This is a genomic window from Noviherbaspirillum sp. FW303-A3 (assembly GCF_058788695.1).
Map to the genome: position 1 here is coordinate 1 of NZ_JBYTAZ010000002.1, position 220,639 is coordinate 220,639.

The following is a 220,639-nucleotide window of genomic DNA, read 5'->3' on the forward strand; positions in this document are numbered from 1 at the left end:
CAGGGTCTTGATGAAGATGTCGGCAATATCGTCCATCGCCTTTTGCAACTGGGTCTGGACCAGCAGCACGGCAAGCGTGTAGCGCTTGAGCGGCTTCATCGCCCGCATCTCGGCCAGATCGAGCGCCCGAGCCTCCAAGACCAGTTGCTCGCGCTTGGCGGCGGCAATCTGGCTCGTATCCGGCAAATCCTTCGACAAGATCATCATGTTGTCGATGTGGGACAGGAAATCGGTCACTTCGCGCACATTGGGCTGTTTCGGCTCCCGCTTCAAGCCGTCCCACTGACTGCGGCCGGCCACGGTCCTGAACAGGCCATCCAGGCGGGCAATAACGGCGTTCGGCAATTGCCCCGCAACCGACTTGTAAATGCGTTCGTTGACGGTTGCCCGCGCGTTGATCGACATCCGATACAAGTCGGTGTAACTCGGCAGCTCAAAGCGGCGCTGCACCAGTTCCTCAATGAGCACATTGATGATGTCGGCCAGTTCCTGCTTGGTCTGCGCTGCCTGCAGCGCCTGGCCTTGCAGCCAGGTTTCGTCGGTTGCTGTCAGCTCTCGGATGCCGACAAATTCACGCAAGTATGCGCGGTGCCGGTGTTTGGTGCCGGATTTGTCATAACGGGCCAACGCCGCCTTGGTCGGTACTCTAACCTCGGCGCGGCTGCAAACGTGCTTGACGATCTCCGTCGGTACGCCGGTAAGCGCGACGAAATAACCCAGGCGCTGCAGCAGTTTCAGCTGGACCAGCAAGAAGGTCTGGAGAGTAACTTGGCGGTAGCGCGCTGCAACGAATTTTAACTCCGCCGGCGTCGGGGTATAGATGGCAATGAGTTCCTGCTCGGTGAACTCTTCCTTGAGTCGAGGATATGCGGTTTCGTATGCGCTGCTCATTGCACCTGCTTGCCTGGCGCTTGATGGTCAATTGAATAAGGCGAGAACTTGATGGCCTGCGACTGCGCCGGAGAACGGGTTGGCGCATTTCTGCAAGTGGTCCGTCGACTGGAGCACAGGGCGTAAACGCCAACTCGCCTAAGCGCGCCATCGATGTCTCATTCCGTCCCCATGGCACTTCGACCTTGCCATTCAGCAGCCTTTGTGCGGCGCGCTGAAATCTCCGGGGTTAGTGCGACGACTGCAGCCTCAAGACCGCGTACATATTGTCACTAAAGGGATTTCGATCCAGGACAGTCATTCTCGCCAGTCGAAGCCCGGCCTTATCCGCCATCAACCTCAGCGTTGACGGCGTAAAGTAATTGACATGGTCAGGCCAGCGAAAGCCGCACCACCGACGTCCGCGTAACATGCGGTTCAAACACCCGTAATTCGGGACCTTAACGATGATCGAGCCACCGGGTTTGAGTCGAGCGCCACAGTTCCGTAAAACCGGAAGCGGGTTTGTCTCGTGCTCAAGGTATGAGGCCATGATAATGACATCGAAATAGCGCTCGCCAAAGTGCAAGATCCCTTCCTTCGCCGAAGCATGGACGCAACTTCCGTTCAGGCGCTGCAGCTTTTCGTTTGATATGCGCGACAGTTCCTGGGAAATTTCAACGCCGTGGGGGATGCAACGCTGCTGCAGCGCTGGCGACAATGTCTTGAAGAGCTCCTTCAACAGCGATCCCCATCCGCACCCGACGTCGAGAATGTTGATGCGTTCGCCAGGTATCGTTTGAATCAAACTGCGAACCAATCTTAAGGTTTTGTTTCGCTTCAAGACCCGGCCGCGCAAGCGCTTGAGTGCAGTGCTGAACGCATATCTCAGCGGTTCTGCCTGTCTGCGTGCATTCGACTCCCTCTCGTACGTTACCTCATATGCAAAGTCGACTTCCAGCTCTTCATACGCCGGAGGATTAGCCAGAAACACAAGACCGGTTTCCATGCATTTCTTCAATATCCACGGTGCCGGCGCATACGGAACATCGGCTTCCTCGCCGCGGCGTTCCAGCAGGGGGGATACGCGATAAGCGCCCTGATTTTCCTTCACAGCTTCCCTCATTGTCTACGTCCTCACATTCAGCTCGTTTGTCCGCGAACCATAGCGTGATCGCATCGCGCTTCGACGATAGCCGGCCCGATGTGAAGATTGTGTAAAGATGGCCAGGTAAAAGCTAAGTTAGCGGAAAGGACAGGACAAAACGGCTTCCACCTTCCGTGCGCGTTTCCAAATTGATTTCCCACCTCAAGTGGTCGACAACGCGTTTCACGATAGGCAATCCCAAGCCCGTGCCGGTGTGTTGATCATGATCCCCGCGAACGAAACGCTCGAATAATCGGTTGCGTACCGAATCGGGGATGCCGGCCCCACTGTCTTCGATGACAAGACGACCGCCTGTCAACCGGATATGCACGGCACCGGCGTCCGTATATTGGCAAGCGTTACGAAGCAGGTTACCAACGGCGATACCGGCAAGCTCTGTCAAGGAGGGAGACGTACCTATTCATGCGCCATAAATAATTAAGTGTGTCTATGAACGCCGCTGCATGGTCCTGACGGCAGTAAGGCACAAGGCAAGCCAGGCCACCCCTTCCGCGATTGCTGCGAGCACATCACTCAAATAATGGACGCCCAAATACACCCGGCTAAAGCCAACCAGCATGATCATCGTTATGGCCACGAGCACTGCCAACACCTTCCACTGCCATGTCGTTGCCATGCTGACAATCAGTGCGGCGGCAAATCCATAGAGCACGGTCGCGGCCATGGTATGACCACTAGGAAAACTGTACGTGGTCGGGTTCAGGTCGACATTTCCCAAGGCAGGACGCGCGCGGTGAAACGCGAACTTCAGCAGCACGTTGAGCAGCATCCCGCCAGGCACCGTCAGAGCGAGCGCAAGCAGCCGATGCCAGAGGCGTTTCCATCCTAGATACGCCGCGAGCAGCAAGGCGAGAAGGCCGATCCCTGTAACATCATGGACTCGGCTGACAGACGACATAAATGCAGTCAATGGCGCATTTGAATGCGCATGGAACCACATGGCGACTGCCTGATCGACCTGGGTCAGGGAATCATTTGTGACGACATCTTCGGCGATCCCGCCGAACATCCAAGTGGCGGTAATGAGCACCACCAAGCCTACCGTCAATTGGAGTCCCAAATAGCTGCCCGGCGTCAGTCGTTCCTGCAACCAGACAATTTGCGGGTAAAAACGGCGTCGCAGCGCCTTGACGCGTGGCCCCTGATCTATGCGCGCCCAGCTCCGCTTGATGCCTGCCTCATGGCGTACCAGCCAGCGCCACACCCAGCCAAAAACGATGACGAGCAGCAACGCGCCGCCGAAGATCACGCTCGCGCGCCCCATCCAATGCTCGGCGAAGCGCCAACCCCTGCCCAGAACATATCCCAGCAAGATAAAGCCGACCGACCAGAGCGTGGCACCGAGAGCGTTATAGCAAAGAAAATGACGATAGGGCATGCGGGTGAAACCTGCAACAAAAGGCACTAGCGCACGCGCAAAACCGATGAACCGGCCAAAGAAGACTGCTTTGCCGCCATGGCGCGAAAAGACTTCCTGCGCCCGTTGCAGCCGCGCAGCGCTTATGCCGATGCGGTTGCCATGATGCAGAATCCATGGCCGGCCGAGCTGCCGGCCTAATTCGTAACCGATGTTGTCGCCCAGGATCGCGCCGATCACGGCCATGAACACGACGCCGTCGAGGTCCAGCATCCCTTGTGCCGAGAGAAAGCCGGCCACCAGCACCAAGCTTTCCCCCGGCACGAATACCCCTAGAAAGGCGGCAGACTCCAGGGTCGCCCCCAAGAAGATCACGAGGTAGCTCCACTGGCCCAACCGGCTGACGAGATCGATCAGATAATCAGGCATGATGACTCCTGATCGCATCGAGCCCCATCAGATATGCGGTGCGACGGCAAATGTCCAAACAGCCCAAGTGAGCGCAACCCAAATCCCCACGACTAGGGCCGCGCCCCAATAATTGCGAGGCTTGCGCCCCTCGCGCGCCATCCATGCATCCCCTTGTTCCCGGCATTCCTGCAGCACACCAGGAGGTACCAACTTGACCGCGATCCAGATAAGACCGGGTAACAATATTGCGTCATCCACATACCCCAAAATTGGAATGAAGTCGGGAATCAAATCAATTGGGCTCAATGCATATGCAACGACAAAAACACACAGCGCCTTGGCAAGCAACGGCGTCGCCGGATGTCTGTACGCGAACCAGAGCGTGATCGCATCGCGCTTGATGCGACGGGCCCAAAGGCTGATTTTCTCGAATAACGACATAGCTAAAACTTCTTTTACTGGTTTTTGAATAGTTTGCCGGACCGAGCGATCGTCATATCCGGCACCGACAGACACAAGCACGCATATCGACACAGCCTTTCGTTTCGTCTGCGTAGTATGACAGTTCCCTGATCATCCACTCACTGACTGCTCGGAACCGGGCTTTCGATTGCGCAATCATAGATGATGGCAGGCAAAACGCGAAAACCGACCGGTCTTTCATGGCGCCGCGTCATTCATTTTGCATAGCCGACGCGCCAGAACTCCTCCGGCTGTCAGGTTGAGGCAAAAGCGCCTGGCTTGCAGTTTCTTGGGATGAATCATTCCTGCCGGTTCGTGCCGCGAGCGGTCCTAAATCCGGCTTCTCCTTCAATGCGAGCAGTGCAAACTTCCCGTATTGACCGACAGGCATCAACATACGCCCGGCTGCCTCCGGCAGGTTCTTCATTTGTTCGCTTTCCATGGCGACCATCGCCGGCCCCTCTTCCAAACGCCGCAACAGCAGATCGGGGCGGGCAAGGCGCTCAGCTCTTCCCTGACTATAAAAGGCGGCGGAATACAGACGTCCGCCGCCGATAATAACCAATGGTTCGTCGCCATGACGTCTGGCCTTGTATGCGGCGACCAGTGACTTGGCCGACTTGTACTGATCCCGATCTGCCACGCGCAAATTGATGAGGAATCCTGCGTAGCCGAAACCGGTAATAACCAACCCCAGGGTCAACAGCTTTTCGACCCTTTGTTGCGGTAAACGAGAGAGGCAGGTCGCAATCCATAGCGCCAGAGCTGGCATGCCCGGCAAGACATAGGCCCACAATATATTTCCCGCCAGCGTGAAGAACACGCAGGGCATCAATCCCCAGCACAACAAGTAAATCGGCCACGATCCTTCGTCGCTGCGTCCGTGTCCGACAAGTCTGATATCCCGGTGCCAAACGATCGCCGCCGCTGGCAATAGAAGACTCCATGGCAGCCAATCCGCCAAGGCGAACAACCAGATCGTTCCGCGAGGATATTCATGCGCACTGCCGTACAAATCCCCCGTCCAGCCTGGAGTCACAAACCGATGCCAGTGCTCGCCGATTAAAAAATAGTCGAGAAAGCCAGGCGTACGCAGTTCAGCGGCGATGTACCACGGAAAGACAATGGCGGCAGACAGAGCAGCCCCGCGTACCCAGGGCAACGCGCGCCAGACCGTCAGGAAGCTTTTGGAGGCGAGTGACCATAACGCGATCGGCGCCCCGATCAAAATGAGAGCGACGGGGCCTTTGGCCAACAGTCCCAATCCGAGCCCGACAAATAGCAGCCAGCGTTGACGTGTTTTCTGCTCGGGCGTCCCCTGCAAGCCCAGCCAACATCCACGCATGGCAATGACCGCACTCAACGTTAATGCCATATCGGTCATGACCATGCCGGCCGATAAAAAAAACAGACCCGACCCAGTCAGCAGAACCACCGAGTAAAGTGCCTCACGTTGAGACCGTTGCGCAGCGGTTTTCCATACCAGCCAGACCGTGACTATCCCCATCACCCAATGGGGCAGACGCGCGGCAAATTCATTGACGCCAAACAGTTTAAAGCTCGCCGCAGTCAGCCAGAACGACAAGGGCGGTTTGCCCCAAAACGGCACGCCATAGTCAAACCACGGCGTTATCCAATTACCAAGTTCGACCATCTTGCGGGCAATCTCGGCGTAGCGGGCTTCTGTTGTATCCATCAATGGATACATGCCAAGGGATAACAATCGAAGCAATACGAGCGCCACGAGGCATGACACGACCCATCGATTTTTCAACACTGACAGTGTCTGCGTCATTTGAAGGCCCCAACAACTTCGGCGTGTTGTGGCGCATCCGCGATGGATGAAGGTTGATATTCTTCAAGCAAATAGAGCGGGCGGCGCTTGCTTTCAACAAACAACCGGCCCAGGTACTCGCCGATCACGCCCATGGCCATTAACTGCAAGCCGCCTAAAAACAGGACGGTGACAATTAACGTGGGAAAACCCCTGACAGCATCGCCCAAAAAGAGCGTCTTGAATAAAAAGTACAAGCCGTAAATAAATGCCGCAGCAGCGCAAGCGAATCCAAGGTAAGTCGCCGCTTTCAAGGGTGCGATTGAAAAGCCCGTGATGCCCTCAATGGCAAAGTTCCATAACCGCCAATAACGCCATTTTGTTTGTCCCGCAGCGCGGCCGTCCCGGTCATAGTCGAGGGTGATTTGGGGGTAACCGATCCAGGCGAACATCCCCTTCATGAAGCGATTGCGCTCCGAAAGCAAGTTCAACGCATCAACCGCCCGCCGGCTCAACAAGCGGAAGTCGCCGACATCTTCGGGAATCGGCACTTCGCTCAAGCGATTGATGATGCGGTAAAACGCATGCGCCGTGGCTTTTTTGAGCCATGATTCGCCGCGGCGGTGACGTCTGCGCATGTTCACCATATCGGCGCCGTTCGACCAGGCGGCGAGCATGGCCGGGATCAGCTCCGGAGGATCTTGCAGATCGGCATCAATGATGATGACGGCATCTCCCCGCGCGAGTCGAAGCCCTGCGCTCATCGCTTCTTCCTTACCGAAATTGCGGCTAAAGCGTGCAATGCCGACATGCGGAGTCAGCAGACGCAATTGCTTGAGAATCTGATGAGAGTTATCGGTGCTGCCATCATCAATGTAGACGACTTCCCAACCACCTTGCACACCCGTGAGTGCGTTCACCAGGCGACGATGGAATACTGGCAATACTTCTTCTTCATTGAATACCGGCACAACAACAGTTAACGTGAGCGGAGGCGGTTCGCCAGCATCAACGCTGTAGAGCGGGGGGGAGGTGTTCATCGAAATGTCCAGACACGGTTGAAGCCATAGGTGAAAAACAAGGCAAGCAAAGTCGCCGCAATCTGGCCTATCATGTAATGCCATGCAAAAAGGGCCGTGCTGGCCCAGACCAGAGCGGCACTCAAACTTGCGCCCATCGCCGCCACCACCAGAAATCGGCTGAGCGCGGACCAGTGCGGGGATGCACTGGAGAAGGTGAATCGCCTGTTTCCCCAATAAGCGACCAAGGCGCCGCAGCCGGAGCCGATCGTTGCGGAATAGGCTGGACGTAAATGCCCGCCTTCCACCAAGAGGAACAGGACGAAATAATGCACGCCGGTCGCAATGCAACCGACCAAGGAATAACGTAGAAATGCCATCACGACCTAATGCAAATCAGACTGCCCAGCGTTCAACGATAGCCGGTCCGGTGTGAAGATCGTGTAAAGATGGCCAGGAAAAAGCTAAGTTAGCGGAAAGGACAGGACAAAACGGCTTCCACCTTCCGTGCGCGTTTCCAAATTGATTTCCCACCTCAAGTGGTCGACAACGCGTTTCACGATAGCCAATCCCAAGCCCGTGCCGGTGTGTTGATCATGATCCCCGCGAACGAAACGCTCGAATAATCGGTTGCGTACCGAATCGGGGATGCCGGCCCCACTGTCTTCGATGACAAGACGACCGCCTGTCAACCGGATATGCACGGCACCGGCGTCCGTATATTGGCAAGCGTTACGAAGCAGGTTCCCAACGGCGATACTGGCGAGCTCCGACCGGGCATAGACCCACACTTCATGCGGTGCGTCAAAGCGACACTTGACAGGCTTGCCGACCAGAAGAGGCTTGTAGCGCGTTAATTCCCGCTCAACCACGGATCTGAGTTCTATTCTGGGTGCATCGAGCGTCTCTGGAGCACGGGACAACAGCAGCAGCGCGCTCACACGCTCGGCCGTGTCGGCCGCGGCACGCCGGATGCGTTCTGCAACCGCCAGCTGCTGCGGCCGGCCATCAAGCTGGAGTTTTAACAGTTCGGCTGCGCCGAGAATAATCGTCAGCGGTGTGCGTAGTTCGTGGCTGACATCGCCGGTGAAAAGCCGCTCACGGTTCAAGAAGCGTTGTAACTCATCGGTGCGAGTCGCAAAAGCACGGGCGAGGACACCCATTTCGTCTTCCGATTCAAGTGATGGAAGTGTACCTGGGGGGACGTTGTGGTTGATCGCCTGCGCTAACGCGGTAACTGGCGCAATCACGCGTCTGGCGGTTGCAAGGCCAAGAAAAATGGCGAGCGCCAGACTGGCGACAAAGCCTGTACCCAACGCAATATGAATGAGTTCCTCCACATGCTCAAACTCACTCTGGTCATCCACTACGACAAAGCGCCGCCCCGCATCTACCAGAACAAACGCATGCAGTTCCTCTACATCGAAGAAGAAATCATGAAACCCTGCTTCTAATTGCCGCAAACGCGGGGGGATTGCATCATCGACATAAAACCTAATCCCGGGGAGGGGTATCAAGGGGCTCGCCTCGCAGATGTCGACTGATCAATTGCGTGGAGAGCGATTGAAGGCGTTTATCGACGAGATATTGTTCTGCGACTTCAACGGAAATATAAGCGACGCCGGAGAAAAAAATGCCGAGTGTGAGCGCAAGCAATACATACGACCAGGCAATGCGGCTACGCAACGACAACTTATGCTTCATTGCCGTCAACCAATCGGTAACCCACTCCCTGCACCGTTCTCAGCATCGGCACTGGAAAAGGCTTATCCAGCGCCTGGCGCAGAGCGTGCATATGCGAGCGTAGCGCGTCGCTCTCCGGCGGGTCATCGCCCCAGATTGCTTGCTCCAAGGCTTCTCGCGTCAGCACGTGTGGTGCTGCCCGTAACAGCGCAGCCAACAGTTTATAGCCGGTTGGAGTGAGTTCGAGACGGTGGCCGGAACGTGTCGCCTCGACGCGACCGAGGTCGAAACGTAAGTCGCCGAATTCCAGAATGGCGTCGATGTGCTCATTTCTGGCGCGGCGAACCAGCGCCTTCAGCCGGGCATCGAGTTCGATCAGCGAAAATGGTTTCACGAGGTAATCATCCGCCCCGCAATCGAAACCGGTCAATTTATCCTGTATGGTGTCCCTGGCGGTCAGCATGAGTACCGGCGTCGGCCGGCTCCACTCCTTACGCAGCTTCCGGCACAGTTCCAGGCCGTCCAGTCCGGGAAGCATCAGATCCAGGACGATCGCGTCGTAATGGCCCTTGGCCGCATATTCAAGTCCAACGATGCCGTTGCGGGCGCAATCCAGCGTATAGCCGAGCGGTTCAAGAAAACCGTACAGGTTTGCGACGATATCGGGGTTATCTTCAACGAGTAGAACACGCATTATGATGTTTCATGAATTTTGTATTTGCCAATACAGCGCACTGCGATTTTGGTGGAACTATATACGAAAGAACAGATATTCTCGGCGCAAGCATTCTTTCTGATCCAAAAGCAGACTTGCTTGGACGAAAGCACTCCTATGCTGATGGCCTCGAACATACCCGCGTTGACGGCAATTGAGATTCACCGCACGGCCATGACTGAGGGGCGGCCGGGTCTTGGGTTATGCCAAGATGGCCGATGGTCAGGGACGTGGTGGCCCCAGCGTCGAGGGAACTTCGCCACTCCACCTTTCGCAGCAAACTGCCGGCCGCATTATCCTGGAACTGGATGGCTTCCTTCATAGCGCTACACGGTGCCGTCGTGGTGCCAGCCGCCTTTCCACTTGATGTCGTGGAATTGGGCACCGGAGCGGTGCGCACTCGTGGCCATTCCCTGGTGCAGACTGTGATCGGAAAGCTGCGACACTAGCTGAACCGGCTTTGCACATGCCTCCAATATCGCCTTGACCCGCCCGTATGCAGTGATTCAACGAAAACGCAAGACCACCAGATAGCTGAATTATGGTCGCCTCTTCACTCGGCAGCGACTTGCAGGAAATTCGGAAGAAGTTGCACGTTAGGCCAGCACTACTTGAGATAGGATTTGAGCACGGCGACTACCTGTTCCAAATCCTCATTTCGCTGCCTTGATGAAACAGCATCCGGACCGAGGTGTTCCCGGATATGTCCCTCCAGTACCTCTGCCATCAGGCCGTTCACCGCCCCCCGAATCGCGGCGATTTGCTGCAGTATGGCGACGCACTCAGTCTCATGTTCCAGCGCCTTCTCCAATGCCTCCGACTGCCCCCCAATGCGGCGTACGCGGGTGAGCAAATGCTTTTTCGTTTTGATGGTGTGTGGCATGGCGCTCTTAGTGCAGCAAGGTATAGTGGGGTATAGTATATTGATTTGCGGTAAAGGACACCATTCAATGCATTCTTCTTCTGTTGAGGACTGGCGCCACTCCCACGTTTTTGACGGGGGCAATCCGCTGGCCGAGAGAAATACACGCTGGGCAGTTATGCTGACCGTCATCATGATGGGTGTCGAAATTACCAGCGGCTGGATGTTTAATTCAATGGCGCTGCTGGCCGATGGTTGGCACATGAGTTCGCATGCCTTGGCGCTCGGCTTGTCCGTGCTCGCTTATGGAGCGGCGCGGCGATTCGCCCATGATGCGCGGTTTGCCTTTGGTACCTGGAAGATAGAGGTGCTGGGCGGCTACACGAGCGCGCTCTTCTTGGTCGGGGTTGCCGGACTGATGTTGTACCAGTCGATTGAGCGATTGATCGCGCCGACGCCGATTCACTACGACCAGGCTATTGCGATTGCCGTGGTCGGACTATTGGTCAATCTCGTCTGCGCCTAGCTACTCAAGGATGTGCATGGTCACGAGCATCACCATGCACATCACGATCACAAATCCCACAACCATCATCACGACTTGAATCTGCGCTCCGCGTATCTGCACGTCGTGGCCGACGCCGCTACCTCGGTTCTGGCCATCGCGGCGCTGTTTGGCGGAAAACTCTGGAGGGCAAGTTGGCGGGATCCACTCATGGGGTTCCTTTGATTTCCGTGCACTATACGACGGTTGCCACCTCTAGCATTCATGCGGGTTCCAGCGGTGTGCGTCGCAGCATTCCCTTTTAAATCAATCACTTGCTGTTTGTCGTTTTCGACAGGTATGATGGCGCGCATTGTTCTTTTCGCCAAGAATAACAATGGACCACTGGCACGCCTCTTACCTCGGCCTGCGTCACATCCCGCCTGAACTCAACGAGTTCGAACTCAACACGTTCTTCACATTTTCCTCCAAAGAGCGCGTCCTGATCGGCGTCCCTGTACCTGTACCGCCTGGCCGGCCTTGCATTTCGGCGGCATGGATGACCGGCTGCACGCTGATCTGTGCGCAAGACCGGCAGATCCCGAAGGCACTGTGGACGCATCTTGGCGAACAACTGGGCATCGCGCCGCCCGAGATCGGCACGCTGCGTTCGCTGTACGACACCCGGCCGCGCACGTTGATCGACCACCAGCAACTCGCGTACCAGGCGCTCGGCTTTGCCGCCATGACCGAGCACCAGCGCCGCTACCTGGTGCGCTGGCTGAAGGAAACGCTGGTCGGCCGGCCTGACACATCGACACTGCTCGCCCAGGTCAAGTGCTGGCTGTACGAGCACCGCATCCTGATCGCGCACGACCGCCTGCTCAAGCGCTTGATTGCCGAGGCGATCCGCAGCCATGAGGCGTTCCTGGAGAGGACGCTCATGCAATCGGTTGGCGATACCACGATCGCTGAGTGGGGCCGGCAGCTCGCCGCGCCGGAGGGCGAGCACGGCAGCCTGCAGCAATGGCTGTGGGCGGTACCGCTGAAACATTCGACGGTCCAGATGGCCGAACTGTTCGACAAGATCGACCGGCTCTACGCGTGAAGGTGGCCGCGGCCTGGCCGGCGGACGTGAACGAGACCCTGGTGCGCCATTACGCGCGCCGTTGCGCGAACCGCCCGCCGTCGGTCAGCAAGCGCATTCAGTCGCAATCGCGGCGGCTGGAAGCCGCCTGCTTCATGCGCTATGCACTGTGCTCGGCGACGGACCAGCTGCTGGCGATGTTCCGGCGCTGGGCGATCGACGTCACCAACGAGGCCGGCAGGCAGGTCGACGCCGGCCGCCCCGATCTCAAGAAGCAGCTGTGTGGCTTCGCCGAGGCGGTCAAGGCACTGGCGCTGGACAAGACCCTTCCTGCCGACGAGACGCTGGACAAGATTGCCGATCTGGCCGACCAGACGCTCAAGCAGCATGCGCCGAGCCGCCGCAGCCTGATCCGCCTGCAGCTGATGACCAAGAGCGCCCAAGCGCGCGCCATGCTGCACAAGCTGGTCAAGCTGCCGTTCGAGGCGGAGACGCAGCATCCCGTGATCGACGCGATCAACATCCTGCGCCGCCTGTACGGTCCGAACGGCGGCAACGAGCTGCCGGCCGACACCGAGACCAAACTCGGGCGCGTGTGGCGCGAGCTCATCCACGGTAAGGACCGCGTCGAGGCGTTGCGCGCCTTCGAGTGGGCGACGATCTCCGCGCTGCGCATGGCATTGCGCAACGGCTCGGTCTACGTCGACCACAGCTTTTCATTCCGCAGCCGCGCGACGCTGCTCATTCCCGAGGACGAATGGAAAGCCAAGCGCAACCACTACTACGGCCATCTCGAACTGCCGCAGGACCCGAAAATCTTCCTGGCCAAGATCGTCGGCCACCTCGACCAGGGCCTCGAACGCCTGCGCGACGCCTATCTGCGCGGCGAGGTCCGGATCGAGGACGACGGCGTGCACAACGAAGCGCTCGTGGCCGAAGACAAGAAGCCGCATCTCGACGCCCTGCGGCGCGCAATCTTCGAGGACCGGCCGGTCGGGCAACTCCCGAAGATCATCCTCGACATCGACAGCGAGGTACGGTATTCCTGGATGCTGCTGGGACGCGAACCGCGCTCGCGCAGCGAGTTGCTGCTTGTGTACGCCGCCGTCTTCGCGCACGGCACCTCGCTGTTGGCCGCCGATATTGCGCGCATGATTCCCGAATTGAAGCCGGCGGCGATCCGGCAGATGATGAAGCTGGTCGCCGACGAACGGAAGCTGCGCGAGGCGGCCGACGCTGTGCTCGGCTTTATGCACCGCCATCCGATCGCGGCCCATTGGGGACGCGGCGACTTGGCATCGTCCGACATGATGAGCCTGGAGACGACGCGCACCATCTGGCAGGCGCGCGCCGATCCGCGCCGGCGCACCGCCTCGATCGGCATCTACACCCATGTGCGCGACCGCTGGGGCATCTTTTACGACATGCCGATCCTGCTCAAGGAGCGCCAGGTCGGCGCCGCCATCGAGGGCGTCGTGAGGCAGAGCGGCACCAATGACGTCGCCCAGCTCGCAGTCGACACCCATGGCTACACCGATTTCGGTATCGCCGTGGCCAAGGGCTTGAAATTCGACCTGTGCCCGGTCCTGCAGCACATGCGCGACCGCTACCTGCATGTGCCGGTCGGCCACCTGGTGCCGGGCGAAGTGCTCCCCGTGGTCGCCGGCGACGTGAACCTGCACGCGATCGAGGCGATCTACGACGAATTCGTGCGCGTGGTCGCGTCGATCCAGAGCGGCCGCTGCACCGCGGTACAGGCCTTGCAGCGCTTCGGCTCGGCCGCCCGCGGCCAGGACGTGTACGACGGCGGCGTGCAGCTCGGGCGCCTGCTGCGCTCGATCTTCCTGATCGACTATTTCACCAATCCGGCGTTCCGGCGCGAATTGCGGCACGCCCTGAACCGCGGCGAAGCGGTCCATGCGGTGCAGCGCGCCGTCCACACAGGCAAGATCCCGACCGAGCTGGCCAAGCGGCCGGAGTCGCTGGCGGCCGTATCGTCGAGCCTGTCGCTGCTGACGAATGCCCTGATGGCGTGGAACACGCAGCACATGCAGCGCACCATCGAACGGATCGAGACGGTCGGCGGCGAGAAACTGTCACCGGAAGACCTGCGCCGCATCGCGCCGACCAACCTAGAAGGTATCAACCTACGCGGAACGTTCGAGTTTCCGCTGGCGGACTATGCGCTGCGCATCTTGCCCAGCAGTGCGTCCATCCCACTGGAGACAACCAGGACACGGTCAATGTGATGGCATCCATGCAGATCGGCGCTACTCTCTCAATCGACAGTCATGGCATGGATGCCCGCTTCGGCTTGTGCCGCGCGAGCGACGCGCTTACCGGCGGTACCGCTCCGCAAGTCGAATCGATGCTGAAACCCAGCAATTGCAACTGCTTCACGCGTACGGTCAACGCCAGCCGTAGCGTGAGCCGCTCCTATTAAGTTCTTGCCAAAAAGTCAATTGCGAGCCCAGCTACGGCAGCAACGATTTCTTGACAAAATCGCTACATCGTTCTCGGGAGCGAACGCCTTTTCTCGAAGTACTGCCAAGGGCACGTCGGTTTCCGGCAGGACCGGTGCAAAGTGATGCCTGGTTGTTTTATAAGGAAGTATTTCTTTGTTGAACAGAATTGAACGAAAGATGTGGTCGACGGAGAACGGCTCCGGCAGTCCACCAGTTCACGACCGTCACCCTGGGATCCCGGTAACTCAGCAATACGCATGGTAAATAGCGTAGTCCCAGAATCTGCGCCGCGCGTATTCTATGGTTGCCATCCATGACGATACCGGTTTCGCGTTCGACCGGGACCGGTGTGGTCCATACATCGGCATGCTCGATGGCGGTTGCGAGAATCTGTACGGCCTCCGGATCGACTTGTTCGGATGGAAGGAAGAAGGTGATCGGCTTGATGGCGATGCGGTAGGATTCGTTATTGAGCACTTGCCTTCCCCTTGAAAAATAGATCGATCGCTTCAGCGATCGTCTCAATTTCTTGCTCGGTGTTGTAGGCATGGACTGACGCACGCACGACTTCGTGCAATCCGCGCGCATGCATGTCCAGCATGGTGGAGCGAAAAGTGGATGTGGTCACATTGATGCGCTGCGGCTGCAAGGCAAGCATCCGCTGTAACTCTTTCGGTTCGCGATCCTTGACAGTAAATGTCACGATACCCGACTTCACCAGACCGCCGTCGCGAATCCTCACTCCGTCGATTTCCGCAAGCCTTGCGCGCAGTCGATCGGCAAGCGCCTGAATGCGCAGCCAAATCGCGTTGACACCTAGTCCCAGTGCGTAGTCGACGGCCGCTCCCATCCCCAGTTTGGCGGCGATGTTGCACTCCCAGTTCTCGAAGCGCCGCGCGTCGTGGCGTATCTCGAACTTGTCTGGCGATTGCAACGTCGCTGCATGCAGATGGAGGAAAGCCGGCTCGAGCTGCTGGCACAAGTCCTTTTCGACATAAAGAAATCCCATGCCACGCGGCCCGCGCAGATACTTGCGGCTGGTGGCCGAGAGCATGTGACAGCCGATCTTCTTGACATCGATCGGCAAGTGGCCGACTCCCTGGCAGGCATCGACCAAGAACCATACACCGGCTGCCCTGGCGATCGGTCCGATCGCGCCGATCGGTTGGATGGGGCCGCCATTCGATGCGATAAATGGCAGTGAAATGAGCTTCACGCGCTTGTCGTTCAACATCTCGCGCAATGCACGCACGGATACCTGTCCCTGCTCGTCGTTTGGAATGATCCTGATCTCAATTCCCCGATTCCGTTGCAGCTGAAGATACGGGATATAGTTGCCGGCATATTCCGTCGTCGAGGTTAGAATGACATCCCCCTTCGCAAGTGGAAGGGAATAGAACACCATATCCCATGCGCGCGTCGCATTCTCGACCACGGCGATCTCGTCCGGATGCGCGTTGAGCATGCGCGCGACCGAACCATAGACTTTTTCCAGGCGGTCGCCTGCCGCATCCGCAGCCTCGTACCCGCCGAGGCGGCCTTCCAACTCGAGGTGGTCAATGACTGTATTCAGCACGACGCGAGGCATCAGGGCGGCCCCCGCATTGTTGAAATGAATGGCCTCATTTACTCCTGGCGTGTCGGCCCGCAGTTGCGCTACGTTGAGCATCCGTTCCTCGATCTGAAATTCAAACAACGCCGTCGACAATCACGTGCCCAACCCCCATCGAGCAGCACTCGATGCGGGCATCGATTCTGTACACTTCGCGCAGCATTCTCTCCGTGATAACCTCGCGGGCTAGGCCGCTCGCCCTTGCAGTGCCGCTCGCGATCACGAGCGTCTGGTCGGAAAATCGCAACGCTTGGTTGAGATCGTGGATGGCGATGAACACAAGCATCCCCTTCTCCCTGGCCAAGCGCCGCATGAAATCGAGCACCTGGATCTGCCGGTGCAAATCGAGCGCACTGGTGGGTTCGTCCATGAGCAGGATTTCCGGTTCGCGCGCAAGTGTCTGCGCGATCGACACCAGTTGACGCTGTCCTCCGCTCAGTTCGCCCAGGTTGCGAAACGCAAGGTCGGCGATACCGAGTGATGCCATGGTGGCATCAATTACCTTCAGATCGTCGTCATGCACCGCCCAGCTTGGCGTCTGCTGCTTGCGTGCCAAAAGGACAGATTCGTAGACCGTCAGTCTCGCATTGGCGTTGATTTCCTGCGGCATGTAGCAGATCCCGTCGAGCCCCTTGCGAGAGCCTTCGAGATGAATGTTACCCGGCCCTTTAAGCAGTCCGGCCAAGCGCTTGAACAATGTCGACTTCCCCGCTGCATTGGGGCCGATGACCGAAACAACCTCCCCGCCGTGGAATGCGGGGGTATTGATTCCGGAAATGACCAAGTGTCGCCCGTAAAGCGCACCGATATTTTCCAGTCGTAGTCTCACCATGCGTTCCTCTTGCTGCCAAGAATGAGCGAAATGAAGAACGGCACACCGATGAGCGACGTTACCACCCCGATCGGGAAGATGGCGCCTGGCATCAGGGTTTTACTCACCACTGAGCTCAGCGAAAGTACAAGCGCTCCAGTCAGCAACGAAGCAGGCAGGAAAAAGCGCTGGTCTTCCCCGATCAGCATGCGGGCAATATGCGGCCCCACGAGACCGACGAAACCGATCGTGCCAACGAAAGCAACCGGAATCGCGGCCAACAGGCTGACCATTACCAGGGTCTGGAACCGAAGGCGCGGCACATCGACCCCGAAACTGGCAGCCTTGTCGTCTCCCAAGCGCAGCGCAGTCAATGCCCAAGCCCGGCGTGCAAAGATCGGCAGCGTGACCGCAATGACGAGACAGGTCACGGCCAGCTTCGGCCATGTGGCCTTGGTCAGGCTACCCATGGTCCAGAACACGACAGCGGCAACTGCCTGTTCAGTCGCAAAGTACTGGACGAGTGCAAGCAGGGCATTGAAGGTAAACACCAGGGCAATCCCCAGCAGCACGACCGTTTCGGCGGTCACGCCACGGCGCATCGAGAGCAGATGGATCAACAAGGCGGACAACATTGCCATCGCAAATGCATTGAGCGGGACGAGGTATTCAGTCGCCACCGGGAAAAGCTTGACCCCGAAAGCGAGTCCCATTGCAGCGCCGAAACTTGCGGCGGCTGAAATGCCCAGCGTGAAAGGACTTGCCAGCGGATTGTTCAGTATCGTTTGCATCTGGGCGCCGGCGAGCGACAGCGCAGCGCCAACGACGATCGCCATCAGGGCGACGGGCATGCGGATCTCCCACATCACGACCCTTACCTGCAAGGAAGTGCTGTCGGGAAGAAACAAGGCGCGCACGACTTCGTCGAGGCTGTACCGTGCTGGTCCGAGCGCCAAGTCGAGCAGGAGGCTCAACAGCAGCAGAACGATGAACGCCGCAATCAGCAGCCGCTTGCGCCTGACGATTGCCCGATAGACGGTGCGCTGCCCGCTTTCCGTCAAACAGACCGCGCTCATTGGTGGGCCTCCATCTTGTTTTTCAAGCTCACGAAGTAACCGGGCCTGTGTTCAAAGGGCAGAAAGCGCTGATGCAGTTCGCGGAAGGTTGCATCCGGGTCGAGGTCGGGGAAGAGCGTCGGATGGAACCATTTTGCAAACTGCTGGATCGCGACGAACTGGTAAGGACTGTTGTAGAACTGGTGCCAGATCGCGTGAAATTCCTGATTCCGGTTCGCCTTGATACCCGCATAAGCCGGCCGCTTTGTGTAGGTTTCGAGTTTTCGCGCCGCTTCCGTCAGGTCTGCACCCGGTCCGACTCCTACCCAGCTTCCGCCCGGCACATACGCTTCCCAGTTGGCGCTGGTGACCACCACCTGGTCGGGATTGACCGCCACGACCTGTTCCGGATTCAACTGACCGAACGTGCCGCGAATGACGTCCTTGGCGATGTTCACGCCGCCGGCCATCTCGACGAACTTGCCGAAGTTTTCATGTCCAAAGCTCAGGCAGCAGTCCTGGGTATATCCGCCAATCCGTTCGATGAATACCTTCGGGCGTGTCGGCTGGCGGGCCTGGATGACGTCGGTGACGCGTTGAATCTGCCTAGCGCGGAAGGCAATGAACTCCTCGGCGCGCTGCTCCTTTCCGAACAGTTTGCCAAACAGCCGCATGGTCGGCTCGGTGTTTTCGATCGGATAGTGGCGGAAATCGATGTAGACCACCGGGATACCCAGTGCGCCGAGCTTCTCGATGGTACGCGCGTCCTGGCTGGCGCGTTCGGCCTCGATGTTCAGGAAAACGACATCGGGCCTTTGCGCAATCGTCTGTTCGATATCGACCGTGCCGTCTTCAAAGCCGCCGAAGGTGGGAATGTCGGCGATCTTTGGAAACTTTTGCAGATACAACGCGTAGGTATCCGGATCGGCCTGGATCAGGTCCTTGCGCCAGCCGACGATGCGTTGGATCGGATTATCCGTATCCAGCGCCGCAACCAGATACAGCTGGCGCCCCTCTCCCAGGATAACGCGTTGTACGGGCACGCGGACCTGCACCTGCCGCCCGAGAAGATCGGTTACCGTGACCGTGCCGGGTGCGGCGTCGGCAACGGCCTCACCTCCCTTTGCCGGATTAAAAAAGAAGAAGAATCCGGCGAGAAGACAGACCGGTACGAGGAGAATGAGGGCTACGGCCCAGCGACGTTGAAATGCCATGATAAAGACTCTTGCGAATGAAAAGGATTACTGCCGCGTCATGCCGGCGGGTTGAATCACAGCGTGTCCCCGTCTCATGGCCAGCGCGGCAACCGCGGCCATGGCGTAGAAAAACGCAACGAAGAAGTAGGTGTATTCCAGCCCGACGGCCTGACTCAGCCAGCCACCCAGCACAATGCCGCCGATCGATGATAATTGCGATGTGCTGTACGCGACGCCGAGGATATAGCCCTGCCGCAGGCTGCCAGCCACCCTGGATATCTGCGACATCAATACCGGCGTGGTCGCTCCCAGCAGGATGCCCCAGGCGAAATGCACGCCGATAAATACGCCGATATTGCGCGTGGCGCCAGCGACCGCCGTCAAGCCTGCGCAAGCGCCGGCGATGCAAGCGATCCAGCGGATCGTCTCGGACAGGGATTTCTTCTCGAAATGCTTCGCCCACATCGCCGCCGACAGAATGAAGCCCAGCGCGAGCAAGCCGTAGCACAAGCCCACCACCCAGTTGCTCACATCAAAGATCGAGCGGACATACAGGGAGAACGGGGTCTGGGTAATCATACGGCTCACGAGCAGTATGCCGATGACGCCAAGCAGGCCAAGAATGGGCGGCGAGCGCCAGGTGAGCAGCGCGCCGGCGTCCGCCGGACCGACGGCCGTTTGCGCGGCTGCTGGTGCTGCCTTCGCTGCCGGTGGTACGTTCGGCAATATCAGCCACGCGGCCAAGGCACACAAGGCGCACAGGGCCGATGCAGCAGCATTGATCCAGAAAAAGGTCGTGTAATCGAGAATCAGGCCGCCGACGACCGCACCGGCGAGTGATCCGACATTGGTCGATACCTGCAGGTAGGCGAACAGGCGGGCCCGGCGCGACGGCGATTCGATGGTGACTCCATAGGCTTGCGCAGGGGCGATGTATCCTGCGCAGGCGCCCTGGACGAAGCGCAGCGCGAGGATCATCCAGATATCGCTCGTGTAGGCCAATGCCAATTGGGTCAGGGACAAGCCGAGCAAGGCCCGGATCATCATCGGCTTGTGCCCGAACCGGTCGCCGATCCTCCCCCAGAATGCGCCGGTCAACACGATGCCGAGCATCGGCCCCACGTAGACTGCAATGCCGGCAAAACCTAACAAGAGCTCAGAGGCGTCGAGCGACTTCAAATGAAGGGGCCAGAAGGGGCCGCTCATTTCCATGGCGCCCATGGAAGTGAGCTGAATCACGAAGAGAACGTGAATCAGACGCGACGCTTGGCTCGGCGCTATGGCGGCGTTCGACATCGGTCAGATCCCGCCGTCCGCCGATACCAGCGGGTTGGGCAGATCATGCTGCAGACGGTAATTGGAGTACTTGAGCAGATGCATTCGCAGTACCGAGCGCGTCGGCCAGGGCTGCTCGAGAAACGCCTCTCGCTCCGTTGCCCATAGCGCCTGGGATACCCGCGGTGCCAGCACGTCGAAGGCACCCGCCGTCTCTTCACGCAGGATTTCCCACAGGCGAGCCGAGCCGAGTTCATACTCGCGCGTCAGCAGCATCGCCAGTTCGTGCAGGTGACAGACGAAGCAGGCATCCAGCACGAAAGTGCGAACCGGTTCGATATCGTCGGTGAAGACGGTAGGGAGAATTCCTGGATGGACATAGGGCTCGAGCCCGTATCCACGCTCGGAAAGCAGAGGCGCATAGGTGCGGCCATCCCCGAAATCCCGTATCAGAAGGCTTCTTGGCGTCCCATCTGCGGCGAACAGCACGGAAGTGTTCTGCTGATGCGCTTCAAGTCCGATTCCGTAGAGCAGATAGATGGCGATCACTGGACGCGTAACTGCTCGCGCATACTGCTTGAACCAGGTTTCCACCACTTCCGGAGCAGGACGAGTCCCATTGCGCTCGATCAGTTCCGTTACGAGCGGCCTGCCGTTCGCAGGCGAACCGGTGAATAACGCAGCGACCGTGACTGGAAGAAGGCCATCGGTCCGCTCGAAGGCATCCCGGCTCGCGCGATACGCGACCGACAAATGGCGCCCGGGCCGGTCTTCCTGCTTCACCGCATGCTTGTAGTGGAATGCCACTTCTTCCGGGAAGATGTCGAGCGCCTTGCCGAGTTCCTTGTCGGCGGCAAGAATGCTTTTGATCACCGTGCTGATGCGCGGCCCCATATGGATCGATTTCGCCTGCAGGCTGCGCTGTTCGCTCGTGAGCCACAACGCAATGGGCAGTTTGATGAACGGGGCGGCTTCAGGCTCCTGCGGCATCATGGTCCGGAACGACATGGTCGGCAGCGTCTCGACGTCCGGGCCATCCAGGATCAAAATGCCCTCCTCAATCTCTGCGGCATACTCCTTCCCCACATAATTTTCGAGGTGCCAGGAATGGATAGGCAGCGGAAGCCAGTCCCGTTCATTCAACCGTTTCGCGTTCAATCCGTCTTTCCAGCTGTTCCACAAGTCGGGAAAGTTGTCGGCGAACCAGTCCTGGTAACTGTGTACGTGGGGCATGCGTTCGATATAGGCCATGTCCGCACGCAAGGACGCGATGCGTACCCGGACCTTCGCATTGAACTCCGGCGACAGCAGGGCCACTTCCTCGGGGCTCAGGTCCGGCTTGGATTTCCAGGTCGGGTAGAACGGGTGGCCTTCGAGCGAACCCCATTGGTCCAGCAGCATCGCGGCGTCCTTGATGGTGGCGTGCTTGTGCAGGTAATCCGCAAGGCCGCCGGCACCGGCGGAATCGATGAGTTTGTTCAGGTCCGCAGCCCACGCATCCCGGTGGATACGGGCAAGCGCATCGTTGGCGATACTGTTCTCGATATCCGCCTTCAGGCCGGCAACGCCTTCTTCGCTGAGGGAAAAATCGAAGCAGGGGCGCAGCAGATCGATCAGTTGATCGGACGTGTCGATGGCAGTGCGCGCACCGCTGGATTCGATGAGGGTGATGGCTCCACGGTTGATGAAGGTATCCGCAGGCGCCGCCCACAGGTCTTCGAAGAAAACGAGCGCGTGCTTGTGCCAGAGTGGAAACCATGCACAGCATCCCTGAGGAGCGAATATGAGCAGGCTCTTGTCGAGGATTTTCTCGGCGAACAGGCAGCGGACGACGCGCCGCAAGGCATTGCGGTGTGCGAATGCCAGCGCGTCATTCTTGCGCTCCACATAGAAAGCGCTGTCGGGTTGCAACAAAATCGGATTGGTTTTCATAGGATAGAGGTGTCAGGCTGGCCAGGTTTCGGGAAAGTAGTCGAGCGCGGACCCGCGCAGACCACCCATGTAGGCGACATTCCAGTTGAATATTTCTTCGATATGCGGGACATTCAGATTCAGCCGCTTCGCCATCTTGACGAGCAGCGCGAGACCGTAGGCCACGTCCTCATGGAATGCGCGGCTTTCCTTGTCGATGACGTAGCCGGCATTGCCGTCCGCAGGCACCAGCGGCGCCTGGATCTCGTCATAGGCCCGGTTGGTTCGCAATACCGACAGCATCGTGCCGTGATCGCGTATCTGGTCTTCGTAGGCCTCGATGATTTCCTGCTTCAACGGCTTCACCGAAGACAGGTCCACGCCCAGGCGCTGCTCGATGGCCTTGCAAAGAAGCTGGCTCTCTTCGTCGCTGCGTTCCAGGAAGTACGCGCCCAATTCGGGGCAATCGGTCCACCAGCAGATGGGCGACGAAAACGTCTTGTTGTGCCACTGGCCGTATGGCCCGACCAGCCCGTATACCACCGAGGGGTGCATGATCGGGTTGCCGGGCGTGAGGGTGATTTCCAAGTAGTGGTTCAGCAGCTCGACGGGAGATTCGTACAGCCGCTGCAAATGTGCCAGGAGGGTTTGGCGCGCCGCTTCGGTCTCGCGCACATGCGTCCCGATGTAAAGCGTGCTCTTTGCCCCGCCCATCTTGACCGACACGCCAGGCGTCAGGTCGTAGGCAGTATGGGGCACGTCCTTCATGCCCCAGATGACGGCATTGGGCCGCTCGGCCAGGGCCTTCTCCGCCAGCCAGTCGAAGCCGCAGAAGCCGGGAATCGCTCCCACATAGACGGGCTTGTGCGACGGCAGGCTGGATGCGATCGACTGCAGCAGGTCCGGCCGCGCCTGCGCCGGCACCGTGATGACGACAACATCCGCGTCCGCCATGATGCCTTCCGGTTCACGCGCGACGGCATCCAGGCGGGCGTCGAGCGTTTTCCCGTCTGGCAGGATTGCCGTGACAAGGCCTTCGTCACGGCAATGCCGGTCAATCACGTCCTGACGGCTCGTGAGCAGGGATACGCGCACGCCGGGAAGCTGCTTGAACAGCACGGCATTCAGGTGCCCGGTTCTGCCCCCGCCGCAAACGACCACGTTCAACGGCTTCATCCTGCAATCCCTTTCCGGAGTCATGCCACGCTCAGACGTGGGACCGCGCGCGGCGCTGGTTCGCTCACGCTTTCCTGGGATAGCCAGGCGTCGAGACTCTCCCAGATACCCGGATCCAGCAGGTTGCGCTCTTTCAGCCAGTCCTCATTGAACACGGTGTGGAGATATTTTTCTCCGCCATCCGCCACCGCGGCCACAACATTGCCGCCAATCAGTCCGCTGTGAATGAATTCCAGCGCCTTGTAGATGACGCCACCCGTCGAACCGCCCACGAGCAGCCCGGTGTGTTTGGCGACATACCGGGCTGTCTCGAAGGCCTGCGAATCGGTGACCTGCACCCCCATGTCGATGCAACTGTAGTCGAGCACCAGTCCGACGGTATCGCCCTTGGGCGTGCCGGTTCCCGATTGATAATAGGGGCGGCCCGGCTGGCCGAACACGATCGAGCCGTCCGGCTCGACAGCGATTGTCTTGGTGTGGGGATTATGCAGCTTCAGTCCGCGTGCGATCCCTGTCATCGATCCGCCCGTTCCGACGCAACCGACATAGGCATCCACGGGGCCGCCGATCTGCTCGATGACTTCCCGTACAAAATCGAAATATCCGCCGGCATTGGCGATATTGTCCGACTGGTTCATGAACACGGCGCCCGGAATCTGGCTGGCCAGTTCGGCGGCCATGCGCTGGCGTTCGACGACGGCAACTTCGTCCTCCCGATAGTCTCCTGCGACGTAACGGATCTCCGCGCCGAGTGCGCGCATCACGGCGATCTTGTCCTGGGCCGCATGGTGGTCGACCACCGCGATGAAGCGCAGGCCGAATTCGATGGCCGTGATGGCAAGGCCGATCCCGGTATTGCCGGAAGACGACTCGACAATCACGCCACCCGGTTTGAGGCGCCCGGATTTGAGCGCCGCAATGACCATGTTGCGAGCCATCCTGTCCTTGATGCTGCCACCCGGATTGTTTTTCTCGATCTTGAGCAGCAACCTGGAGTTCTTTGCAGGAATCGGAATGCTCAGGATAGGGGTATTGCCGATCAAATCAGTCACTTTGTTCAGAATCATCTCAATTCTCCGTACTATCGTCAGGTGAAATAGTCATCTTTCCAGCTGCGTCGTAAGCGGCGGCAATCCTCCGCGGCATCGGATGACGGTGAAATTCGTTCTCCAGCAAGTCCATCTGGTAACCGGCCGTGTTGGCATACACGAGCAGGTCGCCGGCCTCCGGCATCCTGTCGAAGCCGATCAGCCGATTGGTGATGACGTCGTCGTCGAGGCAGCTGTGCCCCGCGATATAGGCCTGACCTGGCGCTGCACCGTTGTCGCCGGATTTCTCTGTCGCCACGAGTATCGGGTCGACCAGGAATTCGGAGGCGAACCAGGTTTCGCACGCGCTGAAGCTGCTTCCTTCGACGAAAATCACATGGTTTCCCGCTGCCAGCGGCTTCACGCGGGTAACCTTGAATACGGAAATGGCGGCCTGGTCGGCGAGGCTGCGCCCCGGTTCGAGCGCCAGAGTGAGATCCATCGCGTTCAGATATTCGGCGACCGACTGGCCATCCGCGCACGGCGACTTCAGCAGGCGGTCCAGCCATTCGCAGGCGCCGATGCGTCCGCCATAGGGATAGAAGGATTCGGGTACCTTGCCGTTGCGGTAATGCTCCTTGCACGGGTATTGCAGGAACGCCTCGTACTCGTCGCTGTCCACATACCGGATCGGCAGTCCGCCGCCGATGTCGATCATCCGCGGGCCGAGGCCCAAGCCGCGCGCCGCATCGATATAACGGACAAGTTCGCGCAGCGCCTGTGCCCGCGTTTCATGCGCATAGCCGCCGAGATGGAAATGGAATCCCTCGAATGCAAACTGCTTCCTCGCCTCAACGAGGCGATGCAGGCATCGCATGAGATCCTCTCCCCCCATCCCGAACCGGCTCGCGCGGGAGGCGTCGGGACGATACCGGAGAAGAATCCGCGCCCGGCGATCCGGTGCGAGCCTGCGGACGGATTCTTCCAGTTCCGCAAGCTCTTCGGCGGAATCGATCGAAATCAGTGCGCCGTTGGCGATCAGTTCGGCATGGAACGCCGCCGTCTTCGCCGGGCCGGTTGCGCAGAGTCTTGCCGGATTCGCTCCGGCACGCAGCGAATCCCTCATTTCATGGATGCTGGACACGTCCACGCCGATGCCGGATTCCACGGCGGCGCTGACCAGCGCCTGCGACTTGTTGACCTTCGCGCCGTAGAAGATCTCGAATCGCACCTGATGCGCGCGCAATACGGAACGAAACGCTTCCACGTTTTGCTTCAGGATATGCGGCCAGACAATGTTGAGCGGCGATCCATATCGGTCGGCCAAGGCCAGCAGCGTCTCCGGCGAGGAATGGACAAGGTCGGCGATCGACCGGTCGAGTATGGGCTTGAGCGACATCGGCTCCCGGATCTGTATCCGTCCCATGCCTGTTTCGGTCAATGGCTTGTCGCTTCGCATAGGCCGCCTCCCTTTTCCAGTATTGCGATTGCAGGTGGGATCAGAAATCCACCGAGGCGGACAACAGCACGGTACGCGGCGCCCCCTGCACGAAGCCGCCCCACGATGCCACGCCCGACCAGTAGTCGCGGTCAAATGCATTGAGGAGATTGGCCCGGAAGGTCGTGGATTTGCCGGCGACCTTGGTGGCATAACGCGCGCCAAGATCAACCTTGGTCCACGCGGGAAGGCGTGCCGTGTTCGCCTGGTTGACGTATTGCTTCCCGGTGTATGCAATGCCGCCGGTCAAGGTGAGTCCGGTTACCCAAGGCGTGTCCCATTCGGCGCCAACGTTGGCTTGCACCGACGGCACGCCGATCGGTGTCTTGCCGAGCGTGGCGGCGCTGTTGGTCTTCGTCAGTTCCGCATCGATCAGCGTCACGCCGCCAAGCAGCCTGACGCCGCGGGCTGCCTCACCCAGCACGTTGATCTCCAGGCCGCGGTTGCGCTGCTCGCCATCGACGCCGAAGACGTTGCCGGTCATCTGTCCGCTGGGCTTGGCGATCTGGAAGAGGCTCACCGTGGTCATCACGCGGCCATGATCGAACTTGACGCCGATCTCGTGCTGCTTGGCCTTGTACGGCGCGAAGACCTCGCCCGCATTGGCCGCCGTCGACGGGGCGGTATCGCCCTTGCTCAGCCCTTCGATGTAGTTGGTGTAGAGCGAGACGTTCTGCCAGGGTTTGAAGACCAGGCCGACCAGGGGGGTGACGGCGCTCTTGTCGTAGGAAGAAGTGACCGCGCCGGTGGTCGGATTGAAATTGTCCGACTCGACCTGCTGGTGACGCGCTCCGAGGGAAAGCAGCACGCGATCGTTCAGCATGGACAAGGTATCGGCGAGCGCAACACCGGAAAGCTTCGTTTCCGAGATTTTCGATACCAGAGCCGGCGCCGCGACAGCCTGGCTGGGATATGCCGCCGGCGTATAGATGTTGGAGGTTACCGCTGTGCCGTTTCTGGAACCCCGATCCAGCTGATCGCGATAAGTGCTTGCCTGCAGCGTGACGGTATGGCGTACCGCCCCGGTATCGAAGCGGGTACGCAGGCCGGCGTCGGCGGTCGACCGTTCGATGTCGAAGATGAAGTGAGCGGGGGTCGTGCGTACATCGCCGGCCGCATTCAGAATCTGCGGGCCTCCGAAAAGACGGTTAACGTCGGTCTGACTGCCGCCGGCGTTGGCGAACAGCGTCAGCTTGTCGTTCACGTCATATTCGGCGCGCAGCAAGACCGACTGGTCATCGATCTTCGCCCATTCCCATGCCTGGGAGACATTGCGGCGGCCGTCCGGCGCGTCGGGCACGGCGACTCCCGCCGCAATGGTAAACGGGCGCGAGGGAGCATCGAAGCGCTCCCGCTGATCGATCACATCGAGCGATGCCCGCAGCCGTTCGCCCTGGTAGTCGAGCGCCACGGCGCCGACGGTCGCTTTCCGGGACTGGTTGTCCACCGGCGTGTCGCCCTGGTGATGACTGCCGTTGAATCGCACGCCGAACTGGCGATCCGCGCCGAAGCGCCGGCTCACATCGAGATGGCCGCCACCCTGGGAGCTCGATGCATAATCGGCCGTGAACCGCGTGAGGTCGGTATTCAACGCGCGCTTGGGAACAATGTTGATGACGCCGCCGATGCCGCTGTTCGGGGACATGCCGTACAGCAGTGCCGCGGGCCCCTTGATCACCTCGACGCGCTCGACATAATCGGACAGCACGCGGAAATTGGGCGCCACGCCGTATTGCCCGTCAAACGCGATTTCGCCCAGGTTGCCTTCGCCAATCGGAAATCCGCGAATGAAGAAGGCGTCAAGGATGCCGCCTGTCTGGCCGGTCGCGCGCACTGACGCATCCTTGGCCACAACATCCGCCACAGTGGCGGCCTGCTGGTCCTGGATCATCTGTGAGGTATAGCTGCTGATGCTGAACGGCGCCTTCATGGCGTCCGCGTTACCGAGCAGCCCCAGCCGTGCGCCGCGCGCAGCTTGGCCGCCGGCGTAGGCCTGCGGAAGACCGCCGGACCGCTCGGCGCTCACCTTGATCTCGGAGAGTGTTCGCGCGTCTTCAACCGCCGCCTGTTGCTCCCCTTGCTTGGTCTGTGCTTGAGCAGCAAATCCGGTCACCAGCATGCCGGCGAAAGCCATGCGCATGGCAAACGCCAGCGGTTTGAGAAGCATGGCACCGGTATCAGGCGAAGAGATGGAAGGGCGAGTTATGGAGTCGGGCTGAGGCATCGCTAACATGATTGGCTTTCTTGAAGTACGAATAGGCGTGACGATTACGGCTCCCGGTCAGGACACAGTAAACATGACGAATGCAAGAAAACGCCGACCATGACGGCACCCATCAGTCCGGACGAAGCAACGGAACAGACGGAGGCAAACGGGAAGAGCGTGTTGCCAGCCGATCACGGGACGCGTAGTGCATACCCTTGCAAGCATCATTGACTGGCTGCTTTCCGAAGACAGGAAAGCTGGCTGGCTGAACGGACTACTGGATATATGACTGAAACAGCAGGTTGTTACCTGTTCGACATGACATCCATTGACGCCATCATAAGTCAAATGAGAATCATTTGCAAATAATAATTGTTCTCATCTAAACTTCAAGCTTCGATAGCTGCGAGACTTGCGGGAAGTTATCCATGTGCGCCTGTAACTGGTGATTGGTGATGCAAGAATTTCTGAAAACCAAACTTGTCGTTGAGTTGAACTGCATTTCACCCCATTCGACATGCACTCTGATGGCGTTGACAATGGACTATCCGTCCTGGCGCAATAAACTGATGCTGGTAACAAGAAAAAATGAGAAGAAGCCCTTTGGAACAAAAGCGGTTTTGATGAGCGCGCAAATGGACATACCCAAAGAACTACGCGACTCCGGTCTGAAAGCGACATTGCCAAGATTGCGTATCTTGCAGTTATTTCATGAACGCCAAATCAAACATCTGTCTGCAGAAGAGATTTATCGTTTCTTGCTGGACGAAAAAATCGATGTTGGACTTGCCACCATTTATCGCGTATTGATGCAGTTCGCCGAAGCGGGCATTCTCAGTCGTCGCCATTTCGAGTCCGGCGCAGCGGTATTCGAACTGAATGAGGGGCACCATCACGACCACCTGATCTGCACATCGTGCGGTAAAGTGGAAGAATTCGTCGATAACGAGATCGAGCGCCGTCAGGAAGAGATTGCGAAAGATCTCGGCTTTGTGCTTCAGGAACATTCGCTTTCCCTATACGGCATTTGCTCGACTTGCACGAAATAAGCCGAAAATCCCGCATATTGACCTGGACCGTAGCGATGCCCATCACGTCGTGCTGGCCATCGAAAACAAATGCGACGTGTTCCTGAGGTGCGATGAAAGCGCGATACTTAAGTATCATAAGGAAATCGAGCATCCTTTCCCGTCAATGAAGCTGATGCTGCCGTCCGAACCAATATCCAGTGGCTTGCTGGAGAAATCCTGAAATCACAGGCGAGCGGCACTATTTGCTTCCATCGGCAAAACTCCCCTCCACGAATGCCCGAAGCAGGGACAGGTCCGTCTTCGCGTAAGCGGCCGTCGTCTGTACCGACGCGTGTCCGAGCAAGGCTTGCGCGACCGGCAGAGGCACCTGGTGGTCGACCACCAACGCTTTGGCATAGGCGTGGCGCAGCCAGTGCGGCGACGCGGCGCGCAGCAGCACCGCTCGCGCCGGGTGGTCCGCCTGCAGGCCGGCGGCGACCGCCGCGAAGATTGCCTTCACCTCGGCGTACAGCCCGCCTTCCTGGAGCGAGCCGCCCTTGAAACCGTGGATCAGCGGCAGCACCTCGTGCGCGGCCGGATCCGCCGGCAGCCCGCGCGCCAGACGATAGGCGGCCAGCGGCCCGACTGCCACGGCCGGCAAGGGAATGGCGCGAGGCTTGTCGCCCTTGCCATGCACATACAACGTCCATTGTCCGCCGTCTTCGACCTCGACGCGCGGCAGATTGGTGTCGATCGACCATGCCAGCTCCGCCAGGCGCACGCCGCCATAACGGTACAGCGCCCAGATGGCGCGCCGGCGCAATGAGGCAATGTTATCTGCGCCGGACGACATCGCGGCCATCCAGGCATCGCACGCGGCGAGCGCCGCCGGCGCCAGAAAACGCTGCGGTGAAAATCCGGTCCGCGCCTGCGTTCCGGTCACGAGACCCGCGGCCGGGTTCGCAATCAGGTAGCCGGTCTCGAACCAGTATTGGTACAGGCTCGCGACCACGGCCAGCGCCCGCGCCAAGGTGCGTTCGCCAGGCGCCGTCGCGCGCTGCCGCCCGGTTGGCGTGACAATGGCGTGCGCCGTGCGGAGGTGATCGCGGTAGGCAAGTAGATCGTTGCGCGTGAGGTCGGACAGTGGCCCGAGATGCCGGTCGCGGCACCATCCGATCAGTCGGCGCAGATCGGCCGCGTACGCGCGCAGCGTGTGACGCGACCGGTTCGCGAGCTCGCGCAGGAACAGCGCGACGGCCTGGGCGTCGTCGAAGACCGCCAGCGTGTTCGTCGCGGCGTCACGGTTCACGAACCGGCCGCTCCGGAATAGCCATGCAACCAGCGCACCTGTATGGTGGGGCTCGATCGCGGCCAGGCACGCGTTCCCGCTATCGACGTTCTGCAGTACCGACATCGAGCCGTCCATGCGCCGGAAGCGCCGGCGGTGCGCGTGCAGCAATCGCTCCAGGACATTCTCCGGTTCCGGCGCGTCGACGGCAGCCGCTGTGCGGAGCCGGCCGCCTTCCCACCACTCGACGGCGTCGGGATAGTCGAGCAGCAGCTCGAACACGACCGGCTTGGCGGCTTTCGCCTCGCCGAACGACGGGAAGACTTGCTTGATCCGGGGCAGCGTCCACCGTTCGTAACAGGCATGGCCGAGCACATGGGTCAGGTAGGCGAGCGCGGCGTCGACGGTCTCCGGCAATGGTGCCGGCGGCGTGACGCCGTGGTCGAGCCAGCACTGCATGGTCAGCCTCCCTTGCGTCGCGGCGCCGCACGCTTGCCGCTGGGCTTCTCGGCCGGCGCGGCGGCGCGCTGTTTCGGCACCGGCGTCTTGGCGATCGCGGCACGCATCAGCTCATCGAGCTGCGCCCGCTGGCTGGCGTTGATCGCTTTCAGCGCATTCGCTTCGCCGACAGCCACCTGTCGCTTGTCGCGCTCGGCCGCCGCGTCAGCCTCGGCATGCGCGACCGCTTCTTCCAGCGTCGCGATGCGCCGTTCGGCGAATTTCATCTGTGAGGCGATGCGGCTTTGTTCCTGCTGCAGTGCTTGCCGCTGCTGCGCGGTTTCTTGAAGCAATTGCTTGGACAATCCGTCGTAACGCTGCTGGGCGGACGCCAGGCTTTCCGTATGGGATTGTGCCAGGGCGGCGGCGTGCAGGCGCGCCGCCCGTAATTCCGCCTGAAGTGCCTCCTGGCTTTCCTGGAGCGATGCCAGCTGCATGTTGGCGGCGGCCGAATCGGTGCGCGCCTGCGCCAGGTCGGCATCGCGCGCCGCCAGGAGGCCGCGCACAGCGTCCAGTTCTTCGCGAAGCATGTCGACCCGCAAGCTCGATTCGGTCAAGGTCGCCTGCGCCGCTTCGACGGTCTGCCTGGCCTCGGCCTTGAGCTTGACGACGTCGTCAAGCTGGACCGCTACCGCGGCGTGCCAGAGCTGACGCATCTGCTCGGCGATCTCGGCCGGGATGTCGGGCAGCGCGATGTCGGTCAAACCGGCTGTCACGATTTCGGATTCGACCGCGTTGATCGCGCGGCCGAGCGTGGCCGGGTCACCGCCGCCGAGGCGGTCCTTGAGCTTGCGCACTGACACGATGCGGCGGAAGCGCTCGCCCGTTGCGGGCGCGGCGTCGTGCGCCTCGGCGAGCATGGCGAGGATCGTGGAGCGGATTTGGTCGGGTGTGGCGATGGCGGCGCGCGGCATGATGGGCTCCGGATGCGGGGAGTCGGCGCTAATCTTACATTCATTTATAACGTTACGTAAGCCATAAACGTTAGATATAAATGTATCGATCGACGATAACAATTATTATCGTGGTAAAACTGGCAGAAACCGGAGGGGCGACGGCCAGAAGTGCCGAAACGTGATGTGCGCAGGGCGAGAATTGGCGAGGTAAAAGACCCAGACAGCAAGTGCCTGATTTAAAAAGGATTTGCGAGAGACGATCGGCTGGAACCCGCATGAATGCTAGGGGCGGCTACCGTCGTAAAATGCACGGAAATCAAAGGGACCCCCTCATGGGTATTGTCGGCGCAGGACTGGTTGCGGTTTGGGCCTATGGGTTACTGCGGGACTCCGGACGTGTGCTGCTCGATGCCGAGATGAATGCTCCTGTCGTGGCTGAAATCAGAGAGGTAATTGAGGCCAGCCCAATCAAGGCCGATATCTGTGATTTGCATGTGTGGCGTGTTGGCAAGGGCAAATACGCCTGCATTCTTGCTCTAGCGACCATGGATGAGGTCGAACCCGACTACTTCAGGCAGCAGCTGCGCATTCACGAAGAACTGGTTCATATCTCGGTTGAAGTGAATCGCCGTCGACCATCAACGTAACGCCCTAACTAACGCACCCTGGATTCGCAATAGGTTCATGGCTTGCGTCGCAATAGAATGCGCGCTGCATTTTCTTCAAACTGGCCCGCCTCCTCAATATAACCCTGGACAGTGCCATCGTGGCGCCAGCCGCCTTGCCGCTTGATATCACGGAAGTCTGCACCGGCACGGTGCGCACTGGTGGCCATGCCACGACGCAGGCTATGACTGGAGAGCTGCGGGGCATAGTCTAGTTGAAGCAGCGTTGCGCACGTCGCCAGTATGGTGTTGACGCTCGCTTCGTGCAATGCTTCGGGGCCGAGCTCGCCCCATTTAGTGATCGGACGGAATAGCGGTCCGGACGTAATGCCGGCGGCTGCCAACCAAGCGCGCAGCGCGCTGGCTGGGCAACAAGGGCCGCTGCCGTAGGGAATCGCCTTGACGATGCCTCGACCCTGCTGATCGGTTTTCGAGCGCGGCAACGTGATGACGATGCCTTCCGGCTCCCACACTATATGAGGGATTTCCAGAGCCACTATTTCGCTGCGGCGAAATCCACCGAAATAGCCGACCTGCAGCAGGGCATTGTCGCGCTTGGCTTTCAAGGTGTCGAGGCTAGCCAGATGCACAGCGATACGATCCAGATCTTCCAGCGGCAGCGCCTTGGCCTTCTTTTTCGGCTTTCCGTGCACGCGCTCTATGCCGGCCAGTGTTTTGCGCACGGTCGGCGTCGACGCCGGATCGGCAAAGCCTTGGTGAAGGTGCCACTGCGACAGCGCGGTCAGCCGCAGTGCCAGCGTGCGGGGATTCAACGACGCCGCATAGGCCAGTAGATACCGGATCAAAGCCGGCTCATCGCAGGGCAGCACACCGCCCCAGGCATGGAAATGACGAATCGCCGATCGGTAGGCGCGGCGAGTGTTCTCGGCCGTGGCGGCGGCTAGAAACGCGCGGTGCTGTGCAGTCAAATCGCCATCTATAACTGTACCTGCGTTACGAACAACGATTTCCTGAGCTACCTCGATAGATGAATTTGGGGGAAGAGGCGGATTTTCAGTCATGCAATTTTGTCGCTCAAATTCGAGATTTGTACCAGCGAGTTACTAAGCATAGCATGCAGCGGCCATCATAACCTGCGATAATCCTTCTTATCGCGCCTTTTAAATTCAAACTTTCAGACTGTCTTTATCGTTATATAAGATAATATTACGTGACACGTAATACATAACTTTATTTCGAGGTCTTGATGGCACGCGCCGGCATTCTCTATTCCCATGTCGCCCAAGCGGCGGCAACGCTGCTTCAAGACGGCAAAAATCCCACCGTCGACAGCGTGCGCGAGGCGCTGGGTAGCACCGGCAGCAAGAGCACCATCGCCCCTTTCCTAAAACGCTGGAAAGCCGAACAGCAGGATGCCATCGCCGAAGCCGAATCCGGCTTGCCGGCGCCCCTCCTGCAAGCCGTAAAGGGCTTGCACCAGCACATGCAGGCCGAGGCCAGTCAACAGATCGAACAGGCGCGGCAGGCACATGGCATCGCGATGGGCGAGGCTGCTGAACGGGAAAAGCAACTGCGCACCGGACACCAGGCAGCGCTGGCCGCCAATGCCGCTTTGACCGAGGAATTGGCGCGCGCAAGGGAAACGCTGTCGCAATTGAGCACCGCGCACCATGCGCAGACCGTCGCGCTGGCCACCGTGCAGGCAGAAAGCGCCGGCTTGCAGCAGCGCCTGGCCGATCGCGGCGCCGAAGTGGCGACGCTCGATCACCAGCTCACGCAGACGCGCGCCCAGTTCGAGCATTACCAGGAAGCCACCGCCACCCAGCGCGCCGAGGAGCGGCAAGCGTACGAGCAGCGCGTCGCGCGCCTCCACCAGGAGGTAGCGGACGCCAACCGGCACAACGCTTCCCAACAGACGACGCTTGGTCAGCAGGAGGCGAAGTTTGCGCATCTCGCCGCTGATCTGTCCAATCAGAAGCAGGCCTTGCGGGAATCGCAGGAAGCGTTGGCGGCCGAACGCTCAATGCGGGAGCGCCTGGCCGACCGGCTGGAAGATGCAACTGCGGCAAAAGACAGCCTGGCGGTGCAGCTCGCAGCCGCACAACAGCAGTTGTCGGACGTCCGCAGTGCGCTGGCCGCCAAGGAGCGGGAAGCAGTCATGCTGGCCGATCAAGCCCGGCGGGCCGAAACACGGGCCGATCAGTTGAACGAAGAAAAGCTCGCCTGGCTGCAGGAGCGTGCCATGCTTGAGCATCGCGCGCAGTCCGCGGAACCGAAAACCGCAACGCTTAGCGGTTCAGCCACCATGTCGTAAAGCTCGCCAGATCGGCATGCCGGGAATGCGCCCATGCCAGATCGTCGCCCGCGTTCGGAGATCCGTTTGGCTCGCGCAAGACCAGCGCCGCGTGGATGTCCACCGGAATACCGCGCAGGTACGGTAGAAAATCGTCGACAAAGACGACCGGGCGCAGCTCCCGCAGCGCGGCCGCCTTGGGACTGACGTCGACTCCGGCATTAGCCGTGGCAATCACGCGCTCGATCGGAAAGCCACATTGCCGCAAGTTGTCCAGCCGCGCCGCTTCAAACTGCGCCTGAATCGCGCTCACGCACACCAGCTCGTAGCCGGCTGCCGCCAAGGCGCAACACGCGTCCTGTGCGCCGGGCATCGCCGGAATAGTCGACCAATACTGATGATCGAAGCATGCGCGGAACTGCGCCAGTTCGGCGCCGGCAAGCCGCCGCACGTTCCATCGGTCGATCGGCCAATAGGCGAGTGGATCGCGCACCGCCGGCAGTGCGCCGAAGGCCTTGGCCCAGGCTTTGGCATACGCCTGATGGTAGTCGAGCAAGACGCCGTCGGCATCGAGAGCAATGATTGGTTTCATAACGGAATCATGCTAACGTCGATGCGTCTATCCATCAAGTCGCGCATGATGCTGTTTTTGCGTGCACCGCGAGTTATTCAGCGCCGGCCGGTAATAGCAGATGGCAGGACTGAGGTCAATTTGCGACTGCTTTTGTGAGGATTTAGAAATGGGGCAAGCGAAGATCAAGCAGCGCACGGCCTTTGCGCCGCAGCTGATCGAGGAATGGGAGGCCGACGATTGTGTCAACTTCGCCGTTGGACTGGCGCGGTTGACCGGGTGGCTGCTGCACGTGGACTGGTGGTCGACCTCGACCGAACACAGGGAGGACATTCCGCTCGACCAACTCAGGCCGTTAAGGGTGTATGTGGCGGATAACCACGATCAGATTTTCGATGTTCGCGGGACCAGGTCTATTCGCGAGTTCAGCGAGAAGATACTGTTCAAATTGATCCGCACGCGCGGATTAGGGAATGGGGGTGTTTACACTCGGTTCTACGACGAAAAAAAGCTCTCTTCGCTGCCTCTACGATGCCAACCCAATGAAGCAGAGATTTCGCGCGCAATCGAGGAGATTCGAGCTAATCCTCGCTTTCTTGCTGCGATCCCCGCGAGGACGCAGCCCTGTATTCCAGCGCATAACGCAGCTCAGTACTCCTACGGCCATTGCGCGGCGTTTGCTGAAGCGATGCGTGAACTGACCGGACTGCAGCCGGCAGCTCTCTTGGCGGTACGATTTTCACCGCTCTTTGAAAATACTTGGCGCAGTGAAAGTGGCTTTTTCCACAGTGTTGTCCTGCATCCAGACGGTATGGCCGAGGATGTTTGGGGAAAGTCCTCGGTCGAAGCCATAGCGAGCCGTTTCGGGGTGATCGAATTCAAAGTTAGCAGCGCTGAGCATCGCCGGGTTATCGAGAAAATTCGACAGTCCTCCAATGACGTCTACGAGACGGTACGAAAGGACGCCATGGACCTGATACAGGCGCATCGTCTTCGCAACTAAACGGACGTTCTAGATTTCGTATTTCTTCTTCAGATCAGTGGGTTAGGTAGGTTTTTGCGAAAAAAACCGTAATATCGGCCGCCCCTCGCTTCGGCGCAATCGAATTCGAGATCAGTAGCGAAATCCACCGCAAAGTCGTCGGAAATTTGCGTCAGGCGTCCGGCGAAATTTATGAGGCCGCATTGGAAAATGCTCGGGAGCTGATACGTGAATACTGTCTTGGCTTGGCACCGGCGTAACCGTCTGCATCGCCACATGCAGAGAAGAATTGAAAGTCTGGTTTTCCCTTTTAGATCATTGACTTAACTTAACTTTGGCGAAAAAAACACGAATGCCGGCCGTCCCTCTAGGGGCGTCCATCTCATTGCCAAAGTCAGCACAGCGCATCGACGGTCGATTTGCACGGGAATGTACGGTCACCTGATCGATCGTGTCATTTGGCACTTGGATTTTGACTGGAGGGCCGTAAGGGAAATATTCCTTCAAGGCGTCCGCCAAATCATCGAAATTGACCTTGGAGTGATTGACTCGTGGCGGGGGACGTCGCCCAGCGAGCGTGGCCGAAAAGTCCGGGGTTATCCAAAGCCCACATACCATTTGAAATCGTTTGCTCATTGTTTTCGATTGAGTTAAAGCGCGGGCGGCGAAACCAAAAAGCGATGCCTGTTGGCTCTTAAAGATCGAGCGCGAGATGGCGCTTTTGGACGGCCCGGATCTCTTCAGCGCACCTTGAAACGAAATTGCGGCTTAGAAATAGAAGTCCCGGCAGTTGCCGCAGAACTCCGATTTCTTCTCACCGGACGATTTCTGCAGATGACACAGTTTAACAGCTAGCACGCATGACGAATCCTGATAGTTGTATTGCCCGGCATAGTTACCCTCAGTATAGGTCGGCGTGCGAATTTGAATCCCAAAGGATCGGTTGATATTGTGGGTTCCAAGGAGGTGAAGAATCATGGAACTCACCATTATCAACACACACAAGAAGCTGTCGAAGAACACGATGCACAAGCTGCGTCAGAAGCAACGCTTGCTTGAATCACAGGACAACAGATGCTGCTACTGCGGCTGTGGCCTTACGCTCGAAACGGCGACGATCGACCACGTGATTGCACGCGCCGACGGAGGTGACAACACGCTTGAGAACAAGGTGGTGAGTTGCGTCGATTGCAACTCTTCCTTTGCTGATGCGTCGCCCAAGCAAAAGATCCTGACGATCTACCGTCGAATGATGAACGCCCTCTCAATTGCCCCGGCAGCGGCCCTGCCCGCCGCGGCGTAAGGAGGTGCCGTGCGTTACGACAAGATCAAGAAGCACGTTGCGGACCGAGTAGGCACGCAAATTCGGCACCTGCAGTGGGGTGAAGCCAATGCCGCCGCCCTGCTTGACGCAGTTGCTGAAAAACGCTCCGCGCGCCAGTCGCTCGCCGAGCTGGAAAAGCTGGTGCGCCGGATCATCCTCGGCTGGGACGTTCGCATGGTTGGCAAGCTCCGGGACCTCTTTCCCGGCTGCTTTCCCTCGTCGCTTCGGACCGGACCTCTGCTGGCCGCTCTCAGCGACGCCGGCGAATGGGAGGTCGTCCGGGACAACCGCCGCCACCTCACCCGACCAATGATTTGCGGAGAAGCATGATGGCGACCATTACCGAGGCACCTTATTCCCGCGATGTGCTGAACGGCTTGATCGAGGCGGAATTCGAACGCTTGGGCGTGCGGCTGCGCGAAGCGGTTGCGGTCCCGGACGGCCACGCCTGGAAGCGCTGCGGCGGCAACCCAACGCGCTGGGCCGGCAATGACCCGATCCTCAGCATGGAAAGCGGCGCGTCCTACTTCGTTCGCCGTGCCACGGTGGACAGCAATGATCCGTATCAGATTTCCATCGAGGTCCGGTTCTTTTTCCGGCGACGTCCATTGATCGGAAGACGCGGACGAGTGATGACAGCGGGAAGCGACGGCGACTACCGCACCATCGTTTGGTGCAGACAGGGCCGTCCGTTTGCCGGGATGGGGCAAAGCCTGCTCGGCAAGGACGACGCGGTATTTCTTCGCGCCCAGAGCGTTGAGGCACTGGCCGACGAAACGGCTCGCGTCGTGAACGCGGCGCTACAGACCATGAAGCATCCTGAGCCGCTTGCGGCCTGAATCCACGAAAAGGACACAGAATGAAATTCCTGAAGAATCTCCTCGCCAACGCCCTCGCACGCGCCGGGTTCGAGCAATCCGATGAAACGTCCTTCGATGAGCGCTTCAAGGCGCACGTCGCGTACTTCAGGGAGCGCCTCGCGTTCAATCAGGACTACCTGACTGCGCTCGAAGCCGCCCAGGTCCAGCAAGCTGAAGTCGCCGCCCTCGCCCAGAAGCAGGCCGAGGAGGCTGAACAGCGTGGCGACGCCGCCGCGGCGACCCGTGCCCGTTCGAAGGAAGTGACGGCACTGGCAGCCATCGCGGTGCTGGCACGGGACGTGGTGACCACGCGCACGATGGTCTCCGACCTGGAAGCGCAGATCGCCGTATTGACCGGGACTCCGCAGAATGAAAACCTGGTGGACGCGCTGCATCCGGCATAAAGGCGCGGGTAGCCCCACGGGTTGGGGGGCACACGCTTTCCGATTACAATCGACTTCGACGTGCGACGGACTCGTTCCGTCCCTGTAAAGTCTCACCATAACGACACAAAGGGGTAGGACATGGGCAAGCTTTTTGCGGATCAAATGGAGCGGGTGAAGCGCCAATACCCGCATATCGGCGACGGCTGGGAAGTGGCGTCCATGGCGCTGAACGTCGACGCGCTCCACGGAACCGCATCCGACATCCAGGACCGCAGCTCGCACCTGGAGAATGAGGAAGGGTATTTCCCCGAAGTCGCCCTGTCGACCGCCCTCTCCGAAAACGTGATGCAGCTGGATGCGCCCGATGGCTACATGTTCGTGCGCCTGGAAAAAGACGGCGAGCGGCCGATGCTGGTCCTGCTCGACATGGAGGAGAAGCCGGCCGCCGCGCAAGGACTTTTCGCCGCGTTTCAGCGCTTCATCAGTTCGCGCCTGAAGTCCGCCGCGGCATGATCCGCATTAACCTCAACAACAGCGGCATTTTCATCTCAGTCGGTGGACCGGACATGGAGCCGCTTGTTCGGGATCCCAACGCGCATCAGACCGCCCCGCGCAGGTATTACGTCTATGCCCACATGGACGACAAAGGCGTGCCTTTCTACATCGGAAAGGGGCACAAACGGCGCGCGTGGGACAAGGATCGGCACCCCTTGTGGCACCGGTACGTCGAGAAGCGCCTGCAAGGCAAGTACGGCGTCGTGATTCTGGCCGACGACATGAGCGCCGAGGACGCCGAGTCGCTGGAGTCGCAATGGATCGCCCAGGAGGCGAGCACCCTCGTGAACTGGGTCAGCATGGGCCGGAAGATGGACTATGCGGCGCTGGACCGGTATCACGCCGCGCGGCGCGCAAACCAAGAGCTGATCGCCCAGGCAAAGGCGATCGAGCCGACCGACCTGACCAAAGCGGTGGAGATGTACCGGCTGGCGCTGGTGGCTTTGCGGGAATACGTCGTGCTGGTTCCCGCCGAGGAAGGCCTGGTGGGCGATTTGTTGCGCGAGGAAATTGAAGAGTTCGGGCGCTATGGGGATGTGACAATCCTCGACAGGCTCACGTTGTGTCTGGTCAAGCTGAACCTGGTCGACGAAGCCCAGAAGGAAGCGGAGCAGTATTTCGCCGAGTACCGTGCCGATCTCGGACGGGCCGACGCGGAACGGATCCACAAGCGCATCAGTAAGGCGATCGCGAAGAAAACGCCCCGCCTGTAGCGCATCCCCTTAGAGCGAAAAGACGGGCACGCCGCCGGCGGCGTTCGCAATGGCTTCTGCCACCGTCTTCGCCGTTCCCATCGTGCGTGCCTTGTTCCATGCCGCTTGCAACCCTTCACTGCGGAACAACACGTCCGCCATCCAGGCAGCGCCACGGGTGGACTCCGCTTCTTTCCACTCAGCGTGGCTAAGCGTCATTTCGTCTTCAGCAATGTCGGAGCGGTAGACCGTCACCTGCACTTTGTCGGCAGCCGAAGCGGCGCGTGTGGCCAGCGGCAGGCGGCGCGGCTTGCTGGTATCAGGACGAACGGCCAGGCCGTCGCCGGTTGCGCGAAAGACTTGTTCGGCAACTGGCTCTTCGTGGCAAAGCAGTGTGGCGACGATGTTCATGTGGACGTACATGGCAACTCCTGATCTCGATAAATCCAGTTTACCGATCGGATCTCGGAAAGCCATTTCCGACGATTCATGCGATTGGCACAGGTCCTGCGCCTTGCTCTTACGCCCTGTGGTGGAGATCGCCCTGCTATTGCCGCCGTAGCGGTGCCAGTCCGCACGCTTTGCGCAGTGCCGCGTACTCCTGCGGTGTGGCTGTTTCAATGGCTCCGCCGCCGCCCACGAAGGTCCAGTTGCCGTCGCGTCCCTGCACGGCCTTGGCTGCACCACTGCATACCACCTTGGGATCAAAGGCGTTGGACTGCCAGTCGTCATTGGACTCATTGCCCATGGCGTTCGTGTCCATGCCCTTTGGGATGAGTTGGTCCATACGCATCGGCTGCGCAAGCGCCGCGCCGGCGACAAGCGGCAGCGCCAAAAGCATCAATTTCGTCATGCTGAAAGCGGTCGGGTGAAGTTGAAGTAGGCGTGAAGTGCGGCCAGCTCCGCTTTGTCCTTCACAAAGTAGTGGCCGTCGTCGTCGGGCTCGACGGTTGCCCGGCGGTTGCCGTCAGCCGTCTCGACGTATTCCTCGATCAGATGCTCGTAACCGTCGCCGTCGGCGGTTTCAATGTCGACGATCTCACCGGTCGCCAGGTCCATTGTTGCCGAGGTTTCCACCTCCCCTTCACTCCATACGGACGTGAAAAAGACCGGGATGGTTGTGGTTGCGGCACTTGCTGTGGTGTTCATGTTTGTCCTCGCTGACGGTTCTGCTTGATGGCTCCGATTGTAGGCACCTGGCGAGCGATATGCGAATTCGGACGCTGAAAGCGGTGTCACGGGCGGGGCTGTCGCGGCGCTTCGACAGGTGGGACATTGTCGCGCCACATGTGCATGAGGTGGACGGCATCCCGGTCGCTCATGTCCCAAATCCGCTGGATTGCGTCGCTGCCGATGCCGGCTACCCGCATTTGCGCACGGGTTCGCCTTTCGAGGATCAGCAGCAGCACCCAGCCGAGCACGGCGATGGCGGCTCCGGCAATCGCGAGCCATTCGATCACCGATACAAGCCAGGCGTCGCTCATCGGGCCGGGCAACTCGGCCGCAATCCAGGACGCGGCCAGCGTGATTGCCGCGCTGATCCCAATGCCCGTGCGCGAGCGCGCCGTTTTACGTCGGACGGCGACTGCATACAGGGCGGCGCCGCGCTGTTGCGGCGTCAGGGTGGCGAGTTGTTGAAAAAGAGGCATGGTGGGTGACAAGGTGAACCGCCATTGTAATCGTGCTTCGCCGGCCGCAGGGGCATTTAGGAGGCCACGGCGTCGATCTCGCAATTGGATTTGGCCTTGTGCCATCTCCATAATGGGTCATCAACATGAAGGAGCTGCAAATGAGTATTTACCCCTATCTGGACGTGTCCACCGGCCACATCACCCAAGAAACGATGGCGTGGATGGGCCACCCGCCTGCCGACGCGCCGTTTGCCATCGCACCATACCAGCATGGTGCCTTCGTATCCGTGCCGTCCGACGAGCAGATCATTGACGAACTGGCATGCCCAGAGGACTTGCGCGTCGTAATGCAGCACGCTTACCGCGCCGGGTGTCTTGCCATCCGTTTCGACAGCGACGCGGACGTCATCCAGGCCCTGCCCTATTTCGACTGGTAAGCCTGTCGTTGGATGATCGAGACAGACAAACGCCGACAGGCAGCTGCAACTGCTTGTCTTGAGTATCGACTTCAAACGACAATGAGCGAAAGGATTGAAGATATGAATACTGATTTCGTTACCGATGCTCCGCTGTGGGCGTTGGTGCTGGCCGCGTTTTTGACGGTGGCCATCTATGCCATCGACCTGCTCATTCGCTGGAAATCCATTCGAGTGAGCACGTTGCGCAGTTTTCCGTTTACCGGCGTGGCGGGCTTCACCACTGCCTTTCTTGTCACCGTCGCAGGCGTCGCGGTAAGCACCGAAGCAGCGCCCCTCTGGGTGCTTGGCGCGGCGCTTGCCCTGCCCGTCCTGCTCGCTGCCCTTGGCCAGGCGCTTTTCCGCCTGCGTATTTCCCGCCCGGTCGTGTTCGCCTGACTTAAATCATGCGCAGCCTGCTCGATGCCGTCGTGGGCTTCTTCAGCCGGCGTGACGCCGCGCAGGATGAGGCTGATCTCGCCGAGTACCGTCAAACGATGTTCGCGCAGTCGGTGCGCGATCTGACTGTCAACATGGAGCAGATGGCCGACGGGATGTTTGATGCCGACGCGGCGAAAGCGGACTCCGACCTGAGGGAGTATTGGCGCGCGCCGGTCACAGTCTCTCACGGCATTGTCACCGATGAAGACCATGCGACGGCTCCGGCTGAACCCCTTCCCGATCCAGCATCGATGTCCCTTGCCGATCGGATGCATTTTTCCTTCCTGACTGAGCAGGAGCAGGCCGCGGCCATGGAGAGCATGCTAGAGCATGAGGAAGCAACCGCCCGGTTTTGGGAAGAGATGGAGGAGCAGCGGCGGTTCTGGGACGACTTTGACGAGGATTTTAAGCGGCGCTGGGAAGACGATTCCAGTCCAGAGGACGACTCCTGGCTGCACGACACCTCCATCGCGGACGACATCCAGCAAGCGCTGGACGACGACTGACAGCAGTTCGTGGCATCCCGAGTGGTAGGCGGGATCAATGCCCGATCACGACAGACACGCCCAGATCGCCGCCCGGCCCCTGGCGCGGATAAGTGAGTAGTACGCGAGCTCCCCGCCCTCCGACGCGCTCCGCATACTCGCTGGCCGATAGCGGCCGAACATCCCCTGTCACCTCGGTATCTTTGTAGCGGAAGAAAAATGGTTTGTTGCTTCCCGGCGAGCTGCACTCGCCACCTTTGACGAGCGCAGGCGGCGGGCAGATCAACGGTCTACCGCCGTAGCCTTCGACGAGCTGCGATGAAGGGATGAACACTTCGCTGTAGGTACGGTAGGGACAGTAATAGGTGCCGAATCCTGTGTTTGGATCCTCACAAGGCGTCCTGCCGGCGCCGATCGCCAGCAACGTCACCAGCGCAGCCACTTCGCTTGCCATGACTGGTCCCCCGCGACGAAATTTCCTAATTAGATAGGTTGTCGCGCCTCGGAGTTCATCTTCGCCGCCGGGATGTCCCTTTTGCTTGACGGCAGGCAGAAGGCTGCACGGCCGGTTGGCTTGCGGTCAGTCCAGCACGTAGGTGTTGAAGAATTGCTGGATTGTGACCTGGTCGTTCTGATCAATGGCCTTCTTCAGCATGTCGAGGTGCTTGGCCAGTTGCTCGAGCGCGAAGGCGCGCAGCTCAGGTTGATTCTCCGCAATGCGGTCTTCATGGTCTGCGAGGACATCAGGGTCGGTGCTCTCGGGCGGCACCGCCATCGCCCGCAAGCTGCGTGCGGCGTGTTCCAGTGAGCCTGTTACGCTGACGCGCATACCTTTATAGGGTTCGGCCGGGCGAGTCGCATGGGCGAGCTGCAAGGCCTTCGCGGCATCTCCGAGGTTGTCGTGCACGGGGTCTCCTTCCGTTCGGTTAGATCACGGTCTTGGGATGCAGCGGATCTGCTCCGACGAACACGTCTTCCGGCGCCTCCGGCCACTCCCGGCGCACAGCATCAAAATTCCCTTCATTCCAGCAACGGAGAAAGGCCAGCCCGTCGTCTGTCTCGAGCGCGAACTGGATCGCGGCTCCTGCTGCATCGGATATCGTCATATAGGTTCCTCTTGAAGTAGGTTCGTCGTATCACCGTCTCGAATGCCACGCATTGACAATGGCCCCTACAATAGCGCCCACAATAACGATGGGCAGTGCAAATGACTGAAACGCCGCTACTGCCCATATAAGCGCACTGCCGATCACGAACCAGAGAGCCAGGGCGATCGGCGTGAGGACAATGCCCATCAGCGTCCATCTATCGGTGTCATGACTGGTGCTTGCGCGCTGGGGCGGAGCCGCAGCCGGCGGACCTTCCCTTCCGTCGGCGGCGGTAGTGGCGGCAGCGGGCGGCGCAAGGGGAGCCGGTTTCTTTGCGGCCTCCCAATCCCGTAGGGCGCGTTCGCAGTTTTCGCAGCCGTCGTTCTTGCCTTTGACGTACAAGTCGATTGCCTTTTTCCTGTCTGCTTCCGGCCAGTCAGGCGATGTCAGATCAGGGCAATAAAATGCGCCGAGCTGGTACCGCTCGCCATACTTCTCGTAGATTGCCACGATCTCATGCATCTCTTCGGGCGTGCACTCCTTCGCCGGCCGTCCGGCTCGAAGCTTCTCGGCAAGGGTCAGCGCGGCGGGGCGGTACGCGATGGATGCGGCCTTCCGCAACCACTTCAGACCTTCATCCCGGTTTGGCTCAAGGACCTGCGCCGGACCCCACTCCGGATCTTCCAGCGGATCGTCGTGAAGATATTCGTGGGCGACCATGGCCATTGCCGAGCCGGCGTTCATTCGGCCCACGGGCGTGACGTTTTCATCCGCCGCGGTCTCTTCGGCCAGCTTCAGCGCTGCCAGGAGATGTTGGCGCGCTGCGGCGGCGTCCTTCGGCAGATGGTTGCCCCACCGATAGCGGTTATATAGTTCCACATGGGCGGCGATCATACCCTTGGCGGCCAACGCCTCAAGCTGCTTGTTCGAAGCGTCGGGGTTTGTGCTGGCCCCGTAGTACGCGCGGCCGAATTCGGCGTCCAATGCCGCTTCTTCCGGGGTGAGCGGCGGGCCTTGCACATACATCAGTGTCGTCATGTTGTCCTGTCTGCTCGGGGTTGCGATCAGAAGTGCCACGGGGTATGGCACGGGAACATGGTACCTCACCACGGTTGCCAATCAAGCAAACAACGCTTTCTGGTCCTCGTTGGGCAGTTGGTGTCTCAATCGTCGAGCCCAGCCGCTTGCCGTTTTCCCCGCTATTTTTGCCCGGCGGCCCGCTTTTCCGGTGCTAGAATGTCAGCTCGGGATTCCTCACTCGGGCGGTCGGTCTGCGAAGTCGTGTGACACGAGGACAGTTGTAAATCCGTTTTCGCAACGCCATTCTTTGAAATGACTTTTTCAATGTCGCGCGTTTGCGGCCAGCCGATACCGCGCAGCGCGACTTGGAGAAATCATGTCTGCCATTCCCCTTTCCCGTGAGGACTTTGCCCCGGGCGGCCCCTTCAGTTCGCTTTGCAAGTACGTCGCCAGGCATTGGCCTGCCGGGCAGCCGATTTCGCTGGCGCTTGCTCAGGAGCGCACAGCCAAGGCGTTTGGATACCGCGATCTGCATGACGCCCAGAAAAGCGCCGTGGCCACGCTAACCGGCGTTTGCCCCGCCGTTGCCGATGTGCGTAACAGCTTACGTAGCGCCTTTACCCACAACGATGGCGTGCCAACGGAAGTCTGCCGGGATTTTGTCGAGAAGCTGCCACTTGGTCCGTTTGCGTTCGCCTGCCATGTGGCCTCTGTTCCGACGCCGGTAACCGTGAACCGGCAATGGCGCTTTCTATTGCGCTCCATCGTTAACACGAAATCGCCCATGTGGTTAAGGGACACACCAGCTGACACGTTGGCGATAATTCTCCAGGTTCCAGTCGCTGTTGCACGGGCGATTGCGCTGTGGCAGCCGTCGGAGCTGGATAAAGATGAGCTCAACATCGATATTGTTGGGGCATCAGAGATGGAAGGGATGTGCGAGGGCAAGCCCTATGGCGTGATCCCGATGTTGCTTGGCAAGCCGGGCATGCGTGTGAAGGTACGGCTGATCGGCAAGGAAGCGTGCCTCGAGCCCAGCCCAAACTGGCTGCGCATCCCGGGCGAAGCGCCGCTTGTCGTCAAGTCCTCGTTCGGCGCCTATCGTAACAGCGCATCATACAGGGCGCCGGATGTGACTGTGTTTGCCAATCCCGGGTTTGAATCTCATTCCGAGGAATGGCTGGAAGATGACGACGGCATTTTTCCGTTTCTCCGGCAGCAATTACCCCATGTGTTTCTCGGCTACGACGTTGACGATGCTGCGATAGATGGAGAGTTTCTGCGCGCCTTCGGCTTTGTAGCCGGCAATCTCGACCACAATCCGTTCTACGCGGAACACGAGTTTGACGGCACCATGATCAAGAATTACTACGGAAGTTCTTCATGGAAGGTGACCGGCCAGGTCCACGTGCCGCGTGACGAAAAAAACCGCATTCTGGATCTGCTCGCCTACCTGTCCGACATGCAGGTGGTGCATACCCACGACCCGCGCGAACATGTCGCGGCGACGAAAGACTCGATGGCATTCGGTGAAAATCAAGTCATCGAGCGCGCCGACGGATCCCATTTCAAAGGCATCTATCTGGGACAGCGTCTCTACTGCGGGTTGGAGGATGGGGCCGTCTGGTTCGTGAAGGGGAACGGGGAGAAACCGCACGACTGCCTGTTTTCTGTGCCCCCCGCCACCATGGACGAATATCCTGGCGAGGAGGCACCATGGATTCGCCGTGCAATGTGGGTAGCAAAAGTGCGGATGACGACGATTGATCACGGTCTGCGCAAGTTCCCAATGCTTGCTGCTGAGGTGCTCAACGACGGGTACTCACAGGTCGCAAATTCGCCTGACTCTTTGGCGAAAGGCTTGGCGTTAATGAAACAGATGGGCATGGACGTGCCGGAGGCACTTGACAGTCTGAACCTGGCCGACATCGTGCCGGGCAAGATCAAGCCGATTAAGCAAGAGCATAAGGGGTTCTTCCGGGAACTCAATGAGGGCTATCTTGAACAGGCTGCCGACATGATTCGTTCTGATCCGTCGCTGGTTTTTGCCGTCAACGAAGAAGGGCAAACCGCCCTCTTCTACGCTTGCCGCGGAGGCTCTGTTGAGCTGGCGCGGGCGTTCATAGAAAACAAGGGTGATCCGCATCATCGCGACCGAGAGCACTGGACCGCGTTGCAAGAGGCCGCATCCAATGACCGCGTGGAAGTCATCGAATATCTGTGCGGACTAGGGACGGTCGACGTCGACCTTGGCAACACGATGGGGTGGACGCCACTTTTGAACGCGATTGGCCGGATGCACCGTAATGCTGCCATTGCGCTTATCAGGGCGGGGGCGGACGTCAACCGGAAGGCACCCGCCGGCTACAGCGCGCGCGACATGCTGAAGGAGCTCGGTATTCCGCAGTCGATATTGAAGGAAGCGAAAACGGGCAAGCGGTAATGCCGCCGAAAATCAGGCCGCCAGGCTTGGCATATCTGATCCTGCCGGGTCGTCCGCGGCCCGGCGTGTCACATCCTTGATCACCTTGGTATAAGTATCGATGCCCCGCTGGGTTTTCAGACCCAGCCGCTTGCCGACCTCCTCCGGATCTTCCCCTTCGGCCAACTCGCGCACCGCATAGGCGTTGCGCAGCGTGCGCCCGCCTTCCCGGTCCACTACGATGCCTGCTGCCTCCAGCGTTGTCTTCACGTGCCGGTAGACGCGCGTCTTGTCCATCGGCGTGCCGCGCGTCGTTGCCGGGAAAAGATAGTCGCCAGGAATATCGAGAACCCGTTTGTTCTTGTCCTTGTCCGTGGTCGCCTTGCGTTCCTGCAACCATGCATGCACGATCAGCGACGCCGGCGGTCGAAGCACTGTTTCGTGGGCGTCCACGGCGCTGCGCATCGTCGGCTTGGGAATCCATACCGACACGAAGCCCGCTTCGTCCGGCTCGTCGACGTTCTCAGTTTTCAGGTGGATGGTTTCGACGACCTTCAGGCCGCCGCCCAGCATCAGCGCCTGCATGGCGCGGTCGCGCCGCTTCTTCCATCCCTTCATCGGTGCGGCCGGGTCGCGGGCGGCGTCGGGCAGCGCGTCATAGAACGATTGCTCCTGTTGCGGTGTCAGCGCCGCGGTGGGCAAGTTCTTGCCGACCAGGGTTTGCCGCTCGTGGGAAATACGGAAGCACGCATGGCGCGCGGGATTGGGCTCGATCTTCAGGTGGGCGTATATGCGCTCGACGATCGTCAGGTACTGGCGGCGCACGACGGTCGACTCGCGCACGCGCTTGCCCTCCTCCTCGCGGTCCTCCAGGAAGTCGAGCAGGTGCTCTGCCGACAAATCGAGCAGGTCATATCCCATGTCCCGCGTCCATTTCAGGAGCTTGGAAAACATCAGGGTATAGATCTTGATCGAGGCGTCGCGCAGCGGATAGAGCTTTTCGCGCTTGCGCAGCGACAGTTCGACGAAGTCCTTGCTGACAACGAACTTGTTGAATTCGTCCTCGATGTTCAGGCGCCACAACTGGCGTCGTGAAAACAGCTCCTGATTTTCCTGCATGGTTGCACTCCCTGTGCCGATACCGTCTCGCCATCGAGCATACCTGAGCCAACAGGCGAACTCAAAATAGCGTCACCGGCGAGCCGCGCCGATAGCGTCAAGGCTTAGACATCCAGACCGGCGTCGAGATTGCGCAAGAGGTGTTCGACCGCGGGCGAAATCTTCTTTCTTGTCGCGGGCAGCACGATCGATGCGATCAGCGTCACGTCGCCGCACGCTTCTGTGTCGCGGTTATACAGCCCCAGACCGTCGAGCCGGATGCGCTTGCCGGAGTTGGTGCGCGCGGGGACGGCCACCGGGACGGTCTTTCCATGCGGGAGTTCCACGTCGACCGTGCCGCCAAACATCGCGGTCGAGTAATTGATCTTCAGCGTGCCGTCGATGTTGGCTCCCTTGAACTTCCACCCGCGCTCGGGCTTGATCGACACTTTGATGACGAGGTCGCCAGCCAGCCCGCCGTGCCGGCTGGGTTTGCCGCGCTCCTTGGCCACGAGCTGCGCGCCGTCGATCATCCCGGCGGGAAGGCGCAGTCCCAGCTTCTTCTTTTGCGTAACAACGCCTTTGCCGTTGCAGGTGGAGCAGCGCAGGTGAAAACCGCCGCGCCCGCCGCAGTTCGGGCAGTACCGCCGCCGCAGGCGCCCGGTACCTTCGCACGTCATGCATTCGTGCCACACTTCGCAGTGATCATCGCAGACGTTGCAGTAGCTCTGCACGTCGTGGTCGACCTCGATGGTCGTGCCGTTCAAGGCCTCGGCAAGTGTCACCGACGCCTTCTTCTGGATGTCCGCGCCGCGCGGCGCCGCCTCGCGCCGGCGTTTGGCCTCTTCGGCGGCGCGTGCGGCCCACTCCTGCTGGTGCCTCTGCCAAGGCGAACCCGATTCCGATCCCCAGTTAAAGCCGAACGGGTCGGGCGTGGACTGAATCTGGTCGTAATTGGCTCGCCGGGCCGCATCGGACAAGGTAGCGTAGGCCTGCTGCACCTGTTTGAAGTGCTGTTCGGCCTCGTGCTTCATCGCCGGATCCATGTGCCGGTCCGGGTGCCACTTCATTGCCATGCGCCGATAGGCGGCGACAATCTCTTCGTGTGTTGCGGTGCGCTCCACGCCGAGCGTGGTGTAATGGCAATTGAGGGTCATGACGCGTCTTTCTCGTTACCCTATGTCCAGAGGATGTCTTTCTCCAGCCGCTTGCCGAGTGTCTTCGTGGGGGCAATCTGTTGGACAATATAACGTGCGCCGAACTCGTCGCGGGGGCAGATCTTCATGTTGAGTTTCAGCCAGCGCTTTGCCATCCGAAGGTTGCCGAGCCTAGCCGCGGCAACGCCTCCCCAATACAAGACGGCTGGCCAGCGGTAGCAGTCAGCGCCTGGCGTGCCAAGCGCTGATTCAGGTGCTTGTTTTTGAAAGCCTTCGTACAGATCTTCAAAGAGTGTAATCGCTCGCGATGCCTCCTCAAAGACTGCCTGCGCCTCATCCTCGGTCATTGCCTCACCCGAACGTGAGACGAGGATCAATTCGGTGAGGACCCAGGGATTGTTGGGGTGTTGCTCCGCGAGACGAACAAGCCTTTCCCATGCCTGAGCCCGCTGGCTTCTGTCGACGTTCAGAATCTCTTGGATGGCGTCGAAAACGGCTTGCCCGAGTGGTGTGAAATGCAGCACGTATTCGTTGGCGTCGGTGACGGTGGTGCCAACTTGTGCGTAGGCGCTGGCGGCGCGTTGTACGGTTTCGCCTTCCGCGTTGAGCACCTCCAGCATGGCGCGTACGCGCTTGAACTCTTCCCGATGTCGCTGCGGACGTTCGAAAAGGCCGATGTCGCGACTCTTCCAATACCGGGAGGGTAAGCCGACCAGGGATGGCAGACCTTTCCCTGCCGTCACTTGCTCAAGTATCCGGTTGCCACGAGCAGCGGGCGAAATGGTGTTGTCGATGATCAGTTCGCCGTCGTCGCCACGCCGGAACCATTCGTCTGAGAACGGTCCCGGCGTGCCCGGCTTGGCCAGAACGGCGTTGAGCTCGTGCACGTCAGCGTAGCCGTAGATGCGCGCTAGTATTTCGCGCGACTTGTGGATCGGCTCTTCAATGAGCCAGCTCAGCGCCTTGGCATAACGGGAAAAGTCGTCGCGGGAAATCGGGCGGAATTGCCCCGCCGGGGTCATGGTGATGTCGCTCATAGTCACTCCAACAAAATGGGCTCGAACAGGCGTGTGCGTCAGGTTGTCGTGCTCCGGTGCCGGATTACCAGAACATGTACCTGCTGCGCTCGCGGTGATCGAGCTGCTGGGTTGCGCTATAAGGAATCAGAGAAGGTCCCGTGTTCACGGGCAGTTGCCATGCTGGCAGCATAGCCAGTCCGGCGGCAGCGGCTCCTTCAGCCGTGGATTGACTATAGCATAACGCCGTCGATGCGCCAGCGTCGGTGAGGTGGTATATCGCGGCTGATTTTCATTACGATTTCATCTATGCAAAATGGAAGGTTAGCAGCACGATAGTGCGGTTAAGCGGACGAAAGGCGCGGTGCCTTTCCCTGACCATGGAGAACACGTATGACGGAAGCCACCCTCACCCCGACCCCCACGCAGCCGGACCTGCTGGCCGACGCCACCCGCCTGATCGTGTCCCGGCGCGCGGCGTCGGTGTCGCTGTTACAGCGCCATTTCATGCTGGGTTACGGCGCGGCGTGCGAGCTGATGGCCGCGCTCGAGGCGCAGGGCCTGGTGACGGAACCGGGGCCGGACTGCGTGCGCGCCCTGACGGCCAAGGCGCTGGCGCTGCAACCGGTGCCGCCGGCGCCGACGGTGCGCGAGCTGTTTGAGGCGTGGGCGGTCGACCCGCTTGAAGGCGGCGACGGCGGCGATCCGGGCAGCCCGGACAATCCCTCGACCTGGCTGATGGGCATCGAGCACGGCGACGCCAAGAACCTGGCGCAGGAGCCGCAGGTCGCGCGCGAGTTGCGGGATTACTCCATCGACCACCAGCTGATCTACCCCTACAACGTCAAGGCGTTCAAGCTCCTGGCGGCGATTGCCGGGCAGCCCGTGGAGCAGTACGAGGCGTTCGCGCGGCACTACCAGCCTTTCGTGCCTGGCCAGAAGGGCTACTACAAGGGCAACCTGTATCCATACCCGTGCCAGGCAGTGGACGCCTGGTCGGAAGCGGCCATTACCGAGACCGGGTTTGTCACCAAGGCGGAGTATGTGGCGTGGTGCGACGCCAACCGGATCCCGGCGATTGCGCAGGCGGTGCAGATCTACCGGCCGCGGCTTTTCATCGGGGTAGGCACGACGCTGGTCGGCGCTTATTGCCGCGCCTTCTTTGGCGGCGAGGTGCCGCTACGGCAGTACCAGTTCGTTGAAGACGGACGGCTGCGGCGCATCCATTACGCCAAGTTCAACGGCCAGGTGTTCGTGGTGATTCCGCATTTGTCGTATTACGCCTACTGCCTGAACACTGACAGCGCGCTCCAGACGGCAGGCGGTTTCATCGCCGGTTTGCTCAACTAACCGTTCAGAAAAGATTACCCCGGGCGCGGCCGGCCATTAGCATCGCCGCACGATGGTGGTAGAGCGCGTACGGGGTGCTGAATGGCTCCATGGCCTCCAGGTGGATTGCCGGAAACCCTTCGTCATCCAGTGCGTCGTTGATGTGTTGGTCGACCCCCGCGCCGATCCGGTCGAACAACGCCGTAATGTCGCTGCGCCGCGCATTTTCAGCCAACACCGCAAGGATCAGTATCCGCCCGACTGCTGTGCCATTCGTTCCCATCCACTTTTTGGGCGGCGGCGAGCTGCCGCCGTACAGGCGTATCCCGTTCTGAAACGCGGACGCGGCGTCCGACCAGCACGAATAACAGTCTGTCCATCCGCTATTGACGTTGTGGGAAATTCGCTGGGGGACGACGTCGTCGGCGACCATGATGGCACATGTGGAGTCCTGCTCGGATCTGGTGAGGGCCTCGATGAGGCGGATCCGTCGCGGCACGTGCAGTAGCACGGGCTCGCTTGACGAGTCCGCCAGCCGGAAGGCCGCCCATCGAGCGTGGATGGTCCCCGGGCGCCCCGGGTACCGTGCGGAGGAGTAGTAACGGCTTGGTACGCCGCCGTCGAGGCGGGCAAGCACGCAGGCGTCCACCAAGTCCGCCTCCGGTGTTCCGGACGGCACATACGATGACAGGTGGAACGACAACGAGGTGCGCCCGGGTTGGGACGGGGTGGCCAGTTCTGCCAGCAGGGGATCGGCGATGTCGCACATGACCTGTTCGAGTGGCACGGGCGCTGCCGACCAGCGATGGACGGTCCGAGACACGCGTAACAGCACCTCGCCAAAGGGCGTGATCGTTCCGTTGTTGTGGTAGCGCTCCAGTTTCGCCATTTCCCGCTTGATCTCCGCGGCGTTCCATTCGGACGGCTCGGCGCCAGGTTGGAAGGACGCCACCTCCCGGCCGCGAATGCACAGCAAAGTGCAGACGTGACTCTGGAGCTGGTTCCTGTACAGCACGTAGTCGGCCAACGGATTGGCCTCCTCGATGTCCAGAAACAGTCGTTGCGCAGCGAGGGCCGCAAACTCTGTAACGTGTGGCATCGGCTCGCCCAGCAGGGTCAACTCCTTGTCCAGCGCATGGAGGTAGTCGTCTGCCCACCGCGTCTCCACGCGGTTGGCCACTCCCGGGTTGGCCGGGAATACGCGACCCTGCGCGCTGATTGCCTGCTCGAGGGCAGGATAGGCGTTCAGCACGTTTTTGGGGAACACGAGCACATTCGGTGTTTCCGCCGATGCTGGCCCCAATGCACTTTGCAGGTAGGGCTTGAGGTCCCCCAGAGTAGGTTTCCGGTCAAAGACCGCAAGGCGCAGCGCCTCCTGATCGAGGTCGATGATGGCCAGCCGCCACAGTGGTGCTGCAGCTGGTTGTCGCGCACGGGCGATGAGATGGCCGGACGGGGCTATCCCGTACTGATCGCACTGTCCCAGTACAACCAGGAGTTCGCAGTCGTTGGGGCGAGGTGGTGCCGGTGCGGGCGCCGTGTGGACGGGGTCGTCGTCCTCGTCGTCGTCTTCGTCCGGACTGCCATCGTCCACCCCGGCAGCTGCGAACACATCTACCGGCCATGCCCAGTGTGTGAGGGCGTCTACTTTCCGGGAAAACTCAAACAAGGCAGCAGCGAGCGGCCGATCTCGCCCTCCGGGGACGAGCGCGTTGCGGTACTGGTCGCGCAGGCGCATGAGGTGGGTGATCCGCGCCATCGCAATGATCACCAGGACGTGGAAGAGCTTTTTCTGCTCGTCCGATGCGCCTTTGGTTACCTTGCTTAGGAAGGCGTCGCGCTGCAACGGGGTCTTGCCGATGTAATCGCGTATCAGGCTCGCGTACTTGTCCTCGAACTCCCATACGCGCGAGGTCTCGAGCGTCTCGAACCATTCCCGCACTGAGGAGGCATCATAGGTGCGATCCAGGCGCTGCGCTTCGCCACAGGCGTCCTCCCAGACAGCGCGCTCGTGCTGATACATGGAGCGGTCGTGGGGATGCTGGGAGTGTTTTCCATGACGCATGGAATACCTTTTTTCTCGCGGGCCGGTTCGTCGTGGACCTCATCGTAACACCGCTGCAGGGCGTCAGTGCGGCACGTTAGGGGCGCCGCCTTCGCTCCACCCACACCAGCCCCGCGCCGATTGTCAGCAGCCCGATCCAGAGGTAATCGACGAAGGGCGGGATCAAGTCGGCCGTGGGGTGGCCCTGCTGGCGCAGTACCGCCGAGGCGGCGCTGCCTGCTGCACATAATCCCAATCCGACCAACGTTGTACCCATACACCCACCATACCGTGAACCTGCGCTCACTATAGCAATGGTTCCATATGGCAACATATCCCACATTTATGGGAGGCGCGTCGCTAGGCCGCGCTGCGCAGGTAAGGGAAATAGAAAGGCATGCCGGTGGTGGCCAGCACCACGGCGGCGGTCAGCACGGAGGAGGAAAACTGCTGCGAGGCGAGCTGCCCGAAGCGCACGAAATAGAGGAAGCTCAAAAGCGGCGTGAGCAGGTAGAACACCGGCTCCGAGGACAGCCATACAGGGCGCGTGGCGGCAGGCAAAAGGAAAGCCGCCAAGGCGGCGAGCCAGCACAGCGGCATCGACAGGAGCACGACGACCCCCTGCGGCGTGTCGAGCCAGTAGCCCCAGCGGTACCACGTCTTGAACGTCTCCCAGCGACTCCCCGGGCTTTCTCTGCGGCCCGCGCCACGGTGCAACGTCACCGAGAGAACCGCTTGGGCTTGTTGACGAACAGGGACACCTTCAGGGATGAGGACTTCCGGATATTGCTCCTGGTCGACTTGCCGACAGTGCGCGTGAGCCGCAACCGGGGGTTCATGCGGATGCGTATCGTGGTCCCTTGCCCATAGTTGTTGCGCTCCTGGTAGAACCAGGGTTTGGATCCACCGGAGACCAGCTTGTCATAGACATCCTGGATCTTGGATTCGAGTTCCTGATTGCGGGCGACGAGCGCGTCGCGCTTGGTCTCGTCCTTTTTGATCCAGCCGTCAATCTTCTCGAGGTAGTCGCGCTTTTTGGCGTTGGCCGGGTTAAAGCGCATGTCGGTGAGCTTGTACAGGTTGGCGTCGATGCGCTCGATGCGTTCGGTGTTCGCGTTATGCTGCTCGGTCCAGCGTGCGATGTGTTCTTCCTGGCGCTGCTCCCATTGCGCCTGACGCTCGTCCCATTCGCGGCTGACGATCTCAGCGCCTTCACGGGCTTTTTCGGCCAGATACATCCTTGCCAGCGCGGCCAGCGGATCTCGGTATCCCATCATGTTCTCCTGACGTTGATGCCACGTTTTCATTATGCGCCGGGGTTGCGGTGCACACAATGGAAATTGCCGCACTGCAATTGAAGGAACAAACGACGAGCCGTTTCCGACGGACTTTAAAACAATCCGACAGACTTTATTGCAAGCGCTCCACATTTCCTGAAGGAAAGAAAAATGACCATTTTTTCGCCTCCATAAAAACGCAACTAATATACATCGCCACGCCTGCTCTATCCCGGCACGACCCGCCCCACCCTTGCCGGGCTTGGCCTGATCGCGATCCTCCGCTGCGCGCGCTTTTCTATCGCGCCCCTTTTGCGCCCCTATTGCTTACCCCTCTCCGGTCGTCCGCCGGAGGCGGCGTGCCCCTCTGATGCGCCGCCCTGGTCGCTCCGGCCGCCCGCGCCGCCTGCTCAAGGGGCGCTGAAAAAGCGCTGTATATTGCGCCGGCCGTGCCGGCGTGCCACCCTATTCGCCTATTTCTCACTCGTTTTCCCGCATTTCTCACCGTTTATGGCACTTTCCACCCCGGTTTTCGCCCTTTTCCTCGCCTTTTTCGCGCTTTTTTCGCACCCGGCGGTCGCGTCGGAGAGCTGCTTTTCGCGCCGCACCGAGGCTTTCCCCGCTTTTTTCGCGCACTTTTCGCGCGACGCCGCCTTCGCCGCGGCGCGCACCGTCGATCCGCTGCCGGTGCTGAAATGGGAATACGGTGTCAACGCCAAGGGAGAGGATGAATCCGCGCCGGTGAAAAGCACCGTTTCCCGCGCCACTTTCGCGCAGTCGCTCCCGCTCTCCGGATACATGGCCAAGAACGGGCTGCGCTCGGAGATCGTCCTTCACAACGCGCGCGGCGCGCGCGTGAAGGTGTACAAGCCCGACACCGACTGGCAGGTCCAGTACCACTTCCGCGCCGTGCGCGGATGCTGGCGCTTAATCCAGCTCGAGGACGAGTCGCTGTAACGGCGCCATAACCGCGCCATAGCGGCGCGACAATGGGAACGGCCAAGGCCGTCTCCCGCTCCCATCCCGCGCACTTTTCCCGCCCCTTTCGCGCCGCCGCGGCCCGCCCCTCCCTCCCCAGGCAGCGCCCGCGCACCAGGTGCGCCAGAAAAGCGCCATAGACGCGCTATCGCGCGTCGATCGCGACCCGTCGGCGGCAGCGCCACGCACACCGGGGCGCGACCGGCGCAACAAAAGCGCCAAAGGGGCGATGCAAAAGCGGGCGGCCGGAGCACGCGGCGCAGCGCGTCCGGAGAGAGGATCAAGAGGAGCGCGACCAGGCGCCGCCGGACCGGAGAGCGGTGCGCAATAAGGGCGCAAAAAAAGCGCGATAAGGATGGGCGCGCGAAGAGCGGCGGGCAGGACAAACCCCGGCGGGTGTCCGGAGAGAGGACCAGTGGGGGTTGAGCATCGTCGCAATGTATATTAGTTGCTTTTTACCGGAAGGCGAAAAAAGTGGTGTTTTTGTTGCCCACGGGCAAATAGCAGCGCGAGTAATAAAGTCTGTCGATTCAGGTCGGTTCGAGCGTAACGGGCTTGCGCGCCGGTTCACCAACCGTGCGGGTGCGCTACTTCAGGGCCGCGCGCTGATCTTTCAGGAAGGGTCGGTCGATATGCTGCGCCAGCTCGTCGAGGGTGGCGGCAGGCAATCCTTGGGCGGCAAAGTGCGGCTGCCAGCCCTCCACCACACGGGCGACCTGCCGCGCTTCGGTCAGCGCGTCTTGGGGCGTGAGCCAATACTGGGCCGCTGCGGAAAGCGCATTTTCAATGGTCGACTCCGCGCCCCGCTCCCCGACCACCAGCGACTGGTAGCCCAGGGACTGGCCCATCGGCAGGACATCGAAGGCAGGCGCCAGCACGTACTGCTGATCCTCCCGCACCAGGATCACATGGTTCTTCTCGTGGTCGTCGGTGTTGTCGATGAGGATGTTGAAGACTACGCGCCGGAACACCTCCCGCATCTGGTCCCGGTGCAGCTCGACAGGGCCGCGGCGCCGCAGGAGTAAGGCCAGGTTCGGATAGGAGAGTTCGGCGCCGGCCGCCCGCAGGGCGACATTGGCCGAGATCGCGTGCAGCCGCCGGCCGGCACGCCGGTCAAAGCGGCGGATGGCCAGCGCAATCCCGGTCTTGAAGCGAATGGGCCGGGTTTCGGCAACATGAATTCCGGCTTGTGCCGCGAGGGTCAGCGCGCCGTGTTCGAGCAGGGGCTCGGCGGGCCGGTCCTCCTCGGCGAATTTGAGCACCCACTCCTGGCCGTCCAGCTGGAACAGCGCCTTGGGCCGTGCGCCACCCATGGTCACACCGGGGGCGATCAGGCGCTTTTGGCGCGCATCGACCGGCTCCTGGGCGAGCACGCGGCGCACCACCTCATGCACTGCGTCGACATCGGCGAGCTTGGGCAGCGGGCCGATCTCCCGCGGCTGATAGACCGTGTCGGACAGGGACACCCCAAGCGCACCGAAACGATCGTCGCCCGCGTAATACAGGTACTCCAGCAGGGACAGCCGGGGCGGACGGTCGAGCAGGCGAATGACCCGCTCGCCCCAGCGGTCGGGGCGCGCATCATCCACGGCGCCTGCGGCCGTATCCTTTTCCGTGGGGAGGTGCTCCAGGTCGGTGAGCGGCAGGTCTTCACTCAGCGGAAAGCCGGTCTTGATCCAGGACTCGGCGTACTTGAGCGAGACCCCGCGCCGGCTCATCACGAGGTTGAGCTCGCCCACGAGGCTCGGGGCGTCGGGCTGGCCAAGAAACCAGAGATGGAGCCTGTCAGGCGGAGCTGCGTGCATCGTCAAGTCTCCCTTTTCTTCGCGAGCCGCGCCGTCGAGGCCCGTGTTCGGGCCGCGCGCAGTTGGCTGGCCTGCCGCACGTCGGACTCCAGTGCCCGCATGTCCTTGGCCGGGTCGGCAAGTTCAGCGATCCCGCCGGACAGCCCGAGAAGCCAGAGCGCCGAGGCGTACACGCCCATGCTTACCGAAGGGTCGCCCTTCTCCAGGCGGATGAGCGTCGGAACCGACACGCCCAAGCGGGCCGCCCAGCTGCGCTGGGATTCCTTGCGCCGCAGGCGAGCCAACGCAAGGTGCTCGCCCAGCGTCTGCAGCGCGCCAAGGGCTTGAGGCGGGACCGATGAGAGGGCAAGGGAGGACTTGGACATAACATAAACCTTACCACAAGCTGCGCCGAAGGTAAAACTTATGCTATGTCACCACGTCAACATTTGGCAAATCCCCTGCATGTCGAAGGGATGTTGAGCCGTGGCAATAGCAGTTGCTTTAAGCTAACGCGCCATGACTGAACCGACGAAAATTCTCGTCATCGAGGACAACCGCGATTTCGCCCAGCTCCTGTGCGACATCTTTGAAATCAAGGGCTGCAGGGTCAGGGTTGCGCACACCGCGGCAAGCGGGTTAGCTGCGGCCGAGGACGAGCGCCCGGACCTTATTTTCTGCGACATCCGCTTGCCCGGTGACATGTCCGGCCTGGAACTCGCGCGCGTCCTTCGCGCTCATCCTCAATTAGGGGACGTGCCGGTGGTTGGCGTGACCGGCTACGTCAACCAGCTCGATCAACAGGCCGCACTCGACGCCGGATTCCACATGGTCTTTCCGAAGCCGGTGAAGTTCGCCGACTTGAGCCGGGCGCTGGAGACTTACGGCCCGCCCTCGGCAAAAGCCGCTTGCGGGGTTTGACGGGTAAGGACGATTTGATGTTTGAAGAACTGGCCGCACTGACATCCATTGCGCAGCGCATTGCCACATGCGATGACGTGGAAGTGCCATCATGGCGCTTCCTCTACGACCTCTACCGCACGATTGAGACGCTGGCGCACCGGGCCGAGGACGCCGCGCGCCTGCTCGCCCCCGACCAGGGCACCGACAACGCCGAGTTCCGGCTTGACGACGCCGACTGGCCACGCGCGGTCAACGACGTACTGGCGGAGATCGACGACCTGGCGCGCGGGCTGGTCAACACTTACCGGTCGCGCGCCCTTGGCATCAATTCCCCGATCGGGCTGCGGATCTCCGACCAGGCGCTGGCGCACATCATTAGGTGCCACTTCCACCCCAAAAGCCTGTGGTTCATGGAATTTTTCTCGCACTGGACCGTTGGCAAGGTCTCGCCCGACGGGCAGAAGCTGTTCATCCATACGCTGCGCCTGGAGGGCGACCCCGTGTACCGGCTGCAGAACTTCGACGACGACAAGCTGATCCGCGCCGAGACACTGTCTCTGTCGCCGCCGGTGCGCGCCTGGCTGTCCACCGAAGCCGCCTCCCACGCCAGCGTCATGGCGCAACACGCGGCTGCCGTCGGCGCACTGCTACGCCTGCGCTGCACCGTGGAAGACCTCCTTTAACGCACACTTTGTGTTTTTCGGCGGGGATTCACCGTGAGCGCATGCTGCGGGCAAGCCTTCTGGAATTGGCCACCGCCTTCCTGCGAACTGGCTCGAGCCCGGCAGAGAGGACCTTGGTGCCGGTATTGGCAAGTGACGCCAACGCGCCCCCTGAGGCACCGGTCCCGCCTGCAGCCAACGACATGGCCGTAGAAACGCAGGACGCCGCCAGCTCGAACTGCACCGTGAAGGCGGCCGTCCACATCGCTGCCCACGACTCATAGAAGGCAACAACTTTTTCCCCGCCCATACGGGTGAACTCGACCCGGTCGCGGGCGGAAAGCCGCGTGTGCATCATCCGAGACGTGCGGTGCATGACCACCTGTGGTGCTGCAAGGGCAAGCTCAGTGACTTGCTTTGACCAGCGTTGGGTAACTTTGTTGTTTCGCGCCATGATCCAATCGTTTGTGCAATGGCAGGAAGATGCACTAAGTGGGGGAATGGTTCCTCCCTCCCATCATGGTTTCCGTAACTTTTGCCCTACCTGTGGCTTTTTACGGAAACTTGTTTCCGGCACGCCCATATAGAAACTTTCCTGGTGATCGGACAGGTTGACACCCGGGCAGTCACGGGCATATAGTCGCACCCACTCCCCTGGGCACATCGCCCCTCTCCTCGGTAACGCGGCGCCAGCCGTTGTGGCTGCGCTCGCCGGTCGTTACGTTCTGCGAGGAGTTTTCCATGATTTGTACCTGCCACCGCTGCGCCCGGACCATGAGCGCGGAGTCCGACTTCATCGAGATGCAGGAGGCGCTGATCATTTCCTACCGGGCCGGGTACGGCTCCGAGTTCGGGGATGGCAACCTGGTTGAAAGCGTGTTGTGCCAGTCGTGCGTGAAGGAAGTGCTGGGCGCATGGCTGAGGGTTACCGAGGACGATCCGTTTGAGCCGAAGCACCGCTTGCGCTACCCGCCGCAGGGGGCATACCAGCCCCATCAGATGGAAAAGCATGCAGAGGGATCGACTCCCCGGCTTGAGGAGTTGCGGCAGTTGTTCGCGAACCAGCAGGACGATCCGCTGGCGTAATACTCCATCAGTGCCGGCCGGTGGCGACCACCACCGGCTTTACTGCAAAGGGCTATGGTCGACGCTCGGGCAAGAAGCCGTAGCGCAGCGCAAGCTCGCGGTCAGTGGTCTCGAAGATCGCGCAGTCTTGCGCAGCGCCGCCATCCTGGCGAAGTGTGACTCCGGCGCGCTCGTAGGCGGCCATCGTGTGGGCGGCCTGCTCGAACACCAGCCGGAAATGAATCGGGCCGGTGGCGTCCGTGGTCAGGTAACGGTTTTGCCAGCGCTGTATGAACACGGTCCCTTCTGGAGCCTCGCGGACGGCCTTCTCAAACAGTGTCGTATCGACTTCATTGAGAGACATGGCAACCTCCGGCGAATGAACCCACGACCCACCCTACTCCGTATCGCGTCACCGTGTTTGATATAGGTCCATGGGGACCGGCGCGGCGGCAGCGGGGCCGTATCACCGTGACGAAATTAGCTGCTTATATGCATTATGCAGCTAATCATGATGCCTCGTTGATATTTTTTACTCGAAACACCCCTCTAATGCGCGAGAAGATTGCTCAGCACCAAGGATAGCGTCGCTACATCAGCGGCCCGAGGGGATCGACCGATGACACGGACTTTACGCCCCCGGGGATCTGCAACTGCTGCGACCGGATGCTGTTCTGGTACATCACGGTGCCGATCAGGATGAAGCGCTCGATGTCCGCCGCCGGCAGCACGTCCTGGAGCAGCGCCAGCATGTGCGCGTAGACCTCGGCGGCCGTGTCCGGGTCGATCTGCTCGACGCCGCCGGCTTTCATCCTCTCAACAATATCCTTCGTCACCATCTTTCGTCCTGTTCCACCCAGTTACATGATTGGACGACCGTCATGTACGGCAACGAGTTCCGTGGAAACAAGGACCCGTGACAGCGCTCAACGGACAGCCTTGATAAAATTTCTCTGTGTTTCTCGCTGCCACAACTTTGCTTTGTCGACATCCATCCAGAGCTGCCAACATTGCCGCCGCCGCTTCGAGCTGATGTGCTTTGAATGCGCGCCGTCTCACCCCGCCTACTCCAGGCACTTCGCCTGTCCCTACTGCAAAACGTGGATCCCCGCAGTTGACGGCGCATTTTGTGTCGCCACCCGCCTGCCATTCGGGCAGGACGCGCCGGACTCCGCCGGCGGTGACTGAGTGTTATTGCGCTGCTGCTCCAGGTGTCGTAGAGTAACGGCAGGCTGGATCGAAGCCTGCTGCCCACCTTGGCGGACCCGGACGGGACGATCGTTTCACCCTGTTTTCCATTGACCTCGCTGCGCGAGCTTGTCGGACGTGGGCACTGATGCTGGCTCATGGCAGAAAGGACACTGGAAATGCGCTTTATCCCCACCTCCGCCGTTGCTGTTGAAAAGCTGAAGCAACAGGCCAAGAAAACCAAGCAGAAGCACAAAGTCACCCACACCGAGGCCCTCGACCGGGTTGCACGTGGTGCCGGCTACAACCATTGGCACCATGTGACCCAATGCGCCGCCGAGACGCAACGACGAGAAACCGACCGCCCATCCCTCGCCCGCGAGTGCCAGGCTATGATCGACGCAACGCTGCAACGCCGCGGAAAGCTTGTCATCACCGGTCCGGAAATCATCAATCGTCCACTGATCCTGTTTTCGGACGGCCGCGGCGATGCGTGGCTACTGGAGCCCAACGAAGGCTTGGCCATGCCGCTATGCTGGCAAAACACACCGTGCGGCCCCCACCTTCAGGACCACGGCGACAGTCTCGAAGTGCGTTGGAACGGCAGCTTTTCCCTTGCGGGTGACGCCTTTGTCGCAGACATCCAGGATGAGGTGGTGGGCCGCCGGGCGATCCATGGGTACGATATCGACACGCTGCGCGAGGCGATGTGGCAAGTGGAATCGTTCTCCCGGCGTCTGGACGAGGTGTTCCTGAACCGTGACACCGTTCCGTTGACCGATGAACTGATCGACGAGCTGGCGTCCAAGGGCATGCCTCGGGAAGACCTGCTGTTCGCCCGCGACGCCGGCGCGCAGTATTCGCCCAAGCGCGGATCGTTGCTGTTCCCGGCCGAAGCGGGGTAACGCGACCACATGCGGCCCGAACTTTGGTCTATCCTATGCGGGCCGCATGCTCTTGCGAGTCGTTTGCACCGTGTCTAACATCAGCCCAAATCGCCCAACCGTGCCGGAAGTGATCGACCTCGAGTCAGGGCGCATCTATCCGGTCGGCGTGATCTTTTCACAGGGAAGCGCTGTCCAACATAAACAGCGGATGGACGACGAGACAGCGCGGCTGCGCGGGGGAACGACGCGGTACCATTGCCCGCTCTGCCTGTCCCCGTTGTCGGTGCGCGCCTTTGCGGACCGCACCTTCTACTTCCGCCATCCCAACGATCCACAGGCGCAGTGCCCATACCGGTACGACCACAACCTGAGTCCGGAACAGATCAACGCCATGAAATACGATGGCGCCAAGGAGTCCGCCCGCCATCGCGCGATCAAAACCATGCTGCAGACCTCCCTGCTGGCGGACAGGACGATCCCGGCGGAGTCGGTGCAACTGGAGGCGATGGTGCGGTCGCGGGACGGCGACTGGCGCGAGTGGCGCCGGCCAGACGTGCAAGCGGCATGGAAAGAGCGCCTGCTCGCCCTTGAAATTCAGCTTTCAACCACGTTTCTTACCGTGATTGCAGGACGGCGCGACTTCTATCAGCGCAACGGGGGATTGCTGCTCTGGATCTTTGATGCCGAGCTCGTCAAGGAAGGGGAAATGCGCTTCACGGAGCGCGATGTCTTCTACAACAATAACTCGAACCTGTTCTACGTGACTGCCGAAACCGTCGAGCATTCAGTGCAGACGGGGGAGTTCCACTTGATGTGCCGATGGGAAGAGCCTGTGCTCCGTGAACGGATCATCATGAACGAGTGGCGAGAACAGGAGGTCACCCTCTCCCAGCTGCGAGCCGATTACGAGCGGCAGCGGTTGTTTTTCTTCGACTACGACAAGGCACTCGTCGATCTGAAATCCCAGCTTGCAGTCAAGGCGCGGGAGCATGCGCAACACGCGAGTGCAACACCCACTCTCTCCGAAGCCTCCGCCCAGTGGCAGTCCAAAAACTCACTCGACACAGCAGAGTCTGAAGCAGTTCGGTTTGAGCGGACTGAGCGTGAAAGACGCCTTCTTCAACAAAAGGCCCAAAAGGACGCCATTCCCATCTCGCGGACGTTAGAACGGCAGCGTGCAAATCGTGGCACGGCGTCAGAACCGTTCAACAATACAATTCAGAGGCTGTATGGCATGGGCTCTCCATACGACAACACCGCTAACGAGTTTGGGAACTTCTGGATCCGAGCCGGCTTAGACCAGGCTGCAAGGCGTTATCAGGAAGAGGTATGGGACCACTACGTCCAGGCTCTCTTTGAGGCGTGCCCAGGCCTAAAGGTGGAGCCCTCCATTCCGCTTCCCCGGAATTATCGAATGTTGTTCAGTGCTCTCTACTCGCTTCGCGAGGGTTGCGTCATTGGTTTAGATGTTGCCGACCTGCAAGGAGTGGAAAACCTCATCTTCAACAGTTATCGCCACTACTATCGCTATATCGCCTTCGCGATACGAGCATATGCGCGAGAAGCCGAACTTCGTGCTCTTCAAGTGGGTTCAAGGTGCTACCGGAATATCGCCGACTACAAAGCAAACCGAAAGAATCCGGGCTATATTCAGAACCGGGATCTTGACCCCTTGATCGAGTTCCTCTTCCCGGAATTGCACAGCGCCGCTGGGTGACCCGACGGCCAAGTCGGCTTCATTACGGATACCCCGCTCCGGCTCCGGTCAACGACAGAGTCACCGTTTCTCCGGAAGCCGGAACGCCCACCAGGTTCTCCACGCTCACCACGTAACGCCCTTTCTTCAGGTCGATCCAGCCGAATTCCCGCGACTTGGTGAGATGCCCCCAGCTCTGCACGCACCGTGACGCAAAGGTCGTACGAGAGACAACTTTCCCGCTTGGCTCAGCAATGGTCACCCGAAGTGCGATCTGCGCGCCGAGTGCCGCGCGCTCCACCTCGCCCAGCGCATCGTACTGCTGCGCACTCTTGCACGCTGGGTGTGAAGCGTGCGCAACGCCGCCGGCGGCGCTAGGCGCGTCATACGCTGCTCGGTCGGCGTAACGGAATGACGCCGTGAGCCGGTACCGCTCGTTCATCGGCACCAGCACCTCTCTCGCCAGCACCTCTCCCGGCAGGGAGAGACTGACCGTCGCGTCACCCAGCAACTGGTTACTCGCACATAGAGATCCAATCCACATCAGCACGCCGATGAGGGGCTTGGCACAAAGCGCGGCGGTGGTTTCGGTCATGTGAGGAGGTCGTGGCAAACAATGGCAGCCATTTTGCCGCCTCGTACCTGCCGAATCAACGCGCAAGACATTCGCACAGCCCATGGCTACCCGCGGCATCGCGCTGCGCTACCCGTAATTGGATTCCGTCTGCCCTGCCCTCTACGATGGGCTCATGGATCGCAACCGCGTGACATGGTGGGCAATGAGGTGCTGTCCTGACCGCCATCAAGGGATTTGAACAAAAGAGCGCGGGCTCCCTACATCATGGGATACCCCGCACCCAGCGTCCGTCGTCTAATGGCCGCCGGTTATGTTCAGCGTGTCCTGGCGCACCGAACGCCCACCGCATTTACTACTAAGGAGAACCATGAAACGTTTCGCCCTCGCTGCAGTCCTGCTTGTCTCCCTCAATGCTTTCGCCGCGCCGAAGAGCCACGACGTCTTCGGCACCCAGCTCGACTGTGCGACGTCCGGGGCACTGAACAACTACGGGCCGAGCATGTCCGAATCGAGCCGCGTGCGCCGCGCCGTCGATAAATGCATCTCGAGCTGGCTGGCCGAAGAGCCGCGCATTATTCGTGCATCGAACCGGCAGGCGTTGACCACGTTGCCCGCGCTCCAGGTGCGCCGCGAGGATCTGGTCGAAGCGACGATGAACCGACTGCAGTTGTGCCGAGACACAGGCGTAGCGGCAAATGCCTGCCCCCGCCTGTTCACCCTGCAAAACTGACGGAACACCTTCCACTCCCTATTGCCGCGGGTAAAACCGCGGCACCTCCCCGGCGTCCCTTGCGCTCGCCCTTCGCTGTCCTACACTCTAGGCTTACATCTTCAATAGCTGAAGGACGAATCATGTCTGCAGGAAAAAGCGGTGGCGGAAAGAGTGGCGGCACCACCACTGGCGGCAGGACCGCTGGCGGTACAGGTAAAGGTGGAAGCACCGGCCGCGGGTACGGCCCGCCGGGCGGCTGGCCGAGCACGACGGGCAACAAATCCGGCGGCAACCGGGGTAACGCCCCGCCCTCGAAATCCTGACCGCCGGCGTCCCGCTACTACTGCCGGGTCACCCGTTCAACGGCGGCCTGCAGGCACGGGTTCCAGCGTGCATACGAAAAGCCTGAAGCCGGGTGCCTGATCTGCACCACTTCCAACTCCGCCGGTAACGGCGGAAGATGGCTGGCGAGCTCAAAGCCGGTCACGACCATGATGTCCGGGCGCAGCCGCGCCAGCAGCTCCGGCAGCGCCTGCCCGCCGCGTGCCCACATTTGCTGCGTTGGCCTACTATCCCTGAAATCCCCGACGGTCTCCTGGACGAAATTGTAGAAAGCGACGTGGTCCCATACCTCGGCACGGTCGCTGTCCGAAATCCAGCGGCTGGCGTCCATGCCGCTCAGGAACTTGGCCATCGTCGTGAAGAACGGATGGCGCTTCTGCTGCCCCAGCTCCTCAACCGTCTCTTTCGTGAATTCCTGATGCATCTCGGCAGCACGCCCGTGATGGGATTCGCCCAGGACGAGCACCTTGGCGCCGAAACGGTTCGGGCCGTTATAGTGCCCGCCGACCCACGGCTGAAAGGAAATATGGCTCATGATTTCTTCCTGATGTAGTTGATGGCGATGTAGAACCCTGTTCAGGGGCTGTTTTTGCTCCATCAGGTGCAAATTTTCTTGCCGCTCCCCAAAAGTTGTTACAGTGATGCCATTTCCACCAGTGACGTCACCATGTACTTCAGCGCGGGTTTTTTCGGCCGGCTTCTTACCGACACAGGTCGGTGGTCGCTCAACCTCAAGCCTGAAGGCCTGTCGATCGACCACGGGGCACCCGTCCCCTACCTCGATATCGTCGCCGTCACGCTGGACCATGGCCATGTCTGGCTGCCCCTGACCATCACATTCCGCAACGGCCACAAGCATAAAATCGAGGCCACCCAGGACGACGCTGACCGCATCAACCGTGCGCTGCGCGAAGCTGTATCCAAGGCAGTCGTCGCGGCGGCCGAAGCCGCGTCCAAGAACACCGGCAATGCGGTCTCCGACTTCGACGCGCTGCTGGGACACGACGGCTACCTCGCCCGCTACAACGTCGATCAATGGCTCGCCGGCAGGCCGGGCCTGGCGCAAGTGCGGGAGTTCTTCACCCATCCTCTTTTCGACCGGTCGACCTCGGTTGGCGCCACCGGGAAGTTCGCGGAGGTGTATCGCCTGCTGACCGACATGCAGGCCCGTATCGACAAACGCAACACCGAATTCGTCGAGGCCGAGATCGCCGCGCACAAGGACTATTTCGACACCGTCGAGAGCAAGCCGCTGTCGCAGGAACAGCGCCTCGCCTGCGTGGCCATGGAAGACCGCAACCAGGTCATCGCGGCGGCCGGCTCGGGCAAGACGTCCGTCGTCATCGCCAAGGTCGGGTATGTGCTGACGCGGCGCTACGTGCAGCCGGAGGATATCCTTGTGGTGGCCTTCAACCGCTCCGTGGCCGAGCAGGTTCGCGCGCGCATCGACGACAAGCTCGGCACGCTGGCCGATACCAGCAAGATCACGGTACGCACCTTCCATGCACTCGGGCAGGACATCATTGCGCGCGCCAGCGGCGAGAAACCCTCGATCTCGGACATCGGCAAGAACAATCAGGAACCGGACGCGGCGTTCTTCGAGACCATGATCGAGCGCCTGCTCGAGCGCGACGCCGCCTTCATGCGCGAATGGGTGATGTTTCGGGCACTCTACATCAAACCGGCCCAGCACCCTGCCACCTTCCGCACGCTGGAGGACTGGAATACCTACGTGGCGCAGACGGCCACTTTCCGAGATGGGCAGCGCGGCTACCAGACCCTGCAAGGTGAGATGGTCAAGTCACAGGGCGAACTGGCGATCGCTAACTGGCTGTTCCTGCAAGGCGTGCCGTACGCCTACGAAAAGCCGTACAAATACCGCACGGCGACACAAGAACACCGCCAGTACCGCCCGGATTTCTACCTGCCGGAGATCGACTGCTACATCGAGCACTACGCGCTGGATAAGCATGGCAAGCCTCCGGCGGCCTTCGGCGACAAGTACCGGGCGTCGATGGAGTGGAAACGCGAGGAGCATGCGCGCATGGGTACCAAGGTGATCGAGACCACCTTCGATGCGTTCGTTTCCGGCACGCTGTTCCCCTCGCTCGAACGCGAGTTCGCCGCGCGGGGGCAGGCCCGCAAGCCGCGTAGCGCCGCCGATGTCCTGCAACTGCTCAACGACCGGCAGAAGGGCGAATACCGGGAGTTCGTCCGATCGGTGCTCACCACCTTCATCAAGCATGCCAAGTCCAACGAGGCGACCGAGGCGCAAATTAAGGAACGGGCCAAGAGTCATGGTCACCGTGAAAAAATGTTCGCCGCCCTCGCGGTACCGCTGGTAGACGCCTACAACCGGGAGTTGGCCGCGCGCGACGAGGTCGATTTCGAGGATCTGATCCTGCAGGCATGCAAGCTGGTCGCCGAGGGATCCTACAAGCATCCCTACAAGCTCATCCTGATCGACGAGTTCCAGGACATCTCGCAGTCGCGCGCCAAGCTGGTCAAGGCACTGCTGGCGCAGGCTCCGACCTGCAAGCTGTTCGCGGTCGGCGACGACTGGCAGTCGATCTACCGCTTCGCCGGCTCGGATCTGTCGCTGTTCAAGCATTTCGGCGCCACCTTCGGAGCCACGCGCAAGATGTACCTGTCGCAGACATACCGCTGCAATCAGGGCATCGCGGACGTGTCCTCCCACTTCATCTCCGGCAAGGGCGGCGAGCCAGGAAAGACCGTGCGCGCAGTCAGCCAGGACAAGTCAAGCGTGGTCGACGTGCGCTTGTACCAGTCCAAGGACAGTGTCGGCCCGCTGTACCTGGCGGCCCTTGCCGAGATCGCCGAGCTGACCCGTGGCAAGCCGCGGCCTACTGTCCTTGTGCTGAATCGGTATAACCATGCGTTCAACCACCTGCCAACCGTGCCGCGCGACATCGAGCGCGCGCTCGTCATTGACCAGCGAACGATCCACCGGGCCAAGGGCGCGGAAGCGGATTTCGTGATTCTGATGGGGCTGATCGCCGGAAGTGCATATTCGTTCCCGTCCACCATTACCGACGACCCGCTCATTGCGCTTGTCATGCCGCATCCGGAGACAACGCCGCCTTATGCCGAAGAGCGCCGCCTGATGTACGTGGCGCTGACACGCGCGCGCCACAAGGTCATCCTCCTTGCGCGCCAGGCCAGTCCCTCCCCTTTTGTCAGCGAGCTGATAGGCGACGAAAGCCTGCGTGAAATGATCTCGGTGTCGACCGTTGACGACGAGGGCAATGCGGTCGAGGTGGAACCGTGTCCGAAGTGCGGCAGTGGCGTCCTGGTACGCCGGGTGAGCCAGTACGGCCCCTTTTACGGCTGTTCGCGCTACCCGTCATGCCGCTTCCGACGCGATGCCGGCACCGCTGGAGCCGCGCCGCGCCCGGGATTTCGCCAACCCGCCTGATCCACTGCAGCAGCCGGTCTGCTACACTTTCCCTCGGCTTCTGAGCCCAACCTGCTGCCGCGGTTAAATCAGTCTTGCAGCATCAGCAATCCATCCATGTGTTCTTCGACCTGTTGGTCGATGCGTAATCGGCAGACTCGACCAAGTGATCCGGAGACCATCATGGCTGCTCTTTGCATTACCCCTGCCGCGCTCAATTTCTTCAAGAAGTACCTGAGGCGCCATTACCCCGACATCCGCTCTGCCCACTTAAGCGAGGCCATCGCAGCGGCGCTGGGCTTCAACACGCATGCCGCCTTCCTCACTGCCATGGGCGACCTGGCTGAATCCGGTGCGGTCGCGGCGCTGGATGATGCACGCTTTCAGGCACGCCTAGCCGACTGTGGTTACACCATCACCGCATCTTCCTTCGATCACCTTCCGTTCACGGCGGACGACGCTGAGGCGATTGAAGACGTACCTGTTGCAGCCGCCGCATTGGATCCGTTGGTGGCTGCCCAGCCGGAGCTGGGCGCCGAAGCGGTCAAGCTGCATGCACGCGTCGGTGTCGTCCCCTGGTTCATCTCGCCGGCGTCCATCGACGATGCTGATACCCAGACTCGCTTGCATGCGTGGTTTGCCGTTCTTCACCGACTCGCCCGACTACAGGATGACGACCCTACGCAAAAGGTCACCTGCCCTGCCCCACTGCGGTGGGACATTGAAGAATGCGTGAAGCAGGGATGGGTGATGGCGTGGGAAGACGGCCGGAGCGACCAGCGGCGGCTGTTGCTGCGCCCGGAAGGACGGGCGATGTACGACCGGTTCTGCCAGGACGCCGCCGATCGCGGACGCCCTGTACAAGGATGGACGCCGGGCAAGTACCAGTAACCGGCTGGCCAGGCACTGAAACCGACCGCCCTAACTGGGACGTGGGGATTATGACCGTCGCCCCTTACAGTCTAGGCATGCGTTTGGGGGACTCCTTGATTGCGGTGTCCCGCTCCCGGTCATATTTCGCTTTCTGCCGTGACGTCTCCTCAGCGATGAGCCGGTGGTCATGAACCTTTACGGAGATGTGTTTGGCCAACTCGTCATCTATCTCGCCAACGACGGCGTCCAGACCGATACCACAGGCAGGGTTTCCCATGGAGGGAGGGTTTAGACTGGGCGGTGGGTGACAACTACCCGCCGCTGATAACAGCTGACCCTTTGCGTCAAATATCCACATGCGTCGACTGCTTCCGCCCCAGTCAACCACACTCGTCGACGGCCCGTACTTATTCATCAAATGCTCTAAAGCGGTTTTACGTTGCACCCGCTGTTCCTTAGCATGCAAAAACACTATCCGGCTGATGTGCAGAGCCTTTTGCGTCATCACCCCAAAATATACGGTAATCACCTCGTGCATCATGGGAGCGTAAGGTGGATCAGCAGGGAGAGTAGCGTGAATAGTTGTAATTGCACCTGGATTATCGGAAGTGCTTCGTTCAACAGCGATCTTCATCAATGGCTGATGGCTCCGTAGGACGCTGACGACCTCCTGTGGACTCATCCCCGGCGACAGCCCTACGATATCCGTTGCCTTTGGGGCAGCAGAAGCTCCCGGGACAAGCGCTATCAATACGGCCCACAGGGCAACGAAGGGAAAATCGCCAACGCTCATTCAATTTCCTTCCTATCGAGCAGATCAAGTTCCGCTGTTACTGTACAGGACCCGGATCACGGCTGGGGCGTTTCCATTTAGGTGCCCGCCGGTCACAGCCGGTCAATCCACCGCGGCCGCGCTTCGCCAACCTGGTGGTCCAGCGGCTTGCCGCCTTCCCAAGCGGAGCGGTGCGTCGCTAGGATGTGCCGGACCACCGATTCGCCATCCTCTGCACGGATGCGCAGACAGAAGCGGTATGTCGCCGAGGAACCCGGCCGGTTCACGTCGAACGTGAAGGAGGTGTCGCGGTATCCGGGCGCGTGGCCGTATGTGACAAGCTTGGCCACCAGGTCGATCTCTTCACCGGCTTTGCCCACCCCAGCCAATACTACTTCCTCCCGTGCACTGGCTTTGGCCTCTGCGACGACCGCATCAGCCTGGTCGATCATCCTTGCTGCATTCGGAATCAGGGGCACCCAGTCGTCGTCGATGCGGTCGATCGCCTGGGCAATGGTGTAACCCATCTCCGAAAGCCAGTCGTGCCGGTTCAATACCAAGGCCGCGGCCAGCGCCTCGCCCGTTGAAAGCGTGCCTCGCCCGCCGGACTGAGCACGCCGCACACTGGAAAGTAAATGTTCCAACCGTTCCATCGGTATCGCCCCGAGAATTTAGCGTGCTAGGAAGATAACACTTTCCCGGGGCAGGCACTGACCAGCAATTACCGTGACGTCACGGAATATGCGACAGCAGCTACTCCAGCAGCTCCGTGTAGGATTGGATCAAGGAATGATTCGGCGCCGTGACCACCCGTCCGCTCCGTCGCCCGAGCACGCGCGCCAGGTGCCGTCCGCCCCATTGATGCACCACCTCCAGGCCGAGGGAGGCCACTTCGGCATCGTAACGCTGTTTCCATGCAGGATTGCTGGCTATGTGTGCGAACACGAGTTCCGTCACGTTCACCGGGCGGGGAGATGGCAGTGTCACGATCACGTCGCAAATGAGATTTTTCACGCCGGCCGTGCGTTGTGGCTGTTTCATGGTGTGCTCCTGTTGGGGGTTAATAACGCTGTATACCGGCAGAACAAAAAATCATCCAAATTATTGGCGTTTTTCTTCATCCCGGTAGCCCAAGAGCAACCATTACGTCTTTAACACTTGCAGTCGGTCGCTGCTTCCGATGCGGTCACGGCGCAGGTATAAGGATCAATCGTCAGGAAGCTGCCATCCGAAAACCGATGCCGATCCCCTCCCAGATCGACGGATGCGTCAGCGAGGGCGGCGCGTAACGGTTCCCGCGCTGCGTCGTCATAGAACGCCGCCTGATGAGTAACCAGGAACGTTTGTGCACCCGACGGCACCTTCGCCACGTTTCCATCCGCTCGGGTAGCACCCTTTCGATTCATCGGCTGTCCTTCGGGGAAGACGCAAGCTTGCCGTTCAAGAATTGCACGGCGCGCTCTGTTTTCTCGCTGTCGCCCAGATTGCCGGACGCACGGGTGAACGTGAACGACTGGTAGGAAAAGTCCTTATTGCGGAGGACCAGGCGCCGGCCTGCGCCGTATTCATCAATTTCCGCCGATGCGAGATCGCTGACGAGGATTCGCTTGATCACCTCGAACGCGCTTTTCTTTTCTTCCCACTGCGCGAAAAGAACTGCGTTATCTGTCAGGATGAGTGCGCCCGGGATGCCGTCGACCGGCTTTTGAAGAAACACATTCCGAAGGTCAGTAAAACCCTTCGCGTTCGGATACCACACGCCACTGCCCGTCATGCGGGCGACGCCATTCTCAGCAGGTACCGCGCGAGCGGCGAGGTCCGAAAATTCGGGCGAGTCCACCGGCCCGATCGCCGCACAGCCGGCGAGAAGAGCGCCAGCTACAGTCATACACAGTCGCCCAAAAACCGTTTTCCCCATCGTGCAATCCTTGTCATTCACCGTTTGATCATTTGCGCCTGCGCAAGGATACCGCTAAACCGCTGCCAAGGCATCCCTTGGCGCCTGCGGGGCACGGGGCAACATCGGGCAGGCGGGCGGCATCTCGCTCTTGATCCATTTGGTTGACGTGGTGCCGTCACAGCCCTTCTGCTTTTCCACGACCATCGGGATGTAGGCGTCGAGTGCGAGGCAACGGGAATGGGGTTGCAGCAGGATTGGCTCACACCCTGGATAGCCCTGTTGCCCACCCGGCGCAGAGTACCAATTGTGGCGGCAGCCGTTGCAGGTGGCCGGGGCGATGGCAGTCATCGTTACCACCGATTAGTCGTTGGTGACACGCTTGGGCGCGGTGACGCTGACCATATTCGATGCCAATGCCAAGGCCATTGGCCAGAAATCGGACAGGCTGCCGCTACCGGTACGCATTTCAAGCGTTTCCGCGCCAGGGTCTTCCGTCGAGTTGATCACGCGGACGATCTCGAAGCGGTAGGACTGCGCTGGCGAGCACTTCACGTAGATCTTAATCGACGTCGGATTGCTCGCATCGTCAACCAGGTAGGGGCGCACTTCGCCGATAAAGACTTCCTCGAATGTCTTCGTGGATGTCCACGCGGGAAGTCCCAGACGCTGCAGCAGCAGCTTGTCGCCCGCATACGGGCCGTTCGTCTCGAAATAATCAGGCATTGCTACGCTCCTTGAATGAATATGCACAGGCTACCGGCCGGGAGTCCTGAAGTCCATTTACGCCGACATGCTATTGGTGGTCCCGCACGCGGTTGAGGGCTTCGTCGATCCGGTCCACCCCGATCACCGTCAACCCCTCGATCTTCTGCTTGGGCGCGTTTGCCTTGGAGATCACCGCAATCGAGAAGCCGAGCTTCGCCGCTTCACGCAGGCGCTCCTGCCCGCGCGGTGTCGGGCGAATTTCCCCGGCCAGTCCGACTTCCCCGAATACCACCATCCCACGCGGCAAAGGCTTGTTGCGCATCGACGAGTGAATCGCCAGTAGCACCGCAAGGTCCGCAGCCGGTTCTGTGATTTTCACGCCGCCTACCGCGTTGATGAACACGTCCTGGTCGAACGCGGCCACCGCCGCGTGCCGGTGTAACACCGCCAGCAGCATTGCCAGCCGGTTCTGCTCCAGCCCGACCGACAAGCGCCGCGCGTTAGGGACATGGGACGTATCTACCAGCGCCTGGATCTCCACGAGCAAGGGGCGGGTCCCTTCCTGTGTGACCATGACGCAGGAACCGGGCACCTGGTTGTCATGCTGAGACAGGAAGAGCGCCGATGGGTTGGAGACGCCCTTCAGCCCTTTCTCCCCCATATAGAAGCATCCTAGCTCGTTGACTGCACCGAATCTGTTCTTAAACGCACGCACGAGACGAAAGCTCGAATGGGTATCTCCCTCGAAATACAGCACGGTGTCGACGATATGCTCGAGCACGCGCGGCCCGGCCAGCGCGCCCTCTTTCGTCACATGGCCCACCAGGATGATGGTGGTACCCGACTGCTTGGCCACGCGCGTCAACTGCGCAGCGCATTCGCGCACCTGTGCCACAGAACCGGGCGCAGAGGTCAACGCGTCGGAATACACGGTCTGGATCGAGTCGATGACGGCGACTTCGGGTTTGTGCTCCGCCAGCGTATTGAGGATTTTTTCCAGCTGGATCTCCGCCTGCAGCTTCAGGTCCCCGGCATCGATAGCGAGCCGCTTCGCCCGCAGCGCGATCTGCGCGCCGGACTCTTCGCCGCTGACGTACAGCGTCTTTTTCTCCCGCGACATGTTCGCCAGCGCCTGCAGCAGCAAGGTGGACTTGCCCACTCCGGGATCGCCGCCGATCAGGACCACGCCGCCGGCGACGAGGCCGCCGCCCAACACTCGGTCGAATTCCTCCATCCCGGTGCCAAAGCGCGGCACGTCGGCCGCTTCGATGTCCGACAGGCTCAGGACCGGCGCAGTCTGAGCGATGCCCTGATACTGCGCCGAGAACCGATTGGTGCCGGTATCGACCGTGCATTCGACGAGAGTATTCCATTGCCCGCAGGACGGGCACTGCCCGGCCCATTTGCTGGACACGCCGCCGCACTCGGTACAGCTATACGAGACTTTTTGCTTTCCCATCGATCAGCCCTGCTCGTCCGGTTTGTTGTTGTCGCGGTTCTCCGCGTACAAGCGTTCATACGACTGCTCGACGCGCACCCACTCGCGCAGCATCGCCATGCGTTCGCTACGTTGCGCAGTTGCCCAGCGGGCCTCGTAGTCGCCTGCGAACACCATCCCGGCAACGCCGCCGTCGGTAATGCCTGCCTTTTCCTGCAGCCCGTAAAGTGCCTGATCCACGTCATCCACCGCGCTTGCGGCTTCGAGATCGGCGTCGGTGAGCACACCGATGTTTTGCATGATTTATGCGACTCCCACAGATGCGTTGTTCAATTGAATGAGACCCAGGCGCCACGACATCTTCAGCGGCCACGCATTGCTGGCCATGAACATGTACCAGCGCCCGTTGGTACCAGCCTCCAGCATCGCTTTCTTGACGGCCGCGGCAGACTTGGCGGCGGCTACCCATCCTGCGCCATTGCGCAGCGGGTAGGCGATCCAGTCGCGGTGCGAATAACGCGCCCTATGCCGGGCGTGCGCTGTGGCCGTGCCGCAATCGGGGAATTGCTCGCTAGTGGTGGTTTTCTTTGCCATGGTCGATGCCTTTCTTGGTCTTGACACCACATTACCGCGCCGGCGGCCTGCATTCCAATTCCGGCGCTGGCATCGTCCCGCAAAGTTTTTTTCTGAAAATTCACATTCGTACCTATACGGGAGAGTCAGCCATGCGGACTGGCGTAACCATCCACCCTGTATAGGAGAATCATCATGCCGAACTGGCCCCTCATCACCGTCGCTCTTGTCGTCATGTTCATCCTGCGCCACTGCTCTTAAGCGTCAGGGCGCAAACCCACCGGCGCCGGTTGACTCGGGTCAAGACAATCGGGAAAGGCCTGCGCCGGGTCTTCAGGTATTGCACTTCTCGCCGATCTTCAAGGGATGACATCCCCATTGCATGGAATACCGAAGATGATGCATCTTTTGCACTTTCACACCGCGCCGCAGCTCGTCCAGGACACGCCCTCCGTGCGCCATGCGCCTTGCGCTGCTTCGCCGGCTGCTGCCGCCTTTCTCGATGAAGTGGTGTGTCACCTGAAAAACCGGGACTTGGACGACGAGCAATGCATGCGCGCGGTCCGGGAATGCATTGCCCGTGTCACTGCCTCCTGAACGAAAAATTGCAATGCCCTCATGCGTCCGTATAGTCGAACGCACCAGAAACAGGAGGGTTCATGCAGCTCCACCACCATTTCGTCTACCGACAACCCCTGCTTAGCGGGCACGGGTTCCAATTGGCGACCGACATCATCGGCTTCGGCGCCTACATCAAGTACCGACAGCATCTCGGGTATCCGTGGGTGCAAATCGAGAACCGCTTCCGCAAGGACGCGCTGTTTTCTTCTCCTGACCAGGCGATCCGGGTCCTGCAGCGTTGCACTGCCGGGGTCGAGGCGGAGGTGCGGCCGGTTCGCATCCTCAAGCCCTATTCGTCACGCCATTACGCTGATTTTTCTGAGTTGGAGGCCTTCACCGACGGCTGGCCGCGCCCCCCGGTGGATACGGCGATACCGGTGATTCTTCCCGTGGATCGATAACACCCGCCGCTTCACGAAAACGGGGTCATTTCGCGGTTGCTTCGGAAATTTGATCCCAGGACGTGAGTTGGTATTGTGATCTGGTCACTCAACAACCACAGGAGAATTCATGACATCGATTACCGCCTTTGCTGTCTCCCAAACCGACGTTGCTGCTGTACTGGCGCGTAACATCGCCGACGTCCAGTGCGCCGAGGTCCGCACGCTCGATGGTCTCGCCGCATCCGTATACGACTCAATGACTGCCGGCGACCATGAGCGCGTGGCGCGCGCTGCACTGCAGGCGAGCACGGATCTGGACAAGCAGACCGATAGCGCGCACGAAGCCCTTGCGGAACTGATGCGCGAACGCGGCGTGCTGGCGCAGTCGTTTCACTGAATTTTCATGCCAGCTTCCACCAAATCGCTGAGAAGCAAGGTCAACGGCTCCGATCGCCGTGCGCGTGCGGCAAACCGTGCGATGTCACGCCTGAGTGCTAAAAGCGGCCCGCTCACCCCGGAGGAAAAGCAATCCCTGCGTAGGTTGCGCCGCTACGTGCACAAGATGTTCAACGCACGCTTCCGGTTTGAGCGACGGGTCTGCAAGAGCAACGGCGTACCCCCGCAACCTCCCCTCATGCGCAGCACTTTCAGGCGGATTGCCACGTATCGCCGAATTAACCGCGTGAACGGGCCAGAGGCAGCAGCAGAGTTTCTCCTTGCTGACTGCCAGGCGTAATCCCGCGCATTTTTTGACTTCACATTTTCGAGCGGTAGGCTGTAGGCATCACTGGAAAGGACACCGTCATGCAAGCCATTCTCAACGCCTTCGAGGCTTTGAATCAGGACGACGAAACGCGTGCGATTGCGGCGTTCAAAGGGATGCCTCGTAGCGAACGAGTACGTGTAGCGGCGACCCTGCGCAGCCTTTGTAACCTGCTCGAGTCGGATTCGAAGTTCCAGCCGATCCTGTTTTCGGCGCCGTTCCGCGTCTGGGTGGAAACGCAGGAACAGTCTCGGCTGGTGCAGGAAAAGCTCCATTCCTTCGGTTGTGGACAGCATTACGGGTCGTATCCATTGGCCAAGGACGTCGTTGATACGCCGGGTGTGCGCGGCATTTTCGTAGGCACGCGGGGCGCGATCAGCGTATCCCTGGCCCAGGACGGCAAGGACTATTTCGATAACCACGAATGGAAACCACTGACGGTAGAGCAGATCCTTGCCGCCGCGTCGCCGCAAGACCTTCTCAGTAGGTAAGCCAGACGTTATGCTTGCATGTTGGAAACACGTAATCATGGAAAAATGGCCTTCCTGCTGAACAGCCGGTACTTCGCGGTCTCCGCCGTGGTCGTTGCGATCGCCGCCGTGGCGTTGATGCGCCTGCTTGCGCCCGACCCTGTCCGGATCGGACGGCCTGCGGTCCATCACGTCGCAGTCAAGAAGCTTGAACCGGAGTGCTTCATTGCCGGAACGCTGGGCGAAGGCCGGATCCATTACCGCCACATGAGTTGCCTCTACCGCGACGGCCGTGTCGTGGAGACGCCAATCAGATAAACAAGGACATACGTATGCGCTTTGAGGAACTGGCTCCCGGCGACCGATTCAAGGCGCAGGGCTCTCTATGGTCCAAAATCGACGCCGGGACCGCCCGCCGTCACAGCAACTGGAGCATCCTACTGGGCGAGCACGGCCACGGATACAAAGATCCAGTGTGCTCGTTCGCCGGCGGCGATGAGGTTTCCTTCGAGCCGGTTGACGCCTCCCATGCATCCGCGCCCTGCACGGACCTGCCGCCCGAGAACCTCATTGTCCTGACCAATCTGGGTGAGCACTACCAGAGCGGCGGGATCTGGTTCAAGTGGTGGCCGGACATGCAGCGCAGCAGCATCACCGGCATCAAGAACCAGTCCGGGATCACGTCGTGGAGGGCGGTTTCCCCTGCCCGCTACGCACGTTAGACTGCTACCGACATGACCTCACCCTTCCGCGTAGCCGCCATCGCCTGTTGCCTGACTGCCTTTGCCGGGATTGCCTGCGCCAGCGAAGCAGCGCTTCCCCCGCGCGCGAACGCCGCCGACTTGTTCAAAGCCCTGAAGGCAGCCAAGGTCGACGCGCCAGCTCCGGGCGAGAAAAGCGACGCACTCGCCGCCCGCCGCGCGACCTTCCAATACGAGAAGCAGTCGCTCGGTGACGAGATGATGGTGACCTTCTCCCCCAGCGCCGTCACGAACTGCCAGCGCACGGTCGACGAGGCGCGCGGCATGCTCGCCTTTCAATGCACGTTCAAAAGCGGCCAGGGCGAGCGCGCCAAGGGCCTGCTGATACCGCTGTCGCAGCGCGCCGTCGGGCAAGGACATTACCTTGCTGCCAACGCCGCGAACCGCCGTGTCACGATCGAGCGCCGCGAGATCGGGCGCACCGGCGTTCTTGCCGTGACGACCACGGTGCAAAACTTCAGCGAGTCCACCCTGTCCGTGTCGGACATCCCTGTTCCATCCGGTAAGTTCGCGCAGGAATGGGCACAACTGCAGGTGGGCATCGTCTTTAAGCCGCAGCCGCCCTATGCGGACGTCGATTTCGAGGGCAAGAACGCCACATTAGCCGACCCGTACGAGTTCAGCGTACGCACGGAAGCCCTTGTCGGCCACGTCGCCATGGTGCACGTCTTGCGCAAAGGCGAGCGGAAGCCCGTTGTGAGCCTGCGGCCGCTACTGCAAAGCAATGGCCAGTCCGGCGCCGTCGGCGCCATGATGTTTGAACCGGTTGCGCCCGAGACGGCAAAACCGGCTGTCACGGAGTAACCGCAATGGGTCTGAATCACCTCGAAAGCCTGGTCGCCGAATGGTTCGAGTTTCGCGGCTACTTCGTGCGTCGCAACGTCCACGTCGGAAAGCGCCCGGGCGGCGGCTGGACGTGCGAGCTGGACGTCGTGGCTATCCATCCGGAAACAAAGCACCTTGTCCACGTCGAACCTTCGATGGACTCGAACACGTGGGACAAGCGCGAAGAACGGTACACGAAGAAGTTCGCCGCCGGGCGCAAGTACATCCCGCAGATGTTCAAGGGCGTGGACGTCCCCATGGACATCGAGCAGATCGCGCTTTTCGGCTTGGGCAGCGGCACCACTGAGCGCAAGAAGATTGGCGGCGGCCGCATCATGATGATGCCGGAGTTCCTGCAGGAGGTACTCACCGGACTGAAGGACAAGCGCATCGAGCGCGAGGCCATTCCGGAGCAATTTCCGCTACTGCGCACGCTGCAGTTCGTCTGCCAGCACGAAAAGCGCCTCTTCCCGCTCGGCGCAGCAGCCGAATAGCCTCCACCATGAAAACAGCAATGACAACGCAAATTGCTTACGAAGCGCTGGACGCCCACGGGTCGCCTTTCGTTCGTCCCGCAAGGAAGATCCACGAACTACCGACACCGCAGCACCGCATGGACGCATGCGCAAGCGCAACCGCAAGCATCGAGCGACGGCTCGGCCAGAAAGCACAGCGCCGGATCCGGTTCGCCGCGCCTGTCTATACCGTGTTCATGACCCGCCCGGAAGCGGAGAAGCACCGCGACCGGGATCTGCTCTTCACGCTAGGGTACGACCTGCCGCTGTCGTTCTGCCCGGAGCTGCACCCGCACCCGCATCGATGAGACAGTGACACCGGCGAGCCGGTCGTTCAATGGCGCACCATGCGCGGTCCTCGGCCGGGAGTATTCCGACAGGGGGCCGTTTGTCCGCATACGCCTGGTGGATGGCGTCGAAAAGCGGGTGCGTCCGTGGGACGTGGAACCGAAGATGACGATCTACGCCGCCGGCGAGCCGCGAAAGAGCACCCGTCCGCCCGGCGAATGTCCGTGGTGACGGCGCGTCAACGGACTGCAATAATGGAAGCTTCGGGCAATACCATCACTGTCCTAACAATCGACAAGGGAAACGAGACCATGGCTGGAAACGACATCGGATTCAAATGCTTGCGCAAGGCTGTCACGGGAATTGCAGGGGCCGTCGGCCGTGAACCGGTCCACACCCAGTTCCCCTCCGTCGATCTCGACCTGGCGCTGGAAACCATCCCTGAAGCCATGCGCGAGAAGGCGATGGAGTGGTACATCCGCGGCATCAAGCGCGGCATGGCCAAGGCGACGCAGATGATGGCCGACGGCGAGATCACGATGGAAGGCGACACTGTCGTCGCGCCGGCAAAAATGAAGGTCAGGGTGCGGACCCGCCACGCCGGCGGCGACTGGGAAAAGCACGAGATCACCGTCAAGGCCGACGAGATCGGCTTCGAGTAACGCCACGACCGGGAGAGCAAGGTGTTTTTCCAGACAAAACTCGGCACCTCGTTACTGTGGGCCGCAATTTACGGCACCGGTGCTGCCCTGGCGTGCTTTCTCCTGACCGGCCTGTTCGTTATGTCGACCGATGCGACGCCCGGACAAGTCTGGGAGGCGGCAATCAGCGCCAATGCTGCAATGGTCATCCTCTGCCACATCATCGGGTTCTTCCAGGGCCGCAGGCGCTTCAAGTCCCGCCAATAAGCCTATTCCGCCGCGCACGTCACCCGGCGCGTTTTCTTGAAATAGAGGCCCCGATCGGTACGATGGACTGCATCACTGCAACCCGTCTACCGAGGAGCCCATCATGTACGTCCGACTGCCGAACGGGAAAATTGCCAAGCCCGATGCTAACAACCACATCACCGTTACCGTCCGGGTCGACCTGAGCAAGTTCATCGACAACGACCTCGAAGGAATTCTGGACCATCTTTCCGAGGAAGCCTGTGGAAGCACGTGCATGGGCAATCTCAACTACGTCGTGACCGGCGCGGAAGGCAATGAGCTGACGCTCGAAGTCACCGGCGACCTGTCCATCGTTGACGTCGAGGAGATCGACGAGCAAGACGTGCCCGAGATCGAGTGGGACGTGGCCATCAGCCGCAGTGGCGTGGGGTTCAACGCCGTGCGCGTGTCGGCACGCTGCGAGAGCGAGGCGATCGGCAAAGCCGATGACGCGGCCGGCAGCCTCGAGTATTCCGAGAAGATCGCGCACTACCGCTTCGAGGCCTTGGCGGTATAACGCGTCGACTCTGCCTGCGGCGCTGACCCGAGGAAGTGCCGCGGCGCCCCCATCCGCAAGTCCCCAATTCCCCGAAATACGGTTATCCCGTCGTTGTTGCAGTAGCTCTCAACCACCCCTCTCCGCCTTCCATGCCCGTCTGCGCGCCCGCCGACCCTTCGAACGTGAAAGCGCCGGGCGTAAAAAGGGGGGAGAAGCCCCCCAAGCGCGGCAACCGAGTCGCACAGATGAGGCAGAGCCGGGTTTCACGCACTGTGCTCGCTGCCAGCAGGATTGGCCGAGCGTAGAAGTGCCGCACATCAGCGTCGAAATGGGAACACCCCGCCCGCGCCGGATGGAAGGCTGCAACAACTGTGGCACTGACGCCCACCTGGTCGACACCGAACAACCCGTCTTCACACCGACATGAAAGGAGTTCTCACTGTGACAGCACAACAGCAACTGGTTGCCGCCCTGACCCGACTTTTCAGCGAACAACTGGTCGGCGTGTATCCGATCAACGACCATTTTTTCAACCCGCTGCAGTATGGGGATTTCGCGGATGCCCGCGCGAGAGCGGCCGAGGACGGGGCGACGGTATTGGTGGAACTGCCCTTCAGCCAGCAGACGTTCTACTGCTTCAACCGGCACGGTGAACTGACCGGCTCCATCGAGTGCTTCGAGGAGCAGGGCGCGTCTTACTGTAGTGCCGCCACGCTGGTCCCTCCAAGTGCCGGCTAACCGCGTCGCAGCGCGGGCGCGCTTTCTTGATTTAGCACCCTTGGTCGGTATAGTGGATTCATGACCTTTCAGGAGAACGCCAACATGCCCCAAGCCGCCGACTTTACCGTCCGCATATCCGTCATGCTCGTCTACGGGCAGTGGGACCGCTGGAACTACTTCGTCAAGGACGACCGCAACAAGCCGGTATACATGACCTTTGACGAGGCCAAGGCAACGATCGACGAGGATCTTCAGGAGTTCGCCACGGCGCTGGCTGAGAGCGAAGACGGTAGCGCCGAGGACGAATTCCGTTACGTCATCGTCGACCGCGGCGGCAACCAGAAGTACTACGCCGATACGTTGCGCCTGCCGGGCCGCACGATTACCGAGCCGGAGGAGTGCCCAGTATGAAGGTAGCCGACCTTACCGGTGTGCTGCTCGATTACTGGGCCGCGCGTACCGCATGCATCGACGCCGTCGTTTCCGACCTTTATCCGGACGGCAGTCGAGCGATGTTGCTCTATTACGGACGGGACGCCGCGGCCAAACTGCTCGATGGGCGCATTTATTCCCCGTCCACAAACGATGCCGAAGGCAGCGCGATCATCGGCCAGTATTGGATAGGACTGAACCGCCCGATCCGGGGACAGGCAAAGCCGCTTTGGTGCGCGTTGGCGGACTACGTCGGCCTGCGCCGCCCCTCGGCGCTCTACCAGCCCGTCGTCGTCCAATGGGGCGAGACCCACCTGATCGCCGCGACGCGGTGTTTCGTTGCCATGCACCACGGGGAGGAGGTGCCCGACATCGTCCTCGCCGCCGGGATGGCCACATTGACGGACAAGGAGGCCACATGATCGCCGCCAACATCCATTTTGAAGGGAAAACCACGGAAGACCTTCTCATGGCGCTCGAGGAGGTCACGCGCAAGGTGCGCGAAGGTTTTACGTCGGGCTTTGACCGTAACGAGGACGGCTGCTTTCACTTCGACCTTCAGGGATCGGAGGAGCCGCAGTCGCCTGAACTCCCAAACCGGGGTTAGTCGGTGGGCAGCTGAGTCGGCCAACTGACCGGTCCGCACCTGCAGGCCGGTCCTGCCCGGCGCCCGGTGACGCTGCAACCGCACCACGTGGCCAAGCCCTGTCGCTTGGCCCCCTGCCCTTCGCGCTTACGTCGGCGCGATCACGATGTCCTTCCTCACGCTGCGTATTAGCTGCTGATATAGCGCCGTTACGCGCACTGCTCCTGTTTGCCCCCGAAGCACTGTGTCACAGGACGCACCGCGCTTCATTTCTCATCCCATTCCTGCTCGGTGCGCTTTCTTGAATTAGCACCCTTTTTCGGTATGTTGGACTCATCGAATCAAGTCATTCAACAGGAGGAAACGATGAGCACGATGGACCAAGCGGCAAACCAGCTTCCCGAAGATGGGGTCAATTCGAATCAGGAGTTCGGCACCGTCAATATTTCGATCAGCGTGCGTTACCTGCTCAACAGCGAGACCGCAGACGCGATGGCCGACGAGCTGGAACGCGAGGTGCGTCGCGCCATCGAGAACGGCATGCTGACCGGCACGACCAGTGCGGCCGTCGAGGAGCACTGTGTCGATATCTACCCCGTCACCCAGGAGGCCGCCGATCTGGACGAGGACGAAATCGCCAGCTGGATCTCCAAGCGCTTCGAGTACGGCCTCTTGAACCTCGAAGACGTGCCCTTGCGCATGGCACGTTACGCGATCGCGGAGCCGGGCCGTATGCGCGAAGAGATTCTCGAGCGCATGCAGATGGAACACGAAGAGCACTTCTCGCACGCAGAGGAGCCGACATGATCTTCATCGTCTGCATGTACGGGCGAACCGCGCCCCGCACGTCAGTGCAGATCGTCGCTGATCACCTTCTGGCCGCGTGCGAAGCCGCCCGAACGCGCTATCCGTTCTCCCATATCAGCCGCTGCTGCCTGCTGAACAACTGACAACCAAGGACATCTTTATGAACGCACTTCCCACTGCCCCCATCGCCCTTACCTTCGTTCGCCAGGAGGGCATCGAGCTGACGACAATGGCAATCCTGCTCGTGCGCAGCGCCCACGCGACAAAGGATGACACGATGGCCGCCCTCGAAGCGGCGGTCACCAAATGGGTCGAGACCACCGAACTGGGCCGCTCCGTGTGGGAGTCGTCGTGCTCGGACCTCAATATCGGTGATCTGAACGGCCACGACGCCTTTTTCGATCCCGACTTCACAAAGATCCTCGCGGACAATGGCATCGCCTACGTGGATTGCCATATGGCCGACAGCGAGAGCGCGTTTTCCTTCGACCGGGTGCTGGCGCATCCCGAAACGCCGCTTCCGGATCTGCAGGAGGCCGTACCGGTGGAACCACAGTTCGCCACCATCAAGGAGTTGGCAAAGCTGACAAACGAAGAGGACCGCAAAGCTTCCCCGGTGATCACGCTTACCCTCAACGAATTTGACGACCAGGGCATCGCCGTTGATACCAGTACCTGCGATGTCACGGTCAATCAGGCATCCGAGATCATTGACCATGCGGCGCAACTGGTCCTGCTGCAGCGCGAACGCAAGCCGGTCACGCAGGTCCTCGCGCAGCTCGATGCCGCCCTGAGCGACGCCGAGGTAATCCGGGCGGCCCCCGACGTGCGGCAATGGGCAGCAAACGCCACGAATACTGACAGGGACCAGTGGGAGTTCATCGAGGGCCGGGACACCGGGGTGGGGACCGACTACTGGATGCGAAATACCGTTACCGGGGTCGTTGCCTACGCGTGCGTGGACCAAGGCGAGGTGATCTCTCTGTCTGTGGAGGCTGATGACGATCCGGTGTATGAGGATGACGAGGAGTAAAAGCGATGAGTGCGGATTCGATCATGGCCGAACTCCACCAAGCCGACGCCGAGGGTCTGCTACGCCGCGCGCTTGAAGCGGTCCAAGCCGGCAAAGCGGAGGCTTGCGCCCTGCTGCCCCGCATCGAGAACAGCGTGCGCCAGTGGAAGCAATCACGCGGCACTGAGCAAAACCAACCCGCCCCCGGTCATCAAGGATAGGAGCTGAAGATGGGTCGTTATAAAGACAAGCTGATCCGCATCAGCGTTCGACTTCAAAGCAACCCGAGCCGGCTGGTCATGTGGTACTTCGACCTCAACGACGAAGCGGCAAAGGCACTGGATCTGTGCGCCAACCACTCGGGGGTGTTCGATTACTCGAATTGCCAGTTGCAGGGCGACCCCCCTGATGGGGACGTCATCAGCGACTTTTCTGAGTTCGAGAACTGGGTCCTGGAGAACACACTGTGAGCATGGTGGTTCCATCTGGCCATTACGGCCAGCGAGGCAACAAAGGCCCAGGATCGGTTCGGGGGGTCGCGCCGTGAGCCGCAAGACACAAGCCAAGGCGGCTCGGCTGGCCGCCGCCAACCGGGTCATCACCGCCATCGCTTCACAAGGCACGCGGCTGTTTTACTGTGACCAGACAAAGCAGACGGCCCGTTTCGAGATCGGCAACCAGGGGCAGATCCTGCTGATCGACCACCACACCGGGTGGCCCGTCTATGTGGCATCAAAAGGGGATTGGCCAGGCTTTAGTCATTGCGAGCCACAGCGGGAGGTCGTCGAGGCATTGCGGGATTACATCCGAAGCGGCGATCCGCTTCCGGGTGGGCTATTTGGCGACAGCGCCGCGCCGCGGTGGGAATACACTGCAGAGGAGATGGGCGCTGTACGGCGGGACATTTTCACAATACCTGGTTTGCAAGTACAGGCGAGCTACCCTTAAGCGGCGGCTCTCGATCTACCTCACCCCGCCGGCCTTCCCGCCAGCGTCGCCAGCCTGGCTGCAATTGCACTGTTGAATTGCGGCCACTCCTCGTCCTTCACCTGAAGGCTGCCGCTCCAAAACCCTTCCTCCACCGCTTCGTTGATGTCCTGAATTTCGCGGCAGTGCTGCGCGTGCCCGACCGCATCGAGCGCGTCTGCAAAGCGCGTGAACCGCCGAGCGGCTGGCTGGTGGTGAAATGGGGACATCAGGGGGCTCCTTTTCCACCATGATCGCACGTCACCACATGCAGTCAAGATGCCGGGTTTGGTTGCCCTGTCCAAAGGAACGGCGAATAGCGTTGACGCCACACCTTCGGCGTCGCGGCGCTTCCATGCCCTTCCGTGGTCGCAGTGCTTCCGCCATGGCGTTTGCAGCATCAGGAAGCGGTGTATCGGCATAACGGCAATCGTTCCGCTGTCGCGCTGTCTCGGCCTCTGCTCCCCCGTCGGTACGCAAAAACCGATGCACATCGGCACCCGAAAACCGGCGGAAAGCCAGTATTCATGCGGGTTTCCGGCCCCTCCGTAATTGGAATTTGCGGTGCTGTTTTCGGAAAATTGATCCATCCTTCAGGAGCACAGCATGGGCAAATTAGACCGCAGCATTACCCTCTCGCACACCATGGGGGTCGACATCCTCCGTCACCTTTCTGGCATGTCACCGTTACCGGAAACCGGCATCCTCGCCGGTCAGGCCGTCGCCTCCTCGATCCTCGACCTCTGGGGCGACGGCGGCGGCATCTACAACGATATCGACGTATTCCAAGTCGGCGACGACCGCGACCTGCGCCGCTCCTTTGGCCGCGCGCAGCACATGGAGTCGCACACGGTCACCTACACCCGCGCGCAGTTGGGCTATGACCCATATCACCAGATGACGTTCGTCGGTACCGAGCGCGTCTATCACGTGCTCTTCTCCGAGCGGGAAGGCATGGTCAACCGCGTCGCCTGCGACAGTACCTCCTTCACCGCCGGACAGGTGATCAGTTCCTTCGATCTGAACTGCGTGCAAGTGGGCATTGACCTCGCCTCCCAGCAGCTTGTCTGGAGCAACGCCTTCGCGCAGTTCCTCAAGGGCCGCCAGATCGAAGTGGTGAACCTGCAAACGCCGTTGCACACCGCGTTGCGGTATTTCAAGAAGCTCGACGAGATCAACGGCGCATACGGCGACGACGACTTCGCCATGCACCTCTGCGGCATCCCCATTGAGGGGATGAAACGGTGGCACTTCTCTGGGGAGCAGCACGGACAGGTCTATACCGCCAAGCGTTTCGGCTCCAAGCATGCCGACATGTGGCTCCAGTACGTCGACCACATCGGCCCCTATTTCGACCTCGTAGCGGACGGGAAGCTGCACAGTATGAAGCCGGTGTTCCAACTGCGCCCCGAAGCGGAAGAGATCGCGCGCCGCTCTTCTTCAACCGAGCTTGCGCACGCCGCCCCGCGGCTCCTGCGCGAAGCGTTGCGCCCGCGCAGCAAGAAAGTGTCAGTGCTCGTGGATGGCTTCAAGGAGCGCTTCAACTTCAATGACGCCATCATGATGTGGTGCGACGAAGCGCCGAGTCAGTACCTGCGCGGACACGTGACCGAGCGACACGCGACGTCGGTCAACAAGCTGGTGCGCGAGCATATCAACATATGGGCGGCGCTCGACGGCCTCACCCTCGATCAGCAATATCAGGCCCGCCAATGGATCACCGCCGAAGCGCGTGCCAAGGGCAAATGGGTGTACGGTTACGTCGAAGTGCTGGCCACCGCCGCCGATATGCAAAGCAAAGAGACCTTCGATGCGTTCATGGCCCGTGAGGTGCCGCACGGGGACGCCGATCTCGTTACACCGCTGCTGCGCTCTTTCTCCCTGTTCGGCTTCAATGTGAGCGAACTGACCACGGCCACCGACCTGATGGAGCACGGCGAGTGGATGTCCCACTGCGTTGGCGGCTATGCGCCTGCGGTCAAGCACGGTCGCAGCCGCATCGTCCAGATCCGCTACCAGAACGATCCGAAGATGTCGGCGACGCTGGAACTGCGCAAGTGGCCCGGCACCCGCCGCTGGTACACGGCCCAACTGCGTAGCCACAGGAACGGCTACGCGACCAGCAAGGCGGACTTCGTTGCCGACGTCGTCGAAGGCTGCCTCAACAATCCACGGTTCGGCCTGCTGGCGGGCGCGGGCGTGGCGGTGCGCCGGTACACCCGCAAAGTGCAGCGCAACACCCTTTACCGGTTGTCGACATGGCGGCGCGAGAGGGCGCGCGTCCTGCGCGGCGGCGTGCACACGGCGTGGCTCGCCCTTGGCCGGATGCTGGGTATCGACGTTGACGAGTATCAGCGTGCTTTGAAGCACTCGTGTGACGACTCTATTCCGTTCTGACAAGCGCCTTTTGTACCGGCGGGAAAGCAGCCCTGACCAAGATCAGGGTTTTCCCGTCTGAAGTGGAGAAGCGCCCTTCCCCTCACTATACTTGCTGCTGAAAAACATTCTCTCCAAACTACCCCTGTTGCACTGATACATGCAAACCACACTGAAGCAAGCAGCAAAGAGATTCAGCGACCTCCTAAAGAAGCGGCGCCTCTTCACCGAGGCAGGCAACATCGCCAAGTTCCACGGCTACGCGATGATCGAGATCGACCTGCGTAATCCCGACTTGAAGGCGGCCCGACAAGCAAGGGGGAATGTGGCGATCCGGCGTTACTTGCCCCCGAACACGTCCAGGCGATACAGCAGTACTGCGCGACCCACCCGTCCTACAGTCGGTTGCGCTATGAACGGGAGGCAGCTTTGAAAACCCGGCGTGAACTGAAGTTTCAGGAGGAAGAGTATGCCCAGGCGCTGTCGACACTGGTCGACATGGTTCCGGAAGAGGCATGCCGAGCCGGCGATGCACTGTTTTACGAAACAACGGAGGGGCGCTGGGATCCGACCTCCTTGTACTCGGCCCGGCGTCTGTCCTTACCCAGCCACATGAAGCGGTTATGGGTCACAACGCTGGTCGTTGCCGTTTTCGCCATACTCGCCACACTTTCGCACTACATGCTGCACCCGCAAATCAACTTCGCGGCGATGGCTGCGGTGTTTGTCGGTGCCTCATGGCTTGTGCATGCATCAGCCGCGCGCAAACGCGAGATCGCTCGCATAAAGACCGATCGAGGGTACCTGTATGACAAGGCCGTCGGACTGGCGCGCATGATGCAGCTTCCCCACGTTTCCGATCTCTCCTATGACCTGCTCAAGCAACTCTCGATGCGCACCCAGAAGCTAGCGCGATGGCTGCCTGAAGCTGAGATTGAATTACGCAGAGCGCGCAAGGAATACCACAGCCTCGTCGACATTCATAACGAGTATCACCAACGCCGCGCCGAACACGCAGAACTCGAGAAGGAACGTGACGCATTTGAGCAGGCCAATCCCGTCCTCGGCAAAGCGGCCGCCTTGTACCGTGATGGGGAGCGCACTTCCTTCGTTTTCCAAACATTGACCGAGTATCGGAAAACCATTCCCCGCTACAAGGACGTCGACTATGCAATGCGCAGTCATGAGGACTTTTTCAAGGAAAAGGGTGTCGCGCTACAACATCTGGAATTGACAGGTGCGTTACTTGCAGTGAAAGCCTCGAATACATCGAACGACTTCATGCTCAGTGGTGCTCATTATGTGTACAAGTTCGGGAGTGCGGAACAGTGGGCGCAGGCCGATTTACGCCACCCTGAGGCGATGGGAGAGCAAGATGCCCGCTGGTACCGCGGGCTTGCCCTGACCATCGTCCCGGCCTTCGCCGCCTTGATCGTAGACGCCGTCTATATCGGCACCTATATCGTTGCTGTGCTTGTCGCCCTGATCGTGACGCCCATCCACCTTTTTCTGATGAAAAAGACCCGGGAAGCACAGTCTTGCTATAACCCCGACTATCAGCGCGCAAGCAAAATCCGCGAACGGCTGCAGTTGTTCTCCCTCTCCGACGTGACCTTCCCGTTGATCCGCCAACTTGGTGTGCGCTACGAGTGGCTGGAGCAGAAACGCAAAGAGGAAGAGGAACGCCAGGCGGCAGCTCGACGAGAACGCCGCCGGCGTGCGGAGAAGTATCAAGCCTTCACCGAGGCATTGGAGGACGGCACGGCTACGGCAGAAGACCGGGCGTATTGGGACAGCAACCCGGTGCAACCGGCGGAAGTGCGTTACGTCGAAGAGTACTTACAGCCCGATCCCGAGCCGTGGTCGCCTTCGTTCAACGTCGCCGGCACCACGATGATTGAAGGAACTTGCGTCGACGTCAACGGCAACATGTACGGTTACGACCCCGGCCCGGCCGGATCCTACGATCCCTTCGAAAACACTTAACCCCTCACGCGGGCGGGATGCCGCTGTCCGCCCTCTCCCACACTGCACTGCTCCTGCGGTTATTGGAACTAACGTATCCATTTCGAGAAAATGGACACATCCACTACCAAGGAGCAGAGCATGCCTACTCAAGTCACCCCCGAACGTATCGAAAAGCTCAAGCGGGACGGCTACGACGTCAAGGAATCGAGCACCAAACCCGGCAAGTACCGCTGGTTCCGTAACGTCGACAGCGACGGCGCATCGGTGCCGCCGCTGGACTGCTCGGAAACCGTCTTTGATACCCCAGAAGCCGCTTGGCAAGCCGCCAGCGAGATCGAAGACTGGTCTTCGCATCCGGTGTGCTGCCCGTTCTGCGGCAGCAAAGAACTGGCCATGTCGGATGAATGGCAGGCTACATCTGGCGAAGATGCCGGGAACACAGCGACCCTTCAGGAATACCAGTGCCGCGGCGGTTGCAGCGGTCGATCATTCTGGGCGTAACGCCCTTCCCTTCGGTTATTGCGTGGCGGGCAGAGAATTACCCCTGCCCTTCCTTTCTACGCTGCGGCTTGATGGTGTTCCAGGCTGGCACCAATCTCGACTACGGGATCGGTCAGGTACACGCGGCCCACCTTCGGAAAGATCAGGCGGCCCCAGAAAATGATTTCGTCGCCGGTGGCTTTCCCGTCCTCGACATGGCACAACCGCCCATCCAACGTAATGACCTCCGGATTCAGGTCACCCCATTCAAGCTGACGCCGTCTTCGGCCCGGGTCGGCTGCAAAATAGTCCTCCGCCTCAAGATCAACGAAGACGTTGCACTTGTTTGATGCTTGCATTTGCACTTGAACGACCTCGTCGGCATTCCGGATTATCTCCTGCCCCGGACGCTCCAGGATGTAGGTTTTGACGAAGTGATCCGGGGAGTAGAACGTCCGGCCGCCGCTGCGCGTCACCAGCTCGTCGCAACACGCCCCAACTATGGTAAAGACCGCCTGCCGGTGCTTGGAGACGAACGCTTCGGCAACGCCGATCGTGATGTCGCTGGGTGTATGGTGCGCATCGCGCAGCGCCAGATATGCATACCGCTGATAGCCAAGATCCGGATCGAGCACCACCAGCGGATCCACTGTCATGCGCGGGGCGCTCAAAGGCGTGACCATCCGGATATCCGACGCGTCGTCGATCAGTTCGTCCAGATGCTCATACGCATAGAGCGCCGCGCAATATTGCCGCAGCCGTCCATGCGAGATCATTGGATCGTCTTTGGCATAGCCCCATCCCAGCAACCGCCGACGGGCATGGCGAGCCGATTCAGAAAAAAGGGTGTTGTGGTGTAACGGAAGGGAAGTCATAGGTTCTCCACAAAATGATGGCAAGAGGCGACGCGGCGCAACCGCGAAGGATGCAAAATGCCTACGTCGTACCGTTTCAATGGCCTGTGGAGAACGCGAAGCGTCCGGGCGGGCCAGCCCTGCTAAAAATATACCCCCGCCCCGCTGGCGGCGTCAACCGGCCTGCTCAGGCCGTTTTCTTGAATTTGGCCCCTCGCCCGGTAGCATCGTTTGTAAAGCATCTGCCAATACGACACCCCGGAGAAACGCCATGTCCTCGACCAACCGCCGCCCAATCGGCTTATTCAATCCAATGCTTGCTGCCATGACCGGACGTTGGGCCAAGCGCCCCGTATTCGAGTCCGATCGCTTGCTGCGCGCCGCAGCGCGCGTGATCCGCCGCCGTAAGCTGCCAATCAAGCTAGTCAACCTGAAGTTCGAGCGCTGCGACAAACGCAGCACGACCACGTGGGGTCACGTCGCCACAGCGCAGCTTAACAACGCCACGCTCGCGCGCCGCCGTGGTGACTACGGCCTTGCCCGCGTGCTCCTCAAGGAAGCGCGCGACGCCATTCGCCTTTCCCGCCCTGTTGCCGCCTGACGGAGCCCCGGCCATGACAACAGCAAATGCCAAATTGCGCCAGGCGCAAATGATCCTCCCGCTGCTCGAAGCCCTTGAGGAAAGCGGCGGTAAGGCAACGACACCGGAACTGTACGATATGGTCGCCAAGAAGATGGCCGTGCCGGAAGATGTGCGGTCCAAGCGCATCGATTGCGGCCGCGCGCACGTCATCAATGAGTTCGAGCGCGAGGTGCGCTGGGCGCAGCAGCGCGCCAAGCTGCAGGGGCTGGTCGAACCGCAGGATAAGCCGTATTGGCGTCTCACCGGCAAGGGGAAGAATGCGCTGACCCAGGCCACGCCCGGTCTCGTCATCACCATCTTTACGACGGACAAGGGCGTCGCCTTGTGGGGCTCGTGCGAGGAGGCGATCGGCCTGCTCGACGACGGTTCCATCAACCTGATCTTCTCCAGCCCGCCCTACCCGTTGCTACGCGAAAAGGCGTACGGCAACAAGGACGCGCGGGAGTACATTGACTGGTTCCTGCGCCTGGCCGAACCGTGGGCACGCAAGCTCACCGGCGACGGCAGCATCGTCATCAACCTCGCCGATGTCTGGAACAGCGGCGAGCCGACCATCAACCTGTACCAGGAGCGCCTGCTGATCAGGCTGGAAGACGAGTTCGGCTGGAAGCTCCAGCAGCGGTTCGCTTGGCAAAGCCCGACGAAGCTACCCAGCCCTGCCCAGTGGGTCACGGTCAAGCGGGTGCGCGTCAAGCCCTCACTGGAACAGGTCTACTGGCTGTCTCCCAACGACAACCCCTACGCCGACAATCGCAACGTGTTGCGCCCCTACTCCCAGGCGATGCTCGACCGCCTGGCCGCTGGCGGCGAAAAAGGCGCGAACCGGCCGAGCGGCCATGCACTGGCGGCCGGCGCGTTCGGCAAGGACAACGGCGGCGCGATCGCCGACAACCTGATCGTGGCGTCCAACTCGGAATCGAACTCGGACTACATCCGGCTGTGCAAGCAGCAAGGCCTGCCGGTGCACCCCGCGCGCTTCCCGGCTGCACTGGCGGAGTTCTTCATCAAGCTCACGACCCGCTCGGATGACCTCGTGTACGACCCGTTCGGCGGCAGCGGCACCACTGCTCGTGTAGCGGAGACGCTGGGACGGCGCTGGGTGACGTCGGAGATGATGCGCGAATACCTCGAAGGCATGCGCCTGCGGTTCTTCGGCCCGCCTTCCGACACCTGTGCACGGACCGCTGCACCCGGCCCGCGGCAATTAGCAATGGCGCTGTAAGGTCACATTGAGCGATGGACGATCTTGCCTAACACCCGTAAGGCAGGATCAGTCCGTTCGTCGTAGCACGGATACACGAGGCGACAGTTCTCGATCCCATTGGCAACATCGTCAAACAAGGCCTCGTGCACATACTTAGCCAGCCGCTCGACGGCTTCACCTTTCTCAACGGTCAGTTCAGCGTGCTCCTCCGGATTAGACCAATCCACGAACTGCGCCGGACGGCCATCCATGACCAGGTGGCGTATCCGCGGGTACATCTTTTTGAGCACACGCACAGCCTCCGCTAGACACGTTCGGCCAGAGCCTGCTGGCGCACTCGCATGCCGCTCCCAGCACAACACGGCCAACATGTCACCCTGTTCAAAAAGTTCCGGCACAAAGTCCTCGTCCCCGTCGGCGCCCGGCAACAAGGCATCCATGAGCAGCAAATCAGCCTCCGACAGTTGATCGGCCATCGTGGCAAGATCGTATTCTTCAACCGATCCCTGCAGTCGCGGTTTGCGTGCATAGAGCGATCCAACGGCGACGGCCTGGAGGGCGTCGTGATCTCCAAAGAGCCGGGCCTCCCACTCATAGCCGTTGAGGCAGTCATTTTCAGCATCGTGTAAACGCGCCACCTTGACAACAAGACGGCCGCACTCCAAGTCGACTTTCTTCTCATTTACCGCGCCGTCACGGCTCCCCCGGTTAGGTGAGAACATGACGGGGTCCCATTCGAAGAATCCCTCCGGGCCGCGACCCCGCACGAACAGATCGCGCAGGGGTTTGCGCTCGTAGTGTTTGAGTGTCTCCCGCCAGAGGAGTTGTTCGATGACCGATAATGCGCCGTCCGCTTTGATGGCTTCACCAATCGTCGCTTGGGTGTAACCGGCATCGCGCAGCAATGTTTCTTGTTCGATTGCCGCCTCGGAGCTGGGGTAAGCGTATCTCAGGAGCGTCTCACCGATACACTCGCGTACGCCAGGACGGCATAGCTGTTCAAAGACGAGCTGCCGGATTGTTCGTCGCTTTCCCCCGGTGTTGATTTCCCCTGCATCCAGAAAGTCGCGCAGTGTCATTTGCAAATCGAATGGCTTGTTACCGCGTGCAGCGAGCGCCAGGACCTCCCCGACGATCCCATCGAGTGTTACAGGCCATCCGTCTAAGCGCCCGTTTTCATGGTATTGAAGCGGACGGCCTTGTGCCCACCTTTGAGAGTATTCCTTTCGAACTGCATTCATTATGGCCGGCGTAGGGATGAAACCCCCGAGATCAGGCGGATGCCGCATGAGCCGGGACAATGGAAGGTGGCGCAGCATTTGATACCAGGTGCCCCAGACGATATCGACGAACATCTCGGCGTCCTGCGATTTGGATAGCGCGGCTAAAAACGCCTCCGCGCTCTTGCTGCCTTTCCCCGTACCCAATGCCTTGCTTACCTGCCGCCCCAGATCGGGAGTCCGTTTCATTAGCTCCTGGTAAGCGAGGGTGGCGACCGCTCGCGCCCGCTCACCGATGAAAAGCGTAAAGCGGTCCATTTGATGCAGGTTGGCCGGATGGGTGGTATGCAGGTCGGTACTGAATTCCTTGAGAAATTCCTCAAAAAGCATCTGCTCCGGCTGCTGCCATGACTCCTCGGAATACTGGTTCCGCAACATCCCGTTTCCGGCGTCCACCATGCGCAGTACGACATGAGGTTTCGCCAGCTCCGCCGCTATCCACGGTCCGATCGTCTGCACTCCGGCCAGGAAGTCTTGTGTTGCGTACTCTGCGGCCAAGTCGCCGAGCGCGTCAAAGCATGCAGGTGGCAGCTTCGGCGGGTAGTGCTCCTTCACCTTGCGCGTGAGCAGATCAATACGGGCCGTCAACGGCGGATGCGGCAGCGCTGCACCACCCTGAGTGAACATCAGGCTGTACGCGCGGCGCACCCGTTGCATGATGACCTCGCCATGTTCCGACGAATAGGGATTGTCGTCGTGATACCCATACGCCTCGCTGCCAAGGTCCTCGGGTATGGCGTCCCGGAACTTCCAGATCATGTATCCCGGCACATGCAGCACCTTGCCGTTGGAGAACGTAAAGTCGGCTTGCGTGACGTAGTGGGACATCAGCGGGTGCAGCGGCGCCGGTTGCGCAAAGACGAGATCGATATAGTCGACCTCAGGCAATGCGGCGGCGATCTGCGGCAACGCGGCCGCGGCCTGGAAGACGGCGCCGAATTGCGGCATGGATATGACTCTCATCGCTCTCGTTTCTCTAAAGTGCATTGCGCCTCACCCGTTGCGGCGCGCAAACTCTCCACGCTAGCAGAACCACTGCAGCAAAGTCCACGGCTTATAGATCTCATTTTCGTTGATGCGGTGTTGTCAGAATCGCACGGCTACGCCCCAATGGACGGCCCCTTGCGCTTTCTTGAATTAGCACCCTCCTTCGGTATTCTGGACCTATCCCGCTACCGCATTTTGAGGAACGCCCATGCCCACCATCGTCGTCAAGAAAATCCTGCTGATGTCTCCAGCCACCGGAGAGGTCAAAGCGTCATCCTCTCGCACTGTGGAAGGCGAGATCAAAGTCGTTGCCCGAAACCGCTCTACCGTGCGCTTTCGAATTGGCGATGAAGAGTTTGTCGCCTCCGCACGCGACTTCACGAACCGCGCCCAGGGCTTCATTTACGTCGCCTGATACTCGATAACGGAATCGAACATGAGCCACCTCACCATCGCCCTGCTGATTTGGGCCGTCGTCATCCTCTACTTCTTTGGCGGCGCCATGCTAATGCTGCTGCAGTACCTCACCGGCATCACTGCCCGGGTGATGACGTCCAGCCTGCTTATTCTCGCCGGCGGCCTCGGCCTCGTCGGTTACACCGTCTACGCGCTGTTTGTCACCTTCGTCTAAAGGACAGACATGGCCCTCTTCGAGATGAAATATGCCCATTGCGGCTACCGCTGGGGCGATCAGGGAACCAGTGTTGGCGCGGACGAGTGCCCGATCTGCGGCGCACAGGTGCAACCCCATTACGCCAAGGACCTCGTCGAGTGGGAGGTCGTCGTCAACGTTCCGCCTTCGCTGGAGGACGCCGGTCCCGACGAAGGGACGATTCCGCCCGTCTTCGCATACAAGAACAGCAACTATGCCCGCGTGGAAGGCCTGTCCCGAGAGAAGCTTGAGGCAATGCTTCGGCGGGTGTTCGACAAGCACCCGGAGTATCACGACACCGACTATGGCACCGGCCGCTTCGAGGACATGGTTGCGCGCTTCGCCAATGACGACTTTTACAAGTATCACTATGTCGCGCAGCAATACCAGCGACTGACCCTGACCGCATGAACACCACCCACCCCCGAGAACCGACCATGAGCACCGCTACCACTGATACCGCCAAAAAGCCCAGCAAACCGCCGATGACCAACCGTGGCTATGTCCGCGTGCACGGCACCAAGTGTCCGTTCTGCCGATCCGAAGACATCGTCGGCGACGATATCAATGTCGATGGCGGTCAGGCCACGCAGGAAATGAGTTGTAGCGAGTGTGACGCAGAGTGGGAGGACGTCTACCGCCTGATCGGCTACCAGGCGGCATAGCTGCGGTTTCTTGAAATAGCGCCCGACTCCGGTAGTCTGAATTCATCGCCACCGACTACCGAGAGGACGCCGCCATGAATATGATCGCTGAACCCATCCTGCCGGAGCTGCCGCTTGCGGCCGATCCGGTCGACAAGTACCTGCTGCTGGCGGCCGATGGTATGGTTGTGGCCGAAATGACCGAGGAGGTCGGAGAAACGGCTGCCGCTGACTATCTCGCGCTGTGCGTCAACCAGCACGCCGAATTGGTTACACTGGTACGCGAGTTCCTGCTGCACGCCAAGCAAGGCGGCGCGATCGCCGACGCCATCGCTGCTGCCGACCGGCTGCTGGATTCGATCCCCCCTCAATTCCGCTATCTGAGCCATGACTAAACCCGACAAATCGCAATCCCTGACCTGCACGCTGATTGGTGCTACTGCGACGGACCCGGCCGGCGCCGACTATACGCCGCGATCGGTCGTCGTCGACATCCACTCGTGCGCCATTACGGACAGCAACGGAAAGCCGCGCTCCTGTGGTCCGACGCCCCAGCGGACGGGCTGCTCGTCGTGGAAGCAAAATACCGGATTGTCACGCTGGGCCTGGTCAAGGATGGGCAGTTCGCCCGCTTGAGCACCGACTCGGCGGCGCTCCTGCGCGACATCCACGCGGATCTGGACGGCCGGGACAACCCTGTTCCTGTGTCGGCCCAGCAGCTGGATTTACGGCCACAGATCGAGTTCCGGGCGGGCGAGCCGGACGCCAAACCCAACGAAGCGGTGTTGCACGGGCAGATGATGCTCTGCGGCACGCTGTTCCATGTGCTTGCCGTGGAGGTGTATGCCGAGGGCGGCCCCCTGATTGCCGTGAACGAGTCGTACCAGCCTCGCGTGGACGACCAATACGGGTTCGGCGGCATCCCCGCCACTACCCGCATCAACAATCGCACGTACCTGCTCGTGGTCGCACCACAGGCCACGCCCTAACCAAGGAGAACGCCATGCCGATGACCCCGGAACAGCACCGCAACGAGACCAGGCGCATGGAACGGCTGCGCCGCCGGCTGGACAAGAAGTCCAAGGGCAACCTCACGCTGGCCGACAAACTGCAGATCAAGGCACAGATAAAGGATGTCGACGCGAAGCTGCATCAACACAAGCTCCATTATTACGACCTGGTCGAACCGAGCTAAGGCACGACACGCCACCGGCGCGACGGTGTAACGGCGCACGCCGCTGTGAAATGCCCCTCTTTTCGTGAAGTGCTGTAACGCAGGCTCGCCATGCCTGCGGCCCCCCCTCCCCTGTTGTACCGTAACTCCTCGGTGTGACCGCGTCTGGACCTCCTGCCTACCCGAACCCGCCACTGCTTATCGCTGCTGCGTTTTCTTGAATCGGTGACCTACTTCTGTAGTCTGTACTCATCGCCCCAATCTCAGGAGAACGCACGATGTACGCTCAACACCAAGTCAAACCGCTGATCGACCAGGTCGGTGCCCTGTTCAAGAAGGTGATGGATTCGGCCACCACCGGCGACAGCGTCACGGTCCCCTTTGCTGATCTGCAGATCATCAACGCGCATGCGCAGGCACTGGCCGTACTGGAGCAGCGGCTTGTCGTCGCCTGCCACCAGCACCGCTTTGGATCGACGGACTACGTGTTTCTCGCCCCGACATGCACCACCTTCACCGACAACGACTTCAAGGCATTTCTGGGCGACGACTTCGAGGAAGACCGCGACGAGAAGGTCAGCGTCGGCCACGTGTACGAGCTGGAAACGCTTCATGAGATCCAATCGAAAACGCGCTTGAACCAACTCACCTCCGCGTTGCAGCCGCTTGGCTACGCCGTCGTTCCCGCCGGCGACGAAGGCAAGGAATGGCAGTGGACAGCGCCATCCGATGTCAGTACCCAAACGTTCGCCACTGCGCTGGAAGCCGCAGAAGACGCGTGGGCCGACGCGGTGCAACAGACCCGCGCGATCGAGTCGATCACTGACGCCGACTGGGAGTGCATGACGTTTGACCAGCAGACCGAGCGTGTGTTGACTGCCCTCACTGACGACTGAACCGGAGCAGGCCATGACCACCAAGCAGAAGGCAACGCGCAACCAGCGTACAACGCAGATCCCCGCTACATGGCGCAATGAGCCGTGGGCCAAGAACGTGCCGGGCCCGCTGATGACGGAGACGCTGGACAACATCCAGACCGACGACCGGCAAGTGCCGACGCTCGTCGAAGCGGTGAAACAGGCGCGGTACGTTCTTTCCCTCTACAGGGAAGGCGGTACACTCGCCCAGGAGGAACTGGCCGGCGAGCATGGCGGTGACGCGAAGCGGCGCGCGCAAACCGAAGTGCGGAAATGCACTGCGTTTATCAAGCTATACTCGGCAGCCGCTGCTTAAATCGAACGATTTGGGATGCGTGCGAGCAGTCGCGCACGCCAGAATCGCAAGTTCTAACTACATAGAAATAACGCGATGTCAGCAACAAATAACCAAACGCGTGACGTTGGCGCGGTCAACGATGAGGACATCGATATGTCCGACATCCCGGAACTTGAAAAGCCGTTCTTTGAGTCCGCGGTGTTGACGCGGCCGGGCGAGAGCGTCATCGACGCACTTGCGAAACGAGACGACTGAACCGATCGAGATGATGCCATTCACATCCTTGCGCCATTCCCCCCGGGCCTCCTTTCTGAAGCGGCGCGCGCTGGGGCTGCATGCACCGGACTTCGTATGGTGCCAGCGCGGCGGCGGTCCGGAACGGGTCGCGCTCGTGTGCGCGTTCGAAACGGAGTTGCCCGACCTGGCGATCCTCGTGTTCTCCACCAGTCGCGGCACCGAGGTGCGTTGGTTCACCGCGCGGCTGTATCTGACAACTGAGGCCACAGTCGCCGCAGGCCTCGCGGGGCAACTGAACCACCATTTCCGCGCCGGCCGGCAGACGATGGGCATCCGGGCAGAGCCGAACGAGTACACCTACCGCGTCCTGTCGAACAAGCTGTCCCACTGGGGTGTTCCCGTCTTGCTGCAGCGCCAGCTCGGCATCCTGCCCGTCATGCTGCAACAGGGGAGAACCTATGCCCGCGCGGCATGAACGGCGGCCTGCTTTGCCGGGCGAGACGGCAACACCCGAACATCTGAAAGGAAAAATCATGACAACACAGCAAATCCTCATTCACGGCGGGCCGAAAGGCGGCTTCACCTTTGTGGGCCCGTTCGACGACGAGGACGCGGCGATCGCGCACGCGGAGGAATCGAACATCCAGGACAACTGGTGGGTAGCGCCGCTTCACCCCGGCGCGCGGATGGAGGCACCCGGCGGGTAAGCAGCACTACCCGGCCGCACTTCTCATAGTTTGTTCTTGCGGGCGACGAAGGTCTCGAACCGCTCTCGATCAAAGTTCATACCGAGTTCCTTCATCACTGCCGGATGCGTCGAATATACGGCCTCGCGCCACGGGCTGTTCGCCATCACGAACGGCAGGCGCGCGCCGCCGGGGAGTTGCAGATTCCATACAAGATCGTCCTTTTGCATCACTGCATCCGGCGCCACGCCGGCAAAATCCTCCATGCTCATAGCAAAAAGCATCGTCTGACAGCCGGGATGGACGTATTCCCGCTGAAACTGCCAATATTCATCACACAGAAACAGCGCATCTCCTTCGAGCCTTAGGGCTGCGAAGTTGACCTGCTCCTTCTTGGCATGCATCTGCTCTGCATCGAGCACCACCAGCTCCGCCGGCGACTGCCACGCGTCCTGATCCGGGCGGACAAGAAAAATGCCTCCCAGGAGCGCCGCCAGGCGGCGATAGCTGCCACCCCAATCGACCACCCTGACCCGCCTGCCCAGGAGAAGGGATTGGACGATGACCTCGTGTGCCAGGTAGGTTTTGCCGCTGCCTGGACGCGCTTCAACCGCCAGCGTAGCGCCACTAAGCCGCAGAAGGGATTCGACCGGGTTGGAGAACGCTTTACTGGGGCTGACCAGGCCGCCCGGCTCGAACCGGATGCGGGAGAGCACATCCCGTTGTGACAAGCGAACCTCTGCTTCGTGAACATCACGGAAATTGAGCGCCCGTGCGAGGAGGGTTTGGCTATCCGACAGCTGCCAGTGCTGTTGACCATCACCGAAATAGGACGGCGCGAATTGGTGCAGGCGTTTGGCTGCACGCTTGAAAGACGTAAAGTCCATGACAACTCCTCTTGTGTCGAGGCTACTGAGGTTTCCGCTGTGCTCTTGGCCTCTACAAAAGGAGGGCAAAGTGTGGGTGTTCAATCCTGCGCGAGCTTCTCCGATGCGGAAGGATGGCGGGGATCGACCGCCGCCCCCATTGTAGAGCGGCACCATCGACGGCTCAAGAAATGAATAGCTGGACGCGCTTCAGCCCGGCGCCGTCGTCGCGGTCGCACCGCCGCGACTCGGGTAAGCACCGCTACTCCATTTCCCGCGGAAAGGCAACGCAGAATCTCGACAATTTGGGAGCCGGATTCTTCATTCCCTTCGCGTGCTGATCTCGCTAGACTCGCTCTTTTGTCGACGAGCGAGACATGGACCAGCACGCTGCCCACCTGATTATCGGCCAGCGCCTGCGCGCGATACGCCGCGCCAAGCGCATCAAGCAGTCTGCCGTCGCGGCAGCGGCCGCTCTTTCTCCCGGCGCGTACAGCAAGATCGAGCGGGGTTTGTCGCCCCCGCCGCCGCGCCCGGTCCTCTTGCTCATCCTCGCAGCCTTGCAAGTGCCCGAACCAGAAGCAGGGGAACTGGCGCATCTGGCCCTGGTGGCGCGCGGCTGCCCGTGCGATGACAGCGAATACCCGGACGACGTGGCGGCACTGTTCGCGGAGATACGGCGCAACTACGCCCGCCTGCGTCCTGGCTGGGTACTGGCGCTACGGCTGCGCCTGATGCCTTTCATCGACACGGCGCCACCGCAGCAATAGCCCTTCACCCCGGAATCGGTGCATCGCGACGCCGGATCCACCGCCTTTTCTTGAATTACGCTCCTTTCCCGGTAATGTGGTTTGCAACAAGGCAAGCGCCACTTACCCATCAAGGAGCTGATATGTCTCTCAAGGAACCCATTGGACTGAACAAAGACCCGGTGCTGTGCGCGTGGCTGAACACGCATCGCCGCCCGGAGGGCAGCGCCCGCGAAATCCGCTACGGCACACGTGAAGAAGCGACCGTGCCGCCCAACAGCGTGAACACCCAGGCGATCCTTCCGGACGGCCGCATCCTGCGCGTCGATTCGGTTTCACCGTACAAGAGCTTGCCCCATCCCGAATTCATCACCGTCGAGCACCTGCCGAAGCGCAACGTCTCCGCCGACGCGCTCCCGCTGACTGATGGCATCCTCTATCTCTCCAAGGCGCTCAAGGCCGTCTGGAAGCGCGTTAGCGCCGAGGAAAAGCTGTGGACACTCGGACACCTGCCCGAGCCGCCAAACGCCACCCAGGAGGCCCGTAAAGCGTTTTTCGGCACCTATCTGAAGGCTGCCGAGCGCCTGCGCCTGTGCCCGAACGAAAACACGTTCGCCACGCTCATGGCCGACTGGCCGAAGGAGGTGCGTCGCACGCCCTTTACCGAGATGCCGCAACGCTTCGTGTTCGATCCCGGCTTTGGCGTTTTCGCCGTGGAGGACGTCAATCTCGGCACCGCGCCTGCCGCGATCCGCATGGCCATGCTGCTGGAGGAACCGGCATGACAACCACCGCCCCGACTTTTTCCCAGAGTATCGATCCGGACCGGCCGCACACGCTGCTGACCGAAAACCCGCGCTTTGCCGGGTCACTGGTGTACCGCTACGACGATACCGGCGAGACGGTCAGCGTGCCGCATATCTGGTTCAACGAAACGTTTGCTTCGCGCGCCGCCCAGGTGCGCCATGATGCGGACATGCAGGACGCCCATGCCGCGCGGTACGAGACCAACCCGCCATTCAACGTCACGCCGGCGGCGGCTAAGGACATCGCCCGGCGCTACCGGGAGCGGGCCGAGCGAATCCGCGCGGAGGCAGCACGCATGGAAGCGACCGGCGAGCCAGCGTATCCGGTGCGCGCCGCCCGGCTCGAACTCGATTACGGCGAGCTGGTACGCTAAGCCTTCCGCCCCACCCAAGGAAAGGACTATGTCACAACGATTGCTTGCACTCGGGATCGACCAGGCCAAGAGCGACGGATCGAAGGCGCTCTTGCTGGCGGCCATCATCGATTTCGCCAACCACAACAACCTCCCCGACCTCGCCGCCGAGGCGCGCGCGCTGATGCCCGCTGCCCACCCCTAGCGGCCGCCGGCGACGTGGCGAGAACAGTACGACGCCGGCTTCACCGAAGTAGCGAACGAGGATCGCGGCGTGTATCGGGACGACATGCCACGCTACGGCACCGAATTCTGGCAGACGCTGACCGACCAGCAGCGGCAGGAGCGCGTCGAGAACCCGTCCCTCGGTCACGCCGACGGGCGCGCGGACGCCGCCAGCCTGAACGGCGCATAGTCGCGCCATAACCAACACAGATCACCGTCCTCCCTGTTGCGCCATCACCGCGCCACGCTGTTGCTCGTCTGCTCGGCGGCGACGCGCTGATACGTCAAGCGCCGCCGCGCCAATCCTGATCGTTTATGAGGGTGCCATTTATTGAAAACGCGAGCGCGTTCAGTAAGCTGGACTCACTAAATCGATAGGAGAAACGCATGGCAAACAACTACTACGACGCCACTGGCGTGCTCGTCCTTGGCACTGTCACCCCGGTCATCACCGCGCTCTTTGGTGCCTTTAAAATGGACGCAGACAACCCGGGCAACGGCGAGGTCTACATCGCGCGCATCTCGGAAAGCACCGAGCCATCCTGGGACGACATCACTGAAAACCTCGAAGAACTCGTGGAGTCGTTCGGGTTCCGCCTGCAGGGCGGCATCGCTGCGGAGATCGAGCCGCTCCTCGCGGCATTGGCGACCCACTTTGGCGTATCCGACGATCCCCTGATCCGCAAGCTGATCGATGAATACGACTTCGACGTACAGGTCGATATGGCAATCCTGTACGCGCTGGCGCAGCTTTTCGACGACGGACACGGGCTGGCAGCCCTCAAAATGGAAGGCTGCTGGCACTCCAGCCAGCCCCGCCTGTTCGAGTTCGGCGGCAACGGCTCCTACTACGGCAAGCATGTCTGCGTGTTCACATCCTCCAGCGACGCCCTCTCCATGGGGGCGGCGCTGGACAAGGCGCTCGCCGCAAATGACGTGGATGCGGCCGCCAAGCTGGTGCAAGACGAGCTGGAAGACATCCTCTCCTCCGTCAACAACGATGCCGTGCGCCGGAAGCTGCGTGAGAGGCTGGTCGCGTCACTGGCCTAATACTTTGCACCGCCGAGACCCTGAGCCCGCTTTTGCGGGCTTTTTCACTTGATGCTGCCGTTGCATTGGTCTGCTGTGGCAATATGGCAATACTTCTAACTGCCTCGGAGCTGCTATGAGCTTTGTCGTCCTCGCCATCGGTGCTGCACACGCCATTCCGCCCGTCCTCGGCGCCACCATCGGTAAAACCAAGGCAGGCGTCATCATTGGCGCAGTCATCGCAGGCGTGATCGCCCTTGCATCGGGCAATCCGGCCTTCATCGCTGCCGACCTGGTCGGCATCGGGCTGGGCGTGTGGATCGGCTTCTCCATCGTGCAGGGCAAGCCCGCCAGCTAGACCGTCACGCTCTCCCTGTCTCACCGCCATCAGCGGCGTCAACGCGACACGCCGCGACATGCTTTCCGACAAAGTCGAGCGTCTTCCGTTTCTTGAAATAGGCACCACGGGGCGATATGGTGATGTCACTTACAGGGAGAACCGACATGGCTACCACCACATCCGCATGGTCCAACAATGCAATCCAGTTCCCGCGCCTCCTGGCCGAGATCATGGCGACACAGGATCTCGATTTGAAGGTGCTTGCCGAGTCGATGGATCTGTCCGTTGGCGAGGTGAACGAGCTGTTCGATCGCGCCAATACCGACTGGGAAGCCATCAAGCAAGCCACGGCACCGGCCGCAGTATCCGACGACATCCCCGCCGGAACCGAGGGCAACCTCGTCACCCTCACCGGCGAACCGATCATTGGCACCTCCGAGACGCTGCTGGCGACCAACGATCTGTGCTCGGCCACCCGCCAGCCAGACGGCACGCTGACACTGCGCTACGGCGACGACATCCGGATCCACTGGGACACGGCCGAACAGCAGACTGACATCGGCGGCGCAGGACTGTATGTCACGAAGTCCGGGACAATCGTCCCGGAAAGCCAGGTGAAGCTGGTTGCGAGAACGCCGTCGTAATTGGACAACGGCATCCGGCATTGATAACCTGACCCTGCATCAACACTCCGGTATGAGATCTTCGCCCGCCTCGCGCGGGCTTTTTTTCGCCTGTACGCGGCGGATCACCTAGTGTCGTCGACCGGGAACGGGATACGCCACGCCCACGATCTGCGAGCCGCTCGCCGCGGCCTGCTTCTCGGCCTCGGCCAGCATTGCCTGCGCCTGGACCTGCATCGCCTCATAGAACGTCTTCAACGCCGCTTCGGTCGGATACATCGCTTTCATGCGCTCGATGAACATCTCGCGCGTCACACCGGAAAGCTGTCCGGCCAATGAACCCATGAACAGGTCGGCGACCTCGTCGTACAGGTTGGGCATGCGTTTCTCCTCATAGCTGTCGTAGCGGTGAATCCGCGCCATCATCGCACGCTTCATCCTGCCGCGGTAACGCTTCGACCCCGCTTCCGGCCCGGTCAAACCGAGTCACCGCTACACTCACAAGATCGGTGCACCGCCGCGCCGGAATCTCGTCGGATTGCCGTACGAGTCGCACGTTCAATCCGTGACCACCATGCCCCGTGGCCAGCTTGCCTTTATCGTCGCGTTCCCGCGTTCCTTCTTGCCGGCTTTTCGGAATGATCGCCAGTTACGGCGACGTCCAGAGCATTGCTTGCGCTCTGTATGGCGAAATATGCTGTCCCGAACCCGAGCAGATAAAAGACTTGACCCGCAAACTTTGCTCCGGGATCAGGCCAATTGAGCAGGTAAAACCCTGCCGCCAAAAGGACGAGAATCAAGCCAAAGTAGCCGAACACGGCACCGATGTGAGCGAGGAATTTCTCAAACGACGGCCGCTTTAAGAACAGAACGGTCTTTGCGCAGTCGTAAGAGAAACCAGCAGCAGCCACAGCGAGTGCGTAATAAAAAGGCATCCATATTCGATCTGTCCATTCTGCTGCCTTGGCTGCTGCATCATACTGAAGCTGGATCAGCCAAACATAGGAACCGAACGCAAGCATTATTCCTGCGGCGACCAGTAACTGTGTGACAAAGACCAACAATAAAATGGCTTTCGCCTTCGATTCATTTTTCATTTTTGCTTTCCAGATCAGTCCGGTTCGATCCGCCTGACAAGTGATTGGGATCGAGGAGAGCCATATTTTCACACAGGAACCTTATGTCCATGATGATTGCATGATTCACCCCTCTGCCGTAACGCCTCGACCCGCATGTGGCGCTGGCAGGGCGAACCACCAACGACGCTCGCCGCAACCGTACATTGTCGCGGCAGCCGCCTACCAAGGAATCGGTGCTGTCGCATTAGGACACGTGCCGCACCTCCCGCGCCTTCGCCCGTTTTCTTGAAATCGCCCCCCTTGATCCGGATACTGGACTCATAACCACGGAGGAATCATGCAGGACTTCATCATCACCGTACGTGTCAAAGCGCCGAATCTGGATCGCGCGGACGAAGTGCGCCAGGAGATCGTCGCGGGCATCGAGGACGGCCGCGACAGCAATGAACTGGCATTTCCGTTTGACTTCGAGGTTGGTCACCCGGTGGCCGCGCAAGATGCGACAGCGTCGACCTGAGGGAGTAGCCATGAGCCATTTCATTGCCGAACGCGCCACCATCGTCCACTTGCCCGACGGACGCACTGGCACATACCTGCAGGGCGACGACAGCAACGTCTCGCCGCGCACCCTGAACCCCGCGTTCTACTACCTCGCCGAGTCCGAAGGGATCAGCCGGGCCCTGATGCTGTGCGACCAGGTGTTGCGCCGCATCGGCTTCTCGCGCGAGCTGGCGAACGTCCAGTCCGTCCCGCTGGCCGATCTCCCCGAATCGGCGCAGGCCTTCATTACACGAAGGATCCCCGAACTCGACGTGGCAACTGCCGTGCAGGCCCGCGAGATGGCGCACCGCTTCGATGCCGAGTACACGCATGCGCCGCAGGAGCTGGCTCATCTGCACCACCTGGTCGACGCGCTCCTCGCCGGCGAGATCAGGTGGGTTCCCACGCGTGACGACGGCAGCGGCAGCCAGTTCTACGGCATGTTCCTGCCCTACCCACGACATGAGGGGCTTGCCCATCTGAGGGCGTAGCGGCGCAAGGGTGTCGCCCGATCGCTTGGGGTAACACCAACGCGCCACAACACAAGTCAGGCGAAGCCCGAGCCGACGCACCATTACAACGGTCGTCGGCCACCGTCCGAGCGACAGCCAGCGCGATCCGGCCGCCCGCGCTTTCTTGAAATTGACCCTGTTTTCGGTACGCTGGTCTCATCCACCCAACGAGGCAAGCATGTTCATCCACCTGCAAAACATCACTACCCGCCACGGGTTTTCGACAATGCATCTCGATCCGGCGTATCTGGCCATGATCTTTGACGAAGCGTCGCGCACCCTTGGCGACAGCGTGACTGTGGACGCGCGGGCGATGCTCTGCGGCCTGTGAACCAGACATTCAGGAGAGAAACAATGAATCCCAAGACCACCGTTACCCAGATGCTGCGCTCCTACCCGAGCCTGTACCCGACCCGCGTCACGGCGCTGCTGCATCTGTTCGACTCCACCGAGACGATCTGGAAGGATGGCGAGCTGATCCATACCGATCCGACCATGTACGAGCGGAACAACTATCTGGACGACGAAACTGCCGATCAGGCCGCCTACGAGAAGGCTTTGCACACCGACCGTGAGTCGGACATGGCCCGCGACCTGCTCTTTACCAAGCGCGAAAACGCAAGAAAGCGCTTCGTGCACGACAACGCCGCCCTGCTCGCCGCCGACACCTCGAGCAATTTCCGCAAGGGCCGTGCAATCGACTTCAAGGGCCGTCGCTTTGACGACATCCCGGAGGACGTGAAGCCGGAATGGCTGGAAGCGGCAAAGGAGGTCGCTTTTGCCGTCCTGGCGCACAAGTTCATCAACCTTAATGGCTACAACGTCGAGTATGCGCAGCGATTCGAGCGGGAGCTCGAGCAGTCCAAGCGGGTTTGCACACAGTTCCTCGAACGGTTCAAGGTGGTGCAGATCTGCCAGTTCGCCCGCGCCGCGCGTATCGCTGAACTGCAGCGAGAAGCCGCCGCCCTCGGCCTGTCGCTGGTCGACCCGGCAATGGAGAAGGCGTGATGACACTTTCCCCGTCCACGACAACGGCCCTCAAGCGATGGATGCTCGTCGCTGGCATCGCCGGTCAGATCTGGTTCGTCCTCTTTGTGCTGCTTGTCCGGATGCCGAAGATCGAATGGATTGACGTTCTGCTGCTGGCCTCAGCCGGGCTGTCGATCATGAATTGCATCAGGTTGTACCGGCGGCTGTAAGACCACGACGACCCAACACCACCTTTGGGAGAATCCTGCATGAACGTGCAACAGACTGTATTCCTGATGATGCGCTCTTACCCGGCGCAGTTTTCCACCCGCGTCGAAGCGTTACTGCACCTGTTCGACTCCCCGGACGCGGTATGGAAAGATGGCGAGTTGGTGCTTCGCTCCCCGGATCGCCTGCACGGCCATCCTTACGTCTTCGATGACTCGCACCTGGCCGCCCAGTTCGAGCAAGCCAAGGGAACGCCGCAGGAGAGTGCAGCCGCCGCCCAGTGGATGGCGCAGCGTTACACCAACGTGCAGCGCCAGTTTGTCGCCGACCACGCATCGACACTGTCCCTGATCCGATCGAGTGAATTCGCCGAAGGAAGCGCATTGACCTTCGCCGGATTACATTTCGATGACATGCCCGATGACATTACTCCTGACTGGATCGACGCCGCCAAGGAACTTGCGCGCGCAATCCGGCTCCATCGCTACCTGAACACATCCGGCGAGTCGGAAGATCATGCCCTGCGCAGCCGCCTCGCCCTGTTCGATGCACAGGAACGGTGCAGTCGCTTTCTGGAACGTGTGGACGCTCCGGCCGCCGGCAGCGGCGAACATGCCGTGCGTTTGAGAAATCTGCAGCGTGACGCCGCGGCATTGGGCTACCGTGTGATCGAGCAAACCGACGCGCCCTGACACCAACAATAAGGAGATCGTATGCACAGGATAGAACGCAAGGACCACGGGATTACCGAAACGCGTGATAGCTGGCCGGAAGGTGACATCTGGACCATCAACGGGCCGGAGGGAGTCTTCATTGTCTCCCTGACCCAGGCTGTCCCTACGCTGCGCATGCCGGATGGACGCACCGTCAATTGCGCGTCGCCGGCGGAAGCACTGACCCATGCGCGATCGCTGGCCGCTGGAAAACCCGTCCCGGACATCACCATCGGGGAGCTGTTCGAGCATGCGCCGATGTCAGAGGTCACTTTCCGCAAGCGCATTCCGGCGGCCGTCGTGCGCTGGTCGAACGATCGGGGACATCCGTGCGAATGGATGGCCTATGACCGCTACACGAATAAGCCGGTCGGGATGTTGAAGTATTACGGCGGTCGCAAGCTGTCGGCCTACAGCACCTCGCACCAGGTCGACGGCGCATAATACCGTGGCAACCGCTCTCGCCGCCGCCTTCGCCGCTGCAAACTACTTGCGGCGCGTGTCCTGCCCCTACTGCGGGAAGGAAGCGGAATTCGTCGGGGGTGTAACCCTCTACCCGCGCCGGAAAGACCTGCATCACCTGAACTTCTGGCTCTGCGAGCCCTGCGACGCCTATGTCGGCTGCCACGCGGAAAATCCGTCTCTCGGCGAGGATGGCACCCGCCCGCTCGGGCGCTTGGCCAACGCTGCGCTACGCGCGGCAAAACAACGCGCACATGCTGCGTTCGACCCCATCTGGAAAACAGGACTCATGACCCGCCCCAAGGCATATCAGTGGCTCGCGCGGGAGCTGGGGATCGAGGACGAGGCGTGCCACATCGGCGAGTTCGATATCGCCCAGTGCGACGCCGTCATCTCGGCCTGCCTGCGCGGTCCTCACGTCAGCCGCCCTTCGTGATCCCATATTAGCTGCTGATAATCGCCGTCGCGCTTTAAGCCGCAGGCGTCGACTCTAGGAAGATCCCCAGGGACCCGAGCCACAAGTCCCCAATATCCCAATATACGGGGAGCCCGACGTGGTGGTGGTGGTTGCTGCCCACTCTCTCCGCAGGCACTCCTCCGGCTGGTATCAAGGCAGTGGCCGACCCGAGGAAGATCCCTTGGTGCCCCAATCGCAAGTCCCGAATATCCCGTAAAACCTGTAGTCCAGCCGTGGTCGTTGTCACTGGGACCTCCTCGCCCGCCCTACCGCCTCCGCCCATCCCGCCCCTTGCGCCCCGGGACCCCGCCCGTTCCCCCTTCCGCCCCTGCGCCCCGGAACCCCGCCCGCTCTGCCGGCTGTCGGCCGTCTCCCGGATTTACCATCCCGCCACCTGGCTCGCCCAACCGTCCCTGCAAGACCAAAGGCAGATTGCCCTGACCAAGAGGATGGCTATCGACAAGGAAGAATTGGTGCTACGGAAGAAGTGATACGGTGCCGGTCCCTTCCCGTCTTGGCGTCGCAGCCCTACCCGTCCTGATGATGTAATGCTGACACGCTGCCTATGCGCGTGATGGGCCTACCGCTGCTCTGGCGGCAAAATGAAGCGCGGCGCTGAGAGAGTGTCTCGCTCCCTCGCGCCGGTATGGAATCTGTATGAGGGAGTATTACAAGGGAGGTGTGCCGCCGACCTGGTCGCCATCGCCAGGTGCCGGACGTTGCTCCTCCTGACCGCCGCCGTTCTGCCCATCGACCTGGTCGCCGGCCGCGTTAGCCCGGCGCTGCTTTTCCACGTGTGCCAGGTGCTTGTGTGTGCCGTAATACGCGGCAGTGATATTGAGACGCGTATGCCCCGCTTCTTCCGCCACTACCGTACGAGCCCGCTCTTCAACAAACTTCTCCGGCTTAGCTCCTCCGCGCACCGGGCTCTTCTCGCCAGTGAGTTCCTCGTACCGATTGTTCATGTACTCATGGCGCAGGCCGTGCCCGGTGACTTCGAGGTCGCGCTTGGTCACGCGACAGCGATAGAGCACGTTGGTAAAGCGCTTGAGGGCCTGCTTGAGGTCGCGAACACCTCCGCCACCCATATGCGCGTTGACGCGCGGCCCAACAAGCTCTTTGGCTGCATCGAGCGTTTCGCGCTTTAACACGCTGTCGATTGCAACTGTGCGATGCCGTCCGCCTTTGGTACCGTCGTTCACCGAAAGATAGTCGCCACGATCCGCACGATGTGGCTTCATCATGACCGCTTCCTTCCGGCGCAGTCCGAACACCAGGCACAGGCGCACCTGCATTCCCACATGGCGGTCATACGCTTCGATCTCTGCGATCTTGGCGTTGATGTCGATACCGTGATCCGACCATGCCTTCGACTCTGTTGCCGACGTCGGTACCCTCACGCGCTCGGGCGAGCTGGCGTAACTCGCGGTTTCCTTGACCATCCCGGGCTTCCCTATCCACAAACAGAAGGTGCGTAGTGCCGATACCTTGTTCTGAATGGTGGAAGGAGCGTGACCCTTGGACTCCCAGTACTCAACCAATGCCTCAACATGCTTCGGCTTCAGGCTCCGGGGATCGTCGAGTTTGAACCCCATCTCCCGCAAGTCACGGAAAGACAGCTTTAACCGCTCGATCCGAAGCTCCTTGGTCTGATCGGACAACACGCGCGAGCCATTAGCAGCGAGGTGCGCGTGTTTGTCGACGATAACCTGTAGGCGTTCCAGCCAGGTGTAGGCCTGCGTGCCATCACGCTTAAAGAGTGGTTCAAATCGGCTGTCATTTGCCATGCGGTGCTCCGTAGTACTGACATATTGATTCCTTCGGTCGCAGTCGTACCGCGCCAGCTCTCGAGACGGCATTACATGCTGCCTGAAAGAAGCGGCGATACGTCTGCGGTACCGGACGCCGTGGTAGCGGTGTGACCTACTCGGTGCCGGCTCCAATCCTGCTGTCATCCTGTAACGCCGGATGTTGCGTCCGAATTTCCCTTCGGAGCGGGTAGACAATGGTTTGCGGATTGATCCGCGAGGCGTACGTTAAAACGTGCGGTGCCGACATGCCCTCGGTTTCTCGAAGGGACTAGCCACGTGCGCGATACGCGCAGGCACAAAATCAGGTTACGTTCCTGCAACGAAATTAGGTTCGCTTTATTAGCTGCAAATATCAGAGGTGTCTAACCAGCCCTGCCACCAGGTGGTCTCCCTTTCCGTATTCATCGTCGGATTTGCCTCCGGTCAAATGCCTGTCGAGAGTTCACGACAACCAGCGACGCGTGCGCAAAGCGCGGCCGCGTGCCGAGGGTACGGGGATATGCTGCTAACTGCGAAGAATGCGGCAGAGTGTCTGCCATGGAATCCGGCTCGATGCCGGTCGCGCCGCGTGGGCGCTCGTCAAAAAAATTGACCTCGGGGTTTAAGTCCCCAAACTCTAATGTGGTCCATCGCCGCAGCGAGGACCTTCCGGAATTTCCGGTCGGGCGCACGATTGCGACCAAGTTACGGATTGCCCCCGGGGTTTTAGTCCCCAGGTCGCAGGGTTGCCCTGCTGTCTGTTTGAAGCCGCAGCTCCAACAGTTGTGATGCTCTACTTGCTTGTCATGCGCTTCTCGCCGCGCTGGCGTGCCTCTCGGCAGTAACTCTTGCCCCTTGCTTGTCTTTCCGCTTTTGCGAGCCAGACCTTCATGAGGCGGTATTCGATGCGCTTCTCGCCGCGCTGGCGGTCGGCTTCCCGACGACTCGAACAATATCCTCTTTCCAATAGCGCGTCAACATTTTGCCATCGTGATTTTTCAGTGAGAACTTTCATTATTTCCCGTTTAGCGTTCTCACTTCGCATCTAAGTTGTTGTTTCAATTTCTGGTTTATCTCACTCTAGTTCTCAAGACTTACTTTTTATATCTGGCGGCCCACGCGATTCCGAACATTTTGCTATCTGTCGAAGGTGTTGATAGGCGTCGTACCACATGTGTCGGCCCACACAAAACGTTCGTTTTTTGGAGTGGCGAACGCCAGTGCGCAGCTGCTTTTCAAGGGCCTGGCTGCGGCCGTCGGTGTGCGTTTCGTCTTTTCTTGCCGTTACAAGTGTCACCGTAGGCTAGTTTATGGTGACACTTCGACTGCCTCGAGGGAACGTGCAAACACACTCGTGATGTGCCGCTGTCACCATAAGCTACTCAACGGTGCCTCTTCAGCTGAGGACGTGTCTCCGATGTCGTAAGGTTCGTCTCGCAGTGTCACCATAAACTACTCTACGGTGACACTTACCACGCGATATACGCAGCCTAATTTTCGCCCTGTCACCGTAAGCTACTCTACGGTGACACGCGCTTGATCTGCATTAGCGTTTTTCGATTTCACTTGTCACCGTAAGCTACTCAACGGTGACACTTCAAATTACAATTTCTCTGTTTTTGGTGTATTAAGTCGCGCTCATATTAGCTGCTAATTTGCTTGCTGATGTGCCAGTTGATGTAATCGCCGAACCCACTTCGAGGTTTTTTCGTAAAGGACAGTTATGACAAAAGTTATTCGTGCAGTCGACATTGGTTACGGCAACACAAAGTTCGTGGTGAACCACGTAAAAGGCATGGCGATTCAGTGCAGCATGTTCCCGTCGGTTGCGCCCCTTTCCCGCGGCGACGACGGCCCTCTCTCCGACATCACGCCGAAACGCAATTCAGTGACTGTGTTTGACGGCGCCGGTAACAAGCGGGAAGTCGGGAAGGAAGCGGCCCTGCTCGGCGACGGCAGCAGCGTCACAAACATGGACGACAATTTCACCGAGAGTCCTGAGTACCTGGCTTTCTTCAGGGGTGTACTTCACTACATGAATCAGGACCGGATCGACATGATGGTCACTGGCCTCCCTGTCAGCATTTTCACCATTCCGGGCGCGAAGCAAAAACTGGAAGAGCGTCTGGCCGGCGTGCACGAAATGCCGAATGGCCGGAAGATTCGCGTCGACAAGGTGACTGCTGTTCCGCAGCCGTACGGCGGTTTCTTCGACTACTCCGTTACCAATGAGAAGTTCGAGCAGATGAAGTCGCAGACGAACTTGATCGTCGATCCCGGCTACCGAACCTTCGATTGGCTCGTAATGCAGGGCATGAAAATTATGCCGAATCTTTCTTTCGCCCACCCGAAGTCCATGGGCGCGATCGTTGAAAGCATCGCTGAAGGTTTGGGCAAGCAGATGAAGGCGAACCTTGCAAACTCGCTGCAATCGCTCTCCCGTATCGACGAAAGCCTGCGCACCGGCAAGCCGCCGGTAATTCGCGGCCAGGAGCGCAACCTGAACGACTTCCTTCCGCTCGCAAAAGCCGTGGCCGAAGAGTCGTTGACCGCCATGTCGAAGAAGATCGGCGAGGCCAACGACATCGATAACATCATCGTCTGTGGCGGAGGCGCGAAGTTCTTCTTCGACTTGATCAAGGAGCGTTACCCCGACCAGAACGTGGTGATGTCCCCCAACTCCGTCTTCTCGAATGTTCGCGGATTCCAGATCGCAGGGGAACTTTGGCTGGATAAAACTCCGGCGAGGGCAGCAGCATGACAATGGACGACGAAAGCGTGGAAGGACGGAAAGGAGTCGTCCGGGTTCGGCCGTCTCCAGAAATCCATCCTTTCCTGCATGCCCATCTCCAGTCCGTCTCGCCCCGCAAGCGGGCGGATGCAATCCTGACCCTCGCTTCTGTTGGGCTTGCGGTGAGCAAAATGGCTGATGCGTCCGAAGAAGCTATCCTCGCCCTACATGGCAGCCGCCCCAAGCACCGCTCTCCGAAGCACGCAGCAGTTGTTGAAGAAAAGCAAACTGAGGCGGCCAAGCCATCGCCCTTGCCGGTTTCCGGCGGCGAACCAGCGCCGGCGGCGAACGACGCTACGCAGAAGCCAATTGTGCCTTCAACCCCCGCACAACAGGCGGATGCAGGCACAGGCGTACAGGAGCCCTCTACCCCGCCTCGCCGACCGGGACTTCACGTCGTCGAAACGGATGGTGTGCCAGGCACCGTTGCACTGGATGAGGATGCGCGCGACGAGATGTCTGCTCTATTTGGCAACGGCTAACCTTGTCAGCCCCTTTCCAAGCTCCCTTGCCCGGGAGCTTTTTTTACGTCATCGGAATTCTTGCGTGCGGTCTTAATTTGACTTCGCGATTTTTTATGGGACATTCGGAAGTGAGGAAGTCAACAAAGGAGCAGCAAATGGCCGCCTACCAACCTGTTATGCGCGACTACGCGGTCTTCGACCGCCGCAGCGCATCGGCTTACTTGCGCGGTTTTGGTGACGGACGAGTCCAGCGGTACGAGCGGTTCGCGGCGAGAGTTTGGAAACGCAACCCGCGGATTCCGCTGGAGACCGTCAACATGAACTTCCAAACGATGTATCGGGGCACCGGGCCTGCGATGGCGCTTGTGAAAGAAGCTGCTGCACATACGGTGAACGGCCTTGCCAACCTTGCCGTGTTTCTTGTTTTTCTGTTCATCGTGCTGTTGTTGCAGCAATAGCCGTAGCGCCCCACAACCTCACGTAATCAAACAGAACCCGTATGCGACTTTTCGACCAGTTCCTTAAGGCACTAGCGCCGGTGAAGCCCGAGGCACGGCGGCTGATCTACTGCGAAAAGCCTTCGGTCGCCAAGTTGATCGCCCGGGTTGTTGAAGCAGGAACTATATGCAACGGTGTTTATACTAGCCCGCGCGACTCGGTGACGTGGGGATACGGCTATATGTTCTCGCTCGAATATTCGGAACCAGCTGAGATCGGCACCGTGGGGCCATTGAGCCGGTGGGTTATCAAGCCCCGTCGTGAAGTGGAGGAGCAGCTGGCGAACGTTGTACGAGCTGCGGCAGCCTGCGACGAACTTATCATTGCTACCGACAACGACGAAGCGGGCGAGCTCATTGGACGGCAGCTGCTCCACTACCTCAGTTGGACTAAGCCCGCTTTCCGCATGCTACTCCCAGAGATGACTTCGATCGGTATTGCGGTAGGGCTCGAGAATCTTCAACCCCTCGAGATCACCGAAGAATACGCCGCCCGCGCGGAAGTTCGGTCGCGGATTGATTGCTATATCGCACGCCATAATGGCACCAGCGGCTGTACCCCTGGTGCGCTCGGCCGTGCCCTCCTCGGCGCTACCACATTGCTCGTCCGGCGCGCTCAGGCAATTCGCCAGCACTCGGAATCCACTGTCCCGCATTCAGTGTTGGTATCGGCAGACGGAAACCACTATCGGGCCACAGTCACCCGCCGACGAATGGAGCAAACAGACCTCGCGCCGATCCGTGCAACGGACCTCGTTGGAATGGCGATTCACCCGAAACTTTCTGAGAGCGAAGCGGTGTCTGTGGAGCCGCCTCCGCTGTACGGACTTACCGAGCTTATGGCCGATGCGGCGGACCATTACGGGATCTCGCCACAAACCACTCACTCGGTTGCCCAAACCTTATACGAAGCAGGGGTGATCACGTATCCCCGCGTGAGCGACCGTAAGTATTTTGGCGGCCGCGTCGGAATCTCAACCCGAGACGTGCCTCCCGATGACGCTGGCGCCGACGTATGGCGTATCTACAGCCTGGTCGCGTTGCGAGAACGTGTAGCCGCTATGGGACCAGCCCGCGTCCACATGGCCCGCTGGGAAGCAGACGCAGGACATTACGTTCTTTCATGGAAGTCTGTGACAGTAGTCGATGACGGTTGGACGGAATCGTTCCGCAGTCTTGGTATTGAGACTCTTTTACCCGATATGCTTCGTGTGTCGTCCCCTACTCCGACAACCGCCCGGTACCAGGTAGCGGCGGTTCACCAGTGCCCGCCCCGCTTCCGAGTCGGCTCCCTTTTGCGGGCCATGGCCGATGGCACGCTTGAGGTTGCAGGAAAGGCATTACAGGTTGGGTCTGATGCGAGTCGGGCAGATATTATCCCGCGACTCATCAAAGCAGGGTTGGCGACTGAAGACCACGAAGGTCACGTGGAGGCAACAACCAAGGCCGTGAGTCTGATCTCGGAACTGGCCCCGGCGCTACATGGCTTTTGCCTCTGCCCGGAATTGGATTTACCCGACGGGGTTTGGGATAATATCGTTACAGAGAGAGAAAATGCGACGACATATTTGACCGAGCGCTATAAGGCGTTGAGGCAACAAGGAGTAGAAAAATGAAAACTGCCGTAGTTAACTTCCTGAAGAATGCCGCGCGCTCCACGTTCTGGCAATGCGCTGCATTTGGCCTCTCGGTTGCGCTTCTACGAATTTGGTTCCCGACGGCTGGTAACCTTATCGGCGGCATCACCCTGCTTGCTGGTAACGTCGCTGTGATCTTTTTGATTCTCAGCTATATACGGAAGTGAGCAAAAGGAAAGGGCCGCTTATGCGGCCCTTTTTCTTTAGTGCCCTTCTATGGTTGAAGGATTTTTGGCACCTTACTGTTCGGAACTTGCTGCTGCGTTTTATTCTTCAGCCAGTTATCGATCTTCTCCTGATTCATCGCCTGTTTAGCAGCACCATTTTTCTCAAAGTCATCGAACTTGGCCTGCTCCATCTTCTTGCTGGTACGGAAGTTCTTAAACTTCTTCACCCCCGCCTTCACTGCCCCGGCGGCACCTCCAACTCCGGCCGCCGTACCCGCAACTCCACCAAACGTAACCAGAGCCGCACGCGTTTCAGGCGAAACTTCTGTGCCAGTAACGTTCTCATACACGTTTACCAAACCATTAGCTGTGTTCTCTCCCACTTTACCCGGAACTTCGGTTGCTTGCATGGCAAGCGCAGGTGCTTGCGCCAGCGTTGAGGCAATTTGATCTGCCGTACCCGAGACCAAATTGTCCACCCGGCTTTCAGCTAACGGGGCCGCTTGCCATTGCTGTGCAAGCTTACGTTCCTCTTCCGTCGGCCCAACATTACTTGCTGACGGCGTGTGGAATCCCGCCGGCCCACCAGTCAGGGGATCCTTTCCGGTGACCACTTGCAACGGCGCATTTGGATCTGGCCCTCGCGTGTATGGGGCAGCTTCGGCTGCCTTTGCAGCACTGGCTGTGGTTCGCGCCAATACCGCAGCGGCCCTTTGGTCCACCCCCGCTTTAAGTGCGCCGGTGTCGAACCCGGCATCAGCTGAAGGAGCGCGAAACTCTCCGGGCGCAATCCCTGATACGGTTGAGTTGAAGCTCACCATTCCTTGCAATGCAGCGTCATTTGTCGCTGCTGCGCCGTTCAGCGCTGCAATCGCTCCCATCACCCTTGCTTGGCCGGCATCAATGCCCCACTCGCGTGCATATTTTGCTGCAGCCGTCGCCTGGTGCTGCGCGACCTTCGGACCGAGCGAACGCGCCAGTGCGACGGCTTCTTCCCCGCGCCCACTAGAGATCAGATGAGAAGCATAATGGTTTAAAGGCATCGAACCACTTGCACCCATCTGGCCAAGCGCGGTCTGGCTATCGACCACTTGTTGCGCTGCCTGAGTAAGCTTGGTATGGGCGTCAGCAAACGAAGCCTTGTCCTGGTTTTGGAGACTCTTCGTCAACGTGTCCATCACGGTACGCCCCTCCGAGCTAGTGGATGCCTTAACAAAGCTGCTCGATAACGAGTTCATCTCGGCCATCGTGCTGTTGAAGTTCTTGCGGAACGCCTCATCAGTGGCGTATCGCTTGGCGACCGACGAGTCTTTCCCAAATACTGCGTCCGCCCCCATTCCTAGCACCTTCAGGCCGGCAGCCATGCTGGTGCCCAACTTTGCCATGACCTGATCGGCTTCTTGTTTACTCGACGCCCACTCTCTTACTTTGCCCTCGACGTTCTGGAGCGTTTTCTGTTCGGTGTCATTTAAACTCTTTGTGGCGCTTGTCATGAATGCCCGGGACGAACCGTCGGCGACCGTTTTGTTGATCCCCCTCGAAAGATCGTTCCCAAAAGTGCCCGAGATCGTACGCGACCACTGGTTCATTGCTGATGTTGATGCCGTCAAGCCCTGTTGCAGCGTCGATCCGAAGTTAATCGAATCCATGCTCGTTTCGCCACCGGTCGCGATCCTGCCCCACTTCGCGCTGAAGGTCGTCTGTGACGTCCCTTGAGTGACGGCACCAGGTGAATGAAGATCCGGACGGGCAATCTTCTCGTTCACATGATCCCCACCCTGCATGCGGCTGGCCAGTGCAGATGCGGTAACCGCGCCACCGTACACGAGCGTCAACGACAGTGCTGGGACTGATGCCGCGAGCAGGCCGCCAGTAGCAACCCAGGTTCCGATCGTGGTGTACAGGCTCTCCATCCCCATCATCGTCGTGGGGTCGGCCCCAGTGAACGTGTAGTCAGCGACATCTTTGGCTGCCGCCAAGTGAATATAGGTGTTCACCAGCGACATTACCGGTCCCCACAGCGAAACCCAGACTACAGAAAGAAAGTATTTCCCCGCCAATTGAATGCCCATCGGCCCAAGGGTGATGAGAAAGCACATGATGGGCGCGAGACACACAACGAATGACTCGATAAATGCCATCAACGGCCGTGCCACCTCTTTGAACAATGTCTGCTCGGTAGCCCACTGATACTTTCGTTGCTCCATTGCCTGGGTGCGAATCGCCGCAGCGCCTGTCTGAGCAGCGGATGCTGAGTAGGTGCTTGATCCCTCTCGTACCAGCGTCCGGACCAGTGAGTTCATCATGAACTCTTGCGAACTGATGCTAAACGTTCCAAGCGCCGTCATTGCGTCTTCCACGGCACTAACCGGGTCGTCCTTCTTCAGGATGTATTTCAGGTGGCTATTCCAATCAGTAATGAAGGATCCATTCAGATAGTTCGAGATGGCGATATATGCGTCTTTGCAGCTGCGGGATGCGCCCGACGCTGGATCTACTCCGGGAATGAAGGTATCGACATATCGGCTGACGAAATTTGTTTCGAGCGCTCCCCACGTATCCGTTGCCTTGCGGATTTTTTCCCACGTCACTTCCTGCTCGTCGCTGGGGTTCATCGCGTCGTAGATTGCACATTCGCTGATGTAGGACACAATCGTTGCACGTAGATCGCCTGAAATGGTTGAATCGCTGTTCGCACTTCCTGTACCGATCCCATCCAGGCGCGCGATGATATTGAGAGCGTCGAGGTAGCCCTTGTTGCTCATTGACGGCACCGAGAACGCCGTCTCGTAGGTGACAGTGAAATAGTGGCCGAGCCGGGTCACGATCGACATCGGAACCGCAAGGCCAAGTGGGATATTGGAGACGGTCGTTCCACTCGCCGTATACGTGTCTTCAACATGGACGTCCACCTTCGGCACAAAGAGCGCCATGTAGAGAATAAGCCCGTAGAAGAAGTACTCCAGGTCCAGACGCTGCGTCGCGACCGCTCGCACACCGAGCATGATGAGACTGAACATCAAGCCCATCGCAACGACCGACTTAATATCATCTCCATTGTTGAAAACGAGCGCCACACCGACGAACGCGTTCGTCAACATCGTGGCGTCGCCAACGCTATAAACCCAGAATGGTGTCAAAGCCATCGCTACCGTCCCTTATTGCGCCACCGGCCCGACCATTTCCGGTCGCACCCTTGCCATGGCGTGGCGACGCAGAACCGCCGTCGCGTAATGTGCCACCTCCTGCTTGTTCTTCAACGAAGCCAGAGCTTCGTGTGCGCGGCTGATCTCTCGGTATGCGTTCGCTCTTACGATTCGCAGGTCCTCGATGAAAGCGCCATTTTCCTGCTTCCACTTGCCGGTGACCGCTGCTTCCACTGCATCAATTGCCTGCAGAACGAACTGGGCCGACGTTTCAATCGCGATGACCTCGGTCAATTCCTTGGCCAAGTAGGTCAAGGCGGCCTTGTCTGTTGCGACGTCCCTCAAGATCGCGAGGATAGGCGGGCGGCTCGCTGCAATAAACGCCTTCTCTCTGGCGGTGAAATCACTGGAACGTGAGTTGATCTTGGAGACAATCCCCCCCACAACCATTGAATCGTCCGTGGATCCGAACATCATCTCGTTGACAAGGTTCTTCATCCCCTTGAATGTTGCCGATCCAGTACTCATGGTGATGCAATCAGAGTCCGAACAGTTGTATACGTCCGGGATTTCCCCGGTGGGGCTGCCCTGCAGGATGTGCTGGAAGTTAATGCGCGGCTTTTTGGGGAACGGTGCGATTTGGTTCTTACCGTCCTGATCCTGAATTTTCATGAAAACGACGGTTCCCGTCAGGCTCATGAAAACCCGTTTCATGGTGTCGTCGGCCCCCGATGCAAACCATGCTCCCATACCGGCCGAGTCCATGGACTTCCACACAACGTTGTACTCCATTGCGTTTTGGGTAGGGGCGTCTAGCCCATCCAACATCCCGTCGGTTTTAGATTTCAACCACGACCCGAAGCTATCCACTGCGCCGCCGCCCTGGGTTCTTTTGTTTCGCGCTTCTGTGACACGTTCATCACGCCATTCGTCCAAGTTGGTCATGTTCACCAACTTCTTGGCCATCGCGCACGAATTGCCCATGAATTGATTGAGCTGCTGAATTTTCTCCTGCAGCGATTTCATCTCTTGGGCGCAGGTCGGACACATTGCCTCGATTGCGAGGCCGAATGCATAGCCAGCGGCGTTCTGCGCGATGTTCTTCGCGAGGTCGATGAACGCCTGCAAGTTGATGAAACTCAGGGAGCCGCCGACCAGGTCAATACCGCCGCAACCCGCTTTGATCGAAGGCGGGGTAAACGAGACGATATTTGGACGGACTACCTTGAAGCGCATATTGATGGCGCCGCCGGATAGCACGCCCCTCCCCTGCCCCTCGTACGCCTGCGCGTTGGTCACATTCACCATGCCGTCGAACATGTTTTGCAGTTCACTCTGCAGCCCCGCGTGCGCGGGAGCCATTCCCGCCCACAGCGCCACAAACGCGACGAGACTCAACAGCTTTTTCAGTTTTGACAGCATGGCGTTAATCCGATCAATTACTGGATACGGTAGGTCGATTCTTCGGCAAAGGAACGAAAGGCGCCCTTGATGGATTCAGAGAGCACTTCCTGGAAGGATTCGAGACTGAATGGGAAGCCGCCGCTGCGCTTTGCTTCAGGGCCGAAGTCGAACGTCTTGAGGCCCCAAGTCGTCTTGACAACGTGGTCGAGCGTTCCAATCTCGTCAACGAGGCCGAGCTTCACCGCCTCAAGGCCAGGCCACACCTCGCCAGTGAAAAGGTTCACGTCTTTTGCGAGCTTGTCGCCGCGATACTTCTTCACCTCGTCCGCGAACGTGGTGCCCATTGCTGACACAAGGCTTTGCACCTTGGTGTTCATTTCCGGGGTCATCGGCTTATACGGGCTGAGGGTATCTTTGAGCTCGCCGGACTTGAACACCCGGTAGCTCAGATCGAACTTGTCGAGCACCTTGTGATAGTCCCAGCCCATCATCATGGCGCCGATAGACCCGACCACCGAGTATTCGCCGGCAATTACCTTGTCGGCGTGAATGGCGATCATGTAGGCGGCGGAGGCACCGGTATTGGAGATCACGGCATACACCGGTTTTTTGGTCTCCTTCTTATAGTAGTCCAGCATCGCATTGATGCGCTCAGATTCTGCCGGCTGGCCGCCAGGCGAGTCGATGTTCAGCACGACTGCCTTCACGTTGTCGGCCTTGAACACCTTCTCCAGAACCGGAACCAGCTTCTCGGCGGACGCGCGACCTTCTGCGACGATCGGCCCCTGAATCTGTACCACGCCCACGATGTCGCTATTGGGGGTGACCTTGTAGCCAAGTTGCGTCACATAAAATGCCAGATAGATCACGAAAAATATCAGGCCGGTCAGCGAGAAGCCGATACGCTTGACCCACTTCCAGGTGTGCTCGCGTTTGCGCTCCTTCAGGAGGTCCTTGATGATTTCGTCTGCGAGGACTTCCTTGACCTCAGACACACTTGGAATTTGCGATTGCTGCTGTTCTTGCACGCGGATCTCCCTGTTACAAAATCGTTTGTTAATACGTTGCGGTATGGGTAGCGGTTACCGACCCGCCCGAATCGTCTGTTGCTTTCACGGTTACTTCCATGCTCCCCGTGCCGGTGTAATCCCGCACGAAGCGATCGCCAGTGGCCGAGACGAGCTCGCCGTTGACGGCCCATTCATAGCGACGGATTCGGCCATCCGGGTCGGCACACTTGGAGATGAATGTCAGGCGCTTATACGCAAGGCTGTTCGTGCTCGTCAGCGTGCAGGTGGGCAGCTTGTTCGCCGAGACGACCAATTGCTTCGCGGCCGTCACGTCCAGGCCAAACTTCGTCTTTGCAGCGAGCGCGACGTTGTGGTCGCCAGCGGCCAGCGCCGGGAACATTGGAGCCGGCTTGATGCTGGTTGCCGCGCCACCATCGAGGTTGTAGGAATAGGTCAGGACCCTGTCCTCCGGATGACCGCCGGTGATGACCGGCTCCAGCGTCACGTCAACAGGCTCGCGCATGTAGACGTTCGACGACCTCGTCTTTAAAGTGACAACGAAAGGCGGAGCCTCAATGCCGGTCAACTCAGCCGAGGCAGAACGCACCAGCTCGCGCGGCTCATTTGTGACCTCGACGCTGACTTGATGAACACCCGGCGTGTTCAAGACGATGCTGGAGACGTGTTTTTCAGTACTGACGACAGTAACGCCGTCAGGGATCGTCCAGTCATACCGCCACGATGCGTCGTTCACCAACCGCGCCAAGGACGGGTTTGTCGGGGCCATCGTTAGCTTGACGCGGGCCGGGACCTCCTGCGTGTATTGCACGCTCGCAATCTTGAACACCGGCGTATCAAAAATCACCGAGTTCGATGCCTTGACATTGTTGTCGCCGCTGAGCTCCGGGATCGCCCCCTCCGGGTTGATCTTGGTGATTACGTAATGCTGGCCGTTCAAGTTACGCGGCACTTCCACGCGGATTGGCATCTGCTGGGTACGGCCCGGTGCGATGTCGAGCAGGATCGCGTCGTCACTCACCAATCGGTCGCTTGAGTCCAGCGTCGCGTCGGTGGATAAATACGTCTTCAGGACTACTTCTTCCCGCACCCGCAGCTTGCCGGCGTTTGCAATCTTGATCGTGCCGCCAATGGGCTGTCCGGGGATCCAGTAGGCATACGGGAACGACAACTGTTCAACCCGCAGGTCCGGCTTGGTCTCCAGCGCCGTCTTGATGGCTTCGTTGGCGTTGATTAAGCCGGCGCCGCAGGCGGCGGACGCTTGGCAGCCCGTCCCTTCCGGGAATGGCACGGCTGTTTTGATCAGAATGTCACCCGCCTCCCCACCGCGCAGCCGATCGTTGCTAGCCAGAACCAGCGACGCGACGCCGGAGGCAACAGGAGCAGCCATACTCGTGCCTTGATACCACGCGTACGCTTCGGAGCCGGGTACGGTGAGCCCATCGTTTAAGGTCGACAAGATGCCGCCCTTCACCGGGTCCTGTCGCAGATCGCCGCCGGGCGCAGCGACGCGAATGCCCCGTCCAAAGTTGCTATACCACGCTTTGTCACCGCCTTTGTGGGTCGCGGCTACCGAGAGTGCGCCCAGGCAGTTGCTCGGCGCATAGAGGCTCACATCGTTGTTGGAGTTGCCCGCGGCCGTAACGACGAGCGCACCCGTCTTCACCGCCTCGAGGATGGCCACTTGCATAAGCGGGAAGCAGATCGCCTTGACGCCCAGGCTCATGTTGATCACTTGAGCCGGATTAGGGTTGAGCGGAACGCCGCGAACGGCCAGGCCTGCGGCCCAGCGTACGCCGGTCGTGATATCCGACATGTACCCGCCACACTTGCCAAGAACGCGGACTGGCAGGATCTTTGCTCGCCAATCGATACCGGCCACGCCAACGCTGTTGTTCGCAGTCGCCGCTGCAATGCCCGCCACATGGGTGCCGTGCCAGGAGCTGCGCACCGACGGGCATCCGTAGAATGGACCCGCCGTATCCGCCGCTTCCTCCGCAGTCACAAAATCACCCATGTCGCTCGGGTCGGCGTCGCGCCCGTCCCCGTCTCCTGCGTGCGCCGCGTCCGCGACGAAGTCAAAGCCCGGCAGAGTCTTCGCTGCCAAGTCGGAGTGCGCGGTAATGCCGGTGTCGATGACGGCAATGACTGCGCCCTCTCGGCCAGTCGTCTTGTCCCATGCGGCAGGCGCGTTAATACCGGACACCGAGCGGTCAGCAGTCGTCGGCCTCAGGTGCCATTGATCCGCGTAGAGGTTGTCGTTGGCGTCCATGGTCGGGAAGAAGAGCTTGTCCTCAAAGACCTTATCGACGCCCTTCATTCCCTGAATTTTGTTCAGGATGGAGTTCATTTCCGCTTCTGACGCTGGGCGGCGTGCCATACGAAACACGTGATCGAAATCGCTGACCGAGCTGGAATAAGTGACCTGCATGCCGAGTCGGCGCGACATCTCTGCGGCTACTTTCTCGAGGCCGCCCTCCTTCTCCGCAAGCGAGGCGAGGTCCGAACGCGGCTTGAACGAGATGATCACCTGGTCAGACACAACCTGTTTCTCAACGAGCAGGGAGTCGCCCATCTGGGCTACCGGGATGATTCTCGGCGACGGGGACGGCCCAGCTGCTTGCTGGAGCACCTGCGACAGCGCGCCGGGCACCGAGCTCGGCGCACTCGCTGAGCCCGATTCTTCACTCGTGTAGAACACAGCGCCGATCGCGCCTGCCACCACTGTGAGCGCAACGCCCGCAACGACTTTGCGGTTACGCATCACATCCCTGAGGCTTTTAGCCATTCTTCTTACTCCCTGAGGTGCTTGTTATCGGTTGATCTGGCGTGAATTGGCACGAAGCTCGCGACGGACAAACTCCGTCAGCGCCTTCGGATCGCTTAGAGTTTCTTTGGTGATCTTCTTCCCAATATCGACCGGTACGTTCAGATCGTTATTCGGCTTGGTGGAAGCGAATGCAGCTTCGTCGATCAGCCCACGGCTTTTTGCCGAGTACAGGATGCGTCCCGAAATTTCTTCGGCTGAGGCCAGCCATTCGGTGACCTTGATGAAGTTGTTGGGCGGTTGGACCGCGAACACTGCCGGCAGCGCGCCGACCTCGAGTTGTGCAGAATGGCCCCGGTCAACCAGGAAGGATTTCATCCGCTCGTTAGGCAGAGGCTTCCCGTCCATGGAAATCGCCATCACCTTGAACTTGTATTGCTCCTCCAGCAGTTTCAGCACTGTGTATTGCTGGTTGCATGCGGCGCAGTCAGAGCGGAAAAAGAACCACAGGCCGAGCTTGTCGGCAAGGCCGGTCATGACCTTTGCCTTGGCCTTGCTCGCCGCCTCATCCATGAACTGCGCACCGAAGGTTGCGGACGGGCGCCGGCGGGACTCGTTGAAGTCGGTGTCCTGCTGGATCACTTCCTGCCAGGCGTCGCTGAACTTCGATGCCTTGTCCAGCATGACCCGCTGCAAGGCGATGTAAGCAGAGACGTTCTCGGGCGTGGGATTGTCCATCGCGGCTTCACGGTACTTCTCCATGTTCTGCTTGAACCACTTCACCGAGAAGGCGGGAGGCGGCGGCGGCTCTGCGGGGGCGGCCGGCGCCGGGGGTGGTGTTTCCGCCTTGGGTGGAGGCGGCGCCTTGGGCGGGTCCTGCTCTTCTTCCTCTTCGGGCTCGCGCTCGTACCAGAACCATCCACGTTCCTTCTCCGCATAGAACGGACGGCCGTCGTACGACACATTGCTCGCGCGTGGTCCTGCAGCGAACGCGTTTGAGCCTACGAGAACCATCAGAAGCACGAGCAGTTTTTTCATGAACGGATTACATCACAAAAGATTGCAAGGTTTTTCCCGTAAAACAGCCCAAAAGGGCACGTTACAAGGTTTTCCCTGTATTTCGCTTGACGAGGAATTAGCAACTCGGAATAATCGCTTCATCCCTCAGGGCGCCAGCGCGGCGAGAAGCGCATTTCACAATACCGACTGTTTTCGGCTTTTCAAATTTCCGCCCTGCTTTGCAGGTTTTTCTCCTTTGGTGTCCGGACCAAAAGAGAACGACTTTTTCGAGCAGGCTGCTGGACCAGCTCACTGGCGAATCGATCGCCATCTCCTCTAGCACTTCACAACACCTTCCGGTGGCATGCGGTATCTACGCGTGCTCTAGTTTTTTGAATTTCCCCATCCGGGGAGCTAATATCTATCCAACTTTTTTAGGAGAACTTCATGTTCAAGAAAATCGTAACAATCATGACGATGCTGTTCGCAGCTTCGTCGGCCAATGCCGGTATCTTTGGCGGCCCCTCGGAAGAGGAGTTGGCAAAGCGTCGCATGGACCAACGCAACTGCCTACAAAGCAACTCGGTGGCGTATTGTGTTTTGGCGGCCGGTGAAAATGTGTACGCGCTTAAGGACGTTGAGGTTCCCGATGATGTTTATCGGGACGTCTACTCCCAAGGTGAAACACTCCGTGTCACCAGCGGCTTGGCCGGAATGGCTGTCGGACTTTCGCAACTCTCTGGCGGTTTTCCGACCATCATTTCCCGCACTGGTCTTGGAACACTCAACGTCCTCGGCGGCATCTTTGCGCTTACCAAGAGTGCAAATGCCGGGTTGCATGATCGTATGATCGGCTTCCTTCCTGCCAGCGAAGCGGCGGACGGCGCAACCGCGCATCGTAAGTTTGAACAGGCTTACATTGACGCGTTTGTGAAAACCATCCCGGGCGCTACCTCTGCTGAGATCGAAACCTTCAATCTCGATAGCGGTGACGTGGCTACTTCGTATGTCGTCCGCGGCGGCGAGTGTGATACAAAAAGGTGCGTTCTCTGGTCTCCCGCTTGGAGCAAGGTATGCAAGGCGAGCCCTTGTGAACGCAACAATACGGCATCCCGCCTTGTTGAAAACGGATTTCTCGGTGACGGGAAATTCTGGGTTCCTGCACGTGGCGCGTGGGTTGTTCTGTTGGACTCCCCAACGTCCAAATCGCACGTCTTCATGAACGGATCGCTTCGCGCTCCGGTTCCGCAGATTGGCGGTTTCGCAACGAAGTTGGACCTTATGCAAGCGGTGTCGGCCAATCTTCCGAGCTGGGCCTTTTATTTCCTGGCGCAGATGGAAGACAAAGCCGTGCCCTATCCGGTGGTTCTGAGCGGCGGCAGCCAGCTGCTCTTGATTAAGCCGAAGAAGCAAAGCGGTGTGTAGTTAAGCATCGCAATCAAAAAGCCCCGACTAGTCGGGGCTTTTTTTTGCTATTGACCAGGTGCCGTTAGTCCACTTCGCTGCATATTGACCATATCGTTTGCTAGTTGGTCTGTTGCGGCTGATGTATTGGTCGCATTCATCCCCATGGCCTGAGTTCGAGTGGCGAGGTCAGCAGACCCGGGGGCACCCGACGCTGGCGAACCTCCGGAATAGACGCGGGTGCCTGACGATACATCGATATTAGCCATCACATTTGCCGGGGCAACGCCAGCAATGTTAAGCGTGTTCATGTACTCGGACAGATCCATCTTGCTGAAATCGAGCTGTTCCATCTGTGCAGTCGTAAAACCGCTGCAATCTGGATTCTTCGGGTCGCCAAAGCCGCTTAAGCCCAATTGCGCCCTCCCCTGCTGGTTCACCAATTTCGCGAGGACGGAATTAAAGCAGCAATAAGACTTTGTGCTTTCTCTACAGATCTTGATGAAAAACACCTTCAGATGTGCCGAACAGTACTCGCCGGCGTCAACACAAAGATTCAATTTCTTATACAGCGCAAGTTGCACCGACCTCTTCCCGCAATCGTGGAAAATAATCTGATAAATGATGAGCGCCCACGAAATTATCTGGAACCAGAACATGAACTCGCCGATCATGCTCATCATTTCATTGCCAGCCCAGTTAATCATCGTCTGTCCCGCTTCCGATGTAAAAATCCCCGTGCCCTCGGCGTTCATTAGTACGTTTTGATCGATTCCCAACGATTGCGCAAAATCTATCACGCCGTTGAAAAGTTCCGACTGCAGACCCGATATGGACCAGTTTCCCATCAAGGAGGACGACACTTCGCCAACGGCCGGTACGTCTGTGGATTTTGGAATAATCGACGTGATTGAGTCCCACGCTGACGCAACAGGTTTGTACAGCCAGTCATCAATTGCCTGTGCCGTTCCCCTCGAGATGTCGCTCCATTGGCCATACGCAGACGAACTGCCGGCCATGGCATTTGCGACAGTATGCGCCTCCTGGACGGAGTTCCACGTTGCAAACCCCATCTTCACCCAGTCCACAATGCTGATATCCGGCGGGTTCTCGTCGCAGCAATCGTAAAACCCCCACTCCGAGTACTCACACTTTTGGGGATTACCCCCGAATATCTTGCAGTTGCCGTTCGCGTCACAACCGGAATCCATGGCAATGCCCGTTGCCAATCCGAAGGCTGACGCGACGCCGTTGAAGTCGGTGTTCGTCTCGCTCGGCAAGGTTGTGCACTCCTCCCCCATGCATCGAATCGGCCCGGGGCATATCACTTGCGAGCTCGTCTGGCCAACGGGATTGGTTATCGTCTGCGTTCCCGAACTGCACGAGTATGTATCGTTCCAGCGTAGGCAACTGGCCTCTGTGCCTACAACGCAAGTGCTGGTCGACAGCGTGCATGTAGGATCCGACTGGATGGTTCCACAGGTAGATGCTGGAGCCGTCTCTCCCGTATACGGGTTTTGGTGACAGGCAAAGTTGCGCGCGGTCGCCGAGGTGCAGAACCCCTTCGCATGGTCCTCACCCGGGTAAAGCAAAGGAACCGACCCAGCGGCCGGCGTTCCGGCCGTAATCGTTGACCCGTTGTACGTGGTGGTACGCGAAGCGCTATTGCAAATCCACTGCGCGGTACTGAGTTGCTCATGAAGCGGCGCGTTGTTCGCGGCAAGAGTGACCGATCCCATGAACCGGTTCGGCGCCTCCTGGTCCGTGCCAAAGGTGAACGTGCACGAATCGCCTCCGGGAGTACACGAGGCGCTGAACATGTAGGCGCCCCAGTAGTACGGACCGCCATCCGCCCCTCCCGACCCCTCGCCGCCCATATTTGGCATGCTGTATGTGGCTGGCGAATTCGTTGTGGGATTGAACTCAAACTGGTAGGGCTCGTAATAAACGACCGGTCGGAGGCTGGCATCCGTTACCTTTAGAAGGTAGTTCCCATTGCCGGTACACCAGTTCTCGATCCGCATGCCCATCTGACTGATGCTTGGATGCATCACCGTTCCTGAGGACACGAGCGTCCCCGGTGTGCATGTCGGCGGAGTGTAGGGGTCGATTGGCTTGATTGTGCAAATCTCGGTCGTATTGCATTCGGCAGGACTTGCGACCGGCGATCCGGAACCGTTCCTCGTGACGGAGCATGAATTTACGAAGATATTGCGGCGGCAGGACCGGTCATAAGCGGTCGAGACTGTGGTCGTTGTCGCTCCGCCGCCAGTCGTCGCGGTATAACAGCCACTAAACCCACTTGCACCGCCATTCGCTGCTACTTCCCCCGTCACCGAGTCCGACATATTGAGGAACGTATCGCCGTTACCCCGATAATCGTAGAGCTGGCGGCTCGATGCCGAGTTGTTGATTGCCTGAAAGCCCTGCGCCCACGTCGAGTTGGTGGCGCCGCCATCAGCGCGGGTCTGGTTGTTCAGGTTAACGAGCGACGCTTTTCCGCCCGCCGTTGCCGCACCCGTGTTGCTGATGAAGTTTGGCTGCGCGTTCGGCGCGAGCACGGACGAGCTCATTGACTGCCCGGCCATTGCGCCGTTGTTCAACGTGATGGTGCCGCCTGGGTCGCCGCTCGAGATCGACGGCATGGCGAAATTGTTCCGCAACTGGGGGCCCAGCGTTCGGCCTTCGGTGATCGCGTTATTCACCGACGCATTCTGCGCGATAGCCTTTTTTACGTACGACAGCGTTGCCGCTGTGACGAGGAGCGACGAAACCGGTTTTCCAACGGAGGCGAAGAACCGGGCGGCCTTGTTCGCAACGTCCAGGTTTGCGACTAGCGGCGTGCCGTTAAGCGCGATAAGCGAGTAGTAAACGATGAGTTGCTTCAATCTGTGCAGCACGCGCCAGCCTCCCAATTTTGGACAGGGCAATTTACCACGCACCTTTGTCCAAAAAATCCCGGTATCCCCCCCCTTTTGGGCACCTTAAAAAGTTTTCCGAGACATCAAAGAAAAGCCGCGCTGCAAAGCGCGGCCTTTGGTCACAATCGAGGAGCGTCTAGTGGGTGAACACCGCGCTTTGAATGCCGATTCCCCCGGAATCATCCATGGCTTCAACGATGACCGACTTCGCGCCACCGACATTCACGTACGGGATCGAGATCCTGTTTGCCGTGGCATTCAGCGATTCCCCGTCGACCAACCATCGATAGCCGACCACCTTGCCGTCGACATCGCGGCACACAGCGGTAACTTGCAGCGTCTTCGTTGTAGTGGAGTCCTTACCGACCAGTTCACATGTCGGTGCCTGGTTTGGCACGACCGTGACTGGGATAGTCCTCGACTGAACCGCCCCCATCTTGGAGTTCAGGGTGACAGTCACCGTATGAGTTCCGGCACTCTCCAGCCTTCCCGACGCCGCGGCCCCTTTGCTCGGCAGCGGCATGTCGTTCACGGCGAACTGGATCGATGACGGCCGATCGAACGGATGTCCGCCCTTGATGTCCGGCCGGATGTTGACCGAAACCGGCTCCCTCCAGAGGATGTTTGAAGGGGTGAGCTTGATGTCAATTTCGAAAGGCGGCGCGTCGACCGCGAGCAGTTCCTTGGTGACCGTCGTGGAATTACCCCGTGTGTCGGATAGCTGGATGGAAACCGGATAACTTCCCCCGGCCGGGAGCCGGATCGTCGCAGTCCCCTCCTTCGTCCTCAGAACCTCGCCACGGTCCGGGAACGTCCATGCCAAGGTAAGCGGCTCGCTCTTGAACTGCGCAAGCAGTTTTCGATCATTGGCGAAAAGATCGAGCTTCACCGTTGATGGCGCATATGTGGTGTCCTGCACAACCTTGAGATCCCAGGTCGGCCAGATGTACTGCCATACTTTCGTACGGTATTCAGCGATCCTCGTTGACGTTTCCTCGTAACCCGCGACCCATGCCCTGTATTGGATGGAAGTACGGACGTCGCCGGCGGAGACGTCGCCCGGTGCCGGACTCCAGCGCAACTCCCTTCCGGGGACGCGAGTACCGTCCGGCAGAATCCACTCACCCTGCACAGTTTGCACTGAACGCGCCGGAACCCACGGTTCCACGACATTTGCCGTGAAGGTATACGTCTTGCCGACTTCCACAATCGGCGACCCTTGAATTTGGACTTTCGGCGGTTCGATATCGATGAACTTCACAAGCACGCGCTGCATCGACCACGCGTCCGGATTCTTCGGATCGGCCGACTTGGAGCGGGCGTAAGCAACAACCTTGATCTGAGCCTTTTCCAGCGACTCCACCGTTACGCTGTTTCCGACGACGCGTTCGGCGTTGCCCTCCACTTCCCACTCCACGACCGGCGTGTCATCGATCGGAGCTGCTGCGGGCGCATTGTTTGGCTTAAACGTTGCCGTCAGCGTGACCGGTGTCCCGGGAAATGCGACTGTCGGCACATCCACGATCAATCCAGGCACCTTGAATGCCACGATCTCCACCACGTTGGACTCAGACGTCAAGCTGGTGTGCTTGTTGGTGTAACGCGCCTTCACCAGGTACTTCCCGTTCCCGAACGTCTTGATCAAGCGGCCAGCGCCAGCTTCCTCCGGAGAACTGATCGGGTTCCACGACGCCCCGTTATCGACGCTCGCAAACCAATCGGTGGCACCAACAGCCAGCGAATCGTCGCGACTGTCCATACGCGACGTCAGCGTGACCAGCGCTGGGGACGGCGCTGACACCTTGTTAGCGGCAATCTTGCCGGACAGCGCAGACCCCTTAACCATATAGACAGGCGCCGGATCGGAGGTGATGCGGAATGCAACTCCTTCGATCGGCGACGCCACGTCCGCAACTGCAACCAGTTTCTGCCCGACCAGGACATTGAGCGCCTGGACGTCGATGTCGACCGTGCCGCCGGTCACTTCCACGGCTGGGGTCAACATGGCGAGGCTACCGTCCTGGTTTAGACGGGCAATGCGTGCGTTCCAGCGGCCGTGTATCGTCTCGTCGAATTCAAGCCCGCCCGGCACAGGTATGCCTACCGAGACACGCACTTTGAATCCATTGTTATCGGTCGAGGTCTCGGGGAAAACGCTTTTGACCTTGATTTTCTCTGACGGCACCGTCACAACGTTCACCGTTGTCTCGGTGAAAATTTCAGGCATAGCGGTGTACCACACCTTTACTGCCAATGGCCTTGTCGACCACAACGGGCTGGCCTTGAGCTCCACGTTTCGATGGGCGATCCCTTTGGGCGTGGTCCATTCAACTGGGTCACCGCCGCCCAGCGTGTATTGCGTCGTCACGCCCGCGCCGGCCATCGAGTCGCTCGTGATCTTTCCGATCACACCACCACTCGTTGGCACCGTGAACATCGTTGCTCCCTCTTTTGCCGGAACCACCGCCAAAACCGGCGCCGGCGGTTGAGCCGACTGCACGGTGCGGGTCACACGCTTCACCAGGACCGTCTCGCCGCTGTCACGGAAGATCGATGCGGTGAACTCCACGGGAAGGTTCCCCAGTTCACCGACGAGGCCGTGTGCATTCGGCAGAGGGCTTCCGAGTCGTTGCGCCACGCCTTGAGGGAGTCGGGTCCATTCGATCAGGCACTTAAGGGTGGAACCCTCAGCCAGGCTGCCTCGCGCTTCAGTTGCCGACACCGTGAGGTCGCACAATCGCTGCGTTCCGGTGTACTCGACGTTGATCGAGATCGGATCAATGAACGCGCGCACGTTCCAGCGATCCGCCCGCGGCTGGAAATCTGCCCCCTCCAGGTCGAGAATCGATAATTGGAACTTGCGCTCGTCCGACGCATTCTTCACCGGGTCGTAAAGTCGTAAAACCGCGTCATAGTGATACGGCAGGAGATTCTTGAACGGTATGAGCAATTCCTTCATCGTCCCGGTCGGCAAGGCCGTGTAGCCCTGTTGCCCCGGCATCACGATGTTCCCCATCTCAACGACCCCATCTTTCAGTGCGACACTGGCGTGCAGGTTTGCCGCGCAGGCGGGAGCGTCATAGAGGATTGCCAACGTGCCATCTCGCAACGCTGGATACGGCGAGGCGCGCATGGAACGAATTTGAGGATTGGGACACTGGACGCGGACACGCCCAGTGCTATCAATTTGATAATTGCCGCTGTCGACCACCCGATAGGCGAAGGTCTCCTCGCCCGCCCAGCCAGAATTCGGGCGGAAGGTGAAGGTGCGTGTAGCCGTGTCGTAGGCCAACGTACCGTTCGCCGGCGGGCTAGTCACGGTCACGGTATACGTGTCGTTCGGATTACGATCCACAAACTGTACGCGCGCGGAGCCAGATAGATCGTAAAGCGCATCGATTGTCACCGTGGACGATTCAATGGGGACGTTGGGGTAACCGGATTCTTCATTGCTCGACGGTCCATCCACGCCCTTTGCTGATGCCTTCACGGTGAAGTAAATGTTCGAACCGTCATGGATGTTCTTCAGGTATTCCATGGTCGTGCAGCGGTCGGCGCCGGCCGGGAGCGTGACAGGGCCGTACTCGCTGCAAGGCGCACATTCCGTCAAGCTGCATTGTGTAGACCAACGGCCCACCCCTTCGGTCACTTCCTTGACCAGTTGGCCGATCTCGCCGCTCCGGTTCGAGGCAAAAATCTTGTAGGTCGTCGCGCCGGGAACCAGGTCCCAGCGGAGGTCGACAGCGTTCGTGCTGGTGCCGTCCGATGCCGCGACCCCAAGTACCTTGTCTGGGATCGTCTTGATGGCACCCACCTTGAACCACTGGTAGAGGAATCCGTTTGCGCTCACGAACTCCGACGGGATCACCGCGCCGGCGTAGCTTCCGTCCGTATTGGCTTTTCCTGCGTAGCTTATGACCTTATTGCTGTCGATCACAAACGTCCCGGAAGGACCGAAGCTCATGTCGGTGATGTCCTGCGAGATCGTCGTGGTCCATCCCAGAGCGGAAGCCGCGCAATTGGGTAAGCCACCTCGGCAATTGATGTTCGTTCCCTTGAATAGAACCTGACCGTCGGTCGTCAGCACAACCTGGTCGATTAGTTCAGATCCATTTCCCGAGTAAACGCCGGCCCACTTCGCCACTTTGGTCTTGGGAATGTCGTTTTGGTCAACGACGAACGTCTGAGCGAGTTGCGTAACGTCGATGCTGCCCGATTGCATCAGGACAGGATTCAATTTCAGCACTTCCCCCGACTTGAAAATCAGGTAGTGGCCGTCAACCCGACCGATTGCGTTGTCCCATGACCCTGCCGTTTGGCGAGCCTGCGAAGGCATATCCACCCGGAACCTGGCCTTCGGTTTACCGCTCGAACTGACCGTAAAATTCCCATACAGGTCGGTGAACGGCTCCCCGATGGACTGCTCCGACGGCTTCGTGTAGGCATACCCGTCGTTCCGCCAGACGTACACGTCGTTATGGGAACCCGGTACCGCATTGCCGTTGACCGCGACCGCGAGCGCATTCGTTGTTATGGAGGTCCACGAGCGGGAATTTGAGGTCGTACACGGGTCAGCAAATCCCTCCCAGACAGCGCCGTCGGACTTTAACGCGTAGAAATGCAAAGCGTCGGTTCCGCAGCTCGTCACCCGGCTCTTGATGGCTACGTCCTTGACGCCGGCCGCCATCGTCGCCCAGACGGTTGCCCCAGCCGTCCGGCGAGGCGCAGTACCGTTGGACACACGCGACGCCGCGTCAGCATTGTTGGTGAGAAGCTCCCCGGTGGAGGTGACCAGGTACCAGAACTGTCCGATCTGCCGCCACTTCCGGATTTGATCTTTGTTCGCAACGGGCGAGTCCGCCCACTCCGCAGCTTGCGACCACAGCTGGCCGGGATCGCGTTTGTACAGCTTGCCGTCATCGCGCTCGAAGATGACCGATTGATCGGGCCCGCCGTCGGTCAGCACCAGTGCGGAGGCCGGAGTGACCGAAAGCAGGCTCAACGATACGCCGGCCAGGAACAATTTCGACAGTGGGGCAAACTTCATGCAGTCCTCGCGATACCCAATTTTGGTAGCGTCGATTAGAGCATGTATTTGCCGCAACAACTTTTCGTAAGGCACCCCAAAATGGCGCGTTACATCGTTTCTTTATGCAAGTTGCTGCGTATGCGAGATCATTGAATAAAGTGCAAGGCAGAACGCCCCTATCCAGATAGGCGCCGCGAGAGGCGTCACTGGGAAAGGAACCAGGAAATAGAGGAATGGGAATACCGCCAGGCCGAGCACGGTATGGGACATCGCCCCGAATACCACGGGACTGGCGTATTCGAAGTTGAATTGCTTCTTCTTTCGGGTAGAAAGACCGTCTACTACGACAGCGATGACGAATGGGACGAGGTAAGGCACCCACATCATCATGATCGTCCACCGCTGGGTGCCGTAGTAGACGGCGGTCCAAAAGGTCTGCAGCTTTTCTTTGACAACCTGGAATACGGGTTTGCCCATATCCTTGAGCGACTTTGAGTTTTTCAACTCGTCCTGCGTTGGCACGAATGCCGCGTAGGAGCCATTGATCATCCCCGAGTCATAGAACCACTCCCGAAAAGTAGCGTCGGTTTGGTCTACGATTTCCAACGCCATCTCTTCACCGAAGGTTTTCACGAGCATCACCCGTTCCGCCACGGCGGCTTTCTTAATCGTATCGCTGGACAGAACGATCGTCACGAAGACCGTTTCAACCAGCAAGATCAGAAACCAAAAGAGAAAGCGTTTGAACGTCATTTACCTTACCCCTACCACGTCCTCACCGTCGATATGCCGGATGAGGTTGTCCAGCCTACCTCCAACTGCAATGAGATCATGCTGACCCAGGATTCGCGATGCTATGCATTTTCGGATGATCCGTGCATCGACTTCGTTCTCGGTTCCGGTTCTTTTCGACACCTTGAGATCCCCTTTATGCGAGTGCGTGGATAGCCAATCGCTCATCGGGGTTTCCAGGGCATTCCAACGGATGTGGCCTTCCTCATCGACCACATGCACCTCGCACTCGAGTAATTCATGCGTGTGCCGCACAAGCCCGCCGATGAAGGTCGGAACCTGTTTGATCTCTGTCTCAATGGTGACCGGCGTATGCTGAAGCTGCCCCCAATCCTCAAATGCCTGCTGGAGACACTTATGGAACAAAGGCGTTGTATCTTCTGCCGCCGCCGGAACTACATCGAGGAAGTGTGATGCAAGGCGCTGACAGACCTGCAGTAACGAGGGCATCTGATGAAACAGCATTTCGGCGTCTTTCCTCAGTGCCTTGTCCCGCAGTGCATCCTTGATCACCTCATCCGGTGAAAGAGCCGCTCGTGGCCGTCGGCTGGCTGCAGGTCGTTTCGCTCCCTTCTGAGGCAGCTTAATGACTGTAGCCTTCACCATCGATCCCGACCTTTCGCCTGTTTCACGTGCACACAAACAAAAAGGGAGCCGGACCGGCTCCCTTTATGTTCGTACATCGCGGAGCCGTTATTAGATAACAGCGGTGACGATGTTTTCGATAACGCCAGGGCCGTAATACATCACCATGGCACCGGCCACGCCCGCGACTGCTGCAACGACGGACTGCTTCACGATGCCTGCAGCGATACCGACCATGAAGATCGCCAGGGAGATCACCTTACCGAGCGTGCCCTTGGCCCAGCCGGAGAGCAGATCGTAGATGTCGTTGAATTCGGTACCGCCGGTGCCGGCGATTGCGAGGCCCGGGACGATCAGTGCGAGACCGAGGGCGAGAGCTGCGGTTTTCATCTTTTTAGCCATGAATGCTCCTATCAAATGATTTGGTGGGTAACCGGCAGATTTGCCGTCATCGTCTTCAGCCACGTTATGTTCGCGCGCTGCCGATGGGTCGAACTATAGAGAGAAAAATCCGCACGCGACTTTTGTAAAACGCCTCATTTCGTCACCTTTCAAGCTTTGCTCGCCGCATGCTCTTTAAAAGTCTTTTTCGTTCAATGAGTTGCGCACGGTTCTCGTCCTTTCTTACCCTTTTTGGCCTTTTAAACGATCTTCCTTGCACACGTTTTCCGCTCTATACCGTTGAGCCGCACTCACTCTTGATGCCATGCGGTTGTACAACGCTTTTAAGCACCGCGTACCAAGTCTGTGTGTTTGATTGAGCAGCGCAGATTTTTTCGCGCCCCAGCGGTTGACCATGTCTGTTTTCACTCACTGCAGCGATCCGCAACTCGTTCTGAAATGAAAAAAGGCCAGATCCACTGGATCTGGCCTCTGTTGGTGAGCGCTTTTTCTGTTCTATTGGAGATTCTGCTTCGCGGTCGCGGCAAGTCGTTGCTCAATCTGTTGCAGCGGTACTGCGCCCGGAACCCTGTCCCCGTTCATGAAGAACAGCGTCGGCGTTCCGGTGACCTTCATCCTTTGCCCGAGCTCCGTGAGCTTCGCGATCGGCGCATTGCAGTTCTTCGCCGCCGGCGGCGCTTTACCGTCGACCATCCAGTCATTCCAGGCCTTTGCCTTATCCGGTGCACACCAGATGCCCTTGGTTTTCTCGGTAGAGTCGGCCCCGAGCATCGGAATCATGAAGGTGTAGATCGTCGTGTCCTTCAAGGACGTCAAATCTTTGGCGAGCCGCTTGCAGTAGCCGCAATTGACGTCTTCGAACGTAACCAGTGTGTTCTTCCCGTTGCCGCGGACCTGCTTCACAGCCAGGTCGAACGGCAGGATCGCAATTGATCGCTTTCCGGTGATGTTCTCTTTCGTCTTTCCGTCGATGATATTCCCGACAATGAACGAGGAGGCCGTTTCATCGGTATAGATGATCTGTCCGTTCGCAACCACTTCGTAAAGGCCCAGATGGTCCGTTTTCGTGACGGTGTCGACCTTCATGCCCAATCGCGCTTCAACCACGCTTTGAACGTCTGCACTTGCTGTAGCGCTGGCCGCCACAATTTGGAGTGCAGCTGCAAGAAATAAACTCTTTTTCATAGAACGCCTCAAACGGAAATCAATATGCGCAACATTCTGTGTACTGGAAAACGATGTACACGAAGTCCTCGCCAACGCCGGGAATGTTGCGGAACTCACGAGACGTCATCGGCGACTGGCCAAACGTATCGCAGCAAGGCTTGGTTGCCTGCGGAACCGGATAGAACTGGGATATTCGGTACTGCTCCTTCGGGATGATTGGCCAGAACTGCCCGCCACACATCGCCTCGGAGCTCCCGTAGGTCTTTTTGGCGAAGCCCCGCATATGTGCCGTCATGATCTCCCGCCCGGCCATCAACGCGGTATAGGACGGAGGGCTTGCAGCCGAATTGACGTGGTTGGCTCCCGGAGTAAGCATACCGAGGCATCCCATACAGCCGGGCAGATCCGACAGTGGCCGCCCCGCCGTGGACGCTGTACAGTCGGCCATCGCCGCGATATAAGCGGCAGGCGTCGAAAATACGACGCTCATGGGGTTGAACCACATCGCCAGTTCATCACGCTGCTTGGTCGGATCGATCTCGCTGAAACTCATGTGGGCCATGGTCATAAAATTGCCCTGAGAGCAGCTGTCCGAGATCAGCATTTGCAGCATGTACGCGATCGGGAATGCTACGTAGTGCGTGTGGTAGAACGTCTTGTCGGAATTGTCGTTGGTGGTGCTTTTTCGGCCACCCATGAGACGCGGTGCATTCATCAGCGTTTGCCCGAGCACGGGGGAACACCACGGCGTCCGCACGGTCTCGACCAGGCGCGTTGGAAGCCAACCGGCCACGGAGTAGCCCCACTGATAGATGCCCATGTGGTTCTTGCACTTGCAGAACGCACTGTTACGGGCACCATCCGGGATGCTCCCTGATCCAAATTTAGCGCCGACGACGCGAATCGGGAAAATGCAAGACCAGCAAAACTTGTTCATCAGTGCACCGCTGAGCAAGTTCGAGTTCGGGCAAACCGCGCTTGCCATGGCAGGCTTGGTAGCCACGCCGGCGACGGCCAGCAGAACGATGATTATCAGCCTGGCGAGCATCACTTACCCTTCTTCGCAAGGAATTCAGAGACGTTGTACTCCTTGATCCATGCCTTACCGTTCTCGTAATAAAGCATCGCAGGCAAGCGCTCGATCTTGAAGCGCTCAGCCAGCGTTTTGTCCAGGACGGTCACGGGCGCGTCCAGCACGTCCTCCTGGCGCTGGAAATCGTCCCATCCATTCTTCGGGTTTACCGATGAAGTGATGTAAGTGGGGGGATGTCCGCTCTTCAAGGCCTCCTGCCCAAGGCGTTTTGCTACCTCGAGGTGATTCTTCTTCGACCCGTTAAAGAAGATGTAGCGGCCCTGGAGGGGCACGTAGTGCGCCGGGTTGATACGATCACCGGCGCGCGCCAGGTAACCCCCTTGCATGTCAGGAATGTCCATCGTCAGCTCAACCGTCGGGTCGAACTCAAACACTTGCGTGTGAATCGCGTCCGGAAGGTGTGACGGCATGTCCTTCATCTTGTCGGTCCAGAAGCCCTTGATCATGTCCGACTTGATTTTTTCCATGTCCATAGCTGCCCAGCGGCGCTTCATCTCCTCCACCATGTCGGGTTCCTTGATCTGATACACAGGACCGTGGCGGCCGTAGTCCTGCGACGGATCTTCGCCGTGGTTTGAGCGTCTCAGGATCCAGTCCACGCCATAGATGCCGCGGGCTTGATACTCGTTGCCGTTCTTTGCGTACGAGATGTACGGCACCACGCCTACTTTCAGTCGCTTGAACTGGTTCGGGTCGATTTCAATGTTGGGGACGGCATTCACGTCCTCCGGTATGTATTTGGTGATCTTGGCAATCAGGGCATCGATGGACTTGCCGCGCTCTACGCCGCGAAACACGATTACGGCCTTGTCGGCGTGCATCGTCGCCTCACGCACGAGGTCGCGCAGTTCCTTCTCTGGGATCGCCAGCGATGCGAAAATTGTTACGCGGCCGTCCTCGGGCACCTGTGGAGCGTCCTCCGCGAGCGGGTCCGGCGCCTGCACGTCTTTTCCGGTCACCGCTTTTCCGGCGATCTGAGCGCCTTGCTGGTAGATCGCCTTGGCGTCCTGCTCATACGCCTGAATCTTGTTCTTCGGCATCAACCAGTCCGGCACCTCGACGCTCCCTGCGTCCCGCACGATCTGCTGCGACCGTTTGATCCAAGACTGATCGCTCAGGTCCTGCGCTTTGGATGCCACCCCAGGCTGTTGCGCCGTCGCGACCGTGGTGACCGCGGCTACCGCAACCGCGATCGCGAGCATGACTTTAGAAAATTGCATATGCGCGTCCAATCACATCACGTTGATTGACAAGGCCCAACATCGAGTACCGGCTGTCCAGCGAATCCTTGTGCGGCGCTTGAACGTAATATTGATTCGGCCCGATCTTCCCTGCGGGCGACGCTTCCAACTCCTGGCCGCGCAATCCATGGGTTTTTGCCACGCCAACAACCGTTCCGCCAATCGAGAACTCTCTATCCTTCAGCGTCACCACATCGCCCTCCACACCGGCGACGATTTTCACGAACACCTGCCCCTTCTTGTAGGGATACCCGCCGTTCCACCGGAAGGCAATGTAATCGCCCTTCTTCACCGGTTCATTCACATGAACGAGAAAGAAGGTGTTGGGCAAGCTCGGCGTACGGTTGTAGCCAAACTGATAGTTCTCGTTGAAGAGATAGACGGTAGCGGCAGCAAAGATATACGCCGGCCACATGCGCCGCGCGTGAATCAAGACCAGCCGCAGGAAGCCGGCAATATTTGCCGGAGTGATGTCTTTTGCCCATGCGCGGGCAACACTCGTTTGTGCCGCCATTTCAGTTCCCCTTGTCTTCCGGCTTGATCCCGATATACGCCTCCTCCGGCGCCTCGATCACCATGCTTGCGTCAAGAACAATCACGCCCATCGACGCGAGCTGCTTCGCCTGTTCCTTGATCGCGTCGATTTTTGTCTTCGCCCGCTCTTTCGAGGCCGGATCGCTCGGATTTACTGTCTTCACGATGGCGCTGATATCGACCAGGGCGACCTGAGGCGCCGCTGGCAGGTCGGCCGCTTTTTTGAAGGCGAGATAGGCCAGTCCTGCCGAGACCACGCTGTTTGCAACGAAGAGCCCTGCGATCACGAATTTGTTCATGCTACTTCCTTTGTACGTTCATGCGCGATCACGTCGGTGATCGCTTCCTTGATGTTCATTCCGCGATCCATGCGCGCCATGATGGCCGCGACTTCGTCCGGGTGCGTCGAATACAGCAGTTGCGAGAAACGGTCGACAATCAATCTGCCGATGCCCGCACCGTTACCGGTGTAGAAGAAGATTTCGGAGTACACGCCCTTAACCGTGTTGACCGTCTTGATCAGTTCGAGCACGCCGTCAGAAAGCGACAGACGTTTCGATTCCTTGATCGCATCGATTGTCTCAGCACGCTGCCCCAACATAAAGATGTGGGCACTATTCTCTGCAATCGCCACTCCCGAAGGATTGGCATAGAGGTCGTTGAGGGACTGCGTTACCGTAATACCCGCCGCTCCGTATTTTCGGAAACGACGGTATCCGTTTTCCATGAACTTCGACATGTCGCCGCCCGACGTCAACAGGTCCCAGGCCTCGTCCACGATGAGCAGTTTGCGACGGTCGCGCGCACCGAGGAACATCGCCTGCTGAATCTGGAAGATCAGCTGAAGCAGCACGACAGCCTGCAGGTGCTTACGCGACTTCAGTTCCTCGAGTTCGAGCACCGTGAAGGCGTTCTTGAAGGTGACGTTGTTCGGGCCATTGAAGAACCGCCCGTACTCGCCACCGCTCGTAAACGGATACAGCTGCTCGCCGAGATCGCGCACGCGCTGATCGTCTTCCTCTTTCAACGCGCGGGCCACGACGTCAATCGTCAGGTCGCTGCCATACTCATCAAAGCAGGCGCGAAGCACGTTTCGCAGGCGCGCATACTGGAAGTCCGACACCTTATCTGTCGGAGACGCCATCGCGACGATAATGCCTGTCAACATATCCGCTTCTTCGTTGTAGTCCTTGACCAACGGGAACGGGTTGATGCAGATATTCGCTTCCTTAGTGAACTCAACGAAGTCGCCGTCCAGCCCCTTCGCAAGCTTCAAGTAACTGCGGCCGACGTCGATCACCCAAATCTGTGCGCCCATGTTCAGATAGGAGGTAATGATCTCGTTCGTGAGGAACGATTTGCCCGAACCCGAGGCCGCGCAGATGGTGAGGTTGTAGTTGGTATTCGAGTCGAACAGGTCGATCCCCATCACCTGACCATTGCGGGAGATGAACGACATCGCCGGATTGCCCGTGCCTTTCCAGTCGCCGACGATGGGCATAAGTTGGGCAGCATGCGAAGTGGCGACCGTGTGATACCGGAACAGCAGCTTGACGACTTCCTTGTCCTGGCACATTGGAAGCGCATTCACCAGCATCGGCAGCGTGATGAACTTATCCTCCTGCAGCTGATATCCGATCTCGCGGTAGTAGCTGATCATGTTCGAGACCGCTTCATTGGCCTCGTTCTCGCTGTCGGTAAACAGCAGGAAGTACGGGCAGACCTTCACAACCGTGTCGCCCTTGCCGATGGCGTCAAACAATTCGTCGAAGGACTGCTTCTTCAAACCGATGCGCGGTACGAACTGCAGCATCGGTCCAAACGCTTGGTAAGCCACGAAATTGCGCTGGTTTTCAAGCGCGGCCTTCTCGGAGTGGAATTCCGGGAAGTAGATGTTCATGCACGCGATGAAGTTGTGCCGGATGCCCTTATTGCCGGTGCGCGGATCCCCGAGCAGAGCGTGAGCTGCCGCCAGAGACATATAGTCGGGCAGGCGCTTCGGCGAAAGTGCGGAGACGCGTTTCTTGCCAACGAACAGGCCTTTGCGATCGATGTCAATCTTCGACTCCAGATCGAAGATTTGATCGCGGATGAACGTGTCCTCGTCATACTCGTACGCTGTTTCCGGACTCTTCCACTCCGCGTTCTCGCCCCAGTTGAGGACCGACCCCATGAAGTGAATGTAGTATTGCGGCGGCACTTGCACCGACGGCATACCCACCGACTCCAGGCTCTGCTTCAACGAGATACAGAGATCCTTTGCTTGCGCATAGTCACTCTCCGTCGGCTGACCGAAGTTCGTGCAGGGGATCTTGCCCGATACCATGACGATAATGTCGCGCACGCGGGTCTTGTTCCGGTTCTCGATCGGTTTCGCGACAGACTTCTCGAACATGTCCAGCTTCGCGTCCAACGATTCCTGCAGAACGCCGGTAGGATCATTGTTCGGGTTCGAGAGGAAGGCGGCGCGCATATTGCGCACGCTCATCGTGAACTGGCTGATGTCGGGGCTGGAGTACTGCATGAAGGACAGGAACGAATGGGCCGGGAAACCGGCGCAGAGCAGCACATTGATCTTGTCCGCAATATCATCACTTCCATACAGCATCGGATTGCTGACGAAGCAGAAGCTAAGGTAGCCGTCTTCGGTGTAATAGAGCCCGGCATCCTTGTCGTAGGCCAGCACAGGGATCAGTTGCGCCGGCGTCTCGCGATTGATGATGGCTTGAATGGCTGCGGAACTCATTGTGGTGACCTCGACTCTTCAGACAGTGGGGGACGAGCCGCGCGCGTTTGGCGCGGCGTCCAGAACAGCAATGGAATTATTTGTTGACGCTAAGGGGCGATTTGACGGTTACTTTGCCGGGTCCGTTACCCGTCAGGGGGCTGAGCGCCCCATTCCCTGTCATGATCTGCATCTCGCCAACGTTCCACTTACGGGCGACAACTTCCGTGTAGACGAACTCGGAAGCATGAAGATCGCCTTCCTTATCTTCCCAGGGCGAGATCCAGATACGCATCACCTGCGCCTGGGTGCGGATCGGCACGGGACGGTCAATCGCGGGAACAGGATCTGCGCGAAGTGATGCGTTGGGGGCTGCAGCACCGTCGGCCACCTTACCGCCAGCGGTCTGCAGCGCAGACTTTCCCTCGACAAATCCCCCGTTCGTGATGCGGTCCGCATGTTCCGTCGCCGCGTACACTTCCTTCGCGCTCATGCAACGGGTGCCTTCCGGAAGGCCCTTACAGCCAAATTCCTGCGCGCCGATGCCAAAGGTGCTGGCGCACCCGCTCAAGACGCCGCAGGCAAGCACGGCCATGACAGTCAGTTTATTGATCGACATCGGTAACTCCTTATTTGCTTCGAAGCGCCGCGCCAAGGTCCTTCACCGCGCCGCGAATAACGTTGAACTTCGGGGTGATGGTGTACGGCACGGACTCGACGCCGAGTACCCGGGCGACGACCACCGCCTTCGCCAGAGCGGAGGTGTCGCACTTCTCCGTCACCAGCTTTGCGTTTTCCAGCTGGTCGTCAATCAGCGCTTTGACTGCTGCCGTCTTGTCCTTGGTGCAAACGAGCTTCTTCGCCCACTCACCGGACTGCGCGCCGAGGATCGGCAAGAGGACGATCTTGAAGGTGTACTCCGACGAGAGAGAGGGAATCTGCTTCATCAGATCGTGGCAATGCGGGCAAAGCGGATCGACGAACATCACCACTTCTTTCGCTCCCGTCCCCACGGTGAATGCGCCCAGATCGTCGGGATTGGCGTTGATCTTGCGAAGGTTCACCTTATCGATCCCTTCGAGATCAGCAATATTGGTAATTACCTTGCCGTTCCACATGTCGACCATGCGGAAGCTGCCGACGATGAAACGACCGTTGTCAGACACCATCAAGGTCAAGTCACCCGCTTCGACGATCGCCATGTTGGTGCCAGGGATCTTTTTCATTCCGTCGATTTTGCGCATGCGGCTGCGGATCTGCTCAACCATCTTGCTGCTCGCCAGTTCTTCTTCGGTCTGTCCCGGCTTTGCCGCCTCGACGGCGGGCGCCTTTGCTGCTGCGGCGGATGCTTTCACGGCCGGAGCGGCAACCTGTGTCGGCGCTGCCTGATTGACGATCACGACTTCCTGTTCCGGCTGCTGCGCGATCGCGGCTTGGGACGCCGCTAGAGCGAGGGCTGCGAAGCCCATCCAGAGGTTTTTCATTTCGGTCCTTGTTTCTTATCGGCTAATCGGGTTCTGGAAAAAGCGGTTCGCCGAATTGCCGACCTGGTTAGCAACATCGCCTGCCACCCCTTTTGCGTTGTTCAGCATGTTCTGCCCGGCATTTACGGCGTCATCGACCATACCGTTCAGGTTCTGGCCCATTCCGCCCTGCCGTCCTTGCTTGGGCTTTTGCTGCTGCGTCTGAAGCCGGGCAGATCGCGTGACGATAAAGTCGATACTGCGTCCAGCGTCAACCTCGATCACGGGGAAGATGTTCTTGCTCATGTCGATGTAATACTTGGAGATCTCCGACGCTGCGCTGGAGATACCCCCAAGCGCCGACTCCTCGATGACCTGGTCCGGCGTCGGACGCTGAGTCTCGATAGAGCCCGACGGATTCAGCGTGATCGCCGGGATCTTCGCGGGCTTGAGCGAATTCGTGATGCCGCTCAAGAAACCGCTCAGCAGCGCCTTGCCAATGATGCTGCCCGTCTTTTGTACAAGTCGGCCGCGCACGCCGGTCTTGCCGTCTTCGCCGACCGCGTAGGCGTCGAGTCCGGACTCCACGATCTCGCCGTCCTGCGTTACACAGCTCACAGCCTCGCTGCGGAGGTACGCCCGTTCCGATGCCATGTCGCCGTAGCCCGCGGCGATGATGAAGCACTCTTTGAGGTCCATGCGGAACCGGTTGGGCAAAATCGCCTCGTGCTTGATCCTCAGCAGCGACGGGAACGGATCCTTGCGCGAATGCGCGGAGGTCGGCGCGTCCATACCGGTGACCATCGTGCCGGAAAGGATGGAGCCGGCCGGCAGAGTCAGATTCGGCTTCTCCTTCTTTTCCTTGCCCTTCGGCGCAACTCGGCCACCGACCTGCGTGCCGCCAGGCACAGCAGCGCCCGGTGTTCCGGGTTGGCTGGGCCCATTGCGCGCCTGCCCTTCCTCATCAAACACCATGATGCGCGACCCGCCGCCTTGAGATTTCGGTGCAGTACCCCCTGCGACGACACCACCACCGGCGGGTCCACTGTTGCGCGCGATCGCATCGAGCGGATCTTCTTCGGGCTCCTCGACCACCGGCGCCACGACCTTCTTCGGTTTCTCCGCGCTCCGGGTGACGCTGCCATTCGGCGCCCCACGCTTTGCTTCTTGCTGGCGCTTGATTTTCTCGATCAGCTCCGAGTCTTTGGTGTCAACCACCGGCTTGCCAGAGTCCGCGGCAGGTTCCATGTCTTTCGGAAGGAACTGCTCCGGACCGCCGCCGCGCGGCGCGGGGACGTCATCCTGCCCGCCTGCAAAGGGCGGAATGTCGGGAGTGACATCGCGTTTTTCCTTCGGGTCGACGGCATTGCCGCGCGCCGTTCGCAGCTGCACCACTTCTTCTTCAAGGCGCTTCAGCTTAGCCGCCATCGCATCATTCGACAGATGCTTGGTATCCGTTCCGGTAAAAACGTCGTAATTGACCTTCTTGTCGCGCTTCGCCTTCGTGTTCGTCGGCCTTGAGGGCGTGGTGGAACTTTCACCAAGCACGACCAGGCTGGTGATCACGGCAAGGAAAACCACCACTGCAGAGAAAATGACCGTCTTTTTCTTCGCCGCCGGCGTCAGCGTCCCGAAATACTCTTTCGCTTTTGTCAGCATGACTTACCTCTGGCTATTGATGACAGACGGACGTGTGTGGGTGGGCTTGACCTCTTCCTCGATGTTCGGCTTCATCGCCACGTACAGCTCTGTCTCTTGATTGGGCTCGAGGATCGCCGAGGGCCACGCGGCGACGGCCGCGACACCGCGCCGGTAACACGCCTGCTCGGTAATCTCCCTTGTGTACGAGCTCACGTTGCGCACTGCATAGATCGCGATGCGGAAATTGTGGCCATCCACCATTTGCGCCAGCCGCATTGCGAATCCGGGAATGTCGCAGCGGTACGGCACGTTCCCCGGGCCGGACAGGCTATATCCCTGCGGAAGCTGGTTGAGCGCCAAAGCCTTCATGACCTCCTTGATTGTCACCACGTACGGCTGGCCCGTCTCCCATTTCTCGGCATTCTTCGAAGCGAACCCGCCGCCGCCACTGCGGCCAGACAGGCGCAAACGAAGTTCGCGCGGCGGAATGTCCTGCGGCGTCAGCGACAGCGAAATTGCAGTGTCGTCAGCGCCTTCGGTATTGTCCTGAATGTACACGCCGATCGGCGTGTCCGAATCCGTCGCCACATAGACGACGTTTGCGTCTACCTTGGTGTCGATCGGGTTGATGGTGTAGACGCGGGGATTCTCAAACGGCGTCACAATCCGGTTCAGGTATCCCTTGGAAATCGGCACCACCTCGACGACACCGGGAATCACCGACAGGGCTGTCGGCTCAGCCACCGGGGCGGCGTTCTGGCCGTTGGCCTGCGCGCCCTCCAGGCGGCGCTTCTCATTGGCCATCGCGCCGGCGAGAAGTTTTTGCTGGAACGTCGGCGAGGCCAGCAGGTCGCGCATCGGCTCGGGAATGGATGGCTGGTTGACCGGCTCGGCCGAAACGCCCGAACGTGATGGCATACCGAAGCCCACCGGCGCCAGCTGCTCACCGACGTCCTTCCCGTCACCGCCAATGGTCGTGGTAACAATTTGACCGCCGCCCGGCTTCTGTTTTACCACTGTGCCAGGCGCCGCCATAACGCCGACGCCACCACCCTTGCGTACCGGCGGCTTCTCGGCCACGGCGGGTGGGGTCACCGGTTCGGCCTTGGGTGCCGCAGGTTTAACTGCTGCGCGAGGAGAAGGCTCCACCGCCGGCTGCGCGGTGACGACTTGCTTGACCGGCTGCATTTCTACGGCTGGCGCGGCAACGACCGGCTTCGCAGCTTTCGGTGCGGGCGGCTGTGCGGCGGGATTCGAGGTAACGCCGGGAATGTCGATCGTTTCGAGCGATCGGGTCTGCTGTGCATTAACGATGCCCGAGGCGACGAGCAATGCCGTCAAAAGTAGTGTGCTCTTTGCCATAGTCCTTACTCGCCCTCTTTTTCACTGCGCTCCGCGCCTGCGGTCGCCGCATTCAGGTCCGCCTGCAGCTCGGCCGGCGTTTTCTTCAAGCGCTTCGCCTCACGCTCAATGTATTCGAGCGTGTGCGGGTCGCCTTCGTAGCTGTCGAAGAACTTGATCTTGGGCGAGTACCCGACAATGGCGATCTGCAGTTCGAAGACGCGGTTCTTCTTCATGCTCTTTCCACCACTGCCGGTGATGGTCGATGAACCCGTCACAAACACCTTGTCCGTCTGCTCCTCGAAGTACACGTCGCGCGCCTCAAAGCGGATCGTCAGGTTCTCGTCTTTGATGATGTCGGTTTGCGTTGCAATGCTCTCGTTGATTGCATGCCATGCCGCAGAGGTGAGCATCTCCTTGAGCGATTCCCGCACGAAGTCAACGTTCCCGGGCGTCACGTTACCGGCGAGCTGCGCAATGAACAGGCCCCAGCTCTTCTTAAAGCCGCCGCTCGCTTTCTTCGTGCTGATCTCCATCTGTTCGGAGATGGTGGGCGGTACCAGGATTACGGTTTCCTTCTTGGTCGCGAGAGCCCACACCGCGACGGCCAGAGAAAATGCCAACACGGGAAGGACCATCCGGTACAGGCTATTTTCAGCCTTCAAGCCACTCCAGGTTGTAGAGAACTTCTTGAAATTCATGGGATGTAGTTCCTAATGAAGGAGTTCTTCAGCGTGCGGGACTTCGATCCCGAAACAAGCCCGATCCAGTACAGCCAGTGAAAGATGTGGCCGTTGGGGTTGCCGTCGCGGTACCGGCGGTACACCTTGAGAATGAAGAAGATCCCGACGAGCATCAGTGTCAACTGGCCGATCAGGAATCCGATCGACATCAGCCCTGCGACAGGGATAAATTCGTCGGCGGACCACATGAAGATCTGCTGCGGATCGTCAATATGGTTGGGTATCTTCTTTGCCATGCGTTCTACCTCACAAATGTTGGTCAGACTATAGCCGAAAGGTGTGACTCGAAAATGTATGTAAGACGTCCCAAATGGGCATCTTTCAGGATTTCCCCATCACTCCGCATACGCCTTCAAACTACCTAAGTTTTTGCGTAATTCAATTTACGGCGGAGGGGTCGTTGATGATTTCGCCGAACCGGCTGTTCAGGCGGAGGATGGCACTCGCGGGGATTACTTTAAAAGCAAGGATTTCGCGGAACGCGGGTGCTTCAATGATGGTGTGCTGCAGCTCCGAGCGGAAGGCAACCTGTGGCTCCTTCAGGTGGACCGTGATCCAGTCGAGGAGAGGCATGCTGACGCAATCCCAGCAGATCGCCCCGTCGAACCGCTTATTGATGAAGATCGCCCAGTACAACATCTCGTGGGCAGGAGCAAGCGCGCCGCGGCAGAACGCCAGCACCGCGTCCTGCCCCGGATTCAGCTGCAACTCCTTGAAACCGGCTTCGATGCAACGGTCGAGCAAGACGTCCTTCTGGTCCTCCGTAGGCACGATCCGCAACAGGTATCGCGCCAGGTTGTCGCATACCGACTTGATTTCGGGGTGCTCTGCGAAGGTGGCTTTGGCTCGTCCGGCTAGCCCTTTAGCGCGCAGCGCGGAATCGAGCGCAGAGTGAGCCGTGGGGATAGCAAACGGGGATGCGCCTTCGGTCTTCTTTTCTCCACTGGCGACGCTATTCATAATCTTCTCCCATCAAAGCAAAATGCCGGCGCCGCTTGTCGCAGCACCGGCACTCGCAGTTCAAATCCGTTCTTGCGCGCGCATCCGGGCGGTCATACGCTCGCCTCTGATGTTGTTGGTGCCGGCGCGAGTTTGGCCGGCGTGACTGTCAGACGCGCTCAACGATTGTGAGCCTCGCGAAATCGATCTTCGACTCCGGGGGTTTCGCAGCGGATTCCACTATACAGAGTTTGTGCCGCTGAAAAACATCGTAATGCGACCCAAACGGGCACTTTACGGATGTTTGCTCGACACATAATCGCGCTACAGTACCTGTGTGAATAAACTCGAGGGACTACCGATGTATCAAACCGCGATAGCTGCTGCGCTTGCAGTGGCGCTGACGACCGGGTGCTCGACGCTTAAGTCGCTCACTACTGCCGATTCCCCTGAGCCGGAGGCGCCCTCTCTCGACGCAATGGCGAAGGAGAATCAGCGCGAATTGAGCTACTCCAAGTTCGACGCGCCGACCGGCATCGCGGCGTTCGAGGACCACCAGCGCAACCAGCATGCCCTTACGCGTACCCGGGCAAAAGTGTTCGTGATCGTCTCCAACGAAAAGCCAGCGCCGGTGAAAACGCCAGCCGTCATTCCCAAGGAAGCTGTTCCGGCTCCGCGCCTCGAGCGGCCCCAGGTGCAGATACCGCAAGAGTCGCGGATTGACTATCCCGTCACCATCCAGTTCGCCACCAATTCTTCCGAGTTGTCGCCCTACTCGTCATCCGACTTAATGAAGCTGGCAGACCTTGCCCGCAACAACGACGTCGTCATCATCACCGGCCATACCGACTCTGTAGGATCGGTGAAGGCGAACCTGGCGCTCGGCATGAAGCGAGCCGATGCGATTCGTAAACATCTCCTGGCCAAGGGAATCGACTCTTCCCGTATTACTGTTGAAACGCGTGGCGAATCGACGCCTGTCGCCACGAACGAAACGGACGACGGCCGTGCGCAGAACCGGCGCGCGGAGGTGCGCAAGCGCTAACAAAAACGCCCTGCATTGAAGCTGCAGGGCGTTGCATTGTTCTGGCTTGCGGGGTTTGTTTCTTACGCGTATTTCAGGTCGACGCAGCTTGAGGCAATGCGCTGCATGGAGATGCGGCGGTTCCGGGCACGCGACTGACACGTCGCGCAACGCTTCTTTCCCTTCGTCTGGAGCAGGTCCTTACCTTCACGAATCGGCGTTCCGCAGTCGATACACTTACTGTTGCTCAAGATCGTGCACACGGGGCAGCCCTGGCGAGAGTACGCGGTGCTGACCACGTAGTTCGACTTGCACCAGCGGCACGTCTGGGACACGATGAATCCGGACCGGTAGGCGCGAAGCATATACCAGGCGCGGTTGATATCAATGACCGCATCTTCGATCTCGATATCGAAGTGCGCAAGGTATGCGCGGTAGGTTTGAATCAGCAACTCCGGCCCGATCGTATCGATCGGCTTGAGCGTGGTGTAGTACCGGTACAGCGCGAGGAAGACCGACGAGTGCAGCGATTTGATCAGGTCCTGCGTGTAGAACGAGGCGTCGGATGGAAGGTGGCCCGGAACCGGGTCCTTGTCCGTCCATTCGCGATAAAGCCTGCGCAGCTTCTTTGCCGGTATGCGCGTCATGTTTGTGACGACGGCAATCCGGGCACCCAGCTTGATCAACTGGTTCGCCACGATGATCTGATTTGCCTCATCGAGCGAGGGAACGCGGTCGCGCCTTGCGTCGTCATCAAGCGCGGCCTCCGCCGCTATGCTTGCAGAAGCTTTGGTTCCCTTGGACGAAGTCCCGGTGCTTTTGGTAGCCATGCACGCACCTCGGCTTAGCGAACAGTTGCGAGCTGGGCCTTGCCTGCCTTGGTCGCGTCCGCAGATCCGTCCGGCGGCGAGACCATCAGCAGCGCGTAGTGGCGGACCACCTTGGACCACTGGCTGTCGGCGTCCTTGGACGCGTTCTCGGCGGCGGTACGCCAGAAGGTCGACGAATCTTTGAAGCGCATCTCGAAAAGCGGGATGTGATCATGGGTGTTTGCCATGGACATGAGCTCAACGAATTGCATTGACCGAATGGTTTCGCCGACGTCGCGGCTGAGGCCGAACTTCAGACACCCTTCGTCGAAGTTGGTTTGCAATTCACTCCACACGATGTTCAGAAACATGTGGTTTAGGTTGGCCATCGTCATCATGGTGATTTCCTCTCTGATTGTTGTCTTTCGCGCTTCCCTGCTTCCCCACAGGTCCGGTACTAATAGGCCTTGGCGATTTTTGCCAAGACGCCGTTCGCATACACCCGGCCGCGCTCCACGTCTTTCCAGTTGTGATACCGGGCGATGGTCTTGTTCAGGTCGCCCTTCGAGGCCTGGAACGCCTCTTTCAAAATAAATCCAGCAACGATCACGTTGACCTTTGGATCGAGTAACTCCCTCGGATCGTCGACGTAATATTTGCCGTTATGGCCCCAGTTCACTTGCATGAGACCGATATCTACATTCGTGTAGGACTTCAGCAGTTCCACCAGCGCGATCTCAGCCGCCTTTCTGCTGGTGAAGTACATGGATCCTGCGGGCGAGTTCAACGTCCAGGGATGCGGTTCGTACTTTTTAGTCTTCTTATTAGTACTTCCCGACTCGCTCAAGGCGATGCCGTAGATGACAGGCGCGGGAACTCCCGATACCTTTTCACCCAGTCCCCAAATACCATTCGCCCCCGCTTCGGCCGCATGCGCAGGACTGCTTACTGCATACAACGCAGCGACCGACGATAACAACAGTGCAACGGCAGATGATTTCATGGAAACGGAATTTACCTCATCCTGCTAATCACGTCGGCAATGAAAGGCAACTCTTTTTCCTGCCTTTCGCAACCGCCCTTCACTGACAGTTACACCCCGACGTTTAGCTCTCGTTTCTAACTCCGCCCGACATGCCCAGAAAGCTGCTTATTTACTGAGCAATGTCAAACGAGTTGCTATCGTATAGCAATCGTCGTTGCTATGGCATCGCAATCCGATTTTCCTATCCTGGATCAAGCAATGACTGTCGCACTGCAATTGCCGCTCTCACTTCTGGTAAAGTTTTCACAAATTTGATCCATCACTTTGTGATTGGTCGCTATAATCCCCGCCTACTGTGAAGCAAGCCTCTAGTGAATGAACGCGCATATTGAACCCCTATCTATTTCAGAAAGGGCAACCATGGACACGTCGGAGCATATCCGCGTCTTGATGGCCGATGACCATCCGGTCGTGATGATGGGTTTTGGAATGGCTTTGTCTGACTTTGGAATACAAGTTGTTGGGCAGGCGACGACGCCTGAGAGGGCGCAAGAACTTTACGATGAACTGGCACCGGATGTTGCTGTTCTTGATATACGTTTCGGCGAGAAGCTAACCGGGATGGACGTGGCAAAGAACATTCTTGAGCGCCATCCCGATGCGAAGATTGTGTTTCTCAGTCAGTTCGACCAAGACAATCTAATTAAAGAATGTTACCGGCTCGGGGGCAGCGCTTTCCTGACCAAGAATTGCGATCCAATGACTCTCGCCACTGCAATTGAACGGGCACACAAGGGTGAGACGTTCTTTCTTCCCACGGTCGCCGAACGCCTGGCTGCGCTCTCAATCAAGGGAGATGCGTCGCCACAGTCCAAACTGGATCCACGTGAGGTTGAGATTTTCAAGCTAATGGCAGACGGCCTGACGAATGCCGAGATCGCTGAACGCCTTGGGCTCTCTGCAAAGACGATTTCGAATGCGAGCCAAACAATTAAGGAGAAGCTCGGCATTCACCGCACTGCCGAAATAACCAAGCTCGCTCTGAAATACGGCCTCATCCAGCCTTAAACTTTCGCCGTAAAGGGATTCACGGGTATGACCATTACGTATGGTCTTTTGGCGCTTGCAATTTTGGCAGTTTGGATTCCTCCAGTATCACTTAAAGGGGGTATCCGGATTCCTCTTTGGGGCGTCGCATTTCTCGGCGCCGTGGTCAGTGCAATCGCTTTCGGATACGTGAGCGCGCCCGGCGCAGCCATCCTTTCTCTCCTCACACTGATAGCTCAACTGGCCACGAGCGAGCGCGTTGGCCGATCAGTGCGAACGACCATGACCGTGCTGTTCGGTGTTGGCGTGCTCGCCTTAGCGATGCATAAGCTCCCAGGGTTCCACAACCCGATCCTCATCGCCAATCACCAGTTCTCGCCTGACGCGGACCGATTCACTCAATACGCGAATTTCGACAAGGGGGCAGCAGGACTGTTGTTGTTGGCGTTTTTCTGTCAGCGCTGCAAGTCGTTTGCGGACATCGCGGCGGCGTTTCGGAAAACATGGAAGATCATTCTCGCCACATCCGTCATCGTTCTTGGCACGGGTATTGCGACTAGCTATGTCAAACCCGACGTGAAGTGGGCCGCTTATGCTCCCACCTTCCTCGCGATTAACCTCTTCTTCGCCGTGGTCTCTGAAGAAGCCTTTTTCCGAGGCTTCATACAGGACCGCGTGGGCCGTGCTGTTTCTCATTTTCGATACGGTGTGGCTCTTGTTCTTCTCATATCCGGGACTTTATTCGCCGTCGCGCACCTTAGCGGGGGCATAAGTCTGGTCTTTCTAACGTTGCTTGCTGGCATCGGTCATGCTTATGCATACCATGTTGCCCAACGTATCGAAGTGGCCATAGTGGGTCACTTCCTGCTCAACACATTGCACTTCGTTGGCTTCACTTACCCGAGTTTGCTCTAGCCAAGGAGTTTGTAATGTCGTTATCGCAACGTGTTTCTCTGATTAGTCTCACACTAGCAACCGTCTTTGCGGACACACCCGCAATCGCCTCGGACCTGCTCGACCCGGCGGGCACTAACGTTCCTGTAGTCCTGACACCTACTCGCCTGCGTCAGTCTCTGTCCGATGTCCCCGCCAGCGTGACGATTATTACAGCGGACATGATTGCCAAATACGGCATTCGCAACCTCCCTGAAGCGCTGCGACTCGTGCCCGGGATGGCGGTGACGCAAGTTACGGGCAACGACTACCGCGTGAATTTTCATGGCACCAATATCCTGGTTCCCCGCCGGATGAATGTGCTGGTGGATGGAATGTCCATTTACCGCCCGGCTTTCGCCCGTGTGGACTGGACTGAGATTCCGGTCGCGATCGAAGACATCGAGCGCATCGAGGTTACGCGTGGCCCGAACTCGGCGGCATACGGTTCCAATTCCATGATGGCAATCGTCAATGTCATTTCGAAGTCGCCAAAGGACGTTGCTGGCACAACGCTGGGGGCGACGATCGGCTCGCTTGAGACCCGCGCAGGCTTCGCGCGTCACGGCGGGCAAATCGGCGACACGAACTACCGGTTTTCGGTATCCCGCCGGGGTGACGCCGGTTATGACTACGCCAATTCGATGGGCCGCGGCCATGACGACTCCCGCCTCACGCGCCTGAACTTCCGCTCTACCACAGACCTGTCTCCTACCGAGGCAGTGGATCTGCAGCTCGTCGCACTGAACAGCCACCGCGCCGTCGAGTTCATTGATCGCTTCCAGATCACCAACCCCGACATTGCCCAACGCGAGTTTTTCGCAAGTGCGCGCTGGAGCAAAGCCCTGTCCCCGACGCACGACGTCCAGGTGCACGCCTATATGAATGTGCATGACGTCGAGCAACCGTGGCGCACGTGTATGCCGACCGCCTTCATCCTTCCGCAAATGCACGAGCTTTGGAAATCGAATCCGGCGTACGTGAACGCGCTGCTCGCAAACCGCATCCCCTCGGGTGGGACGGCACGGGACAATCAACTTGCTGCGGCGGCCCTTGCCGCTTTCCGGGCGCTCGGCCCCCGCGCTGCAGTGCCGACTTGCCTTGACGCGGACCAAGATTACGTCGAGCGCCGTTATGACGTTGAATTGCAGGACACCTATGTTTTCTCAGACAAGCTGCGCGTCGTAGGCGGCGCCGGTGTCCGCCGCGATGTGGGATCAAGCCAGACTTTCCTGAACGGCAAAGTCAGCAACAACACCTGGCGCGCGTTCGCCAATGCGGAATACAAGCCGAGCACGGCCTACAGCATCAACGTCGGCGGCTTCTACGAACATGCCGACCTGGACGGCACGGCCTTCTCTCCCCGTATTGCGATCAACACGCACCTGACGCCGAACCACACCCTGCGCACGATCGTGTCCCAGTCCACGCGCACGCCGGATATCCAGGAGCAGAAAGCTAACTGGTCATACCGTGTGCGCAACCTGTCGCCGGCGATCAACGGCCTGACCGAGAGCTTCTATTACCAGAGCGCGGTCTCTCCAGGCGGGCTTCGTGAAGAGCGGAACCTGGCCAAGGAAGTGAGCCTGCTCTCCAACTTCCCGGAATACGGCCTGCTCGTGGAAACGAAGTATTTCCACAACCGCCTGTCCTCGCTCGTTTCAGAGAAGCTATCGCTGGGCAGCTTTGCGCCGACGAACCGGAACGAAGCGGTGCTCGAAGGCGCCGAATTGCAGATGAGCTACGAGCCGTCCGACCGCTGGTCGGCGCACTTCGCCTACGCTTATCTCAACAATCGCGCGTCGACCGTCGAAGAGCGCACGCAGTACGCGCGGCACAGCGGCGCGGTCGCTGTCTCGCATCTGCTCGAAAACAATTGGCGGGTCGGCTTTGCCGTGTACCAGTACGGCGCCTCCGTTAACGGACAAACCCCTTACGGAAGAGAGGATCTAACGTTCTCCAAGGTGTATCGCCTTGGCAAAGGGTATAGCATCACACCATCGTTTACTGTGTCACACCTCGACAACCGAAGCAGTACGTTCCAAGTGGACGCCGGGCAACAGCGTGTAAGCCGTTTCGACGATGCTATGCAATATTTCGCTACCGTTAGGGTTGATTTCTAAATGGTGAACGTCATGGCATTGCGGGCGGCACATGGGGTTTTGGTCTAAACATCTAGTCCAGTCATCCCAGTGCCTGCTCCTCGCCTTCCGATCTCTCATCACGTGTGGGATTCTTGGGGCAGCACTTTCAGTCAACGCCAATGAGTTGCAAGACCACGACGTTCGTATCGTCGTACCCGATTCCAATCCGAAAACAGCACAAATCGTAGAGTCGCTCCAGAAGCGCATCCCCGGCGCCAAGGTTGTCGAGGACCTGGCTCGCCGGCCGAGTCGCAAGCGCATCATCTACATCACCGTTGGCCCGGCCGCGCTCCGTCAACTCGTCGCGAACGACGTCGATGGGAACGTCGTTTCCATCTTCGCATCGAGCCAGGCTTACCGCACCATTCTTGATGGCGTGCCGAGGTCGACCGCTTCCGTCACCACTGCGATCTTTGCCGAACCCTCGCCGGCGGATCAACTGCACCTGATTTCCCTGCTGTACAAGAAGCGTCCGAAAGTCTCGGTACTGCTGACTGCGAACACCGACTACCTCGTTCCGCTACTGCAGCGCGCGGCAGCTGCAAGGGCGTTACCCCTTGACCTGGTGCAGATGTCGCAAGGGGAAAGCGTCGCACGCTCGCTCCTTTCCCTGGACGACGCGCCGGTGCTGCTCGCGGTCCCAGACAGTGCCATCTATAACGCCGACAGCCTGCGCAGCATCCTGACCACCACGTACCGTCAAGGCAAGTCGGTTGTCGGCTTCTCTGCGGCGATGGTCAAGGCGGGTGCCTTGGCAACGACATACTCGGACATCGACGACATTACGGCGCAGACTGCAGAAATGCTCGCTGAGTTGGCCCGCACTGACCAGCTGCCTGAGCCCCAATTCCCGAAGTATTTCGATGTTGTGATCAACGAGGATGTCGCGCGCTCCCTCAATCTCATCATCGATGCACCGGCCAGAGCCTTTTCCCGTAAGCCCGGGAGGAAATAATGAATAACTCATTCCTGCGGAGTTGGGGCATTACGATAAGCCTGATGGTGGTCGCCATGATCCCCACCATCCTGCTTTTCGCGGCGTTCACCCTCCACTCCCACTACTCCAACGCCGAAGAAATCGAACACGAGGTCAACGAGCGTGGCCGGCTGATAGCAACCACGCTTGCCGAACATAGCTCGTACGGGGTAATCAGCGGCAATATCGGCTATATCGACACGACAATCGAGACTTTGCTTGCCAACGATCGCTCGATCGTCAGTGTCCTCCTGCTTAATTCAAAAGGCGAAGTCATCACTTCCCATAAAAAGGATGTGATCAATCGCAGCGGCGAGCATACGTTCGAGGCGCCGATCACCGCTGCAGCAATCCCGATGGACCCGTTCGGCGTAGATGGTGACATTCATTTTTCCGGCGCCACGTCTCCAGATACGAGGAAAGTCAAAGGGGAGCCGATCAAGCAGGGCATTGTTCGCCTCGTCATGTCTGAACAAAGTGTCATCGAATTGCATCGCGAGAGGACAGTCGTCCGTGCGGTTTTCACGTCCATCGCGCTGGTCATCAGCGTAGCTATTGGCCTCTTCCTCATCAGCCGGATCACCAAACCTCTCGAAAGCGCAGTACAAGCGGTGAGGCAGATTCGCGCGGGCGACTATGCCGTTGCCCTGCCGGTTAGCAATTCTGGAGCGATCGGCGACCTGCAGTCTTCCGTAAATGAGATGGCATGCAGCCTCAACCGGTATCGAAACGATATGGAGCGCCAAGTTGCGTTGCGCACCACCGAGCTCGAAGCCGCGCGAGACGCCGCCGTGACCGCGGCCGCGGAAAAACGCAAGCTGATTCAGCTGGTCAACACGGCAGTGGAGGAGGAGCGTAAGGCGATCGCCGTAGATATCCACGATCATCTGAACGCAAGCCTGATCGTCATTCGCCTCGAAGCGCAGCGGATCCTGAGTACGACCGCAAAGATGGAAGCGAGTCCGTCTGTACAAAAGATCCAGGAGACGGCCACGTCGGTAGTGGCAAAGATCAACGACCTGTACAAGATGGCGCGCGACATCGTTAAGCGCTTACGCCCGGAGGTGATCGATACCCTCGGATTGCGGGACGCCGTGGATGAAATGGTTCGCTCCTACGATTCCATCCACCCGACCTGTCGGTTTAGCTTCGCGTCGGACGGGGACTTTAGCAACATCGACAACGAAACAGCGATCACTGCATATCGGTTGGCGCAGGAAGCACTGTCGAACGTCCACAAGCATGCAGCTGCAACCGAATGCACCGTTGCCATGTGCAGCCGCTCTAAGGATACCTCGCTGCTGCACATAGTAATCACTGATAACGGCAAGGGCTTCGATCAGGGCGCCGTCGTGCCGGGCGTGGGGCTTCTCGGGATGCGAGAGCGCGTGTTTGGCATAGGCGGATCGATGGAACTGACTTCCAGCAGAGATTCCGGCACGGCTATCCATTTCACCTTGCCGCTGTCTCCCACATCAAAGCGGGGCGGCGCTGCCTGACGCATCCTCCCTACGCAACGCTCTCCTCTTTCCGGCCCGATTTCCCGGCCGGATAGCGGTCGCCGGGCTGCGCGCTGCAACGCCGTGTACATTCAGTCCTTGACCCTTGGGGCTCCGCCTCGTGCTTGCAGCAGCCGTAGACCCGATCAAGGATGTTGCCCGTAAACTTGAAATCGGTTGGCGTGGCGATATGGGCAAACATGAACGCCCGCGCCAGGCAAGGGTCGGGGCGGTGAGCGTCACTGTCCGCCCGGACGGCCAGCACCCTACTAGCCGCATTCTGCAGCAGCCAGTCGGTCACGGGCTGCGAGAAATACTCCCAGGCACGCCAGCGCTTGTCCTGGTGTTGCACGTAGATCAGTGTCTCGAACACCCAGTGGGCGTTTTGCACGAGTCCCGTCATGAACGCCCCAACCTTCGCACCGTCTTCGCCCCCTGCCCTGTCCACGGCGAGATAGCTTTCCACCGCCTGCCGCAGGCACTCCTCGATAAGCGGGCCGCCCTTGGTGCCTGGATAGATCGGTGATAGGTACCGGACCATCTTCACGCTCATCTTGTGCAGGTTCGGCCACTCCATGTAGATTTGGTCGGCGTCGGAAGTGCGCCGGATGGACTGGAGGGCAGTGGCCAGGACGCGAGCTGGATCGAGCACGTCGCTACTGACCAGCACTTCACGCCGGCTGTCCTTGGACGCCATTGCCCCTTGTGCTTCTTTCCCGTCGTTTTCGTGGCGCATCGTCTAATCCTTCGCCAAAATCGGAACGCGCCCTTTGATCAGCCGTCCCCCGGAGACCACCGCGATGAACTGGAAGTTCGGCAGCTGTCCGAGCAAGTCCGCGGGGAACGCATCTTCCAATGTTTCGCTGTGCTTGACGCCGATGCCGCCGCTAAAGTGGGCAACATTTTCCTCAGTACTCGACCCCGTCGCGGTCTGCTTGGAAGCGGCCTGCACGTAGCTCTGGCCGATCGTTTCCACGATGAAATCTTGCGTCGTCCGGTCCTTCGTCCGCATCGCAATCAGGTTGTTGAAGTTACCGAGCATCTGCCTGGCCTTTTCCTCGCTGCCCAGCTTGGCAATGAAGTCGGGGAATACCTGCGTCGCCACGAACGCCATGAAGCCTGCGCCACGACCCTTGTTCAGGATCTGAATGAAGGGAACGTTCGTAACCTCACTCGCTTCGTCGACGAACAACGAGATCTTCGTATTGTCGGCCATGCCAAAGTTGTACCGCGCACCCGCGACCGATGTCAGGTCGGCCAGCATGATGGAGCCGATCGCTGAGGAAACGGTGGAATCGGACATCGAGTCGAGGCCGAGATAAACCACGTACTTGCCATTGATCAGCTTTTCGGTGTCCATGATTGGCCGTGGATCCGTCATGTCCTCGGTATCAGGCGAGAGCAGCTTCCCGAGCTCGCCGGCGGTGAGCATGTTCAGGATCGGCACGAGCGCCGCCAGCATCTTGCTCGCGTGCTCACGGTTGTGACGGAACATGTTCAGCAGGCCGTCGATCACCTCTTCCGTGTAAGACGGGTTCTTCGACAACTCCTGCTCGTAGAACGCAACGTACCCCATCAGGTTGTCGCTCGTCGGCCCCTGCTGCCCCGGCCGCTGGCTCTTCTTCGCTTTTTCGATATATGGCTGCACCAGCGATTCCCAGCGTCCAGGTATGACGCGCCGGAAATGCGTCTCCAGCGCCTGCTCGAGCAAGCTGTCAGGCCCGCCCTCCACGTACTTGCGAAGCCGCATCAGGTTCGGACGCTGGTCGATCAGCACCAGTCCCTGTGCAATCAGGTTGATCGCGCGCCAGGCGAACGCCGTAAACGCATCAGCCCCGGTTTCGCTCGGTACCAGCGCGGCGACACGAGAAGCGATTTCTGTCGGCCGGTTCCAGTTCTTGAGTGGATCGATGCGGATTGATTGCTCGGGGAACGCCGGATGGAAATACACGAACGAGTCTTTGCGCCCCGCGCGGATGCATTCCCGCTCGGCACGGTCCCGCAAGTCCTTGTCGCCCTTCGGATCGATGATCCATACACAGTCGCCCCGGTGGATCGCCTGCGCGATCAGGACCTCGAACGTACGCGTCTTGCCGCAACCGGTGGTTCCGTAAATGACGGTGTGCCCTTCGAGGTTTGACAGGGGCACGAAGGCGTCTTCCTCGTGCGGTTCAACACCGTGGATCCATGGGGCGCCGATCGCCGTCTTGCTTTGCGCCGGCTTCGTAATGCCGCGCAGCTTGAGAAACCAGTCCGGCGGGAACAGCTCGGAGACGTCGAGCTTCTTCAGATCGTAGATGCGCTGCGTGTGCAGCGGCTTCCAATCGAAGCCCGTACCCAGCCACATGAAATCCTTCTTCTTCTGCACCAGCCCCATGAGCTTGTTCGGGTCCATCACTTCCACGCCGCGTCCGGCGAGGGAGAGCTTGAGGCTCCATAGCTTCCACGACTTCTTCCAACGCAGGATGGACATCGCGGTGGAGGCTGTGAAAGCGAACAAGAACGGCGCAGTCGGAAGCTGCGTGGTAGTGGCAATGATGGCGCTTACGCCCGCCGAGAACGTCCAGGCTGCGGCCGAGTATGCCTCGTACACCGGGCGCCATGGCACCTCATACTTTTCCATTTCCATCGCTGCTTATTCCCTTTCTTCTACGATGACCCGGATCTTGCCCTGCTTGGGGTCGGCCCGTTGCCACTCATATTCAGGCTGTCCGACGACCGCCCGCTTGTCGTCCTCGATGACGCCCGCCAGTTTCAGCCCGTCAATTACCGGCTTGAAAGAATGGACCAGGCCATCGAAATCCGGCTCCACGCTCGAATACCGTACGAGCGTAAGCTTCGCCTTTGCCAGCGGCGCCTTAGGCCGTCCCGCCTGCAGTGCGAGCGCCCAGACACTTGTCTTCCACGACTTGGTAGCCTTCGACACCTTGGACCAATGTCCAAGCCGCCTGCCACCATTGGCCGTTACGGGAAGTCCCTCGATCGTGATGTCAAGACGGTAGGTCATGGTCACACCTTGAAACCAACTTTTTGCGCGTATTGCAGGTTGAACAGTGCGCAGGACGCCGTTTCGGAAGCGCGCGTTATCTTGTGCAGCGCCGTACCCTTTTCGTTCTTCACCAGCACTCCTTTCGCCAGCAACTCGTCCATCACCGCTTTTGCGATCCCGCGCGTGCCGATTTCGAGCGAAGTAATGGCGATGCCGTCCTTGCATACAAAAATGGACTTCGCGCACTTGTTTGCATTGAAGTCGTCGCGGATCGCCTCCACCATGTAGCGCGCGGTGTCCCCAAGTTGCTCAAAGATCGCCTCGGCCCCGACTTTGCGTGGCGCGGGTGCCATGTCCTCGTCGAGGTTTGGCAGGACGTCCCTGAAATCCTCCTTAGGAGCAGCGGGCGCAGCCTGAGCAGGCTTTCCGGAAGCGCGCGGGGGCGATTGTTTCTGTGCTTTTCCGTTGTCGGCTTGCGCCTTGCCGGGCGCTGCTCCCGGTTTCTCGCCGGCGCCGCCCTGTTCCTCCGCTTTAGCCTTAGGCACAGCATCTTCCGGTCCGGGCGGCGGCGCGTCCGCGGGACGGACACTCGCCATTTCGTCTTCCGGGGCGGGCGGCAAGTCGATTACAGGCTCGCTGTTCTGCGGCACGCTGCCAGCGGCAGCCGTCGGTGCTTGTTCCGGCGCGCGGGGTGCCGCCGCGGACGGCGGTTCGGCTGCAGGCGGTTCTGCGACTGGCGCCGCGGTCGCCGTCGGCGTCGCTTCAGCGGCCTGCGCCGCAGGTTGCTCGCTCTTTTGCTTCTTCTTGCCCTGCTGACCGCCGGCGTTCTTGGCAGGCTTTTCCTCACGCGCGGGCGGGCTCAACAGCGACACCTCGACCGGAGCGACCGGATTCTGCTTGCCAATTCCATCTGAGGCATCTGCGCCGTGCAGCAGCACGTGGTCGAAAATCAATTCCTTGTTCCGGAACTTCACGGCCCGGTACCCCTCAGGGGACGAGGTATTCGGCGGATAGATGGTCCAGAACGGATCGCCGTCGTCGTTGGGGAGAATCATGCCGGACGAAACCATGATTTCCGCAAGGGTTTCGGGTGCCTCCGGGACGCCGGGCAGCTTCTGTCGCTGCAGCAGCTCCCAGACGTCTTTCGCACCTGACTGCCAGATGACGAATACGCCTTCATTGGAGTACCAGCACCGTGCCTTCTTCTGGTTCACGTGCCATTGCTCCCGGACCAGCTTGCGCACCGCGTCGATCAGATAGCGCTCCAGGTGCGAGCCGACCATGACCTTGCCGTAGGCGGCAGGGTTCGTCTTGCGGTCGTGGTCGATCACACCCGCATGGGAACGTGTGACGATCTCATATACCGGGTCGGCGTAACTGCGCGAGGTCGATCCAGTGACCACGCTCATCAGCACGGGTACAAGGTCGTTGCCCGCCTCGGCAATATATTGGACGCACGCTTCAGGAAGGATGCGATTGATCACGAAACTGGCCGCATGTTGCGACGAGGCCGCGTTGACGCCGTTCTCGACCCACGTAATGAAATACCGTTCTGCGCCCTTCGACTGAAGCCAGTCCTGCAGCGTAGAGGTATAACAAGGCCACTGTTCACCGTTCTCGGTGGTGACGATCATTTGGGTGAGCACACGGTAGATCTCGTAGCACATGCCCGCCACGAACGTCACATAGCGCCAGCGCGGTTCCTGGATGCGGCGCATGCCCGCCGTTTCCCGGCCAGTAAAGATCACGCCCGAGGACGACTGAAGGGAAAAGAATCCGACCTCCAGTCCCATGCGGAACAGGCCGCCTGCGCCACGGTGGTAATCATCCTTGGTGGCGGGGAGCAAGTGAACGTATTTTGCGTAGTTCTCCTGCACCGGGACGAACAATCGCTGGTATTCAGACTCGTGCAGGCCTGCCTGCAATTTGATACGCCGGACCATCTCTTCCTGCGTCTTCAGGATCAGGTCCACGGAGAGCGCCGGCAGGCCGTGGTCGAAGGGTGGATAGCGGGGAATAATGCTCAGCTCGTTGATCGGCTCACGACGCCTTGCTTCCTGCCGCAACTGTTCGGTAACCGGGATGAAGCGTTCGGGCGCAGGCTTCGCAGCGCCGTTGCTCATTCCCAGGAGGCTGCCGATAACATTGAATAATTTTTCTGCCGTTTTATACATACAACGATTCTTTAGACGCGGGTTTTCGCTGTCGGTGCAGAAAGCCGCCCTTTTCACCGGCCTTTCGCGACTGGTTACGCACTGAGGGCTGCCCTTTCCACCGCTGCATTGGAGTCAGCGATCTTCTTTTCGAGGCGGCAGAACGGGCACGTTTCCGCGTGCTCGGCTAGTTCTAGCGGTGGCAGGAAATACTTCGAGTCGCATTCGGCGCACACCGATACTGTTAAATCAGGGTTTTTGAGCGCGACCCACAGTGCAAAGATGTCATTGCAATCGAACCCCTTCGGATCGTCGCCAAAGCGCATGCAATAGAACTGGTGGGCTTGAAGGATGATCTGCGCATCGGAGAGGCCCAGCCGACGCATTTCAAGGAACAGATTGAACAGGACACTGGACTGGAAGTGCTTTGACCGAGTGCGAACGAAGCGATGGAATGAATCTGCGAACTGCCCTGGCGTAGCGCTGCGACCGTGCACCTTGGTGTAGAGCTTCGACGCATGACTTGCCTTGATGCGCGTCAGCGCGGCAATCACGCGAGGCTTCGCGCCCCGTCGGGCCAGCTCCGTGGCGTTGATGAGCGTATCCGCGTCAAAATCCACGCCGATCTTCTCGATCATTGCGACACCCACTTCCGCTTGTCCATCAGGATCGGGATCGCCGTGGCGAGTTCCAGCGGGGACCTGGCTACACGACGCCACAAGTCTTCACTCTGCGCCCCGATCACTGTGAATACGGCAGCCGGATAGGTTCCGAACGCGCGATGTAGGGCGGCAATGGGAGCATTTGCGATTGCCGTTCCGTCCGCTTTGGACAGCCGGAAGCCGGTGCAGCCAAGCGCAAGATTACGAGCGAGAATTTCACGCGCGACCCGTAGCGCGTCGATGTTCATGGCCGAGACCGTATCACTTACGTCAGCCGGGATCGGCCCGCTCGCCTCCATCACTTCGGAGATCGGTGACGTGCCAGTGAGCACGCTCTCCCAACCGTTTTCCGGAACGCGGAATGTAATGAAGCCCGGCGGAGGCACACCCGCAATGGCGTCGCGCAATGAGGGCGGCAGCGTCGATATTTGCGTACAGACGGCTGAGCTAATGCCAAAGACCGTCCTGGCACGGGCGGCGTCAGCACAGCACTGCGCCGTGATCTCCCTGAACAGCTTGTCGTGGATGTAGGCGAAATCATCCAGCATGACGGTCTCTCACAGGTATGGCGCGGAGCGGCATGCCAGCGACGGTAAAGGCGAGTGTTTCCTTGACGAAGCCAAATGTGACGGACTGTGCATCCACGAACGGCTGGCGTGACACCGTGACCGTCGCGGCGGCTTCCGACGTGCGTGCCATCACCCCGAGCGCAGCAGCGCCGGGATTCCAGCACTCCTGAAACTCGGCGATGGTCGGAGCCGTCTCACTGTCCGGCAGTGCGTAGAGCGTAATTATCGTTGCGCCGATTTGATCCGCCAGCTCGGCAAGGTTCGTGTCGACCGTCTCCTGATCCATCGACCCGTCCAAAAGCATGTTGGCAGCATCGAGCACAACCAGGCGAGGCATGCCGTGCTGGCCGCTGAACTCAACGATTGCGCGCTTGAGGCGGTTGAACGTCACCTTGCGCAGGTCGGTGATGAGCAGTTTTGATGCGCCGAGTCGCTTGGACGCCGCTTCGATGCTCTCCTTTTCCTCTGCATTGCAAGCCACTTTCCTGATCTTCGACAGCGCCACGCCAGACAGCCGAGCGAGGGAATTGAGTGCGAGGTAGGACGCGGATATCTTGGGCGTAATGAAGAGCGCGGCGATGCTCTTGTCCTGGCCGACCGCCACATTCTCAGCGATGGACAGCGCAAGCGATGTGACGCCGGCACGGGCCCGGGCTGCTAGGGCGATCACTTCACCCCGTACGAGCCCGCCGCCGAGTACCTCATCCAGCGGCGCGTAGCCAGTCGGTTGAACGTCCTCGCCGGCGTCCGAGGCGCGCTGTTCAATATCACGAAACGACAGACGCAGTAAATCCGCCATTGTTCGCGGGCCAGTGCGCAGCGGTCGCGGATCGAAGAAAAGATCGAGGCTGGCTTCTTTTGCAAGTCGCAATTTATCCTCCGTGGGGATCGTCGCCTTCTGCGCCGCAAGTATCTTTTCTGCGGCCAGAACCATGCGCCTCTCGCTGGCCATATCGGCGACCCTCTTCGCATATTCCTGCACGTTGGCCGCCGAAGGGGTGCCGGTCTGCATCTTGACAAGGTAGCCAACGCCGCCGACGGACTCGAGGAGCCCCTTCGATTCCAGCGTCTCGGCGAGCACGACCGCGTCCACTTTGGCGCCGGAGCCGATGAGTTCCGACAGCGTCTCAACGATCCTGCGGTGCGCCTCCGTGGAGAAGTCTTCTGCCCTGACCACAAGCGCAGCCATTCCCAGAGCGGCATTGCACTGAAGGATTGCTCCGATCACCGACTGCTCGGCGAGTAGCGAAGCGGGCAAGCCGGCGTCGTTTACTGCCGGGCCTGCTTTCCTCTGCTCTCGTACGTCGGTTTTCTGCTCGCTCATCTTCGCTGTCTTCATTTCCGTTCCGTCAAAAAATCACCTGAGGCGATTTTGCGAAACCGGGGTGGTCATTTCAAATTAGCGCAACGCCCCGGCCGCACACGGACGGCCGCCATTGGACCCGCTGATTACATCACAGAAGATTGCACGCATCTTTTTGTAAGACGCCCGTTTCGGGCATGTCTTGGACTTAGCTCGCGGCGACACCTCCTGCGCCTGGTAATTGGAATTTCGGCTGGCCGGTTGCTATAAGAAAGGAAAGCAGGCTAACCACGACAGTCCGGCTCAGGTATGCGGGAATTTGAATCTGGATTCCCGATCGGTATGCTGAATACAGGTCTTTTAAGGAGAACAACATGATCAACGGTCTCGCAATCACGGTCCCCGTCATCGGTCGCATCGCCATCGGCTCTACCTACAAACAGGGCGATCGTATGCTGCCGCAAGCCGACGACCACTTCACCATCACCCGGCAGACCAAACAGGACGGCGCGTGGGATCTGCACCCGATGAACAAGGTCTGCCTCGACAAGCAAACCGAACGCTTTGCAGCGGCGAAGATCGAGGCGATGCGGTCTGCGGGCGCGCAGCCGGAGGAAATTGACGCTGCTGTGGCGGAACTGAAAGAGCGGATTCGCCTGCTTGAGATTCCGGTCCGGCTTATGTTTGACGACCCGGAACTCAACTTCAAGGCCGAGTACGGCGCATTCGACAAGACAGGCCGCCCGCTGTGTTCGGGCGACGGCAAGACGTTCATGCGCCGCGAAGGTACGGCGAAGAAGTGCGGGGATTGCGCAACGCCTGCAGGTTGCGAATTTGGCATCTCGCAGCGCTGCAAACCCTACGCCCGCCTGCTCGTCCAGATCGACGGTCAAACGGACGAACTCGGAGCCTTTATCTTCCGCACGACGGGTTGGAACAGCATCCGGACCTTGACCGCGCGCATGATGGCGCTGAAATCGCTGTCGAAGAACCGGCTGGCTGGCCTGCCGCTCGTGCTCAAGCTGGAGGCGAAATCGACCTCCAAGTCGCACGGCTCTGCGGTGTTCTACGTCGATCTGCGCGTACGTGACGGTTTCACCCTGGTCAGCGCCATTGCCGAGGGCGAGAAGTACCGGCAGGCGTGGGCGGACGGTGGAATTGACCGCGAAGCATACGAGAAGGTGGTCAAGGACGGACTTGCCAATGGCATGTTCGAGGACACTGAGGAAGACGGTGAGGTCATTGTCGAGGAGTTCTTCTCGGAACTGACCACCCCGGGTGCAGAAGGCGGGGAAGCTGCGACCGCCGGCAAGCCAGGCAAGCGTCAGACGGCAAAGACGCCGCGGAATGCCCCTTCCTCCCAGTCGTCCGGTATCGAGGCGTTTCAGGAAAGCCTGGCTATGGTGTCAAAGGCGTATCGTGAAGATGCGCCGGGAGCCGGGCAGGATGGAAACTCCGATTCGCAGCTGCCCGCCGATGACAATGGCGCACAGTCTAGCCCTGCTGCAATACTCCACGCTAACGGGTCAGACGCGCTTCTTAACCAGCCGGCAGCAGGCAGCGCGTAAGGCAGCGTGCCGAAGCAATGGCGGGCAAATGCCCGCCATTGTTGTTATTGCGCGTGGACCGGGGGCATTTGTGCAAGCCAATTTCTCTGTTTACAATGTACTTCCTTATGCGCCGCCTTGTACCGCTCCTCCTGTCGCTTCTCCTGATTGCGCCTGCCACAGCCCAGATGCGCAATTCGCCGTTTCTCTACCCGGACTCCGTACCGGGGCCATACGGCCGCCCTGTCCCTGACACACCCCTGAAAGCGCGTTGGGCTGAAAACGAGGAGAACGACATCGAGGTGGTGGGTGTCATGGCGCTGAGCGGTGACAGCGTTGTTGTGCGTCCGCACCGCGGCAAGGAGTACAAGGTTTATCTGGCCGACGTCATTGCTCCACTGCCCGGCCAAGGAACCTTTGGAGCATCGCAAGGCGCCCTGCAAGCCATTGTCGCCGGCCGCGAGCTGCTGCTGCGCGTCAAAGGGAATACGAGTGAGGGCACGCCGGTAGTCTGGGCGTACCTGGACGACGGCGCTATTTCCATCAATGAGGCGATGGTCCAGAACGGCTGGGCATGGGTGTATCGGCAGAATGTAAGCGACCCGCACCTGATCATTCTAGAAGAAGAGGCAAAGATGAATCGGGACGGTCTTTTCCAGATGAAGTCGGTTGAAACGCCGTGGGATTATCAGCGAAGGATTCAGGAGAACCTGTCGCGCAAGTCGAGGACGGGCAAGTAACGTGGACCGCTTCCTGAACATTGCTCCGGCGCTCCTGCTGCACGCACTCCTGGCCATCGCCATTGTGCTGGCATTGGTCTACGTGCGGGGAATCTGGCGACTGGTCCTGTTCGTGGTCGCCCTTGGTGCCGCAGCTAACTATTGGGTTCCCCGCTTCCTCACGTAAGCGTTGCAGACCTAGAACGGCTCCAGCGGCTGCCCGCACGCCGGGCATGCGCAACCCGGCCCTACCGTTTCGATCACTTTGCTGCAGCTCCAGCACTGCTTTCCGACGTAATCCCGTTTGAGTCGGGCCGCCTCAAGGTCCACCACGTTCGTTGCGCTCGAGGACGGCTGAGCGAGGCCGTTATTCAGTACGGTTGATGTATCCATGTTCTTCACCTTCACCATCGTCCGCGCTTGCGGAGCGATGCCAGTGACCCATTATGGCCACAGGCACGGTTTCATTGCAATTTGCCGGCTGCGCCTTATGCCGCCCGGGCCGCCGTTGGCCCGCGCTCGGCCGCCAGTAGCTGTAGCACCGACTCCACGTCGCTCTCGCTGCCGGTCCGGCTCGATGCTCCGGCGACCCTGATGTTCGTGCCCGCTTCTTGTGCCGCGCTCGCCACGATCGTATCGAATGCCGCCGCTGTCATCGTCCCCAGCAGGTCGGATTGTTCCGTTGCGCTGGATTTCACGTTGACAAGCGCGACGGCTCCCCCCGCCTGGCGCATAACCGGGAAGGCTGACTGAAGGAGAAACACGGGAGTGCGCAAGCTGGCAAAGGCATGGTGGAGCATGACGTCGTTGACTCGGCTAAACGTCGCTGGCTCTGGCGCCGGCGCGACTGCGACAAGAACGTCAATGCGGCCGTGCTGCTGCATGGTCTTTTGCACCAGGTCGCGAGCATCGCGACTTTTGGCCACGTCGAGCTTGTGCGCGACAACGCTACCGCTGCGCTGCGCGTTCAGTTCGTTCACAAGTTTCGTTGCTGCGTCGTCGGGCCCGCTATAGGAGCAGACGACCTGGGCACCTTGCTTCTGCAACGCCCGTACCAGTGTGACGCCGAACGGTTCGTCGATGCCCGCGACCACGGCGATCTTGCCTGCAAACCTCAGATTCTGGGCAGGTTCGGCAACGAGCACCGGGTTCTTGATCTCCTTCTCAAACACCGTCAGGAGGTACGGCAACTCCGGATTGTCCGAGATGACGAAATGCCATCCCGTGCCCCGATGGTAATAGTCGCGCGCGGCCTTGCCCCAGCGGGACATCTTCTCCGCGTGGACCTGAGGCGGCAGCTGGATCTGGCGAACGGAAGTGTCCTTGGCCATATTGCGCAACTGGCGCCACGCCTGCGCGCGCGTGTCGGCCGCTCGCCGTTCCAGAAACCTGTCGATCGCGTGTACAGTCAGTTCCACCTGCCCCACACCGTGCAGATAAATGGTCTCCGGCATGGGAGCCGCGGCCTCGATCTCCAGAATCTTTGCCTGCCCGGGCGCAGGAACCCAGCTGCGTGGGTCGTTTCGGCGCGGCTTGTCCACCTCGATCACGGCATCTGCAAAGCGTGTGGTCAGGAAGAACGTCCAGGGAATAAGGTGTTCCTTGTCCGACTTGAAAAGCGCGAGCTTCTTGATCGCGCCGGATGAAACGGTAATCGTCAGTGAGTTTCCGGCCCGGTCGTGGCCCAAAACGTTTTCCACCTCCAACAGATGCTGGAGCGCATAGAGTTCGGCGGCGATGTCCTTATCCGTCGCCAGTGCGGCGGTAACGGTGCAACGACACAATCCCTTCGTATTGGCGCCTGTCGTCCAATACACGTCAAAGGTGCTGCCTTCCTCGCCGTGCGGTTCAGTGTAAAGCGCTAAGTGGTGCATACATTCCTGTGTCAAAGAGTGGGAAAACCTTCCCGGGGTTAGATCGGATTGCACCAAGGATGTCAAATTCGGTGCGCAGATGCAAATTCGGCTGGTAAACGCCGTGCCGGGTCTGAAGACCCGGACACGGCTTGATACTACATTTTCTAACAAGAATTGCTGAGTTTTTGCGATAGCCGCGATGCTGCCGCGGAAATTTTTGCATATCGTTCTCCTGGCGGATTAAATCGGCATACGGCCGGGCATCAAGGCATGCAGGCCACCGCGCGGGTGTGCATCCTTGAGTACCGTCCACATGTCCTTTTCCGACAGTTCGCGCCGTGAGCCGCTTTCCATATCGAGAACGCGGAAGCCATCTCCGCAATCACAGATGAAGAGCGTCTTATCCTTGGCAGTCTTGCCGACGCGGAAGAACCGCCCCGTTGCCTCGTTGTCAGCCATCTTGGCCACGTCGAGGCTCGCCCGCAGTTCGTTCACGGACGTCAGAAAGGCGTTCGTAAACGAGTTTGCGGGCGGATCGAGGACGATCTTTTCCAGCGCCGGGTTGGACCGCACGACGATACCGTAGTGGGCGTAGCGCGAGTCGACGTCATATGCCGGGCGAATCTCGCCAATTACCTTGGCATTCGACTTCGACTTTCCAAGACCAAAAATCTGCAGGTTCATTTTGTTCTCCATAGGTGGTGAATAAGGTAGTGGGGGACGCCCCCTATTGCGCACGGCGACATACGCAATAGGGGGCATCCGTCCACATCCCGCCACCGCAGGAGATGAACCGGCCAATCGAAGAACCCGTAAATGGCCCTCCCGGCGTTCGCCAGGGGCGAACAGAGAGCCAATCAATCGGTCGATGTACAGGGGCACGAAACAGTAAGACTGCTTCGGGCAGTTGAACATGTGGCGCGCAGGAGCTTGCAAGTGGCTGGATCTGCGCTTTGCGAAATGCGTGTTGAACACGCTCTTGGACAAGCACATAGGCTCATCGCGAAGAAACCTTCAAAACCCTTGCCGATGGATTGGTCCATGGACAAGCGCTCTGAAACGGGGCACGACCACTCACCCGGTCGGGTAAGTGATCGTTCCGTTGAACTATGCTGCCAACAATTCCTCGTGGAGGAACTGGAAGAGCTTGTCAGCGAGTTCATTGACATCGTCGATACAGACAAACTTGTCAAACAAGTGTCCTACGTCAACGCCAATTCCCACGCCGATTGTCTCCACGCCAAGCCTGTGGAGGTCGTACATTGCTTGACGGGCGGCTTCCTCTTCATTCGGTTCGCCGTCCGTGATCACAAATACAACCCTCTTCGAAGCCCTGCGCAAGGCAAGTTCTTTGCCTGCCCATGACAGCGCGATATGCAACGGCGTGCCGCCGGAAGGTGAGACTGTGGGATAGCGCAGAACGGTGTTCTTTGCCTTCTCACCGAAGTCCTTGAGGACCCCGATTCCTTCCATATAGCTGCCAGCCACATACCCTGCCGGTCCAGGAAACACGCCAACCGAGTGGTCAACCCCACGGATGTTGTCCAGCGCCAGAGACAGCGCCAGCGTTGCATCCATTGCTTTTCGCATCCGGCCAAGAACCCAGCCCATGGAATCGCTCTTGTCGGTCAGAACCACCACATCCGTGTCGATGTCGGTACCCTTGATCTCCTTTTTGAAGACGTTCGGATTACCTACCGCCAAACGGTGCAAGCGACGGACTGAGAAGTCCTTGCCCGACCGCCGGTGGATGACACGCGACTTCGTCGTGGTCTCGACCAACCTGGTCAACCTGAAACGCAGCGCATTGACAGACCCTTGGACCCGGTCAAGCTCGTCACCGAGCGTGCCCGACGTTGCTTGCAGCTTGTGCTCCTCCGGCGTGTACCAGAGGTTAGGATCGAAGTCGCCGTTGGCCATCTGTTCAGACGCCATATCGTTGACCATGTCCTGAATCTTCTCGCCCACTGCCTTGATCATGTCCTCATTGGCCATGTCGAGCAGATCGTCCAGAACGGTGCGGATACCACCCGCTCCGTTTCCGACAGAAGATTGCTGCTGGCTTGTGCCCGCATTGCCGCTGTCACCAGCATCACCATCAGCCTCGTCAGCGCCAGTGTCGCCATCGTTACCGTCAGCGGCAGCCGATTGCGATCCCTGTGCGTCAGCGTCCTGGTCAGCATCATCGCCCTCACCGTTGCCGGTTGCAGACGAGTCGTCGGCAGAGTCGTCGTCAGCATCTGCGTCGTCGCCGGTACCGGAGGCACCCGCTTGGCCGTTCTGCTGACTGTCGTCCTCATCGTCGGCGCCGTTTCCGGAACCTTGCTGAGGCTGACCCTGCTGCTGTTGCTGCTGTTGCTGCTGTTGCTGCTGTTGCTGCTGTTGCTGTTGCTGCTGTTGCTGCTGTTGCTGCTGTTGGTCTTCCTTCCACTTCTCGTTTTCTTCCTTCAGCATCTCGATGATCTGATTTGCAATATCAAGGACTTCCCACGAGTCGGAGGTCGGTTTGACCTGGAACATCAGCGCGCGCAGCTTGGTCATGGTCGAGGCAGGTATCAGCTCAGCGACCAGTTGTTCGGCGATGTCGGCGTATTCTGCATACGCTTCTTCACCGACCATCGAACACCGCAAGCGGTATTGGATGAACATCTGGATCAACTGCACCGGCTGCATCGTCTTGACTGGCCGCGCTTCATCTCCTTCCTCGATCAGGTATTGCGCGAGCGAGTCCAGAATTTCCTTTGAGCCCGGATGGAGCTGGTGCTGCTGTGTATCGCGAGCACAGTCTTCCAGCGAGTTCCACAGGTGCATCTGCAACGGAGACTTGATTTGCTTGAGTACCGCCATATCCGTAAAGCGATGTCCAAGTTCATGGACTGCATAGCCGAGAAAGGCCATAGCTTCGCGAGCGGACTTGATGACGATACCTGGCAGCCAAACTGTCTTGGCATCCGTCTTTGCTTCCTTGCCACCCACAATCCACTTTCGAATCGAATCGGAAGCGGTCAGCATGGCGGCGAAGATGGGCATCGACTTGATGAAGTCTTCCGGCCGGAAGTTATTTATATCGATTCCGAATAAACGCATTTTCATTCCCTTTCAAGGAAAGAAAAGCCTCTCCCACCGCAACGGAGAGAGGCCAGTTAAGGTCCTGTTGCGGCAGGAGTTATGCGAACACCGGGATCGAGAATCCCAGCGTTGTCGGAACAGCCATTTCCTCCGACTTGGTGTTGATCACCAGGTCAGTTTCAACGGTTTGAGACACCACTTCGACTTCCACGACCGGGAGAACAGCTTCGGTCGTTTCGGGCGCCGCGGCTGCAGCTTCTTCAGGCTCGATCGGCAGAGCGGCTTGCACCGTATTCTGCGTTGCGATCCCGAGGAACGGGGCAACGAACGCATTGACGTCGTTGACATGCATGCCGTTGCGGATTGCTTCACCCATTTCCTTCGTCATATCGGCGTTTTTCAGCGTCAAGACGAGCATCTGGAGAGCATTCAGGTCCTTACCTTCGTACGGACCTTCCGCGGGCAATGCACCGAGCACGTGGTTGATGTAATTCACCACGGGCTCTGCCCTGTTGTCGATAAAAGCGAGATCGGCGAAGTTGTCACGCAGCTCGCGGATCGGGCCGAGGACAGACGCGCGTACTGCGGAACGCAGCACATTCGTCTTGTCTTCACCCGCGCCGCGTTCCTCATGGAACGAGTCGCGCCAGATTTCGGCAGCACGAGCAGCGTTCTTGGCGAACAACTGGTCGGTCAAGCCGAGGATCTGGCCTTCGATCTTCTGGTTCATCGGCGAATCGACATCCGACAGCGTGCCAATCGGAAAAGGCACGTAGTCGAACTTGATCCTGTCGCCGATGTTTCCGACGTCAGCCAACGCCTTCTCCAGCGCTTCCTTGAACTGCGGATGCTTCTCAGCCCATGCGTGAGCCTTGGCCCAGAAGGAGTCGGTAAACTCCTGCTTCTTGGCGTTGGCCACTTCGATCTCCGCTTCAAGCACTTTGCAGAGCTTTTCAGCGGTCGGCTTGCTCATTGCGCGCCCACCCATGAACTTCAGGCCGGGAGCGTTATAAGCACGCCACATGCGTTGCTTGATGGTGCGGAAAACCCGCAGCTCGGTGGGATCAATCAGCTTGGCCCCTTCGATTTCCACCAGCGCAGACGCCGGCAGCTCGTTGACCTTGATGCCGAACTCTTCCAGGTCGACCTTCCGCGATGCTTCGGGAATGTCGATGTCCAGGTAGATGCCGACGAGGTTTTCAGCTGCGACTTGAACGAGGTCTTTCATAATGCTTCCTTTCCGCCCGAAGGCAAAGAATGAAAACGCGGAAGCACCATGAGCCCTGACGGGATCACAATACATCCCGCGCGGGTTGAATTACCTTCGGTGATGCCGAAGGCAAGGTAGAAAGGACGTTGCCGCCCTTATTTCGAAATGCTGGAGTTGAATCCAGCTTGTTAGCATGCACATAGGCACACTCACAAAATTCTTGCTGCTGAAGTCAATCGACCTCACCAGCTAGAACTCTGACCGTTGCCTGAGTGGTTTTGCCAGCACAGGGAGAGATCCCTGTACTGACAATCCACCGAGTTTCCTCGCGGAAACTTTTTATTTTTTGCGCGTTGAAAAAAGCATCAGCCGCAAGCTCCGACTTCGCCGCAATGGGTGCAGAACTCACATCCATCTTTGCGTATAACAGCTCGCGCTCCGCACGACTTGCACTCCTTACCAGCCATCACCTTGTTCTTCGGGGCGATGCCGCTGTCGGCGCCAACCATATCCGATTCCGGAGTGACTTCAACCACGTTCAGGCCATTGCATTTTTGCGCGTACTGCTTCGCAAGAACACGGACCGGAACTTGATTGCCGTCGGCATCCAAGAAACCGACATCGGCCAGATACTGCTGGATGCCAAAGGCGATCGCAGCAACTTCCGAACGATGGGTGCGCGGAACCCGCTCACCATCTGGCTTCACAATCTCACCGAACTGCACGTTGCCGTTGCCGGCAACCTGGCGCAGATTTGCAAGAGCTTCCGCAGCAAATCCACCACGGGCAGAAAGACTCAGCATACGCATGCATGCAGAGACCCATTCCGTCGTTTCCTCGCTTTGGCCAGCAGGCAGGAAGAACTCGATCGGCCTTTCGATCTTCACCGGCTTGCCTTCATGGACGCCATCGACTTCCATGAATGCCACGCTGATGTACAGGCTTTTCGGCTCCCAGTTGCTCTTGTAACGCATCTTGATGTTCACCGCCGGCAGCGCACCGTCGGGCCGCTTCGCAATGGGCTTGCGAATCGGATCCTCATCTACCAGCACCGGTTCCACTGGCGCTGCTGCAGCTTCCTGACCTTCTGCTTTGGGTTTGTCGACCGACAGCACCGCACCCGTGATCGAGTTCGGACGGTAGGTCGTGACACCCTTGACACCGGCTTTCCAGGCCTGCATGTAGATGCCAACAAAGTCTTCGAAGGGGTATTCCTCCGGGACATTGATGGTTTTCGAAATCGCCGTGTCGATATACGGGGCGACTTCCTTGAGGACCGTCAGGTGAGCACCGGCTGACATCTCCAGCGCACTCACGAAAGCAGCAGGCAACATCACTTTGTCGACACCGCCCTCCTGATACACCGTGCCCGGCTCAACACTGGATTCGGAGCAGAAAGGAACTACCTCTACCTTGTCACCAATACCCTTCATACGGCGGTAGATGGCGTAGGCGAGATCTTCAACCAGGTAGTCAACCTTGCTGCCGTCACCTTCGCGCTTCGTGCGGGTATAGAACCAAGAGAAAGCAGGTTCAATTCCGTTCGAGGCGTTTCCGGCGAATGCGAGGCTGATGGTGCCAGTTGGAGCGATCGACAAGAGGTGGCTGTTACGGATGCCATGCTCCCTGATTGCTTGCTTGATGTCGTCCGGCAGACGCGAAGCGAATGTGCCGTTGCTGAGATACTTTTCAGCGTCGAACAACGGGAACGGGCCCTTTTCCTTGGCCAATTCCACGCTCGCCATGTACGCGGTGTTGCGCTTGAACTCTGCGATCTTCCGGGCCATTTCTGCCCCTTCAGCTGAGTTATACGGCAACCCCAACATGATAAGCGCATCGCCCAGACCAGTGAAACCGAGTCCGACGCGACGTTTTGCCATTGCCTCGGCCTTCTGCTTCTCCAACGGCCAGACCGTAGCGTCGAGCACGTTGTCGAGCAGGCGTACGCCGATTCGAATGAGCGCCGCGTAAGCAGCGAAATCGAATTTAGCTTGCGGCGTGAACGGATCGCGAACGAGCTGGGGCAGGTTGATTGCCCCCAGATCGCAGCAACCGTAGTCCGGCAAAGGTTGCTCGCCACACGGATTGGTCGTCTCGATTACTTCACAGTACGAGAGATTGTTGTCCGTATTGATGCGGTCAAGGAAAAGCACGCCCGGTTCTGCAGCGTCGTAGGTGTTCTTCATGATCCGGTTCCAGATTTCGCTGGCCTTGACCTTCTTGTACACCCACATGCCATCTTCACGCTGGTACGCCTTGGACGTATCGCGCGGCATGGCGGCATGCCACAGCTCGATTTCCTCATCCTGCTCGAGCGCATGCATGAACGCGTCACGCACACCCACGGAAAGGTTGAAGTTGGAGAGGCTCTTGACCAGCTTCGCGTCGATGAACTCGAGGATGTCCGGATGGTCGATACGCAGAGCACCCATTTGGGCACCGCGGCGCGCGCCAGCCGATTCGACTGTCTCGCAAGACTTGTCGAACACCTTCATGTAGCTCACCGGGCCGGACGCCGTGGAGTTCGTGCTCTTCACATACGCGCCTCTGGGGCGAATCTGTGAAAAGTCGTATCCCACGCCGCCACCGCGCCGCATTGTTTCTGCGGCCTCGGCCAAAGCATCGTAAATGCCAACCTTAGTCGCGCCGGGTACAGCCTTTCCGTTCACTACAGAAACCGCTTGCGCGGAACCGGTAATGGAATCGCTGATCGGCTGCACAAAGCAGTTGATCAACGTGGCCATCAGGTCGGTACCAGCAGCAGACGCAATGCGTCCGGCCGGAATCAACCCTGCGCGCTGTGCCAGGTAAAACACCTCTTTCCAGTAATCCTGGTCAGCGGGCTTTTCCATGGCGGCGATTGCAGCTGCCACGCGCTCACGCACCTGGTCGACGCTGTTTTCTTCGCCTTTAGCATATTTCTCGATTAAAACCGGCAGGCTAATGGGCTGCTCGGGGATCCCGACCATGCAGTCACCCAAGAGGGCGGCGATCGGCGAGATGTCGTTGAGTTGCTGTTTCATTTCACTTCTCCTAAAAGAAACCCCACCAAAGGAGCCCACCTCAACCCCCTTTTGCGGGAGGTTCAGGAAGACTCCCGCAACGGGGAAAACGGTAAGACCCTCAGCACGGATTGCTTTGGGAGAATTTTCGAGATGCTGGTGATAACACGCACATAGGCGTGTCAGATTGGGCTACTACCAGCGGAGAAACACCCAAAAAGCCTGTGCTTTCCGGTGACGGGAAGGCCACGAGAAAGCACACGTTGGGGGTGCTCGAAATGAATAACGCCCACCATTGCTGGCGGCGCTAGGAGAATTGAGAACAGACTTTGAAATATGCGCTTCTCGCCGCGCTGGCGGCCTTTATCAGGCAGGGTCATCTTGCCAAGTATGGTGCCGCATGTCAATGGCTTAAAGCTGCCCGATTGGGCCCTTTACAAGGGCCAAAGGGTGTCAGCGACCATCAGAATGAAGAAAAGCGCCGGACTGGACCGTCTCCGCGCTTCTATATCGGCGTCATTCAGTGACAGACAATCCCTGTCGCGGTGCTACAGCGTGGCTTCAATGACAGCGCGAATGCCCCTGGCCGTCTTGTCGCCCACGCCCGGTGCGCGCTTCAATTCATCGACCGATGCAGCGAAAATGGCCTGCACTGACCCGAAATGGGCGAGCAGCTTCTTGGCGCCAGTCGGACCGACCCCCGGAAACCCCTCGATGAGGAAGGCAGCTTGAAGGCGCATGTCCTTGGGCTTGGCGGTCCGATAGCTGATGTCATAGCCCAGACCCTCCGTCAGGTGCCGTCCGACCGTCTTGATCAACGATGCGGACGCCGCCGGATTGGGACTGGGGATCAACGTCGCTCCCTCAATGGCCGTCAAATACGAGATTGCGCCATGCAGCGCTTCGGGCGCCATCGCCGAGCGGGTCGAATAAATATCGCCTTCGATCAGGAACGCGGCCTTGCCGAATTCCGACTTCATCTTAGCGACCTGCTCGAAGAGCCTTTTGTCCAGGATGCTCGCAATGAAGTCCGTCGCCGCCTTGCGTTCAATGGGATAAGCATCAGCGACGATGTAGTCGCCTGCGGAGAGTTCGCGCACCTCCAACTCGACATCCGGGTCATTGCGTAACAGCCGAATGATGTCGGAGCGGGATTCTTTTGCATCGGCGATGATCTGGATTGGCATGACGGTCTCTCTGGTTGGCGGGCATCAATTTTATCGTGTCCACTCACTCCCACATGGACAAAGTGTCACCCAGTGGAACATATGCGCATCGACTACGCAAATAAAAATCTATGGTCACCCTCCTATTTGCAACTGGGAGTTCAGACGATATGAAGTGGCTTGCATAAATCTATCCGGCGTCATTTGGAGCAGTGCTCCGCGCCACGATGAGAATCGCGCCTGACAGTCCTAAAAAAACCCGCGGCTTCAAAGAGCCCATTTATTTGACAGGTTGTCCGTCAGGCCGGTGTGCCGTTCATGTCATCCAATTTCTTCAGTCGCAAAACCAGTTGGGTGTGTCAAATCTACTGCAGGATGGACCGGGAATTATGCTACGGCACCCTCGGTCCGGTATTGGGTATGCTTGGCTGCCATCGACCACGCCATGCGCGCCAGCTTGTTGGCCAGTGCGCAGGCAACTACATTGGAATGGCGCCGCAACAGCAGCTCGCGTACCCACTCTGCGAGGCGACCGGTTTGTCGGTCAAGGCGCTGCATATAGGCACGGGCGCATTGCACTAACAACTGCCGAAGGTGCTTGTCGCCACGCTTGCTGATGCCGAGCAGGTTGGCCTTGCCACCAGTACTATACTGTCGCGGTACCAGCCCAATTGATGCGGCAAAGTCGCGGCTGCAGCGATACTGCTTGCCGTCCCCAACCTCCGCCGACAGGAGGCTCGCCGTAATCGGGCCCAGCCCTGGAACCACCAGCAGACGTTGGCCCAGGTCATCGTCGGCCAATTGCCGAACCAGTTCCTTCTCCACTTCGATAATCTGTTCCACCAGGTATTTGTAATGAGCATGCAGTCGTTCCAGCAGGGATACCAGCCGTGCTGGCAGTCGGTGTTCTGCCAGCACGGAACATAGACGGGTGATAACGGCTTGACCAATGGGGAGGCTGATGCCGAATTCCAGCAGGAAGCCGTGGATCTGGTTGGTCGTCTTGACCTTGTCGCGCACCAAGGATTCTCGCACTCGGTGCAACGCGCCCAGCACCTGCTGGGCTTCCGTCTTCGGTGTAACGAAACGCATGTTGGGGCGCGACGCCGCTTCACAGATCGCTTCGGCGTCGATGAAATCGTTCTTGTTGCCCTTAACGAAGGGGCGGACGAATTGGGGATTGATAAGCTTCACATCGTGTCCAAATGAAGCCAGGTGCCGGGCCATATGGTGAGCGCCGGCGCACGCTTCCATTACGATAGTGCAGGGTTGGAACGTTGCAAGGAACTCAAGCAGTTGCTTGCGGGAGAACTTCTTGCGAAAGACGGCTTTGCCGCGGCGATCCTGGCCGTGCAGGTGGAAAGAATGCTTCCCAAGGTCAATACCAATCAGCGTTACGTCTTCCATGATGATCTCCGCTCCAAGTAAAAACACCCTACTAGCGTAGTCGCTGATAGGGTGGAGGGTGACCATCTCATTAAACCCGGTGCCGCACGGGGCGGACCGGGTTTTCTTGATGGTGCTAAAACAACATGTAGAACTGCTGGTACTCGTTCGGACTCAGCGCCTGGCGAGCAGCTGCCATGAGCTTCTGATACAGCCCGTGGCGTTCCGCGTAGACATCAAGCGGAACCTCCCCAAGTTCTTCGCAGCGGCGATTGATCGCCGCGAAGCGACTTTCGAGATCGGCGCAGCCAAGGGCTTTTGCCGCCAGCTGGTAAGCACTGCCATGGTCATTGCGTTGAACCATCGCGCGCAGTTGCTTCAGCACTTTGACACTCAAAGACATCGTGAACTCCGTGTTTGACCCCGCGGAGACACACCTCCCATACGTGGGAGATGAGTCCCACATGGGAAGTTGGTTGTCTGACTGGTCAGCGAAGCAGTACCCTGGTTACCCCGGGGCCTGCAGCTTGCAGTCCTTGTACGGCGAATTAAACACTTCGCTGACCTGCTCAATGTAAGATGCATCGATTGCGAGCATTGCGCCGCTTTCGGGATCCTTCATTACCTCCAACTCCACCGGAGCGTTGGTGTCCGGGTCGATGACGGTGACGCGGCCTGCGAATTTTGTCTGAATTGCACTCATTGTGATCTCCTCGGTTCCCTTGGAGATCCCTCGCCGGCCGGCGAAAAGATCCCGGTCGGGAGGTTTGTTGACGAACCGTTGCCGGCCCAATTGCGATTAGTTGATCGGATTGTCCCGCGCGTACTGCACGGCCAGTTCCCGGGTTCGGAAGGCCATTTTGGTCAACCCCACCAGGAACCACTGCTCCCCCTCGATGTCCGTGTACCGAATCTTGTGACCGGCCTCGGTGAGGACGACCGGATCTTCGGAATCGAGCATCAGGTGAGACTCCCGCACAGGACTCCACGGAGCGTCTGTCGGCGACAGGTAGTACCGGGGTTCTTCGCCCGGCCGTTCCTCGACGCCGCTTATCGTCCTTTCGGGAAACTTCAACCCGTAATCGTTGACCCAGGTGACCAGGGAGCCAACTGCGAATTTAGCGGCCATTGCGCGTTCCTTTCCAGCCTTTCAGCCAGTCACGAACGAACAGAACGACCACCACGATTGCCAGCGGGCCGACATTCCAGAAGACGATCTCTGCATCCGTCATCGGCGGCAGATTGTCGAACAGCCTGTGAAGGGCCACGTCGAGAGGCGACAGCGCCTCTTCAATGGCCTGAAGTACTTGGTTCATCGGATTGCTCCTAAAAGAACGGGAGCTTCCCCAATGGGGAAAGCTCCCCATTGGGTTGATGAAAATACGGCTACCTACGCCGCGTGCACGGCCGGCGCCTGCCGTTGTTTGGCCAGGTAATAGTCCAGCCAGTCCGTACCCTCAGCGGGCGGGACATAGCATTTGACCACCTTCCTGCCCTCCTCGAGCAAGCGCTTCTTCAATGCGTACGCAGCGTCTTGGCCGGCACGCCTACCTTTTGCGTCAGGACGATCGTTATCAGCGAAGATGTAGACCTCTTCGATGTGTGCGGGAATGATCATCTTTTTCATGATCTTTGCTGCTATTCCCGCCCAAACGTCCATACCGGACAACAGGTGTACCGCGAAGGCAGTTTCAATGCCCTCACACACGGCCAGCTTGGTACCGTCGCCTCGGAAAAGGCGGATTGCGCCGCCGTCGCCTGTGGAAGAGTACAACTTCTTCTCAGGCATTTCCGCACCATCAGCATCCACGATCTTCGCTTTGCGGCCGTCCTGCAGATAAGTACGATGAACCGTGACCGGTTTGCCGTCCTTGTCCTGCACGATAGCCAGCATCGCTTCGTAGTTGCCGATCTTGCGCTTCTTCTCGTCCCGATATTCAAGGGACGGATGAAAACGCAACACGCCCGGATAGCCGGGAAGGATGAGCCCGCGATTGCAAAGGTAGGTGTCCACAGGATCGCCGGCGGCGATACTTTGGGCGCCCTTCACAAGCTTGTTCAATTCCTTCTTCAGCCACTCCGGAGAGGCTTTTTGCTTCTTTGTCGTCGTAACGGGCGCCGGCAAGGGTTCCGTCGGTCCGGTCGAGCCGCCAAGCTTTTCCATGATTGCGATGAGGGTTTCGTTGAACGACATCCCCGTCACATCCTGAATCAGCTTGATGCCATCCCGGTTACCAGGCTCACAGTGACTGCAGTAGCTGTCACCATTCTCGAACTTGTTATCGTAACGAAAACGAGTAGCGCCACCGCACACCGGACACGGTCCCTCCTTGTCTTGCGTATTCAAGAAATCCGCATGCACAAAACACGAAAGAACGTAGTCCCACTGCCCTCGAACCGCTCGCATAACGTCTGCTTTGTCAGGTCCTCTCATAGGTTCCTCTCTATGAAACCACCGGACGCAGCATCCCCCACCAGCGGGAAGATGCCCGCCGGTGCGGTTGATAAATGCGACTAGATGGAGCACATGAAGCACGCAACCTTGCGGTCGTCGTACTCTTCATGAATGACGTCCTCAGGATGAAATCTCGCCATCCCAAGCACCTCCCCCACTTCGCCTGTTAGTTTTTGCAACTCGCGGTTGGTCAGCTCATATTGCTCATAGCCCCAGGACAATGGTCTGTCCTGGTACTTGGCATACTTGCGTACCTCGCGCTTCAAGCCTTCCGCATGTAACGAACGTCGTGCCCAGAGATAGAGGTGTTTCAGCCTCGAATAACTGGATCGATCACCCGACCATACGTACGACCCTTGCGCGACCTTTCCTGTGTCCATGAGCCGTTGGGGCACTTGAATCAGGAAGAACGCAAGTTTGAGCTCGGCCTTCATTTCTTCGACGGTCAGATGATGCTTGACCTCCGGAGTCTGAATGCGGTGCTCGTAGTGGGACTGGAGTTGTGCCTGGATGCCGGCGCGGGTCGTCGAAAACGACACGATGCGCTGCCACCAAACACCCGTACCACCAATTGCAGGATTGACCAAGAACTCGGCGCCAACCCACAAGGACGCCATTGGTTCGCCGCCAAAGAGCGACATCACCGGTTCATCCTTCTTCTGTGCTTTGCCCCACTTCACCGGCACCCATCGCGAAGCCTGGGAGGCATCGACGTCGGGCGGGATCGGCAAGGTAAGCCAGTTTGTGGAAGCGCCGCATTCCTCTTCCAGCTGTACAGCGTTCTCAGGGAAGCGGGCAAGATCGGCATCGGACAACTTCTCGTAGCGCTGGCCGGTTGTAAAAGCCTCCGGATCGTGCTCGAGCAAGCCAACCAACTCCGCCTTTCTCATAAAGGGACAGCAACTGCAACCTGAGCGACTTCGATAGTAGTAGTACGAAGGCACACCGATTGTTTGCTCCAGTATCTGGAACACGTGCTCACGTCGAATGCCGAGCGCCTTGAAGGGCAACTCAGTCTCGATGTAAGACTCGTGCGATACCAGCCCAGTACGCTCTGGTTCATCGGCACGAATGCCGACCATCGCGTAAATCGTTTGTTGGCCAGTACGCAGACCAGCAACGTAGGCTTCGTACGGCACGAGCTTGAGCTCGCGCGTACACCACCGCGACTGACTGGACGGCAGAAAGCCCTTGTAGTCGTCGATCTTCTCGTACAACCCCTTGTTGGGGATCAGACGGAGGATCGACTTTCCAAGGAAACGCTCCAGGCGATCGAGCGATGCCAGCAGCTCCGGAGACTCAGCCAGCGTGTCCGTGAAGAACATCTGGAAATCCACGTCCGGGTAAAGGTCGTGAAGCAGAATCGCCATTGCCGTTGAATCGGCACCACCACTACAGGGAATCATGTAGCGGTCATACCCCAGCATCCCCGGCAGCGTATAGCAACCGGACACGAGCGAAGCAAAACGAGCGTCTTGCCGCGGCACGATGCGCCGGTCAATGATCGCGAGATCACTGTTCATATATCACCTCTTGAAGTATCCACTGCCCAGGATCAGGGCCGCTTGCGCGGTATTAAACGAAGATTGCGAAATGCACTGGTAACAGTGCGTCCCCACCGCGAGGGTGGCGCTCTCAACGAGCGTCGTGCACGAGGCACAGAAGATCCTTGGCTATCCGATACGGCTGCGCATGGGATAGCCGCCTTGGGGCGACGAAATGGAGCAAAGCTGCGGGCGTAGAGCCGCGACTTGGGTAATTGAGCGGGAACAGCGAAACGCCGGCGCGTCCTGTGACGGCGGCAATTTGATGGGTACTACGGGGATCTTGGTCATGCGCTTCTCGCCGCGCTGGCGGTCCCATCGGACTCAGCCATTGTATGTCGGCCAAAAACCGGCGTCAATCAGCCCGGCAACAGGGAGAAACGGATATACCGTTTCCCCCTGCGCGCGGTCTGCAACCCAGACTTCGGGTTGATTGCTTAGCCTACAGCGGCAAGAAGGTCGTGCTGCACCTCCTCTTCCCCTTCCTCGTCCAGAACGCGCGGGGGCGCGATCAAGCCGACTTCGAGGAACCGCCGGCACATCTTGGCGATGGCCTTTGAGATTGCCTTGAACGGCGCCGGGGTGATGCTTTGTCCCAGGCACTGGTGCCCAAAGGTTTGGGAAAGCCCTTCAACGAACCGTTCGTCAATTCCCTTCGCACGAGCATGCTCGATGGTAGTGGGAACGCGGAGCAAACCCGTACGGGGATTGCGCCACTTCGGATCAGTCGATCGGTTCTTGGCGAGATCTTTAGTCAAGGTCCCGCAGGACTGCGCATCCACGTCGTAGATCTGCATGGAAAAACCCTTCCCCGCAGCCTTGTCTCGAAGCTCTTTTGCCCTGAGTCCGGGCATAGAACTCCAGCGCGGATCGTCGTCGGACATGTCCTCCATGATCTGCCCCAACGTTGTCGGTTCCCATTCGGGAATCTCGATGTCCGCCGGATCGAAATGGAGGCCTTCCGTAACGAAGACTGTCGCCAGGCGCTTCCGCTTCTCAAAGACCCCGTACTCCGAGGAGTCGACAATCATCTCGTGGCAGATGTAGCCATGATCACGGAAATGATTGCGCATGATGCTCATGCTGGCGCTTGAGGCATACGGAACGACGTTCTCGAACAGCACTATAGAAGGATTGAGCTTTGCAACAACCGCGACGAAGGACGCAACGAGATGGCCGACCAGAGGATGGTCCTCAGGATGGCTCAACTTCCGCTTCGCGCGTCCGGCAACACTTGCCCCAGAGCAAGGCAAGCCCGCGGTGATTACGTCACAGGTCCCCAGCTTGCTCATCACATACTCGTCGAACGCCAATTCCTGCAGTGGCATCTGGAGGACTTTCGTCTCCGGATCAAATGCGAGGTTGACGTTCTCGGCTTGCTCGAGCATATCGCCGGAGATGTCGTTGGCGCCGGCTAACTTCACCGGAACCCCCGCTTCGTCCATTCCCTCCTTGAAGGTATCGGAGAGAACACCCGCACCGTGGCTAAACGACAGCTCGGTGAGTGCTTCCGACTTTTCCAGTTTGGACTTCAACCGGTCCAGCCGATCCTTCTTCCGGATTTCAGACGCAGGCGGGAGAATGTAGATCTTCTTCGGCGTCATGATTGCACGAACAACTTTCATGTCCTTGAACATGCCCAGGACTTTCTCGCTGTTCAAATCAATCACCGGATCAAACTCGCCATTCTTCTTCGGCTTCTTTGACACAACATGGGAGCCCTTGTCGGAAACCGATAGGACGATCATGTTCTTTGTTACCTGCACATCGATCTCGTACTGAACACCCGGCTCGAAACCCGCCTTTTTCGGGCGATTGCCTTGCATCCAAACACGAGGTTGGCCTTTGTTCTGGCCGATCGAATATAGCGCTGCAGTTTGCATTTTTCACTCCCTGTGAAAAGAGACGGACAAGGCGCGAGCGCCCCGTCCATGATTGATTAAGCAAATTCGAGTTCAAATCCGCCTTGACGGATCTGCTTACCCAAATCCTCTTCGATCAGTTCCAAAGTTTCCTTTGGTACCTCGGCTGCTGACACACTTAAGCTGTACGCATAGTCATGGTCGTAGTTACCGGCCAGTCCTTTGCGCAACCGGAAGTTCGCCCGACGCAAACGCGTGTCGAAGAACCTCTCGTCGCCCTTGTGAATCTTCACCAGTTCCTGCCCCACGTAATACATGAAGCCGTAGGTGCTTGGTTCGACTCGCTGGTCATGGTGCTTTTCGAGCAGATAGTCCAGCTCGAACTCCATCAGGTACTCGACAGCCTCCATGTCGATCGTGAACATCGGTGCAGTCTGAATGTCCATGATCTTCAAGCCATCGCCTTTCAGCGTGCGCGTGCCCAGGCAACCGCTGCCGGAAAACTCCGTCATCGCTTCGGCAAATACATCCCGAAGCCCGGTCACCAAGCGTTCCTCGCCCTCGTCCCAATCCGCACCTACATGGATGAAGCGCATTTCTGGCATCTTCACCTTCGGAGCGGTCGGCACTTCAGGTACAGGGAATCGCTTTCCGCGCAGGTACACCTCACGGTAGAGGTGCAACGCGTGGAACGGCTTTTGCAGCCCGTTGACAGACCAGTAAGCGTCAATTGCAAAAAGCGCTTGAGCACTGATGATCTGAAAACGGCGCCTGATTCCGAGGCGTTGGGCAGCTTCCGCTTCCTCAACATCAAGGGTCAGGCACATGGCCAAAAGATCAGAAAGCGTCTGGGAACTGAACGTGTCCGGCCAGAAGGCGATGTAGCCGTGGCGGATCGTCCGATGTATCCAGTTGCGCTTGCTGAAGTCGTACTGGATCGCCAGCAGGTATCGTTGGAGGCGATTGAGTCCGCGCATATACGCATATCTTTCGTCACCTTCGATCATGTTTTCCAGCGACTTGTCGCGGCCGATGGGTGTGCATGACCAGCAGCCCGTACGGGCGCCGCATGGTTTGGCCATGATGGAACGCTCGGCCTGGTAAGTACACCCGCCCCCGCCGGCGTCGCCGTATATACGATAGAGATCCTCGAAGTCCGAGTACATATCGATATCACCGGAGACGCAACGGTTGAGCAGTTCCCACACATCCGCTTCACGCCATTTGGCGATCGGCGACAGGAACAAATCCCCCGTCTTGACGTTGGCCACCACCTCGGTGTCCGACTCATTGCGCTTTTTCATGTTTCGCGCCCTGACGACAGATTCGTCAAAGCGGGTACCGCTGATCGAGACCGGCTTTTGATAGCCGAACTCTTGCAGCGACTGAAACACTTCCTTGCGCAGACGCCCCATCGGCGTGCCTTTCAACCCCTCCTGACAATCCCTTTGTGTATCGGGATAACCAGGCAGACTACGCCCGGAGAGGATCTTGACGGCCCACTCATCGTTGAGAGCAGGACGACTACGGCGCACGATGATCTTTAGCCCATGCTTCTCAGCGAAGGCGACCATCTTTGCCAGCTCCCCCCGAATGTGCATATCAACTTCTGGGTTGTCGACCTTGGTATCGGCGTTCAGCACGACGATATGAGGCGGGGTGACTCCCTGTTTGAGCAACTGCAGCGCAGCCAGGAAAACAAGCACCACGCAGGCTGAACTGTCCTTTCCTCCTGACCAGCCGAGGACCGGAACATGGTTGTTCAGCATGATGGCTGCTACAGCTGCGATTGCATTGGCGAGTTTTTCATCAAACGCCTCGACTGCCGGCGCTTGAGTGATTTCCTCGGGACTGAAGAACAACAATGACTGTTGCACGTTCACCTCCATATTGAAAAGAAAGGGCTTGCGCCCGAATTGAAGAAAACCATTTTTGCAATCGACCTTTTCCTTTTCAAAAAACGGATACCGTTTTTCGAGCAGGGACAGGCGATGGCGAGATGGGTGGATTGAAAAGAGAACTGCTTGCGAGATGCCGTCGCGAGGGCGGCGTTCTTGAAACCCGCATAGGAGTCTCAGGAAAATTCGGCCTGTCTTCTTCCCACGCACGCCTGGGAACAAGGCAGGCCATGGATAACCATAGCCCGCGAAAAACCGACAGGAACGCGTTTCCGCGCCCTGTCGTTTGAAGTTACCGCGCGCCGCCAGCAAAAGCGCTGATGGCGTTGGCGATAAGCGTGTCGATCTCGGCAGGCAAAGTCACGTTGCCGCGTTTCTGTTCCTCGGCAAGGTAGCCTTGGACATAGCGCGTCACATCACTTTGCACAGCCTGAATCGTTGGAGAAGGATCGCTGAGGCATTCCACTGCCGTGCCGTCCTGCTGGACATGAACAATGAAGCTCTTGCCACGCAGGGCCGGCAGGTCCGACAAAGGCGTGTCGCAGCGCGACAGCACGTTGCGCATCAACTGCGCTTCGTCCGTCGATCGGTAGTTTGCGATCATGCGTTCGAACAGCTTCCAGTCGGAGTCGTGATCGTCCTCATGGTAGCGATCGTCGCCATCGATGTAGCTGCTGGCCTGGTTGATTACGGCCGCCGAAGCTTCCTTCAACGGGTAAATGATTCGATCACCGTCATAGACGGCATCTTCCTCATACGTAATCGAACGACCTTGCCATGTGAGGGTGTAACTGTCACACATCGCAACGCGCGTCCAGATCCAGCCTTCGAAGGCGAGCGTGTCCTTGATGCCTTCAACCTCGATTGCGATATCAGCCGCATCGAGGTTACGCACCCAACCTTGGACCCAATGGCCTTCGTCAAGCTGCGTCGAGTTGATCAGGATGTAGCCGGCTTTCCATGCGAACATGTAAGCCGTTGCGTTCTCGTCGTTGATGGAATCTTCCATCTGGACAATCACGACTTCACCCTTTTCCACTTCGGCGCGGGAGATGTCCCGCTTGACGTCCGCCAGGTAGTCAGCGCCGCCATAGCCCTCCTGATACGGGTATTCCTCGATGGTCTCGAGGACGGCCCGCGGCAGAAAGCCCACGTCGTTTGCCAGTTCCACGCACCCGAACTGCGCCAAGGCGCCGAAATAGGTGTTGAGGAAAACCGGCCCTGACAGGCTGGCTTTGAACTCGACAAGACGCTCGCGCCAGTACTCGGCAATTGCCTCGTGAATGACGCCAGCCTGCTTCTCTGCATCGATCAGCACATCGCGATCGGGCATCCGTGCACGAAACTTCGTGGAGTCCAGATGCACGACGTTGATCTTGTCGTGGTCGACGTAGCTGTAGTGCGAGCGGCGATCCGTATCGAGGATACGGAACCCCTGCAGGTAGCAGACGGTTCTTGCCGCAAAGCTGCCAGTGTCAACACCGTGGATATAGACCTGTCCGATGGGCAGATCTACAAGCGCCAGGCGATCAGGCGAATGCGGCCTGTCCAGGTGTACGCCATTGAACGACACGGGCACCGGAAAACCGGTGACCAGCTGCTTGATGCGATGGGCAATGTCGTCCAGCACGATGCCCTCCAGCGTGACGCGTGTTCCCGACTGGATGGAGCCGCCCTCCTCGACCGCAAGGGTCTTGAAGTTCAGCGCATCGCTGGTGTCAAAAGCCAGCGTCTTGCCGTTACTCTCAATCTTCACGTGGGTGGAGACGTAGAGGCAGGCGAGAAAGCCGACACCGAACGGCGTCTCCGATTCCTTGATCTCTTCACCCCAGCCGCTTTCGGCCACGGTGAGCAAGTTCTGGAAATCGGTGATGCCCGAGCCGTCGTCTTCGACGACCAGGCGCTTGTGCAGTTGGTCGTACTGAACGCGTACCTCAGGCGAACCTGCACGCCGTGCGTTTTGCATCAACTCGGTGACCACAGTGTAGTGGTTCGAGTAGGCATTGCGCAGTGCGTTGTTCAGCAGGTTGCGTTCGTTGACAGCGACGGCGACGGTTTGTTGGTTCTGCATGCTTATTCCCCTTTCAAGAGAAGAAGCCGCCGAAAACGCGTACACCACCCCCGAGGGGTAGGTGTGCACATACCCCGGCGGGTGATGGTGTTGTAACCATCGTGGTTGATTGAATGGCCATACGGCCGTTGCGAAAAGCTGGATTCAAGCGCGAAGCTTCAGGCATTCCAGCAACCTGTTTTGTTCACCGACAGAGCGGTGACGAAAAATCCGCTTTCTCATACCCCGGTGGGCATGAGAAAGCTGTCTGGATTCTCGTCCAGACAGCCTTGTTCAGAGATGAAATACCGGGATACCGCCTTCAATCGCTGCAATGAGGTCACGCAGCGGCGTGGGACGGGTCTTGGCTTCCATCTTCTCTTCTACCTCCACATCGTCCAACAGCCGGTATTGGAACGTGTCCCGGATGTTGTGACCGAAGTAGGAGCCCTTGGAGTCGGCACTCTCCAGTTCCGACACGACAGCGGCAGGAACATTCGCGTACGCGTATGTCTTGCCGGACTTGAAGCTGACAAGCAGCTCCGAAGTCGTCGCGTCGTAACCGAAGGCACGGATCGTGGAGGATTGCACCTCAACCATCTGTGGCACTGACATGATCTTCCCCCAGGTCAGTTCAGGACGCGGGTGAAGAGCTTGCCGGCGCGGGCCGCTTCGTCGATTTCGCTGTCGACGAGGGTACCGCCGATCGTGAGACCGTAACCGTCAAACGCTACGTTGAAGTCGCTGATCTGCCCATCCATCAGAACAAACTGACGGGAAGACGTACCGGCGACAACCTGAGCCTCTTTGACGAGTTCTGCAGCCTGAGCAGCAGAGGTGACACGAACGGTGTTGGTAGCTTGATTACGCATGATGTTGCCTTTCCGCGCGCGAGCGCAAAAGAAAGAGCGGAAACACCATGCCCACAGCGGGGCATAGCATGTCCCGCTCGGGGTTTGATAAAGAGTGAAGTAAAACAAGAGTGGCTTGCGCCACTCAAACTACATCAGATTGCCGACCACGCACTGCGCGCATACCAGTTCGCGAACGGAATATCGTCGTCGTACGAACCGGGCCCATACTCTGGCGCGGGACGAGCAGCACCGGCATTGCCGCTGTTACCTCCGCTGTGCTGCCGCGGAGCCGGACGGGAATTTCCCTGGCCGTAGTCGTCGTCGGAAGCACCGCCGTTACCACCACCACTGCGCGAGCCGAGCATCTGCATCGTATCCGCAATGATCTCCGTGGTGTAGCGCTCGACACCGTCCTTGTCAGTCCACTTGCGTGTCTGCAGACGGCCTTCGACGTACACTTGCGAGCCCTTCTTCAGGTATTGACCCGCGATCTCCGCAAGCTTGCGGTAGAACGTGATGCGGTGCCACTCCGTCAATTCCTTCTTCTCGCCGGTGTTCTTGTCTTTCCAGCTTTCCGTCGTCGCTACCGCAATGTTGGTCACTGCGTCGCCATTCGGCATGTAGCGGGTCTCAGGATCGCGGCCGAGGTTGCCCACGATGATGCACTTGTTTACTGAAGCCATGATTCATTCCTTTACTTTGAGAGAGCCCTCTTGCGAGAGAGCGGATTGAGTTTATGCAGCTGCCTTGTGAAGCACTTCGATGCGGAACGTGTTCTTCTTGCCCACCTTGCCGGTCTTGGCGAGGGAGACAGCGTCACCTACGTCAGCTTGCGCTTGACGCAGCGCCCGCTCCAGATCGACGCCCCACTGCCGCGCGATCTGCCCATCCTTGAGCTTCAAATCGACGTAGAAGCTGTCGATCTGGCTAGGTCCGTCCGGATTATGCAACGTGCGCTTGTCTACGCCGAAGCCATAGACTCTGCCCGTTACCACCGGATTGGTGTCCTTGCCGCCGCTGTTAGGACGGTTTTCCGCTGCAGCTGCCTTGGGTGAAGAATCAGGCGTCGTTTGCGATTCGGGGTTCGCGGCCGGAGAAGTGCGATTGTCATCGCGCTTCTGCTTGCCATTCTTCCGATCACGACGTCGTGATGCTTCCGGGGTTGCGCTCTTCGGTGCAGGAGGTGCCAGAGATTCCAGCAGATTCATTACCTGATTCGCGCTGTCCACCAAGATGCTATTGAGTGCATTGAGGTCAAACTTCGGTAGAGAGATCGCTTCCAGTTGAAGCGTCTCACCGCCAAGCTTGGCTTTCAAATGCTCACACGAGACATGTATCTCGGGCACAACCGCTTCGCCAAATATCAGGTACTTGACTTGCGCTGCATCCGTGATCTGCTTCGTGATCACACGCTTCGGTGTCCCTGTCGACGCTGCCGGGGCAGCAACGACCTGTGACGCCATCTGCGGCTGGTTGCGCTTCTTGTACATCTCCATCCCTTTACGGAACGGCCATGCAAAGAGTCGCACGAGGCTCATGAACAAACCTCTCATTCCCTTCAGGAAGGTAAGGATTTCGTCCTTATGCCCCGTAACTGCTACAACAACGAAATACCCTAGCAGTGTAGCGATTACCGCAATTGAATAGCCCATTTCTACCTCCAGATTACTTGATGAAAACAAGGCCTGTAGCCTTGAACCTTGCGACATGTTGAGTCTAGGACCTGAAGTCCTCGGTTATCTCAACTACCGTTTTGAGCCTGCCACATAGGACAGACCACAAAAATGCCGCCTTTCCTTCATCACCGTTTAACAGTCATGCAGGAAAACCGGCCTGACGGCGGTTTCCAAAGGTTGTTAGAGGGAGAAAACTGGTATCCCGCCACCAACCGAACTCAGCAGCTTCTGGATGTTTCGCTGAATGCCAAGCCGCTCTGCCAGGTCGTTGACCACATCCTGAGTTACCCCAGGCATGGAGAGATGTTTCGAGCCAACCTGAAGGTCGGTCGGTTTCACCTCATTGCCATCGAAGTCCGCAAGGGAGAACCCTTCGACATGCTTGGCAATCGCCAACATGGTCAGTGTCGCTTCCAGTCCAGCTGATTCGTAGATCACCCCTTGGGATTGACCTTCCGCTTCGGTGATCTTGACATCACCAAAAGCAATCGAGCGTGGTCCGACTGCGCACGACTCAAACATCTTGCTTGCAACCTCTGCTGCTTTCTTTGTCCACTCGGGCTTCAAGCCATCACCCCTAAAATACAGATTGGGCGTCGAGACTTCCAATTTTCGAGGGGTGTATTTCGCGAGAATCTCCGGTTCAACGTCACCGATCCTGTTGCCAAGAACGGCGTTGCTTACTTCGTACATTCCTGCAGGCTGAAAGCCAAGATCGGCCTTCTCCTGTAGCAGCGTGTCATACGCACTTGCGTCGCTTTCGGTCTTGACCATCTTGTCGCCGTTGACACGTGTGAACGTGACTACACGACCGATCTGATCCAGCCCAATCGCCCACAAGCTGCGCACACGGCCGTCATCGAACAGACGTTGAAATACTGCACAAACGATTGTTTGCATATTGATCTCCTGAAAAACACCCGGCGCCGAAGCGCCAGGTGTGTTTCATTTAGGTGCCAGTTGCCTGGGCGGGTTGAGCGGACATGAGTTTTGTCCACGACCCGATTTCGGCCTGCACGATTGCGGCAATTGCGTGCCGTGTCGGTGCAGAGGCTTTGTTGATGAGAGCCAGATTCAGCGCGTGCTGAACGGGATCGAGGCCGGTATTCGCCCAATCCTTGTACTGCAAGGTGAGACGAGCCCAACGACGAAGTGCACGCGTCGACATCGTGATTTCGATGGCGTTCGCGGCTCCGTTCATGCCCATGAACTGGGCACGAATCTTGTTGGCGACGGAGACCATCTTCGCTGGCAGTTCCGGCATGAGGTTTCCGATCGGTCCAAGGTCGGCGGCAATCAGCTTTGCCTCATCTTTCGCATCCATGTACGTGCATTCGACGGACATGAAACGATCGAGAAAGGCAAGGTTCTGCGTTTGCGTGCCGGCGTAGGAGCCGCCCGTCTGATCGCCAAGGCCTGCCGTGTTGGAGGTGACGATGATTCGGGTTTTCGGACTGAACTGGATGAACTCGTTCGTTTCGGGGATGTAGAAACCACGCCCCTCCATGATGTCGTTCAAACCAGCCGCGACCGCCGGGTTGGCGTAGTCGACCTCATTGATGATGACCCACCAGCCAGCTTCGGCAGCCAGCGTGAGCGGACCATCCTTCCAGACCATGCCGCCGTTCTCATTGACCACAAAGTGGCCCATCAGATCGGACAACTCAGTACCCTCGTGGCACGTGTACGTGAGCACAGGGATATTGAGCAGTTCGGCAATGCGCAGCATGAAGGTCGTCTTGCCCGAGCCGGTCGGCCCGAACAAGTGCAGACACTCCTGCATTTTCGTCTCTTTGACCCAGCCCACTGCAACGCGCATCAACTCCATGCGCAGAACATAGTCGTCGCCAACTTTCGGGACGAACACGTTCGGCGCTTCGTAGCCCGGCATCGTGAGATTGGTGCCCTTGATGCCGAGAACGTCGGCATTGAAGGCTTTCTCCTTTTGCTGGAACTTCGCGATCAACTCCGCACGACGTTCAGCAGCCGTTTGCACAGCCGCTGCCTTGGTCTTCGGAAGCAGATCGAGGAGACCGCTTTTCAGTGTGACCTCGTCGAACTTCTTTGCGAAAGCATCGGCGTCAATGTTGCCCGAGCTAACAGCGTTGAGGAGCTGCAGCATCATGGTCTTGACGACGCCCAGCAAAGTAAAGATCAGCTTTTCCATGGTGATTGCCTTTCTGCGCAGTGCGCAAAAGAGTAGGCGGAAGCACCATGACCCTTTCGGGATCACAGTACATCCCGCCAGGGTTTGAAATTAAAAAGTTAGCGATCGACCAGCGGCTCGTCAAAGCACGCAGGGTGAATCGGTGCATCGTCTGGAGTTAGAGTTTCCAGTTCAACCAACGGCTTGGTGTCCGTCAGGTCCAGCGAGTACTTCACCGGCACCAGGATCTGAGTCGTCTTACCGTTCTTGAAAGTGTGGTCGTACCACTTCTCAAACGTGAAGATGATCTCTTCCCCGGGAATGAACTTGCGGAACTCCTTCACCAGCCTCAAACGGATCAAGTCAGCATCCATGTTCAGATGAGCGCACACCTGTTCGAAGGAGAAGTCATTGACGACCTCGTCTTCGTTCGGGCAGAACAGCCACACCAGCACATCAGCTTTCTCTTCCGCGTTACCAGAGCCAGCCAGACACTTCAAAGACACCTCAAGCAGCTCATGCCGCATGATCATCTTGTCAGCCTCTGACCAGTACACAACCTGATCCTTGAAGATCGGATTGGTCCTGCGGCGCCCACGGCCTCGGCGTTCCGTCGTAACGACGGGCTCCTCGGCATGGACAACGGGCTTGCGGATATGCACGTCGGGCCTTTCCAGGTCGACGGACATACCACTGTGGCCATTGGACGCGATGCCACCCGTAACATCCGGGAGATCATCGATATCCAGACCAAGCTGGGCGAAGTCGGCACTGAAATGGAAATCGAATTCCATCGTCAGTTCGTCACGCGGCTTGACCTTTTGCGGCTTCTGGATTGTGACGCGAAGCTCGCGTCTGAAGCGGCGAACGGCGGCACGGAGAAACTCCATGCGTTCGAACTCCACAACATCGGGATCTTCCATGCCCGGCAAAAAAGCGACCGGATGAAAGACTGGCGGAACAAACCCTTCGGGGAGGCGAAAGTTTTTCATTTCACTCTCCTTTACGCTGCTTGCGCAACGTCGTCGGTGCTGATTGCAGCCAGGCGATCGGCATAGCTTTCGGCGAGGCGTTCGTACTTGTCGACGAGCGCTTCAAACGACAGCTTTCCGGGATACCGCGTCGCGAAGACCCAGGCTCCCGGCTTGGCGCCGTTATCCTGTTTCAACACGAGGGTATTGCCCCCTTTTGTTTGCCAGAACACCAGTTTGATGGCAGTTCCGGGGATGACGATTTCTCGCCTCTTTTCAATCGGGTTGTCCTTGAGACCCTTCTCCTTCGCTTCCTCCGACATGTAGACGGAGGCCTGAAGGAGCGGATGAACAAAGACGCTCGGACAAACGTTGGCGGCAGCCGCGAAACGCGCATGGCGTTCCTGAGCAATGACACTGTCCCACTGGGGACGATGCCGTACCCGCCCGCGATGGACGCGAGGGATTGATTCAGTCTTCATAGTGCACCTATCGATAGAGGTGACGGGCGCACAGACCCCTTTTGGAGGGAGGTCTGAACGAACTCCCGTCAGGGGTTGAAGAAACTACATTTCGCGAAATGCTGGTTTTGAAACCCGACGCATAGGTCGGGGTAGGTAGGGAATCAGCGAACCACACCTGGAAAAACTCCTCATTCCGTTAATCCCCGTTGGGATCAATCGAATGAGTGCTCGCTGTACTTGAATTTGAAGGTATTTGGCGAACGCACCAGACCCCTAAGGGCCTGGTGGAGTCCGAGATGTTACTGAGCTGCGGCTGCGTTAATGGCATTCAGATGGCGGGTCTGCAGGCTCTCGATTTTGCTGACAGTAGAGGACGGATCCGCTTTGTCAGTTGCACGAGACACGACAGAAAAGCCGACAAGAATTGCGATAACAGCTGCAACTGCGTAAGAGATCTTCATGATGTTTCCTTCCATGGACGGAAGCAGCTTTCGCTGCGATGCAAACGGCCGGGAAAACCCGAACCACAGCTTCGCGATTGCTGTGATCTGGGGTAACACCCCAGATCAGAAGACACCATGACCATCCCAGGAGGGAGAGCATGAAGTCTCCCACTGGGAAGTTGAAAGAGATGGGTGGCCGCGATGGTCCATCTCAATTTTCTCTGGATACATAGATCCAGCACGCTCACGATGAGCGGTCGTGCAAAGCACAAAGAAACCTTAATTTCCGTTGAGGCGGTAATACGCCGCCGCAATGGAAATAAGGCTTAGTCGTGCCGAAACACTGCTACTCGTGAGGGGTTTGAATAGAAACGCGCAGGCCGACACCGGCAGGGTGCCAGGGTCGATGGGGAGGCCTAATGGCACTCCGTAATAAGTCAGTCTGCGGTATTGCGGTGCCCAGGGGGACTTTGCTCATGCTTGTAACGCCTAGCTTGCGGCCCGAACTGCTTTTTGGGCAATTGAATGCTACCCCCACCCGGTTTCCCGTGTCAACGACGCCGCAAGCAAATCCTGAGAGTTGCCCAAAAGGGTGGGGATTTCAAAAGTTTCTGTTGACAGCTTGGTGGCATTATCGCCATGCAAGTGGAGTCCCTCTTTTGGGGAACTGGGATCAATACCAAAAACGGTTAAGGAGCTTACCTGTGGACATGAAAACCAATATGCCGCCGATTGGCGACAACGCGCTGCTCGAGGCGAAGGCGTCGTGGCTGGATAAATTCACCGGCGCTGTGGCCAAGAAGCCGCAGCAGATCGGATCGCCGCTCGTGCAAGGCCTGTACAAGCGCACCTTCTACATCACCGCACGCAATTTCCATTTCATTTCGGTGTTCGGCCGCGTCCTGCTGGGCGAAGAGGCAGTCAAGGAGCCGGAAGACCACCTGCGCAAGCAGATGGAAAAAATCAAGGCCGAACTGGAAGCCCGCCTGGCAGCGACCGGCGTGGAAATCAGCGATGCCGGCCTCGACGCCCCGGTATGGAATGCGCCGAGCCATGTTGAATTTGCAATTACCTCCCCGTTCAGTAAGCGCCACATGGATCTGCTGATGCTCGCGGACCAGTATATGTCCGCCGTCGCGACCCTCTGGCTCAACGACCTGATGGACGACTCGGAGCGCGCCAAGCACGAGCGTGAAGTCAAGCAGCGTATGCGCGCAATTGCCACTTCGGGCCGCAACATGTTCCTCGGACTGCGTAAGCGCATGAACGAGAAGAAGGCAGCGGAAGCCGCTGGCGCCGAGAAGGATGCGAAAGCTGCTACCGCAGACCAGCCGGTTGCCGAGCCGAAGGTGAAGAAGGCGGCCGCTGCGGAAGCGAAGGTCGAACCTGCCGCCGCGGAAGTCGCTGTTGCGTGAAATAACGCTCAATCCTGACCAGGAGAGAGCCCGCAACACGATCGACGAGAGTTGCTTGGTCGTCGCCTGCCCTGGCGCAGGCAAGACCAAGCTGCTCGAAGCCAAGGCGGCGGCGATTCTCAACCGGGTGAAAGATGCGCGGATTCTGGCCGTCACCTTTACCCGCGACGCCGCCGATGAGCTGAAAGCACGTATCACCAAGACGGTCGGCGCGACACTGGCTGAGCGCCTCATATGCGGCACGTTTCACTCCGTCGCCATCCAGCAACTCAAGCTCTCCAAACAGATGGGCCGGATCATTACCGAGTCCGAGCAACGCCTTTTCTATGAAATGGCGTACAACCAGGTCTGCGAGGAAATGGGCTTCGACCGTCTGCCGGAAAACGAACGGGTCACGCTGGATGATGCGATCTACATCCTCGAAGCAGTGAAACGCCGGCTGGCGCACCGTGATACCAAAGACCTGCCCGGTAACCTCCTGCGCGCGTATAACCAGCTCGCCAAGGAACACAAGATCATCGACTTCCAGGAGATCCTGATACGGTGCGTACGCGGCATGCGGGACGGCACGGTCGCCCCGATGAACGTCACCCACGTCTTTGCCGACGAGTTTCAGGACACGGACAATGTGCAGTACGCATGGCTGCTGGAACACTACCGCTTACTGAGTGCAGCGCCCTACAGCCGCACGCCGGCGTTCACCGTGGTCGGGGACGACGATCAAAGCATCTACGGCTGGCGCAACGCGCTGGGCTACCAGGGCATGATGCGCTTCGTGCGCGACACGAAGGCCAAGATCATCACGCTCGGCACCAACTACCGCTGCCGTGCCGAAATCGTCCGCAGCTCGGACATGGTGATTTCCAACAACTCGGAGCGGGTATCCAAGCGCTTCGAAGCGGCAAAAGGCTCCGGCGGGAAGGTCAACATCGAACGCTTTGCGAACAAAGACGACGAGGCCCGCTTCGTCGCGTCGATCATTGCCCGCTCGGTCAAGGCGAACGGATTGAAAGGCGGTGAGATGCTGATACCACCGCGCGAGTGGGCAGTCCTTGCGCGCAGTAATTTCCAGTTAAACAAGATCGAGAGCGCCCTCCTCACCTACGGTATTCCGTTCATCCGGTCCAGCGGCGATTCGCTATGGGACAAGAAAGAGATTGTCGTTTTCCTCGGCTTCATCAAGACGCTGACCGGGCATCAGAATAGCCTCGACCAGGTGCTGTCATGGTGCCGTGTTCCCAGCAACGCGATCCGCGGGCTGAAAAAGAAGTTCGACGGTGAACTCCTCAAGATCAAGGACACTGCGCTGGATTTCAGCAAGGTTGAAGATCACGTACGGTCTGCAATCGAGGAGTTGCAATCTGCCCTGCAGGGCATGGAGAAGGCGCTCCATGCGGAAAAGCTCGACCTCGTCATGTGTCTCGCGCGCGACCTGATGGTGAAGTACGCGGACAGCGACAAGGCGGTGAACAACCTCAAGCTCGCCGTCGACACACTGAAACGCCTGAAGGGACCGCTCCATCGCCGCATCTCCTATCTCACGACGGCGGCGGAGTCGGCCGGTGACAAGGAAGATCCGAACGGAGTCGTCCTGCTGACCCTGCATGGCAGCAAGGGCCTCGAATGGAACCACGTGGCTATCGTGGGCTGCGAGGAAAAGGTAATCCCGTCTGAGAAGGCCATGAACGTTGAAACGGCGACGGATCACCAGTACGACGCTATCGCAGAAGAACGCCGCCTGATGTTCGTTGGCATGACGCGCGCGCGGGAGAACCTGCACATGACATACAGCATCGACCGAAACCAGTGCTCACGATTCCTGCGCGAAACAGGAATCGTGTTTTAACCCGATGACAACCCAATGAAAGAAGCAACGATGCACAACCTGATTTCCCGCTTCAAAGCCGGCATGAATAACCGGAAGCTGCAACGGACAATTGAAATACTGGTGCTCGCGACTACGGCTCTGGCGACAGTTCTGGCGATGATCCATACAGCCTTTCCCCTCGGCTCCGAGTATCCGGCCCTGGCAATGGCCGCGCTGATTCCCTTCGGCGTGTGGTCGGCATTTCCGTTCGTTGCCATGTACATTGTTATCAAGCGCTGCATGGGCAACAAGAGCTGCTGGGTCGCGCTGGTTGACAAGATCCCGGGCCGCGCCTGTGGTGCATGTTCATCCCGCCGCTCAGCAGTAATGCATGCCGGGATCGCCTCGCTTTGCGTGTACTCCTTCTACGTTCAGTGGCAGCTCGCAGGCTTGCCGCCTGACCGTGCCGTATTCGGCTACGTCCTCCTTCCCCTTTACCAGATGCTCGGCTTGATTGCGCTACTGTGCGTGTGCGCGGTGCTCGGGCCCAAGCCACGGGAGACGGTGCAGGGAATCGTTTCGAATGTCCGGGAAGGCTCCGGCAACGTTGTCCGTCTCAGCTTCAAAAAAGGCGCCGCCCGGAAGTAACCCATCGCCCATCGGAAAGGAATGCACCGTGCTTATCAAGTCGGCAGACGACAGAACCAAAGACATTGAAACGCTGGAGTCGCTGCTTGCCGCAGCGTCCGGCAAGCAGCGATCGGCAATTGAAGATGAATTGCGTCAGGTGCGAGCGGGAATCAAAGGGGAGAAGGAATCGGCCTACCTTATCGATTTCGCTTTCAGGGATTCCAAAAACGCTTGCGTGATTCATGATCTTCGAATCGAGGCGAACGGCTGGACGGCGCAAATTGACCACCTGATCATTAACCGCTTCCTCCATTGCTTTGTCCTCGAAACAAAACGGATGCACGCCGGCGTCAAGATTACGGAGGACGGTGAGTTCCTGCGCTGGAATGACTTCAAGAAGACCTACGAGGGGATGGCCTCCCCGATCGAGCAGAACAAGCGCCATATCGCCGTGCTGAAGGATGCGCTGAAGGATATTTCGCTTCCTACCCGGCTGGGCTTTACCATCACCCCGCAATTCTTCCAGTTCATCCTTCTGCCCTCCGCCGCGCGTGTCGACCGGCCCAAGAAGTTTGATTCGTCCTGCGTAATCAAGGCGGACCACTTGGTTGACTCAATTAACAAGGCGATAGACGCCGGCAATATGTTTGGGACCGTCGCGCGCGCCGTCTCGGCCGAAACCATGGAGAAGGTAGCGCGTGACCTTGTCGCACTGCACCGCCCGATCACGATCAACTTTGACGCAAAGTTTGGCGGCTTCCCGAAGGAACCCAAGGCTCCGCCACCGGCACCCCAGGCAGCACCGGTTAAGGAGATTCCCAAGGTCGAGTACGCGCATCAATGCCGAGGCTGCGGGGCAACGGACGTCACCATCGTCTATGGAAAGTTTGGCTACTACTTCAAATGTGCCAAGTGTGAAGGAAACACCCCCATAAAGCTGGGATGCGGAAGAGAAGGCCACGCCGAACGGCTTCGCAAGGACGGTGCCCTCTTCTACCGAGAATGCTCTTCCTGTAAGACTTCAACGCTGTTCTACACCAACCCCTAAGCGAGAACGCCGGCTCCGGCTCCACGCACGACCAATCAGCAACACCCTGAAATAGAAATTGGGCTCAAGATGAATACCTTTGCACGACTCCGCGTAGGAACGCGCCTGGCTATCGGCATGGCTGTGGTCCTGCTCCTATCCTTCCTCGCTACGGGCGCGGCAATTTGGCGGCTGTCGGAAGTTGCTTCCGATACCCGCACCATGATGCAAGAACCGCTTGCCAAGGAACGATATATCGCGGACTGGTATCGCGTTATCCATACCGCCGTACGCCGGACCGCGGCAATCGCCAAGAGCAGCGACCCCTCGTTGGGTGCGTTCTTCGCCGAAGACGCCGCCGCAACCACACGTTTTGCCTCCGATATGCAGAAAAAGGTGGAAGAACTGCTCGCGACTGACAAGGAACGGCAGATTTTTAGCGCCATCGGCGAGAAGCGCAAGGCCTATATTGCTGCGCGCGACGCGATCGTCAAGCACAAGGCGGAGGGGCGGGTCGATGAGGCCAATCGCCTGCTCGAGAGCGCGTTCATGCCCGCAGCGAATGCTTATCAGGACTTGGTGCGCGAACTCCTTGATAACCAGCGCCAGACCATCGACGCCACGGCGGCAGATATCGAAGCGACATTTCAATCCGGCCGCAAGATCCTGATTGGCCTTGCCGCATTCTCGCTACTGGTCGGGATCCTCTGCGCATGGGGGCTGACACGCAGCATCGTCGGCCAGCTCGGTGGCGAACCAATGTATGCAGCTGACATCGCCAATAGCATTGCAGATGGCGACCTTAGCGTCGATGTCCAGGTTGCGCCGGGTGACACCACCAGCCTCCTACACGCGATGAAGGATATGCGCGACAAGCTGGCGAACATTGTCGAGCACGTGCGCCACGGAACGGAAACAATTGCCACCGCATCGGCGCAGATCGCCGCGGGCACGATGGACCTATCTTCGCGCACCGAAGAGGAAGCCAGTTCCCTTGAAGAGACGGCGTCGTCCATGGAGGAGTTGACCTCTACCGTCAAGCAGAATGCCAGCCACGCGCACGAGGCGAACGCTTTGGCGGAGTCGGCGTCTCAAGTCGCCCAGCGCGGCGGCGAGGTGGTCAATCAGGTAGTGCTCACGATGGAATCAATCCACTCCTCGGCGCGCAAGATTGTGGACATCATTGCGGTGATTGACGGCATCGCATTCCAAACCAACATCCTTGCGTTGAATGCCGCCGTTGAAGCCGCGCGTGCTGGTGAGCAGGGCAAGGGCTTTGCGGTGGTTGCCGCTGAAGTCCGCAGCCTGGCACAACGAAGCGCCTCAGCCGCCCGCGAGATCAAAGCGCTGATCGACGATTCGGTCGAGAAGGTGGAAGCAGGCAATGCGCTTGTGAGTCAGGCCGGTGCCACGATGGAAGAAGTTGTTGCCAGCGTGGAACAAGTCACTTCTATCATGACCGAAATCACCACCGCGACGCAGGAACAAAGTTCCGGCATCGAACAGGTGAACCTTGCGATCAACCAGATGGACCGGGTCACACAGCAGAACGCTGCGCTCGTTGAAGAGACCGCATCGGCGTCGGAGGCGTTGAAGGAGCAGGCCGCCTCGCTGGCCGAGGTTGTCAATGCCTTCCGCCTTGCCTCCGGTACAGCTCCATCCGCCAAGGTCATTCCACTGCACGCGGCGGAACCCACCTTTCACGTGAGCGTGAGCGGCATAAAAAGGCTCGCTTGAGGGTAAACGAGTTGGGGAAGGCCGGGGCTTGTTTCTGAAGTGCTACTAGAGCACGACGGGAACAGCGCCGAGCCAGGCGATGGCAATTAGCAGCTAATAATCGCGCCCCACCCCAGAAATGGAAACCAGCACCAGAGGGTGCCACAATGGGGCAATCCCTGAAAAAGCGACGCCATGCCCCTCAACGATCAAGACAAGTCCGAAGTCCAAGCACTGTTGAAGAAAATGATGGAGGCAGTGCCGGGATTCCGCTCGCGTCGGTCGCAGCGGGAAATGATCGCTGCCGTTGCCAATACCATTGGCCGCTGCAATGAGCCTGATGCACGCCCAATTGTCGTCATCGAGGCCGGCACAGGCATCGGCAAAACTGCCGCTTACCTGATTCCGGCGGTCGCCCTAGCCAAGCGGTATGGCAAGAAGGTTATCGTTTCAAGCGCCACAGTGGCGCTGCAGGAGCAGATCCTTTTCAAGGACATTCCATCAATCGTCAAGCTCCAAGGTGGCAACCTGCAATACGCCCTCGTTAAAGGGCGCTCACGGTACGCTTGTAAAAACCGGCTTGATCTCCTCTCCGGCCGGTACGCACAAGGGTCATTGCTTGCTGACGGCGAGGCGGTATGGGACGAGCCGCCGCGTAAGGAGGATATTGACCTCCTGTTCGACCTCTCCAAGCGACTTGAAAAGAGTGAGTGGGATGGTGACCGCGATTCGCTGCGCGACGCGGTTCCGGACAAGCTTTGGTTCAAGGTGACCAACGACGCGCACGGCTGCCGAAACCGCGCCTGCAGCAACTTCAAGTCTTGCCCCTTCTTCACCGCGAGGATGGCCGCGAAGGATGCTGACATCCTGGTCGTCAATCACGACCTCGTCCTGTCGACCTTGCAATCCCCCACCGGCGGCATCTTTCCCGAGCCACGCGAATGCATCATCGTCTTCGACGAGGCCCACCACGTCGCGCCCAAGGCGATCGACCAGTTCGCCGCGAACCATCCGGTCAAAGCGTCGCGCAAATGGATCGGCCACCTTGCCTCAACGGTCTCGCAGCTTTCGTCGGCCTGCCCACTCGCCGCTATCCCGAACATTACGGACGCAGCCGAGCAGCTGGACCGTTATTTCCTCGACCTTGACCGCTTGCTGGAAAGCGCTCCTTCACTCGCCGCCTCTGCGGAAAAGTCCGGCCGGTATGCCGGCGACAATATCACCTGGCGCTTCCCGCATGGCGTGCTACCTGAGGAAGTCGCTGCAATCGGCCAGAACATCGCGGACGTCTCCGGTTCCATCGAGCAGGTCCTGGCGCCGGCCATCGATTCGGTGACGGAATACCACAAGGAAGCGGGTACGCTGGCGGACAAGGAGAAGCTCCTGACTGAATCTGCCACTTTATTGGCTAAGCTGCAGGGCATCGAGGCAGTATGGGCGATGATGCTCCGCCCGTTGGCCGACGGCGAGCCGCCGATGGCGCGCTGGGTCAGCCGCATCACCGCAAACAAGCGCAGTGACTTCCTCATTAACGCATCGCCCGTCAGTGCGGCGAAGATGCTGTCGGAGCTGATCTGGAGCGAGTTCGGCGCCATCGTGCTGACCTCTGCCACCCTGACTGCTCTCGGGCGTTTCGATCTGCTTCGATCCAAGACTGGCCTGCAGCTCTTTCCGGAAACGAAGTACCTGCAGCTGTCCTCGCCATTTGACTATCCGACGAAGGGCGCGTTGATCGTCCCGGATATGGATACGGACCCGAAGGACGCTACCGCTCACACAGAAGAAATCATTCGCAAGCTGCCTTCCATGATCGACGTGCGAAACGGCTTCGGCACCCTCGTTCTCTTCGCCAGCAGAAAGCAGATGATGGACGTCGCCTTGCGCATGCCCGTGGCGATCTCCAAGCATCTGCTGGTGCAGGACGAGCGGTCGAAGCAGGAGATCATCCGCAGCCACAAAGCGCAAATCGACAAGAAGGTGGCCAGTGTCATCTTTGGCTTGGCCAGCTTCAGTGAAGGTGTCGATTTGCCCGGCCGGTACTGCATGCACGTGATCATTGCAAAGATCCCGTTCGCGCCGCCTGACAGCCCGGTCGAAGAGGCGACGGCGGAGTGGCTGGAGAAGAACGGCAAGCGTCCGTTCAATGAATTGACCGTGCCCGAGGCGTCCGTCAAGCTGATCCAGGGCGTAGGCCGACTTCTCAGGACGGAGACCGACGAAGGGACGGTCACCATCCTCGACAAGCGGATGGGCACAACGAGCTACGGCAAGCAGATGCTGGCAGCGCTGCCGCCGTTTGCCACCACCGTATTCGGTCGTCCTTACCGGCGCTAGTCTTTTTTCGGGCCGAACTTGTTGTTGCGCTTGGCGTTCGGATCTTTCCTTTTCGGGTAGGGCGCGAAGGTACGCCCTTTGGAATGATCGTGCACCTTGTCGTCCTTCTTCTTCGACGACCCCCTGTTGAACAACCGTGAGAACAGACCCATACCGCCTCCCGTTAGAATACCGTTACGCTGCAGCATACCCGAAACGGCGTCCCCATACCTTGACCCATCCATGACCACGGCTTACTGGCATACACTGCTTTACCTACTCCCGGCAGCATTGATTGCCGCCTTGCTCGCCCGCCTTTCCCATCGGATGTACCTGTTTTCGCTTGCGGTATATTCCGGCACGCTGATCCACGAGCTTTTGCACCTGGCGGTAGGCGCCCTACTGGGGGCCAAGCCGCGAACCTTGAGCCTGTTTCCCCGGCGGGACGGCGCGGGTTACGTCATGGGATCGGTGGGGTTTGCCAATCTGCGCTGGTACAACGCCGCCTTTGCCGCCCTTGCCCCCCTGCTTGCCGTCCCTGCCATTGGCTATGTCGCATGGCTGCAGGTGCGCCACGGCTGGACCCCCTCGGCGGTCGACCTGATGATCTGGCTTGTCCTTGCCCCACAGATTCTTTGCTGCTGGCCATCGTCGGCGGACTGGCGCCTGGCTGTCCGTTCGTGGCCTCTGGCTGCTGTAGCCGGCGTTGCCGCTTGGTTCTGGATTCCTGAAATGGCGAGCAGCTTGCTCCGGTGAGGGTCTACAGGGAATGACTATGCCGCAGCAGCGCGCGCGGGCTGCACGGCGGGCAAGAACTGCTCAAGATCCTTGGGCATCAATTCGATGCCGACGAACAATGTCTTACTGATACCGGCCTGGTCGTTTGACTCCTCGGAGAGATCGCCGAACCCGCGCATTTCCATGTCCCGCTGGGCAAGGGTAAATCCGTCGTTGTGGTCGACCAGGAGCTGCAGGCGTGCCCGCGACTCATCGCTGACCTGATCAGGGAGGTACAGCAGGAAGTATCCCTCCCCGCCCTTTCTGGCTACCCGTCCCCGGAGTTGGTGCAACGCCGAGAGCCCGTGCCGTTCTGCATGCATGACGACCAGCGCCTTGAGAGACGGCAAGGTAAGCCCTGTCTCGAGCACCGTGCTTGAAACGACGATGTCGATCGCGTGTGCCAGCATGGATGCAATGACCGCTTGCTGCTCTTCGGTTTTCATCTTCCCGTGGATGACACCAACGCGGCCGGGGAAGTGCTTTTCCCACATTGCTGTAGCGGCGGCGATCGACTTCCTGGAATCTTCGTCGTCGCCTGCGCCTTCCACCCGGTGATAGATGACTGCAACCTGGCCGCCGCCGGCGACGACCTTTTTCACCGTTGCGAACATGCGCTTGCGCTCGCCGGGTTCCACAACGAGCGTCTTGATGTCTTTCTTCACCGGCATTTCAGCAATGATCGATGCGTCCTTTGCGCCGTACATCACCAGTGCGGAAGTCCGCGGAATGCACGTTGCCGTCGTTTCCAAAAGATTCGTGGCGTCATGGCGCAGCGCCTCCCGCTGCTCCCGCGACATCTTCTGCTGCTCGTCACAAATCAGCAGGTCCGGTGTCCCCCAGTCCTTGTGATGTTTCTTGATGAACGACAACAGGGCCGTCGTCCCGATCAGAAGGGGGTTCGCTTTCAGCTCGACGTCCGGCTTCTTTCCAGAAACGATCTTGTAGGCGGGCGCCTCAGGAAACCATGCCTTTAGTTCGCTGAAGATTTGGTCTACGAGCAGTTGGTTCGGCAGAAGTACCGCAACGCGACGCCCGCACATTTGCGTGGCAACAGCCGTGACAAGGTTGACGGCGGTCTTACCCGAACCGACATCCCCGAGGACAATCCTGTCCATAGGAAGATCCGCGTTGAGGTCCGTGACCACATCCCGGATTGCCAGCTTCTGGTCGCGCGTTAAGGCGAAGGGCAAGCGCGCGACCAGGTCGGCCACCATTGACCACGGGATGCCGATGGCCGAGGCCGGGTCAGGGGCGCGATCGGCCAGCTTCCGGCTACGGCTGAGCACGTGATAGGCACCAAGCCGCCGTGCCGCAAGGTACGCGCTTTCTGCCTGTTTGGCCGAATCAGGGAAATGCAACTGCTGCAGGAGATCGCGTACGGACCCCACACTATGTTCCATGAGCCCGGCCTGGCGCACGATCTCTGCCTCGTTCATCCCAACCTTGTCACAGATCAGCTGGACCGCCGTGTCGCGGTATGACGTCCATCCGTCCACGATGTACTTCGCCACCGCGTCGCCAGCAATGACGCCGCGACGCGCTCGATAGACCGGAATCAGATGGCCGACGTGGTCGGCAGGGATCAGTTCTGCGCCGTCAATGGAAAGGTCGTATCCCTTGTAGATCGACACCTTGCCGCTCACGTGAATCCACGTGCCGGGCTCGATATCCTGAAACGGAAAGACGTTGCCAAACACCGCCATCGAGGCGAGGTTGCCGAAATGGTCCGTCACCTTGATGAATGCTCGGACCGGTCTCGCCAAATAATCAAAGCGTTTGCTCTCCAGGCACACGCGCAGCATGGCCCGACCGCGTTTGAGCGCGTCTTCGAGGTTGAGAATGGGTTTGGTGTAATCGTTGTAGCGGTGCGGCGGGTACAGGGCGAACTCTGCCGGAGACGCGAATCCGAGTCCCTTCAGGTGCCGTTGCAGGCGCTCCTCAGGAGTGAGCTTGGGTGCCTTTTTGCGTGCCGCCATTGTGTTTGGGTCTTACTGCCCCTTCCAGTCGTAATGAGTTCAGAAAATCGATCTGCAGATCATCGGGGAGCGAACGGAATTCCCGAACAATACGTCCTACCCGTGCGTCCACTCGTTCCGGTACAGGGAGACGCCCTTCCATTTCCGCCAGGGCATCGACCGCATCGCGCTCATGCAGCAGGGTGACGATATCGATGACGTCGTCACGGTTCTCGGGCGTGATTACCTTGGCCGCCTTGTACAGCGTCCGCATGTTCACCAGTGACAGCTTTTCGAATTCCGCCGGCGTCACCTTCAGCTCGAACAGGAATTTGCGCGCGATGAGCATCGTCTGATACGCGAAGCTTGAGTTCACCTTTTCCTGTTCAAGGAATTGGCCGAAATTCTCCCCGATCCCTTCCCACAGCTTGTTGTCCTTGAAGGCCTGGAGGATGGTGCCGATTTCAAGCCGTACCGCTCCAAAGCGCCGCTGCGCGTCCTTGAGTCGCTGGTAGAGCTGGTGCGTTAATACGCCCTGTTCTTCCGTCTGATTGCTCATGCCGCCATTCATCCATGATTGTTCTAATTCACTGATGAATTGATCGTACCGGCTTTCGCCGCAGATTCAACTTTGCGGCACCGCCTCACCACGCCAGCGACCGGACGTTCCTCAACACGTATTGCACGAGCACGATGCCCAGAGACACCATGAGCAGGTATTCAAGGAATCCGCCCGTCTTCACCAGTGGAAGCGCAAACTTGCGCTTGCTTGGCCACATCAACGGGACCCCCGAGTTCGATAGCCCGTCAGCCAACAGGTGGGATAGGTAACCGATCACGATTGCCGTCGCAAGCGCCGACTCGTCGCCATACGTGACGCCAACGAGACCGACCGCTGCTGCGGCCAATAGCGAATGGGTAATCCCGCGATGGCCGAATAACGCAGCAAGCGGCATCGAGATAAAGGGCACGACCCGACCGAAGGCAGACTTTGGGTGATCGATGTCTGGAAGGAGAGACGCGACTGTTGCGGCGACCAGTTCGGTGATGCTGACCGGCCGTCCGGTCAGAGACACGTACCCGATGTACAGCGTCGTCCCTACCAGCATGTGCGATACCGCCTTCATCAGATTCCTTCCCGTTTGTATGTCATGCCGCGCGTCGCGCCGGCGGGCGCTTGTCAGCTTCCGCACGCATCATTGGCCCGACGACATTTTTCATTTGCGCAAGCAACAGGTCAACCGTCATGTTCGGATAGTTCTTCTGAAGTTGACCCAAGATAATGTCGATCATCGGGTAGGTGTCCGTTGCCAGCACTTTCACCCCTTTACCGCCTTCGCGATTGAACACGGTGATGAAGAAGCTGTCGCCTTGCGCACGCGCCTCAACACCCTTGTCACGGCCCGATCCGTGCCCGACAAATCGGAACGAGTTTATCTCCCCGGTCAACAGGGCCAGGACGTGCATCATTTCCTTCACGGTGAGCTGCACGATGATCTTGTCCCGCCAATTGAAGGTGCGCTGCTCTCGCGAAAGGCTTTTCGCCATTTCCACGGTGATCGTCGGTTCGTTCCTGCTACGCGTCTTGTCTTCGCGGATCATCAGTGCCGCGTTCCCCAGGTTGTAGACGTGGTAGCAGCGGCCATACTCAGTGTTGGCGCTACCCACTTCATAGTCCCGTTCAGCGACCTGTGGCATGGACTCTGCACGTTCGTCTCGCGCAGGAGGCAGTCCACCCGCCGCTGTATCATCCCCCGCGATCCCACGCTCCAGGGGTCCGGAGGATACCGGCGGGTCAGGTGGAAGAGCCAGTGTTCGCTGCGTTGCAGGCGGGGCACCACCGGTCTGAGAAGCCCCCTGCCGGCTGATCAGCGGCGGCTCGCCCTGTCCCCCGCCGGCGACCGGGTTGGCCGACGTGTCGACCATGGGGATGCTCTGCTCCGTTTCGTCGATGACCTGGCGTACCCACCCGATGACTTCCTTGGCCTCTGGCTTGCCGCTCGCAATAGCGTCCACATAGAGCCGGAACGTGTCGCCTTCCTGCTTAGCAATCGCAATCAGGACCGGGATCGCCGGATTGACGTCGAGCTTGTCGGCAAGCGTTCGGCGCGTTGGCCCGGAGATGGTACCGAGGATGGTCTTGACGTAGTCTTGCGCTGCGCAATAACGAGGACTGGCGGGATCGGTCAGGACAGCGATCCACCCCGCGAAATCCGGATCGTACCGGCGCGCTTCACGCAGCAGTGCGTCCGTCTTGAGGGAAAAGCCCATCCGGTCGACGCATGTCATTTCCAATGCAGAGCGGGCATATACCACTGCCTCGGCATACCCGGCACTCCCCGGTGTCATCAACGTCGTGACCCAGTTGCGGAACTCAGGAAAGCTTTCCCTCGCCTCTGCAAGTAACGTCGGGTCTGTAACCGCGATGCCCGCGCGCTCGAGCGACTGCACGACATCCCGGAGGGAAAGAGAGTTGGCGGCGCCCGGTTTCATGGGTACGCTCCTTACTGTTTATATATACAGGTGATTCTATCAACGCCTTCGGCAGAATCAATATCGCGCATGAGGGTTGGCCGCTATATTTTTTCCGGTACATGCGTACAGACGAAAAAAAACTCCCCGCCAGTTTTTATGGGGGGAGTTTTCTCCATCGCCACACCTGCCCGGTTCAGCAGGCCGTGTGGGGACGCACGGGTCGCTGCTGTCACGCTTGCGCCATCACTTTCTGCACAAGCTCTTCAATTCCCCGTCGCAGGCTTTCCAGCTTTTCCTGTGGAATGCCTTTGGAAGCGCTTTCGACGGCGAAGCTGCCGTTCTTACGGACGGTTACCGTCGCCGCCGTAATGTCGCCGGATTTGATCTCATAGGACGTATTCGGGGTCGGCTCACGACGCTTAGCCGGTTTGGCAAGCAACTGCTTGCGCAGCGCCTGCAGGTCGCGGTACGTGATGCGCTCGGCAATGTGCTGCCCGGCCACTTCCAACGCTTTCTCCAGGCCAGCACCACTGCAGATCAGGTTGAACTCGGACGCGAAGTTCATCGTGAACCGGTCCGGATGCTCCTTGTAGAGCGCCATCAAGGCTTCCGGCACGTCCTTGTACGCGTTGATAGTTCGGCTGATAGACGAATCGTCGATACCGATCGCTGCCGCCAGATCCTGCTGAGATGCGTACACTCCCGTCGCCAGAAGGTTTTCCCATGCCAGACCATCGTCAATATCGTATTGGTTGTCCCGGCTCGTATTGCTGCGGTAGGCAAAAAGGTAGAGCTCGCCCTTATCCCGAATGTCATGGATGACGGCCTTGATTGTCGTGCGGCCAAGCTTTTGCATCGCCCGTTTGCGGCAATGGCCCTCGGCGATGATGAACCGGCCAGGTGCGTCGGGATTCAGGACGACGTCGATTGCCTGCAACTGCCCCTGTTCCTTGATTTCCGCCGCACGCTCGTCAATGAGCGACGCTGGATAGGAGTAGCGCGAGTTGACCGGATTGTCGTCGAGCCGATCGATCTCGATCTCGACCACGGACCCGAGTTCATAGCCGCTGCTCAGAAGAGCTGCGAATTTCGGCGAATACGCCTCGTCTTCCTTCTTTCGATCATCCTTGTACGGCTGAAACAGTGTTACCTCATCGTTCGCTTCGGCATTCTCGCGGATTGCATTACGCGTGCTGGCGCCGAACGGCTTGTCAGGATTACCGGCCAATCCCAGGATGCCGGACGTTTTCTTCGATGTGCTAAACATGCGCGCTCCCTTATGCTGCCTTCATTTCAGCGACAGGCTCGCCCTGTGCCTTGCTGTCGAACATATTCAGAATGTTCAGCCCCAAATCGATAATTGCCTCTGAGGCGACGGATGTCATTTCCGATTCGAACAGCGGAGCAGCATCGGGCACGCCGTCCTCGCGCAGGCGCACCTGCCTGCCGAACCCGGCGTAGGTGGGGATGGCCGTCGGGTAGGTGTGATCCTTGAGTTCCAGCTTCAGCTTGTTGAAGTTGTCGTCGGAGTGCTTCATGGCGCGCGAATACATGTTCGGCACCAGCATGAACGGCAACACACGATTGTTGTATTCCCGGATGTCGTCCATGTCGGCGATCAGCGCTTTGATCGCCTTGATGCTCATCCCGTCCATGGATACCACGCCCACCACCAGCGACGCGGCAAGCATGAAGTTGAAGTTGAGCATCGTGCTGCCCGGATTGGTGTCGATCAGGATGATGTCGTACTGCTTGAAGAACGCTTCGTTCTTTTTCATGAAGCGCGTAAACACGCCCTCCGGCGAACGCTCCGACCGAAACGCGGTTTCCAAGCGGTTCATTGTCAGATCGGCGGGAATCAAATGCAGCGTCGCGTCTTCGTAGATCGACACCTTGACGTCGTCGAGCGACAGCGGGTCCTCTTCCTTCATCGCGTCGCGCAGCGTCTTGAGGTTCGGGTCTTCGTCGTCAATGCCGAAAATAGTCGACAGCGATGCCTGCGGGTCGCCATCAATAGCGCACACCTTGAAGCCCGCAGCCGCGTACGCCGCGGCCAGGTTGGCCGCGATGGTCGTCTTGCCAACCCCGCCCTTGGACAGTCGGCTAACGAGGACGGGAGGCATGCCCTTGAGCCGCACGCGCTCGGCCAGATCGTCGCCCAGCTTGGCGCGAATTTCACGCAGGTCGTTGCCGGTGTATTTGTACTGGTAGGTGTCGCCGCCCTTGGGACGTTCGACAAATTTTTTCATTTCTGATGGCAAAAGGCCATTGCCGAGAAGTCGGGCAGCAGTCTTTGCGCGGAACTCGAGTTTGCGCGGCTTGAAATCCATGTCCATCCCTTTCGTTATGTGAGGCGTGCGCGACCGCTATTCATCGAACGGCCTTTCACCTCTTGCCGAAGTTCTCTGTTTTTTGAGAACTTCCATTCGTGTTGGTGAGACTTTGCCAGCGCATTTACCCGTTGTCAAACATTTTTGGTGTTTTTGAAGCAAAAATGTTTTGGCGCGTTGTAATGTTTAGCTGCCTATGACGAACACCCGCTATTTCTACGTTTTTCGGTGTATTTGCGCGCAGCGTCCAACACTTCGCCGTCCGTTCAATTTGTTGGATAATGCGACTTTGGATACTCCTCTTTGCAAGTCCATGTCTCAGACATCTCCCATCATCCCCTTGGCGCCAGATGAGCGCGTGGTCCCCGTTGAGCATTCCTTCGTGGGCGGCCTCGCTGCATGGGAACGAGGGGGAGCGCACGATGTCAACCGCGGAGAGGCAACGGTGATTGCCGGGCCCAATGGCGAAATGAAGCGTGCCCTCAACGTCCTCGCGCACTATGTACCGAATGACAAGCACGCCCTACTACCGATTGCCGCGGGTGATTTCGTCATACAGGCGTCCTACTACATGGGTGACTACTCGATGTGGGTCGGCAGGGTGACATCGTTCGTGGGTGCGGACGTGCACGGCGCGGAGAAGACATTCGCAAAGATCAAGGTCCTGCACTGCTTCGAGCGCAACGCGTGGGACAGCGAACCGCCGGAAACACTGGCCGCAGCTCTGAAGGCTGCGACCGACGAATCACAGGAGCCCGACTGCCGTCATCCGTTCTACTGCGTGACGCGGCACCGCGCCTGACCATCCTGCTAGGCGCAACGCTTCGCCGGGGCGACGTATGACGGCCAGTCGCCCAGCACGGCATTTCCCCGGAAATTCGTGATGGTTACCGGATGCTGTGCCCCCCAGGAGCGCAGCGCCTCCAGCGCCTGCGACGAATAGAACACCTGATCCAGGTCCAGTAGCAGATGACTGCCCTCCGGCTCGATCGGCAGTCCGAACTCGACGGCCAGCGCACGCCGCCCGGAGTCCGTCATGTTGCTGATGTCATAAACAGGCAAGCCAGTGCCGGCCGCGACCCACCAGGTGATCGCACCATCCTTTTCCAACCGCTTGATTGCGGTCGCACCGAGCGGGCACATTGCGTGCTGTCCATGTTCATGCAATGCCGGACCGCTCGGCAGTACGACGCCCTTGAACCGTCTCCCCTCGATCGATATGTCGAGAAACGTGTCATTCTTTGTATGGTTACGCTCTACCGTTGCCAGTCCTGCTGCACGGAGCATGTCGAAGTAGCCGCGCGAGTCGGCCGTCATGCGGTGAGAAGAAAGGGCCACCGGCTCGCTCGCCTGCTCGGCTGGGGCCGGTGCATGTAATTGGGTCATGTACATCTCCATCGGAATGAATGCCTAACCGGGTGACAGGGGGAATGCCTCTGGAGCCGCAACCAGATCGTGAATGTGTTCATAGGGAACGATCAGGGAGCGCACACCGAACCCCTCGCGCACGTGTCCCAACGCAGGGACGTACACCATGTAATTCGCGTGTTTAGCGTCGATATCGCAAATCTCACCGTCGACATCGACGAGCTTTCTACCGACATACGCTTGAACTGACACGGCGTCACCGATCGCTTTTTGAGGCGCGATTTGGTGCCGCGTCACCCACGCCGCAATTTGCTTTGCCGCCTGGACGGCTAGCATCGAAGCGGCCCCGTCAAGCGCGTAGACCGTGTTGGTGTCGCAGCCCCACCCGTGCTCCTCCTCAAGCTGTCGGGCTAGTGCGTACGCGTCGAGGTTGGGAAACGCATTCACCAGGGTTGCAGCAATGGCCTTTTCTGCCTCCGCACGCTCATCGGGAGCCTTTGCAAGCTGATGCGAAAGCTCGGCCGCAACGGCGGCGAGTAGTGTTACATCATTATGTTGCGGTCGCGGTTCTCCGCCTCGCTGAAAATTACGCATGTTGTTTTCCTCCTAAGGTAAAAGAAATTGGTGGTTCCCCAAAGTCGAGATTGCCATCCGCGGAGGCAAGCCCGTCATGGAGGATCCGCAGGACACGGAAGTGAAAGTGACGCATGCCAAGAATGAATCGCTCCTGCATCAACCACGAGTCGTAAAGCGTGGGCACATCGAAGGTCCATTCATACAGAATCTGCCCTTCCCGCGACAGGCGGGCCGGCTCAATGCCCGGCCAGAGCTTGTGGATTTCGAATGTGCCCTCGACCAAGGGGGCAAACTGCGCGTCGCCCTCCAGCAATAGCCCGATGCGAAGGATGGTGCCGACCTGGTTGATCGCGTAGTTGTATTGCACCTGCTTCTGATGAAACACCGTCTCCACGCTGATATTTAAGGCCCCAAGTGCAGGGTCCTTAATCAGATTGGTTGCCGAACTCGCCACCCAGTATTTGTCATGGCCGGCAAGGCGGTCAACGTCTGTCGGGCGCAAATCGATCGCCTCGATAATGTCGCCGAAGAATGCGTCGCGAAGGCTCCTGAGTTGCTCCTTTTGCTTCCTGGCTTGTAGCGAGTTCTCTATCATGCGTCGCCCTTCATCGACCGTTGCCTCATGCCGCCTTCTGTTCTTCCTTCGCAGCCTCGAATCCGCCCAACGCGGCGACCAGGTCAGCGAGCATCTTTGCAACCTCACCGGTCATCAAGACGAAATCCGTGTCGAAGCGCTCATCCTCGTTCTGCGAACCGGTCTGTCCGTTCTCTTTCAGGACGTCCAGCGGCGCAAGTCGCTTGATCGCCAAAGATTCCGTCAGAACGAACGACACGCGGTCGGCCCAGGTCATGGCGAGTCGGGTGCACTGTTTGCCGGATGCAATGTGCCGCTTGACGTCGTCCGGCTCAAGCGTATGGCGCACGTACCGCACAGTGGCTTTGCCCTCGCCGCTGGAGCGCAATTCCGTGTCCTGATCGACCGTAAAGCCCGTCGGCGCTTCATCCGCGGCCAGCCAATCGGTCATGCATGAGAGCGGTGACCGTTCCGTGCGCAGAGAGGTAAAGGGCAATGATTCGAGCGACTTGAGCAAGAGCTTGAATACTTCGTCGGCCTTCGCCGGACTGGCGGCGTCGACCACGAGCCAACCGTTGACGGTATCGATCCAGACGCGGGTGCTGCGCTCGATGCTGAAGGCGCGCGGAAGCAATTCGTCAGTGACCTGCTCCTTCAATTCCTTCATCTGCTTGCGCCCGGGCTTGAAACCCTGCTGCTCTTCCAGTTCGACCGCGCGTGCCTTGGTGACCTGGTTGATGACCGTCGAGGGCAGTAGCTTCTGCTCGGTGCGCAGGGTCAACAGAAATTGGCCATTGACGGCGTGCACCAGCTGGTCGTTCTCGCGGGGAGAGACCCAGCCCGTCGACTTCATGTCGACTGTGCCCGCTGGCACGAAAGCCTGCGATCGCAGCATCTCGTCCAGTTTCTCCCGCGTGATGCGCCAGCTTTTCTGCAGGGTGTAGACCTGCAAGTTCTTGAACCATCCCGTCATGTTATTTGCTCCGATGTTTGATTGAATGCGCGTTACGCTGCAACTTCTTCCAGCTCAGTGGCTGCCACCCCTTTGAGGGTCATTACCTCGTCCATCAGCCGTTCCAGCAATTCGGTCAGGTCGATGTCCTCGTTCACACCAAGCAACGTGGCGACCTTTTTCACCTTGCGGCGATTGACGCGCTCCTTCTTGATGGGGACTGCGGCAGGTTCGGCGGGGAAGGACATGCCGGCGCCGGGCAGGGCTTGCACCAAGTTGTTGTATTCGGTGACGGCCGCCGCGGTTGGCGTCGGATCCTCCTGCGGTGCAGTGCCGGGATGCGACTCGAAGGGTAAGTCGTGATCACTACCCTCTTCCTTGCCCACGATTGCGTCGAGTTCACGGCGCTCTTTCGGCTGCGCCGGCGGCGGCGTGCCCTTTTTGATTGCCTTTGCCTTCTTCAACTCCTGTGTTGCCTCGCCGCGCGGTAACTTCTGCTCGGTCTTTGCCTTCTCGATCAAGCGTTCCGCCGCTGCCGGATCAACCTTCTGGAGCTTGTCCAACGTCAAGACAGTTGTGGTGTCGGAGGCCAGGGTCGGGTTTTCCTCCTTGAACTTCACGATCTCCGGCGACAACTGGCTGATAGCGAGGGTTTGCGCAACCCATGCCTGCGACTTGCCAAGATGCTTGGCCAGCCCCTCCTGGTCCAGATTGAGCAGCTTCTTCAGCTTGGCCACGCACTCCGCTTTCTCGTGCGGCTTCAGCCCCATGCGGTAGCCCGGCATGTTTTCCGCGATCTGGATCTCCAGAATCTCGATTTCGGTGAGGCTTTCCCTGATCAACACAGGCATGGCCTTGATCCCGAGCGCCATTGCGGCACACCAGCGGCGTTCCCCAACCAGGATCATGTACTTGCCCGGCTTTGTCGGATGCTTGCGCACGGAGATGGGCTGAATGATCCGCACGTTTTTGATCGACGCTTTGAGTTCTTCCAGCGTTTCCGGGTCGGCGGCCGTGCGGCGGGGCTGATCCGGGTCGGGCTCAATCAAGTCCAGGTCCATCATTTGCGATGGAATGGGCTGCATTTCGGGTACCGTCGTGACCTCCGGTCCATTGGTTGCGGTTACGTCGTTCACTTATTGCTCCTTTTCCATTTGCTTTTCGGGTAGCGCCGGCAGATTGCCGGTGCCGGTTCTTGCGATGTCCCACACCCATACTGGGGTGCCTGCTATCTGGCGCTCTGCAATGCTGGCCATCTTGGTTTGTTGGGAGCGCTTGCTCCTGAATGCAGTAATGATCTCGAGGTGCGTCGGGTTAGCGCCGGTGTCGAGCAGAATGAACGCGGGCAAGGGGTGCTCTTCGGCGGCCTCGTATCGGAGCGGCTTCGTGTAGCTGCGCTTTTGGACGGACAGGTCGGCGGCAACCTTTCGGTCGTACGACGTGAAGTACGGAATCCAGTCCTTGGTGACCGCCATAAAGGCGATGTCGCGCACTGCCAGCGAGCCCTTTTGCGTGACGTCGACCACGGCCGCACAGATCAACCGCTCGTCACCGGCGCTGTCGAGCACCGAGAGTTCGTGCTGGAAGAACTTCTTCTTCTCGCCTACCTCCTTGGGCATCCACAGGGGGGTCT

The 220,639-nt window shown here is 59.2% G+C and carries 244 protein-coding genes and 3 pseudogenes (1 of these 247 cut by a window edge); 110 read left to right on the forward strand and 137 right to left on the reverse strand.

The genetic code is table 11. The annotated features are described in order from the left end of the window. The 10 genes from AC3WOY_RS26055 to AC3WOY_RS26100 all read right to left on the reverse strand — a co-directional run. Positions 1-891: DUF4158 domain-containing protein (locus AC3WOY_RS26055; protein WP_492429408.1), on the reverse strand; the 891-nt coding region annotated here is incomplete at its 3' end. 229 nt (positions 892-1,120) lie between these two features. Beyond that, positions 1,121-1,996, reverse strand: coding sequence for a class I SAM-dependent methyltransferase (locus AC3WOY_RS26060; RefSeq protein WP_492429095.1), 876 nt, complete (start codon positions 1,994-1,996; stop codon positions 1,121-1,123). Between the two features lie 112 nt (positions 1,997-2,108). After that, entirely contained in the window at positions 2,109-2,420 is a 312-nt protein-coding gene (locus AC3WOY_RS26065; RefSeq protein WP_492429097.1) for a sensor histidine kinase, read from the reverse strand. A 45-nt stretch (positions 2,421-2,465) separates the two neighbouring features. After that, complete coding sequence (locus tag AC3WOY_RS26070) at positions 2,466-3,824, reverse strand: bifunctional DedA family/phosphatase PAP2 family protein (RefSeq protein WP_492420098.1); 1,359 nt, start codon at positions 3,822-3,824, stop codon at positions 2,466-2,468. Positions 3,825-3,851: 27 nt separating this feature from the next. Continuing rightward, positions 3,852-4,247 carry a YkvA family protein gene (locus AC3WOY_RS26075; protein WP_492429109.1) on the reverse strand — a complete coding sequence of 132 codons (396 nt, stop codon included), beginning with the start codon at positions 4,245-4,247 and terminating at the stop codon, positions 3,852-3,854. Between the two features lie 232 nt (positions 4,248-4,479). Continuing rightward, a complete protein-coding gene (locus tag AC3WOY_RS26080) occupies positions 4,480-6,063 on the reverse strand; it encodes an ArnT family glycosyltransferase (RefSeq protein ID WP_492420100.1) in 1,584 nt (527 codons plus the stop codon). After that, on the reverse strand, positions 6,060-7,082 hold the full coding sequence (locus AC3WOY_RS26085) for a glycosyltransferase family 2 protein (protein ID WP_492429099.1): 1,023 nt from the start codon (positions 7,080-7,082) through the stop codon (positions 6,060-6,062). Before AC3WOY_RS26085 ends, AC3WOY_RS26080 begins: the two co-directional genes overlap by 4 nt. Beyond that, positions 7,079-7,441 (reverse strand): GtrA family protein, encoded by a 363-nt coding sequence (locus AC3WOY_RS26090; protein WP_492420102.1) that lies wholly within the window; start codon positions 7,439-7,441, stop codon positions 7,079-7,081. Before AC3WOY_RS26090 ends, AC3WOY_RS26085 begins: the two co-directional genes overlap by 4 nt. 84 nt (positions 7,442-7,525) lie before the next feature. After that, the gene (locus AC3WOY_RS26095) at positions 7,526-8,401 is read right to left on the reverse strand and encodes a sensor histidine kinase (RefSeq protein WP_492429409.1); all 876 of its coding nucleotides are present in this window, start codon (positions 8,399-8,401) and stop codon (positions 7,526-7,528) included. Positions 8,402-8,754: 353 nt separating this feature from the next. After that, complete coding sequence (locus AC3WOY_RS26100; RefSeq protein WP_492420105.1) at positions 8,755-9,438, reverse strand: response regulator transcription factor; 684 nt, start codon at positions 9,436-9,438, stop codon at positions 8,755-8,757. Positions 9,439-9,449: 11 nt separating this feature from the next. On the opposite strand from AC3WOY_RS26100, the gene AC3WOY_RS26105 reads away from it, so the two are divergent. Continuing rightward, a complete protein-coding gene (locus tag AC3WOY_RS26105; protein ID WP_492420107.1) occupies positions 9,450-9,617 on the forward strand; it encodes a hypothetical protein in 168 nt (55 codons plus the stop codon). 449 nt (positions 9,618-10,066) lie between these two features. Here the strand turns inward: AC3WOY_RS26105 and AC3WOY_RS26110 are convergent, their stop codons facing one another. Beyond that, entirely contained in the window at positions 10,067-10,342 is a 276-nt protein-coding gene (locus AC3WOY_RS26110; protein ID WP_492420109.1) for a metal/formaldehyde-sensitive transcriptional repressor, read from the reverse strand. Between the two features lie 67 nt (positions 10,343-10,409). Here AC3WOY_RS26110 and AC3WOY_RS26115 point away from each other — a divergent pair. The 3 genes and pseudogenes from AC3WOY_RS26115 to AC3WOY_RS26125 form a co-directional block, all read left to right on the forward strand. Further along, a pseudogene (locus AC3WOY_RS26115) lies at positions 10,410-11,048 on the forward strand (cation diffusion facilitator family transporter); the annotation flags it as partial. Between the two features lie 154 nt (positions 11,049-11,202). Next, positions 11,203-14,141, forward strand: a pseudogene (locus AC3WOY_RS26120) (Tn3 family transposase). Further along, the gene (locus tag AC3WOY_RS26125; protein WP_492420113.1) at positions 14,138-14,335 is read left to right on the forward strand and encodes a hypothetical protein; all 198 of its coding nucleotides are present in this window, start codon (positions 14,138-14,140) and stop codon (positions 14,333-14,335) included. The pseudogene AC3WOY_RS26120 and the gene AC3WOY_RS26125 overlap by 4 nt, the downstream one beginning before the upstream one ends. Before the next feature lie 157 nt (positions 14,336-14,492). Here AC3WOY_RS26125 and AC3WOY_RS26130 read toward each other — a convergent pair whose 3' ends face one another. Genes AC3WOY_RS26130 through AC3WOY_RS26180 form a run of 11 tightly spaced genes read right to left on the reverse strand, consistent with a single transcriptional unit; the run spans position 14,493 to position 28,086 of the window. Next, on the reverse strand, positions 14,493-14,834 hold the full coding sequence (locus AC3WOY_RS26130) for a ParB N-terminal domain-containing protein (RefSeq protein WP_492429410.1): 342 nt from the start codon (positions 14,832-14,834) through the stop codon (positions 14,493-14,495). Then, on the reverse strand, positions 14,824-16,026 hold the full coding sequence (locus AC3WOY_RS26135; RefSeq protein ID WP_492420117.1) for an aminotransferase class V-fold PLP-dependent enzyme: 1,203 nt from the start codon (positions 16,024-16,026) through the stop codon (positions 14,824-14,826). Before AC3WOY_RS26135 ends, AC3WOY_RS26130 begins: the two co-directional genes overlap by 11 nt. Positions 16,027-16,045: 19 nt before the next feature. After that, complete coding sequence (locus AC3WOY_RS26140; protein ID WP_492420119.1) at positions 16,046-16,801, reverse strand: ABC transporter ATP-binding protein; 756 nt, start codon at positions 16,799-16,801, stop codon at positions 16,046-16,048. Then, entirely contained in the window at positions 16,795-17,856 is a 1,062-nt protein-coding gene (locus AC3WOY_RS26145; RefSeq protein ID WP_492420121.1) for a FecCD family ABC transporter permease, read from the reverse strand. The genes AC3WOY_RS26140 and AC3WOY_RS26145 overlap by 7 nt, the downstream gene beginning before the upstream one ends. Further along, complete coding sequence (locus tag AC3WOY_RS26150; protein WP_492420123.1) at positions 17,853-19,049, reverse strand: ABC transporter substrate-binding protein; 1,197 nt, start codon at positions 19,047-19,049, stop codon at positions 17,853-17,855. The genes AC3WOY_RS26145 and AC3WOY_RS26150 overlap by 4 nt, the downstream gene beginning before the upstream one ends. A 27-nt stretch (positions 19,050-19,076) precedes the next feature. Continuing rightward, complete coding sequence (locus AC3WOY_RS26155; RefSeq protein ID WP_492420125.1) at positions 19,077-20,270, reverse strand: MFS transporter; 1,194 nt, start codon at positions 20,268-20,270, stop codon at positions 19,077-19,079. A 60-nt stretch (positions 20,271-20,330) separates the two neighbouring features. Further along, on the reverse strand, positions 20,331-22,238 hold the full coding sequence (locus AC3WOY_RS26160) for an IucA/IucC family protein (RefSeq protein WP_492420127.1): 1,908 nt from the start codon (positions 22,236-22,238) through the stop codon (positions 20,331-20,333). A 12-nt stretch (positions 22,239-22,250) separates the two neighbouring features. Further along, the gene (locus AC3WOY_RS26165) at positions 22,251-23,393 is read right to left on the reverse strand and encodes an NAD/NADP octopine/nopaline dehydrogenase family protein (protein ID WP_492420129.1); all 1,143 of its coding nucleotides are present in this window, start codon (positions 23,391-23,393) and stop codon (positions 22,251-22,253) included. A 20-nt stretch (positions 23,394-23,413) separates the two neighbouring features. Further along, a complete protein-coding gene (locus AC3WOY_RS26170; RefSeq protein WP_492420131.1) occupies positions 23,414-24,460 on the reverse strand; it encodes a PLP-dependent cysteine synthase family protein in 1,047 nt (348 codons plus the stop codon). Between the two features lies 1 nt (position 24,461). After that, positions 24,462-25,880 carry a Y4yA family PLP-dependent enzyme gene (locus AC3WOY_RS26175; protein WP_492420133.1) on the reverse strand — a complete coding sequence of 473 codons (1,419 nt, stop codon included), beginning with the start codon at positions 25,878-25,880 and terminating at the stop codon, positions 24,462-24,464. A gap of 40 nt (positions 25,881-25,920) precedes the next feature. Then, on the reverse strand, positions 25,921-28,086 hold the full coding sequence (locus AC3WOY_RS26180; protein ID WP_492420135.1) for a TonB-dependent receptor: 2,166 nt from the start codon (positions 28,084-28,086) through the stop codon (positions 25,921-25,923). A gap of 674 nt (positions 28,087-28,760) precedes the next feature. Between AC3WOY_RS26180 and fur the strand changes: the two genes are divergently transcribed. Next, the gene (gene fur, locus AC3WOY_RS26185) at positions 28,761-29,174 is read left to right on the forward strand and encodes a ferric iron uptake transcriptional regulator (protein ID WP_492429111.1); all 414 of its coding nucleotides are present in this window, start codon (positions 28,761-28,763) and stop codon (positions 29,172-29,174) included. A gap of 220 nt (positions 29,175-29,394) precedes the next feature. Here fur and AC3WOY_RS26190 read toward each other — a convergent pair whose 3' ends face one another. After that, the gene (locus AC3WOY_RS26190; RefSeq protein ID WP_492420137.1) at positions 29,395-30,882 is read right to left on the reverse strand and encodes a tyrosine-type recombinase/integrase; all 1,488 of its coding nucleotides are present in this window, start codon (positions 30,880-30,882) and stop codon (positions 29,395-29,397) included. A gap of 2 nt (positions 30,883-30,884) precedes the next feature. Beyond that, on the reverse strand, positions 30,885-31,835 hold the full coding sequence (locus AC3WOY_RS26195; RefSeq protein WP_492420139.1) for a DNA-binding protein: 951 nt from the start codon (positions 31,833-31,835) through the stop codon (positions 30,885-30,887). Positions 31,836-32,140: 305 nt separating this feature from the next. On the opposite strand from AC3WOY_RS26195, the pseudogene AC3WOY_RS26200 reads away from it, so the two are divergent. Continuing rightward, positions 32,141-32,464, forward strand: a pseudogene (locus AC3WOY_RS26200) (cation transporter); the annotation flags it as partial. A 35-nt stretch (positions 32,465-32,499) separates the two neighbouring features. Here AC3WOY_RS26200 and AC3WOY_RS26205 read toward each other — a convergent pair. Continuing rightward, positions 32,500-33,504: a site-specific integrase gene (locus AC3WOY_RS26205; RefSeq protein ID WP_492420140.1), complete on the reverse strand. Its 1,005-nt coding sequence runs from the start codon at positions 33,502-33,504 to the stop codon at positions 32,500-32,502. A 185-nt stretch (positions 33,505-33,689) separates the two neighbouring features. Between AC3WOY_RS26205 and AC3WOY_RS26210 the strand changes: the two genes are divergently transcribed. Then, the gene (locus tag AC3WOY_RS26210) at positions 33,690-34,757 is read left to right on the forward strand and encodes a DNA-binding protein (RefSeq protein WP_492420142.1); all 1,068 of its coding nucleotides are present in this window, start codon (positions 33,690-33,692) and stop codon (positions 34,755-34,757) included. Here AC3WOY_RS26210 and AC3WOY_RS26215 read toward each other — a convergent pair. Beyond that, the gene (locus AC3WOY_RS26215; RefSeq protein ID WP_492420144.1) at positions 34,732-35,328 is read right to left on the reverse strand and encodes an HAD family hydrolase; all 597 of its coding nucleotides are present in this window, start codon (positions 35,326-35,328) and stop codon (positions 34,732-34,734) included. The genes AC3WOY_RS26210 and AC3WOY_RS26215 overlap by 26 nt on opposite strands. Positions 35,329-35,476: 148 nt before the next feature. On the opposite strand from AC3WOY_RS26215, the gene AC3WOY_RS26220 reads away from it, so the two are divergent. From AC3WOY_RS26220 to AC3WOY_RS26250, 7 genes are all read left to right on the forward strand, one after another. Beyond that, entirely contained in the window at positions 35,477-36,310 is an 834-nt protein-coding gene (locus AC3WOY_RS26220) for a hypothetical protein (RefSeq protein WP_492420146.1), read from the forward strand. Between the two features lie 955 nt (positions 36,311-37,265). Next, the gene (locus AC3WOY_RS26225) at positions 37,266-37,592 is read left to right on the forward strand and encodes an HNH endonuclease (protein WP_492429411.1); all 327 of its coding nucleotides are present in this window, start codon (positions 37,266-37,268) and stop codon (positions 37,590-37,592) included. Positions 37,593-37,601: 9 nt separating this feature from the next. After that, positions 37,602-37,943 (forward strand): hypothetical protein, encoded by a 342-nt coding sequence (locus tag AC3WOY_RS26230; RefSeq protein WP_492429412.1) that lies wholly within the window; start codon positions 37,602-37,604, stop codon positions 37,941-37,943. After that, a complete protein-coding gene (locus tag AC3WOY_RS26235; RefSeq protein ID WP_492429413.1) occupies positions 37,940-38,452 on the forward strand; it encodes a hypothetical protein in 513 nt (170 codons plus the stop codon). Before AC3WOY_RS26230 ends, AC3WOY_RS26235 begins: the two co-directional genes overlap by 4 nt. 20 nt (positions 38,453-38,472) lie before the next feature. Continuing rightward, positions 38,473-38,877 carry a hypothetical protein gene (locus AC3WOY_RS26240; protein ID WP_492429414.1) on the forward strand — a complete coding sequence of 135 codons (405 nt, stop codon included), beginning with the start codon at positions 38,473-38,475 and terminating at the stop codon, positions 38,875-38,877. A gap of 120 nt (positions 38,878-38,997) precedes the next feature. Beyond that, complete coding sequence (locus AC3WOY_RS26245) at positions 38,998-39,372, forward strand: hypothetical protein (protein WP_492429415.1); 375 nt, start codon at positions 38,998-39,000, stop codon at positions 39,370-39,372. Continuing rightward, positions 39,369-40,127, forward strand: a complete 759-nt coding sequence (locus AC3WOY_RS26250) for a GIY-YIG nuclease family protein (protein WP_492429416.1) — start codon at positions 39,369-39,371, stop codon at positions 40,125-40,127. The genes AC3WOY_RS26245 and AC3WOY_RS26250 overlap by 4 nt, the downstream gene beginning before the upstream one ends. Before the next feature lie 9 nt (positions 40,128-40,136). Here AC3WOY_RS26250 and AC3WOY_RS26255 read toward each other — a convergent pair whose 3' ends face one another. The 4 genes from AC3WOY_RS26255 to AC3WOY_RS26270 all read right to left on the reverse strand — a co-directional run bounded on the left by AC3WOY_RS26255 (position 40,137) and on the right by AC3WOY_RS26270 (position 41,755). After that, positions 40,137-40,529 carry a hypothetical protein gene (locus AC3WOY_RS26255; protein ID WP_492429417.1) on the reverse strand — a complete coding sequence of 131 codons (393 nt, stop codon included), beginning with the start codon at positions 40,527-40,529 and terminating at the stop codon, positions 40,137-40,139. A 124-nt stretch (positions 40,530-40,653) separates the two neighbouring features. Further along, positions 40,654-40,959, reverse strand: coding sequence for a hypothetical protein (locus AC3WOY_RS26260; protein ID WP_492429418.1), 306 nt, complete (start codon positions 40,957-40,959; stop codon positions 40,654-40,656). Further along, entirely contained in the window at positions 40,956-41,255 is a 300-nt protein-coding gene (locus tag AC3WOY_RS26265; protein ID WP_492429419.1) for a hypothetical protein, read from the reverse strand. The genes AC3WOY_RS26260 and AC3WOY_RS26265 overlap by 4 nt, the downstream gene beginning before the upstream one ends. Before the next feature lie 86 nt (positions 41,256-41,341). Continuing rightward, entirely contained in the window at positions 41,342-41,755 is a 414-nt protein-coding gene (locus AC3WOY_RS26270; protein ID WP_492429420.1) for a hypothetical protein, read from the reverse strand. Positions 41,756-41,895: 140 nt separating this feature from the next. On the opposite strand from AC3WOY_RS26270, the gene AC3WOY_RS26275 reads away from it, so the two are divergent. The 3 genes from AC3WOY_RS26275 to AC3WOY_RS26285 all read left to right on the forward strand — a co-directional run bounded on the left by AC3WOY_RS26275 (position 41,896) and on the right by AC3WOY_RS26285 (position 43,139). After that, complete coding sequence (locus AC3WOY_RS26275; protein WP_492429421.1) at positions 41,896-42,174, forward strand: DUF5983 family protein; 279 nt, start codon at positions 41,896-41,898, stop codon at positions 42,172-42,174. Between the two features lie 102 nt (positions 42,175-42,276). Next, entirely contained in the window at positions 42,277-42,591 is a 315-nt protein-coding gene (locus AC3WOY_RS26280) for a hypothetical protein (protein ID WP_492429422.1), read from the forward strand. Positions 42,592-42,599: 8 nt separating this feature from the next. Continuing rightward, complete coding sequence (locus AC3WOY_RS26285; protein WP_492429423.1) at positions 42,600-43,139, forward strand: hypothetical protein; 540 nt, start codon at positions 42,600-42,602, stop codon at positions 43,137-43,139. A 34-nt stretch (positions 43,140-43,173) separates the two neighbouring features. Here AC3WOY_RS26285 and AC3WOY_RS26290 read toward each other — a convergent pair whose 3' ends face one another. The 4 genes from AC3WOY_RS26290 to AC3WOY_RS26305 all read right to left on the reverse strand — a co-directional run bounded on the left by AC3WOY_RS26290 (position 43,174) and on the right by AC3WOY_RS26305 (position 45,244). Continuing rightward, positions 43,174-43,572: a hypothetical protein gene (locus AC3WOY_RS26290; protein WP_492429424.1), complete on the reverse strand. Its 399-nt coding sequence runs from the start codon at positions 43,570-43,572 to the stop codon at positions 43,174-43,176. 126 nt (positions 43,573-43,698) lie between these two features. Beyond that, positions 43,699-44,025 (reverse strand): hypothetical protein, encoded by a 327-nt coding sequence (locus AC3WOY_RS26295; RefSeq protein WP_492429425.1) that lies wholly within the window; start codon positions 44,023-44,025, stop codon positions 43,699-43,701. A 19-nt stretch (positions 44,026-44,044) separates the two neighbouring features. Next, positions 44,045-44,224, reverse strand: coding sequence for a hypothetical protein (locus AC3WOY_RS26300; protein WP_492429426.1), 180 nt, complete (start codon positions 44,222-44,224; stop codon positions 44,045-44,047). A gap of 30 nt (positions 44,225-44,254) precedes the next feature. Further along, positions 44,255-45,244 carry an SEL1-like repeat protein gene (locus tag AC3WOY_RS26305; protein ID WP_492429427.1) on the reverse strand — a complete coding sequence of 330 codons (990 nt, stop codon included), beginning with the start codon at positions 45,242-45,244 and terminating at the stop codon, positions 44,255-44,257. A gap of 358 nt (positions 45,245-45,602) precedes the next feature. Between AC3WOY_RS26305 and AC3WOY_RS26310 the strand changes: the two genes are divergently transcribed. Next, positions 45,603-47,669: an ankyrin repeat domain-containing protein gene (locus AC3WOY_RS26310; protein ID WP_492429428.1), complete on the forward strand. Its 2,067-nt coding sequence runs from the start codon at positions 45,603-45,605 to the stop codon at positions 47,667-47,669. A 12-nt stretch (positions 47,670-47,681) separates the two neighbouring features. Here AC3WOY_RS26310 and AC3WOY_RS26315 read toward each other — a convergent pair whose 3' ends face one another. The 3 genes from AC3WOY_RS26315 to AC3WOY_RS26325 form a co-directional block, all read right to left on the reverse strand. After that, positions 47,682-48,767: a tyrosine-type recombinase/integrase gene (locus AC3WOY_RS26315; RefSeq protein WP_492429429.1), complete on the reverse strand. Its 1,086-nt coding sequence runs from the start codon at positions 48,765-48,767 to the stop codon at positions 47,682-47,684. Between the two features lie 104 nt (positions 48,768-48,871). Further along, entirely contained in the window at positions 48,872-49,903 is a 1,032-nt protein-coding gene (locus AC3WOY_RS26320) for a DnaJ C-terminal domain-containing protein (RefSeq protein ID WP_492429430.1), read from the reverse strand. A gap of 20 nt (positions 49,904-49,923) precedes the next feature. Continuing rightward, entirely contained in the window at positions 49,924-50,940 is a 1,017-nt protein-coding gene (locus tag AC3WOY_RS26325) for a hypothetical protein (RefSeq protein WP_492429431.1), read from the reverse strand. A 372-nt stretch (positions 50,941-51,312) separates the two neighbouring features. Here AC3WOY_RS26325 and AC3WOY_RS26330 point away from each other — a divergent pair, with 372 nt between their 5' ends. Beyond that, on the forward strand, positions 51,313-52,269 hold the full coding sequence (locus AC3WOY_RS26330; protein WP_492429432.1) for a DNA translocase FtsK: 957 nt from the start codon (positions 51,313-51,315) through the stop codon (positions 52,267-52,269). A gap of 4 nt (positions 52,270-52,273) precedes the next feature. Here the strand turns inward: AC3WOY_RS26330 and AC3WOY_RS26335 are convergent, their stop codons facing one another. The 4 genes from AC3WOY_RS26335 to AC3WOY_RS26350 all read right to left on the reverse strand — a co-directional run bounded on the left by AC3WOY_RS26335 (position 52,274) and on the right by AC3WOY_RS26350 (position 55,569). Further along, positions 52,274-54,271, reverse strand: coding sequence for a hypothetical protein (locus tag AC3WOY_RS26335; RefSeq protein ID WP_492429433.1), 1,998 nt, complete (start codon positions 54,269-54,271; stop codon positions 52,274-52,276). Between the two features lie 118 nt (positions 54,272-54,389). Continuing rightward, on the reverse strand, positions 54,390-54,569 hold the full coding sequence (locus tag AC3WOY_RS26340) for a hypothetical protein (protein ID WP_492429434.1): 180 nt from the start codon (positions 54,567-54,569) through the stop codon (positions 54,390-54,392). 83 nt (positions 54,570-54,652) lie between these two features. Continuing rightward, complete coding sequence (locus AC3WOY_RS26345; RefSeq protein ID WP_492429435.1) at positions 54,653-55,015, reverse strand: hypothetical protein; 363 nt, start codon at positions 55,013-55,015, stop codon at positions 54,653-54,655. Beyond that, positions 55,012-55,569 (reverse strand): hypothetical protein, encoded by a 558-nt coding sequence (locus AC3WOY_RS26350; RefSeq protein WP_492429436.1) that lies wholly within the window; start codon positions 55,567-55,569, stop codon positions 55,012-55,014. The genes AC3WOY_RS26345 and AC3WOY_RS26350 overlap by 4 nt, the downstream gene beginning before the upstream one ends. A 510-nt stretch (positions 55,570-56,079) precedes the next feature. Here AC3WOY_RS26350 and AC3WOY_RS26355 point away from each other — a divergent pair. After that, the gene (locus AC3WOY_RS26355; RefSeq protein WP_492429437.1) at positions 56,080-56,526 is read left to right on the forward strand and encodes a hypothetical protein; all 447 of its coding nucleotides are present in this window, start codon (positions 56,080-56,082) and stop codon (positions 56,524-56,526) included. A 608-nt stretch (positions 56,527-57,134) separates the two neighbouring features. Here AC3WOY_RS26355 and AC3WOY_RS26360 read toward each other — a convergent pair. Beyond that, entirely contained in the window at positions 57,135-58,352 is a 1,218-nt protein-coding gene (locus AC3WOY_RS26360; protein WP_492429438.1) for a type II toxin-antitoxin system HipA family toxin, read from the reverse strand. A gap of 2 nt (positions 58,353-58,354) precedes the next feature. Continuing rightward, entirely contained in the window at positions 58,355-58,717 is a 363-nt protein-coding gene (locus AC3WOY_RS26365) for a helix-turn-helix domain-containing protein (RefSeq protein ID WP_492429439.1), read from the reverse strand. 133 nt (positions 58,718-58,850) lie between these two features. On the opposite strand from AC3WOY_RS26365, the gene AC3WOY_RS26370 reads away from it, so the two are divergent. Beyond that, positions 58,851-59,252 (forward strand): response regulator, encoded by a 402-nt coding sequence (locus AC3WOY_RS26370; RefSeq protein ID WP_492429440.1) that lies wholly within the window; start codon positions 58,851-58,853, stop codon positions 59,250-59,252. 17 nt (positions 59,253-59,269) lie between these two features. After that, on the forward strand, positions 59,270-59,917 hold the full coding sequence (locus AC3WOY_RS26375; RefSeq protein ID WP_492429441.1) for a hypothetical protein: 648 nt from the start codon (positions 59,270-59,272) through the stop codon (positions 59,915-59,917). Between the two features lie 28 nt (positions 59,918-59,945). Here AC3WOY_RS26375 and AC3WOY_RS26380 read toward each other — a convergent pair whose 3' ends face one another. Beyond that, positions 59,946-60,350 carry a polyhydroxyalkanoate granule-associated phasin gene (locus tag AC3WOY_RS26380; protein WP_492429442.1) on the reverse strand — a complete coding sequence of 135 codons (405 nt, stop codon included), beginning with the start codon at positions 60,348-60,350 and terminating at the stop codon, positions 59,946-59,948. A 287-nt stretch (positions 60,351-60,637) separates the two neighbouring features. Between AC3WOY_RS26380 and AC3WOY_RS26385 the strand changes: the two genes are divergently transcribed. Further along, positions 60,638-60,982 carry a hypothetical protein gene (locus tag AC3WOY_RS26385; RefSeq protein ID WP_492429443.1) on the forward strand — a complete coding sequence of 115 codons (345 nt, stop codon included), beginning with the start codon at positions 60,638-60,640 and terminating at the stop codon, positions 60,980-60,982. A 52-nt stretch (positions 60,983-61,034) separates the two neighbouring features. Here the strand turns inward: AC3WOY_RS26385 and AC3WOY_RS26390 are convergent, their stop codons facing one another. Continuing rightward, the gene (locus tag AC3WOY_RS26390) at positions 61,035-61,325 is read right to left on the reverse strand and encodes a hypothetical protein (protein ID WP_492429444.1); all 291 of its coding nucleotides are present in this window, start codon (positions 61,323-61,325) and stop codon (positions 61,035-61,037) included. A 226-nt stretch (positions 61,326-61,551) separates the two neighbouring features. Then, positions 61,552-61,800 (reverse strand): hypothetical protein, encoded by a 249-nt coding sequence (locus AC3WOY_RS26395; RefSeq protein WP_492429445.1) that lies wholly within the window; start codon positions 61,798-61,800, stop codon positions 61,552-61,554. Between the two features lie 528 nt (positions 61,801-62,328). Between AC3WOY_RS26395 and AC3WOY_RS26400 the strand changes: the two genes are divergently transcribed. After that, positions 62,329-63,054 (forward strand): hypothetical protein, encoded by a 726-nt coding sequence (locus tag AC3WOY_RS26400; RefSeq protein ID WP_492429446.1) that lies wholly within the window; start codon positions 62,329-62,331, stop codon positions 63,052-63,054. A gap of 70 nt (positions 63,055-63,124) precedes the next feature. After that, on the forward strand, positions 63,125-64,753 hold the full coding sequence (locus AC3WOY_RS26405; protein WP_492429447.1) for a DUF6035 family protein: 1,629 nt from the start codon (positions 63,125-63,127) through the stop codon (positions 64,751-64,753). Positions 64,754-64,775: 22 nt separating this feature from the next. On the opposite strand, the gene AC3WOY_RS26410 is transcribed toward AC3WOY_RS26405, so the two are convergent. Next, on the reverse strand, positions 64,776-65,345 hold the full coding sequence (locus tag AC3WOY_RS26410) for a DUF5625 family protein (protein WP_492429448.1): 570 nt from the start codon (positions 65,343-65,345) through the stop codon (positions 64,776-64,778). Positions 65,346-65,676: 331 nt separating this feature from the next. Between AC3WOY_RS26410 and AC3WOY_RS26415 the strand changes: the two genes are divergently transcribed. Next, positions 65,677-66,039, forward strand: coding sequence for a hypothetical protein (locus AC3WOY_RS26415; RefSeq protein ID WP_492429449.1), 363 nt, complete (start codon positions 65,677-65,679; stop codon positions 66,037-66,039). Between the two features lie 122 nt (positions 66,040-66,161). Then, positions 66,162-66,344 (forward strand): hypothetical protein, encoded by a 183-nt coding sequence (locus tag AC3WOY_RS26420; protein ID WP_492429450.1) that lies wholly within the window; start codon positions 66,162-66,164, stop codon positions 66,342-66,344. A 17-nt stretch (positions 66,345-66,361) separates the two neighbouring features. Here the strand turns inward: AC3WOY_RS26420 and AC3WOY_RS26425 are convergent, their stop codons facing one another. Further along, the gene (locus AC3WOY_RS26425; protein ID WP_492429451.1) at positions 66,362-66,898 is read right to left on the reverse strand and encodes a hypothetical protein; all 537 of its coding nucleotides are present in this window, start codon (positions 66,896-66,898) and stop codon (positions 66,362-66,364) included. A gap of 132 nt (positions 66,899-67,030) precedes the next feature. Here AC3WOY_RS26425 and AC3WOY_RS26430 point away from each other — a divergent pair, with 132 nt between their 5' ends. Further along, positions 67,031-69,799: a UvrD-helicase domain-containing protein gene (locus tag AC3WOY_RS26430; RefSeq protein WP_492429452.1), complete on the forward strand. Its 2,769-nt coding sequence runs from the start codon at positions 67,031-67,033 to the stop codon at positions 69,797-69,799. A 162-nt stretch (positions 69,800-69,961) separates the two neighbouring features. Next, entirely contained in the window at positions 69,962-70,669 is a 708-nt protein-coding gene (locus AC3WOY_RS26435; protein WP_492429453.1) for a hypothetical protein, read from the forward strand. A 64-nt stretch (positions 70,670-70,733) separates the two neighbouring features. Here the strand turns inward: AC3WOY_RS26435 and AC3WOY_RS26440 are convergent, their stop codons facing one another. The 9 genes from AC3WOY_RS26440 to AC3WOY_RS26480 form a co-directional block, all read right to left on the reverse strand. Next, positions 70,734-71,444, reverse strand: a complete 711-nt coding sequence (locus AC3WOY_RS26440; protein WP_492429454.1) for a hypothetical protein — start codon at positions 71,442-71,444, stop codon at positions 70,734-70,736. 92 nt (positions 71,445-71,536) lie between these two features. Further along, positions 71,537-72,076 (reverse strand): hypothetical protein, encoded by a 540-nt coding sequence (locus AC3WOY_RS26445; protein ID WP_492429455.1) that lies wholly within the window; start codon positions 72,074-72,076, stop codon positions 71,537-71,539. Positions 72,077-72,176: 100 nt separating this feature from the next. Beyond that, positions 72,177-72,464 (reverse strand): hypothetical protein, encoded by a 288-nt coding sequence (locus AC3WOY_RS26450; protein WP_492429456.1) that lies wholly within the window; start codon positions 72,462-72,464, stop codon positions 72,177-72,179. 361 nt (positions 72,465-72,825) lie between these two features. Continuing rightward, entirely contained in the window at positions 72,826-73,362 is a 537-nt protein-coding gene (locus tag AC3WOY_RS26455; protein WP_492429457.1) for a hypothetical protein, read from the reverse strand. 33 nt (positions 73,363-73,395) lie between these two features. Further along, positions 73,396-73,680 carry a hypothetical protein gene (locus AC3WOY_RS26460; protein ID WP_492429458.1) on the reverse strand — a complete coding sequence of 95 codons (285 nt, stop codon included), beginning with the start codon at positions 73,678-73,680 and terminating at the stop codon, positions 73,396-73,398. A 3-nt stretch (positions 73,681-73,683) separates the two neighbouring features. Then, entirely contained in the window at positions 73,684-74,046 is a 363-nt protein-coding gene (locus AC3WOY_RS26465; RefSeq protein WP_492429459.1) for a hypothetical protein, read from the reverse strand. Positions 74,047-74,116: 70 nt separating this feature from the next. Further along, complete coding sequence (gene radA / locus AC3WOY_RS26470) at positions 74,117-75,487, reverse strand: DNA repair protein RadA (RefSeq protein ID WP_492429460.1); 1,371 nt, start codon at positions 75,485-75,487, stop codon at positions 74,117-74,119. Between the two features lie 3 nt (positions 75,488-75,490). Continuing rightward, positions 75,491-75,766, reverse strand: coding sequence for a hypothetical protein (locus AC3WOY_RS26475; protein ID WP_492429461.1), 276 nt, complete (start codon positions 75,764-75,766; stop codon positions 75,491-75,493). A gap of 3 nt (positions 75,767-75,769) precedes the next feature. Further along, positions 75,770-76,060 carry a hypothetical protein gene (locus AC3WOY_RS26480; protein WP_492429462.1) on the reverse strand — a complete coding sequence of 97 codons (291 nt, stop codon included), beginning with the start codon at positions 76,058-76,060 and terminating at the stop codon, positions 75,770-75,772. Between the two features lie 375 nt (positions 76,061-76,435). On the opposite strand from AC3WOY_RS26480, the gene AC3WOY_RS26485 reads away from it, so the two are divergent. From AC3WOY_RS26485 to AC3WOY_RS26600, 24 genes are all read left to right on the forward strand, one after another. Further along, positions 76,436-76,636, forward strand: a complete 201-nt coding sequence (locus AC3WOY_RS26485) for a hypothetical protein (protein WP_492429463.1) — start codon at positions 76,436-76,438, stop codon at positions 76,634-76,636. 62 nt (positions 76,637-76,698) lie between these two features. Beyond that, positions 76,699-77,061, forward strand: a complete 363-nt coding sequence (locus AC3WOY_RS26490; protein WP_492429464.1) for a hypothetical protein — start codon at positions 76,699-76,701, stop codon at positions 77,059-77,061. 109 nt (positions 77,062-77,170) lie between these two features. Further along, positions 77,171-77,440, forward strand: coding sequence for a hypothetical protein (locus AC3WOY_RS26495; protein ID WP_492429465.1), 270 nt, complete (start codon positions 77,171-77,173; stop codon positions 77,438-77,440). Between the two features lie 6 nt (positions 77,441-77,446). Then, entirely contained in the window at positions 77,447-77,779 is a 333-nt protein-coding gene (locus AC3WOY_RS26500) for a hypothetical protein (protein WP_492429466.1), read from the forward strand. A gap of 68 nt (positions 77,780-77,847) precedes the next feature. Continuing rightward, the gene (locus AC3WOY_RS26505) at positions 77,848-78,297 is read left to right on the forward strand and encodes a hypothetical protein (protein ID WP_492429467.1); all 450 of its coding nucleotides are present in this window, start codon (positions 77,848-77,850) and stop codon (positions 78,295-78,297) included. A gap of 18 nt (positions 78,298-78,315) precedes the next feature. Beyond that, positions 78,316-78,594: a hypothetical protein gene (locus AC3WOY_RS26510; RefSeq protein ID WP_492429468.1), complete on the forward strand. Its 279-nt coding sequence runs from the start codon at positions 78,316-78,318 to the stop codon at positions 78,592-78,594. Between the two features lie 14 nt (positions 78,595-78,608). Continuing rightward, on the forward strand, positions 78,609-78,998 hold the full coding sequence (locus AC3WOY_RS26515) for a hypothetical protein (RefSeq protein WP_492429469.1): 390 nt from the start codon (positions 78,609-78,611) through the stop codon (positions 78,996-78,998). Between the two features lie 12 nt (positions 78,999-79,010). Beyond that, positions 79,011-79,841 carry a hypothetical protein gene (locus tag AC3WOY_RS26520; RefSeq protein WP_492429470.1) on the forward strand — a complete coding sequence of 277 codons (831 nt, stop codon included), beginning with the start codon at positions 79,011-79,013 and terminating at the stop codon, positions 79,839-79,841. Between the two features lie 5 nt (positions 79,842-79,846). Continuing rightward, entirely contained in the window at positions 79,847-80,356 is a 510-nt protein-coding gene (locus AC3WOY_RS26525; protein ID WP_492429471.1) for a hypothetical protein, read from the forward strand. 20 nt (positions 80,357-80,376) lie between these two features. Beyond that, positions 80,377-80,685 (forward strand): hypothetical protein, encoded by a 309-nt coding sequence (locus tag AC3WOY_RS26530; RefSeq protein ID WP_492429472.1) that lies wholly within the window; start codon positions 80,377-80,379, stop codon positions 80,683-80,685. A gap of 4 nt (positions 80,686-80,689) precedes the next feature. After that, positions 80,690-80,896 (forward strand): hypothetical protein, encoded by a 207-nt coding sequence (locus tag AC3WOY_RS26535; protein ID WP_492429473.1) that lies wholly within the window; start codon positions 80,690-80,692, stop codon positions 80,894-80,896. Between the two features lie 80 nt (positions 80,897-80,976). Beyond that, positions 80,977-81,327 (forward strand): hypothetical protein, encoded by a 351-nt coding sequence (locus AC3WOY_RS26540; protein ID WP_492429474.1) that lies wholly within the window; start codon positions 80,977-80,979, stop codon positions 81,325-81,327. A 21-nt stretch (positions 81,328-81,348) separates the two neighbouring features. Continuing rightward, positions 81,349-81,573, forward strand: a complete 225-nt coding sequence (locus tag AC3WOY_RS26545; RefSeq protein WP_492429475.1) for a hypothetical protein — start codon at positions 81,349-81,351, stop codon at positions 81,571-81,573. 103 nt (positions 81,574-81,676) lie between these two features. Then, entirely contained in the window at positions 81,677-82,111 is a 435-nt protein-coding gene (locus AC3WOY_RS26550) for a hypothetical protein (RefSeq protein WP_492429476.1), read from the forward strand. Positions 82,112-82,534: 423 nt separating this feature from the next. Further along, entirely contained in the window at positions 82,535-82,831 is a 297-nt protein-coding gene (locus tag AC3WOY_RS26555; RefSeq protein ID WP_492429477.1) for a hypothetical protein, read from the forward strand. Between the two features lie 60 nt (positions 82,832-82,891). Beyond that, positions 82,892-83,224, forward strand: coding sequence for a hypothetical protein (locus tag AC3WOY_RS26560; protein WP_492429478.1), 333 nt, complete (start codon positions 82,892-82,894; stop codon positions 83,222-83,224). Continuing rightward, on the forward strand, positions 83,221-83,667 hold the full coding sequence (locus AC3WOY_RS26565) for a phage protein NinX family protein (RefSeq protein WP_492429479.1): 447 nt from the start codon (positions 83,221-83,223) through the stop codon (positions 83,665-83,667). The genes AC3WOY_RS26560 and AC3WOY_RS26565 overlap by 4 nt, the downstream gene beginning before the upstream one ends. Beyond that, positions 83,664-83,852 carry a hypothetical protein gene (locus AC3WOY_RS26570; RefSeq protein ID WP_492429480.1) on the forward strand — a complete coding sequence of 63 codons (189 nt, stop codon included), beginning with the start codon at positions 83,664-83,666 and terminating at the stop codon, positions 83,850-83,852. Before AC3WOY_RS26565 ends, AC3WOY_RS26570 begins: the two co-directional genes overlap by 4 nt. Before the next feature lie 345 nt (positions 83,853-84,197). Continuing rightward, positions 84,198-84,638 (forward strand): hypothetical protein, encoded by a 441-nt coding sequence (locus tag AC3WOY_RS26575; protein ID WP_492429481.1) that lies wholly within the window; start codon positions 84,198-84,200, stop codon positions 84,636-84,638. After that, entirely contained in the window at positions 84,635-84,781 is a 147-nt protein-coding gene (locus tag AC3WOY_RS26580; RefSeq protein ID WP_492429482.1) for a hypothetical protein, read from the forward strand. Before AC3WOY_RS26575 ends, AC3WOY_RS26580 begins: the two co-directional genes overlap by 4 nt. A 17-nt stretch (positions 84,782-84,798) precedes the next feature. After that, positions 84,799-85,671, forward strand: coding sequence for a hypothetical protein (locus AC3WOY_RS26585; RefSeq protein ID WP_492429483.1), 873 nt, complete (start codon positions 84,799-84,801; stop codon positions 85,669-85,671). Positions 85,672-85,676: 5 nt separating this feature from the next. Beyond that, the gene (locus AC3WOY_RS26590; protein WP_492429484.1) at positions 85,677-85,871 is read left to right on the forward strand and encodes a hypothetical protein; all 195 of its coding nucleotides are present in this window, start codon (positions 85,677-85,679) and stop codon (positions 85,869-85,871) included. 9 nt (positions 85,872-85,880) lie between these two features. Beyond that, positions 85,881-86,120, forward strand: a complete 240-nt coding sequence (locus AC3WOY_RS26595; protein ID WP_492429485.1) for a hypothetical protein — start codon at positions 85,881-85,883, stop codon at positions 86,118-86,120. A gap of 73 nt (positions 86,121-86,193) precedes the next feature. Further along, the gene (locus AC3WOY_RS26600; RefSeq protein WP_492429486.1) at positions 86,194-86,598 is read left to right on the forward strand and encodes a YoqU family phage-derived protein; all 405 of its coding nucleotides are present in this window, start codon (positions 86,194-86,196) and stop codon (positions 86,596-86,598) included. 20 nt (positions 86,599-86,618) lie between these two features. Here AC3WOY_RS26600 and AC3WOY_RS26605 read toward each other — a convergent pair whose 3' ends face one another. Continuing rightward, the gene (locus AC3WOY_RS26605) at positions 86,619-86,846 is read right to left on the reverse strand and encodes an SH3 domain-containing protein (protein WP_492429487.1); all 228 of its coding nucleotides are present in this window, start codon (positions 86,844-86,846) and stop codon (positions 86,619-86,621) included. Between the two features lie 376 nt (positions 86,847-87,222). Between AC3WOY_RS26605 and AC3WOY_RS26610 the strand changes: the two genes are divergently transcribed. The 3 genes from AC3WOY_RS26610 to AC3WOY_RS26620 all read left to right on the forward strand — a co-directional run bounded on the left by AC3WOY_RS26610 (position 87,223) and on the right by AC3WOY_RS26620 (position 91,461). Further along, on the forward strand, positions 87,223-89,013 hold the full coding sequence (locus tag AC3WOY_RS26610; RefSeq protein WP_492429488.1) for a hypothetical protein: 1,791 nt from the start codon (positions 87,223-87,225) through the stop codon (positions 89,011-89,013). A gap of 408 nt (positions 89,014-89,421) precedes the next feature. Continuing rightward, entirely contained in the window at positions 89,422-90,978 is a 1,557-nt protein-coding gene (locus AC3WOY_RS26615) for a hypothetical protein (RefSeq protein WP_492429489.1), read from the forward strand. A gap of 120 nt (positions 90,979-91,098) precedes the next feature. After that, positions 91,099-91,461, forward strand: a complete 363-nt coding sequence (locus AC3WOY_RS26620) for a hypothetical protein (RefSeq protein ID WP_492429490.1) — start codon at positions 91,099-91,101, stop codon at positions 91,459-91,461. Positions 91,462-91,517: 56 nt separating this feature from the next. Here AC3WOY_RS26620 and AC3WOY_RS26625 read toward each other — a convergent pair whose 3' ends face one another. Beyond that, a complete protein-coding gene (locus tag AC3WOY_RS26625; protein ID WP_492429491.1) occupies positions 91,518-92,315 on the reverse strand; it encodes a hypothetical protein in 798 nt (265 codons plus the stop codon). A 250-nt stretch (positions 92,316-92,565) separates the two neighbouring features. Here AC3WOY_RS26625 and AC3WOY_RS26630 point away from each other — a divergent pair, with 250 nt between their 5' ends. Both AC3WOY_RS26630 and AC3WOY_RS26635 read left to right on the forward strand, forming a co-directional pair. Further along, positions 92,566-92,895, forward strand: coding sequence for a hypothetical protein (locus AC3WOY_RS26630; protein ID WP_492429492.1), 330 nt, complete (start codon positions 92,566-92,568; stop codon positions 92,893-92,895). Positions 92,896-92,908: 13 nt separating this feature from the next. Then, positions 92,909-94,159: a DNA methyltransferase gene (locus tag AC3WOY_RS26635; RefSeq protein ID WP_492429493.1), complete on the forward strand. Its 1,251-nt coding sequence runs from the start codon at positions 92,909-92,911 to the stop codon at positions 94,157-94,159. Positions 94,160-94,161: 2 nt separating this feature from the next. Here AC3WOY_RS26635 and AC3WOY_RS26640 read toward each other — a convergent pair whose 3' ends face one another. After that, on the reverse strand, positions 94,162-96,369 hold the full coding sequence (locus tag AC3WOY_RS26640) for a hypothetical protein (protein ID WP_492429494.1): 2,208 nt from the start codon (positions 96,367-96,369) through the stop codon (positions 94,162-94,164). A gap of 247 nt (positions 96,370-96,616) precedes the next feature. Here AC3WOY_RS26640 and AC3WOY_RS26645 point away from each other — a divergent pair, with 247 nt between their 5' ends. From AC3WOY_RS26645 to AC3WOY_RS26700, 12 genes are all read left to right on the forward strand, one after another. After that, positions 96,617-96,823 (forward strand): hypothetical protein, encoded by a 207-nt coding sequence (locus tag AC3WOY_RS26645; protein ID WP_492429495.1) that lies wholly within the window; start codon positions 96,617-96,619, stop codon positions 96,821-96,823. A gap of 21 nt (positions 96,824-96,844) precedes the next feature. Continuing rightward, positions 96,845-97,039: a hypothetical protein gene (locus AC3WOY_RS26650; RefSeq protein ID WP_492429496.1), complete on the forward strand. Its 195-nt coding sequence runs from the start codon at positions 96,845-96,847 to the stop codon at positions 97,037-97,039. A 9-nt stretch (positions 97,040-97,048) separates the two neighbouring features. Next, the gene (locus AC3WOY_RS26655; protein ID WP_492429497.1) at positions 97,049-97,471 is read left to right on the forward strand and encodes a hypothetical protein; all 423 of its coding nucleotides are present in this window, start codon (positions 97,049-97,051) and stop codon (positions 97,469-97,471) included. A 26-nt stretch (positions 97,472-97,497) separates the two neighbouring features. Beyond that, positions 97,498-97,725 (forward strand): hypothetical protein, encoded by a 228-nt coding sequence (locus AC3WOY_RS26660; RefSeq protein WP_492429498.1) that lies wholly within the window; start codon positions 97,498-97,500, stop codon positions 97,723-97,725. Positions 97,726-97,799: 74 nt separating this feature from the next. Next, on the forward strand, positions 97,800-98,099 hold the full coding sequence (locus tag AC3WOY_RS26665; protein WP_492429499.1) for a hypothetical protein: 300 nt from the start codon (positions 97,800-97,802) through the stop codon (positions 98,097-98,099). 105 nt (positions 98,100-98,204) lie between these two features. Beyond that, positions 98,205-98,693 carry a hypothetical protein gene (locus AC3WOY_RS26670; protein WP_492429500.1) on the forward strand — a complete coding sequence of 163 codons (489 nt, stop codon included), beginning with the start codon at positions 98,205-98,207 and terminating at the stop codon, positions 98,691-98,693. Between the two features lie 14 nt (positions 98,694-98,707). Beyond that, the gene (locus AC3WOY_RS26675) at positions 98,708-98,899 is read left to right on the forward strand and encodes a hypothetical protein (RefSeq protein WP_492429501.1); all 192 of its coding nucleotides are present in this window, start codon (positions 98,708-98,710) and stop codon (positions 98,897-98,899) included. 257 nt (positions 98,900-99,156) lie between these two features. Beyond that, the gene (locus AC3WOY_RS26680) at positions 99,157-99,774 is read left to right on the forward strand and encodes a hypothetical protein (protein WP_492429736.1); all 618 of its coding nucleotides are present in this window, start codon (positions 99,157-99,159) and stop codon (positions 99,772-99,774) included. Positions 99,775-99,787: 13 nt separating this feature from the next. Continuing rightward, positions 99,788-100,111, forward strand: coding sequence for a hypothetical protein (locus AC3WOY_RS26685; protein ID WP_492429502.1), 324 nt, complete (start codon positions 99,788-99,790; stop codon positions 100,109-100,111). 75 nt (positions 100,112-100,186) lie between these two features. Continuing rightward, the gene (locus AC3WOY_RS26690) at positions 100,187-100,348 is read left to right on the forward strand and encodes a hypothetical protein (RefSeq protein ID WP_492429503.1); all 162 of its coding nucleotides are present in this window, start codon (positions 100,187-100,189) and stop codon (positions 100,346-100,348) included. 10 nt (positions 100,349-100,358) lie between these two features. Next, on the forward strand, positions 100,359-100,805 hold the full coding sequence (locus AC3WOY_RS26695; RefSeq protein WP_492429504.1) for a hypothetical protein: 447 nt from the start codon (positions 100,359-100,361) through the stop codon (positions 100,803-100,805). Between the two features lie 58 nt (positions 100,806-100,863). Next, positions 100,864-101,037: a hypothetical protein gene (locus AC3WOY_RS26700; RefSeq protein WP_492429505.1), complete on the forward strand. Its 174-nt coding sequence runs from the start codon at positions 100,864-100,866 to the stop codon at positions 101,035-101,037. 23 nt (positions 101,038-101,060) lie between these two features. Here AC3WOY_RS26700 and AC3WOY_RS26705 read toward each other — a convergent pair whose 3' ends face one another. Then, positions 101,061-101,903: a hypothetical protein gene (locus AC3WOY_RS26705; RefSeq protein WP_492429506.1), complete on the reverse strand. Its 843-nt coding sequence runs from the start codon at positions 101,901-101,903 to the stop codon at positions 101,061-101,063. A 356-nt stretch (positions 101,904-102,259) separates the two neighbouring features. On the opposite strand from AC3WOY_RS26705, the gene AC3WOY_RS26710 reads away from it, so the two are divergent. The 8 genes from AC3WOY_RS26710 (at position 102,260) to AC3WOY_RS26745 (ending at position 106,028) form a co-directional block, all read left to right on the forward strand. Continuing rightward, on the forward strand, positions 102,260-102,652 hold the full coding sequence (locus tag AC3WOY_RS26710; RefSeq protein WP_492429507.1) for a helix-turn-helix domain-containing protein: 393 nt from the start codon (positions 102,260-102,262) through the stop codon (positions 102,650-102,652). A 122-nt stretch (positions 102,653-102,774) separates the two neighbouring features. Next, on the forward strand, positions 102,775-103,416 hold the full coding sequence (locus AC3WOY_RS26715) for a hypothetical protein (RefSeq protein ID WP_492429508.1): 642 nt from the start codon (positions 102,775-102,777) through the stop codon (positions 103,414-103,416). Next, positions 103,413-103,811 carry a hypothetical protein gene (locus tag AC3WOY_RS26720; RefSeq protein WP_492429509.1) on the forward strand — a complete coding sequence of 133 codons (399 nt, stop codon included), beginning with the start codon at positions 103,413-103,415 and terminating at the stop codon, positions 103,809-103,811. The genes AC3WOY_RS26715 and AC3WOY_RS26720 overlap by 4 nt, the downstream gene beginning before the upstream one ends. A 28-nt stretch (positions 103,812-103,839) precedes the next feature. Further along, a complete protein-coding gene (locus AC3WOY_RS26725; RefSeq protein ID WP_492429510.1) occupies positions 103,840-103,995 on the forward strand; it encodes a hypothetical protein in 156 nt (51 codons plus the stop codon). A gap of 69 nt (positions 103,996-104,064) precedes the next feature. Continuing rightward, positions 104,065-104,205, forward strand: coding sequence for a hypothetical protein (locus AC3WOY_RS26730; protein WP_492429511.1), 141 nt, complete (start codon positions 104,065-104,067; stop codon positions 104,203-104,205). 197 nt (positions 104,206-104,402) lie between these two features. Beyond that, complete coding sequence (locus AC3WOY_RS26735) at positions 104,403-105,065, forward strand: hypothetical protein (protein WP_492429512.1); 663 nt, start codon at positions 104,403-104,405, stop codon at positions 105,063-105,065. Positions 105,066-105,180: 115 nt separating this feature from the next. Further along, on the forward strand, positions 105,181-105,402 hold the full coding sequence (locus tag AC3WOY_RS26740; protein WP_492429513.1) for a hypothetical protein: 222 nt from the start codon (positions 105,181-105,183) through the stop codon (positions 105,400-105,402). Positions 105,403-105,548: 146 nt separating this feature from the next. Beyond that, positions 105,549-106,028: a hypothetical protein gene (locus tag AC3WOY_RS26745; RefSeq protein ID WP_492429514.1), complete on the forward strand. Its 480-nt coding sequence runs from the start codon at positions 105,549-105,551 to the stop codon at positions 106,026-106,028. Positions 106,029-106,136: 108 nt separating this feature from the next. Here AC3WOY_RS26745 and AC3WOY_RS26750 read toward each other — a convergent pair whose 3' ends face one another. Both AC3WOY_RS26750 and AC3WOY_RS26755 read right to left on the reverse strand, forming a co-directional pair. Further along, a complete protein-coding gene (locus AC3WOY_RS26750) occupies positions 106,137-106,433 on the reverse strand; it encodes a hypothetical protein (RefSeq protein ID WP_492429515.1) in 297 nt (98 codons plus the stop codon). A gap of 170 nt (positions 106,434-106,603) precedes the next feature. Continuing rightward, on the reverse strand, positions 106,604-107,176 hold the full coding sequence (locus tag AC3WOY_RS26755) for a hypothetical protein (protein WP_492429516.1): 573 nt from the start codon (positions 107,174-107,176) through the stop codon (positions 106,604-106,606). Positions 107,177-107,423: 247 nt separating this feature from the next. Between AC3WOY_RS26755 and AC3WOY_RS26760 the strand changes: the two genes are divergently transcribed. The 8 genes from AC3WOY_RS26760 (at position 107,424) to AC3WOY_RS26795 (ending at position 110,946) form a co-directional block, all read left to right on the forward strand. Beyond that, positions 107,424-107,603: a hypothetical protein gene (locus AC3WOY_RS26760; RefSeq protein ID WP_492429517.1), complete on the forward strand. Its 180-nt coding sequence runs from the start codon at positions 107,424-107,426 to the stop codon at positions 107,601-107,603. Next, the gene (locus AC3WOY_RS26765; protein ID WP_492429518.1) at positions 107,584-108,117 is read left to right on the forward strand and encodes a hypothetical protein; all 534 of its coding nucleotides are present in this window, start codon (positions 107,584-107,586) and stop codon (positions 108,115-108,117) included. Before AC3WOY_RS26760 ends, AC3WOY_RS26765 begins: the two co-directional genes overlap by 20 nt. Before the next feature lie 199 nt (positions 108,118-108,316). Beyond that, entirely contained in the window at positions 108,317-108,469 is a 153-nt protein-coding gene (locus AC3WOY_RS26770; RefSeq protein WP_492429519.1) for a hypothetical protein, read from the forward strand. A 23-nt stretch (positions 108,470-108,492) separates the two neighbouring features. Then, the gene (locus AC3WOY_RS26775) at positions 108,493-109,146 is read left to right on the forward strand and encodes a hypothetical protein (protein ID WP_492429520.1); all 654 of its coding nucleotides are present in this window, start codon (positions 108,493-108,495) and stop codon (positions 109,144-109,146) included. After that, the gene (locus tag AC3WOY_RS26780; protein ID WP_492429521.1) at positions 109,143-109,337 is read left to right on the forward strand and encodes a hypothetical protein; all 195 of its coding nucleotides are present in this window, start codon (positions 109,143-109,145) and stop codon (positions 109,335-109,337) included. The genes AC3WOY_RS26775 and AC3WOY_RS26780 overlap by 4 nt, the downstream gene beginning before the upstream one ends. A 39-nt stretch (positions 109,338-109,376) precedes the next feature. After that, positions 109,377-110,027, forward strand: a complete 651-nt coding sequence (locus AC3WOY_RS26785; protein ID WP_492429522.1) for a hypothetical protein — start codon at positions 109,377-109,379, stop codon at positions 110,025-110,027. A gap of 21 nt (positions 110,028-110,048) precedes the next feature. Further along, a complete protein-coding gene (locus AC3WOY_RS26790; RefSeq protein WP_492429523.1) occupies positions 110,049-110,492 on the forward strand; it encodes a hypothetical protein in 444 nt (147 codons plus the stop codon). Between the two features lie 4 nt (positions 110,493-110,496). Next, a complete protein-coding gene (locus AC3WOY_RS26795) occupies positions 110,497-110,946 on the forward strand; it encodes a zinc-finger-containing protein (protein WP_492429524.1) in 450 nt (149 codons plus the stop codon). A 689-nt stretch (positions 110,947-111,635) separates the two neighbouring features. On the opposite strand, the gene AC3WOY_RS26800 is transcribed toward AC3WOY_RS26795, so the two are convergent. Both AC3WOY_RS26800 and AC3WOY_RS26805 read right to left on the reverse strand, forming a co-directional pair. Beyond that, positions 111,636-112,754 (reverse strand): integrase domain-containing protein, encoded by a 1,119-nt coding sequence (locus AC3WOY_RS26800; protein ID WP_492429525.1) that lies wholly within the window; start codon positions 112,752-112,754, stop codon positions 111,636-111,638. Positions 112,755-113,550: 796 nt separating this feature from the next. After that, the gene (locus AC3WOY_RS26805) at positions 113,551-113,772 is read right to left on the reverse strand and encodes a hypothetical protein (RefSeq protein ID WP_492429526.1); all 222 of its coding nucleotides are present in this window, start codon (positions 113,770-113,772) and stop codon (positions 113,551-113,553) included. Positions 113,773-114,480: 708 nt separating this feature from the next. Between AC3WOY_RS26805 and AC3WOY_RS26810 the strand changes: the two genes are divergently transcribed. From AC3WOY_RS26810 to AC3WOY_RS26830, 5 genes are all read left to right on the forward strand, one after another. Next, on the forward strand, positions 114,481-115,518 hold the full coding sequence (locus AC3WOY_RS26810) for a PRTRC system protein D (protein WP_492429527.1): 1,038 nt from the start codon (positions 114,481-114,483) through the stop codon (positions 115,516-115,518). Between the two features lie 2 nt (positions 115,519-115,520). Beyond that, the gene (locus AC3WOY_RS26815; protein WP_492429528.1) at positions 115,521-116,030 is read left to right on the forward strand and encodes a hypothetical protein; all 510 of its coding nucleotides are present in this window, start codon (positions 115,521-115,523) and stop codon (positions 116,028-116,030) included. Positions 116,031-116,167: 137 nt separating this feature from the next. Beyond that, on the forward strand, positions 116,168-116,470 hold the full coding sequence (locus AC3WOY_RS26820; protein ID WP_492429529.1) for a hypothetical protein: 303 nt from the start codon (positions 116,168-116,170) through the stop codon (positions 116,468-116,470). A gap of 41 nt (positions 116,471-116,511) precedes the next feature. Beyond that, the gene (locus tag AC3WOY_RS26825; RefSeq protein ID WP_492429530.1) at positions 116,512-118,125 is read left to right on the forward strand and encodes a DNA topoisomerase; all 1,614 of its coding nucleotides are present in this window, start codon (positions 116,512-116,514) and stop codon (positions 118,123-118,125) included. After that, positions 118,122-118,313 carry a hypothetical protein gene (locus AC3WOY_RS26830; RefSeq protein WP_492429531.1) on the forward strand — a complete coding sequence of 64 codons (192 nt, stop codon included), beginning with the start codon at positions 118,122-118,124 and terminating at the stop codon, positions 118,311-118,313. The genes AC3WOY_RS26825 and AC3WOY_RS26830 overlap by 4 nt, the downstream gene beginning before the upstream one ends. A 47-nt stretch (positions 118,314-118,360) precedes the next feature. Here AC3WOY_RS26830 and AC3WOY_RS26835 read toward each other — a convergent pair whose 3' ends face one another. Genes AC3WOY_RS26835 through traF form a run of 5 tightly spaced genes read right to left on the reverse strand, consistent with a single transcriptional unit; the run spans position 118,361 to position 127,696 of the window. Continuing rightward, positions 118,361-121,459, reverse strand: coding sequence for a conjugal transfer protein TraG N-terminal domain-containing protein (locus AC3WOY_RS26835; RefSeq protein WP_492429532.1), 3,099 nt, complete (start codon positions 121,457-121,459; stop codon positions 118,361-118,363). Between the two features lie 12 nt (positions 121,460-121,471). Beyond that, complete coding sequence (locus AC3WOY_RS26840) at positions 121,472-122,881, reverse strand: conjugal transfer protein TraH (RefSeq protein WP_492429533.1); 1,410 nt, start codon at positions 122,879-122,881, stop codon at positions 121,472-121,474. Positions 122,882-122,898: 17 nt separating this feature from the next. Continuing rightward, positions 122,899-123,891: a S49 family peptidase gene (locus AC3WOY_RS26845; protein WP_492429534.1), complete on the reverse strand. Its 993-nt coding sequence runs from the start codon at positions 123,889-123,891 to the stop codon at positions 122,899-122,901. 28 nt (positions 123,892-123,919) lie between these two features. Then, on the reverse strand, positions 123,920-126,679 hold the full coding sequence (locus AC3WOY_RS26850; RefSeq protein WP_492429535.1) for a S8 family serine peptidase: 2,760 nt from the start codon (positions 126,677-126,679) through the stop codon (positions 123,920-123,922). A 24-nt stretch (positions 126,680-126,703) separates the two neighbouring features. Further along, a complete protein-coding gene (traF, locus tag AC3WOY_RS26855) occupies positions 126,704-127,696 on the reverse strand; it encodes a conjugal transfer protein TraF (protein ID WP_492429536.1) in 993 nt (330 codons plus the stop codon). Here traF and AC3WOY_RS26860 point away from each other — a divergent pair. Together AC3WOY_RS26860 and AC3WOY_RS26865 are read left to right on the forward strand one after the other, a co-directional pair. Beyond that, positions 127,695-127,997, forward strand: a complete 303-nt coding sequence (locus AC3WOY_RS26860) for a hypothetical protein (RefSeq protein ID WP_492429537.1) — start codon at positions 127,695-127,697, stop codon at positions 127,995-127,997. The genes traF and AC3WOY_RS26860 overlap by 2 nt on opposite strands. Positions 127,998-128,104: 107 nt before the next feature. Beyond that, positions 128,105-129,082, forward strand: a complete 978-nt coding sequence (locus AC3WOY_RS26865) for a hypothetical protein (RefSeq protein ID WP_492429538.1) — start codon at positions 128,105-128,107, stop codon at positions 129,080-129,082. Between the two features lie 47 nt (positions 129,083-129,129). Here AC3WOY_RS26865 and traN read toward each other — a convergent pair whose 3' ends face one another. The 18 genes from traN to AC3WOY_RS26955 form a co-directional block, all read right to left on the reverse strand. After that, on the reverse strand, positions 129,130-131,949 hold the full coding sequence (gene traN / locus AC3WOY_RS26870) for a conjugal transfer protein TraN (protein WP_492429539.1): 2,820 nt from the start codon (positions 131,947-131,949) through the stop codon (positions 129,130-129,132). A gap of 169 nt (positions 131,950-132,118) precedes the next feature. Beyond that, positions 132,119-137,029, reverse strand: coding sequence for an Ig-like domain-containing protein (locus AC3WOY_RS26875; protein ID WP_492429540.1), 4,911 nt, complete (start codon positions 137,027-137,029; stop codon positions 132,119-132,121). 102 nt (positions 137,030-137,131) lie between these two features. Continuing rightward, positions 137,132-137,764: an IncC plasmid conjugative DNA transfer DtrJ family protein gene (locus AC3WOY_RS26880; RefSeq protein WP_492429541.1), complete on the reverse strand. Its 633-nt coding sequence runs from the start codon at positions 137,762-137,764 to the stop codon at positions 137,132-137,134. After that, the gene (locus AC3WOY_RS26885) at positions 137,765-138,316 is read right to left on the reverse strand and encodes a hypothetical protein (RefSeq protein WP_492429542.1); all 552 of its coding nucleotides are present in this window, start codon (positions 138,314-138,316) and stop codon (positions 137,765-137,767) included. A gap of 183 nt (positions 138,317-138,499) precedes the next feature. Continuing rightward, positions 138,500-138,790, reverse strand: a complete 291-nt coding sequence (gene traA / locus AC3WOY_RS26890) for a TraA family conjugative transfer protein (protein WP_492429543.1) — start codon at positions 138,788-138,790, stop codon at positions 138,500-138,502. Between the two features lie 495 nt (positions 138,791-139,285). Continuing rightward, on the reverse strand, positions 139,286-139,975 hold the full coding sequence (locus AC3WOY_RS26895; protein WP_492429544.1) for a DsbC family protein: 690 nt from the start codon (positions 139,973-139,975) through the stop codon (positions 139,286-139,288). Positions 139,976-139,994: 19 nt separating this feature from the next. After that, positions 139,995-141,005 (reverse strand): TraU family protein, encoded by a 1,011-nt coding sequence (locus AC3WOY_RS26900; RefSeq protein ID WP_492429545.1) that lies wholly within the window; start codon positions 141,003-141,005, stop codon positions 139,995-139,997. Further along, the gene (locus AC3WOY_RS26905) at positions 141,005-142,282 is read right to left on the reverse strand and encodes a TrbC family F-type conjugative pilus assembly protein (protein WP_492429546.1); all 1,278 of its coding nucleotides are present in this window, start codon (positions 142,280-142,282) and stop codon (positions 141,005-141,007) included. The genes AC3WOY_RS26900 and AC3WOY_RS26905 overlap by 1 nt, the downstream gene beginning before the upstream one ends. After that, the gene (locus AC3WOY_RS26910; RefSeq protein WP_492429547.1) at positions 142,257-142,805 is read right to left on the reverse strand and encodes a S26 family signal peptidase; all 549 of its coding nucleotides are present in this window, start codon (positions 142,803-142,805) and stop codon (positions 142,257-142,259) included. The genes AC3WOY_RS26905 and AC3WOY_RS26910 overlap by 26 nt, the downstream gene beginning before the upstream one ends. Position 142,806: 1 nt before the next feature. Further along, positions 142,807-143,124 (reverse strand): hypothetical protein, encoded by a 318-nt coding sequence (locus AC3WOY_RS26915; protein ID WP_492429548.1) that lies wholly within the window; start codon positions 143,122-143,124, stop codon positions 142,807-142,809. Continuing rightward, positions 143,121-145,571, reverse strand: coding sequence for a type IV secretion system protein TraC (traC, locus tag AC3WOY_RS26920; RefSeq protein ID WP_492429549.1), 2,451 nt, complete (start codon positions 145,569-145,571; stop codon positions 143,121-143,123). Before traC ends, AC3WOY_RS26915 begins: the two co-directional genes overlap by 4 nt. A 76-nt stretch (positions 145,572-145,647) precedes the next feature. Continuing rightward, positions 145,648-146,169: a type IV conjugative transfer system lipoprotein TraV gene (traV, locus tag AC3WOY_RS26925; protein WP_492429550.1), complete on the reverse strand. Its 522-nt coding sequence runs from the start codon at positions 146,167-146,169 to the stop codon at positions 145,648-145,650. A gap of 10 nt (positions 146,170-146,179) precedes the next feature. After that, a complete protein-coding gene (locus AC3WOY_RS26930) occupies positions 146,180-147,034 on the reverse strand; it encodes a thioredoxin fold domain-containing protein (protein ID WP_492429551.1) in 855 nt (284 codons plus the stop codon). Between the two features lie 15 nt (positions 147,035-147,049). Then, positions 147,050-148,672 (reverse strand): TraB/VirB10 family protein, encoded by a 1,623-nt coding sequence (locus AC3WOY_RS26935; protein ID WP_492429552.1) that lies wholly within the window; start codon positions 148,670-148,672, stop codon positions 147,050-147,052. Between the two features lie 3 nt (positions 148,673-148,675). Then, positions 148,676-150,016 (reverse strand): hypothetical protein, encoded by a 1,341-nt coding sequence (locus tag AC3WOY_RS26940; protein WP_492429553.1) that lies wholly within the window; start codon positions 150,014-150,016, stop codon positions 148,676-148,678. A 5-nt stretch (positions 150,017-150,021) separates the two neighbouring features. Next, positions 150,022-150,696 (reverse strand): TraE/TraK family type IV conjugative transfer system protein, encoded by a 675-nt coding sequence (locus tag AC3WOY_RS26945; RefSeq protein ID WP_492429554.1) that lies wholly within the window; start codon positions 150,694-150,696, stop codon positions 150,022-150,024. Beyond that, positions 150,693-150,974 carry a type IV conjugative transfer system protein TraL gene (gene traL, locus AC3WOY_RS26950; RefSeq protein WP_492429555.1) on the reverse strand — a complete coding sequence of 94 codons (282 nt, stop codon included), beginning with the start codon at positions 150,972-150,974 and terminating at the stop codon, positions 150,693-150,695. Before traL ends, AC3WOY_RS26945 begins: the two co-directional genes overlap by 4 nt. Positions 150,975-151,116: 142 nt before the next feature. Then, a complete protein-coding gene (locus tag AC3WOY_RS26955; RefSeq protein WP_492429556.1) occupies positions 151,117-151,698 on the reverse strand; it encodes a hypothetical protein in 582 nt (193 codons plus the stop codon). 340 nt (positions 151,699-152,038) lie between these two features. Here AC3WOY_RS26955 and AC3WOY_RS26960 point away from each other — a divergent pair, with 340 nt between their 5' ends. Then, positions 152,039-152,722: an OmpA family protein gene (locus AC3WOY_RS26960; protein WP_492429557.1), complete on the forward strand. Its 684-nt coding sequence runs from the start codon at positions 152,039-152,041 to the stop codon at positions 152,720-152,722. Positions 152,723-152,784: 62 nt separating this feature from the next. Here the strand turns inward: AC3WOY_RS26960 and AC3WOY_RS26965 are convergent, their stop codons facing one another. From AC3WOY_RS26965 to AC3WOY_RS26975, 3 genes are read right to left on the reverse strand one after another with little or no spacing between them, the layout of a single operon-like run. Beyond that, a complete protein-coding gene (locus AC3WOY_RS26965) occupies positions 152,785-153,531 on the reverse strand; it encodes a FlhC family transcriptional regulator (RefSeq protein WP_492429558.1) in 747 nt (248 codons plus the stop codon). 14 nt (positions 153,532-153,545) lie between these two features. Beyond that, entirely contained in the window at positions 153,546-153,908 is a 363-nt protein-coding gene (locus AC3WOY_RS26970) for a hypothetical protein (protein WP_492429559.1), read from the reverse strand. 59 nt (positions 153,909-153,967) lie between these two features. Then, positions 153,968-154,513 (reverse strand): transglycosylase SLT domain-containing protein, encoded by a 546-nt coding sequence (locus AC3WOY_RS26975; RefSeq protein WP_492429560.1) that lies wholly within the window; start codon positions 154,511-154,513, stop codon positions 153,968-153,970. 357 nt (positions 154,514-154,870) lie between these two features. On the opposite strand from AC3WOY_RS26975, the gene AC3WOY_RS26980 reads away from it, so the two are divergent. The 5 genes from AC3WOY_RS26980 to AC3WOY_RS27000 all read left to right on the forward strand — a co-directional run bounded on the left by AC3WOY_RS26980 (position 154,871) and on the right by AC3WOY_RS27000 (position 161,094). After that, positions 154,871-155,563 (forward strand): response regulator, encoded by a 693-nt coding sequence (locus tag AC3WOY_RS26980; RefSeq protein WP_492429561.1) that lies wholly within the window; start codon positions 154,871-154,873, stop codon positions 155,561-155,563. Positions 155,564-155,590: 27 nt separating this feature from the next. Further along, positions 155,591-156,457, forward strand: a complete 867-nt coding sequence (locus AC3WOY_RS26985) for a CPBP family intramembrane glutamic endopeptidase (RefSeq protein ID WP_492429562.1) — start codon at positions 155,591-155,593, stop codon at positions 156,455-156,457. 14 nt (positions 156,458-156,471) lie between these two features. Beyond that, entirely contained in the window at positions 156,472-158,598 is a 2,127-nt protein-coding gene (locus AC3WOY_RS26990; protein WP_492429563.1) for a TonB-dependent receptor plug domain-containing protein, read from the forward strand. A 145-nt stretch (positions 158,599-158,743) separates the two neighbouring features. Next, on the forward strand, positions 158,744-159,574 hold the full coding sequence (locus AC3WOY_RS26995) for a hypothetical protein (protein ID WP_492429564.1): 831 nt from the start codon (positions 158,744-158,746) through the stop codon (positions 159,572-159,574). After that, the gene (locus AC3WOY_RS27000; RefSeq protein ID WP_492429565.1) at positions 159,574-161,094 is read left to right on the forward strand and encodes a sensor histidine kinase; all 1,521 of its coding nucleotides are present in this window, start codon (positions 159,574-159,576) and stop codon (positions 161,092-161,094) included. The genes AC3WOY_RS26995 and AC3WOY_RS27000 overlap by 1 nt, the downstream gene beginning before the upstream one ends. A 10-nt stretch (positions 161,095-161,104) precedes the next feature. Here the strand turns inward: AC3WOY_RS27000 and AC3WOY_RS27005 are convergent, their stop codons facing one another. From AC3WOY_RS27005 to AC3WOY_RS27035, 7 genes are all read right to left on the reverse strand, one after another. Continuing rightward, on the reverse strand, positions 161,105-161,830 hold the full coding sequence (locus AC3WOY_RS27005) for a hypothetical protein (RefSeq protein WP_492429566.1): 726 nt from the start codon (positions 161,828-161,830) through the stop codon (positions 161,105-161,107). Between the two features lie 3 nt (positions 161,831-161,833). Next, a complete protein-coding gene (gene traD, locus AC3WOY_RS27010; protein WP_492429567.1) occupies positions 161,834-163,717 on the reverse strand; it encodes a conjugative transfer system coupling protein TraD in 1,884 nt (627 codons plus the stop codon). A gap of 12 nt (positions 163,718-163,729) precedes the next feature. Beyond that, the gene (locus tag AC3WOY_RS27015) at positions 163,730-164,101 is read right to left on the reverse strand and encodes a RusA family crossover junction endodeoxyribonuclease (RefSeq protein ID WP_492429568.1); all 372 of its coding nucleotides are present in this window, start codon (positions 164,099-164,101) and stop codon (positions 163,730-163,732) included. Between the two features lie 2 nt (positions 164,102-164,103). Beyond that, complete coding sequence (gene mobH / locus AC3WOY_RS27020; RefSeq protein WP_492429569.1) at positions 164,104-166,206, reverse strand: MobH family relaxase; 2,103 nt, start codon at positions 166,204-166,206, stop codon at positions 164,104-164,106. 125 nt (positions 166,207-166,331) lie between these two features. Then, positions 166,332-166,874, reverse strand: a complete 543-nt coding sequence (locus AC3WOY_RS27025) for a FlhC family transcriptional regulator (protein WP_492429570.1) — start codon at positions 166,872-166,874, stop codon at positions 166,332-166,334. After that, positions 166,871-167,446, reverse strand: a complete 576-nt coding sequence (locus AC3WOY_RS27030; RefSeq protein WP_492429571.1) for a hypothetical protein — start codon at positions 167,444-167,446, stop codon at positions 166,871-166,873. The genes AC3WOY_RS27025 and AC3WOY_RS27030 overlap by 4 nt, the downstream gene beginning before the upstream one ends. Beyond that, positions 167,436-168,806, reverse strand: a complete 1,371-nt coding sequence (locus tag AC3WOY_RS27035; RefSeq protein WP_492429572.1) for a DnaB-like helicase N-terminal domain-containing protein — start codon at positions 168,804-168,806, stop codon at positions 167,436-167,438. The genes AC3WOY_RS27030 and AC3WOY_RS27035 overlap by 11 nt, the downstream gene beginning before the upstream one ends. A gap of 338 nt (positions 168,807-169,144) precedes the next feature. Here AC3WOY_RS27035 and AC3WOY_RS27040 point away from each other — a divergent pair, with 338 nt between their 5' ends. The 3 genes from AC3WOY_RS27040 to AC3WOY_RS27050 all read left to right on the forward strand — a co-directional run bounded on the left by AC3WOY_RS27040 (position 169,145) and on the right by AC3WOY_RS27050 (position 171,223). Beyond that, positions 169,145-170,338 (forward strand): recombination directionality factor, encoded by a 1,194-nt coding sequence (locus AC3WOY_RS27040; RefSeq protein ID WP_492429573.1) that lies wholly within the window; start codon positions 169,145-169,147, stop codon positions 170,336-170,338. 107 nt (positions 170,339-170,445) lie between these two features. Continuing rightward, on the forward strand, positions 170,446-171,057 hold the full coding sequence (locus AC3WOY_RS27045; RefSeq protein ID WP_492429574.1) for a thermonuclease family protein: 612 nt from the start codon (positions 170,446-170,448) through the stop codon (positions 171,055-171,057). A gap of 1 nt (position 171,058) precedes the next feature. Further along, positions 171,059-171,223, forward strand: coding sequence for a hypothetical protein (locus tag AC3WOY_RS27050; RefSeq protein ID WP_492429575.1), 165 nt, complete (start codon positions 171,059-171,061; stop codon positions 171,221-171,223). 11 nt (positions 171,224-171,234) lie between these two features. On the opposite strand, the gene AC3WOY_RS27055 is transcribed toward AC3WOY_RS27050, so the two are convergent. The 26 genes from AC3WOY_RS27055 to AC3WOY_RS27180 form a co-directional block, all read right to left on the reverse strand. Continuing rightward, entirely contained in the window at positions 171,235-171,429 is a 195-nt protein-coding gene (locus tag AC3WOY_RS27055; protein ID WP_492429576.1) for a hypothetical protein, read from the reverse strand. Between the two features lie 95 nt (positions 171,430-171,524). Continuing rightward, positions 171,525-172,910, reverse strand: a complete 1,386-nt coding sequence (locus AC3WOY_RS27060; protein WP_492429577.1) for an SDR family NAD(P)-dependent oxidoreductase — start codon at positions 172,908-172,910, stop codon at positions 171,525-171,527. A 222-nt stretch (positions 172,911-173,132) separates the two neighbouring features. Beyond that, complete coding sequence (locus AC3WOY_RS27065) at positions 173,133-173,576, reverse strand: hypothetical protein (RefSeq protein ID WP_492429578.1); 444 nt, start codon at positions 173,574-173,576, stop codon at positions 173,133-173,135. Between the two features lie 423 nt (positions 173,577-173,999). Then, positions 174,000-175,979, reverse strand: a complete 1,980-nt coding sequence (locus AC3WOY_RS27070) for a vWA domain-containing protein (protein ID WP_492429579.1) — start codon at positions 175,977-175,979, stop codon at positions 174,000-174,002. Between the two features lie 79 nt (positions 175,980-176,058). Then, on the reverse strand, positions 176,059-177,189 hold the full coding sequence (locus AC3WOY_RS27075) for a DUF3150 domain-containing protein (protein ID WP_492429580.1): 1,131 nt from the start codon (positions 177,187-177,189) through the stop codon (positions 176,059-176,061). A 347-nt stretch (positions 177,190-177,536) separates the two neighbouring features. Then, positions 177,537-180,194: an adenosylcobalamin-dependent ribonucleoside-diphosphate reductase gene (locus AC3WOY_RS27080; RefSeq protein WP_492429581.1), complete on the reverse strand. Its 2,658-nt coding sequence runs from the start codon at positions 180,192-180,194 to the stop codon at positions 177,537-177,539. A 527-nt stretch (positions 180,195-180,721) separates the two neighbouring features. After that, the gene (locus tag AC3WOY_RS27085; protein WP_492429582.1) at positions 180,722-181,360 is read right to left on the reverse strand and encodes an ERCC4 domain-containing protein; all 639 of its coding nucleotides are present in this window, start codon (positions 181,358-181,360) and stop codon (positions 180,722-180,724) included. 366 nt (positions 181,361-181,726) lie between these two features. Continuing rightward, positions 181,727-182,746 carry an IS110 family RNA-guided transposase gene (locus AC3WOY_RS27090; protein WP_492421991.1) on the reverse strand — a complete coding sequence of 340 codons (1,020 nt, stop codon included), beginning with the start codon at positions 182,744-182,746 and terminating at the stop codon, positions 181,727-181,729. 115 nt (positions 182,747-182,861) lie between these two features. Next, positions 182,862-183,128: a hypothetical protein gene (locus AC3WOY_RS27095; protein ID WP_492429583.1), complete on the reverse strand. Its 267-nt coding sequence runs from the start codon at positions 183,126-183,128 to the stop codon at positions 182,862-182,864. Between the two features lie 105 nt (positions 183,129-183,233). Further along, complete coding sequence (locus AC3WOY_RS27100; RefSeq protein WP_492429584.1) at positions 183,234-183,428, reverse strand: hypothetical protein; 195 nt, start codon at positions 183,426-183,428, stop codon at positions 183,234-183,236. Between the two features lie 96 nt (positions 183,429-183,524). Then, positions 183,525-183,854 carry a hypothetical protein gene (locus AC3WOY_RS27105; protein WP_492429585.1) on the reverse strand — a complete coding sequence of 110 codons (330 nt, stop codon included), beginning with the start codon at positions 183,852-183,854 and terminating at the stop codon, positions 183,525-183,527. Beyond that, a complete protein-coding gene (locus AC3WOY_RS27110; RefSeq protein ID WP_492429586.1) occupies positions 183,844-184,041 on the reverse strand; it encodes a hypothetical protein in 198 nt (65 codons plus the stop codon). The genes AC3WOY_RS27105 and AC3WOY_RS27110 overlap by 11 nt, the downstream gene beginning before the upstream one ends. 74 nt (positions 184,042-184,115) lie before the next feature. After that, positions 184,116-185,072 carry a DUF7146 domain-containing protein gene (locus AC3WOY_RS27115; protein ID WP_492429587.1) on the reverse strand — a complete coding sequence of 319 codons (957 nt, stop codon included), beginning with the start codon at positions 185,070-185,072 and terminating at the stop codon, positions 184,116-184,118. Positions 185,073-185,239: 167 nt separating this feature from the next. Continuing rightward, positions 185,240-186,703, reverse strand: a complete 1,464-nt coding sequence (locus AC3WOY_RS27120; protein WP_492429588.1) for a phosphoadenosine phosphosulfate reductase domain-containing protein — start codon at positions 186,701-186,703, stop codon at positions 185,240-185,242. Positions 186,704-187,161: 458 nt separating this feature from the next. Beyond that, the gene (locus AC3WOY_RS27125; protein ID WP_492429589.1) at positions 187,162-188,607 is read right to left on the reverse strand and encodes a DNA cytosine methyltransferase; all 1,446 of its coding nucleotides are present in this window, start codon (positions 188,605-188,607) and stop codon (positions 187,162-187,164) included. A 56-nt stretch (positions 188,608-188,663) separates the two neighbouring features. Further along, positions 188,664-190,796, reverse strand: coding sequence for an adenine nucleotide alpha hydrolase family protein (locus AC3WOY_RS27130; protein ID WP_492429590.1), 2,133 nt, complete (start codon positions 190,794-190,796; stop codon positions 188,664-188,666). Continuing rightward, positions 190,777-192,555 (reverse strand): ATP-binding protein, encoded by a 1,779-nt coding sequence (locus AC3WOY_RS27135; protein WP_492429591.1) that lies wholly within the window; start codon positions 192,553-192,555, stop codon positions 190,777-190,779. Before AC3WOY_RS27135 ends, AC3WOY_RS27130 begins: the two co-directional genes overlap by 20 nt. Positions 192,556-192,828: 273 nt before the next feature. After that, positions 192,829-193,149, reverse strand: a complete 321-nt coding sequence (locus AC3WOY_RS27140) for a KTSC domain-containing protein (RefSeq protein ID WP_492429592.1) — start codon at positions 193,147-193,149, stop codon at positions 192,829-192,831. Between the two features lie 14 nt (positions 193,150-193,163). Beyond that, positions 193,164-193,406 (reverse strand): hypothetical protein, encoded by a 243-nt coding sequence (locus AC3WOY_RS27145; RefSeq protein ID WP_492429593.1) that lies wholly within the window; start codon positions 193,404-193,406, stop codon positions 193,164-193,166. A 134-nt stretch (positions 193,407-193,540) separates the two neighbouring features. After that, a complete protein-coding gene (ssb, locus tag AC3WOY_RS27150) occupies positions 193,541-194,071 on the reverse strand; it encodes a single-stranded DNA-binding protein (RefSeq protein ID WP_492429594.1) in 531 nt (176 codons plus the stop codon). Positions 194,072-194,122: 51 nt separating this feature from the next. Continuing rightward, positions 194,123-195,040 (reverse strand): hypothetical protein, encoded by a 918-nt coding sequence (locus AC3WOY_RS27155; RefSeq protein WP_492429595.1) that lies wholly within the window; start codon positions 195,038-195,040, stop codon positions 194,123-194,125. A gap of 204 nt (positions 195,041-195,244) precedes the next feature. After that, positions 195,245-195,964, reverse strand: a complete 720-nt coding sequence (locus tag AC3WOY_RS27160; RefSeq protein ID WP_492429596.1) for a hypothetical protein — start codon at positions 195,962-195,964, stop codon at positions 195,245-195,247. A 49-nt stretch (positions 195,965-196,013) separates the two neighbouring features. After that, positions 196,014-197,231 carry an AAA family ATPase gene (locus AC3WOY_RS27165; protein WP_492429597.1) on the reverse strand — a complete coding sequence of 406 codons (1,218 nt, stop codon included), beginning with the start codon at positions 197,229-197,231 and terminating at the stop codon, positions 196,014-196,016. A 98-nt stretch (positions 197,232-197,329) separates the two neighbouring features. Continuing rightward, positions 197,330-198,202 carry a hypothetical protein gene (locus AC3WOY_RS27170; RefSeq protein ID WP_492429598.1) on the reverse strand — a complete coding sequence of 291 codons (873 nt, stop codon included), beginning with the start codon at positions 198,200-198,202 and terminating at the stop codon, positions 197,330-197,332. Between the two features lie 11 nt (positions 198,203-198,213). Further along, entirely contained in the window at positions 198,214-198,663 is a 450-nt protein-coding gene (locus AC3WOY_RS27175; RefSeq protein ID WP_492429599.1) for a hypothetical protein, read from the reverse strand. Positions 198,664-198,944: 281 nt separating this feature from the next. Beyond that, positions 198,945-199,106: a hypothetical protein gene (locus tag AC3WOY_RS27180; protein WP_492429600.1), complete on the reverse strand. Its 162-nt coding sequence runs from the start codon at positions 199,104-199,106 to the stop codon at positions 198,945-198,947. Between the two features lie 692 nt (positions 199,107-199,798). On the opposite strand from AC3WOY_RS27180, the gene AC3WOY_RS27185 reads away from it, so the two are divergent. From AC3WOY_RS27185 to dinG, 6 genes are all read left to right on the forward strand, one after another. Beyond that, positions 199,799-200,503, forward strand: coding sequence for a hypothetical protein (locus tag AC3WOY_RS27185; RefSeq protein WP_492429601.1), 705 nt, complete (start codon positions 199,799-199,801; stop codon positions 200,501-200,503). After that, positions 200,496-202,349, forward strand: coding sequence for an ATP-dependent helicase (locus AC3WOY_RS27190; RefSeq protein WP_492429602.1), 1,854 nt, complete (start codon positions 200,496-200,498; stop codon positions 202,347-202,349). The genes AC3WOY_RS27185 and AC3WOY_RS27190 overlap by 8 nt, the downstream gene beginning before the upstream one ends. Before the next feature lie 30 nt (positions 202,350-202,379). Then, positions 202,380-202,958, forward strand: a complete 579-nt coding sequence (locus tag AC3WOY_RS27195; protein ID WP_492429603.1) for a hypothetical protein — start codon at positions 202,380-202,382, stop codon at positions 202,956-202,958. Between the two features lie 28 nt (positions 202,959-202,986). Beyond that, positions 202,987-203,988 (forward strand): nuclease-related domain-containing protein, encoded by a 1,002-nt coding sequence (locus tag AC3WOY_RS27200; RefSeq protein ID WP_492429604.1) that lies wholly within the window; start codon positions 202,987-202,989, stop codon positions 203,986-203,988. A gap of 69 nt (positions 203,989-204,057) precedes the next feature. Continuing rightward, entirely contained in the window at positions 204,058-205,704 is a 1,647-nt protein-coding gene (locus AC3WOY_RS27205; RefSeq protein WP_492429605.1) for a methyl-accepting chemotaxis protein, read from the forward strand. A 174-nt stretch (positions 205,705-205,878) separates the two neighbouring features. Beyond that, positions 205,879-208,017, forward strand: a complete 2,139-nt coding sequence (gene dinG, locus AC3WOY_RS27210) for an ATP-dependent DNA helicase DinG (protein ID WP_492429606.1) — start codon at positions 205,879-205,881, stop codon at positions 208,015-208,017. On the opposite strand, the gene AC3WOY_RS27215 is transcribed toward dinG, so the two are convergent. Further along, positions 208,014-208,169: a hypothetical protein gene (locus tag AC3WOY_RS27215; protein WP_492429607.1), complete on the reverse strand. Its 156-nt coding sequence runs from the start codon at positions 208,167-208,169 to the stop codon at positions 208,014-208,016. The two genes, dinG and AC3WOY_RS27215, sit on opposite strands and share 4 nt — an antisense overlap. A gap of 70 nt (positions 208,170-208,239) precedes the next feature. Between AC3WOY_RS27215 and AC3WOY_RS27220 the strand changes: the two genes are divergently transcribed. After that, positions 208,240-208,752: a hypothetical protein gene (locus tag AC3WOY_RS27220; protein WP_492429608.1), complete on the forward strand. Its 513-nt coding sequence runs from the start codon at positions 208,240-208,242 to the stop codon at positions 208,750-208,752. Between the two features lie 17 nt (positions 208,753-208,769). On the opposite strand, the gene AC3WOY_RS27225 is transcribed toward AC3WOY_RS27220, so the two are convergent. The 6 genes from AC3WOY_RS27225 to AC3WOY_RS27250 form a co-directional block, all read right to left on the reverse strand. After that, positions 208,770-210,752, reverse strand: coding sequence for a DEAD/DEAH box helicase (locus AC3WOY_RS27225; protein WP_492429609.1), 1,983 nt, complete (start codon positions 210,750-210,752; stop codon positions 208,770-208,772). After that, positions 210,715-211,302, reverse strand: coding sequence for a hypothetical protein (locus AC3WOY_RS27230; RefSeq protein WP_492429610.1), 588 nt, complete (start codon positions 211,300-211,302; stop codon positions 210,715-210,717). Before AC3WOY_RS27230 ends, AC3WOY_RS27225 begins: the two co-directional genes overlap by 38 nt. Positions 211,303-211,375: 73 nt before the next feature. Continuing rightward, the gene (locus AC3WOY_RS27235; protein ID WP_492429611.1) at positions 211,376-211,858 is read right to left on the reverse strand and encodes a metal-dependent hydrolase; all 483 of its coding nucleotides are present in this window, start codon (positions 211,856-211,858) and stop codon (positions 211,376-211,378) included. A 22-nt stretch (positions 211,859-211,880) separates the two neighbouring features. Next, positions 211,881-213,224 (reverse strand): hypothetical protein, encoded by a 1,344-nt coding sequence (locus tag AC3WOY_RS27240; RefSeq protein WP_492429612.1) that lies wholly within the window; start codon positions 213,222-213,224, stop codon positions 211,881-211,883. Between the two features lie 211 nt (positions 213,225-213,435). Beyond that, positions 213,436-214,473 carry a ParB/RepB/Spo0J family partition protein gene (locus AC3WOY_RS27245; protein ID WP_492429613.1) on the reverse strand — a complete coding sequence of 346 codons (1,038 nt, stop codon included), beginning with the start codon at positions 214,471-214,473 and terminating at the stop codon, positions 213,436-213,438. A gap of 10 nt (positions 214,474-214,483) precedes the next feature. Next, positions 214,484-215,455 carry a ParA family protein gene (locus AC3WOY_RS27250; protein WP_492429614.1) on the reverse strand — a complete coding sequence of 324 codons (972 nt, stop codon included), beginning with the start codon at positions 215,453-215,455 and terminating at the stop codon, positions 214,484-214,486. Between the two features lie 394 nt (positions 215,456-215,849). On the opposite strand from AC3WOY_RS27250, the gene AC3WOY_RS27255 reads away from it, so the two are divergent. Beyond that, positions 215,850-216,338, forward strand: a complete 489-nt coding sequence (locus AC3WOY_RS27255; protein WP_492429615.1) for a hypothetical protein — start codon at positions 215,850-215,852, stop codon at positions 216,336-216,338. 8 nt (positions 216,339-216,346) lie between these two features. Here the strand turns inward: AC3WOY_RS27255 and AC3WOY_RS27260 are convergent, their stop codons facing one another. The 6 genes in view from AC3WOY_RS27260 to AC3WOY_RS27285 are tightly spaced (at most 32 nt apart) and all read right to left on the reverse strand, a layout consistent with a single transcriptional unit that may run on beyond the window. Beyond that, entirely contained in the window at positions 216,347-216,922 is a 576-nt protein-coding gene (locus AC3WOY_RS27260; RefSeq protein WP_492429616.1) for a hypothetical protein, read from the reverse strand. Positions 216,923-216,946: 24 nt separating this feature from the next. Continuing rightward, the gene (locus AC3WOY_RS27265; RefSeq protein ID WP_492429617.1) at positions 216,947-217,498 is read right to left on the reverse strand and encodes a hypothetical protein; all 552 of its coding nucleotides are present in this window, start codon (positions 217,496-217,498) and stop codon (positions 216,947-216,949) included. After that, positions 217,491-218,075: a hypothetical protein gene (locus AC3WOY_RS27270; RefSeq protein WP_492429618.1), complete on the reverse strand. Its 585-nt coding sequence runs from the start codon at positions 218,073-218,075 to the stop codon at positions 217,491-217,493. The genes AC3WOY_RS27265 and AC3WOY_RS27270 overlap by 8 nt, the downstream gene beginning before the upstream one ends. A gap of 25 nt (positions 218,076-218,100) precedes the next feature. Beyond that, positions 218,101-219,027, reverse strand: coding sequence for a recombination-associated protein RdgC (locus tag AC3WOY_RS27275; protein WP_492429619.1), 927 nt, complete (start codon positions 219,025-219,027; stop codon positions 218,101-218,103). A 32-nt stretch (positions 219,028-219,059) separates the two neighbouring features. Continuing rightward, complete coding sequence (locus AC3WOY_RS27280) at positions 219,060-220,142, reverse strand: ParB/RepB/Spo0J family partition protein (RefSeq protein ID WP_492429620.1); 1,083 nt, start codon at positions 220,140-220,142, stop codon at positions 219,060-219,062. Continuing rightward, positions 220,143-220,639, reverse strand: the final stretch of a protein-coding gene (locus tag AC3WOY_RS27285; RefSeq protein WP_492429621.1) for a DUF1173 family protein. 808 nt of this gene lie beyond the right edge of the window; 497 of the gene's 1,305 nt are visible here — the last part of the coding sequence; its start codon lies off the right edge, out of view; the stop codon is at positions 220,143-220,145. It abuts the gene before it with no gap.

What these genes read in the sequence shown, in the direction of transcription:
- AC3WOY_RS26060 (WP_492429095.1), bottom strand. Translation starts at nt 1,996, where the DNA reads ATGAGGGAAGCTGTGAAGGAAAATCAGGGCGCTTATCGCGTATCCCCC.
- AC3WOY_RS26070 (WP_492420098.1), bottom strand. Translation starts at nt 3,824, where the DNA reads ATGCCTGATTATCTGATCGATCTCGTCAGCCGGTTGGGCCAGTGGAGC.
- AC3WOY_RS26075 (WP_492429109.1), bottom strand. Translation starts at nt 4,247, where the DNA reads ATGTCGTTATTCGAGAAAATCAGCCTTTGGGCCCGTCGCATCAAGCGC.
- AC3WOY_RS26080 (WP_492420100.1), bottom strand. Translation starts at nt 6,063, where the DNA reads ATGACGCAGACACTGTCAGTGTTGAAAAATCGATGGGTCGTGTCATGC.
- AC3WOY_RS26085 (WP_492429099.1), bottom strand. Translation starts at nt 7,082, where the DNA reads ATGAACACCTCCCCCCCGCTCTACAGCGTTGATGCTGGCGAACCGCCT.
- AC3WOY_RS26090 (WP_492420102.1), bottom strand. Translation starts at nt 7,441, where the DNA reads ATGGCATTTCTACGTTATTCCTTGGTCGGTTGCATTGCGACCGGCGTG.
- AC3WOY_RS26100 (WP_492420105.1), bottom strand. Translation starts at nt 9,438, where the DNA reads ATGCGTGTTCTACTCGTTGAAGATAACCCCGATATCGTCGCAAACCTG.
- AC3WOY_RS26105 (WP_492420107.1), top strand. Translation starts at nt 9,450, where the DNA reads ATGAATTTTGTATTTGCCAATACAGCGCACTGCGATTTTGGTGGAACT.
- AC3WOY_RS26110 (WP_492420109.1), bottom strand. Translation starts at nt 10,342, where the DNA reads ATGCCACACACCATCAAAACGAAAAAGCATTTGCTCACCCGCGTACGC.
- AC3WOY_RS26135 (WP_492420117.1), bottom strand. Translation starts at nt 16,026, where the DNA reads ATGCTCAACGTAGCGCAACTGCGGGCCGACACGCCAGGAGTAAATGAG.
- AC3WOY_RS26140 (WP_492420119.1), bottom strand. Translation starts at nt 16,801, where the DNA reads ATGGTGAGACTACGACTGGAAAATATCGGTGCGCTTTACGGGCGACAC.
- AC3WOY_RS26145 (WP_492420121.1), bottom strand. Translation starts at nt 17,856, where the DNA reads ATGAGCGCGGTCTGTTTGACGGAAAGCGGGCAGCGCACCGTCTATCGG.
- AC3WOY_RS26150 (WP_492420123.1), bottom strand. Translation starts at nt 19,049, where the DNA reads ATGGCATTTCAACGTCGCTGGGCCGTAGCCCTCATTCTCCTCGTACCG.
- AC3WOY_RS26160 (WP_492420127.1), bottom strand. Translation starts at nt 22,238, where the DNA reads ATGAAAACCAATCCGATTTTGTTGCAACCCGACAGCGCTTTCTATGTG.
- AC3WOY_RS26165 (WP_492420129.1), bottom strand. Translation starts at nt 23,393, where the DNA reads ATGAAGCCGTTGAACGTGGTCGTTTGCGGCGGGGGCAGAACCGGGCAC.
- AC3WOY_RS26170 (WP_492420131.1), bottom strand. Translation starts at nt 24,460, where the DNA reads ATGATTCTGAACAAAGTGACTGATTTGATCGGCAATACCCCTATCCTG.
- AC3WOY_RS26175 (WP_492420133.1), bottom strand. Translation starts at nt 25,880, where the DNA reads ATGCGAAGCGACAAGCCATTGACCGAAACAGGCATGGGACGGATACAG.
- AC3WOY_RS26180 (WP_492420135.1), bottom strand. Translation starts at nt 28,086, where the DNA reads ATGCTTCTCAAACCGCTGGCGTTTGCCATGCGCATGGCTTTCGCCGGC.
- fur (WP_492429111.1), top strand. Translation starts at nt 28,761, where the DNA reads ATGGACATACCCAAAGAACTACGCGACTCCGGTCTGAAAGCGACATTG.
- AC3WOY_RS26190 (WP_492420137.1), bottom strand. Translation starts at nt 30,882, where the DNA reads ATGCAGTGCTGGCTCGACCACGGCGTCACGCCGCCGGCACCATTGCCG.
- AC3WOY_RS26195 (WP_492420139.1), bottom strand. Translation starts at nt 31,835, where the DNA reads ATGCCGCGCGCCGCCATCGCCACACCCGACCAAATCCGCTCCACGATC.
- AC3WOY_RS26205 (WP_492420140.1), bottom strand. Translation starts at nt 33,504, where the DNA reads ATGACTGAAAATCCGCCTCTTCCCCCAAATTCATCTATCGAGGTAGCT.
- AC3WOY_RS26210 (WP_492420142.1), top strand. Translation starts at nt 33,690, where the DNA reads ATGGCACGCGCCGGCATTCTCTATTCCCATGTCGCCCAAGCGGCGGCA.
- AC3WOY_RS26215 (WP_492420144.1), bottom strand. Translation starts at nt 35,328, where the DNA reads ATGAAACCAATCATTGCTCTCGATGCCGACGGCGTCTTGCTCGACTAC.
- AC3WOY_RS26220 (WP_492420146.1), top strand. Translation starts at nt 35,477, where the DNA reads ATGGGGCAAGCGAAGATCAAGCAGCGCACGGCCTTTGCGCCGCAGCTG.
- AC3WOY_RS26225 (WP_492429411.1), top strand. Translation starts at nt 37,266, where the DNA reads ATGGAACTCACCATTATCAACACACACAAGAAGCTGTCGAAGAACACG.
- AC3WOY_RS26235 (WP_492429413.1), top strand. Translation starts at nt 37,940, where the DNA reads ATGATGGCGACCATTACCGAGGCACCTTATTCCCGCGATGTGCTGAAC.
- AC3WOY_RS26240 (WP_492429414.1), top strand. Translation starts at nt 38,473, where the DNA reads ATGAAATTCCTGAAGAATCTCCTCGCCAACGCCCTCGCACGCGCCGGG.
- AC3WOY_RS26245 (WP_492429415.1), top strand. Translation starts at nt 38,998, where the DNA reads ATGGGCAAGCTTTTTGCGGATCAAATGGAGCGGGTGAAGCGCCAATAC.
- AC3WOY_RS26250 (WP_492429416.1), top strand. Translation starts at nt 39,369, where the DNA reads ATGATCCGCATTAACCTCAACAACAGCGGCATTTTCATCTCAGTCGGT.
- AC3WOY_RS26255 (WP_492429417.1), bottom strand. Translation starts at nt 40,529, where the DNA reads ATGTACGTCCACATGAACATCGTCGCCACACTGCTTTGCCACGAAGAG.
- AC3WOY_RS26260 (WP_492429418.1), bottom strand. Translation starts at nt 40,959, where the DNA reads ATGACGAAATTGATGCTTTTGGCGCTGCCGCTTGTCGCCGGCGCGGCG.
- AC3WOY_RS26265 (WP_492429419.1), bottom strand. Translation starts at nt 41,255, where the DNA reads ATGAACACCACAGCAAGTGCCGCAACCACAACCATCCCGGTCTTTTTC.
- AC3WOY_RS26270 (WP_492429420.1), bottom strand. Translation starts at nt 41,755, where the DNA reads ATGCCTCTTTTTCAACAACTCGCCACCCTGACGCCGCAACAGCGCGGC.
- AC3WOY_RS26275 (WP_492429421.1), top strand. Translation starts at nt 41,896, where the DNA reads ATGAGTATTTACCCCTATCTGGACGTGTCCACCGGCCACATCACCCAA.
- AC3WOY_RS26280 (WP_492429422.1), top strand. Translation starts at nt 42,277, where the DNA reads ATGAATACTGATTTCGTTACCGATGCTCCGCTGTGGGCGTTGGTGCTG.
- AC3WOY_RS26285 (WP_492429423.1), top strand. Translation starts at nt 42,600, where the DNA reads ATGCGCAGCCTGCTCGATGCCGTCGTGGGCTTCTTCAGCCGGCGTGAC.
- AC3WOY_RS26290 (WP_492429424.1), bottom strand. Translation starts at nt 43,572, where the DNA reads ATGGCAAGCGAAGTGGCTGCGCTGGTGACGTTGCTGGCGATCGGCGCC.
- AC3WOY_RS26300 (WP_492429426.1), bottom strand. Translation starts at nt 44,224, where the DNA reads ATGACGATATCCGATGCAGCAGGAGCCGCGATCCAGTTCGCGCTCGAG.
- AC3WOY_RS26305 (WP_492429427.1), bottom strand. Translation starts at nt 45,244, where the DNA reads ATGACGACACTGATGTATGTGCAAGGCCCGCCGCTCACCCCGGAAGAA.
- AC3WOY_RS26310 (WP_492429428.1), top strand. Translation starts at nt 45,603, where the DNA reads ATGTCTGCCATTCCCCTTTCCCGTGAGGACTTTGCCCCGGGCGGCCCC.
- AC3WOY_RS26315 (WP_492429429.1), bottom strand. Translation starts at nt 48,767, where the DNA reads ATGCAGGAAAATCAGGAGCTGTTTTCACGACGCCAGTTGTGGCGCCTG.
- AC3WOY_RS26320 (WP_492429430.1), bottom strand. Translation starts at nt 49,903, where the DNA reads ATGACCCTCAATTGCCATTACACCACGCTCGGCGTGGAGCGCACCGCA.
- AC3WOY_RS26325 (WP_492429431.1), bottom strand. Translation starts at nt 50,940, where the DNA reads ATGAGCGACATCACCATGACCCCGGCGGGGCAATTCCGCCCGATTTCC.
- AC3WOY_RS26330 (WP_492429432.1), top strand. Translation starts at nt 51,313, where the DNA reads ATGACGGAAGCCACCCTCACCCCGACCCCCACGCAGCCGGACCTGCTG.
- AC3WOY_RS26335 (WP_492429433.1), bottom strand. Translation starts at nt 54,271, where the DNA reads ATGTATCAGCACGAGCGCGCTGTCTGGGAGGACGCCTGTGGCGAAGCG.
- AC3WOY_RS26340 (WP_492429434.1), bottom strand. Translation starts at nt 54,569, where the DNA reads ATGGGTACAACGTTGGTCGGATTGGGATTATGTGCAGCAGGCAGCGCC.
- AC3WOY_RS26350 (WP_492429436.1), bottom strand. Translation starts at nt 55,569, where the DNA reads ATGATGGGATACCGAGATCCGCTGGCCGCGCTGGCAAGGATGTATCTG.
- AC3WOY_RS26355 (WP_492429437.1), top strand. Translation starts at nt 56,080, where the DNA reads ATGGCACTTTCCACCCCGGTTTTCGCCCTTTTCCTCGCCTTTTTCGCG.
- AC3WOY_RS26360 (WP_492429438.1), bottom strand. Translation starts at nt 58,352, where the DNA reads ATGCACGCAGCTCCGCCTGACAGGCTCCATCTCTGGTTTCTTGGCCAG.
- AC3WOY_RS26365 (WP_492429439.1), bottom strand. Translation starts at nt 58,717, where the DNA reads ATGTCCAAGTCCTCCCTTGCCCTCTCATCGGTCCCGCCTCAAGCCCTT.
- AC3WOY_RS26370 (WP_492429440.1), top strand. Translation starts at nt 58,851, where the DNA reads ATGACTGAACCGACGAAAATTCTCGTCATCGAGGACAACCGCGATTTC.
- AC3WOY_RS26375 (WP_492429441.1), top strand. Translation starts at nt 59,270, where the DNA reads ATGTTTGAAGAACTGGCCGCACTGACATCCATTGCGCAGCGCATTGCC.
- AC3WOY_RS26380 (WP_492429442.1), bottom strand. Translation starts at nt 60,350, where the DNA reads ATGGCGCGAAACAACAAAGTTACCCAACGCTGGTCAAAGCAAGTCACT.
- AC3WOY_RS26385 (WP_492429443.1), top strand. Translation starts at nt 60,638, where the DNA reads ATGATTTGTACCTGCCACCGCTGCGCCCGGACCATGAGCGCGGAGTCC.
- AC3WOY_RS26390 (WP_492429444.1), bottom strand. Translation starts at nt 61,325, where the DNA reads ATGTCTCTCAATGAAGTCGATACGACACTGTTTGAGAAGGCCGTCCGC.
- AC3WOY_RS26395 (WP_492429445.1), bottom strand. Translation starts at nt 61,800, where the DNA reads ATGGTGACGAAGGATATTGTTGAGAGGATGAAAGCCGGCGGCGTCGAG.
- AC3WOY_RS26400 (WP_492429446.1), top strand. Translation starts at nt 62,329, where the DNA reads ATGCGCTTTATCCCCACCTCCGCCGTTGCTGTTGAAAAGCTGAAGCAA.
- AC3WOY_RS26415 (WP_492429449.1), top strand. Translation starts at nt 65,677, where the DNA reads ATGAAACGTTTCGCCCTCGCTGCAGTCCTGCTTGTCTCCCTCAATGCT.
- AC3WOY_RS26420 (WP_492429450.1), top strand. Translation starts at nt 66,162, where the DNA reads ATGTCTGCAGGAAAAAGCGGTGGCGGAAAGAGTGGCGGCACCACCACT.
- AC3WOY_RS26425 (WP_492429451.1), bottom strand. Translation starts at nt 66,898, where the DNA reads ATGAGCCATATTTCCTTTCAGCCGTGGGTCGGCGGGCACTATAACGGC.
- AC3WOY_RS26430 (WP_492429452.1), top strand. Translation starts at nt 67,031, where the DNA reads ATGTACTTCAGCGCGGGTTTTTTCGGCCGGCTTCTTACCGACACAGGT.
- AC3WOY_RS26435 (WP_492429453.1), top strand. Translation starts at nt 69,962, where the DNA reads ATGGCTGCTCTTTGCATTACCCCTGCCGCGCTCAATTTCTTCAAGAAG.
- AC3WOY_RS26440 (WP_492429454.1), bottom strand. Translation starts at nt 71,444, where the DNA reads ATGAGCGTTGGCGATTTTCCCTTCGTTGCCCTGTGGGCCGTATTGATA.
- AC3WOY_RS26445 (WP_492429455.1), bottom strand. Translation starts at nt 72,076, where the DNA reads ATGGAACGGTTGGAACATTTACTTTCCAGTGTGCGGCGTGCTCAGTCC.
- AC3WOY_RS26450 (WP_492429456.1), bottom strand. Translation starts at nt 72,464, where the DNA reads ATGAAACAGCCACAACGCACGGCCGGCGTGAAAAATCTCATTTGCGAC.
- AC3WOY_RS26465 (WP_492429459.1), bottom strand. Translation starts at nt 74,046, where the DNA reads ATGCCTGATTATTTCGAGACGAACGGCCCGTATGCGGGCGACAAGCTG.
- radA (WP_492429460.1), bottom strand. Translation starts at nt 75,487, where the DNA reads ATGGGAAAGCAAAAAGTCTCGTATAGCTGTACCGAGTGCGGCGGCGTG.
- AC3WOY_RS26475 (WP_492429461.1), bottom strand. Translation starts at nt 75,766, where the DNA reads ATGCAAAACATCGGTGTGCTCACCGACGCCGATCTCGAAGCCGCAAGC.
- AC3WOY_RS26480 (WP_492429462.1), bottom strand. Translation starts at nt 76,060, where the DNA reads ATGGCAAAGAAAACCACCACTAGCGAGCAATTCCCCGATTGCGGCACG.
- AC3WOY_RS26485 (WP_492429463.1), top strand. Translation starts at nt 76,436, where the DNA reads ATGATGCATCTTTTGCACTTTCACACCGCGCCGCAGCTCGTCCAGGAC.
- AC3WOY_RS26490 (WP_492429464.1), top strand. Translation starts at nt 76,699, where the DNA reads ATGCAGCTCCACCACCATTTCGTCTACCGACAACCCCTGCTTAGCGGG.
- AC3WOY_RS26495 (WP_492429465.1), top strand. Translation starts at nt 77,171, where the DNA reads ATGACATCGATTACCGCCTTTGCTGTCTCCCAAACCGACGTTGCTGCT.
- AC3WOY_RS26500 (WP_492429466.1), top strand. Translation starts at nt 77,447, where the DNA reads ATGCCAGCTTCCACCAAATCGCTGAGAAGCAAGGTCAACGGCTCCGAT.
- AC3WOY_RS26505 (WP_492429467.1), top strand. Translation starts at nt 77,848, where the DNA reads ATGCAAGCCATTCTCAACGCCTTCGAGGCTTTGAATCAGGACGACGAA.
- AC3WOY_RS26510 (WP_492429468.1), top strand. Translation starts at nt 78,316, where the DNA reads ATGTTGGAAACACGTAATCATGGAAAAATGGCCTTCCTGCTGAACAGC.
- AC3WOY_RS26515 (WP_492429469.1), top strand. Translation starts at nt 78,609, where the DNA reads ATGCGCTTTGAGGAACTGGCTCCCGGCGACCGATTCAAGGCGCAGGGC.
- AC3WOY_RS26520 (WP_492429470.1), top strand. Translation starts at nt 79,011, where the DNA reads ATGACCTCACCCTTCCGCGTAGCCGCCATCGCCTGTTGCCTGACTGCC.
- AC3WOY_RS26525 (WP_492429471.1), top strand. Translation starts at nt 79,847, where the DNA reads ATGGGTCTGAATCACCTCGAAAGCCTGGTCGCCGAATGGTTCGAGTTT.
- AC3WOY_RS26530 (WP_492429472.1), top strand. Translation starts at nt 80,377, where the DNA reads ATGACAACGCAAATTGCTTACGAAGCGCTGGACGCCCACGGGTCGCCT.
- AC3WOY_RS26540 (WP_492429474.1), top strand. Translation starts at nt 80,977, where the DNA reads ATGGCTGGAAACGACATCGGATTCAAATGCTTGCGCAAGGCTGTCACG.
- AC3WOY_RS26550 (WP_492429476.1), top strand. Translation starts at nt 81,677, where the DNA reads ATGTACGTCCGACTGCCGAACGGGAAAATTGCCAAGCCCGATGCTAAC.
- AC3WOY_RS26560 (WP_492429478.1), top strand. Translation starts at nt 82,892, where the DNA reads ATGACCTTTCAGGAGAACGCCAACATGCCCCAAGCCGCCGACTTTACC.
- AC3WOY_RS26565 (WP_492429479.1), top strand. Translation starts at nt 83,221, where the DNA reads ATGAAGGTAGCCGACCTTACCGGTGTGCTGCTCGATTACTGGGCCGCG.
- AC3WOY_RS26570 (WP_492429480.1), top strand. Translation starts at nt 83,664, where the DNA reads ATGATCGCCGCCAACATCCATTTTGAAGGGAAAACCACGGAAGACCTT.
- AC3WOY_RS26575 (WP_492429481.1), top strand. Translation starts at nt 84,198, where the DNA reads ATGAGCACGATGGACCAAGCGGCAAACCAGCTTCCCGAAGATGGGGTC.
- AC3WOY_RS26580 (WP_492429482.1), top strand. Translation starts at nt 84,635, where the DNA reads ATGATCTTCATCGTCTGCATGTACGGGCGAACCGCGCCCCGCACGTCA.
- AC3WOY_RS26585 (WP_492429483.1), top strand. Translation starts at nt 84,799, where the DNA reads ATGAACGCACTTCCCACTGCCCCCATCGCCCTTACCTTCGTTCGCCAG.
- AC3WOY_RS26590 (WP_492429484.1), top strand. Translation starts at nt 85,677, where the DNA reads ATGAGTGCGGATTCGATCATGGCCGAACTCCACCAAGCCGACGCCGAG.
- AC3WOY_RS26595 (WP_492429485.1), top strand. Translation starts at nt 85,881, where the DNA reads ATGGGTCGTTATAAAGACAAGCTGATCCGCATCAGCGTTCGACTTCAA.
- AC3WOY_RS26605 (WP_492429487.1), bottom strand. Translation starts at nt 86,846, where the DNA reads ATGTCCCCATTTCACCACCAGCCAGCCGCTCGGCGGTTCACGCGCTTT.
- AC3WOY_RS26610 (WP_492429488.1), top strand. Translation starts at nt 87,223, where the DNA reads ATGGGCAAATTAGACCGCAGCATTACCCTCTCGCACACCATGGGGGTC.
- AC3WOY_RS26620 (WP_492429490.1), top strand. Translation starts at nt 91,099, where the DNA reads ATGCCTACTCAAGTCACCCCCGAACGTATCGAAAAGCTCAAGCGGGAC.
- AC3WOY_RS26625 (WP_492429491.1), bottom strand. Translation starts at nt 92,315, where the DNA reads ATGACTTCCCTTCCGTTACACCACAACACCCTTTTTTCTGAATCGGCT.
- AC3WOY_RS26630 (WP_492429492.1), top strand. Translation starts at nt 92,566, where the DNA reads ATGTCCTCGACCAACCGCCGCCCAATCGGCTTATTCAATCCAATGCTT.
- AC3WOY_RS26635 (WP_492429493.1), top strand. Translation starts at nt 92,909, where the DNA reads ATGACAACAGCAAATGCCAAATTGCGCCAGGCGCAAATGATCCTCCCG.
- AC3WOY_RS26640 (WP_492429494.1), bottom strand. Translation starts at nt 96,369, where the DNA reads ATGCCGCAATTCGGCGCCGTCTTCCAGGCCGCGGCCGCGTTGCCGCAG.
- AC3WOY_RS26645 (WP_492429495.1), top strand. Translation starts at nt 96,617, where the DNA reads ATGCCCACCATCGTCGTCAAGAAAATCCTGCTGATGTCTCCAGCCACC.
- AC3WOY_RS26650 (WP_492429496.1), top strand. Translation starts at nt 96,845, where the DNA reads ATGAGCCACCTCACCATCGCCCTGCTGATTTGGGCCGTCGTCATCCTC.
- AC3WOY_RS26655 (WP_492429497.1), top strand. Translation starts at nt 97,049, where the DNA reads ATGGCCCTCTTCGAGATGAAATATGCCCATTGCGGCTACCGCTGGGGC.
- AC3WOY_RS26660 (WP_492429498.1), top strand. Translation starts at nt 97,498, where the DNA reads ATGAGCACCGCTACCACTGATACCGCCAAAAAGCCCAGCAAACCGCCG.
- AC3WOY_RS26665 (WP_492429499.1), top strand. Translation starts at nt 97,800, where the DNA reads ATGAATATGATCGCTGAACCCATCCTGCCGGAGCTGCCGCTTGCGGCC.
- AC3WOY_RS26675 (WP_492429501.1), top strand. Translation starts at nt 98,708, where the DNA reads ATGCCGATGACCCCGGAACAGCACCGCAACGAGACCAGGCGCATGGAA.
- AC3WOY_RS26680 (WP_492429736.1), top strand. Translation starts at nt 99,157, where the DNA reads ATGTACGCTCAACACCAAGTCAAACCGCTGATCGACCAGGTCGGTGCC.
- AC3WOY_RS26685 (WP_492429502.1), top strand. Translation starts at nt 99,788, where the DNA reads ATGACCACCAAGCAGAAGGCAACGCGCAACCAGCGTACAACGCAGATC.
- AC3WOY_RS26690 (WP_492429503.1), top strand. Translation starts at nt 100,187, where the DNA reads ATGTCAGCAACAAATAACCAAACGCGTGACGTTGGCGCGGTCAACGAT.
- AC3WOY_RS26695 (WP_492429504.1), top strand. Translation starts at nt 100,359, where the DNA reads ATGATGCCATTCACATCCTTGCGCCATTCCCCCCGGGCCTCCTTTCTG.
- AC3WOY_RS26700 (WP_492429505.1), top strand. Translation starts at nt 100,864, where the DNA reads ATGACAACACAGCAAATCCTCATTCACGGCGGGCCGAAAGGCGGCTTC.
- AC3WOY_RS26705 (WP_492429506.1), bottom strand. Translation starts at nt 101,903, where the DNA reads ATGGACTTTACGTCTTTCAAGCGTGCAGCCAAACGCCTGCACCAATTC.
- AC3WOY_RS26710 (WP_492429507.1), top strand. Translation starts at nt 102,260, where the DNA reads ATGGACCAGCACGCTGCCCACCTGATTATCGGCCAGCGCCTGCGCGCG.
- AC3WOY_RS26715 (WP_492429508.1), top strand. Translation starts at nt 102,775, where the DNA reads ATGTCTCTCAAGGAACCCATTGGACTGAACAAAGACCCGGTGCTGTGC.
- AC3WOY_RS26720 (WP_492429509.1), top strand. Translation starts at nt 103,413, where the DNA reads ATGACAACCACCGCCCCGACTTTTTCCCAGAGTATCGATCCGGACCGG.
- AC3WOY_RS26725 (WP_492429510.1), top strand. Translation starts at nt 103,840, where the DNA reads ATGTCACAACGATTGCTTGCACTCGGGATCGACCAGGCCAAGAGCGAC.
- AC3WOY_RS26735 (WP_492429512.1), top strand. Translation starts at nt 104,403, where the DNA reads ATGGCAAACAACTACTACGACGCCACTGGCGTGCTCGTCCTTGGCACT.
- AC3WOY_RS26740 (WP_492429513.1), top strand. Translation starts at nt 105,181, where the DNA reads ATGAGCTTTGTCGTCCTCGCCATCGGTGCTGCACACGCCATTCCGCCC.
- AC3WOY_RS26745 (WP_492429514.1), top strand. Translation starts at nt 105,549, where the DNA reads ATGGCTACCACCACATCCGCATGGTCCAACAATGCAATCCAGTTCCCG.
- AC3WOY_RS26750 (WP_492429515.1), bottom strand. Translation starts at nt 106,433, where the DNA reads ATGATGGCGCGGATTCACCGCTACGACAGCTATGAGGAGAAACGCATG.
- AC3WOY_RS26760 (WP_492429517.1), top strand. Translation starts at nt 107,424, where the DNA reads ATGCAGGACTTCATCATCACCGTACGTGTCAAAGCGCCGAATCTGGAT.
- AC3WOY_RS26765 (WP_492429518.1), top strand. Translation starts at nt 107,584, where the DNA reads ATGCGACAGCGTCGACCTGAGGGAGTAGCCATGAGCCATTTCATTGCC.
- AC3WOY_RS26770 (WP_492429519.1), top strand. Translation starts at nt 108,317, where the DNA reads ATGTTCATCCACCTGCAAAACATCACTACCCGCCACGGGTTTTCGACA.
- AC3WOY_RS26775 (WP_492429520.1), top strand. Translation starts at nt 108,493, where the DNA reads ATGAATCCCAAGACCACCGTTACCCAGATGCTGCGCTCCTACCCGAGC.
- AC3WOY_RS26785 (WP_492429522.1), top strand. Translation starts at nt 109,377, where the DNA reads ATGAACGTGCAACAGACTGTATTCCTGATGATGCGCTCTTACCCGGCG.
- AC3WOY_RS26790 (WP_492429523.1), top strand. Translation starts at nt 110,049, where the DNA reads ATGCACAGGATAGAACGCAAGGACCACGGGATTACCGAAACGCGTGAT.
- AC3WOY_RS26800 (WP_492429525.1), bottom strand. Translation starts at nt 112,754, where the DNA reads ATGGCAAATGACAGCCGATTTGAACCACTCTTTAAGCGTGATGGCACG.
- AC3WOY_RS26805 (WP_492429526.1), bottom strand. Translation starts at nt 113,772, where the DNA reads ATGAAAGTTCTCACTGAAAAATCACGATGGCAAAATGTTGACGCGCTA.
- AC3WOY_RS26810 (WP_492429527.1), top strand. Translation starts at nt 114,481, where the DNA reads ATGACAAAAGTTATTCGTGCAGTCGACATTGGTTACGGCAACACAAAG.
- AC3WOY_RS26815 (WP_492429528.1), top strand. Translation starts at nt 115,521, where the DNA reads ATGGACGACGAAAGCGTGGAAGGACGGAAAGGAGTCGTCCGGGTTCGG.
- AC3WOY_RS26820 (WP_492429529.1), top strand. Translation starts at nt 116,168, where the DNA reads ATGGCCGCCTACCAACCTGTTATGCGCGACTACGCGGTCTTCGACCGC.
- AC3WOY_RS26825 (WP_492429530.1), top strand. Translation starts at nt 116,512, where the DNA reads ATGCGACTTTTCGACCAGTTCCTTAAGGCACTAGCGCCGGTGAAGCCC.
- AC3WOY_RS26830 (WP_492429531.1), top strand. Translation starts at nt 118,122, where the DNA reads ATGAAAACTGCCGTAGTTAACTTCCTGAAGAATGCCGCGCGCTCCACG.
- AC3WOY_RS26835 (WP_492429532.1), bottom strand. Translation starts at nt 121,459, where the DNA reads ATGGCTTTGACACCATTCTGGGTTTATAGCGTTGGCGACGCCACGATG.
- AC3WOY_RS26840 (WP_492429533.1), bottom strand. Translation starts at nt 122,881, where the DNA reads ATGCTGTCAAAACTGAAAAAGCTGTTGAGTCTCGTCGCGTTTGTGGCG.
- AC3WOY_RS26850 (WP_492429535.1), bottom strand. Translation starts at nt 126,679, where the DNA reads ATGGCTAAAAGCCTCAGGGATGTGATGCGTAACCGCAAAGTCGTTGCG.
- AC3WOY_RS26860 (WP_492429537.1), top strand. Translation starts at nt 127,695, where the DNA reads ATGAACGGATTACATCACAAAAGATTGCAAGGTTTTTCCCGTAAAACA.
- traF (WP_492429536.1), bottom strand. Translation starts at nt 127,696, where the DNA reads ATGAAAAAACTGCTCGTGCTTCTGATGGTTCTCGTAGGCTCAAACGCG.
- AC3WOY_RS26865 (WP_492429538.1), top strand. Translation starts at nt 128,105, where the DNA reads ATGTTCAAGAAAATCGTAACAATCATGACGATGCTGTTCGCAGCTTCG.
- AC3WOY_RS26875 (WP_492429540.1), bottom strand. Translation starts at nt 137,029, where the DNA reads ATGAAGTTTGCCCCACTGTCGAAATTGTTCCTGGCCGGCGTATCGTTG.
- AC3WOY_RS26880 (WP_492429541.1), bottom strand. Translation starts at nt 137,764, where the DNA reads ATGACGTTCAAACGCTTTCTCTTTTGGTTTCTGATCTTGCTGGTTGAA.
- traA (WP_492429543.1), bottom strand. Translation starts at nt 138,790, where the DNA reads ATGGCTAAAAAGATGAAAACCGCAGCTCTCGCCCTCGGTCTCGCACTG.
- AC3WOY_RS26895 (WP_492429544.1), bottom strand. Translation starts at nt 139,975, where the DNA reads ATGAAAAAGAGTTTATTTCTTGCAGCTGCACTCCAAATTGTGGCGGCC.
- AC3WOY_RS26900 (WP_492429545.1), bottom strand. Translation starts at nt 141,005, where the DNA reads ATGCTCGCCAGGCTGATAATCATCGTTCTGCTGGCCGTCGCCGGCGTG.
- AC3WOY_RS26910 (WP_492429547.1), bottom strand. Translation starts at nt 142,805, where the DNA reads ATGGCGGCACAAACGAGTGTTGCCCGCGCATGGGCAAAAGACATCACT.
- AC3WOY_RS26915 (WP_492429548.1), bottom strand. Translation starts at nt 143,124, where the DNA reads ATGAACAAATTCGTGATCGCAGGGCTCTTCGTTGCAAACAGCGTGGTC.
- traC (WP_492429549.1), bottom strand. Translation starts at nt 145,571, where the DNA reads ATGAGTTCCGCAGCCATTCAAGCCATCATCAATCGCGAGACGCCGGCG.
- traV (WP_492429550.1), bottom strand. Translation starts at nt 146,169, where the DNA reads ATGTCGATCAATAAACTGACTGTCATGGCCGTGCTTGCCTGCGGCGTC.
- AC3WOY_RS26930 (WP_492429551.1), bottom strand. Translation starts at nt 147,034, where the DNA reads ATGAAAAACCTCTGGATGGGCTTCGCAGCCCTCGCTCTAGCGGCGTCC.
- AC3WOY_RS26935 (WP_492429552.1), bottom strand. Translation starts at nt 148,672, where the DNA reads ATGCTGACAAAAGCGAAAGAGTATTTCGGGACGCTGACGCCGGCGGCG.
- AC3WOY_RS26940 (WP_492429553.1), bottom strand. Translation starts at nt 150,016, where the DNA reads ATGGCAAAGAGCACACTACTTTTGACGGCATTGCTCGTCGCCTCGGGC.
- AC3WOY_RS26945 (WP_492429554.1), bottom strand. Translation starts at nt 150,696, where the DNA reads ATGAATTTCAAGAAGTTCTCTACAACCTGGAGTGGCTTGAAGGCTGAA.
- traL (WP_492429555.1), bottom strand. Translation starts at nt 150,974, where the DNA reads ATGGCAAAGAAGATACCCAACCATATTGACGATCCGCAGCAGATCTTC.
- AC3WOY_RS26955 (WP_492429556.1), bottom strand. Translation starts at nt 151,698, where the DNA reads ATGAATAGCGTCGCCAGTGGAGAAAAGAAGACCGAAGGCGCATCCCCG.
- AC3WOY_RS26960 (WP_492429557.1), top strand. Translation starts at nt 152,039, where the DNA reads ATGTATCAAACCGCGATAGCTGCTGCGCTTGCAGTGGCGCTGACGACC.
- AC3WOY_RS26965 (WP_492429558.1), bottom strand. Translation starts at nt 153,531, where the DNA reads ATGGCTACCAAAAGCACCGGGACTTCGTCCAAGGGAACCAAAGCTTCT.
- AC3WOY_RS26970 (WP_492429559.1), bottom strand. Translation starts at nt 153,908, where the DNA reads ATGATGACGATGGCCAACCTAAACCACATGTTTCTGAACATCGTGTGG.
- AC3WOY_RS26975 (WP_492429560.1), bottom strand. Translation starts at nt 154,513, where the DNA reads ATGAAATCATCTGCCGTTGCACTGTTGTTATCGTCGGTCGCTGCGTTG.
- AC3WOY_RS26980 (WP_492429561.1), top strand. Translation starts at nt 154,871, where the DNA reads ATGAACGCGCATATTGAACCCCTATCTATTTCAGAAAGGGCAACCATG.
- AC3WOY_RS26985 (WP_492429562.1), top strand. Translation starts at nt 155,591, where the DNA reads ATGACCATTACGTATGGTCTTTTGGCGCTTGCAATTTTGGCAGTTTGG.
- AC3WOY_RS26990 (WP_492429563.1), top strand. Translation starts at nt 156,472, where the DNA reads ATGTCGTTATCGCAACGTGTTTCTCTGATTAGTCTCACACTAGCAACC.
- AC3WOY_RS27000 (WP_492429565.1), top strand. Translation starts at nt 159,574, where the DNA reads ATGAATAACTCATTCCTGCGGAGTTGGGGCATTACGATAAGCCTGATG.
- AC3WOY_RS27005 (WP_492429566.1), bottom strand. Translation starts at nt 161,830, where the DNA reads ATGCGCCACGAAAACGACGGGAAAGAAGCACAAGGGGCAATGGCGTCC.
- traD (WP_492429567.1), bottom strand. Translation starts at nt 163,717, where the DNA reads ATGGAAAAGTATGAGGTGCCATGGCGCCCGGTGTACGAGGCATACTCG.
- AC3WOY_RS27015 (WP_492429568.1), bottom strand. Translation starts at nt 164,101, where the DNA reads ATGACCTACCGTCTTGACATCACGATCGAGGGACTTCCCGTAACGGCC.
- mobH (WP_492429569.1), bottom strand. Translation starts at nt 166,206, where the DNA reads ATGAGCAACGGCGCTGCGAAGCCTGCGCCCGAACGCTTCATCCCGGTT.
- AC3WOY_RS27025 (WP_492429570.1), bottom strand. Translation starts at nt 166,874, where the DNA reads ATGATCGAGAAGATCGGCGTGGATTTTGACGCGGATACGCTCATCAAC.
- AC3WOY_RS27030 (WP_492429571.1), bottom strand. Translation starts at nt 167,446, where the DNA reads ATGCTGGATGATTTCGCCTACATCCACGACAAGCTGTTCAGGGAGATC.
- AC3WOY_RS27035 (WP_492429572.1), bottom strand. Translation starts at nt 168,806, where the DNA reads ATGAAGACAGCGAAGATGAGCGAGCAGAAAACCGACGTACGAGAGCAG.
- AC3WOY_RS27040 (WP_492429573.1), top strand. Translation starts at nt 169,145, where the DNA reads ATGATCAACGGTCTCGCAATCACGGTCCCCGTCATCGGTCGCATCGCC.
- AC3WOY_RS27045 (WP_492429574.1), top strand. Translation starts at nt 170,446, where the DNA reads ATGCGCCGCCTTGTACCGCTCCTCCTGTCGCTTCTCCTGATTGCGCCT.
- AC3WOY_RS27055 (WP_492429576.1), bottom strand. Translation starts at nt 171,429, where the DNA reads ATGGATACATCAACCGTACTGAATAACGGCCTCGCTCAGCCGTCCTCG.
- AC3WOY_RS27060 (WP_492429577.1), bottom strand. Translation starts at nt 172,910, where the DNA reads ATGCACCACTTAGCGCTTTACACTGAACCGCACGGCGAGGAAGGCAGC.
- AC3WOY_RS27065 (WP_492429578.1), bottom strand. Translation starts at nt 173,576, where the DNA reads ATGAACCTGCAGATTTTTGGTCTTGGAAAGTCGAAGTCGAATGCCAAG.
- AC3WOY_RS27070 (WP_492429579.1), bottom strand. Translation starts at nt 175,979, where the DNA reads ATGCGTTTATTCGGAATCGATATAAATAACTTCCGGCCGGAAGACTTC.
- AC3WOY_RS27075 (WP_492429580.1), bottom strand. Translation starts at nt 177,189, where the DNA reads ATGAAAGACCTCGTTCAAGTCGCAGCTGAAAACCTCGTCGGCATCTAC.
- AC3WOY_RS27080 (WP_492429581.1), bottom strand. Translation starts at nt 180,194, where the DNA reads ATGAAACAGCAACTCAACGACATCTCGCCGATCGCCGCCCTCTTGGGT.
- AC3WOY_RS27085 (WP_492429582.1), bottom strand. Translation starts at nt 181,360, where the DNA reads ATGCCAATCCAGATCATCGCCGATGCAAAAGAATCCCGCTCCGACATC.
- AC3WOY_RS27090 (WP_492421991.1), bottom strand. Translation starts at nt 182,746, where the DNA reads ATGGAAGACGTAACGCTGATTGGTATTGACCTTGGGAAGCATTCTTTC.
- AC3WOY_RS27095 (WP_492429583.1), bottom strand. Translation starts at nt 183,128, where the DNA reads ATGTCTTTGAGTGTCAAAGTGCTGAAGCAACTGCGCGCGATGGTTCAA.
- AC3WOY_RS27100 (WP_492429584.1), bottom strand. Translation starts at nt 183,428, where the DNA reads ATGAGTGCAATTCAGACAAAATTCGCAGGCCGCGTCACCGTCATCGAC.
- AC3WOY_RS27105 (WP_492429585.1), bottom strand. Translation starts at nt 183,854, where the DNA reads ATGGCCGCTAAATTCGCAGTTGGCTCCCTGGTCACCTGGGTCAACGAT.
- AC3WOY_RS27110 (WP_492429586.1), bottom strand. Translation starts at nt 184,041, where the DNA reads ATGAACCAAGTACTTCAGGCCATTGAAGAGGCGCTGTCGCCTCTCGAC.
- AC3WOY_RS27120 (WP_492429588.1), bottom strand. Translation starts at nt 186,703, where the DNA reads ATGAACAGTGATCTCGCGATCATTGACCGGCGCATCGTGCCGCGGCAA.
- AC3WOY_RS27125 (WP_492429589.1), bottom strand. Translation starts at nt 188,607, where the DNA reads ATGCAAACTGCAGCGCTATATTCGATCGGCCAGAACAAAGGCCAACCT.
- AC3WOY_RS27135 (WP_492429591.1), bottom strand. Translation starts at nt 192,555, where the DNA reads ATGCAGAACCAACAAACCGTCGCCGTCGCTGTCAACGAACGCAACCTG.
- AC3WOY_RS27140 (WP_492429592.1), bottom strand. Translation starts at nt 193,149, where the DNA reads ATGTCAGTGCCACAGATGGTTGAGGTGCAATCCTCCACGATCCGTGCC.
- AC3WOY_RS27145 (WP_492429593.1), bottom strand. Translation starts at nt 193,406, where the DNA reads ATGCGTAATCAAGCTACCAACACCGTTCGTGTCACCTCTGCTGCTCAG.
- ssb (WP_492429594.1), bottom strand. Translation starts at nt 194,071, where the DNA reads ATGGCTTCAGTAAACAAGTGCATCATCGTGGGCAACCTCGGCCGCGAT.
- AC3WOY_RS27155 (WP_492429595.1), bottom strand. Translation starts at nt 195,040, where the DNA reads ATGGGCTATTCAATTGCGGTAATCGCTACACTGCTAGGGTATTTCGTT.
- AC3WOY_RS27160 (WP_492429596.1), bottom strand. Translation starts at nt 195,964, where the DNA reads ATGCAAACAATCGTTTGTGCAGTATTTCAACGTCTGTTCGATGACGGC.
- AC3WOY_RS27165 (WP_492429597.1), bottom strand. Translation starts at nt 197,231, where the DNA reads ATGGAAAAGCTGATCTTTACTTTGCTGGGCGTCGTCAAGACCATGATG.
- AC3WOY_RS27170 (WP_492429598.1), bottom strand. Translation starts at nt 198,202, where the DNA reads ATGAAAAACTTTCGCCTCCCCGAAGGGTTTGTTCCGCCAGTCTTTCAT.
- AC3WOY_RS27175 (WP_492429599.1), bottom strand. Translation starts at nt 198,663, where the DNA reads ATGAAGACTGAATCAATCCCTCGCGTCCATCGCGGGCGGGTACGGCAT.
- AC3WOY_RS27180 (WP_492429600.1), bottom strand. Translation starts at nt 199,106, where the DNA reads ATGAAGATCTCTTACGCAGTTGCAGCTGTTATCGCAATTCTTGTCGGC.
- AC3WOY_RS27185 (WP_492429601.1), top strand. Translation starts at nt 199,799, where the DNA reads ATGAAAACCAATATGCCGCCGATTGGCGACAACGCGCTGCTCGAGGCG.
- AC3WOY_RS27195 (WP_492429603.1), top strand. Translation starts at nt 202,380, where the DNA reads ATGCACAACCTGATTTCCCGCTTCAAAGCCGGCATGAATAACCGGAAG.
- AC3WOY_RS27205 (WP_492429605.1), top strand. Translation starts at nt 204,058, where the DNA reads ATGAATACCTTTGCACGACTCCGCGTAGGAACGCGCCTGGCTATCGGC.
- dinG (WP_492429606.1), top strand. Translation starts at nt 205,879, where the DNA reads ATGCCCCTCAACGATCAAGACAAGTCCGAAGTCCAAGCACTGTTGAAG.
- AC3WOY_RS27215 (WP_492429607.1), bottom strand. Translation starts at nt 208,169, where the DNA reads ATGGGTCTGTTCTCACGGTTGTTCAACAGGGGGTCGTCGAAGAAGAAG.
- AC3WOY_RS27220 (WP_492429608.1), top strand. Translation starts at nt 208,240, where the DNA reads ATGACCACGGCTTACTGGCATACACTGCTTTACCTACTCCCGGCAGCA.
- AC3WOY_RS27225 (WP_492429609.1), bottom strand. Translation starts at nt 210,752, where the DNA reads ATGGCGGCACGCAAAAAGGCACCCAAGCTCACTCCTGAGGAGCGCCTG.
- AC3WOY_RS27230 (WP_492429610.1), bottom strand. Translation starts at nt 211,302, where the DNA reads ATGAATGGCGGCATGAGCAATCAGACGGAAGAACAGGGCGTATTAACG.
- AC3WOY_RS27235 (WP_492429611.1), bottom strand. Translation starts at nt 211,858, where the DNA reads ATGAAGGCGGTATCGCACATGCTGGTAGGGACGACGCTGTACATCGGG.
- AC3WOY_RS27240 (WP_492429612.1), bottom strand. Translation starts at nt 213,224, where the DNA reads ATGAAACCGGGCGCCGCCAACTCTCTTTCCCTCCGGGATGTCGTGCAG.
- AC3WOY_RS27245 (WP_492429613.1), bottom strand. Translation starts at nt 214,473, where the DNA reads ATGTTTAGCACATCGAAGAAAACGTCCGGCATCCTGGGATTGGCCGGT.
- AC3WOY_RS27250 (WP_492429614.1), bottom strand. Translation starts at nt 215,455, where the DNA reads ATGAAAAAATTTGTCGAACGTCCCAAGGGCGGCGACACCTACCAGTAC.
- AC3WOY_RS27255 (WP_492429615.1), top strand. Translation starts at nt 215,850, where the DNA reads ATGTCTCAGACATCTCCCATCATCCCCTTGGCGCCAGATGAGCGCGTG.
- AC3WOY_RS27260 (WP_492429616.1), bottom strand. Translation starts at nt 216,922, where the DNA reads ATGACCCAATTACATGCACCGGCCCCAGCCGAGCAGGCGAGCGAGCCG.
- AC3WOY_RS27265 (WP_492429617.1), bottom strand. Translation starts at nt 217,498, where the DNA reads ATGCGTAATTTTCAGCGAGGCGGAGAACCGCGACCGCAACATAATGAT.
- AC3WOY_RS27270 (WP_492429618.1), bottom strand. Translation starts at nt 218,075, where the DNA reads ATGATAGAGAACTCGCTACAAGCCAGGAAGCAAAAGGAGCAACTCAGG.
- AC3WOY_RS27275 (WP_492429619.1), bottom strand. Translation starts at nt 219,027, where the DNA reads ATGACGGGATGGTTCAAGAACTTGCAGGTCTACACCCTGCAGAAAAGC.